The following is a 230,686-nucleotide window of genomic DNA, read 5'->3' on the forward strand; positions in this document are numbered from 1 at the left end:
CGCGGGCGCAGGAAATTTGAGAGGAGCTGTCCTTAGTACGAGAGGACCGGGATGGACGCACCGCTGGTGTACCAGTTGTTCTGCCAAGGGCATCGCTGGGTAGCTATGTGCGGACGGGATAAGTGCTGAAAGCATCTAAGCATGAAGCCCCCCTCAAGATGAGATTTCCCATTCCGCAAGGAAGTAAGATCCCTGAAAGATGATCAGGTTGATAGGTCTGAGGTGGAAGTGTGGCGACACATGGAGCTGACAGATACTAATCGATCGAGGACTTAACCTAAATGTTTGTGAATTGTCTGACCGTTATCTAGTTTTGAGAGAATGCCTCTCAAAAGCCAAAGGCAAGGAAACTCGGCTAAAGGCCCTCACATCCTGTGAGGAACGCCCAGTACCTTCGTCCTGAAGGCAAATAGTTTGGTGGCGATAGCGAAGAGGTCACACCCGTTCCCATGCCGAACACGGAAGTTAAGCTCTTCAGCGCCGATGGTAGTTGGGGGATTCCCCCTGTGAGAGTAGGACGCCGCCAAGCTGTTTATATTATCGCGGGGTGGAGCAGTTCGGTAGCTCGTCGGGCTCATAACCCGAAGGTCGCAGGTTCAAATCCTGCCCCCGCAACCAAATCTAATTTCCATACAAAGAAAATAAATAAAAAGTGGTCCGGTAGTTCAGTTGGTTAGAATGCCTGCCTGTCACGCAGGAGGTCGCGGGTTCGAGTCCCGTCCGGACCGCCATGTTGTACACAAACGAAATCTTTGAGGTTTTCGTTTTTTTTTATGTCTTCTTTCAGGTCTATGCTGAAAACTTGGCTTCATCGGCGTTTTTCACAATGTTTGCCGAGTTTCTTTATTTCTTGGATAATTGGTGAGAATTCGATAAACTAATGATAGTGTTTTGATTGGTTGCAACAGCAAAGGAGCAAATGATCTTATGGACGAATTTGAATTGATTCAAAGGATTACGCCCCGTTCGCTTTTTCACCGAGAAATAGAGATCGGTATTGGGGACGATGCCGCTGTTTATCATACAAAGAACGGTTATCAGGAGATTGTTGCGGTCGATACGATGGTCGACGGTATTCATTTTTTATCATCCCATTCATCGCCTGCCGATATCGGATATAAAGCATTGGCTGTGAATATTAGTGATATTGCCGCGATGGGAGGCAGCCCCAAGTATTATCTTGTGTCCATTGCTGTTCCTTCCGGCTGGCACGCGGTGGATATTGAAGCCATGTATGAAGAAATGAATAAACTGGCGACACTATATCAAATGGACTTAATCGGCGGTGACACCGTATCTGCCAACGGGCCGCTCGTTTTGACCGTAACAGTAATCGGCGAGATTGAAAAGGGCAGAACTTGTTTAAGAAGCCATGCCGAACCCGGGGATGTCGTTTTTGTGACGGGAGAACTTGGCTCATCTGCTGCCGGTCTGGCTTTTATATTGGGCCAAGCAGAGATGAAAGACGAGAAGCAGTCTCAATATTTTATAGAGCGGCACAAGAGGCCTTTGCCGAGGGTTGAGGCAGGTTTGCTCTGTTCAGGCTATCATCATGTGGCACTTAATGATATCAGCGACGGGCTTGCCAGCGAATTAAATGAAATTGCCGAAGCGAGCCGTGTTTCCATTGACATATATAAAGAGATGATTCCGGTCCATTCGGATTTACATACACTGAACACAAAATGGGAAGAGTGGGTCCTTTTCGGCGGCGAGGATTTTGAACTCGTCGGTACGATTTCTAATGATCAATGGGAACGTTTTAGTCAGGAATGCTCTGAACGTCATGTGCCGGTTTATCAAATCGGCCGCGTCACACAACAAGGGCAGGCGGACGTGTTTTATCATAATGGACAGGACCGCGTTCTTCTCGAAAAAAAAGGATATAACCATTTTAAATAAGACAGGTGACAAGTAAAGTGAAAACGTTAGAGTGGAAAACGACAGAGCCTGAAGAGACAAAAAACATTGCCAGACTGGCAGCAAAGTATGTTCTGCCCGGTGATGTCATCACATTGGAGGGCGACCTTGGAGCAGGCAAAACGACTTTTACAAAAGGATTTGCCGAAGGGCTCGGAATCAAGCGGGTTGTCAGCAGCCCGACTTTTACCATTATCAAAGAATACCGGGACGGCTCTCTTCCGCTGTTTCATATGGATGTTTACAGAATGGAAGATGAAACGGAAGATCTCGGATTAGATGAATATTTTGAGGGAGACGGCGTCTGCCTTGTGGAATGGGCGCATTTGATTGAGGAGCAGCTTCCGAAAGAGCTCCTAGAGGTGGTCATTAAGCGGCTTGGCGATGATGAACGAAAGCTGACCTTTACCCCTAAAGGCAGCCGCTACGAAAATCTTTGCGAGGAGATCAGCAAACATGACGATACTTGCGATTGATACATCCAATTTAACGCTCGGCGTGGCATTAGTTAAAGACGGAAAAGTGATAGCCGAGCATATATCCCACTTAAAGAAAAACCATTCAGTCAGAGCTATGCCGGCGATCGACGAACTCCTTAAAGAGTGCGGTTTAGAGCCGAATGACCTGACCCAAATTGCAGTTGCCAAAGGTCCGGGTTCATATACAGGCGTGCGGATCGGTGTTACGATTGCCAAAACGCTTGCATGGTCATTAAATATTCCGATTAAAACCGTTTCAAGCCTTGAAGTGCTGGCGGCAAACGGCCGTTTTTTCCAAGGCTTGATTTGTCCGTTGTTTGATGCCAGACGCGGTCAGGTTTATACGGGACTATACCAGTATAGGGACGGCAAACTGCATGGCTTGGAAGAGGACCAAAACATTCTGCTTGAGGATTGGCTTAAAAAACTGAAAGCCATGGATCAGCAAGTCCTTTTCATAGGAAGTGACACAGAGATTCATCAGGAGATGATCGAACAGATTCTCGGTGAACAAGCGGTCATTTCTGGCCCTGCCCTGCAGCTTCCACGACCTTCAGAATTGGCTTTAATCGGAGAACTTAAAGAGGCCGAGCCTGTGCACAGCGTTGTTCCAAACTATATTCGTCTGGCCGAAGCCGAGGCCGTCTGGCTTGAAAAACAAAAGTAAACGGGTGAAGCCATGAACACGCAAATGGTCATACGCGATATGAATCCAAAAGATTTGGACCAGGTTTTTGAAATTGAAAAAAGCTCTTTTTCTTCTCCGTGGAAAAAAGAATCTTTTCATCATGAGCTTTTTCACAATATGTATGCTCATTACCTCGTTCTCGAAGTTGAGGAGCAAGTTGTCGGCTACTGCGGGATTTGGATCGTCATGGATGATGCCCAGATCACCAACATTGCCGTTTCACCTGCATATCGGGGCCGCCGTTTAGGAGAAGCTCTTTTGAAAGCCGCGATGAAGCTTTGCCGGATGAAAAAGGCGGCTCAGCTTTCTTTAGAGGTAAGGGTATCGAATCATATTGCACAAAGCTTATACAAAAAGCTCGGCTTTGAGCCGGGAGGAATTCGTAAAAATTATTATACCGATAATGGGGAAGATGCATTATTAATGTGGGTGAGACTAAATGAATCATAAAAAAGATCTGTATGTATTAGGAATCGAAACAAGCTGTGATGAGACGGCCGCCGCGATTGTCAAAAACGGAACGGATATCATTTCAAATGTCGTAGCGTCGCAAATCGAGAGTCATAAACGGTTTGGCGGCGTTGTTCCCGAGATCGCATCAAGGCATCACGTGGAACAGATGACGATCGTGCTTGAGGAAGCCTTTGCACAAGCGGACATGACATTTGATGACATTGATGCCATCGCAGTAACGGAAGGACCGGGGCTTGTCGGCGCTTTATTGATCGGCGTGAATGCCGCGAAAGCGCTCAGTTTTGCCCGGGGCATACCGCTCGTAGGCGTCCATCACATTGCCGGTCACATCTATGCCAACAGACTTGTTCAGGACATTCAATTTCCGGCGATTGCCCTTGTCGTCTCAGGCGGCCACACCGAACTCGTGTATATGAAAGAGCACGGCTCATTTGAAGTCATCGGAGAGACGCTCGACGATGCGGCAGGCGAAGCCTATGACAAAGTGGCGAGAACGATGGGGCTTCCTTATCCGGGAGGACCTCACATTGACAAACTTGCGCAAAAAGGCGAGGCAAATGTGCCGCTACCGCGCGCATGGCTTGAAGAAGGCTCTTATCATTTCAGCTTCAGCGGATTGAAATCTGCAGTCATCAACACGCTTCACAACGCTTCACAAAAAGGTGAAACGATAGCTCCGGAAGATTTGTCAGCCAGCTTTCAGGAAAGCGTCATTGATGTCCTTGTCACAAAAACGGAACGCGCTGCGAAAGCTTATGGCGTCAAACAGGTGCTGCTTGCCGGAGGAGTTGCTGCAAACAAAGGGTTGAGAGCGGCGATTGAAAAAACGTTCAGCAGCCATCCGGAGATTGAGCTTTTGATCCCGCCGCTTTCGCTGTGTACGGACAATGCCGCGATGATTGCCGCCGCAGGTACGGTTGCTTTTGAAAAAGGAATCAGAGGAAAATATGATATGAACGGTCAGCCTGGCTTAGATCTGACGTCTTATTAAAACCTCACGCTCTGTGAGGTTTTTTTGCCCGGGAATAGTTATTAACAGGTTATTAACATATATCCACAGTCTTGTGTATAATGTTAAAAACCTTAATTTACAGACCTTTTTTACCTGTTAATAATGTGTATAAATATTATGTTTTTTGTGGATATTGTGGGTAAATCGCTTTCTTTCTTTTAAATAAAGGATTTTAATTGTGGACAAAAAAACCGCTCCGGCTTGGAGCGGTTCATCCTTTATTCATTTGTAGAGAGTGTTTCCCATTCTGTTAACAGTTGTTCAAGCTCCTCATTCAGCCGTTCATTTTCAGAGTGGATTTCCTGGACCTTCTCATGGTCTTGGAAGACGGCGGGGTCACACAGGAGCTCCTCATTTTTTTCGATCTGTTCTTCAATGTCCGTAATTCTTGTTTCGATTTCTTCAATCCTTCGCTGCCGCTGGCGTTCTTTTCTTTTCAGCTCTTTTTCTTCCTCATAGCTCTTTTTTGCGCCAGGTTTTTCGGAAGCGTTTTTCTGATGCTCTTCCGTCTGTTTTTCTAGTTCTTTCAGTTCAAGCTGCTGCGCTTTTTTTTCTGTGTAATAATCGTAGTCGCCTAAATATTCTTCTGCTTTGTCGCGGGAAAGCTCCAGTACTTTTGTCGCGATCCGGTTGATAAAATAGCGGTCATGGGACACAAATAATATCGTTCCCGGGTAATCGATCAAAGCGTTCTCCAAGACTTCCTTGCTGTCCAGGTCGAGATGGTTTGTCGGCTCATCAAGAATAAGGAAGTTCGCTTTTTGGAGCATCAGCTTGGCGAGGGCAAGCCTTGCTTTTTCGCCGCCGCTTAACGCGTGTATAGGTTTTAATACGTCTTCTCCCGAAAACAGGAAGTTGCCGAGGCAGGTCCGGATATCCTTTTCATTCATTTCCGGATAATCGTCCCAAAGCTCGTCAAGCACGCGTTTTGACGACGTCAATTCAGCCTGTTCCTGGTCATAGTAGCCGATTGAGACATGGGAGCCTGTCGCGATTGTTCCCGATACCGGCTGCAGCTTTTGAATCAATGCTTTTAAAAGGGTTGACTTGCCGATTCCGTTCGGTCCGACCAGTGCAACGCTTTCCCCGCGGGTGATGTGAAAGTTCAATGAACGGAGAAGCGGGGGCTGCTCCTGATAGCTTACTGTCAAGCCTTCCACCCGCAGTACATCGTTTCCGCTTTGCCTTGTAATTTCAAAGCGGAAAGACGCCGACTTTTCATCTCCGAGCGGTTTGTCCATGATCTCCATCCGTTCAAGCTGCTTTCGTCTGCTCTGCGCCCGTTTCGTCGTCGAAGCTCTAGCCAGATTCCGGTCGACGAACTCCTGCAGCTTGGTGATTTCGTCCTGCTGCTTTTCATAAAGCTTTGTTTCCTTTTCCAGCTGTTCGGCTTTTAATTGGAGATAAGAGCTGTAGTTCCCGGTATATTTTTTGCTTTGGGACCGGCTGATCTCGTAAACTTGGGTAACCACTTTGTCAAGAAAGTACCTGTCATGGGAAACGATTAAAATCGCTCCGCTGTAATTTTGCAAATATTGTTCAAGCCATGTCAGGGTATCGATATCCAAGTGGTTTGTCGGTTCGTCCAAAATGAGGAGGTCGGGTTTTGTCAAAAGCATTTTTCCGAGGGCAAGCCTTGTTTTTTGACCTCCGCTTAAGTCCTGGACGCGGACGGAGTCGTCAAATCCCGCAAAGCCGAGCCCGTGCATGACGGATCTGACCTCTGCCTCATATTGGTAGCCGCCTTTGTCCTTGAACTCCTGCTGAAGCCTGTCATACGTCTTCATCAATGATTCAAGCATGTCCGGTCCGGCCTGCGCCATCTTTTCCTCGATCGCGCGCATTTCTTGTTCCATTTTTTTCAGAAAATCAAATACCGACAGCAATTCCTCTTTGAGCGTCAGCTTGGAATCGAGGCCGGAATGCTGGTCAAGGTAGCCCATCGTCAAATCTTTCGGCTTGATGATGTCCCCCTTTTCATATGAAAGTTTTCCTGCGATAATCTTTAGAAGAGTCGATTTTCCGGCGCCGTTGCGTCCGACGATCGCAATCCGGTCCCGAGATCTGACTTCGAGTTTTATATTCGTTAAAATCGTATCGGCTCCAAACGATTTTGAAAGTTGGTTCACTTGTAAAATCATCATGATCTTTCACCTCTTGTCTGCTATTTTAAGTGTAGCCTATCACTGCGCAGTCAGCAAACATTAAGTGAAGTCTGGAAGATTTTAGCCAAAGAAAAAGACAGAATGAAAAAAATAGTGTATGATCGTTATAAGGAGAGTTCAGAACATGAATGAGTTTACACATTTTAATGAACAAGGCAGAGCCAAGATGGTTGATATAAGCGAAAAGGAAGCTTCAGTACGCACAGCTGCGGCTGTTTCAAGCGTGTCTATGAATCGAACAGTACATGAAAAAATCAAAAACCGGGAAATCGGAAAAGGCGATGTATTGTCGGTGGCGCAAGTGGCCGGAATCATGGCCGCAAAACAGACATCCGCCATCATCCCGATGTGCCATCCGATCGCTCTGAAAGGAGTCGACATCGCCTTTCGCTGGGAGGAGAAAGAACAGAAGAGCATCCTGCATATTCAATCTAAAGTGAAGACCAAAGGGAGCACAGGTGTGGAAATGGAAGCGTTAACTTCGGCCTCCGTATGTGCGCTGACCGTATATGACATGTGCAAAGCGGCGGATAAGGGAATGGTGATAGGACCGACCTTTCTTCTCGAAAAGACAGGCGGGAAAAACGGTGACTATAAAAGGGAAAAAGCTGATGTAGACATGGAGGATTAGTTTATGAACATGGATCATTCAAAAATTCCGCAAGCGACAGCGAAACGGTTGCCATTATATTATCGTTTTTTAAAAAACCTTCATGCATCCGGAAAACAGCGTGTATCTTCCGCTGAGCTGAGCGATGCCGTCAAAGTCGATTCTGCGACCATCCGCAGGGACTTCTCGTACTTCGGCGCGCTCGGAAAAAAAGGATACGGCTACAATGTCAATTATTTGCTGTCCTTTTTCAGAAAGACGCTTGATCAGGATGAAATGACGAACGTAACGCTCATTGGCGTGGGGAATTTGGGGACAGCCTTTCTCCATTACAATTTTATCAAAAATAATAATACAAAAATCGCCATGGCGTTTGACATCAATGAGGAAAAAATCGGAACCGAGGTCGGCGGTGTTCCCGTCTATGATCTGAATAGACTTGAAGAGCATATGACGGATGATATCCCCGTCGCCATTTTGACGGTACCGGCTCAAGCCGCACAGTCGATTACAGACAGGCTGGTGGAGCTTGGCATTAAAGGCATTCTTAATTTCACGCCGGCCCGCTTGAATGTGCCGGAACACATTCGCATTCATCATATAGATTTGGCGGTTGAACTTCAGTCGCTGGTGTATTTCATGAAACATTATTCAATGCAGGAAAAGTAAAACGGAAAACGAAAAATAAAGGAAAGGGGGCAGGCTTTATGCCAATCGGTCCTGGAAGCTTTATTTTAATTGTCGTGGTGGCGCTTCTGATATTCGGCCCGAAAAAACTTCCCGAGCTGGGAAGAGCAGCGGGAAACACGCTGAGGGAGTTTAAGAATGCGACAAAAGGTTTGGCTGACGACGATTCCGATAAAAAGAAAGAAGATCAGTAGGATAGGATGACATTTATGAAGGAAAGAGAAATGTCGCTGATAGAACATATCACAGAACTACGCAGACGGCTTGTGATCACTTTTTTCTTTTTTGTTTTATTTGTTGTGGCAGGCTTTTTATTGGCAAAGCCGCTGATTATCTATCTGCAGCAGACGGATGAAGCGAAGCTGCTGACGCTCAACGCGTTCAAGCTGACCGATCCTTTATTTGTGTACGTGCAGTTCGCTTTCATCATCGGCGCCGTCTTGACTTCGCCGCTTGTTTTATACCAGCTGTGGGCTTTCATTAGCCCGGGGCTGTATGAAAAAGAACGAAAAGTGACGCTCAGCTATATTCCGATATCGATTATTCTTTTTTTAGGCGGCATTGCCTTTTCTTACTTTATTTTATTTCCGTTTGTCGTGGACTTTATGACGAGAGTCTCAGATGATCTGAATGTCAACCAGGTCATCGGAATACACGAATATTTTCAGTTTCTGCTTCAGTTGACGCTTCCTTTTGGCTTATTGTTTCAGATGCCTGTGGTCATCATGTTTATCACAAGGCTCGGCCTCGTGACGCCGATGTTTTTGGCGAAAATCAGAAAATACGCATATTTTGTGTTGTTCGTCATCGCGGCCCTCATTACACCGCCTGAGCTTTTGTCGCATTTAATGGTCTCAGTGCCATTGCTCATTCTTTATGAAATCAGTATCGTGATTTCAAGAATATCCTACAGGCAGGCGCAAAAAACAATGATTCAAGAGGAAAATCAAGCGTTTTTGAACGACCATACTAAATAAGAGCCATTCTTTTTCAGAATGGCTCTTTTCCTTCACAAAAAAGGCTATTGATCTTTTCGTTTCATCTTGCCGGCCAGGGCGAACATTTTAAAGGAAATGCTGATATTATAGGCTGCGAAAAGCATCAGCAGGATCGTGTAAAAAGACCACATGCTTCCGGGCGAGGTTGCCGCCAGATATGTAAACAGCACACCCGTTAATAAATAAATCGCTCCCCAGAATTTAGGGCTTCTCATCATAGAAATCCTCCAATAATCATTTGCATTTTCTCGACGTGTTTCAAATATTCTTCAATAGGCTCCCGGAATGTCTGCAGTAAGACGACGAGCGTATTCATGGCGACATGGGCGAAAATAGGCACGATAATCCGGTTGGTTCTGACATATAAAAAGGAGAATGTGAATCCCATTGCTGTATAAATGAGCAGATGGCTGAAATCCAAATGGACGACCGAGAAGAGCACCGAACTGAACAAAGCGGCAATGAAAAAATTCGTTTTCTCATAGATTGCACCGAAAATGATCTTTCTGAAAATGATTTCTTCAAGAATCGGTCCGAATACAGAAGAGACAAACACCATCAGCGGCAATGCGGTGATGATTTCCATGATCCGCTGCGTATTTTCCGATTCCGGGTTGACCCCGAACAAGTACATTTCGATCGAAGCGGCAATTGACTGCGAAAACAAAGCGAGAAAAACGCCGGCAACCGCCCATCCGATTGACGCTCCAACCGATGCTTTCGGGCGGTTGCGAAGCGTCGTCTTCGGCACCGTCCGCAAAATCAGCAGCACGATAACGAGACAGAGGGTAAACGCGATGACAGACCAGACGCCTGTCAATGTAAGCTGGGCTTCAGCCTTTGGCTGTCCTTTGCCCACTCCCAAAAAGTAAAGAAGAGGCAAGCCGACAGCGGCCGACAATTGCATGAGAACGTATGCCAATATAATAAACCAGTATTGTTTTCTCAAGCTTTATGTACTCCTTTTCTAAAAATCTAATTCAGACTATGTTTATTGTAACACACTCTTTTTAAATTATAGGATGATAAGGACATGCGGAGAAATGTAAGCGCAAAAAAATTTGACCTTATCACTTGAAATTGCCTGGGAGATTCTTTATTATAAGAATTGTGTTAGCACTCACCGAGTGCGAGTGCTAAAATTACATATGAAAATATTGAGGAGGTTGTTTCATTGTTAAAGCCATTAGGTGATCGCGTTGTCATTGAGCTCGTTGAGTCTGAAGAAAAAACTGCCAGCGGAATCGTACTTCCTGACTCCGCAAAAGAAAAACCACAAGAGGGTAAAGTGGTTGCAGCCGGTTCAGGCCGTGTGTTAGAGAGCGGAGAGCGCGTTGCATTAGAAGTTAAAACAGGCGACCGCATCATCTTCTCAAAATATGCAGGTACCGAAGTGAAATATGAAGGTACTGACTACTTAATCTTGCGTGAAAGCGACATTTTAGCTGTTATCGGCTAAGTCATAAATAAAAACGAGACAATTATATAGGAGGTTCGAATAACATGGCAAAAGATATTAAGTTTAGCGAAGAAGCCCGCCGTTCAATGCTGCGCGGTGTAGATGCATTGGCGGATGCTGTAAAGGTAACTTTGGGACCTAAAGGACGCAACGTCGTTCTTGAGAAAAAATTCGGTTCTCCATTAATCACAAACGACGGTGTTACCATCGCGAAAGAAATCGAGCTTGAAGACGCGTTCGAAAACATGGGCGCAAAGCTTGTTGCTGAAGTTGCGAGCAAAACAAACGATGTTGCCGGTGACGGTACAACAACAGCGACAGTTCTAGCTCAAGCGATGATTCGCGAAGGTCTTAAAAACGTAACTGCCGGCGCTAACCCTGTAGGCGTGCGCAAAGGTATCGAGCAGGCTGTGGCTGTAGCGGTTGAAAGCCTGAAAGAAATCTCCAAACCAATCGAAGGCAAAGAATCAATCGCACAAGTTGCTTCAATCTCCGCTGCTGACGAAGAAGTCGGAAGCCTGATCGCTGAAGCGATGGAGCGCGTCGGCAACGACGGTGTCATCACGATCGAAGAATCAAAAGGATTCACAACAGAGCTTGAAGTGGTTGAAGGTATGCAGTTTGACCGCGGATATGCGTCTCCTTACATGGTGACAGATTCCGATAAGATGGAAGCGGTTCTTGAGAACCCGTACATCTTAGTAACAGACAAAAAAATCACAAACATTCAAGAAATCCTGCCGGTGCTTGAGCAAGTTGTTCAGCAAGGCAAACCGTTGCTTCTGATTGCTGAAGACGTTGAAGGTGAAGCTCTTGCAACATTGGTTGTCAACAAGCTTCGCGGAACATTCAACGCAGTGGCTGTTAAAGCGCCTGGATTCGGAGACCGCCGCAAAGCGATGCTCGAAGACATCTCGATCCTGACAGGTGCCGAAGTGATCACAGAAGATTTAGGTCTTGACCTTAAATCAACTCAAATCAACCAATTGGGACGCGCTTCTAAAGTTGTTGTGACAAAAGAAAACACAACAATCGTTGAAGGTGCGGGAGATACAGAGCAAATCGCGGCACGCGTCAACCAAATCCGCGCTCAAGTTGAAGAAACAACTTCTGAGTTCGATAAAGAAAAATTACAAGAGCGCCTAGCTAAGCTTGCAGGCGGCGTAGCTGTCATCAAAGTCGGCGCTGCGACTGAAACAGAATTGAAAGAACGCAAGCTTCGCATCGAAGACGCCCTGAACTCTACTCGCGCTGCGGTAGAAGAAGGAATCGTATCCGGCGGTGGTACAGCTCTTGTCAATGTTTACAATAAAGTAGCTGCCCTTGAAGCTGAAGGCGACGAACTGACTGGTATCAACATCGTTCTTCGCGCTCTTGAAGAACCAATCCGTCAAATCGCGCACAATGCGGGTCTTGAAGGATCTGTCATCGTTGAGCGCCTGAAAGGCGAAGCTATTGGTGTAGGCTACAACGCTGCAACAGGCGAATGGGTGAACATGATCGACAAAGGTATCGTTGACCCTACAAAAGTAACACGCTCAGCTCTGCAAAACGCAGCATCTGTAGCGGCTATGTTCCTGACAACTGAAGCAGTTGTTGCCGACAAGCCTGAAGAAAACAAAGGCGGCGCAGGAATGCCTGACATGGGCGGCATGGGCGGTATGGGCGGCATGATGTAAGCCCACTTAAAACCCCTTGAAAATCAAGGGGTTTTTTGTTTTGTTCATTAAATTGGTCACGAAATGGTCACATCCATCATGAGGATTGGATTTTCATCGATAAATCATTTACAAATGAATTGAATTGTTGAGAAGTTTTTTCCTTACTTTTTCTGGTGGTATGCAGATAAACTTTTCATGTCACTTCGTCTTTTTCGTGGCCTAAAATTTTCTGGATTTCATCCAAAGGTACACCCGCTTCAGCTGCAAGAGATGTGAAGGTATGACGGAAAGTGTGTTGGGTGATTTTTTTGTTCAGGTTCATTCTCTTTAAAATCCGTCTCATTCTTGTGTCCATTTTCTTTATATTTTCAGGGTTGCCATCCGGACGGGAAAAAATGAAATCCTCATCGCTAAATTTCCGCCCGTTTGCATATGCTATTTTTGCCTGTTTAATTTTAAGCCTTTTTAAGAGCGCCACTAAAATCGGAAAGCGGGTACTTCTCTTACAGTTGCTGGCGTTAGGATGCAATAAATTTTAATCAGATGCTTTGTTGTTGGGCAATACAATGTCTTGTAACTTTTAAATTCGAGCATTGCTTAAAAAGGCATGTAGTCCACCTTGATAAGAATATAGTTCTGTTTTTAGTGTTAAAGAAAAGCCCTAAAAAGGGCAATTTTTAATTATTGACTTCAATTGTATGTTTTACATCTTTTCCGAGACTATCAGCTTTATCATCTATTGGAGCATCGACCCGAATTTCGATTGATTTCAAGTCTTTAACAGATGAATTTTTCAAGATGTAAACATTATGGCCTTTATTTTTAACTTTACCTAAATACTCACCTTCGATATGTTCAGAAAGTAATACCTCGGGTTCAAGCTGTTCCTTAGTATCAGTTATGATTTTCGCTTGCCCTAAAAAAAAGCTTACGTCTTTATCAGAAGTATTTTCGCCTTCCATTTCAATTGTTATTGCGTTGATTTTATCTCCGACCTTCGCATCAAGAAGCGAGGCGGTTTCTTCGTTTTTTGGCTCCAATTCCTTTAATTGAATGGCACTGATCTCATATTTCATAGGGCCGGTTGAGCCTTTAATATTTACATTTTTATTAGTGAAGACGGTTGTTGCTTTCATGTCCCCGTCTTCCTGAACATCTTTATTTTCTTTTTTACTATCAGATTTTTTGTTCTCGCTTGCTGTTGTTTCTTTTTTGTTATCATCTTTTTTTGCGGTGTCTGTAGCACCACAAGCCCCTAAAATAATCCCCAAACAGAGCGCAAGGGATAAAATCAAAAATTTCTTCAAGTAAAGCCCCCCAGTTCATTTATATGTACATCTTTTATCTTAGGACAAAATTCATGGAAATTCAACATGTCATTACCATTTTTGTAAAAAGTTTCACCGTTTTATAAAGTATGACGTTGCCCTTTCTCGCATTGCAATACTTTTGTTTAGTCTGACTTTTTTTGCGCCCTTCTTTTAGTTGCTCCGAAATGATTTCGAGGGCAGCATCTAAAATCTCCTGTGTTATTTCTTCTTCACGGGCAGCGATGAAGGTTTTTGGATCATTTAAGATTTTTTTAGCTTTATCAGTGAAGATTCTTCTTTATTCCATTAAAGGGCCATATTGTGGAGGATCACTGAAGGAGAATAAAGGCTGAATAATTGCGAGGGAATGGAAGAAGGCTAATCGTTAAAATGGGGCGCATATTTCTGGAACAAATAGGCACTTTTGTTGAATAAGGAAGCGCATTCTATTACACTAGGTTTAACGGGAATATTCTTAAATAAACTTTTTGAGGGGTTGCATATTACTATGACTAGCAATGCCAATCAAGTTGTTTTAAACATTCGTTTCAAAGTTAAAGCAGGCAAAAAAGAAGCTTTTCGAAAATCACTTTATTCACTTGTTGAAGTGATGTCAAACGAACCTACCTTTATAAATGCTATTATAAGTGACGATATTGAAAAACCAGATGATATTGTAATTTATGAAATCTGGCAAGGTACAAAAGACAGTTGGTTACAGGAAGAATTGCCAAAGCCTTATCGAAAAAAATATGAAGAAGTTCTTGGTGATCTCCTTGAGGATAGAATAATAAGTTATTTAACCCCAAAAGGAGAATGGGGAAGTAATTTAACGAATGTCAGTCGCTGATTTAACTTGGCCAGTTATCTTTAGGCAGGTGTAATAGGAAGAAAAACTGTTTTAGTCACTGTTTTTTTAAGGTGCTTTCAACTTGAAGGATGTTTTCTAATATGTCCTTCATTGGTTCTTTCATCATCTTCACCAAGCTAATCAACTGATAACTCCATTGGATACCTCTGTTGGAATACCCCCTTGTCTATAAGCACTATATGAAGATCGCAACTTTGTTCAGCAAAAGGGCGCGATTGCGGAGCGAAAAAAGCCCAATTTTTCAAATTCAATACTGAGAAATTGGGCTTTTAAATATTAGCATTTTCCTGACCTTACGCTACCCCTTATTAAGTTTGCATTTTTTAATTGTCTAAACAGTGTTTTAGCTATTTTGGTCATAAAATCGGTCACTTTTTTGGAAATTGAAGGTGTATTTATCTGGAATTGATTTACAGAAAGAGACAACCTATGCCAAGAAAAATTAGTTTGCTTATCAGAATATACACTCGTGAAAGTGGTTGTTCTATGGGCGGCATGATGTGATAGCGCCCTAACCCTTGATATAACAGGGTTTGAAAAATTTGACCGGATTTTTAAAAATCGTTACTTAATCTAACAAACCTCCCTTTATTTTGGGGAGGTTTTCTCTATAATTGCTTTTAAAAACATATCAGCAGCTGCGGAAAAAACTTGATGCTTTTTCCAAATAATATTTAGGCCAGATTCGAGTCTAGGCTCTAGTGGTCGAAAACAAAGGTTACTATCACTAGATGTATTCACTATTTTGTCAAGGGCTATCTCATACCCTATGCCCTCATCAACCTCCATCATTTAATTCAAGAAGAACTAGGTCCAATGGTTGAAATCCCTTCCTCAGTACATCAGAATAATTTTAAAGTTCTACACGGTCTGAAAAAAGGTGGCGAGAGTTTTAGGAACGATAAAGAACTCCGGCTACAATATAACAACTTTAGAAAAAGTTATTGGAAATGGAGAGCAGAACAGTTTGAAAATTGAATTTGGTAGGTGTATAAAATGGATTACTCTAAAGTTCAAAATTTCATTGAAAAATATGCAGAAGAGGATGATTTTACAGGTGACGTGAGTGAAGATAAGATAGCTTATATCGAGCATCACCTCAATGTTGTTCTTCCCGAAAGTTATAAATGGTTTTTAAAAAACTATGGCTCAGGTGGAATTTCCGGTGTGGAAATAATCGGATATGACCTTGAGGGGGCCTATGTTGTAGAGCAAACTGAGGACTATAGGAAATATTATGATTTACCCGATGGGATAGTTGTAATAGAGTATGTTGACGAGTTCTCCTATTGTCTCGATACAAATAAAATGGAAGACGGAGAGTGTCCTGTAATTGTATGGGCTAATGACGCAAGTTACGGAGATGTTGTTGCAAATAATTTTCTAGAGTTTTTCATGGAAGACCTGAAGGAGTCTAAAGAAAACTGGGAAGAAGACGAAGAGTGGGACGATGAAGAATAATTGCATATATCACGCAGCGATCTCTGATTGAGTGCTTTTTTTATGTTCCAATCCGAGAAAAATCCGACAAAAAGTGGGATAAAATGGGGGACTTTCTCTACTCCATTTTGTCATACGATAGAGATAAGAAAAACGAACGTGATATCGAGTCCAAGAAGGAGAGCCTGCGGACATTGATCTTTTGCACACGGATGTTGTGCAGTTGATTGGAGGCCGATTTTTTATTGGCCAGAATGGTAGATGCACTTTCCATTATTTGAAGTGACCCCAAAAAATAAGAAATTAAGTTGTTCATCAAACATCATTCTTTAAAAGCGATGTTGTAAATTGATCGAAAGATAATTTGTTGAATTTTGGTTAATTAAGGTATAATGGGTTCTGAACTTTTAACAGAAAGGTTAAACAACTGATGTCGCACAACAAACTAATGTTTTTGCTTTTATCATTTTCATCTATTATACATCTGCTCGGTACAATTTCTGACCCTGCGTCCAGCTGGAAGTCCTGGTTGGTGAACATTGCTTTCATTTTATTGGCCCTTCTATTTTTAAATCTCACTTTAAAAGAAAATCAACAGAACAAGTAATTGTATGCCCTTCTCAAAGAGAAGGGCATATACTTTATATTACTAGAAGAATGAACTCTGGTAAGAGTAGCCTTAATAAATGTCCCTCTAATTCTGCATCTGATATTGGGGCAAATGTGCAAATGGCATTAAAATCGCAAGACCATGGGGATTTTAAAAATGGTCAAAAAAATTGTAAATCGATTGAATTCATTTTCCCTGCTGGGGACAATCTTTTTTATCGGCAGTTATTTGACGTACAAATTTAATGGCATAGAGCTAGTTGGGTTCCTGTACTCAGGCATCACTTTTTTGATAATCCTGATAGCCACCACCATAATGTTATTCAGGCTAAAAAGAAAAGGAACCAATGAAAATAAACAGGCTTAATGCATGCTTTATACTATTTTTAACTTCCCTCCATTAGTGTAACCTTTCTCATCCATAATATAGATGATCATTAAAGCATCACACGTCCAGTACATCAAATATCATCTCCTGTTCATACTAATAGCGGGAGGTACATCGACTTATGCTGAAAATTTGGATGACTGGACTTTTATTATTAGCGCAGCCTGCGGGGCATTCTGACAGCTTAACGATCACCCAGCAAGGGAAGAAAGTGGCCGTTGTGAACCGCGAAGATTTTACAATGCCGCTTCCCGGGACACCGTTGATTGATGATAAAAAATACGCCGAGTTCGTTGACAGGCTTGAGCGGAAAGTACACAAGGATCCCGTCAACGCCGTGATCAATGATCAGGGAAGGATCGTTCCCGGCAAGGTTGGCTACAGCCTTTCCAGGAAGGGGGTTAGAGAGCAGTTTTATGCGTATTTTTATGGGGATGGTCCGTCCACAATAGAAGTGCCTGAATTGAACATTTACCCGAAAGTGGACAGCGAACTGCTTTCCCATATCCGGACACAGCGGATCGGTCAGTATGTGACGTATTTTAATTCCGGGAATAAAAGCAGGACGCACAACATTTCACTCGCGGCAAAAGCGATCGACAATCATGTTGTGTTTCCTAATGAGACGTTTTCATTTAACAAAGTTGTCGGTATGAGGACGCCGGACAAGGGGTATATGAAGGCTCCGGTGATCGTGAGAGGCGAATTGTCTGAAGGGGTTGGCGGAGGCATTTGCCAGGTTTCGTCAACATTGTTTAATGCGGTTGACCGGGCAGGACTGGAAATCGTCCAGCGCTATTCCCACAGCCGGCGTGTCCCTTATGTTCCGCCGGGGCGCGACGCGACGGTCAGCTGGGGCGGGCCTGATTTGCGCTTTCAAAATAAATATAACCAACCGGTCTTGATCAGGGCGAAACGGCATGGAGGAACGATGATTGTTACACTTTATTCCTCTGATGTGGTCAATCATCAGCTGCGGAAAGTTCCGAAGGCTCCTTCTGAAATCCCAAAAGAAGAGCATCAGAGCGGGGATCACTAAAGGTGAATGTTCACCTGGGCTGCACTTGTTCACACAATGTACAATAAAATCCTTTTGCCTGTATGATAGGATGAATCAAGGACATCTTTAAAATTCAGACAAGAGGAGATGATCGAGTGACATGGCTTTTTGTAACCTTTTTGGTTATCTTCAGTCTTTTTAAAATATTGGTCACTTGCCTTCCGAGTGGTGTCGTAGAGTGGCTGACCGGCAAATTTCAAGTTCATGTTAAGCTTGAGGAAGCGAATGTTACAGTGACGTTCGGAGGAGAGCGTTTAGAGGGATCTGACAAGAGTCAATTTATTCAAAACTTTAATGAGGCCGTATTTATGGAGCGGTATTACATCTACCCGGGAGACGAGCCGCTTTTTGTAAATCCGAAAAACGCCGGGACACCGTTTGTTATCGAAACAAAAAGAGGGAAAAACGCTGTGAAGCTGTTGGTTTACAGATACGATGATCATATAGACGTCGTTAAACAATATAAGAAAAAGACGGCCGCTTATTGTCTGCGTTCTGACGGTCTGCAAAAATGCAGGGGGCTCAAAACGGCGGATTTGGTTTAAAAAGCAGGGAAAACCTGCTTTTTTATTATGATATGAAATAAAGCCTGACAGCGCTGTAACCGATCAAAAATAAACAAGTAGCGATCGTAAAGATAAATTCTCCTTTTTTATTCTTCTTCAAAAGAACGAATGAACGCACACCGATGTTCAGTCCAAACAGGATGAATCCCCCATTCAAATAAACGGGATTGAACCCGGATGGAATGATGAGAAGAAATATCCCGGCAAGCGTGATATAATGGAACGCTTTGACAAGCGGCGGTTCTTTTTCCCGCGCTGTACGGCTGTCCATTTCACCATCACCTTTCTTTAGCAATAAAATCCTTGTATTGCATATTATTCTAATTTAAAATGTGGTTGATGAAAAGTCTTGCACAGGGAGAAACGCCATGACCATACATATTCAACAGCTTGATGCCCCTCTGAAGCCTGAGTTTGTTGCTGAACTGATTAATTTGTGGAATGATAATGCATTGGAAACGGCTGATTGCACATTGGATGATCAAGATAGACAAATGATACAGCAGCAGCTGAAACAATATGTTCAATCTGCATACGGAGCGGTTTTTGCCGTCGTGAATGAGAGGCAAGAAGCGGTCGGATACGGGCTGGCCTCTATTAAGAAAGATTTGGTCAGCGATTGTCTGAGCGGGCACATCGATGAAGTGTACATAGCCCCGGTCTATCGAAGAAACAAGCTGGGAAAGCTTGTTGCAGATCGTATGATGGATTGGTTTGAAAGGCATCAAGTGTCTCACGTTCAAGTATCGGTTGATATCGATAATCAATCGGCGCTGCGTTTTTGGGAAGGCATCGGCTTCAGCAGTGAATTTTATCTTCTGAAACATTAGTTTTTTGAATCAAGTGGGCGCGGCTCCTCTCGTCATGACCGGCCGCCTCGCCCAAAAGCCCCTTTTTATTGCAAAGGGGCTTTTTTGATGAGCTCAGGAGAATTATGATGCGGTGAATTGACGAGAGGCGCGACTTCATACGCTTCCATCTCTTTTGACCCATATGGTTTTAAAAGGCTTTCTAAGTATGCAAGGTCTTGATTTTTCGGATTCAGCCATTCTTTTTCAGCTTGACGATCAAGAATGACGGGCATGCGATCATGAATATCTTTCATTAAATCGTTGGGCATTGTCGTAATGATTGTGCATGTATAGACGGGCTTGCCGCCGGCAGGCTGCCACTTCTCCCAAAGCCCCGCAAACGAAAACAGTCCATTTGTTTTGAGCTTGATCCTCATCGGCCGCTTTGTCTTTGCATCGGTCCGCTTCCACTCATAAAAACTGTCTGCCGGAATGAGACACCTTTGTCTGATCAGCGGCTTTCGAAAGCTCGGCTTCTCAGCCAAAGTCTCAGCGCGCGCATTGATCATTTTATAACCGATTTTCTCATCCTTTGACCACGGCGGAATCAATCCCCACCGCAGCCGCCCTAACCGGTTATGGGAACCGTCGCTGATGACGGCGAGAATGCGCTGGGAAGGCGCGATGTTATAACTGGGGCTGTAATCTTCAATCGTCATTTGATCAATCTCGAAACGGTCAATAATCTCATCAAATTCAGAAAAGAGCGTAAACCTGCCGCACATCTTAGTCACCCTTGTTTGTTTATTGAAAGTTTGAGGCTTTTATATATAAATGGCCAACAAGGCCGCTGAAACAGCCATGACAAAGCAGTCATCGCCCGTCATGGCCACGCCGTTTTTGATGAATACGCTGCAGGTCCAGTTGAGCGCCGATCCTTCTGCGGTCCGGTCAATCAGCTTTTTACCCGCTGTGTAAACACATGCTTTAAATAAAGAAAACGAAATGGAACATAAAATAAAGAGCAAAATAAACTTTACCATCAACACCAGCATTGCCTTTTCACCCCGGAATATTTTGTAAGCTCCACCTTCATTTTACCAATAAATTCATATGTTAAAACCCTATTCTTGTTTTATTTTATTGACCGACTGGTCAGCAAGCGCTACAATTTATACTAACCGATTGGTCAATAACGAAAAGGAATGATGATCAATGCCTTTACAGCTTTATGAAAAAGAACAAATACTCGATGCCTGTTTGGAGGTTTTTGCCCGGCACGGCTATGCAAAGACTTCGACCGGAATGCTGGCGGAAGCGGCCGGTATTTCAAAGGCGCTGATTTTTCATCACTTTAAAAGCAAAAAAATTCTGTACTTAACTGTGCTCGATTATTGTATTGAAAAGGTAAAGTCGCGCCTTTCCCTTGATGACCTGTCGTCTTATCATGATTTTTTTGAAGCGAAAGAAAAAATAAGTCTGGCTAAGCTTGAGTTTTTCGCGGATTATCCAAACGTATATAAGCTCACGAAAGAAGCCTTTTTTTCGCCGCCTTCCGAATTAAAAGAAGAAATCGCCGCAAAGTATGGGGAGCAATTTGCCGTTAGAAATCGTATTCTAAAACAGCTTTTCGCAAAAGTTCCGTTGAGGAAAGGAGTCGATCGTGAAGAGGCGTTCGAACTCATCATGGTCATGATGGGGCATTTTGAACAAAAGTTTCTAGCGAAAGTAACGGCTGAGAACGATTATGATCCAGCCTGGAGCAGACGTCTTCTTGAAGAACGAAAACGGTTTTTGGATATGATTCGTTTCGGTATTGAAGGCGAATAAAAAGGGGGATTTCTGATGGGACGCTATGTATTGGGCTTTCATGAGGTCGATCGAGCCGATTTGCCGCTTGTCGGGGGGAAAGGGATGAACTTGGGCGAATTGTCCAAAATGGGCGGCATTCAAGTGCCTCACGGCTTTTGTGTAACCACAAAGGCATATGAAAGGATGATTGGCGAAAACGGCAGAGTCAGTGAACTGATTGATCAGCTGTCACTTTTGAAAGTGATCGATCGAGAGCAGATTAACGAACTCGCCCTCCAGATCCGCAATGGTATTGAAAGGGCCGAAATCGCCGAAGAGATCAAAGAAGCGGTTAAAAGCGCTCACTCAAATGCTGGCGGCGGTGCATATGCCGTCCGATCAAGCGCTACAGCGGAAGATTTGCCTCATGCCTCTTTCGCCGGGCAGCAAGATACGTATTTAAATATAAAAGGAATAGAGGCGATCTTGAAGCATATCAGCAAATGCTGGGCTTCATTGTTTACAGAGCGGGCCGTGATCTACCGGGTTCAAAACGGTTTTGACCACCGTAAAGTTCAATTATCGGTCGTCATCCAGCAGATGGTGTTTTCGGAGGCGTCCGGCATTTTGTTTACGGCAGATCCCGTTACATCCAACCGGAAGGTCACCTCGATTGATGCGAGCTTTGCTTTGGGGGAGGCGCTTGTATCTGGTATGGTTTCGGCAGACAACTACAAGGTTCGCGAAGGCGAGATCGTTCAAAAAACGATTTCCGAGAAAAAGACGGCAGTCTATTCTTTGGAAAGCGGCGGCACTGAGGCGCGTGAAGTCGAAGCGGGACGCCGGAAAAAGCAAACATTAACAGATGAACAGATCATACAGCTTGAAGCACTGGGAAGGAGAATCGAAGCTCATTTAGGTTTTCCGCAGGATATTGAATGGTGTCTGGCTGATGGCGAATTTTTCTTTGTCCAGAGCCGGCCTGTAACGACATTGTTTCCTCTTCCGAAACAGAGCGATGACAAGCTGCGCGTCTATATGTCTGTCGGGCATCAGCAAATGATGACAGAGCCGATCAATCCGCTTGGGATATCGTTTTTCGGGTTGATCTCGGGTTATGAGCTGACCTGTGCCGGCGGAAGGCTTTTTATTGATTTATCACACGATTTGGCATCTTTTGCTGGTCGGAAAGTCGTCCTCAGCACGGCGGGGAAAAATGATCCTTTCATGCATAGCGCTCTTGTGAATTTTTTGAAAAGAAAGGAGCTTGTCAAAACCCTGCCTAAAGGGAAGCGGATGTTTAGATTAGGGGCTGAGGGGCTGTCATGGTCGCTGCCTGGTCATGCGCTGAAGATTTACCGGAAAAACGACACAGGTGTAGTCAAACGGCTCATGTCCAAAGCGGAAGCATCCATCCATGAGGCTGAACAGCGATTGAAAAATGCATCGGGTGAAACGTTATTTGCACAGATAGAAGAGGATCAAAAAAACTTGAAAAAAGTTCTCTATGATTCAGAGAGCATGGCTGTGATTATGGTTGGTTTATATGCGGTATACTGGCTCAATCGAAAAATGGAGAAATGGCTTGGCGAAAAAAATGTCGCCGATACCCTTTCTCAATCGGTATTGCACAATGTCACATCTGAAATGGGATTGGCGCTTTTGGATGTTTCCGATGCTGCCAGAGGATACCCCGAGGTTCAGAAATATTTAGCGCATGCCAATGATGAAACCTTTTTCGAAGATCTCAAACAGCTTGACGGCGGTCCCGCTTTTATCAGCGCATTGCGGGCATTCCTTGAGAAATACGGCATGCGCTGCACCGGTGAGATCGATATGACCAAGACGCGCTGGAGCGAACGCCCTTCCATTCTTGCTCCAGTGATTTTGAGCAACATCAAAAACTTTGAACCTGGTGCGCGAACGGTCAAGTTTGAACAGGGGCGATTGGAAGCGGAGCAAAAGGAGAGGGATCTGTTAAGCCGTCTGCAACAACTAAAGGGAGGCAGACAAAAGGCAAAAAAGACAAAGAAGATGATCAGCGTTTTGCGGAATTTTATCGGTTATCGGGAATATCCCAAATATGCTCTGATCAAACGCTATTTTATATATAAGGAAGCGTTGATGAAAGAAGCCGCCATTTTGCAGCGAAAGAAGCTGATTCAAGCGAAGGAGGATATTTATTATCTGTCTTTTGATGAATTGAGAGAGGCCGTTTGCGCTAATCGTCTCGATGTGAAGAAGATCGAGGAAAGAAAAGCAGAATATCAGCATTATGAAAAATTAACGCCTCCGCGAATGATGACTTCAGAAGGCGAGGTCATCACGGGAGAAGTTCTGGGAGACCACATTCCGGCGGGAGCATTGGCGGGCGTTCCTGTTTCATCGGGAGTCATCGAAGGTAGGGCAAGAGTGATTCTGAAATTGGAAGAAGCCGATATCGAAGAGGGGGATATCCTTGTCACGCCTTTTACAGATCCGAGCTGGACACCGCTGTTTGTCTCAATCAAAGGTTTGGTGACGGAAGTGGGCGGCCTCATGACACATGGCGCCGTCATTGCGCGGGAATACGGGCTTCCGGCGGTGGTAGGGGTTGAGCATGCTACGAAAGAAATTAAAGACGGACAGAAGATCAGGATTAACGGATCGGAAGGCTATGTTGAAATACTCGAATCATAAAAGTGAGCGCAGCTTCAAGCTGCGCTTTACTGTTTATAAAGGTCGGCGGACAACATCCAATCCATCAAATGCTGATACGGATAATAGGTTGTGCCATTTAATTCAATTTTAGGTATGTCAGGATATTTACTCAGCATTTCTTTCGTTTCTACTTTACTTAAACCTAAATAATAATGTAAATCGCCTTCTTTGACTAAATAGGGATAGCCTGAATAACTCCCTTTTGGGTTTTTAAAGTTTTTCAAGCCGTCACCGATAAAATAGCCTAAAGCCGCTAAACCAAGCCCGATCCAAAACAGGTTCATTTCCATGTTTACCATCCTTTTCGCATATTGCTTTATCTGTCATACGAAAAGCGTTGAAAAAAGTTTCAAGGTCAAAGGCTTTGCCGGTTCAGCATCTCATAAAGAACGACGGCATGGTTATGGCGCTCATCCTTTGCACCGTAAAGCAGAATAACGGTTTCGTCCGCAGCCATTTCTTTTAATTCCTTGAAGCTTCTCTGTTTTTCAGGGTGTTGTTTGATTTCATTTTGATAGGCTTCTTTAAACGATTCGAATTTTTTCGGGTCATGACCGAACCATTTTCTTAAATCAGGACTTGGAGCGATTTCTTTCATCCAGCAGTCAAGGTTCGCTTTTTCTTTTGAAATGCCGCGCGGCCACACACGGTCGATTAAAATGCGGCGTCCTTCTGCATGCTGGTTTTCTTGATAAATGCGCTGGAGAATAAACGGCATTTGGATCACTCCTTCTCATTTTATGATAAAACGGCCGTCTGGAAGGAACAACCTCTATTGAAATGACAATGCCAACATTCCTTTTATTCGATGGAATGTTTTAAAGAACTGTACATTTGGCTGACGCTTTCATCGATTTCATCTCTTGACATCCGCAAGGCTTTTTCCGATCTGGCATAGCCGATTTCTAATCGGCCTTCTTCCAGCCCTTTAAAAATCGCATCGGCAAATTCATCCAAAGGAGCTCCGGAATCATGCAGTCCGACACCGCCCAGATCTGTATTGACCGCGGGAGGAGCGACCTCTATGACATCAACGCCGGCCTCGGAAAGCTGATGTCTTAAACTCATCGTAAAAGAATGGAGAGCGGCTTTTGTCGATGAGTAGATCGGTGCGATCGCCATCGGTGTAAACGCCAGGCCTGATGTCACATTGATGATCGCTGTTTTCCCCGGTTTTTTGGCAAAGTATTGGCTAAAGAGCATGGCCAGGTGGATCGGCGCCTCCATGTTGACGGTGATTTCTTTTTTGTAGTCAGCCCAATTGTCTATGACATCTGCTTTTAAAATGTGGTAGCGCTGCTGTATACCCGCATTATTCACAAGTACATTTACGCCAGGGTGACGTTCTTTGACCCATTCAAATAATGCCAGTCGTTCCGTTTCATCGGTTACATCGCATACACGCGTGATCAGCTCCGGATATTTTTCCTTTGCTTCTTTCAGCTTGCTTTCCCTTCTCCCGCAGACGATGACCGTATTTCCCGATTTCATAAATCGTTCGGCAAAAGCAAAGCCGATTCCTGATGCGCCGCCTGTGATCAGTATTGTGTGTCCCGACAGTTTCATTGAAACCCCTCTTTTCCGTCAAATTTTTAAACAATAGGTTGAACATCTCTTCTGATCCTATACTAGACCCTTCATTTTCCAAAATGCAAGTATTCCGATTAGACGGTATCGTCCGATTCCATTATCATTGAAAAGTGAAAGGGGTGGAATAAAATGTATGAAACGACTGTCCAAACGTGCTTTGGAAAGCTGAAAGGCAGAACGGAAAACGGTGTCCGTATCTTTAAAGGCGTACCTTTCGCAAAACCTCCCGTCGGCAAGTTAAGGTTTCGGGAACCGCAGCGAATGGAAGCCTGGGAAGGTGAGCGGGAGGCCTTTCAATTTGGTCCGGTTTGTCCGCAGCCTGACAGGGGGTTGCCTGGTGAGTCAACGGGGATTGAAAAGTCTGAGGATTGCCTTTATTTAAATGTGTACGCACCTGAAGAGGCGGATGGGGATCTGCCTGTTATGGTGTGGATTCATGGGGGCGCTTTTTATCTCGGAGCCGGCAGTGAACCGTTCTATGACGGGACTCAGCTCGCAAAGCAGGGAAAGGTGATCGTGGTCACCATCAATTATCGCCTCGGTCCGTTCGGTTTTTTGCATCTTTCTGCAATTGATGATTCCTACACAAGCAACCTTGGCCTCTTGGATCAAATCGCGGCCCTTGAGTGGGTGAAAGAAAATATCGCTTTCTTTGGCGGAGACCGTCATCATATTACGGTATTTGGAGAATCGGCGGGATCGATGAGCATCGCTTCGCTCTTGGCGATGCCGAAAGCAAAGGGGCTTTTTCAACAGGCCATTATGGAAAGCGGGGCGTCCGCAACATTGTCTGAAAAGCTTGCGAAAGCCGCAGCAGAAAGATTCTTAACGATTCTCGATATTGATCATCATCATCTGGAGCGCCTTTGCGATGTATCTGATCAAGAACTTCTTCAAGCCGCCGATCAGCTGCGTACTTTAATGGGAGAAAATATTTTTGAATTGATCTTTCAGCCTGCACTTGACGAAAAAACCCTCCCGCTGAAGCCGGAGGCCGCCGTCGCGAAGGGAGCGGCAAAAGGAATCGGTCTATTAATCGGAACAAACTGCGATGAAGGCGCTTTGTTTTTTGCCTCTGATTCGGAACTTTTGCCTGAGAGGAAGATTAATGAGATTTTAGAAGAATACATGGGAAAAGAGGCCGCTGAAGCCGCCGCGCCTCTGTATCCGAGATCATTGAAAGGCCATGTTGATATGATGACAGATCTAGTCTTTTGGCATCCGTCCGTTGTGTTCGCTTCGGCTCAATCACGACATGCATCTGTCTTTATGTACCGGTTTGACTGGCATGCCGATTCGGAGCATCCGCCGTTCAACAAAGCGGTGCACGGCTTAGAGATTCCGTTTGTATTTGGCAATATGGACAGTTTGGAACAGCTGACAGGTACGAAGGCTGGGGAGGAAGCGCATCTGCTTGCTAAACAGATCCAGGCTGCCTGGGTGTCTTTTGCCCGCTCCGGAAATCCGAGCACCGATGATGTCAGCTGGCCTGATTATGATGAAGATTCACGGAAAACGCTGATTTTTGATCAAGAGATCGCGATTGAAAACGACCCGTATTCAGAGAAGAGGAAGCTGTTGACAGCCTCAAACCTGCAGGTTTAGAACAAGCGGCTGACCACAGGTCAGCCGCTTTGGTGGTAGCGTTCGCTTTGAATGGCTTCAAGCGATTTGCCGCGCGTTTCCGGCGCCATACGGAGCCCGATGATCATATGAATGACGAGAAATGCAATCATGACGGCGCCGGCTGTTTTAAAGCCCAATCCCGTAATCATCGCAGGAACGATCAATGAGATGAGCCCGACGCCGATGCGGACGATGAAGAACATAAAGCCTTGGGCGAGCGCCCTGTATTTCGTATGAAAAAGTTCTGCCGCCCACAGCCCGTAAAACGCCTGCGCTCCAAATCCCGCAGAAATGCCCCACAGGCATACGAATAATAAAAGCTCAGTGATGTTCATCGTACCGAAGGTGAGGATGACCCATGCGGCGATTGCCATGGCTGCTCCTATGCCAAAAAGCGTTTTCCGATTGACTTTATCGCCGAGACGGATAAAGACGAAGTATGTGGACGCCACTGTCAAAATCCATAAAAATGCCTGCAGCAGGTTGGCTTGCGCCGCTGTTAAACCGCCGACCGTCTCATAAATATACGGCATGAAATATCCCATTGTTCCGGCAACAAGGTTCCAAAACGCGTAAATTCCGATAAGGAGAATCATGGCGTGGAGGTTCGCTTTGTTGGTCAACAGCTCTTTGATTGATGCCTTTTCTGTAACTCCTTTTGCTTTGTCTTCAGCTTCTTTTCGCTTTTGCTCCTCCCAGATGGACGATTCGTGAATCTGCTGCTGCAAAATCCACGTGATGACCGCGACAACGAATAATTGGGCAAAAATCAACCGGCTTCCCAGCAAACCGAGCGGTGCCAAGGCAACCGATAGTAGCAGCGTAAGCGCCGGTCCGACCGACCATGCCAGCTGCCCCCAGCCGACGCGTCCGGCACGTTCGTGATCAGGCGCCTCCTCGGCAATATAAGTCCAAGCAGCCGGAATCGCTGCGCCCACCGCAATTCCCGTCACGATGTAACCGGTTAAAAGCATCGGAAAATTAAACGACACGGCAATCAGCAAAACGCCAAGCATATAGACTAATAGATCGTACTTGTATATGAATTTTCTCCCGTAACGGTCGACTAAAAAACCGCCGAGAAAAGCGCCGATCGCCGCGCCGAAACCATTTGCGCTTAAGGCGCCGAGAAGCCCGACCCGGGCGTCGTCCAACCCTAAATATTCAACCCATAACGAAAGCCCGCCGGCCCCTGCGACGATTGATCCCGCCTCCAAATAGTTGGACATGGCAACCGTGATCGTCGACTTCAAACTGCCTTTTTTTCTCCCTGGCATGATTCGCTCCCCTTTCAAATCAGAATTCTTTTCTGACAGAAGCCGGATTGATGCGTTGAATGCTGGATTTTTCTTTCGTGAGTCACGCGAATATGTAAGCGCTGTCATTTTCTGGTGATACCGACCCTGCATCCGTTCCAGCTTGCATGCTGTTCCGAATGTTTTTCATATAGTATTACTTTATTCGGTAATCAAAAATAAATCAACATATAAATCAGAATATTCCGTCTGAATATTTTTGTTTTTGTTTGAAAATTTTTCTCGAAAAACTGCCATTATATCAATTTTTTATTAAAAAACCGAAACTTTTCCTCTGGAAAAATAGTATATTTAAACTAAGTATATTTTACTATGAGGAGGAGTTTTTAGATGAGTATATTAAGCAGGTTCAAAGACATTATGGCCAGCAATATTAACGCTTTGCTTGATAAAGCAGAGGACCCGGAAAAAATGGTGGATCAGTACGTCAGGAACTTGAACAGCGACTTAAACAAAGTAAAGGCGGAAACGGCGTCTGTCATGGCGGCCGAGCAAAGGGCAAAAAGAGAACTGGCGGATTGCCGGGCGGAAATCGACAAGCTTGAGCGCTATGCAATGAAGGCTTTGGAAGCCGGCAGCGAGGCGGATGCCCGAACATTTTTAGAAAAGAAAGCGGTGCTGGAAACGAAGGCGTCCGAATTAGAAACTGCATTACAAACGGCGTCATCCAATGCGCTTCAAATGAAAAAAATGCACGATAAGCTTGTTTCCGATATCGGAGAGCTTGAAGCGCGCCGGGCCGCGATCAAAGCGAAATGGACAGCGGCGAAAACACAGGAAAGAATGAATAAACTCGGTGCATCTGCAGCGAATGCCAACCATTCAATGTCCGCTTTCGGCAGAATGGAAGAAAAGGCCAACCGGGCGCTTGATGAAGCGAATGCGATGGCTGAACTGAACGCCGCTCCTCAAGATGACGTAGAAGACCTGAAAGCTAAATATGACAGCCCCTCTGGTGTGGATGATGCGCTTGCCGCACTGAAAGCAAAAATGGCGGGTCAAAAGTCATAACAATTTGAAATGAATAAAGTGAGAGGTTAAGAGACATGGTGATTTCTTATAAATGTCCGGGCTGCGGGGATGACATGGCCTTTGACGCTGAATCCGGCACGCTGGCCTGCCGGAGCTGCGGGAGACAGGACAAGATTGAAAACATTCCGGAAGAATTAAAAACAGCGAGATTTACTGAAGACGAAGCAACAGAATATCATTGCCAAAACTGCGGCGCTATTTTGATCACTGAAAAAGAAACGACGGCTACCTCCTGCAGCTTTTGCGGGGGAGCGGCTGTGATCCCCGACCGCCTGTCCGGAAACCTTGCCCCGGCAAAGGTCATTCCTTTTACGATCAGCAAAGAGGAAGCGGCAGACGCGTTTCGCAAGTGGTGCAGAAAAGGGCTGTTAACACCAAAGGGCTTTATGTCGGCGGACCGGATTAAAAGCATCACAGGCATGTACGTTCCTTTCTGGATGTACGATTTAAACAGCAAAGTGCAGGTCAGCGCCCGCTGCACAAAGGTACATAGGTATACACAGGGCGACTACATCTATACGAAGACCGAACATTATGATGCGTTTCGCGATATCAATCTCGACTACATCAAAGTCCCGGTGGATGCATCAGAAAAGATGAACGATGAATTGATGGACAAATTGGAGCCTTATCCGTATGATCAGCTGAAAGATTTTAAAACGGCCTATTTGGCAGGCTACATCGCTGAAAAATATAATTACGATGATGAAGAGCTTTTTCCGCGGGCGAAAAGCAAAATCAGCGGCTACATCGAGTCATATATCGATTCCACCTTATCCGGATACAGCTCCGTCGATGTGAAAACGAAACACGTCGATACGCAAAAAATGAAAAGCTTTTATGTGCTTTTGCCCGTCTGGATGGTCAATTACAACTACAAACAAAAGGATTACATTTTTGCGATGAACGGACAAACGGGAAAAGTCGTCGGCAAGCCGCCGATCAGCTCATTTAAAGAAAAGATGTGGTTTAGCGGACTAGCTGTCTCCATATTTGCGGTCTGGAAAATCATCGCTGCTGTGATGGGAGGCGGGGCATGATGAGAAATTTATTGAGAAGCGCAATGATCCTATGTATGATTTTCCTTGTCTTCATCCCTATAGCCTCCGGTGCGGCAGCCTCTGAACAGAAGCGGTATGTTTATGATGAAGCGGGGCTTCTGACCAAACAGGAAATCGAGAAGCTGGAGACGCTGGCAGCTAAATTAGGCGCCGAACGGGAAACCGACTTTATCATTGTGACGACCCATGATACGAATAGCCGCGATGTGAAGAAATTTACTCAGGACTTCTATGACGAAAAAGCGCCCGGCTATCAGAAAAAGCATGGAAATGCAGCCGTGTTAACGGTTGATATGGAGCATAGAGAAGTCTATCTTGCCGGCTTTAAAAAGGCTGAAGAATATTTGAATGACGCCAGACTGGACAAAATTAGAGAAAAAATCACGCCGGATATATCTGACAATCATTATGAGACCGCATTCGAAATGTTTATGAAGGCGGCGTATGATGATATGGAGAAGAAACCATGGGCGGACAGCATCTTTTTTAAGACATGGTTTCAATTGCTTGTGTCAGCAGTCATCGCGGGAATTGCCGTCGCCATTATGAAATACAATTCAGGCGGCAGAGTGACCGTAAGTGCAAACACGTATATGAACGGTGATACTTCCGGAGTGATCAGAAAGAATGACGAGTACATCAGAACGACCGTCACAAAACAAAGAAAACCGTCCAATAATAAAAGCTCAGGCGGCGGAACGACGAGCGGAGGACATTCGCACAGCGGCAGCCGGGGAAGCTTTTAGAAAGGGAAAGGAAGAGCTCAAATGGTGTTTTTTAAGAATCAATTTGCAAATGTAGTAGAGTGGGATGAATTTCGCGATGATATGATTTTCTACAAATGGAACAACCGCGAAATCAAAAAGGGGAGCCGGCTGATCATTCGTCCCGGTCAGGATGCCGTCTTTTTAAACAATGGAAAAATTGAAGGCATATTCCAAGATGAAGGCGACTATGATATCGAATCTGAAATTATTCCTTTTTTATCTACTTTAAAAGGTTTTAAATTTGGCTTTAACAGCGGGATGCGCGCCGAAGTCCTGTTTGTCAATACGAAGGAGTTTACCGTCAAATGGGGGACGAAGAATGCCATCAATATCCCGGCTGCAGGACTACCGGGCGGCATGCCGATCAGAGCGAACGGCACATTTAATTTTAAGGTGAATGATTATGTCGCATTAATCGATAAAATTGCCGGTGTGAAAGATCAGTATGTTGTGGAAGATATCAAAATACGGATCACATCTATCCTTGATCAGCTTTTGATGAAGTGGATCACAAAAGAAGGAAAAGATATGTTCAACCTTCAAGCCAACGCCTTTGATATCGCAAAAGGGATCAAGGAAGACCTTGATATGGAGATTGTCAGCGACGGCATGACGATTACAGGCTTTAACATCATGAGTTTCAATTATCCGAAAGAAATCCAGGACATGATCACGAAGAACGCTTCCCACGGCATGGTCGGCGATCTGAACAGATATCAGCAGATATCCATGACAGACGGCATGGCTTCAGGAAAGATGACAGGCGGCAGTGCCGCATCCGATATGGCCGGCATGATGATGGGAATGAACGTAGCGAACCAAATGATGAATCAGATGAACCAAAATCAGCAGGCACAGACACCAACGCCCCAAAGCACGCCGCAGGCAGGGGCAAAGCCGAACTTCTGTCCAAACTGCGGAACGAAAACGGGTGAAGCCAACTTCTGTCCGAACTGCGGGCAGAAGCTAGTGTAAGCTGGTATCTTCTTTGTGAATGCATGAATACCAGACCAGCATGATTGCGGCAGACCAAGCTGGAAAACAAATGGAGCAGAAGCTGATCCTGATTCACAAGTCGGATCAATTGCATGATCAGAACGCCCGCCGTATTCTATATATAATAATGTGAGTGCCGGGTGAAAAGAATACGGCATACATCAATCAATGATGTACAGAATAATTAAAGGAAACAATGTGGAGGAAAAGCGACATGGAATTAGGCATCAGCACCTTTGTAGAAACGACCCCTGATATCAAAACCGGAAAAGCCATCAGCCATGCGAAGCGGCTGCGCGAAGTAGTGGAGGAGATCGTCCTTGCCGATCAGGTGGGATTGGATGTATTCGGAGTTGGAGAGCATCATCGTCAAGATTACGCAGCTTCTTCTCCTGCCGTCGTCCTGGCCGCAGCGGCTGCACAGACGAAGCACATCAGATTAACGAGCGCGGTCACCGTGCTGTCGTCGGCTGATCCCGTCCGTGTTTTTCAGGATTTTGCGACGCTCGACGGGATTTCAAACGGCAGGGCGGAAATCATGGCGGGCCGAGGGTCTTTCATCGAATCCTTTCCGCTGTTTGGATATGATTTAGATGATTATAATGAGCTCTTTGAAGAAAAGCTTGATCTGCTGCTCGAGCTGCAAAAGTCGGAAAGGGTCACATGGAGCGGCAAACATCGTCCGGCTATTCAAAATACAGGCGTGTACCCGCGCCCTGTGCAGAATCCGCTGCCTGTATGGATCGGAAGCGGCGGAAACCAGGAATCCGTCGTGCGCGCCGGCCTGCTCGGCCTGCCGCTGGTTCTCGCGATTATCGGGGGGAGTCCGCAGCATTTCGCCCCGCTTGTTGAGCTTTATTACAAAGCGGCGGAACATGCAGGGCATGATGCCTCAAAGCTGACAGTCGCTTCCCATTCCCACGGCTTTATTGCGGAGGATACCGAGACGGCCGCCGATCGGTTTTTCCCTTCCACCCAGCAGGCTATGAATACACTCGCGAGGGAGCGGGGCTGGGGGCCGTACAGCCGGTCGAGCTTCGATGCAGCCAGAAGCTTTGAAGGGGCGCTCTATGTAGGCGATCCCGAGACGGTGGCGGAAAAAATTATTCACCTGCGCAAGAATGTCGGGATCACCCGCTTTTTGCTTCACGTTCCGGTCGGTTCGATGCCGCACGAAGATGTCATGAAGGCGATTGAACTTTTTGGAACAAAAACGGCGCCGCTCGTCAGGGAAGAAGTATCCCGCTGGGAGGCTACCGAAAGATCATAATTATAAAAGGCCCGCGCTTTCTTTGCGCGGGCCTTTTATTTCATATAATGCTTTTTGAAATCCGGATGAATCGAAAATTTTCGGCGCAAATGGATCAGGTTTTCGCCGAAACTTTCCTCCAATACCTCTCTGTGCTTCTTCATAATTTCCATCAGATACAGATCATGAATCATCACTTCGGTAATCGGCATCACCAAGCCTACATGCATCGTCCAGGCTGCGCGGCTGTCTTTCCCGTGCGAGACAATGCCGGCCACGACTTCCGAATCGTCGACGCTGAATACAAGCCAGCGTCCGTCGTACTCTTCTGTAATTTGCGTGCTGCTGTCATGGAGATAGACATTGGCGAAATCAGCTTCAATGTCGCCGTACGCAATGATGGTGACGATGACGCCTTTTTTTGCGGCCTGCTTGAGTTCCGGCTCCAATTCAGGAAAATCCTCTTTCCAAATTTCGAGGAGAATCCTTTTTCCGGCTGATGATATACAAGCCTTTACTTTATCGATAATCTCGCTTCGTCCGGTGATGTTCCAAATATTTTCCCGGTCATTTGCAGTGCGCTCAAACTTCTCGAAATATTTTTCTGCCTGTTCAAAAGTCTCTTCCGCTTTCAGCCGCCGGTTTTTAATCAGTTCCTTGGCGGGAACGGGGATGTACTGCGGTGTGCCGCCGTAGCTGACAAAGATATCGCCGCGGATCACGAGGCTCTCCAGCACTTCGTATATTTTCGACCGGGGAACACCCGATTTTTTTGCCACCGCATAGCCTGTCAGCGGCGATTCTTCCAAAAGCGCCAAGTATGCTTTCGACTCATACTCGGTGAAATTCAGGTTTTTCAGTACGTCTAATATGTTTTCCTTCATAAGCCCTCCAGCTTCAACAAGAGTCGCTACCTTTGTCACTCATATTTTGCTGGATGTATTGATTTATTTCAAGTCCGCTGATACACTTTTTAATAAGTGGTTACTAAAGTAGTCACTATATAAACCAGTATGGGGGGAGACATCTGATGGATAGCCTGCTGTCATACATATCGATTGCCGCCATGATGGTGGTGATACCAGGAGCAGATACGATGCTTGTGGTGAAAAACACGCTTCGCTACGGGCCGAACGCCGGGCGCTGCAATGTTCTCGGTTTGGCGACAGGGCTTTCTTTCTGGACGCTGATTGCCGTTCTCGGCTTAGCGGTGGTGATTGCGAAATCGGTGATTCTGTTCAATACGATCAAATACTTGGGGGCGGCCTATTTAATATATTTAGGCATTAAAAGCTTTTTCGCGAAAAAAATGTTTTCTTTGGAGGACATACAAGCCGAGAAGAACAAAACCGAAAACGCATCAAGCCGGCATTATAAGGATTCGTTTATGCAAGGATTGTTCAGCAACGTTCTGAATCCGAAAACTGTTTTGGTTTATATCACGATTATGCCTCAATTTATTAATTTAAGAGAAAGCGTCAACCAGCAGTTGATCATCCTCGCTTTAATCCTTACCTTTCTTGCTGTGTTTTGGTTCCTCATCCTCGTATATTTGATCGATTTCGCAAAAAAATGGCTGAGAAGCGTGAAATTCCAGAAGGTCTTTCAAAAAGCCGCGGGGCTGGTGCTTGTCGGGTTTGGCGTTAAAACGGGTTTGGATTGATATCGGATAAGGAGTGAGTTTTGACTCGCTCTTTTTTTGTTTATTTGTCAACAATTATAGGGTGGAATAAGTGAGATAAAACAGATGTCTATGGTTATTCGTTGACATTTTGACAACGGTTCTATATATTTATACCGACTTGGCCTTTTGGCTGATAGATTGATACATTTTTAGTGTGAGAGGAGAAAGGCTCGTGGATGAACAAAAGAAAAATCAGCTGGGGGCGCTGCTGAAAGAGCATTTGCGAAAAAGATCATTATCTTTAAGAGAATTGAGCGAACGCACTCAAATCGATAAAGCGACCATCTCAAGAATCATCAATGGCAAAAGAAAAGCAAACCTGAACCATTTGCAAAGGTTTTCAGAAAGTCTCGGCGTTTCTTTTGATGAGATGATGACAGCGGCCGGCTATGCGATCGAGAAGACGAGGGAAAGCGAACGTCAGGATATTCACTCGTCAGTTGCCGAAATTGAAGATGTTTTGCAAACCTCAAATGTCTATGATCGGTCCTTTACCACGGAAGAACTGAAAAACAAATTGAATGAGTACGAACAATATTCCCAGACGGAAGAAGGAAAGCGTACCATTCTGGCTGAGTTTGAATCCAAAGTCGAGAAAGTCGCCGGCGTTGGTCCTTTTCTGACCCGTTTGCACGACATGTACAGCCGATTTACCTCAGGGCGGGGGACGCCGCGTGAATTGCTGCTGATGGGCGGCGCTTTGCTGTATTTCATCGTTTCTGTTGATGTCATACCGGATTATATTTTTCCAATCGGCTATATTGATGATGCCGCAGCGGTTCAATTCGTTTTCAACCAGCTGTCACATAAATCATGATGGAGCATGTTATAGATGAAAAGAAAGCCTATCAACATTGACGTCAGCCTTCTGCTCATTCTATTTTGTTTGTTTATCATTAGTCTGCTGGCCGTTTACAGCGGGTCCGGCCAGTATGAAACACAGGACCCTTTTTATTTTGCGAAACGGCAGGTTTTTTGGTATCTTGTCGGGTTTGGCGTCATGGCGGGAACGGCCTACATCGACTATGAGCTGCTAGAACGATTGGCGCTTCGTTTATTTGCGGGAGCCGTTTTTCTTCTGATTCTCGTTCATTTTTTTGGAACTTATAAAAATGGTTCGCAAAGGTGGATCAGCTTCGGAGTCATCGAAATCCAGCCTTCAGAATTTATGAAGATCATTTTGATTCTTCTGTTGGCTTCGATACTCAACCAATTTCAGCATAAAAGGTTCTCCTTCACGGAGAGCATCATTCCGACGGGGAAAATCATAGTGTACACGGTGATTCCGTTTTTCTTCATATTGGTACAGCCTGATTTAGGGTCAGCATTGGTGATTTTGTCGATCGCATTCACGTTGATGCTTGTCTCGGGGATTTCGGGGAGAATGATCATGTCCCTGTCGCTTGGATTCATGGGATTGGTCGCCTTTTTGACGTATTTGCACAATCATTACTTTGAGATTTTTTCAAAGATAATTAAGCCTCACCAGCTTGACCGGATATACGGCTGGCTCAGTCCTCATGAACATGCTTCTACATATGGATACCAGCTGACGCAGGCGTTATTGGGGATCGGATCGGGCCAGATGTCAGGAAGCGGCTTTACTCATGGAACCCAAGTGCAGGGAGGGAAGATTCCGGAGGCTCACACCGATTTTATTTTCGCCGTGATTGGTGAAGAATTCGGCTTTTTGGGTGCCGTCACATTAGTCTGTCTCTATTTTCTGATGATCTACAGAATCATCAGGATCGCGATCTCGTCCAACAGTCTGTTCGGTCTTTATATATGTGCGGGGGTTGCGGGGTTGATTGTATTCCAAGTGTTCCAAAATATCGGGATGACGATCGGGTTAATGCCGATCACAGGGCTCGCTCTTCCGTTTATCAGCTATGGCGGCAGCGCGCTGCTGACCAACATGATCGCCTTAGGTCTCGTTTTCAGTGTGAATATCAGATCTAAATATTACATGTTTGGGAATGACTGGGGATGAAGGTGCACAAAATGATTCTTTCCCATCTAAAGAAACTGGATTATGTATTGATTGCTTCGGTTCTGTTTTTATCCTCGTTTGGCTTGCTGATGGTATACAGTGCCGGCTACCCCCTCGGATATATGAAGTATCATGATGGCAGCTATTTTTTTATGAAGCAGCTGCAGTGGCTGCTCAACGGTTTGACCTTTTTTTCGGCTGCCGTCTTTTTCCCTTACAAAGCTTACAGCAAACTCATCCGTTTTTTGGTGAAGCTTTCTTTTTTGCTGCTGATTCTCGTTTTGCTGCCGGGAATCGGGATGGAGAAAAACAATTCTCAAAGGTGGATTCAACTCGGTTCGCTCATGATCCAGCCGTCCGAGGCTGTGAAGCTTGTGATGGTTATTTATTTCGCCTATGTGTATGCAAAAAAGCAGAGATACATCGCCGATTTTGGAAAGGGCGTCATGCCGCCGCTGATCATTTTGGCCGCTGTGTTTTTTTTGATTTTAAAACAGCCCGACTTGGGCACCGCTGTTTCGATCCTGTTAAGCTGCGGAGCGGTTCTGTTGTGCGCCGGTCTCAGAATACGGCACTTGCTGCTTCTCGGAACAATGGCAGGGGCGGGCATCGCATATTTTGCTATGACAGCGTCGTACCGGTTAAAAAGGCTGACATCGTTCAGCGATCCTTTTCAAAATGAAAACGGAGACGGCTACCAGTTGATCAATTCCTACCTTGCCATTGATTCGGGCGGGGTATGGGGGAATGGATTGGGGAACAGCGTTCAAAAGCTGGGGTTTCTTCCTGAAGCCCATACGGATTTTATCATGGCGGTCATCAGTGAAGAACTCGGCGGTGTCGGGCTGTTGATGATCATCGGGGCCTACCTGTTGATCATGTTCAGAGGTGTTAAGATCGCTGCGCAAATCGATGATCCGTTTGGAAAGCTGCTGGCGGTCGGCATTACATTCCAGATCATGATTCAGGCATTATTTAACCTGGGCGCTGTTTTCGGCCTTCTTCCCATTACCGGAATTCCTCTTCCGTTTGTCAGCTACGGAGGTTCTTCGTTAATGTTCATGCTGACGTCAGCCGGGATATTGGTCAACCTCTCCTCACATGTGAAGCGGGGAGTAAAAAAAGAGGGGCCTTTCTGATGTAGAAAGGCATTTTCCCGATTTTGAAGTTACGATTGACCAGATGATCCTGTCATCAGGAATTTATCTTCTCATATCGCATTTGACCGTGACTCCATTTTTATATAAACGCATCCATATTGATAAATAAAGGAAATCGTGATATATTCAAGGTGTGAAACAGAATAATCTTTAGATGAATGCGTAAACTGAAAAAAACCGGAAGATGCGGCAACATCTCCCGGAAGCAACAGAGAGGCTCCGTAAAAAGGAGTCGGCTCTATTTTTAGATCCCAATTAAAAAGTAAGATCGTCTTGGTGTGGGAATCAAGGGCGATCTTACTTTTTTTTGTCGTTCGATGACAGAATTGCCACGACAAGAATGCCGAAAGAGACCATGAGTTGCAACGCCTCTGATACTGTCACATGCTCACCCCCTTTCTCTCCAAGAGATGGAGGGTGAGCCGACCGCCCTTATATAGAACCGAACTGTTGCTACCCCTTATTATACCAAAAAGAAGAGGAGTTTCCATAAATGCCCTTTGTCAAGTGAATTTGAAAAAGCGCAGTTTTTTAAATTTTTGCTGTCAAATACCGCTTTTTAGCCAAAAAACCCTGAAAATTTTTCCGTGCAAAAAAGGCCGGTTCATGAAACCCGGCCTTTTTTGATATGTCTCATTTGTTCATTTATGCGGGACGCGCGGCAAAAATTTGAAAGGTAACGCCGAACGGATCGGTGACAATGCCGTAAGCGGGACTGAAATAAGTCTCCTTCAGCTCAAGCTTGACCTCGCCCCGCTCGCTCAGCTTGCCGAACAGCCGCTTGGCCGAAGAAACGTCAGCTGCCGTTACGCAAATGGACAATTGGTTTCCACTTTGGAAAGGCAGTTCAGGAATGATGTCGGCGATCATCATGACGGCGTCGCCGATTGTCAAAACGGCGTGTGCGATGAAATCCAATTCGTCATCCTTAAAATTCGCCGCCTCATCTGCGGGGCCTTCGCCAATCGTCTGACTGAACTTTACTTCAGCCTCGAGTACATCACGATAATAATCAATCGCTTCCTTTGCTCTTCCATTCATCAGGATGTAAGGTGTAAATTGCGTTTTCATAGAGCGAACATCTCCTTTTTTTGTTGATCTAAGAAGATTGTATATTATAATGGTGACAACTTATGTCATGGTTAAAAAATGATTGGAGGTTTTCATGTCTAAAGCGAAACGATTGAATGAAATGATCATGATGGTAAACCGGAAAAAACGATTTACGGTCGGGGAGCTGGCGCAGGAATTCGGCGTTTCCAAGAGAACGGTTTTAAGGGATTTACAAGAGCTCAGCGAAATGGGGGTGCCCCTCTATTCTGAAACCGGCCCCCACGGAGGGTATCAAGTGTTAAATGAAAGGATTCTTCCTCCCATCGCCTTCAGCGAGAACGAAGCGATCGCCATCTTCTTTGCGATCGATGCGCTGAAGCATTATATATCCCTGCCGTTTGACGCTCAGTACGACTCCATCAAAAAGAAGTTTTATTTGAACCTTACAGGAGACATCCGGGATGCGATTGACAGTATGAAGGATCGCGTTGCTTTTTATACGCCTTATGAGCAAAAAGACGACATTCCGGTCTTAAAGGTGCTGCTTGAAGCGGCAGTTCAGCAAAAGGTGTTGATCATCGAATATGAAGCAAACGGTGCAGTAAGCAAGAGAAACATTCAGCCGATCGGAATCTATGCCAATCAAGGGAAGTGGTATTGCCCGGCTTACTGTTTTTTAAGACAAGACTACCGCATCTTCAGGTGTGACCGGATTAAGCGGGCCGAGCTTGATGAACATACGGCCCCGCTTGATTTGACCGATCTTAATTTAAAGAACCGTTTTTCAGCTGTGTCCCGGCCAAGGGAGACATTGGAATTATCAGCGGAGCTGACAAAAAAAGGAGTAGAACGGCACACGGTTCACTCAAATGGCCACACCTTGAGCTGGATGTAAAAGAAGACGGGTCCGGCGTGCTGAAAGGAGAAATCGCGCCGAAGGATATTGATTTTTTTGCGGATTATTTCATTTCATTCGGCCGGGAAGCAATTATTCAGAAGCCTTCCGAATTAATCGAAAGGATGAAGCGGACATTATCCGACATGCTGAAACAATACGGCTAAAATGAAGACTCCGGTCAGACTGATCACGAAGACCCCAGCCTGCGTTTTTCCTGCATTGACAGCCCCTCAAAAAAAGCGTGAAGACGCACGTCTCATTCATCATTCCGTTAACGACACTCTCAGGAATTGAGAGTGTCTTATTTTTGCCGTCAGAAGAAATTTTTACCCAAAAAAGTTGACGGGGGATTTAAAAGTGGGTATCATTACAAATATGAAATAAATATTACATTTGTGTTACAAAAGAAAATGATATGTTACGAGTTTAAAAGAAGATTGACAAAGGAGCATGCTTATGAAAAAAGCGATGGCTATTTTAGGATTCCTTGTACTCACAGCATCGCTGCTATTCATCATCAATAAAGGAACATCTCAAATAAACGCTTCACAAAATAGAAAAGCCGCGATTCACACGGAATATTACAAAGACATCAGTTCGCTTTCTTTTCCGGTATTCAGCGATTTGAAGGAAGAAGATGCCCAGCTGGCCAACGAAGCGGTAAAACATCATTTAAAAAACTCTTATAAAGAATTTCAAAAAATCGTTAAAGATGCCGAAAAGAAGGATAAGGACGAGGAGAACGTCTATGAAACGTCCTACAAAGTCAAATACAACGAGGAAGGCAAACTGAGCTTTTTAATCTATGACTATCAGTTCTCCGGCGGCGCGCACGGCATGTACACCGCTACATCCTACAACTTTGACTTTGACAAGCGCAAACAAGTCGTGCTGACTGACGTATTAAACAATCAGGCAAAAATCGAAAAAGCAAAAAACTATATTTTCAGCTATATCAACGAACATCCGGAACAGTTTTATTCTGATCTTAAAAAGAGCGATATCCGCTTGGATGAACATACGGCTTTCTATTATACAAGCAGCGGAATTTCAATTGTATTTCAGCAGTATGATATCGCCCCGTATGCGGCCGGAAATCAGGAAATAAAGCTTCCGTCGACGCTTTTATATTAGTCCCGGTATGAGAAACAATATTTGTAATAGAAACAGAGAAAGCAAGTCATGAAACAGGAGAGTGAGCAGCGATGTCTGGCAAACCATCATTTCGATGGGTTAAAATGTTGATTTTTTTAACGATATTAATAGGTTTGGCGGGGTACTCTTACAATAAGGTGTCAAGCAACAGTCAAGAGCCCCCTCAACCAAAAAAAGACGGCGGACAATCCGGCCTCGGCGTCGAATCCATGGTCAGCGACAGCAAACAAGAGCGGTATGCCATCCACTATCCGGTATTTCGCATAAAAGAAATCGATGAACAAATAAAAGATTATGTGAATCAAGAATTGGCCAGTTTTAAAGAGGATAATGCAAAGGCCCAGGCTCAGCATGAAGACGGGCCTTTTGAACTGAACATCAAATATAAGGTTGTCTATTACACAAAAGATGCAGCCAGTGTGGTGCTGAATCAATACATAGAGGCCGGGGGCGTTTCGGGTACAACGTCTGTCAAGACGTTTAACGCCGATTTAAAACAGAAAAAGCTGCTGTCCCTTCAAGACCTGTTCGAAGAAAATTCAGATTTTCTGAACAGGATTTCAAGCATTGCCTATCAGGAATTGAAAAATCGGAATCCGTCTGCCGACACGGCTTTATTAAAAGAAGGGACAAGCCCTCAGGAAGAGCATTTCAGCCGCTTCGCGCTCCTGGAAAACGAAGTCGAATTTTATTTTGAGAAAAAACAAACCGGTCTTGAGCAGTCTGTAAAAATAAAAAAAGAATGGGTAAAAGATATTTTAAAAGACCAATATCAGGATATGAAAAAGAGCCATCTTCAGGCCAAACGAGAGCAGGAGCCTGTCCCCCTTCCGAAACAGGCGAAAATAAATCCTGATGAAAAAGTGATTGCTCTCACATTTGATGACGGCCCGAATCCCGCTACAACGAATAAAATATTGAATGCTTTACAAAAGCATGAAGGGCATGCGACCTTCTTTGTGCTTGGAAGCAGAGCCCAATATTATCCCGAAACGATAAAACGGATGCTGAAGGAAGGAAACGAAGTCGGCAACCATTCCTGGGACCATCCGTTATTGACAAGGCTGTCAAATGAAAAAGCGTATCAGGAAATTAACGACACGCAAGAAATGATCGAAAAAATCAGCGGACACCAGCCGGCACACTTGCGCCCTCCATATGGCGGAATCAATGATTCCGTCCGCTCACTTTCCAATCTGAAGGTCTCGTTGTGGGATGTTGATCCGGAAGATTGGAAGTACAGAAATAAACAAAAGATTGTCAATCATGTCATGAGTCATGCGGGAGACGGAAAAATCGTCTTAATGCACGATATTTATGCAACGTCCGCAGAAGCGGCGGAAGAGATTATTAAAAAGCTGAAAGCAAAGGGCTATCAATTGGTAACTGTATCTCAGCTTGAAGAAGTGAAGAAGCAGAGAGGATATTGAATAAATGAGAAGAAAGCGCCATATCGGCGCTTTTCTGTTGCAAGAAAATATAGGGAAAACGATATTTGTTAAAAATTCCAAATATTTATACAATAGCATGTGTTTCACTTTGAAAGGGGAGAGGAAAATCATGAAACAACACAAACGGCTTTATGCCCGATTGCTGCCGCTGTTATTTGCGCTCATCTTCTTGCTGCCTCACTCTGCAGCAGCGGCGGCAAGTCTTAATGGGACGCTGATGCAGTATTTTGAGTGGTACATGCCAAATGATGGCCAACATTGGAAACGCTTACAAAATGACTCGGCATATTTGGCTGAACACGGTATTACTGCCGTCTGGATTCCCCCGGCATATAAGGGAACGAGTCAAGACGATGTAGGCTACGGCGCTTACGATCTGTATGATTTAGGGGAGTTTCATCAAAAAGGGACGGTTCGGACAAAGTACGGCACAAAGGGAGAACTGCAATCTGCGATCAACAGTCTTCATTCCCGGGACATCAACGTTTACGGCGATGTAGTCATCAACCACAAAGGCGGCGCTGATGCGACCGAAGATGTAACGGCTGTTGAAGTCGATCCCGCCGACCGCAACCGCGTAACATCAGGAGAACAGCGAATCAAAGCGTGGACACATTTTCAATTCCCGGGGCGCGGCAGCACATACAGCGATTTCAAATGGCATTGGTACCATTTTGACGGAACCGATTGGGACGAGTCCCGAAAGCTGAACCGCATCTATAAGTTTCAAGGAAAGGCATGGGATTGGGAAGTTTCCAATGAAAACGGCAACTATGATTACTTGATGTATGCCGACATCGATTATGATCATCCTGATGTCACGGCAGAAATAAAGAGATGGGGAACGTGGTATGCCAATGAGCTGCAATTGGACGGATTCCGCCTTGATGCCGTCAAACACATTAAATTTTCTTTTTTGCGGGATTGGGTCAATCATGTCAGGGAAAAAACAGGGAAGGAAATGTTTACGGTAGCTGAATATTGGCAGAATGACTTAGGTGCGCTGGAAAACTATTTGAACAAAACAAACTTTAATCATTCAGTGTTTGACGTGCCGCTTCATTACCAGTTCCATGCTGCATCGACACAGGGAGGCGGCTATGATATGAGGAAATTGCTAAACGGAACAGTCGTTTCCAAGCATCCTGTGAAAGCGGTTACGTTTGTTGATAACCATGATACACAGCCGGGGCAATCGCTTGAGTCGACTGTCCAAACATGGTTTAAGCCGCTGGCTTACGCTTTTATTTTGACAAGAGAAGCAGGCTACCCGCAGATTTTCTACGGGGATATGTACGGGACGAAAGGAGCCTCGCAGCGCGAAATTCCTGCCCTGAAACACAAAATCGAACCGATCTTAAAAGCGAGAAAACAATATGCGTACGGAGCACAGCATGATTATTTCGATCATCATGACATTGTCGGCTGGACGAGGGAAGGCGACAGCTCGGTTGCAAATTCTGGTTTGGCGGCGTTAATAACAGACGGACCCGGCGGGACAAAGCGAATGTATGTCGGCCGGCAAAACGCCGGTGAGACATGGCATGACATCACCGGAAACCGTTCCGATTCTGTTGTCATCAATGCAGAAGGCTGGGGAGAGTTTCACGTAAACGGCGGATCGGTTTCGATCTATGTTCAAAGATAGAAGAAAAGAGTGATAGGACGGATTTCCTAAAGGAAATCCGTTTTTTTATTTTCTCCTTCTTATAAAATTTCTTTGATTCCATCTTATAATTAATTTTAACAAGGTGTCATCAGCCCTCAGGAAGGACTAGCTGACAGTTTGAATCGTATAGGTAAGGCGGGGATGAAATGGCAACGTTATCTGATGTAGCAAAGAAAGCAAATGTGTCGAAAATGACGGTATCGCGGGTGATCAATCATCCTGAGACTGTGACGGATGAATTGAAAAAGCTTGTTCATTCCGCAATGAAGGAGCTCAATTATATACCGAACTATGCAGCAAGAGCGCTCGTTCAAAACAGAACACAGGTCGTCAAGCTGCTCATACTGGAAGAAATGGATACGACTGAACCTTATTATATGAACCTGTTAACGGGAATCAGCCGCGAGCTGGACCGTCACCATTATGCTTTGCAGCTTGTCACAAGGAAATCTCTCAATATCGGACAGTGTGACGGCATTATAGCGACGGGATTGAGAAAAGCCGATTTTGAAGGGCTGATTAAAGTATTTGAAAAGCCTGTCGTTGTATTTGGCCAAAATGAAATGGGCTATGATTTTATTGATGTTAACAATGAAAAAGGTACCTATATGGCAACACGCCACGTCATTGGGCTGGGCGTCCGCAATGTCGTCTTTTTTGGAATTGATTTGGATGAACCCTTTGAACGGTCAAGGGAAAAAGGCTACCTTCAGGCGATGGAAGGCAGTCTGAAAAAAGCGGCGATTTTCCGGATGGAAAACAGTTCGAAAAAAAGTGAAGCACGCGCACTGGAAGTGCTGGCATCCCTTGATGCACCGGCAGCCGTGGTTTGCGCTTCCGACCGCATCGCGCTCGGGGTCATCCGCGCGGCGCAATCGCTCGGCAAAAAAATTCCGGAAGATGTCGCAGTTACCGGCTATGACGGGGTGTTTCTCGACCGGATCGCTTCGCCTCGCCTGACAACGATCAGACAGCCTGTTGTTGAAATGGGAGAGGCTTGCGCCAGAATCCTGCTGAAAAAAATCAATGAAGACGGAGCGTCGCAAGGCAATCAATTTTTTGAGCCGGAACTTATTGTCCGGGAATCGACTTTGTAAGGGTCTCATTCTGTTACCGGTAACAAGCTGAAAATGATTGTTCCTGTTATGCCGTCATGATAATTTCAGAATAAAAGCCGGTTTATCACAGCCGGACAACCAAAAAGGGGGAAACATGATGGAATATGCAGCGATTCATCATCAGCCTTTCAGCTCTGATGCCTATTCTTACGATGGAAGGACATTGCACATCAAAATCCGTACAAAAAAGAATGACGCCGATCACGTACGCTTCATTTGGGGAGATCCTTACGAACACACCGGCGGCACATGGAAAGCGAACGAGCTTGCGATGGCGAAAATTGCCGCGACAAGCACGCATGATTACTGGTTTGCCGAAGTGGCGCCTCCATTCAGGCGTCTGCAATACGGGTTTATCCTTACAGGCGCTGATGGTCAAGACACTTTTTACGGAAGCAGTGGTGCCTGTCCGTTTGCCGGAAAAGCGGCAGATATGGCCAAGTACTGTTTTAAATTTCCATTTGTTCATGAGGCAGATGCGTTTAATGCACCCGACTGGGTCAAATCAACCGTCTGGTATCAAATTTTTCCAGAGCGCTTTGCCAGCGGCCGAGAGGATTTGTCTCCGGAAAACGCTTTGCCGTGGGGAAGCAAGGACCCCGAGGTGGACGATTTTTTCGGAGGGGATTTGCAGGGGATCATAGACAAACTGGACTATCTGGAAGACTTGGGGGTAGGCGGCATTTATTTGACGCCGATCTTTGCCGCGCCTTCCAACCATAAATACGATACATTGGACTATTGCTCGATCGATCCGCATTTTGGCGATGAGGAACTCTTTCGCACGCTGGTCAGCCGGCTTCACGAGCGGGGAATGAAGATCATGCTTGACGCTGTTTTTAATCACATCGGCAGCGCTTCGCGAGAGTGGCAGGATGTCGTCAAAAACGGTGAAAAGTCCCGTTATAAAGACTGGTTTCATGTTCATTCTTTCCCTGTTAAAGAAGGCGGCTACGATACATTTGCGTTTACGTCCGAGATGCCGAAGCTCAATACCGCCAACCCGGAAGTTCAGGCTTATTTACTTGATATCGCGCTGTACTGGATACGCGAATTTGATATCGACGGCTGGCGTTTGGATGTGGCAAATGAAGTCGATCATGCGTTTTGGAAGAAGTTCCGTCAAGCCGTTACTGCAGAAAAGCCCGACATTTTTATATTGGGCGAAATCTGGCATCAGGCTGATCCGTGGCTTAGAGGAGACGAATTTCATTCGGTTATGAACTACCCGTTCACAGAACCGATGATTGACTATTTTGCAGACGGATCGATTTCAGCTTCGCAAATGGCGAGCCGCATCAATTCGCATCTCATGAGCGGGATGAAGCAGGTCAATGAGGTGATGTTTAATTTGCTGGACAGCCATGACACGAAGCGGATTTTGACAAGATGCGGAGGAGATGAGAAAAAAGTACGCTCTCTTTTGGCATTTATGTTTGCTCAGACAGGCTCGCCGTGCATTTATTACGGAACCGAAATCGGGCTGGACGGCGGGGATGACCCATTGTGCCGGAAGTGCATGGTTTGGGAAGAAGAGAAACAGAATCAAGAGATGCTCACATTTATGAAACGGCTGATCGCTTTGCGAAAACAAGAAAATGATGTATTGACGTATGGAGCGCTCGAGTGGAGGCTGGTTGACGACGAAAACGATTTTGTCAGTTTTTCTCGAACACATGACGGAAAAGAGCTGATCTACTTCTTCCACCAGGGCAGCGAGGTGCGCCGTGTCAGATTGCGGGATTTGAAGATTGCAAGCGACAAAAGAATATATGATGCGTGGTCGGAAGAAGCGCTCCATCATGATGATGCGGTCGACATACAGCCAGGCGGGTTTTTCATTTTGGGGGCGGTTTAAATTCTGTTACCGGTAACAGAATTTAAACTATTGTAACCGCTTTCTATCGAGGATTACAATTGTCTCAGATTCTAAGATAGAAGGGGGAAAAAAGATGCAACATTTAAAAAAAGGATTTTTAGCGATGCTGGCGACAGTTCTGCTGTTCGGTCTTGCCGCCTGTTCAAGTTCAAAGGAAACGGGGGGCAACGGCGGGAAAAAAGTGCTGACCGTGTCTGTAGAAGAGGTCTATAAACCTTACGTTGAAAGCATAAAGGAAGGTTTTGAAAAAGAGAATGATGTGACAGTCAAAATTGTTGAAAAGCCAATGTTCGATCAGCTTGAAGCGCTTCCTCTTGACGGCCCGGCAGGCAATGCGCCCGATGTCATGCTTGCGGCATACGACCGTATCGGCGGCTTAGGACAGCAAGGGCATTTGCTGGAAGTCAAACCGTCTGAGACTAAAAGCTTCGGCGACAAAGAAATGCAGCAAGTAACAGTTGACGGAAAGGTCTACGGAATCCCGCTTGTTATTGAAACTCTCGTACTCTATTACAACAAAGACCTGTTAAAAGCGCCGCCAAAAACCTTTAACGAGCTTGAGGATTTAACAAAAGACAAGAGGTTCGCTTTTTCTTCGGAAAAAGGAAAATCGACCGCTTTTCTCGCAAAGTGGACGGACTTTTACATGTCATACGGTTTAATGGCGGGATACGGGGGATATGTATTCGGAGCTGACGGCACGGATTCAGGAGACATCGGTCTGAACAACAAGGGGGCCGTGGAAGCGGTGGAATACGCCGAGAAATGGTTCAGTGAATATTGGCCGAAAGGCATGCAGGACAATACGAGCGCTGACGATTTTATCCAGCAGACCTTTATGGACGGAAAAGCAGCTGCTGTTATCGGAGGTCCATGGTCGGCTTCCAATTATAAAGAAGCCGGTTTGAACTACGGTGCCGCGAAAATCCCGACATTGCCAAACGGAAAAGAATATGCCCCGTTTGCAGGCGGAAAAGGCTGGGTCGCCTCTAAATATACGAAAGAGGCAGAGCTTGCTGAAAAGTGGCTGCAATATGCCGCAAATGACGAAAATGCTTACCGTTTTTATGAAGATACGAACGAAGTTCCGGCCAACCTCGCCGCACGAAAAAAAGCAGGGGAGCAAAAAAGCGAGCTGACGTCGGCGGTCATCACACAATACGAAACGGCGACTCCGACTCCGAACATTCCGGAGATGGCCGAGGTGTGGACAGGTGCAGAAAGCCTGATATTTGACGCGGCAGCAGGGAAAAAATCGGCACAGCAATCAGCGGATGATGCCGTCCGTGTAATTAAAGAAAACATTAAAGAAAAGTATGTGAAATAAAACGGCGGTTTTAGCGTCCGGAAGAATAGAGGGCGAAAAAAATGAACAAAGACCAAACACTTGCAAAACGGAGCCGGAAGGCAGCGCTGTTATCGATTATTCCCGGTGCTGGCCAGATTGCAAACCGGCAGTTTTCAAAGGGGATCCTTTTTCTTGTCATCACAGGCTTGTTTATTTGTGAGTTAGCGGTTTTCGGTTATCAGGCGCTGATCGGCCTCGTGACGCTGGGGACTGTCCCGGGAGAAGATCACTCGCTGTTTCTGTTGATAGAGGGCACGCTGCAATTGATATTGACGCTCGTTTTTCTGATGTTTTACATCTTTAATCTGTATGATGCCCGGAAGACCGCCGCGATGAAAGCGGCGGGTTTGAAAATCAGCGAGACGGCCGGGGACATGATCAGAAATGCAGGTGACAAAGGGTTTCCGTATTTATTTACGCTGCCGGCATACCTCATGATGGTGTTTGTAATTATTTTTCCGGTGCTGGTGACTCTGTTTATCGCGTTTACAAACTACGATTTTTATCATATTCCGCCTAACAGTCTCATCGACTGGGTCGGCTTTAAAAATTTCATGAATATCTTTTTCCTTGGCTCATATCGGCAAACATTCGCCGATGTACTGGGCTGGACGATCATCTGGACGATCTGTGCGACAACGCTGCAAATTGTTCTCGGCATCGTGACAGCGTTGGTCGTCAATCAAAACTTTATTAAAGGCAAGCGGATGTTCCGGATCATCTTTCTGCTTCCGTGGGCCGTTCCGGCATTTATTACGATTATGAGCTTTGCCAACATTTTTAATGACTCGGCGGGCGCGATGAACGTCCAAGTGATCCCGCTTTTGAACCAGCTCCCGTTCGTCGATATCCCGGCTGTCGCATGGAAGACCGATCCGTTCTGGACGAAGACGGCTTTGATTATGATTCAGACGTGGCTCGGTTTTCCATACATTTATGTCATGGTGACAGGGGTGCTTCAGGCGATTCCCGGAGAGCTTTATGAAGCGGCAAAAATTGATGGCGCGACATTTATTCAGCGCTTTAAACACATTACGCTGCCGATGATTTTATTTGCGACCGCACCGGTGATGATTACCCAGTATACGTTTAATTTCAATAACTTCTCGATCATCTATTTATTTAATGAGGGCGGTCCGGGGAGTGTGGGGGCCGGAGCCGGGTCAACCGACATCTTAATATCCTGGATCTATAAGCTGACGACGGGAACGTCGCCGCAGTATTCCGTGGCGGCTGCTGTCACACTGCTCATTTCTTTCATTGTCATCGGGGTTTCCCTGATTGCTTTTAAGAAATCGAATGCCTTTGGCAATGAGGAGGTCATGTAGATGAGAGGGATTTTCAAAAATACGCGGTTCACCGGGATGCTGAACAAGGTTTTGACCTATATATTTTTAACGTTTTTAAGCATCGTGATTATTTATCCGCTTTTGATTACGGCATCATCCGCATTTCGGGTCGGGAATGTAGCGGCTTTTACACTCGATTTTTCGGGCCAATGGACATTGGACCACTTTAAGCGGCTGTTTGAAGAGACGCTTTACCTCAACTGGTACGGGAATACGCTTGTGATCGCGCTGTCTGTCATGGTGTTCCAGGTGACGATTGTGACGCTTGCCGGCTATACGTACAGCCGCTACCGGTTTGCGGGCCGAAAAAAGAGTCTCATTTTCTTTTTGATCATTCAAATGGTGCCGACGATGGCGGCGCTGACCGCTTTTTACGTCCTGGCCATGCTGATCGGAGCTTTGGACCAATATTGGTTTTTAACTGCAATCTATATCGGCGGCGGAATTCCGATGAACACATGGCTGATGAAGGGCTACTTTGATACAGTGCCTAGAGAAATCGATGAAGCGGCGCGGATTGACGGAGCGGGGCACCTGCGGATCTTTGCTTCGGTCGTTCTGCCGCTTGTGAAACCGATGCTTGCTGTCCAGGCGCTGTGGGCGTTTATGGGGCCGTTCGGCGACTATCTGCTGGCGAAATTTCTGCTTCGCTCGCCGGAAAGCCTGACCATCGCCGTCGGTTTGCAGACATTCATCTCCAATCCGCAGCAGCAAAAAGTCGCGCTGTTTGCAGCGGGCGCGATTCTTGCGGCTCTGCCGATTTGCATCTTGTTCTTCTTTCTCCAAAAGAACTTTGTGTCCGGTTTGACATCCGGCGGAACGAAGGGATAAACCGATGAACGACATGAGACACGAAAAGCTGATCGTCCGCTTTCTTAAAGCAGCGGCATCACCGGCGGGCGTCATGCGCTGCAAACATACATTCAGCTGGCTCGAAATTTCTTTTCTGTTTATGTTTTTGACAGCTTGCTTAACGGCGCCCGTGTCGATTGCGTTGATGAAAATGGACCGCTTCAACGCCGGGAATTTGCTCCCAAACGTTGTTCAAAAGGCTGACGCGCAATTCATCAAACAATTAAAAGGCTACCAATTGACAAACGGGAGATTGACAGGCGCAGACGAGCTGTACCGTGTGGAGAAAGAGAAAACCTTGCTGGCGGTCGATTTGAAGCATGAATTGAAAACAAGCGGTGAGAACGGCCGGATAAAGGCGGAAGGCGGCTATCAAAACGCGCTCATCTTTCAGTCAGATCATCTGATCATCAGCGATCAAAGCGGAGCGGGGTTTTCTGTCCGCTATCCGGCAAAGGCCGGGCTGAATGATCTGGATGCCGATCATGTAGGGGATTTTATCGGTGCCATGTGGTTTGCCCAATATAAGCCGCTTATCATCATGCTGGCCTGTTCCGCGGTTTTCATCATTTCGCTTTTTGTAACGGCCGTTCTGACGGGAGGCATCTGGATCTCCAAAAAATCCAACATGACCGGGATAAGGTCGTTTAAGGAAGCGGCCGCAGCGGCGGTGTGCGGATCAGCGCTTCCGGCAGCGGCTGCAATGGCTTTTGGTATGATCCGCTTTGACTTCATCATGATGCTGCTCATCCATTCGTGCGGAAGCGCTTTGATGGTCTCTTTCATCTTCAGGCATATATTCAAAACCCGCCATCACAACGAAAATCTTCAGTCAGGAGGAAATCATGGTAAATCAGCGGCTATTTGAGATCGACCAGTGGAAAATCAAAACAAACCAATTTGAAAAAGAACATAAGCGGCTTCAGGAAAGTCTGACATCCTTGGCGAACGGCTATATGGGGATCAGGGGGAATTTTGAAGAAAGCTATTCAGGCGAAAGTCTCAAAGGCACATATATTGCAGGGGTTTGGTTTCCGGACAAAACGCGTGTTGGCTGGTGGAAAAACGGCTATCCCGAATATTTCGGGAAAGTGATCAATGCGATGAATTTCATCGGAATTGATGTATATGTAGACGACGAAAAAGTCGACCTCAATCAAAACGGCATCGAATCGTTTGAATTGGAGCTTAATATGAAGGAAGGCATCCTGCGGAGAAGCGTTGTCGTTCGTGTGAATCAAAAGGCTGTCAAAATTTCGTCGGAGCGCTTTCTTAGTCTTGATGTCCAGCAGCTGTGCGCGATTCATTATGAAGCGGAATGCCTGACCGATGAAGCTGTTATTACACTTGTCCCTTATCTTGATGGCCATGTCGCAAATGAGGATGCCAATTTCGAAGAGCGGTTTTGGCAGGAAGAAGTGAAAGGCGCCGAATCTCATCGCGGTCATCTTGTGACGAAAACGATTGAGAATCCGTTTGGAACGCCGCGTTTTACGGTGGCTGCTTCAATGTGCAATGTGACAGAAGGATATGTCAGCGAGCATTTTCAAACGGATGCGATGTACGCGGAAAACCGCTTCTGTTACGAAGTGAAGCCGGGAACAAAGGCTTCTTTAAAAAAATTGATCATTGTCACAACGTCCCGGGACTTTGAAGAAGCAGAGCTTTTAGTAAAGGGCAGGGCGCTTTTGGCTGATGTTCTTCAGCAGGGATATGAAGAAGCGAAGCGGAGGCATACCGAACATTGGATGGAAAGGTGGGCAAAGGCTGACATTGAAATTAAAGGGGATGATGAGCTTCAGCAGGGCATCCGGTACAACCTCTTTCAGCTTTTCTCGACATACTACGGAACCGATTCGCGCTTAAACATCGGGCCGAAAGGATTCACGGGCGAGAAATACGGAGGAGCCGCCTACTGGGATACTGAGGCGTACGCCGTTCCTGTGTATTTGGCGACGGCCGAGCCGGAGGTGACAAAGAATCTGCTTTTATACCGATATCATCATTTGGAGGCAGCTAAACGGAATGCGGCCAAACTGGGGCTGAAGGGAGCCCTTTATCCGATGGTGACCTTCACAGGCGATGAATGCCACAATGAATGGGAGATCACCTTCGAAGAAATTCACCGCAATGGCGCAATCTGTTATGCGATCTACAATTATGTCAATTACACAGGCGACCGTGACTATATGAAAGAATACGGGATAGACGTTCTCATCGAAATCAGCAGATTTTGGGCTGACCGTGTCCACTTCTCAAAACGTAACAACAAATATATGATCCACGGCGTTACAGGGCCGAATGAATATGAAAACAATGTCAACAACAACTGGTATACGAATTTGATTGCGTCGTGGACGCTTGAGTACACGCTCGAAAACCTCGCTGTCCTCCCGGAGGAAAAACGCCGCCGGCTTGATATACGGGAAGCCGAAATCGAGAGGTGGAAGGATATCATTGCGAAAATGTACTATCCATACAGTGAGGAATTAAATGTTTTTATTCAGCATGATACATTCCTAGATAAAGAGCTTCAGGCAGCGGATGAGCTTGAACCGGATGACCGCCCGCTCTATCAGAATTGGTCATGGGACAAAATTCTCCGCTCCAGTTTTATTAAGCAGGCGGATGTTCTGCAAGGCATTTATTTCTTTAATCATCGATTTACGACGGAAGAAAAACGGCGCAACTTTGAATTTTATGAACCGATGACGGTTCATGAATCGAGCCTTTCGCCGTCTGTCCATGCGGTGCTGGCGGCTGAACTCAAAATGGAAAAGAAAGCGCTTGAACTGTATAAGCGTACAGCGAGGCTTGACCTGGATAATTACAATCATGACACAGAGGAAGGGCTTCATATTACATCGATGACTGGAAGCTGGCTCGCGATCGTGCAAGGATTTGCCGGCATGCGGACCCAAGATGAGACGCTGTCGTTTGCTCCGTTTTTGCCGAAGGAATGGGACGGTTATTCGTTCAACATCAATTATCGGAACCGGCTAATCAATGTGCAGGTAGAGGAAAACAGCGTCGCCTTCAACCTTGTAAAAGGAGAACCGCTTTCCATGACAGTTTATGGAGAGCAAATCGCACTGAACGGACGGTATGAAAGGAGGATGCCCGATGAGCCAATGGTGGAAAGAGGCAGTCGTGTATCAAATTTACCCGCGGAGTTTTTATGATTCCAACGGAGACGGATTCGGTGATTTGCAGGGCGTGATTCAAAAGCTCGATTACATTAAAAGCCTCGGAGCCGATGTTATCTGGCTGTGTCCTGTGTTTGATTCCCCGCAAGATGACAACGGCTACGACATCAGCGACTACAGAAGCATATACGAAAAGTTCGGGACGAACGATGATATGTTTCAATTGATTGATGAAGTGCATAAACGCGGAATGAAAATCATCATGGATCTTGTCGTGAACCACACGTCTGATGAACATGCCTGGTTTGCCGAAAGCCGCAAGTCAAAGGACAATCCTTACCGTGATTATTATTTTTGGAAAGATCCAAAGGCGGACGGTTCAGAACCGAACAATTGGGGATCGATCTTTTCAGGCCCGGCATGGACATTCGATGAGCGGACAGGGCAGTATTATCTTCACTACTTTTCGAAAAAGCAGCCTGACTTAAACTGGGAGAATGAAGCGGTTCGCCGGGAAGTATACGATTTGATGACGTTTTGGATGGACAGAGGCGTGGACGGCTGGCGGATGGATGTGATCGGTTCCATTTCCAAATACGTCGACTTTCCCGATTATGAAACAGATGACAGCCGTCCTTATGTCGTCGGCCGCTATCATTCAAACGGCCCCCGTCTGCACGAATTTATACAAGAGATGAACCGGGAAGTGCTGTCCCGTTACGACTGCATGACGGTCGGCGAAGCAAACGGCTCAGATGTTGAAGAAGCGATAAAATACACGGATCCAAGCAGACATGAGCTGAACATGATTTTTACATTTGAACATATGGACATCGATACAAAACAACATTCGCCGAATGGGAAATGGCAGATGAAGCCGTTTGATCCGATCGCTTTAAAAAAGACGATGACGAGGTGGCAGGCCGCTTTAATGAATGTCGGCTGGAACACGCTTTATTTCGAAAATCATGATCAGCCGAGGGTCATATCCCGCTGGGGCAATGACCGCGAACTGCGCAAACAATGCGCTAAAGCATTTGCAACGGTCTTGCACGGGATGAAGGGAACCCCGTTCATTTATCAGGGAGAAGAAATCGGCATGACAAACAGTGAAATGCCGCTCGAGATGTATGATGATCTCGAAATCAAAAACGCATACCGCGAACTTGTCCTTGAAAATCAAACGATGACAGAGGAAGACTTTCGAAAAGCCGTGGCGAAAAAAGGGCGGGATCACGCGAGAACGCCGATGCAATGGGATGACGGAAAACACGCGGGCTTCACAGCTGGAGAGCCTTGGCTGGCGGTAAATCCCCGCTATCAAGAAATCAATGTGAAGGAATCGCTCTCAGATGAAGATTCGATTTTCTATTATTATCAGAAGCTCATCGGGCTGCGCAAACAACATAAAGTTATCGTACATGGAGATTACCAGCTGCTGCTTGAGGATGATCCGCAAATCTTTGCGTATATCCGTGAATACCGGGGCGAAAAGCTGTTAGTCGCCGTGAATTTGTCAGAAGAAAAGGCGCTGTTTCATGCTCCGCCGGAATTGCTTGAAGACAAGTGGGATGTGCTGTTATCCAATTACGCCCGCGATCGGCTTGATATAAGCGGCAGCATGGACATGGAACCCTATGAAGCTTTTATGATGATCAGCCGGGCAAAGGGTTCGACATTATGAAAGCGGTCATTTTTGACTTGGACGGCGTGATCACGGATACGGCCGAGCATCATTATCTCGCTTGGAAACATACTGCCGAACAAATCGGCATTGAGATTGACCGGAGCTTTAATGAACGACTGAAAGGCATCGACAGAGAGCGGTCGCTTAACACGATTTTGATTCACGGCGGTGCGGCCGGAACGTATCGGGAGGCGGAGAAACAAGAGATCATGCGCCGGAAAAATCAATACTACCAACAGCTGATCCAAAACTTGACACCGCATGACCTGTTGCCGGGAATCGCCGGGCTATTTGCCGAATTGAAAAGGGAAAATGTAAGCATCGCGTTAGCTTCGTCAAGCCGAAACGCGCCCGCTATTTTGCAACGGCTCGGGCTCATGGACGAATTTCATGCTGTCGTTGACCCGGCTGCGCTTGCTCGCGGAAAGCCCGACCCCGAAATCTTTTTGACGGCCGCAGCGCTGCTCGGTGTGCCTCCGTCTCAGTGTGCAGCAATCGAAGACGCTGAAGCCGGGATCGCCGCGATCAAATCCGCAGGGATGTTTGCGGTGGGAGTCGGTGATGAGACATCGCTGAGCGGGGCTGATTTGATCGTGCCCGACACAAACGAGCTGACATTTGAGCTGCTGAAGGAAGGATGGCAGCGCTGTTGCTGCATAAGAGAAGACAAATGAATCGTAAAATGGCAGGCCGCCGCTGGCGGCCTTATTTGCAATCAGAGAGGTGAAGGCAAAATTAAGATCAAGGTGTTCGGGAGGCCGTTCGGATATGCTTTTCGAATCGAAACCATCAGGCGATTGAATACCGACCTGTTGCAAATTCTAACGCCTGCGCTTTTCATGAAAAACAGCCTAATCGATCCTTTTAAAAGGATGATTAGGCTGAATGTTTATTGAGACATTTGCAATTTGACAAACTTCCGTTTGCCGACTTGGATAATCATACCGTGTTCGACCGCCACATCCGCATGAATCGATTCTGCTTTGATGCCGTTGATTTTAACGCCGCCGTTTTGGATCATTCGGCGGGCTTCGCTTTTGGAAGGGAGGAGTCCGAGCGTCACCAATAAATCGGTGACAGGCACCGTTCCGTCACCTTGCCAGTGTACAGGCGTTATATTGTCCGGCGCGCTGTTTTGCTGAAAAACCTTTTTAAACTGCTGTTCGGCCGCTTCGGCTGCCTCGCTTCCATGATACATGTTGACGATGGTTTTCCCGAGAAGCATTTTCGCATCTCGCGGATGAACGGCCCCCGTTTCCAAATCTTTGACAAGTCGTTTTTTATCTTCCGCCTCCAGGTTGGTCGCAAGATGGATATATTTTTTCATCAAACTGTCTGGAAGCGACATCGTTTTTCCGAACATTTCATGAGGGTCTTCATCAATGCCGATGTAATTGTTCTTTGATTTCGACATTTTTTCAACCCCGTCAAGTCCTTCAAGCAGCGGCATGAGAATGACGACCTGTTTTTCTTTTCCATACTTTTCCTGAAAGTGTCTGCCCATGAGCACGTTAAAATGCTGATCCGTTCCGCCCAGTTCGATATCGCTGTCGAGAACGACCGAATCATATCCCTGCATCAACGGGTAAAAGAATTCATGAAGCGAAATCGGCTTTTGCATGGCCATTCTTTCTTCAAAATCATCGCGTTCCATTAAACGGGCGACGGTAATTTTGCCCGCGAGCGCAATGACGTCTTCCAAGGTTAATCGTTTCAGCCATTTTGAGTTGTAGTGAAGCTCGACTTTGTTCTGATCAAGCACTTTTCCAAACTGTTGAAAGTATGTTTCGGAATTGCGGCGGACTTCTTCGTCCGTCAGCTGTTTCCTTGCGGCGGATTTTCCTGTCGGATCGCCGATTTTTCCTGTGAAATCTCCGATCAGGAGCTGGACGATATGTCCATTTTCCTGAAATTGGCGCAGCTTATTCAAGACGACAGTGTGGCCTAAATGAACGTCAGGCGCCGACGGATCGAGACCAAGCTTAATTTTCAGCGGTTCGCCGGTCAAAATCGATTTGGCCAGCTTTGCCCGCAGTTCTTCCGGGGGAATGACCTCCTCCGCTCCGTTCATATATAAGTGAAGCTGCCTTTCGACTTCCCGCTTCTCGGCAGTTGTCAGTTGATCAAATTGTTGTTGCTGCATGATAACTCCTCCTTTTTTGTATAAAAAAAGAGCCTCATCCCGATAAGGGACGTGGCTCAAATGCACGCGGTACCACCCTGGTTGAAGACCTCCGTCTTCCGCTCTATTTCAGATAACGGTTTCCCGTTCTTTGCTACTTGAAGGTTCACAAAGAAAGCTCAGGGAGGTAATTCGCGTCTGCCTTTGTACCGGCTCGCACCAGCCGCCGGCTCTCTGGAACAGGGAGACAGCCCGCTACTTGTTCCCGTCGTTGCTTATGGTTTATGAAGATTGTCGTTCACTTTTCGAAGGAGCTCGATCAATGTATTCTGCTCCTCTTTTGTCATGCCTTTGATCAGCATTGTTTCCCCTTTGTGGAACGCCGGATAGAGCTCTTCAATAGCGGCTTTTCCTTCAGGGGTGATCTCGGCGTATACGTGTCTGCGGTCTCTCGGATCCGTGCTTTTTCCGCAAAAGTTCTTTTTTTCAAGCGTTTTAATGACATTGCTCGCAGTGGCTGTTGAAATGCCTGACAGTTCAGCGAGTTTTCTCGTTTCAAGCCTGCCCCATACCCATAGATCGTAAAGAATCGAAAAAGCCGTCCATGACAATTGATATGAGGAAAGGATCTCGGTCTCCATTTTGACGCGGAGCTTTTGCGCTGACCGGTAAAGGTTGGTGGCAACCGAAATGGCTTCAAGATTCAAGGACTCGATCGGCATGCGTTTCAGCTTGATGAGTGTGTCGTGTTCTTCCTGTCGAAGATGGGGGGATCTATCCAAATCGTGACGCCTGCCTTTTTATTTTCAGAATCATTAGCTATGAAACGAATTTTAACAGATGGTTTTCATCCATGCAAGCCCTTTTTTGATATGACGAGAAAAGCCGGCATCATGATGATGACCGGCTCTTGTTTCAGCTATTTTTTGGTGATCTGTTTGCGGCGCACTTCAACCCGATCCCCTTTTTGAATGTTGTCATACTGTTTTTTCGAGACGAGGACGGCATGTTCTTTTCCGTTTTGATCTTCAATCAACAGCCAATATCTTTTTTCTTTTCGTTCAGAGAGCGCTTTTTCTTTGATTCCGGCGGTGCGGAGCATGCTTTTTTGTTCTGCTGTATATCCGCCCGCGTGGAAGATCATCCAGTATGGAAAGTAGTAATTCAAAAAGGCTGATCCAGCAGGATTTTGATTGAGTGTTTGCTTGATGCTCCCTTTGTACAGGGCATTGGACGGCAGTGTCCGCTGGATGGCGTTGAACTGACTGCTCTTGTTTAAATATTGTCGGCTCGCAGACTGATTCATATAACTGCGCATTCTCTGGTTGACTGAACCCGGACGTGTTTTTAAAGAGCTGTTATTAGCCGAGGAACTCGAAGCCTTGGTTCCGGATGTTCCATTGCTGCCTGTTGCCTCTGCTTGAGCAAAAGGCAGCAAGAGAGACAGTGCCATGATCAAAATAAGAGGAGCGCTTTTTTTCTTCATTGTTCATCACTGCTTTTTTGTTCCACTTTATCTTTGACGACGCCCTCAAGCGGCTCCTGGTCATATTTGATGTATGGGGGACGGTAGATGAAGGCTTCATGATCGCGGATTTTAATATAAGGCTGTTCGACATTTTCCACATTTTCTACATATTTTTTGAAAGTCTCCGTCTTTTCTTTCCCATTTTTCACGTATGATGCTTTCAGTAAAGGTGCTTTGTCGGATTCGCTGTCATTCACGTAATCAAACCATACGAGATCGTATTTTTGAATGGATTGGTCTTCTGAGACCTCCTGTGAACGGTCTGAAGCGGATGATGAACATCCAGATAGGGGAACGGCGAAAAGCATCGCAGCCGCGGATAACGAGATCAGTTTCGATTTTTTCACTGTGATCATCCTATTCATTTCGGTTTCTCTTTTATATACGAACGATCCCGGCAAAGGTGTCATCTGTTCTTGATAGTCTGGTAGAAAACTGGGCGTAATAATTGCATTTTAAACGTAAACAAACTGTAAAATACCATTTCTATGAAAAAAGGTATAATTTGAATGTCAGAAAAAAATCCCATTCACGGAGGATATTTTTATATGAAGAAGATACTTTTTTCTGTTTTTGTTTTGGCAGGCAGCTTGCTATTGGCATTCAATTTTGCCGGTGAGGCGAGTGCTAAAACGAAAAAAGTCAGCGGCTACATCACTTGGTACAACGGCGTGGGCAAAGTCGGCGCTGACGGCAAAAGGCTCGGCCATTGGGACTGCGCCACAAAGATGGGCTTCGATGTTCCGAGAAAAGGCACAAAAATAAGAGCCTATTCTAAAGCAAAACCAAAGAAAGTCATTACAGTCTATAAATATGATGTCGGCAGAATGCCGGGCGCTGTGTTGGATGTAAGCCCGAAAGCTTTTAGAGCTTTGGGATTTCCGACAAGCAAAGGAAAGGTAGCCGGACATTATACATATAAAAAATAGGAGAAAAGAAGCAAGGAAAATCGTTTTCTTGCTTCTTTCAATTGGCGGGGGCGAATATGAAAAAAGTCTTTGTGTTTTTGTTGGCGGCCGTCATTTTAGCCGCAGGCGCATTTGCGGCCTTCCGCTATTTCGTCCCGGAAAAAGCGGAGCCGGCAAAGGGCAGCGGTTCGGACCTGCTCGTATCGATAACCGATCAGAAGCTGATGACCGCTTACTATGAAAATCAAAATAAGCTGTATGAAGAAAAGATGACGGATTACCCGGCTGCGGCATTAGACCGGAAAAAACGCATTCTTTATTATACGAACACCGATAACAGCAATATGAAGCATTTGATCAGGCTGGATTTGCAGTCGGGCGAAAAAACAACCCTATATTCAGGGGATGAATATGTCGACGGACTCAGTTTATCGGCGGACGGTTCGAAGCTGTTCATGCGATACAACCTTGCGGAGGAGAGAAATTTTCACCTCGCTTCCTTTGATTTAAAACAAAAGGCGTTTCACGTCATTTATCCATCGTTAAACAACAAGGACGAGAGCGTCAGCTACTATCAGTACAACAAAGCGAACAATCAATTCGTTATGCTGCATTATTCATTGAAAGAAGACTATCAAAAAACAGATGAGGCCAACAGCAAAGGAGTGCCGCCCAAACCGACGAATATGAACATTTCCCTGGCGGATGAGAAAGATCAGCACCAGGTGAAAACGATCGCAAAATTTATCAATGACACGGCAATTTCGCCGGATGGCAAAACGATCGTCTTTACAGAATCGGCTGATGATCAGAAGTCGATTTATGCGATGGATGCCGAAACGAAAAAATATAAAGCGATCATTTCAGATCAGCGGGCATTTTCATTAGTCGACTCAGCACAGCCGCAATTCTCGAAAGACGGGAAAAAACTTTACTTTCTCGCTGAAGCAAAAGATGCGAAGCTGCTTGAAGATGAAACGGGGAGCGAAGCAAGGGTGAGAACGATTTATTCGTATGATATGGATACGAATAAAGTGAGCAAAGCCTGGGAAAAAACAAACGGGATTATCAACACCTTTTCCGTTATTGACGAATAATGAGCATCAGCCGGCACAAACAGTCTGTGCCGGCTGATGTTTTATCATGAGCCGTTTGCCTGAGACGCCGCAGCCGAGCTCGTCATAATGGCGATTGCTGCCGTCTGTTGTGCTTGAATAACGGCTTCAAGCGTTTGATAAAGTCCTGTTTCCAGAAGCGTCGGATCTTCCGTTTTTTCGCTCATGTACAAATTGACAGCCGTTTTCAGATTCATGTCTTTCTGCCACCTGAACAGTTTATCGCTGTTCAATGCGCCTGCCATGATTGTGATGGCATCTATGTCTTTTTCACCGTTCTCAAGCAATGCAAGCAGTCCGATTTCCGGGTAATGGACAGGCTTCGGTCTTCTATGCTTTTTTGTCAATTCATCGTATATCCGAAGGGAGCGGGCGACAAGCTGATCGGCATCCCGCTCCGGCAAAAGCGAGAGGATGTGGCTGAGAAACTGCAAATCGTTCCCTTTGCGAAAACCCGCTTGGTTCAGCTTTTGGTAAAACGCTTCGATATAGTCGATCAGTTCACCTGTTTCCATGTCTGAACCGGCCAAAAGCACGGCGAGCGGGTAATCGCCGGCCGATGTTAAAAAGACGTGCTTGTCCTTCATTCCTTTGTAAATAGACAAAGCCCGATTGATTTTGTCTTCATGATCATGCTCATCAGGATATTTTGTCAAAAGGATAAGTGCGGACAAGTAGGTGAAAATGCTTTTTTTGAATCCGTTGCCGGTCAGTTTTTCGTAAATAATGAAAAAAGGTCTGATATGCGTTTCAGGTTCTTCAAAGCGCACGTCAAACATAGCGGCGAATGTATAGCGATGGGCCGACTTTAACGGCGAAAATGTCCCGGCGGCCTGTTTGACGGCCTCACTAAGCGTTAAAAACCGTTCTTTATTAAAAGGCCGCTTGTTGACGACATACATGGAAGCAATCATCATCAATGTCCGCTGATCTGTGACTTTCCATTTTAAATCGCTTTTTAACTCAGAGTAAATTGCTTTATATTGATCCAATCGCTGCTGCAGTTTAGCAGATGCCATTTTATCTGTCTCCTTCCTCGGTTTGCGTCGTTTTTGTATATACGAAGCAAAGGAAAATAAGTTTCATGGATTTGGCATCATACCGGGCTTTTGCTTAATAATATGGAAAAGGATACAGCGCGGCAATAATAACAAACGGGAAGATCCTGCTCCTGAACCGTCGGAATCGCCGGCGCGGATATCCGTATCCGCCGTAAAACTGCCTTTCATCTGTCACGTCTTCGGGAATGAGGAGAGATGCTTCCTGACGGTTCACCCCTTCAAGGATCCCGTGAACGGAACGGCCGTCCTTCATTTTCAGCACGACGTGATAGTGCATGTATTTGCGGCATAAATCGTGCAAAGACCTTTGATGATCATGGGGCATTGAGCAAACGGCATCTTTCGGAACACTCATATTCATTTCCATCTCCTTTTAGATTTATGGTATTCATCTAATGGATGAATGTTCCGGCTTGGAACGGTGAAGCCGTGGTATATGTAAAAAAGCCGATATGAATCGGCTTTAAAGATCAATGGTCAGCACTTCTTTCTGCGGCACTTGAAACGGTCGTCGTCATCATCAGAAAAACACTTTCTTTTTCTGCATTTGAACCGGTCATCGTCAGAGCTGCGGGTTTTATCCGTTTTAACGGTTTTATCCGTATTATTTGTTTTATCCGTTTTATCGGTATCCGCCGAACGCAGCGCTTTCCTTGACTGTCTTTCTTTTTCCCGCTCAGGGCTGTATGGATCGTAATTGTCATAGTACTCTTCGTAGCTGCTCATTTTGAGGCAATCACCGCCTTTGGGTCATGATATGATAATGTATTATAAAGAGGGGCGTTTTGCCTGTGCATATGTAATGGTTTGTTGTGCCGTAAATAAGCTGATCAACTGACAAAATTCAACATTGAATAAAAGGATTTTTCGTTTCAACCGCTAATATTATTATGTATCAACTATTTTTTTACGGCTGCGCCTGCCGATGCTTGCGAGAAAGCATTCAGGCGGACAGTCTGATAGGATAGAAGGAGCGGAATGCCGATGAAACGATCCGAAAGTGAAGGAGAGTACTTATGAAAAATAGTAGAAAAAAAGAAATCTTATCGTGGGTGAAAACACTTGTCATAGCCGCCGCGCTTGTCATGGTTTGCCGCTATTTTCTGTTTACGCCGTCAACTGTTTTGGGAGATTCAATGTATCCGACTTTAGAGGACGGCAACATGGTCATGGTTAGTAAAATCAGCGATATTCAGCGCTTTGATAAAATTATTTTTCACGCGCCTGATTCAGATGAAAACTATGTGAAAAGGGTGATCGGCCTCCCGGGGGATACGATCGAAATGAAGGACGATGTCCTTTATATTAACGGAAAAGTATATGATGAGCCTTATTTAAAGAAAAACAAACAAAAGCTGACGCTTCATGAACATTTAACAGATAATTTCACACTGGAGAAATTAACCGGCAAACAAAAGGTGCCGGAAGACCACTTGTTCGTGATGGGTGATAACCGTCAAAACAGCAAGGACAGCCGCTTTTTCGGATTTATTACAATGGACTCCGTTGTCGGCAAAGTTGAGTTCCGTTATTTTCCTTTCAATGAGATCGGCGGAATAGAATAGAAACGAAAAAGGCTTCCCATGATACGTATGGGGAGCCTTTTTAGCATTCGCACATTTTGGAGAGCGGGCGGTTTGAAACATTGTCTGTACAGTGAAATAATGAAAAAAGAAACTGGACAACAAGGAGGATGAGCAGATGAAAGTGTTTGTAGTGGGGGCGAACGGACAAATCGGGCGCCGTTTGACGAAAAGCTTGAATGAGAGCGATGAACATCAAGTCAGAGCAATGGTGAGAAACGAAGAACAGGCGCAGGCTTTGAAACAATCGGGAACAGAAACCGCGCTCGCTAATTTAGAAGGCACTGTGGAAAGCATCGCAGAAGCGGCGAAAGGCTGCGACGCGATTGTCTTTACCGCCGGCTCAGGCGGCAAAACGGGCGCTGATAAAACGCTTTTGGTGGATTTGGATGGGGCGGTTAAAACGATCGAAGCTGCCGAAAAAGCGGGCATCCGCCGTTTTATTATGGTCAGCACATTGCAGGCACACCGCCGTGAAAATTGGAGTGAAGCGTTAAAGCCGTATTATGTCGCCAAACATTATGCGGATCGGATTCTTGAAGGCAGCGGATTAAACTACACGATTATCCGTCCGGGAGGCCTGTTAAACGAACCGGGTACAGGCCGGGTGAAAGCGGCGGAAAACCTTGAGCGCAGAACGATTCCGCGAGAAGATGTGGCTGATACCATCTTGGCGGCGCTCGCTGAAGAGCATACATTCCGGCGTTCATTCGATTTGGTTTCGGGTGATCAAACGCCCGCCGAGGCGCTTAAATCGATATGAAAGTGATTCGGGGAACCTGTGGTCAGAAGGTTCCCCGGCGTTTTTACAGAAGCGGAATATAGATGGTCATCTTCATCTCGTTGGGCGGCACCGAACGGCACACATCAGTCACTTCAAAGTCCGGTCCTTCTGTTCTCTCGTAATTGGTATTCATCAGCCATGATCCATAGATGTATCTTCTTGTGTTCTGCACGGATTCGGTCGATCCGTTCACATGAAATACGGCGTATTTGCCGCCGGGAATTTTCATATACATAAGCGGCTCCGGCACTTCTCCGGCTGCTGTTTCGCGAACGGCTTCCCCGATGATAAATGAGAAACCTCCGTCATCCTGGAAGCGGCATGACAGCCCGTAACACATATTCGGATCTGTTTTTTGAGGGATTTGCATAAAGTATCCATTTCTGCCGAAATCGTTGTAGAATTTCGGGATATCTTCGAAATACTTTTCCTCGTTTAAATTTGTCCGGTACTCATATCCGATCATATGTATATCGTTTAAATGAGTGATGTGCGGCTTTGGGATGTTCATATCTCCAGTCATCCTTTCTTTATATTCGAGAAAATTCATTTTGGTTTGAAAATCAAGCTTGACCTTTGCTTTGCGGTACTTGGCCGGAGTGATGCCGAAATACTGTGAGAATGCCCTGCCGAAAGCTTCCTGAGAGCCATAGCCGAAATCGATTGCGATCTCGAGAATGGAACGATCCGTTTTCTCAAGCAGAAGCGCAGCTTCAGATAGACGCCGGTTGCGAATGTACTGATAAACGGAAAAACCGGAGATCGCCTGAAAAAGCCTTTGAAAATGAAACGGGGAGAAACATGATTTAGCCGCAATATCCGTAATGTTTAAATCGTTTTGAAGGTGTTCTTCGATAAAATGAACCGCGTTTTGAATTCTTTCGTAATCATCCATATTCATCCACAGCCTTTACGATTTGATGATCCTATTGTACAGGATCAAGCGATGGTTTTTTTGATGATTTGTGCTTTTTTAAAAGCCTCCAAATGCGGAGGCTTTTTCTTATTGATGACGAATATCCGTTACTTCAAGAGGGCGCATCATATCGTAATCTTCGTGCTCCAGAATGTGGCAGTGCCAAACATATCTGCCGCTGTACGGTGCGAAGGTTGCGATAATCCGCGTCACCGAGCCAGGAGGTACTTTGACGGTGTCTTTCAGCCCCTTTTCATTCTGTGCCGGTGGAGCTGCCGGACCTGTAAAGACTAGTTCTCCGTTTTCCTGATACCGTTCGATATCAAACGGCCGGTGGTCGAGAATCAAAAATTGGACAAGATGTAAATGGATCGGATGGATCGCTCTTCCGGCATTGATGATCGACCAGATCTCAGTGCTGCCGAGGGCGGGAGTTTCAGTTACCGGTTCATGCCATTTTGTGTTGTTTAAAAGCAGAACAGGTCTTCCATATTGGTCAAGGGACGCGCCCAACGACAGATTTCTAAGGGTATTGATCTTGTGTCTCCGGTAAAATGGGCGTTTTCTCAATATTCTCGGCAATGAACTTGTATCTTTTTGCTTCAATGGTTTTGAGATGCGGAATTGCATGATGTCGGCATCTGTATCGGGATCCGCGTCTTGTCCGCCGCAGCCGATCCGGTTTTTCAATGTCACGGTTTTTCCTTCAGCTCGTGAAAAATCAACGATGATATCGCATCTTTCAGCCGGTGCGATCACCAGTTCATTGACTTTAACCGGATGCTGCAGAAGACCACCGTCAGTGCCGATTTGGTGAAATGTGATGTCATGATCGAAATACAGCTCAAAGATTCTCGTATTGGAGGCGTTCAGTATCCGAAAACGGTATTTTCGAGGTTCCAGTTCATCATAAGGCCATACCTTGCCGTTGACTAAAATGGTATCACCGCAAAAAGCCGGAACAATCGACGGGTCGGGAAGATCCGGCGAAGGGTTGTCAGGCTGCCGCGGATAAAACAATGAACCATCTTCATGAAAGGACTTATCCTGAATCAAGAGCGGAATTTCATATTCTCCCTTCGGCAAGTTCAATGACCGCTCTTCCCTGTCGCGGATAAAATATAAACCGACAAGCCCCGCATATACATTCAGCCTCGTGATGGCCATTGCATGATCGTGATACCAGAGAGCCGTAGCATCCTGCTCATTCGGATATTCATACACCTCCCTTTCAAAAAAAGGGCCTTTGACTTGAAAATCTTTAGTGTACCAGGCTTCCGGGTAACCGTCGCTATCAGGCGGTGTCCGGCCTCCATGCAAATGAACGACCGTTTTGACTTCATGTTCATGATGGCCGTCGTCATGAATTGTATGGTCGACGGGGAGAAAATGATGATCCGGAAGCTTATTCAACCATTTGACCGCGACTTTTTCGTGTTTTTGCACTTCAAAGGTGGGGCCGGGATAGACCCCGTTATATCCAAACAGCCGGGTCGGCGGCAGATCGCGGTGGAGCTGCTGCTGAAATTCTTTCATCGTGACTTCATAATAGGTCATTTCCTTGCTTTTGCTGTGGGGTTTAAGCACTTTCGGAATGGGGAGTTTGTCAACGAATTTTTCAAGTTTCATGTTTCACCTGTCCTCTTTTGTTCTAATGAAAAGATCATTACATTATAAGACGGGTTGCATGGTCTGGTTCCTCATGATGAGAATAAGAAATGTAATTTGTGCTGAGAATGTTAAAAAAAAGAATCGATCATGACAAGAAGATGAACAGAATATTTCCTAACGATTAAAAATCGCCTTAAGGCATGCTTCGCGGAGGAAGAGAGGCGGGGATGATGATACATTATGTGTAAACCCTTTCTTATGGGGCGAAGCGGTCTGAAAGGAGATACCCGTATTGCAGAAAAGAATAGAGTGGATTGATGTTTCGAAGGGCGTGGGAATTATATTGGTCGTGTTGGGCCATACACCGACGCCGGATTGGCTGAAAACGTTCATTTTCGCATTTCATATGCCGCTGTTTTTCTTTCTGTCCGGCCTCGTTTACCATGATGGGAAGATGACTTTTAAATCATTTCTTCTTAAAAAAATAAAGACGCTTCTTTTGCCGTACTTCATTTTTTCCGTTCTTGCCTATTTATTCTGGGTTCTCGTTGAGAGGCATTTTACGTTTACGGGGAGTTCGGATGTCGATCCGGTTGTACCGTTTAAAGGCATTTTTTATTCGATGCCTGATGACTACATGCTGACACACAACCCGGCGCTCTGGTTTTTAACATGCTTATTCCTCGTTGAAATGCTTTTTTTTATCGTGAAGAGATGGGGGAAAGGAAGGCTGTTTATCGTCATTGCCGTAATGGTGTCGGCCGCCTTGGGCTATTTGAATGATCAATTTGTGGGCATCAAGCTGCCGTGGAATATTGAAGTGGCCTTGACCGCCATCGTATTTTATTCGGCCGGTTTTCTGTCGAGAAATAGCCTGAGGGAGATGAGAGACAGAAGAACGCTGCTGCCAGCGCTTCTCTTATTCATCGCGGTCGGCTTTTTACAGACCCTGAACGTCAGAGTGGATATGAGGGCCAATGAGTATGGAAACATGGCGGTCTTTTATCTGACCTCATTTCTGGGAACGGCAGGCGTCATTTTCAGCAGTTTTAAACTCGAAAAAATGAAGCTACTCCAATTCCTCGGCAAAAACTCGCTGATCATTCTCGTACTGCACTACCCGGTCATCAGGATGCTGAAAGCCGTCGTCTACTACTTTACCCAGGTTTCCCTTGATGAGACATACGGTTCCCTGTTATGGAGCGCGCTTTACACCGGTATGACATTGCTTGTTATGGTGCCTTGCATCTTTTTATTGAACCGGTATCCGATCGTGCTTGGGCGGAAGAAATGCAATTAAAAAACTTGCAAAGGAGACTTTGCAAGTTTTTTTGAATTATTGAAGGTTAAAAGTGATTTTTTCATCATTCCAAAAATTAGAAGTGAAAATAACTTTATATGTTTTGCTCTTTTTTGTCTGAAAAGCGATAGTTCCAGAAACCTTACCGTCTTTTGTCAGATTTCCAGATGATAATTGGTTATCATCTGAAAGTGCATAAGTATTATGCGTAATTTGTCCATCTTCGTTTTGAATTTGAAAATCAAGCGGGTTGTAAGAAATATCTTTATCGCTTTTATTTTCTATGTTAACTGTTACAATCACATATTCATTACCTTTTTTTGGTTTGATAAATTTATTGCCCATCGATTTTTTAACGTTGGTCACTGTGATTTGGGTGCCATCCAGATCAGCTGTTTCATTTAAACCAAATTCAGTTTTTTCTTCTTTGGCATCGTCATTGCTTTTTTCTTCGCTAGTTTTTGCGGCTGTCGTCTTTGCACTGCTACCGGACGATTTGCTTTCTTGAGAAGAAGAGCCGCTTGAAGCGAATATCATGACGAATACGATGGATCCAATAATCGTGACATAGAACCACCATTTTTTAAAGACAAGGCCTTTATTCTCGCCGCTGAACAATGCTTTACATCCGCCGATTAATAGCAGAATAAGCGGAACGATATATGCCAGGCTGACGCCGACAGTTCCTCCTATTGCAGCCGCGATATAAAAAGTACCCGCTAATTTAGTATGTTTTTTTACGATACATGCACCGACGATGGCCAGTGCAGACAGCAAAATAACCGCCCAGGATGATCCGATAACTTCTCCGGCGCCATCCGCTTCTAAAGCGGCGCCTAATCCTCCGAATAATAAACCTGAAAATCCTGCAAAAATCCCGAAAATACCGCCTAGTAACCCCAGTACAAATTCTGCTGTACGTTTGACAGGGGCTTGAAAATTCGTTTGTTCTGACATGTGATGTCCCCCTTATAAGCTATGTCATAATGTCTAAAACATATTAATCCAAAAAAGGAAAAAAGTCCATATATTTTTCGTGACTATTTTACTATTATTTTATATTGTCAGAGTTTTAAGGACTATTTTCGACTTTTTTTAATATCGTTTAAATTTTGGGTTTGTTTAATGTTTTTTAGAAGAATCATGCAAGGGAACTAAAGAAAAAATATTCAGAAAGAAGATACCGACCTTTTAATCCTATGCAGCGTGAATAAATTGAGGTTTTCGCAAAATCCTTATACAGAGCGGGTTTTACCGGTTTTGACCCAACTGAAATTTGTTTCCTTAAATAAAAAAAGTTCTACTCTGACTATATTTCTGCAAGAAGTGAATCATGTTTCTATAGACTCACTCAAGTTTTGCTTTGTATGATTAAAAGCGAAAACACGGATGGGAAAGGAAGCTTTTTATGGAACGGTATGATGAATTAAAAAAAGGTGAAACCGGGGCATGGGTCAGCATCATCGCTTACATTGTACTGTCGGCTGTTAAATTGGCCGTCGGGCTTCTATTTCACTCCGAAGCCCTCAGAGCCGACGGACTGAACAATACAACAGATATTATTGCCTCAGTAGCGGTGCTGATCGGCCTCAGGATTTCTCAGAAGCCGCCTGATGAAGACCATCCGTACGGACATTTCCGCGCTGAGACGATCGCCTCGATGATCGCTTCATTTATCATGATGGTGGTCGGTCTTGAAGTGCTGTACAGCTCGGGTGAAATGCTGTTTAATCCGAAAGAAACGACACCGGACATGATTGCGGCTTGGACGGCGGCAGGCAGTGCCGTCGTGATGTTTTTGGTTTTCCTCTACAATAAAAGGCTGGCAAAAAAGGTAAACAGCCATGCCCTCTATGCAGCCGCCGCCGATAATAAATCGGATGCCTATGTCAGCATCGGAACGTTCGCAGGCATCTTTGCTTCGCAATTTAACCTTGCCTGGGTCGATACGGCAGCCGCATTTATCATCGGATTGATCATCTGCAAAACGGCTTGGGGGATTTTTAAAGAGGCGGCCCATTCTTTGACGGACGGATTCGATATTAAACATATTTCAACGTATAAAGAAACGATTCGGAAAGTTCCCGGCGTCGGCAAAATCAAAGATGTTAAAGCGCGTTATTTGGGCAGCACCATCCACGTGGAAATCATCGTGGAAGTGAGATCCGACCTCAACATTGCAGAAAGCCATGATATCGCCGATGAAATTGAGAGAAGAATGCAGGAGGAACACTCGATCGTTCATTCCCATGTTCACATCGAGCCATCTGGAGAAAAATAAGAAGCGGTCACTGACCGCTTTTTTTGTTTTTCACTCTGAAATTCGAAATAAAAAAAGACAAAACTCTATTTTCCTCCAGTTAGTTGTTTTCTGAGAGTACATCGTTTATGGTAAAGTTAAATAAATTCGATTCGTCAGCAATGAGGAGGAAGAGGATGGCATACGAAGAAACGCTGCATCCCGTTTTGGGAAAAGTAGCTGATAATATTGACAAAGTAATGGTAGGAAAGAAAGATATTGCCGTTTTAAGCCTGACTGCCATTCTTGCAAACGGACACGTCCTGCTGGAAGACGTTCCAGGCGTCGGAAAGACGATGATGGTTCGCGCCCTGGCAAAGTCAACCGGCGCTGAATTTAAGAGAATCCAGTTTACGCCAGATTTACTGCCTTCAGATGTAACAGGCGTTTCCATATATAATCCGAAAACACTGGAGTTTGAATACCGTTCAGGCCCGATTATGGGAGATATCATTCTCGCAGATGAAATCAACAGAACGTCGCCGAAAACGCAGTCGGCGCTTCTGGAAGCGATGGAAGAAGGAAGTGTGACAGTAGACGGCGTGACAATGCCGCTTTCAAAACCTTTTTTTGTAATGGCCACACAAAACCCCGTCGAGTATGAAGGGACATATCCGCTGCCGGAAGCTCAGCTTGACCGCTTTTTATTCAAGCTGAGAATGGGATATCCGACAGTGCGCGAAGAGCTTCAAGTGCTCGATCTTCAGGAAAACCGCAGCCCGATTGAGGAAGTTGAGCCTGTCATAGAGAAAGAAGAGCTTGCCGCATTTCAAAAAGAGGCTGAAAAGGTGTATGTAGACGCTGCGATTAAAGAATACATTGTTGAGATCGCCCAAAAAACGAGGAGTCATTCCGCCGTTTATCTCGGCGTGAGTCCGCGCGGCTCAATCGCCTTGATGAAGGCTGCTCAGGCGTTTTCATTTTTATATAACCGTGATTATGTCATTCCTGATGATATTCAGTATTTGGCACCTTTTACCCTTGCACACAGAATGATTCTACGGTCAGAGGCGAAATTTGAAGGAAAGCGGCCTGAAGCTGTTCTTCAGGACATTATGTCAAAAACGGAAGTTCCGGTCAGAAGGCCGATGAGCAACTGATGAGAGAGCGCATCGGTCTTGTGAAGTACGGATGGAAGCTGTGTATCGTGTTTCTTCTGTTTGCTTCAACGTTTTGCTATGCGATGTTTCAAGGGGGATTTGTCAGCTGGTTTTTGTTCTACTCATTTCTTCCCTTTGTGCTTTATGCTTTCATGCTTGCCTTTTATCCGCTGAAGAACATGACAGCGGAGCGGAGGCTGAGCCGCGGGCAGTATAAAGCCGGTGATCAATTGGAGGCTTTTGTCGTGCTAAAGAGAAAATGGCCCTTTCCGATCATGTTTATGATCGTGGAAGACTGTCTGCCTGATTCGCTGGGGAGAAACGGGCGTTCGGCAGAAGCCAAACAGTTTCTCTTTCCTTGGTTTAAAAAAGAAATTAAGATGACGTACACGATCAATTCGGTCCCGAGAGGAGACCACCGTTTAGCAAAAATCAGGGTCCGCACAGGTGATCCGCTCGGACTGCTGGAAAGAGAATGCGAGATTCAATTGGAAGACTCCTTTCTCGTTCTGCCTTCCTATCAAGAGATTACTTTCCGCGCCAGCGGAAGCTCTTATGATGAACATGCAGGCCGCGTTTCAGAGCTTCGCCGAAAGGACAGCACACTGGCATCAGGTATCAGGGAATACCAGCCGGGCGACCGGTTTGCATGGGTCGACTGGAAGACGTCAGCACGGCGCAGCCAGCTGATGACGAAGGAATTTGAGCAGACGAAAGGGGATGACCTGCTCGTCTTCATGGATCAGTCTCCCTCTGATGCTTTTGAAGAGATCGTCGCGTTTACCGCTTCTATCATTCGTTCTGCCATGAGGAGCGGGACGAATGCAGGGCTTGTTTCCACAGGAAAAGAGCGGAATGTCTTCCCGGTTCGGCAAGGGGAGGAGCATCTGAGAAAGCTGTTTTACTACTTGGCGCTTGCCGATTGCGATGCGGTCCAGCCGTTTCACAGTCTGCTGGAGGGGGAATTTGGCCATCCCGATATGAGAAAAGCCGTTAAATATATTGTGACAAGCCGCATTACCAACGAATTGGTGCAGGTTTTGAAGAAACCGCTATCCGGCGGACTGCCCGTCATTTGTTTGGTGAAGAAAAAAGGCGGAGCTCTCTCAAGTGAGGAAAGCGCCGCTGTCCAACAATTAAAAGCGCGGGGGATTGAAGTGAACGTCATTTACGGGGAACATTTTTCCCGGGGTTTTGCTGAAGCGAGGTGAGAAAATGTTGTCCGGGGGAAAAAGAAACAGTTTCGGTTTATTGCTTTTTTATGTCCTAACCTTTTTGCTGCTGTGGGAATGGCTGCGTCCTTTGCAGTATTTTACCGATACGGGGCACACCGTCTTTTTTATTTTGTTTATTGCCTTAGTATTCTTGCTTACATTTTTTAAGGTCCCTTGGTTTATCAGATTTCCGGTCAGCCTTGGCTTCGTTCTGTTTGCGCTGCACACGATTTTTTACGAAGGATCGGTGTTTTCACTTTCATGGATTGCCCTGCTTTTTCAGGATTTAAATCAAAATTTCTCCTATATTTTCTCCGGCATGTGGCGGGATATGTCGCCGTTGTTTCGGACGCTGCTCTTTTACGTCCTTCTTTGGCTGCTTGTATACTTGCTGCATTACTGGGTGATCTATCAGCGCAGAATTTTATTCTTTTTTATCATGACCGTTGTTTATATCGCGGTGATCGATACATTTACGCCGTTTGACGCATCATATGCGATCGTCCGGATCGTGCTGATCGGCTTTTTGCTTCTCGGCCTGCTGTATTTGGAACGGATCAGGGAATCAGAAGCGTTAAAATCCTCAAGATCGCGGTTTGCCAAATGGTTTACACCGCTCTTATTGATGACTGCCGCCGCCGTTTGCATCGGCGCGGTCTCGCCGAAAGCCGATCCCGTCTGGCCTGATCCGGTGCCGTTTCTGCAGACGGCTGCGACAGGCGATTTTGCTTCCTCAGGCAAAAGCAAAGTCGGCTATGGAACGAATGATGAGGCATTGGGCGGGCCATTTTCAAAAGACGATACATGGGTATTTACGTGGCAGGGAAATGAACGAAGCTATTTCAGGGTGGAAACGAAAAGCCGCTATACAGGTAAAGGCTGGATTGAAGACGAAAAAACGGGCGCGTCCATCCAGCTTGACAAGGGTGAGCTGGATTACCAGTGGTACGACGAAGGCGTGAAGACCGAAACGCGCAAAGCGATCGTTGATATCGATCCGGCTTATCGGTACGATCACGTCCTGTATCCGATTGGGACGACTGAAATCAAGCTCAACAATTTCTTTGTACCGCTCCGCATGAACTTAAACACAGAGAAAATAAAACCGGCCGGCAAGACAGGCGCGGACATTCAGAACCTGGAAAGCTATTCGGCCACCTATAAATCACCCGTCTTTGATGTTGATCAGCTGAGGAAGGTCAGCTTTGAGTCGGAGGGAAAATGGAGCAGAAGCCATGAGAAGTATCTGCAGCTTCCCACTTCCCTTCCCGACCGCGTGAAAACATTGGCGCACGATTTAACGAAAGACGAAGATAATATATATGACAAAGCGAAAGCGATTGAGAAGTATCTCGGTTCTTCCGAGTTTTCTTATGAAACGGAAGATGTGGCTGTTCCTAAAGGAGAGCAGGATTATGTCGATCAGTTCTTATTTGAGACGAAAATCGGCTACTGCGACAATTTTTCCACAGCTATGATCGTGCTGCTGCGGTCGGCCGGAATACCGGCCCGCTGGGTGAAAGGCTATACATCCGGTGAATATGCAGGAACGACGGCAGACCGGAAACGGACGATTTACGAGGTGACAAACAACAATGCCCATTCCTGGGTTGAAGTGTACTTTGAAGGACAAGGCTGGGTTACGTTTGAACCGACGAAAGGCTTTTTAAATCCGGAGCAGCTCGTTGAAGAGTCCAGCGGCCGGCAATCTGGCGCGGCTTCTGATAAAAAAGAAGATGATAAGAAAAACGACGGAGGTCAGCGTCCGCAGGATGTAAAAGAACAAGACAACAAAGAGAAGCCCGAACCTCAGACAAAGCGTGATGCCAATGGCGGTTCTCATGCCGGCAGCGGGGATGCAGACCGTACCCTTTTGACTGGTGCGGCTGTACTCGGTCTGTTGCTGGCGTTGACAGCGGTGCTTTACTTTACAAGGGCAAAATGGATGCCGCACATCATCATCAACAGGCTGAAAAAACGGCGTGATGGCGCGGTTTTCTTCAAAGCTTACGAAGAGCTGCTCCGCCAGCTGAAGCGCCAAGGCATGCAAAAAGAAGAAGGACAGACGCTGCGCGAGTTTGCGAAGACGGTTGATGAACGCTTTCAAAACGGTGAAATGACAGCTTTGACCCGGCAATATGAACGGGCTTTGTATCGAAAGGAAGACGCCGCAAAGCTGTGGAATGATTCGGCGGAGTTATGGGAAAATTTAATTAAAAAGAGATAGTCTTGACCGCTTTCAGTCGTATTGTTAGAATAAGTGAATATTAAAAACCCTTATATATTCTTGCTGGCAGGCTCGGCGGCTTATCTATCGGACAAGCCGGGCCTTGTCCCGTGAATGGGGGCAGGACGGCCGTGTGTCTGCCGCCATTTTTTCTGTGCAAAAAGACAATTTGATAAAGAGGTGACACCATGACGAAGTTAGTAAATGAAATGATTCTTGTGTTGGATTTTGGAAGTCAGTACAACCAGCTGATTACCCGCCGCATTCGTGAGTTTGGTGTATACAGTGAATTGCATCCTCATACATTGACGGCAGAGGAAATTAAAGAAATGAATCCGAAAGGAATTATTTTGTCCGGCGGTCCGAACAGCGTTTATGACGAAGGATCTTTCCGCTGCGACGAAAAGATTTTCGAACTGGATATCCCTGTTCTTGGCATTTGCTACGGCATGCAGCTGATGACGCATTACCTTGGCGGAAAAGTAGAAGCTGCGAGCCAGCGCGAATACGGAAAAGCGAACATTCATATCGAGGGTGAACCGGATCTGTTTAAAGATCTTCCAAACGAACAGGTCGTCTGGATGAGTCATGGTGATCTAGTTGTTGAAGTTCCAGAAGGCTTTACCGTTGATGCGACAAGCCATCATTGCCCGAATTCAGCAATGAGCAAGAAGGATAAGAAATGGTACGGCGTACAATTCCATCCGGAAGTCCGCCATTCAGAATACGGAAACGACCTTTTGAAAAACTTCGTTTTCGGTGTTTGTGAATGTGCCGGCGAATGGTCAATGGAAAACTTTATTGAGATTGAAATGCAGAAAATCCGCGAAACAGTCGGCGATAAGCAAGTGCTGTGCGCCTTGAGCGGAGGGGTTGACTCCTCTGTCGTTGCGGTCTTGATCCATAAAGCGATCGGCGACCAGCTCACTTGTATTTTCGTAGACCACGGGCTCCTTCGAAAAGGCGAAGCGGAAGGCGTGATGAAGACGTTCAGTGAAGGCTTCAACATGAACGTGATCAAAGTTGATGCGAAAGACCGCTTCCTGAACAAGCTTAAAGGCGTCTCAGACCCTGAGCAAAAACGTAAAATCATCGGTAATGAGTTTATCTACGTGTTTGACGATGAAGCGGAAAAACTGAAAGGTATTGACTTCCTTGCACAGGGAACGCTTTACACCGACATTATCGAGAGCGGAACAGCGACAGCTCAGACGATCAAATCGCATCACAATGTCGGCGGACTTCCGGAAGACATGCAGTTTGAACTGATCGAACCGCTGAATACGCTCTTCAAAGACGAAGTGCGTGCGCTCGGTACCGAGCTCGGCATCCCCGACGAAATCGTTTGGCGCCAGCCGTTCCCGGGGCCAGGCCTCGGCATCCGCGTTCTTGGAGAAGTGACGGATGAAAAGCTTGAAATCGTCCGCGAATCAGATGCGATTCTCCGCGAAGAAATCGCCAAAGCTGATCTTGAAAAAGATATTTGGCAATACTTCACTGTTCTTCCTGATATCCGCAGCGTCGGCGTCATGGGAGACGCAAGAACTTATGACTATACGATCGGCATTCGCGCCGTGACATCGATTGACGGCATGACATCCGACTGGGCGAGAATTCCTTGGGATGTCCTTGAGACAATCTCGACACGGATCGTCAATGAAGTGAAGCACATTAACCGTGTGGTTTACGACATTACGAGCAAGCCGCCTGCAACAATCGAGTGGGAATAAGACAAATGCCCCAGCCTTTATGAGGCTGGGGCATTTTTTATTGGGAGAGGAATCAGTTATATTCATTGCTTTCATCACCGCAACAGCTCTGTTTCTGCTCAAGAAAAAAATAATTTCCCGAATGGCCTTATCAGGCGTCCTCTGTCTGTTCGCCGTACTTGCGTTCATTTTTTATTTTGCTGCAACGGTGAACTTTACATCCGTCAGTCTGGAAAACGAGAGTATTGCAGGCTTAAAAATCGGCGACAGCGTTAAAAATGACCATCGATTTGTAAAAAGTGGAACAGGGGTTGTGGAATATAAAGCCAAAAATATGTCAGGCGTAAAAGCAGAAATAGATAAACAGGAGAAAATTGTGCTATTGTTCAATATTTCTTCCGCTCAAACCGTGACTAGTGCAAAAGGCATCAAAATCAACGATACACTTCAAACAGTGGTCGAAGTATATGGAAAAGAATATAAAGAGCTTTGGTTTGTCGAAGGGTATGAAACCGGAATACAATATCAGGATAAAAAAAGAGACGTGGTGCTTGAATTTTATTTCAATGATCACAAGGTGCACTTGATTGAATTGAAGAAAACAGGGAATTAACCCGCTGCAGACCACGGTCAGAATCTGGAAAAAACAACGAACGAAGCGAACATTAAAATCATTAATGTTCGTTTTTTTGTATTGTGTTCAGCGTTAGATATTGCTACAATAGTATAGTAATTCAAAAAAGACTTGTCGTATAATCATGGGGATATGGCCCATAAGTTTCTACCAAGCTACCGTAAATAGCTTGACTACGCTTGTATACAATATTTTGTCCGTGAAAAAAACATTTTTTCAGTATGAAATATGCCGTAGTCAAGCGTCCCGCCAATTGGGGCGTTTTTTGTTTAAAAGCAAAGGTTTTTGAAACAATAAAAGCGACAGACAAACGAGAGGAGTATACCATTTTGAAGCGTTACTTTCAGTTTGAAGAATTGGGTACAAACTACCGGAGAGAAATGATCGGCGGACTTACCACATTTTTGTCCATGGCATATATTTTGATCGTCAACCCGCTTACCCTTTCTCTGGCGTCGGTGGAAAATTTCCCGGATGCATTGAGAATGGATCAAAGCGCGGTCTTTACGGCAACAGCGGTTTCAGCAGCTGTCGGCTGTTTTATCATGGGGCTGCTTGCGAAGTATCCGATCGCCCTTGCGCCCGGAATGGGGCTTAACGCATTCTTTGCATTCTCCGTTATTCTGAACATGCAGATTCCATGGCAGACGGCCCTTTCCGGCGTTATGGTTTCCGGACTAATTTTTATCGCTCTTTCGCTGTCCGGTTTGAGGGAAAAAATTATCAATTCGATTCCTTATGAGCTGAAAATGGCCGTCGGTGCGGGAATTGGTCTGTTTATCGCTTTCGTCGGTTTGCAGGGCTCCAAAATCGTCGTATCCAACCCGGATACCATTGTGTCGTTTGGAAATATTCATTCAGGTCCCGTTCTTTTGACTGTTTTCGGACTGATCATTACTGTCATTTTAATGGTATTGCGCGTGAACGGCGGCATTTTCTTCGGTATGCTGCTCACGGCGATTGTCGGCATGATCTTCGGTCAGATTGATGTTCCTGACAAAATTGTCGGTGCTGTTCCCAGCCTTGCACCGACATTTGGACAAGCCTTTATCCACCTTCACGATATCTTTTCGGTGCAGATGCTTGTCGTTATTTTAACGTTTTTATTCGTCGACTTTTTTGATACGGCCGGTACATTGGTGGGGGTTGCATCACAAGCCGGTTTGATGAAGGATAACAAACTGCCGCGCGCTGGCAGGGCTTTGCTTGCCGATTCTTCCGCAACTGTTGCCGGAGCGATCCTTGGTACATCGACTACGACCGCTTATGTTGAGTCAAGTGCCGGGGTAGCGGCCGGAGCGAGAAGCGGTTTTGCGGCGATCGTAACAGGCGTTTTGTTCTTGCTGTCGCTGTTCTTCTCGCCTGTCCTCAGCGTTATCACTTCGCAAGTGACGGCGCCTGCTTTAATCATCGTCGGCGTGCTGATGGTGGCGAATCTCAACAAAATCGACTGGACGAAGTTTGAGATTGCGGTGCCCGCATTCTTCACGATGATCGCGATGCCGCTGACATACAGCATCGCCACCGGAATCGCGATCGGATTTATTTTCTACCCGATCACGATGATCTTTAAAGGCAAAGCAAAAGAGATCCATCCGATTATGTACGGATTGGCTGTTGTATTCATTCTTTATTTCATTTTCTTGAAATAAGGTGTGCTGTGCGAAAAAGGCTTGTTCATTTGGACAAGCCTTTTTTATTTTCAAATCATTAAAAACGGAACCTTCCGCCTTCGTTTTTCGTCATATATAAGGGCTGCCGCATCTATGATAAAAAGAGGTTTGTCTTGACTGTTTCACACAGCTTATGTAATTTATAAAAGTGCTTTTCATTTATGTAAAGCTTTTGAATAGAATAGGAGTTGCTTATATGATTGAAGAACATCACAAACGAAATGAAGATGATATAGAAGAACCTGCTTCGAGGATGTCGAGGAATTCCCGGAAAAAAGCGAAGAAAAGCAAGGAGACGAATCCGTCTGCGGCGAAAGTCAAATCGGTGACGGAGAGCGTGATTGCCGCTTTGTTCCGCTATTTCAGCTTTGTGCTCGATATTTTAAAATCCCCGGTGCGCAGCGCACTTGATTTTGACCGGTCTTATTTTAAGTATTCCGTTATTTCAATGACGCTTTTAGCTGTTTTCTTTTCGCTCGGCAACTTTTATCAGCTGCTTGCGGGCAGGGGGAGAATTCTCGGGTTCGGCGTGTCAGTGCCGTTCCTGGAAGTGTTTTTGGTTGTGTTTATCTATTGCATGGCTTTCATGTTTTGGATGGCAGCATCGAGCTGGGTTGTATCGAATTTTATGCTCAGGTATAAAGTTTCATTTTTCGATATCACGGCAAAGTACGGTTCTCTATTGGTTCCGTTTATCGTCCCCGCCGCTTTGTGGATGATATTCGCGATTATCAACTTCACGGCCGCGACGGTGATTCTCTCGATCGTCATCTTTATGGGATTGACATTCGGGACTTTTACGCTGATTCAATCGATTTATGAAAAAAGCGAAAAAGCGCGGTTTGACCTGATGTACTGTGTGTTTACCGTCTTTTTGCTTGAATTGGTATTCGTTGCGGCAACATGGAAGCTGGTAGGCGGATACTTGTTGTCGTCGCTTATTCCTGTTTAAGGAGATATTGCCGGTTCTTCTTGAAGAACCGGTTTTTTCTCCGCATTAATCCTGAGTTGACTCATAAGAATAATATATATTTTAACCAATAAGATGGGGGAGTGATCGATGGCTAACTTTCTTCGAAAAGCTGTAAAACAAAAAAAGGAGTATTTAATCAGGCGGCTTGCAAAATCAGGGCGGCTGGACAATTTGAAAGACCTCTCGTCATACACGCTGAGCGATTTGGAAAAGGAGCACCGCAAACTGAGCGGATCCGTTGGAGATCGTCAGCGGGATCATAAGCACCAGCTCTGAAAGACGTTCATTTGAACGTCTTTTTTAATGGCGTTTCAATGCTTTGAAACCGGCAGAAAAAGGGTAAACTGATGGGAGTGAGCAATGTCGAAAAATTTTGTGGTGAAGCAGGGCCATTACAGGATTGTGTATGGAGAATTTCTCTAGTAGAATATGATTGCTTTGCATCTAAAGGAGGGATTTCAATTGCTTCACTCAGCACTATTGAATGGTGTGATCATGGTTGGAATTATTCTGGTTATCAATATTATATACGTAACGTTTTTAACCCTTCGAATGATACTGACTCTTAAAGGCCAGCGGTATCTCGCCGCTTTTATCGGGACAATCGAAATGCTTGTCTACGTCGTCGGGCTGGGGCTCGTTCTAGATAATTTAAATCAAATCCAAAACGTGATTGCTTACGCGGTCGGATTTGGAATCGGAATCATCGTCGGCACGAAAATTGAAGAAAAGCTCGCTTTGGGCTATATTACCGTTAACGCCATTACGAAAGAGCTTGATTTGGATTTGCCGAAACAGCTCAGGGAAAAAGGCTACGGCGTCACCCACTGGGTCGTCGGCGGACTTGAGGGAGACAGAACGGCGATGCAGATTTTGACGCCGAGAAAATACGAACTGCAGCTGTACGAAACGATTAAATCAATCGATTCAAAAGCATTTATCATTTCCTATGAACCGAAGACGATACACGGCGGATTCTGGGTGAAAGCCGTAAAGAAAAGGAGAATTAAAGAATAATGACAAAGCCGAAAAAAAAGCGCTTTGAAGTAACGGAAGGCGAAACGATCGAATCCGTGTTGACGAAGATGCAGGAAGAAGGCTATACACCGGTGCGTCGAATGGAGGAGCCGGTCTTCAAAGAAACAAAGGAAAATGGAACGATTCAGGTTGTTCCGTGCGGAAGAAAAATTATATTCGAAGGGAAATTACTCTAAACCCGAACATTAGAACAACAAAATATACTATCGTTCGATAATGTCGTTGACATTATCACAGTCCGTTGTTAAGATAAACATGACATGAAAACACATCCTCATATAATCTTGGGAATATGGCCCATAAGTCTCTACCCGATGACCGTAAATCATCGGACTATGCAGGAAAGTGGACAATAAACTGACATGGAGATCGCGAGAAGCGGACTAACTGACGATACACGCGCCATGCCCGGTTTGTGTTGCTTCCTACAAATGCAATACATGCCGGGCTTTTTATATGCGAAGAATAACAGCTAAAGGTGGGACAAAAAGATATGCAGCCTCTTCTTGGTGTTATCATGGGAAGCACATCTGACTGGGAAACGATGAAACATGCCTGCGGCATCCTCGATGAACTGGGAATTCCGTACGAAAAAAAGGTCGTCTCCGCACATCGGACGCCTGATTTAATGTTCGAATATGCCGAAACGGCGCGGGAAAGAGGCTTGAAAGTCATCATTGCCGGAGCGGGCGGAGCCGCTCACCTGCCGGGAATGGTCGCAGCCAAAACGACGCTGCCCGTCATCGGTGTGCCGGTTCAGTCAAAAGCGCTGAACGGTCTCGATTCGTTGCTTTCAATCGTTCAAATGCCGGGCGGTGTACCCGTTGCGACCGTTGCCATCGGCAAAGCGGGAGCGGTCAACGCCGGACTGCTTGCGGCGCAGATTTTGTCAGCTTTTGACGAAAAGCTTGCCGGAAGATTGGATGAACGAAGGGAAAGCATCAGAAAAACCGTGTTGGAAAGCAGTGATCAGCTTGTATAAACAAACGATTTTTCCGGGAGCGACAATCGGCATTATCGGAGGCGGACAGCTTGGCAAAATGATGGCGGTCGCGGCCAAACAAATGGGCTATAAAATCGCTGTTGTTGACCCTGTCCCTTCATCACCGTGCGGACAGGTCGCAGACCTTGAAATTACGGCTGCTTATAATGATCGCGAAGCGATACGGAAGCTTGCCGAAGCGAGCGATGTGATTACTTATGAATTCGAAAACATCGATTATGATGCGCTGAACTGGCTGAAAGAGCACGCTTACCTTCCGCAAGGGAGCGAGCTGTTGCTCCTTACGCAAAACAGGGAAACCGAGAAAAAAGCGATTGAATCAGCGGGCTGCAAAGTCGCCCCGTACCGAATCATTCACGACCGAACGGAACTGGAAGCGTCCGTAGCGGAGCTCGGTCTTCCGGCGGTGCTGAAAACTTGCCGCGGCGGGTATGACGGAAAAGGGCAGTACGTCCTGAAACAACAAGCACAAATCGGGGAAGCCGCAGCACTTTTACAGCACGGCACATGCATTTTGGAAAGCTGGGTTCCTTTCAAAATGGAATTGTCCGTGATCGTGACGAGATCGGTTCACGGAGAGACAACCGTTTTTCCGGCGGCAGAGAACATCCATAAACAAAATATTTTATTCCAGAGCATCGTCCCGGCACGGGCCGATGAAGCGGTTCAGGAACAAGCGGCAGCACTTGCCCTCAGGCTTGCCGAAAAACTTCAGCTTGTCGGAACACTGGCCGTTGAGCTTTTCCTGAAAGAAGACGGCGAACTTCTCGTCAATGAGCTAGCGCCGCGGCCGCATAATTCCGGCCATTACACCCTTGATCTTTGCGAAACGAGCCAGTTTGAACAGCATATCCGTGCTGTCTGCGGACTGCCGCTCGGCAAAACGGACCTTCTGAAGGAAGGAATGATGGTAAACCTTCTCGGAGATGAAGTGTACATGGCTGAAGAAGATCCCGAACTATTAAAAGAAGCGAAGCTTTATATATACGGAAAGCATGAAGTCAAACCGGGCCGCAAAATGGGGCATATCACATTTTTAAGAACACCCGACAATGAATGGATCGGGAAGATGACAGAAAAGTGGATTGAAAGAGATGGAGGACGAAAACAATGATCGAACGTTATTCAAGACCGGAAATGGCTGCGATTTGGACGGATGAAAACAGATTCCAAGCATGGCTGGAGGTTGAAATACTGGCTTGTGAAGCTTGGGCTGAGCTCGGCGTCATTCCGAAAGAAGATGTGAAGGTTTTGCGGGAAAAAGCGTCGTTTGACATCAACCGCATCTTTGAAATCGAGCAGGACACGCGCCACGATGTCGTCGCATTTACCCGCGCCGTATCGGAAACGCTTGGCGAAGAGAAAAAATGGGTGCACTACGGACTGACATCAACAGATGTGGTCGATACAGCTCTTTCCTATCTATTAAAACAGGCGAACGATATTTTGCTCAAGGACATTGAGAGATTTGTTGACATCTTGAAAGAAAAAGCAAAGGAACATAAATATACGGTCATGATGGGACGCACACACGGCGTGCATGCAGAACCGACGACATTTGGCTTGAAGCTCGCCCTTTGGTATGAAGAAATGAAGCGCAACCTGGAACGCTTCAAGCAGGCGAAAGAAGGCATCGAAGTCGGTAAAATTTCAGGCGCCGTCGGAACGTACGCGAACATCGATCCATTCGTCGAGCAGTACGTATGTGAGAAGCTCGGCTTAAAACCGGCGCCGATTTCAACACAGACGCTACAGCGAGACCGCCACGCCGATTATATGGCTGCACTGGCGCTAGTTGCGACAAGCATCGAGAAATTCGCCGTTGAGATCCGCGGCCTCCAAAAAAGCGAAACCCGCGAAGTCGAAGAATTTTTCGCAAAAGGCCAAAAAGGTTCTTCTGCCATGCCGCATAAACGCAATCCGATCGGTTCGGAAAACATGACGGGAATGGCGCGCGTCATCCGCGGCTACATGCTGACCGCCTATGAAAATGTACCGCTTTGGCATGAACGCGACATTTCGCATTCGTCAGCAGAGCGCATCATTCTGCCTGATGCGACGATCGCGCTGAACTACATGCTGAACCGCTTTGGCAACATTGTGAAAAACTTGACCGTGTTCCCTGAAAACATGAAGCGCAACATGGACCGTACACTCGGATTGATCTACTCTCAGCGCGTTCTTCTCGCTCTCATTGATACCGGCATGGCGCGTGAAGAAGCGTATGACACCGTTCAGCCGAAAGCGATGGAAGCATGGGAGAAACAAGTGCCGTTCCGCCAGCTTGTCGAGGCTGAGGAAAAAATTACGTCCCGACTGTCTCCGGAACAAATTAACGACTGCTTTGATTACAATTACCACTTGAAAAACGTCGACTACATTTTTGAACGTTTAGGCTTAGCGTAGAATCGACCGCCCGCTTTAACAGGCGGGGGTCTAAAAGATGAAATATTTCCAACATTCGGGTTAGGAGGCCTTCTGTGAATATTGTGAAAAATGAACTTTTATATGAAGGAAAAGCGAAAAAGATATACCTGACGGATGATGACAACACGTTGTTTGTCGAATACAAAGACTCGGCGACGGCTTTTAACGGAGAAAAAAAAGCCGAGATTGATGGAAAAGGCCGTTTAAATAACGAAATTTCCAGCCTGATTTTCACAAGGCTTCACGAGAAGGGAATCAACAACCACTTTGTTGAACGAATTTCAGAAACGGAGCAGCTCATTAAAAAAGTGACGATCATCCCGCTTGAAGTCGTTGTCCGCAATGTCGTTGCGGGAAGCATGTCCAAACGGCTCGGCATTCCGGAAGGCACGGAGCTGGAGCAGCCGATTATCGAGTTTTACTACAAGGATGACGCGCTCGGCGATCCGCTGATCACAGAAGACCATATCCGGATTTTAAACGCGGCTGAGCCTGAACAGGTGGAGAAAATCAAATCGATTACGAGACAGGTAAACGAAGAGCTGCAGACGATTTTCGCGGCTTGCGGTGTCAGATTGATAGATTTCAAGCTTGAGTTCGGGCGCGATAAAGACGGCGAGGTCCTGCTGGCCGATGAGATTTCCCCGGATACGTGCCGGCTGTGGGATAAAGAAACGAATGAAAAGCTTGATAAAGATGTGTTCAGAAGAAACCTGGGCGGATTGACGGATGCATACGAAGAAATATTCAAAAGACTTGGAGGCATGTAATATGTACAAAGTGAAAGTGTATGTCAGCTTAAAAGAGAGTGTTTTAGATCCTCAGGGGAGCGCCGTTCAGCATGCTTTGCACAGCATGTCCTACAAAGAAGTTCAGGACGTCCGCATCGGCAAATACATGGAGCTCACCATCGAAAAATCGGACCGCGACCTTGACGTTCTCGTCAAAGAAATGTGCGAAAAACTTTTGGCCAACACGGTGATTGAAGATTACAGATACGAAGTCGAGGAGGTTGTCGCACAGTGAAATTTGCGGTGATTGTGCTGCCGGGCTCAAACTGCGATATCGATATGTTCCACGCGATCAAGGATGAGCTTGGCGAAGAAGCTGAATACGTCTGGCATACAGAAACAAGTCTTGATGAATATGACGGCATCCTCATTCCGGGGGGATTCTCATATGGGGATTATTTAAGATGCGGCGCGATCGCTCGCTTCGCAAACATTATGCCGGCCGTCAAAAAAGCGGCTAAAGAAGGAAAGCCGGTGCTCGGCGTCTGCAACGGCTTTCAAATTTTGCAGGAGCTCGGTCTTTTGCCGGGCGCGATGAGACGCAACAAAGATTTGAAATTTATTTGCCGTCCGGTTGAACTTGTCGTCCAAAACAATGAAACGATTTTTACATCTTCCTACAGCAAAGGCGAATCCATCACGATTCCGGTCGCGCACGGCGAAGGAAACTTCTACTGTGATGAAGAAACGCTTGCCGGATTACAAGAAAATAACCAAATCGCTTTCACATACGGAACGGATATCAACGGAAGCGTCGCCGGCATTGCAGGCGTCGTCAATGAAAAAGGCAATGTATTAGGCATGATGCCTCACCCTGAACGCGCAGTCGATTCTCTGCTCGGAAGCGCCGACGGTCTTAAACTGTTTCAATCTATCGTGAAAAATTGGAGGGAAACTCATGTCGCTACTGCTTGAACCAAGTCAAGAACAAATTAAGGAAGAGAAGCTCTATCAGCAAATGGGTGTCAGCGATGACGAGTTTGCCATGATTGAATCGATTCTCGGAAGGCTTCCAAACTATACGGAAATCGGGATTTTTTCGGTCATGTGGTCAGAGCACTGCAGCTACAAAAATTCCAAGCCGATCCTGAAAAAGTTCCCGACAAAAGGCGAACGCGTCCTGCAAGGGCCGGGGGAAGGCGCAGGAATCGTCGATATCGGCGACAATCAGGCGGTTGTCTTCAAAATCGAATCGCATAACCATCCGTCAGCGATTGAGCCTTATCAGGGAGCTGCAACAGGTGTGGGCGGCATCATCCGCGACGTCTTTTCAATGGGCGCGCGTCCGATCGCTGTTTTGAACTCTCTCCGGTTTGGTGAACTCACTTCACCGCGTGTGAAGTACTTGTTTGAAGAAGTAGTCGCGGGCATTGCCGGATACGGAAACTGCATCGGCATTCCGACCGTAGGCGGTGAAGTTCAGTTTGACAGCTGCTATGAAGGCAATCCGCTTGTCAACGCGATGTGTGTCGGTTTGATCAACCATGAAGATATTAAAAAAGGGCAGGCGAAAGGCGTCGGCAATACGGTCATGTACGTCGGTGCGAAAACGGGGCGCGACGGCATCCACGGCGCCACGTTCGCCTCAGAGGAAATGTCTGACCAATCAGAAGAAAAACGCTCGGCTGTGCAAGTCGGCGATCCATTCATGGAAAAGCTGCTTCTTGAAGCGTGTCTGGAAGTCATCAAATCAGACGCCTTGGTCGGTATTCAGGACATGGGTGCGGCAGGACTGACAAGTTCAAGCGCGGAAATGGCATCCAAAGCCGGATCGGGCATCGAGATGAACCTTGACTTGATCCCGCAGCGCGAAACAGGGATGACGCCGTACGAAATGATGCTTTCCGAATCTCAGGAGCGCATGCTTTTAGTCATCGAACGCGGCCGCGAACAAGAGATCATCGATATTTTTGACAAGTATGATCTTGAAGCTGTGGCTGTCGGTCACGTGACAGACGACAAGATGCTGCGCCTTTTCCACAACGGGGAAATGGTTGCCGATCTTCCGGTTGATGCGCTTGCAGAGGAAGCGCCGGTTTACCATAAGCCGTCAAAAGTTCCGGCTTATTATAAAGAGTTCCTTGAAACAGACGTTCCTGCACCAAAAGTCGAAGATGCGAAAGAAACGCTTCTCGAGCTGTTAAAGCAGCCGACTATTGCGAGCAAAGAATGGGTTTATGACCAATATGACTACATGGTCAGGACGAACACAGTTGTCGCACCGGGCTCTGATGCAGCCGTCCTGCGGATTCGCGGCACGAAAAAGGCGCTTGCCATGACAACGGACTGCAATGCCCGCTACTTGTACCTCGATCCGGAAAAAGGCGGGAAAATCGCTGTCGCTGAAGCGGCCCGCAATATCGTCTGCTCCGGAGCAGAACCGCTTGCCGTTACGGATAACCTCAACTTTGGGAATCCGGAAAAGCCGGAGATTTTCTGGCAGATCGAAAAAGCGGCAGACGGGATCAGCGAGGCGTGCAACGTGCTCAGCACACCGGTCATCGGTGGAAACGTCTCTCTTTACAACGAATCAAACGGAAGCGCGATCTACCCGACGCCTGTCATCGGAATGGTCGGACTGATCGAAGATACAGACCATATTACGACCCAGCACTTTAAAGCAGCGGGCGATTTGATTTATGTCATCGGCGAAACATTCCCTGAGTTCGCCGGAAGCGAGCTGCAAAAACTGTCCGAAGGAAAGATTTACGGCAAAGCGCCTGCCATCGACTTGGAAGTCGAACAAGCGCGTCAAAAAGCGCTTCTGAAAGCGATCCGCACAGGGCTCGTGCAGTCCGCGCATGACGTCTCAGAAGGCGGCATCGGCGTGGCGCTGGCGGAAAGCGTCATATCTTCTCAAGGACTCGGCGCCAATGTAACGCTTGCAGGCGAATCTGCATTGTTATTCAGCGAAACACAATCACGGTTTATCGTCTCTGTGAAAAAAGAGCATCAAGAAGCGTTCGAAAAGCTTGTCAAAGACGCCGAGCTCATCGGCGAAGTAACGTCAGACAGCGCGCTGTCTGTTCAAAGCCAGGAAGGACAACAATGGATTCATGCGCAGATAGAAGAGCTCGAAAGCGCATGGAAAGGAGCTATCCCATGCTTGCTGAAATCAAAGGCTTAAATGAAGAATGCGGCGTATTTGGGATTTGGGGGCATGAAGAAGCACCGCAAATTACGTACTACGGCCTTCACAGCCTTCAGCACAGAGGCCAGGAGGGTGCCGGCATCGTGGCGACAGACGGCGAAAAAATGTCCGCCCACAAAGGCCAGGGGCTGATTACTGAAGTTTTTCAAAACGGCGAGCTCAAAAAGGTGACAGGAAAAGGAGCGATCGGCCATGTCCGCTATGCAACGGCGGGCGGCGGCGGCTTCGAAAACGTCCAGCCGTTCCTTTTCCATTCGCAAAATAACGGCAGCCTTGCGCTTGCGCACAACGGAAACTTAGTAAACGCCACTCAGCTGAAACAGCAGCTTGAAAACCAGGGCAGCATTTTTCAAACGTCTTCTGATACGGAAGTGCTCGCCCATTTAATTAAAAGAAGCGGCCACTTCGAGCTGAAAGATCAGATCAAAAACGCTCTTTCCATGCTGAAAGGCGCTTATGCTTTCCTGATCATGACGGAAAAGGAAATGATCGTGGCGCTTGATCCGAACGGACTCAGACCGCTATCTGTCGCAATGCTCGGCGACGCGTACGTCGTCGCTTCTGAAACGTGCGCGTTTGATGTGGTCGGCGCGACATATTTGCGAGATGTAGAACCGGGCGAGATGCTGATCATCAATGATGAAGGCATGAAGTCTGAGCGGTTCTCCATCAACATCAACCGTTCGATCTGCAGCATGGAGTACATTTATTTCTCAAGGCCTGACAGTAATATTAACGGCATTAATGTCCACAGCGCGAGAAAAAATCTCGGTAAAAAGCTTGCTGAAGAATCAGGCATTGAAGCAGATGTGGTGACAGGGGTTCCGGATTCAAGCATTTCAGCGGCCATCGGCTATGCCGAAGCGACGGGAATTCCTTACGAACTCGGACTGATTAAAAACCGCTATGTCGGTAGAACGTTCATTCAGCCGTCACAGTCGCTCAGGGAGCAGGGCGTGAGAATGAAGCTGTCAGCCGTCCGCGGGGTCGTTGAAGGCAAGCGCGTCGTCATGGTGGACGATTCCATCGTGAGAGGCACGACAAGCCGCAGAATTGTGACGATGCTGCGCGAAGCCGGAGCGACGGAAGTGCACGTCAGAATCAGTTCCCCGCCTATTGCCCATCCGTGCTTTTACGGAATTGACACATCAACGCATGAAGAACTGATCGCGTCCTCCCATTCAGTGGAAGAAATCCGTCAGGAAATCGGCGCCGATACATTGTCATTCTTGAGCATTGAAGGACTCCTTTCCGGGATCGGAAGACAGTATGAAGACGAAAACTGCGGGCAGTGCATGGCCTGCTTTACAGGAAAATACCCGACCGAGATTTATCAGGATACGGTTCTTCCTCACGTGAAAGAAGCCGTTTTGACAAAATAAACCGGCCGGCGCTCTTGAAGCGCCGCGTCTCCTGAAATGAATAAAGGGCAGCAGAAGCGATGCGGCTGCTCTTTTGATTTTGAATATTACGAATGGACAAGCGCGGAATAAGGAGTGGATTGTGTTGTCTGAAAGCTATAAAAACGCCGGGGTTGATATTGAAGCCGGATATGAAGCCGTAAAACGAATGAAAAAACATGTGGAAAGAACGAAGCGAATCGGCGCAATGGGCGGTCTTGGCGGATTTGGCGGCATGTTTGACCTGTCAGAACTGCCGTACAAACAGCCGGTTCTGATTTCGGGAACGGACGGTGTCGGCACAAAGCTGAAGCTCGCTTTTGCGATGGACAAGCATGACACGATCGGCATCGATGCCGTCGCTATGTGTGTCAACGATGTGCTCGCTCAAGGAGCGGAGCCGCTGTTCTTCCTTGATTACCTTGCGGTCGGAAAAGCCGACCCCGTCAAAATTGAAGAAATTGTAAAAGGTGTCGCAGAAGGCTGTGTACAGTCAGGATCAGCGCTAGTCGGCGGAGAAACGGCGGAAATGCCGGGTCTTTATACAGAGGATGAATACGATATTGCCGGGTTCTCGGTCGGAGCCGCTGAAAAAGATGGCATCGTCACGGGCGAAAACATCAGCGAAGGGCACCTTTTAATCGGACTTTCTTCAAGCGGACTTCACAGCAACGGCTTCTCTCTCGTTCGTAAAGTTCTTCTTGAAGATGCCGGTCTGAACCTTGATGAGACGTATACACCTTTTGAACGGCCTCTTGGCGAAGAGCTTTTAGAGCCGACGAAAATTTATGTCAAGCCTGTCCTTGAAGCGGTGAAATCAGGTAAAATCGCAGGCATGGCGCACGTGACCGGCGGCGGTTTTATTGAAAACCTGCCGCGCATGATGCCTGATGGTCTCGGTGTTGAAATCGACATCGGCTCCTGGCCCGTCCCTCCTGTCTTTCCGTTCATTCAGGAGAAAGGCGGCCTGAAGTCCGAGGAAATGTTCAATGTTTTCAATATGGGAATCGGGTTTGTCCTTGCGGTGAAAGAAGAGGATATGACAGACGTGATTCAAACGCTCGAAAACAACGGTGAAAAAGCCTATCTCATCGGCAGAGTGAAAGCCGGAAGCGGCGTTGAGTTTGGCGGTGCCGGTCTTTCATGAGAAAATTCGCGGTATTTGCATCAGGAAGCGGAACGAACTTTGAAGCGATCGCAAGAAGAATGAGAGAAGAGAACTGGGATGCCAAAATCGTTCTTGTCGTCTGTGACAAGCCCGATGCGAAAGTGCTTGAAAGAGCTGAAAAAGCCGGAATTCCATCGTTCGCATTCCAGCCGAAATCGTTCGAAAATAAAGCAGCTTTTGAACAAGTGATCGTTGAACAGCTCCGCCTCCACGGAGCAGAATGGATTGTCCTGGCGGGGTACATGAGACTGATCGGCGATACGCTTCTGTCGGCTTACCGGAATAAAATCATCAACATCCATCCGTCGCTCCTGCCGGCGTTTCCCGGCATCGACGCGATCGGACAGGCGTACAGAGCGGGTGTGAAAGTGGCGGGCATCACGGTTCACTATGTTGACGAAGGCATGGACACCGGTCCGATTATCGCCCAGCGCGCCGTCGAGCTTGAAAAAAGCGAAACACTCGCATCTCTTGAAGAAAAGATACACAAATTGGAGCATGAGCTTTATCCCGAAGTAATCAAAGAGCTTCTTGAACTAAATGGCAGAGGTGAAAAGGAATGACGATCAAACGCGCATTAATCAGCGTATCAGATAAAACGAACATTGTCCCTTTTGTAAAAGAATTGACAGAGCTTGGCGTAGAAGTGATTTCAACAGGCGGCACAAGCAAACTTCTTCAGGAAAACGGCGTTGACGTCATCGGCATTTCTGAAGTGACGGGCTTTCCCGAAATCATGGACGGCCGTCTGAAAACCCTTCATCCGAATATTCACGGCGGGCTTCTTGCCGTCCGCGGCAACGAAAAACACATGGCGCAGCTCAATGAACAGGGAATTCAGCCGATCGACCTTGTCGTTGTTAATTTATATCCGTTTAAAGAAACGGTTTCTAAAGAAGACGTCACATTCGAAGAAGCGATTGAGAATATCGACATCGGCGGTCCAGGCATGCTTCGCGCAGCAGCGAAAAACCACCAGGACGTGGCGGTCATCGTCGATCCCCGCGACTACACCCCTGTACTGAACGACTTGAAAGAAAACGGCAGCGTCTCTCTTGAGAAAAAACGCGAGTTGGCAGCGAAGGTGTTCCGCCACACGGCAGCGTATGACGCGTTGATCGCTGACTATTTAACAAAGGTAACCGGCGAAAAAGAGCCTGAACAGTTCACCGTCACCTTTGAGAAAAAGCAATCGCTCCGCTACGGCGAAAATCCGCATCAGGAAGCAGTCTTTTATCAAAGTGCGCTCCCTGTCAAAGGGTCAATTGCTTCAGCTGAACAGCTGCACGGAAAAGAGCTTTCTTACAACAATATCAAAGACGCGGATGCAGCACTTCAAATCGTCCGCGAGTTCACGGAGCCGGCTGCGGTTGCCGTCAAGCATATGAACCCTTGCGGCGTCGGGACGGGCAACACGATCGAAGAGGCGTTTAACAAAGCATACGCCGCTGACGAAACGTCAATTTTCGGCGGCATCATCGCTTTGAACCGGGAAGTGGATAAAGCGACGGCTGAAACGCTTCACAAAATCTTTTTGGAAATCATCATCGCGCCAGCATTCAGCCAAGAAGCGCTTGATATTTTAACATCCAAGAAAAACCTTCGCCTCTTGACCCTTGATGTCAATCAGCCTGTGAAAAACGAAAAGCAGCTGACATCTGTTCAAGGCGGGCTTTTGATTCAGGATCTGGATATGCACGGTTTTGACGACGCCGACATCACAATTCCGACGAAAAGAGAGCCGACCGAACAGGAATGGGCTGACTTGAAGCTCGCTTGGAAAGTTGTGAAGCATGTCAAATCGAATGCGATTGTCCTGGCAAAAGACGATATGACGATCGGCGTCGGCGCTGGACAAATGAACCGAGTCGGCTCCGCGAAAATCGCAATTGAGCAAGCCGGCGGGAAAGCGAAAGGAAGCGCGCTCGGATCAGATGCGTTCTTCCCGATGCCTGATACGGTCGAAGAAGCGGCTAAAGCCGGTGTGACGGCGATCATTCAGCCGGGCGGATCGGTTCGTGATGAAGATTCGATTCAAAAAGCGGATGAATACGGGATCGCGATGGTGTTCACCGGAATCCGCCATTTCAAACATTAAGGGAGTGACCAGCGTGAACGTATTGATTATCGGCAGAGGCGGCAGGGAGCACACGCTCGCCTGGAAAGCGGCGCAAAGCCCTCTTGTCGGCACTGTATATGCGGCGCCCGGCAATGACGGAATGGCCGGGACCGCCGTACTCGTTGATCTTGACGAAGGCAATCACGAAGGGCTTCTCGCTTTCGCAAAAGAAAACAATATCGGACTGACGATTGTCGGTCCTGAGGTCCCTCTAATCGAAGGGCTTGTGGATGCATTTGAAGAAGCGGGCCTTCCGGTGTTCGGTCCGTCGAAAAAAGCAGCGGTGATTGAAGGAAGCAAGCAGTTTGCCAAAGATCTGATGAAAAAATATCAAATACCGACAGCAGAATACGAAACGTTTACATCTTTTGAAAAAGCAAAGGCGTATGTTGAGGAAAAAGGCGCGCCGATCGTCATCAAAGCTGACGGGCTTGCCGCTGGAAAAGGCGTCACAGTCGCGATGACAGCCGAAGATGCGGTTCAGTGTCTGCATGACTTTTTAGAAGATGAAAAGTTCGGCGATGCAAGCGCCTCTGTCGTTATCGAGGAATTTTTGAGCGGTGAAGAATTTTCGCTGATGGCTTTTGTCAAAGGTGAAAAAGTGTATCCGATGGTGATCGCGCAAGATCACAAGCGGGCATTTGACGGAGACAAAGGCCCGAATACAGGGGGAATGGGCGCATATTCCCCGGTGCCGCAGATTTCGGATGCGGTCGTTGAAGACGCCGTTAAAACGATTTTGGAGCCGGCGGCCGAAGCGATGGTTAAAGAAGGCCGTTCGTTTACGGGAGTCTTGTATGCTGGCTTAATGCTAACCGAAAAAGGAACAAAAGTGATCGAATTCAACGCGAGATTCGGAGATCCGGAAACCCAGGTCGTACTGCCGCGTCTTGAATCAGACCTTGTACAAGTCTTGCTTGACCTCCTCGCCGACAAAGAAGTGGAGCTGAAGTGGAAGGATACGGCGGCAGTCACCGTTGTTCTAGCATCTGACGGCTATCCGGAAAGCTATGAAAAAGGCACGCCGATCAGCACGCTTGAGCCTGATATGGAACAGACCGTCGTCTTTCACGCAGGCACGAAAAAAAGCGGCGGTCAGTTTGTGACAAACGGCGGCCGCGTCGCCAATGTCACGGCGTTTGCCGAGACGTTTGAAGCGGCCAGGGAAGCAGCATATCAAGCGGTGGAACGAGTAAGAAAACCGGGGCTGTTTTACCGGACGGATATCGGCGCGCGTGCGCTCAAGGCAGCGCAGAAATAACCGGTGAAGAGACAGAGCGGGAGCACCCGTTTTGTCTCTTTTTTTGCCGTCAATTTTTTTGGATCATTTTGATCAACGATTCAGCCATCAATTCGGGCGGATAAGGCATGCCATTTTCAAGCCACCATGCGGCTGTGCCCGCAAAGGCGGAAATCACAAATCGCCGCTGGATATCAAGAGGCACTGAGCGATTAGTATCGGAAGCTGCCGTTTTTTTGATTCCCGTCAAAAAGCTGTCATTCCAAAAGTCATTGAGCAGCTCCTTAATGTTCAGCTCATATCTTCTGTTGATGATAATCGCAAAATCATCGCAGTTCTGTTGTAAATGCTGATAAAAGCGCAGCACATACCAGTACGCTTCAGGCTTTTCCCCGCTGCAATCTATATCAAGCGGCGAAAAAATATCCTCTTTCATCGCTTCAAACATGTCTCTCATATTTTGATGAAGCAAATCGTATTTATCTTGATAATGCTGATAAAATGTCGTTCGATTCAAGTTTGCCCGTTGCGTAATATCCTGTACAGAGATTTTTCCCCATTCTTTTTCAGCCAGCAGTTCAAACAAGGCTTTTTTTAAATTTGTTTTCGATTTTGTAATCCGCTTGTCCCCGCGATAGCTGTCAGCCACTTCAGCCGCCTCCTCAAACACTTTTTCGACACTTCTTTTCCACTTGTTGGTTGAATGATCCGGTGGGTTCTTTTAATTTTAAACTAACATATTGAACTTCATGAATCAGCTGACAAGAACCGAAGGAGTGAAAGCGAATGAGTCAAACAAAACAGCAGAACCCTATTCAGAAAGCGCTGCTTAACGGAAAGAACAGACAAGACCCGTATGATCCGTTTCCATGGTATGAAAAAATGCGCACCGAATCACCGATTCACTATGATGAAGACAGCAAGGTGTGGAGTGTGTTCCGTTATGACGATGTCAAAAGAGTGATCAGCGACAAAGACTTTTTTTCAAATCAGTTCCATCAGCTTGGAACCGGCAATACGTTTGCGAAAACGTTGATCAGCATGGATCCGCCGAAACACACGAGAATCAGATCGATCGTCAACAAGGCTTTTACTCCGCGTGTCATGAATGAGTGGGAGCCGCGCATTCGCGAACTGACGAATGAACTGCTCGTTCAAATCCGCGGCAGGGAAGAGATCGACCTTGTACAGAATTTTTCATATCCGTTGCCCGTCATCGTCATTTCGGAATTGCTCGGCGTTCCTTCAATGTATAAGCACCATTTCAAAGAATGGTCCGACGTGTTGGTCAGCCTGCCGAAGAGCGACCGGCAAGAAGATGTGAACGAGTGGAAAAATATCAGGGATCAAGGCGAAGAAGAGCTGACCGCGTTTTTTGAAAAGATGATCGAAGAGAAAAGACAAAACCTCGGCAATGACTTGATTTCGCTCTTGATCAAAGCCGAACAAGAAGGGGACAAGCTTTCTCCTGATGAATTGGTTCCGTTTTGCAACCTGCTCTTGATGGCGGGGAATGAAACGACGACCAATTTGATTTCAAATGCGGTCTACAGCATTCTCGAAACACCGGGTGCGTATGACGAGCTCGCCAGGCATCCTGAACTGATTCCGCAGGCCGTCGAGGAAGCCGTCCGTTTCCGGGCGCCCGCGCCGATGATCGTGCGCTTCGTTAAACAGGATACCGAGATCAGAGGAGTAAGTTTGAAAAAAGGAGAAGGCGTCGTCGCTTTTCTTGCTTCTGCCAACCGTGATGAAGCGAAATTTGAGAGGGCGCACGAATTTGATATTCACCGTCATCCGAACCCGCATATCGGATTTGGCCACGGCATCCATTTCTGCTTAGGCGCTCCGCTCGCGAGGCTGGAAGCAACGATTGCCCTTGAGGGGCTTCTGAAGCAGTATTCCTCGATGGAAAAGCTTGCGATCGCGCCGATGGCGGACAGCAGCATGTACGGCTTGAAACAATTCCGTCTGCGGGTGAAGTCAGCGGGGAAAACGGCGCCATACTAATTTTAAAAGCGCCTGAAGTGGTGCTTTTTTGTTGTTGGTGGAAAAATCGCCTAACCTTTAGTACCATTTTATTAAGACAGTGATAGGGAAGGAGAAAGCATATGAGTCATGTAACCTGCAAAAGGTGTAAAAAACAAATATCAAAAGACGAGACATTTTATTACATAGACAAGCCCGTCGGATTATCAGGAATCACCCATGTCAAAAGGTTTCTGGAGAGCAACGGCTTGATTTTATGTGAAGATTGTATAAGAGAGCATTTGCAAAAATGACCTCATTCAATATAAAAAAAGCCCCTATAAAAGATGACGAAATCCTAAAACTTTAAACCGTTTTAGGATTTCGTCAACAATCTGCCACTTTCATTCCCAAGAAGGTGTTTTTTTACGGACAGGGCATTTCTTTCATAAGCCGGCCAGCAGGAATTTGACTGGATAAGCCTTGTGCCTTAAAATGAAAGTAATAAAAATGAATACTCCAAAGGGGAGTAGCTGTCACAGTAAAGTCGTCATTACGGGATGTCCTAGATCCTCGGCTTTGCTGGCAATCTAATTGTTAGCGAGACCTTTGCCAAATCTGATTTGGTGAAGGTCTTTTTGTTTATCCACTTCACCAAATCGGTGGAGTTTTTTCATTTTTATCAAAAGGGAAAGGAGACTGACCGTGTCTAAGCTCGGGAAATGGCTGAAGCGTGAATTGGTGAAGAAAGGTCTGCCTTTGGCGAAAGAAAAATTAATTCCGATTTTGAAAGAAAAAATGAAAAAGAAACGATAAGGAGGCAAACAATGAAAAGAATTCTTATAGTTCTTGCCGGAATGGGCCTTTTAGGTGCAGGCGGATGCGGAATGCTTGATCAGGTGAATGACGGATTGAACTATACAAATGAAGCGGCCGGATATATCCAAGAAGTGAAGACATTTGCGGAGGAGGCGCCTTCCTTGGCTGAACAGGCTGTAAACGACACGGGTGCAAAAGAAAAGCTGGAAACTCAGCTTGAGTCTATCCAGCAGGCTGCAGCCGATTTTAATGAATTAACCCCTCCCGATGCCGCAGCCGAGATTCATAACACCATCGAGAAGCATAATGAAACACTGCAAAAAAGCGCTGAGGATGTTTTGAAAAGTGTTGAGGAAGGAAAATTAACAGTCGAGAAGCTGGAGCAGTCAGAATTGGTGCAAAGCGCTCAGCAGATCAGCGATGTGATGGGTCAGATTGAAAAATTGACCGAATAGAAAAAAGCATCCCGGTTTAGGATGTTTCAGCTTGTCGACAAAGTCATAAAAAGTGGCTTCATCGACAAGCTTTTTTTAAAAAAATGTGAGTGGAATCTAGATTTTGGAGGTTTTACTATGTTGTCCAAGCACTCAAAAGATCAGCGTGAACAGCTTGAAGTCGTTGCCTTAAGTGAACTTGTCCTTGAAGATGATCTGGTCAGGAAGATGGAAGAAGCCATGGATTTTTCATTTATTTATGAAAAAGTTGCCCCTCTTTATTCTTCAAAAGGACGTCCAAGCATTGATCCCGTTGTATTGATCAAAATGGTTCTGATTCAATACGTGTTTGGGCATCGCTCCATGCGCGAAACCATCGAACGGGTTTTTTGCGGCATGGCCTGCGCTGGACAACCCTGTGGGGAAAGAAAAAATTGTCCATGCAGGCGATGCTTGTTTTCGCTGACATGAATGGACATGGAAAGGCCCTAACCGCCGTCCTTTTCATCGAAAAAACAAAATAAACTGGACAAAAAATAGGTAGGACCTTAGAAATCCGACCTATTTTGTCAACGGTCTGAAATCACCTATAAGGTGCTTTTTACGATTGTTCGCCAGCTTCTCCCTGCTGCTTCATATAAGTTTGGCAAACATATGTCATGGGACAAAATCGCAAGATGCCGGAAGCGGCCTTCATCGCCCCCATAAACATGCAGAAAAGCGTCATTCTGCACCACGGTTTTCTCGTAAACTTTGCCGCTGCCGCCGACAGGATCGTCAGTCCGCAGGCAATGCGAAAAACGGCGTCAAACAGTCCGATGTTTTGCTTCATGCTTCATTCCTCCTATTTAAATAATTAAATAAAGTGTTTTTTCGAAAAATTGTAACGGATTGGTAATGCGTGACGATAGTAAATGTGTTAACATAGGATCATTACATGTAAAGGAGAGTATGTGAATGTCCGAACGCACCTTAATTTGGAAAAACAAACACATCAGATCGCAAGTTGATGTTGTAAGTTCAAGGCTGCAGCCAACGCTCCTTTTACGAAATGCCTCTGTACTGAACCCGTATGTAAAGCAATGGATTCTGGCAAACGTATGGATTCATCATGACAGAATCGTTTACGTCGGCCGTGACTTGCCGAAGACGGCTGTTAAAACTACAATAGATTGTGAAGGAAAATACATTGTACCCGGGTATATTGAGCCGCATGTCCATCCTTTTCAAATTTATAATCCCCAAACTTTGGCTGAATATGTGTCACAGTTTGGAACGACGACATTCGTAAATGACAACTTGTTTCTGCTTTTGCATTGCGGAAAAAAGAAAGCGTTTTCTATATTGGAAGAACTGAAAAAACAGCCTGTCCACTACTATTGGTGGTCAAGGTATGACTTGCAGACTGAAGTGTTGAATGAAGATCAAATTTTATCGATCGATTACCGAAAACGTTGGGGAGAACACCCGGACGTCATCCAGGGAGGAGAAATGACAGGCTGGCCGCGCCTCTTGGACGGCGATGATCTGCTCCTTCATTGCATGCAGTGCACGAAAAGAAGGAGAAAGCGGATCGAGGGCCATTTTCCGGGGGCATCGGAAAAAACGCTCACGAAGATGAAGCTTTTCGGCGCTGACGCAGATCATGAAGCCATGACTGGAAAGGAAGTGCTGAAGCGGCTTGAACTTGGATACCACGTCGGCTTGAGGCAGTCTTCCATCCGTCCTGATTTGCGAAAGATTTTGCGCGAGCTGCACGAAGACGGCTTTCACCATTATGACCATATGTTTTATACAACGGACGGTGCAACGCCGAACTTTTATAAAGAAGGCATGACAAACAAGCTGATTGAAATTGCCATCGAAGAGGGCGTGCCGCTGATCGATGCCTATAATATGGCTTCGTTTAATATCGCTAAGTATTATCATATGGAGGATATCCTCGGTGTGGTGGCACCGGGCAGATACGCAACGCTCAACATTTTGAATAGCCCTGATGAACCGAATCCGGAGACAGTTTTGGCAAAAGGGCGGCTGATCAAATCAGGCGGCGTAAATATGAATGCGTTTACAGTTCCGGATTGGCAAAAAGGGGGTCTTGTCCCTCTGAACCTTTCATATGATCTAACGATGGATGACTTGCAGTTTTCCATGCCGCTCGGCTTAAAAATGAGGAATTCCGTCATTATGGAGCCTTATACGATTGAGATTGACAACTCTGTCAACCAGCTTTCTTTTGACCATGATGAAAGCTATCTCTCGCTGTTCGACAAATACGGAAAATGGCGTGTCAATACGATGCTGAAAGGCTTTGCAACCCGCGTCCAAGGGTTCGTCAGCTCCTATTCGACAACGGGAGATATTATCGCGGTCGGCAAAAACAAGGAAGACATGCTTTTGGCCTTCAAGCGGATGAAAGAAATCGGGGGAGGTATCGTATTAGCGGAAAACGGAAAAATCCTGCACGAAATTCCTCTTCATTTAAGCGGCGGCGCATCAAATGAGATGTATGAAAAGGTGCTTGAAAGGGAAAAGACGTTAAAAGAGCTTTTGTTTGAAAGAGGCTATACGTTTGACGACCCGATCTACACCCTGCTCTTTTTGCAAAGCACTCATCTGCCTTATATCAGGGTGACGCCGAAAGGGATCTTTGATGTGATGAAAAAAACTGTACTCTTTCCATCGATAATGCGTTAAAATATAAAAGAGCGGGAGCTAATCTATGGTGAATCGATACGTAAGAGTACTGCTTTGTTTTGCTTCTCTTTTACTGCTTGCATCGTGCCAGTCGCAGGAACAGCAGGAAAAGGAAAAGAACATTCATCCGCTGACAGGATTGAAGGCGGACGGAGATATTCGACAGCGGTCCATTGCCGTTGTGGTGAACAATCATTCAAAAGCACGGCCGCAGTCGGGATTAAGTAAGGCTGACATTGTCATTGAAGCTCTCAGTGAAGGACCGATCACACGATTGTTGGCGATCTATCAAAGCGACATGCCTGAAGCGGTTGGCCCAGTCCGCAGCGTCCGGGAGTATTTCATTGATTTGGCTCTCGGTTTTGACAGCCTCTTGGTGCATCACGGCTGGAGTCCGGGTGCAAAAAGCCGCCTGTTGAACGGCGACGCCGATCATATCAATGGGATGGATTACGACGGCAGCCTGTTTTGGAGGGCCGATTTTCGGGAAGCGCCGCATAATTCGTACACGTCATATAAAAATGTAAAGCAAGCAGCAGATGACAAAGGATATGCCATCGAAACCCGCACAGAACCGCTCACTTTTAAAGCAAGCCCTGACAAACCTTCGGATGCGCTTTATTCTATACGGTTAGATTACGGAACAAAATCCGTTACAAACCGTGTCGAATATGGTTATGATAAAAAGGTTGAAGGCTATGTGAGAAAGTCAGACGGTATTTTGACAACAGACCTTGAAACAGAAGAACCTGTTGTTCTTCAAAACATTCTAATAGCGGAAGCCGAACATCATATGAAAGATGCGTACGGGAGAAGGGATATTGACCTTCGTTCAGGCGGAAAAGGGCTCCTTTTGCAAAACGGGGAAGTCCATCGGATCAGCTGGAAGAACGAAAACGGCCGGATCATACCGAAGACGGACGGCAAGACCGTTCCGTTTGTGCCGGGAAAAACGTGGATCAATGTCGTTCCCGATCTCAGCAAGGTTTCTATTAGCAAAGGAGAAGGTGTGTAAAGATGCAGATCGATAAATTGCGCGGGAGAGAGCTGGACCAGCTTTTTCAATCCATACTATCACTAAAAGATCTCGAAGAATGCTATCGTTTTTTCGATGATTTATGCACAATAAATGAAATTCAGTCATTGGCTCAGCGGCTCGAAGTAGCCAGAATGCTGCGCGACGGTAACACGTATCACAAAATTGAGACGGAAACCGGAGCGAGCACCGCGACCATTTCCAGGGTGAAACGCTGCCTGAACTACGGAAATGACGCTTATATCATGGCGCTGGACCGCGTCAAAGCAAATCAATCTGAATCATCTTCATGATGTCATGAAACCGCCTGGCTCAGGGCACTGAGCACCGGCGGTTTTTTTGTGCTTTCTGCACGTTTATCGTTTATTCGTTATCCGTTTTTCGAAAGGGGCTGAATTTGTTATAATATTTAAATGGTAAGAACGAATGGAGGAGCTTTTTTCATGTACGATATTACCGAGTGGAAGCATGTCTTTAAACTCGATCCGAATAAAGATATTACGGATGATCAGCTTGAACAGCTGTGCGAATCTGGAACAGACGCGGTTTTGATCGGCGGAAGCGATCATGTCACAGAAGATGATGTCCTTCGGCTGATGTCAAAAGTGCGCCGCTTTTTAGTGCCGTGCGTCCTGGAAGTGTCGACGATTGACGCGATCGTCCCGGGATTTGATCTCTATTTTATTCCGACTGTGCTCAACAGCAGAGATACCGACTGGATTGCCGGCTTACATAAAAAGGCGATGAAAGAATACGGCGAGCTGATGTCACCTGATGAGATTGTTGTTGAAGGGTACTGTATTTTGAATCAGGACTGCAAGGCTGCCGCTTTAACAAACGCAGATACCGAGCTTGACATTGAGGATATTAAAGCATACGCCCGCGTGGCAGAACATCTTTTCCGCCTCCCGGTCTTTTATCTTGAATACAGCGGCATGCTGGGGGATTCGGAGACCGTTAAGGAAACAAAAGCGGTGCTTCAGGAAACGACGCTGTTTTACGGCGGCGGCATCAAAGATGCGGAGACGGCGGTAAAAATGGCTGAGCACGCCGATGTGATCGTCGTCGGAAACGCGATTTATGAGAATTTCGAAGATGCGCTGCAAACGGTAAAGGCCGTAAAAGGATGAGCACAACGAACCGGATTGGTTTATAATAGAACATATGTTTGAATAGGCGGTGAACGGAATTGAATTACATTAGCGACCAATTATTAAGCGGATTAAACAAGATGCAGCAGGAAGCGGTCAAAACGACGGACGGTCCGCTTTTGATCATGGCCGGAGCAGGAAGCGGAAAGACGCGGGTATTGACGCACCGCATTGCGTATTTAATGGCGGAGAAGCGCGTTGCCCCGTGGAACATTTTGGCGATTACATTTACGAACAAAGCGGCCAGAGAAATGAAAGAACGTGTGGAACGCATTCTCGGACCGGGAGCGGACGACATCTGGATTTCGACGTTCCACAGCATGTGTGTGAGAATTTTGCGGAGAGACATCGACAGAATCGGCATCAACCGGAATTTCTCGATTCTTGATACGTCAGATCAGCTTTCCGTCATTAAAGGAATCTTAAAGGAAAGAAACATCGATCCGAAAAAATTCGATCCCAGAAGCATACTCGGATCGATCAGCAGTGCGAAAAACGAATTGATCGACCCGGAAGAGTACGAGAAAACAGCCGGCGGTTTTTTTGAACAAGTCGTCAGCGATGTCTACAAAGATTATCAGAAAAAACTGCGGAAAAACCAGTCGCTCGATTTTGACGATCTGATCATGACGACGATCATCCTGTTTGACCGGGTGCCGGAAGTGCTCGAATACTACCAGCGGAAATTCCAATACATTCATGTCGATGAGTATCAGGATACGAACAGGGCGCAGTATTTGCTCGTCAAAAAAATGGCGCAGCGCTTCGAAAACATCTGCGTCGTCGGGGACTCCGACCAGTCGATCTACAGATGGCGCGGCGCGGACATTGCCAACATTCTGTCGTTTGAAAAAGACTATCCGAATGCAAGCGTCATTCTACTCGAACAAAACTACAGATCGACAAAGCGGATATTGAACGCGGCCAATGAAGTGATTCAGAACAACTCCAACAGAAAGCCGAAAAACCTCTGGACCGAAAATGACGAAGGAGCGAAAATCTCCTACTTCAGAGGCGACAACGAATTTGGCGAAGGCCAATTTGTCGCGGGCAAAATCAGGGAGCTCGTCGGCTCGGGAAAACGATCTTTCTCTGATATCGCGATTTTGTACCGGACGAACGCTCAATCGCGTGTCATCGAGGAAACGCTGATGAAAGCGAACATCAACTACAACATTGTCGGCGGCACGAAGTTCTATGACAGGAAAGAGATCAAAGACATCCTTGCGTATTTGCGCCTCGTCGCAAATCCTGACGACGATATCAGCTTTGCGCGGATCGTAAACGTGCCGAAGCGCGGCGTCGGTGCGACTTCAGTCGATAAAATTGCGGCTTATGCCGATATGAACGGAATGTCTTTATTTGAAGCGCTCGGACAGGTTGACTTTATCGGCCTCAGCGCAAGAGCGGCGAACGCGCTTGACGAGTTCAGACAGACGATCGAAAACCTGACGAACATGCAGGAATACTTATCTGTCACAGAGCTTACGGAAGAAATCCTTGAAAAAACCGAATACCGCGAAATGCTGAAAGCGGAAAAATCCCTGGAAGCGCAGAGCCGTCTTGAAAATATCGACGAGTTTCTCTCCGTAACGAAAAACTTTGAACAGCAAAGCGAAGATAAATCGCTCGTCGCCTTTTTGACAGATTTGGCCCTTATCGCCGATATCGATCAGCTTGATCAAAAGGAAGAAGAGACCGGAAATCAAGACGCGGTCATCTTGATGACGCTTCATGCCGCAAAAGGACTCGAATTCCCGATCGTGTTCCTGATGGGGCTTGAAGAAGGGGTATTCCCGCACAGCCGCTCCCTAATGGAGGAAGCGGAGATGGAAGAGGAGCGGAGACTCGCATACGTCGGCATCACGAGGGCTGAGGAAGAACTTTATTTAACTAACGCGCGGATGCGGACATTGTTCGGGAGAACGAATATGAACCCGGAATCAAGGTTCATTGCGGAAATACCGGAAGAATTATTGGACAATCTAAACGAGAAGAAAAAAGATCTAAAAACGCCGTTTGGAAGAAAGCCGGAGCGGAGAGGCCCGGTTACCCGGCCGGCTGCATCGTACAGCAAAACCGGCGGCGACGGTGTCAATTGGGCAGTCGGCGACAAAGCCTCCCATAAAAAGTGGGGCGTCGGAACCGTTGTCAGCGTCAAAGGATCCGGCGAATCGACTGAGCTTGACATCGCCTTCCCGAGCCCGACCGGAGTGAAGCGTCTTCTCGCGGCCTTTGCGCCTATTGAAAAGCAATAAATGGCAAAAGACCTGAAATGAAAGGACGAAACCAATGGAAAAAGAAGCAGCTAAACGCCGTGTGGAACAACTGCATGCATTGATTAACAAATACAACTACGAATATCACACCCTTGACGACCCAAGCGTGCCTGATTCCGAATATGACAAGCTGATGAAGGAACTTATTGCTCTTGAAGAAGAGCACCCCGACCTGAAAACGCCGGACTCTCCTTCTCAGCGCGTCGGCGGAGCCGTTTTGGACGCCTTTCAAAAAGTGCAGCATAAAACGCCGATGCTGAGCCTCGGCAACGCGTTTAATGAAGAAGATCTGCGCGACTTTGACCGCCGCGTCCGCCAGGCGGTCGGAGATGTTGAGTACAACGTCGAATTTAAAATAGACGGTCTTGCTGTTTCACTGCGCTATGAAAACGGCTTATTTGTCAGAGGTGCGACAAGAGGCGACGGAACAACGGGCGAGGATATTACAGAAAATTTGAAGACCATCAGAAACATTCCCCTCCGAATGAAGCGCGATCTTTCAATTGAAGTGCGCGGCGAGGCTTTTATGCCGAAGCGCTCCTTTGAATTGCTGAACAAAGCGCGGCTCGAACGGGATGAAGAGCCGTTCGCCAACCCGCGGAACGCCGCTGCCGGCTCATTAAGGCAGCTCGATCCGAAAATCGCCGCGAAACGAAATCTCGACATCTTCGTCTACAGTATAGCGGAGCTTGACGAAATGGGCGTTGAAACGCAAAGCCAGGGACTTGATTTCCTCGACGAACTCGGCTTTAAAACCAATCATGAAAGAAAAAAATGCAGCACGATCGAAGAAGTCATTGAGATCGTCGAAGAGCTCAAGACAAAACGCGCCGACCTCCCGTATGAAATCGACGGGATCGTCATTAAAGTCAACTCCCTTGATCAGCAGGAAGAACTCGGCTTTACGGCAAAAAGCCCGCGCTGGGCAATCGCCTACAAGTTTCCTGCCGAAGAGGTTGTCACAACGCTTTTGGACATTGAATTAAGCGTCGGCCGGACGGGTGCAGTAACCCCGACTGCGATTCTCGAACCTGTAAAAGTGGCGGGAACGACCGTCCAAAGAGCTTCTCTCCACAACGAAGATTTGATTAAAGAGAAGGATATCAGACTGCTGGACAAAGTCGTCATTAAAAAAGCAGGAGACATCATTCCCGAGGTTGTCAACGTGCTCGTCGAACAGAGGACGGGAGAAGAGAAAGAATTCAACATGCCGAAGGAATGCCCGGAATGCGGAAGCGAGCTTGTCAGAATTGAAGGAGAAGTCGCGCTTCGCTGCATCAATCCGGAGTGCCCGGCTCAGATCAGGGAAGGCCTGATCCATTTCGTTTCCCGGAACGCGATGAATATAGACGGTCTTGGCGAGCGCGTCATCACCCAGCTGTTCCGCGAAGACCTCGTCCACAATGTCGCCGATCTGTATAAGCTGACGCGCGAGCAGCTGATCAATCTCGAGCGGATGGGGGAAAAATCGACCGACAACTTATTGAAGTCGATTGAAAAATCGAAGGAGAATTCATTGGAACGGCTTCTCTTCGGACTCGGCATCCGCTTCATCGGCGCCAAAGCGGCCAAGACACTGGCGATGCATTTTGAAACGCTTGACAGGCTCAAAAAAGCGACAAAAGAAGAATTGGTGGAAGTCGATGAAATCGGCGAGAAGATGGCGGACGCCCTCGTCACTTATTTTGAAAAAGAAGAGATTTTAAAGCTGTTGGACGAGCTTGAAGAACTCGGGGTGAACACCGAGTATAAGGGCCCGAAAAAAGCGGCCGCTGAAGCGAGCGATTCGTATTTTGCGGGGAAAACGATCGTCCTGACCGGGAAGCTCAACGAAATGTCGCGGAACGACGCGAAAGCGGAAATCGAAGCGCTCGGCGGAAAAATCACAGGCAGTGTAAGCAAAAAAAACCGATCTCGTCATTGCCGGCGAAGCGGCAGGCAGCAAACTGGCGAAAGCTGAAGAGCTGAACATCGAAGTATGGGATGAAGCAAGACTGATCAGTGAGCTAAAGAAATAAGAGGAGTGTTTTCTATTGAAAAAGATATTATGTTTGGCGGCTGCTGCGGGTATGCTCATGCTCTCGGCCTGTGCGCCGAATTTTGGGGGAGAAGAAGAGCAGGAGATGGTGCAGAAAACGGATAAGTCGAAAGAAAAAGCCATCATTCCGAAATACAACATCTCCGATTCTTATTATAAAATGGTTCTTCCTTTCAAGGCGGGGAAAGCCCGCGGCTTGACGACCGAACGCCTGAATACGCGGCTGGATATCGATGAATTTGAGACAGGCATGATGCGCCTTGCGCAAGATTCATTTTCTACTGACGATTACCTTTTTCAAGAAGGACAATACCTGGATGAGGATACAGTTACGAGCTGGCTCGCCCGCAAAAAAACGGGAGACGACCTGAAAAAAGCGGAGAAAGACGATAAAAACTTCAAAAACCTCGGACTGAACCCCGCCCTTTCCGGGAGCGGGTCAACAGAGAAGCAAAACGAAGAAAGCCCGGTATACCTCGCCCATATGCTTGAGCATGACTACCTCGTCCGCAAAGACAAGGATACGATTGAGCTCGGCGGCGTCGTGATCGGCCTTGCGCTGAACTCTGTCTACTACTACCGCGAAAATGTCGGCGACCCGCAAAAAGAAGTGACCATCAGCGACAAAAAGCTGAGGCAGGAAGGCGAAAAAATCGCCGAGGAAGTGGCGAAACGGATCAGAAACATGGATGATTTGAAAAACATTCCGCTGACCATCATGCTCTACAAGCAGGCGCCTAAGTCATCGATCGTCCCTGGAAACTTTATCGCCAAAACCGATGTGAAATCCGGGACAAGCGAGCTCGGCGGCTGGGATAAAATCAATGAAGAGTACACGTTCTTCCCTTCAACAGAAGGTTCAGAGAAACATCCGGATGACGCGGAGCTCTTCAAACGCTTTAAAAACAAAGTCGATACGTATTTTCCAAACTACACAGGGGTTGTCGGCACGGCTCTCTATAAAGACGACCAAATGCAGGACATGAAAATCAACATCCCGATGCAGTTTTACGGCAAAAGCGAAGTCATCGCCTTTACCCAGTTCTTGACCGGTGAAGTAATGGATTACTACGGCAAAAGCGGACTGAACGTTGAGATCAACATTAATTCGTCAGCCGGGCAGGAAGCCGTTATCCTGAAAAAGCCGGGAGACAAAGAACCGACCGTTCATATTTATGATTCATAAAAAAGAAGCAGCCTTCTCGGCTGCTTCTTTTTGTCACGCGGAAACAGGAATAAGGAGACCTATCATTCATTCACGGTGCGCCAACAAAATATTTTTTTATAGTGTTCTGAATAATACTATTGCAAAATTAGGATACAACTCTTATAATTGATTATACAGAATATAGTATATTGTTTTGAGGAAGATGAATTATGTGGGAAAAATTTTACTCTAAAAATGGTTTGGCTGCTAAAAATATTGCTAAAGAATTGATGAATATCAAAGCAGGTGAAAAAATTCCCCGCATCTCAGACTACTGTCATAAGTTATCCATCGGCAGGGGGACTGTCCAAAGTGCGCTGAATTTATTGGTTGATATGAAAGCGATTCATTTGGAGGCTAGAGGCCATTTAGGAACGTTTTTGGTAAGTAAGGATAACAATTTATTACTTGAGATTGCAGGTATTGCACCATTAATCGGCTCAATGCCACTTCCGTATTCAAGGAAATATGAAGGGCTGGCAACAGGGATTGTGGAAGGGTTTGAATCAACCGGAAAAACAGTTAACTTGATCTATATGCGTGGCGGAGTGAATCGAATTGAAGCAGTCCGAACAAAAAGAAGTGATTTTGCAATTGTTTCTAAGATGACGGCAGATCATATCATAGCAGAATATCCAAATTTGAAAATTTTTAAGAAATTCGGGGAAAGCAGTTATGTATCTTCCCATAAAATCTTCTTAGCTCATCCAGATGAGGAAATAGGTAAGGATGTCGTAAGAGTAGGTGTTGATTTGGAGTCTCTAGATCAGAAACAATTAACATTGGCTGAATTTGAAAATAAAAATGCAGAGTTTGTCAATGTGAATTATATGCAGCTTTTCGATATGCTTCTTTCAAAACAAATTGATGCAGCAGTTTGGAATGCCGATGACAAAAGAATGATTCAAACGTTTAAAGCAATCGATTTTTTTTCACCGAAAGCCAAGAAAATTTCCAAGGATACAACTGAAGCCGTTATTGTTATTGAAGGAGACAGAGAAAAAGAAATAGCAGAAAAGTGGCATTTGGTTAATGAGAAACAAATATTAGACACTCAAAAAAGTGTAGAAAAAGGAGAGAAAATACCGCGCTACTAAAATGCCGGCCCATCCGACTTGTCAATCAATACATGAGGCGATGGGTCAGCATTTGAAATTTAAAATACTAAATACAGTATATTGGAGGAACTAGTGTGAACCAAATACAGCTGGAAGAAAAGTTGTCTATTTTACTAACGAGTCAAGTGATTACAAAAAATGCTTTCAACACAACTTTGAACACATTTGTTTTCTTATCAAAAAAGCTGAAAAAGGAGGTGATCAAAGACTCTGAAATGTTTTGGACGCACATGGCGATGGCTTTAACTAGAATTGAGAGGGGAGAAAGCGAAGAAAGTCCTGCAAATGCCATCATCAATGAAGTGTACGAAACACCATATAAAAATGCTATAGAAGAAGTGATAGATTTTATACATTCACTGGCAGGTTTAGAACTTCCAGAAGGTGAGCGTGTCTATTTTTATCTTCATCTTCATAAAGTCATAGAATCTAATGAATAGGAGGGTTTTATTATGGTGAGAATCGTAATAGGCGGACAGTTGAAAAAACAAGCGATTGAAAAACTTGTTAAAGAAATTGGGGGAAGCAATGTAGAAGTTTTGGTTAAAGGTGATTTGGACGCTGTTATGGCTGTGAAAAACAATAAGGTAGATTATTATATTGGCGCCTGTGAAACAGGATCCGGTGGTGCGCTTGCAATGGCAATTGCATTATTAGGCAAAGATAAATGCGTCACCTTGGCTTCGCCAAGTACCATAAAAAACAAGGAAGAGATCGAGAAGGAAGTAGAAAGCGGCAAAATTGCCTTTGGTTTTACAGCTTCGTCTTCACAAAATATATTAAACATTTTAATTCCTTATTTATTAAAATAAATGAATTTTTTTCTTTATATTTTGTTACACCGGCTTCAACTGTATACATTTTTTTCAGTTAAAGAAAGCGCTTTCCTGGATGATTTAAGAAGCACGGATGACATGATGTACAGAAGATGAGAAAAATCATAGAGGTGAATAATGAATGGACCTTTCTTTAATTCAATGTCTTGTCATAGCGGCTGTTGGTGCATTAGGTTCTATACTAGTAAATCGCGGAGTAGCAGTGTTTAATGATGGTTTGCGACCGATTATGCCCGAATACCTTGAGGGGAGAATGACAAGAGGGGAGCTTGCTGCAACAAGTTTTGCATTAAGTTTTGGCTTAATCATAGGGTTTGGTATTCCGCTTTCAATAGGAGCAACAATCATTATTGGACACAGCATTTTATTGGCGTGTGACATTATTGGCATTTGGACTCCGGAAAACAAAATAGGCATGATAACTGCAGGGGTTATTGGTGCCGTTTATAGTATTGGAATCGTTTTAGGACTGCAATTTGTAGTGGATTTATTTGGCATGTTTCCCGTGAATTTTATAGATTCTTTAAGTCTTATTGGTCAGCCTATTATTATTGCATTTACAGTATTTCCAGCTGTAGCGGTTGGATATCAGCACGGTTTAAAAAAAGCCGCCGTCACTGCAATCGTCACTTTGGCTTCGTTTCTCTTATTCGAGAAGTTTGGAACATTTCAAGCTGCAGGATATAAAATTTCGCTCAGTCCTGAAGGAATGGCTTTATTAGCAGGAATGTTAATGATGATTTATTATGCTGCGAGAATTAGAGGCGGAGATGAATCTACTAATGCAAATTTAGTGAATATATTTAATGAGCGTGTAAATCGAATTAAAAAAAACCGCTGGTTATTAGCTCTTATGGGAGGACTTGTTTCTTTAACATCATCCATGCTGATTTTAGCAGTGGATGCAATGCCTCAAGCATTGATTAATAAAGAGCTTTACACAGAGGCGGCAATCGCTACATTTGCACGTGGAATTGGCTTCATCCCTTTAGTTTTTTCAACTGCGATCGTAACAGGAGTTTATGGTTTAGCTGGTACCACTTTGGTATTTGCAATCGGTCTTATTTTCAGGGATATACCGATATTAGCATTTCTGTTGGGCTTTTTAGTCATGTATTTAGAGGTCGTATCATTATCCGCAGTATCAAAAAGTATGGACAAACTGCCTGGTGTAAGGGAGATGGGGGAGCATATTCGCACTTCGCTGTCAGATGTTCTAGGAATGGCTATATTAATTGGCAGTGCGATGGCAGGGGAAAAAATTGCTCCCGGTATTGGCTTCTTCTGGGTGATTGGATTTTATTTAATAAACCGAATTGCATCAAAACCACTTGTTGAATTGGCTGTCGGCCCTATTGCAGTTATATTGTTGGGGATTGTTGCCAATCTTCTCTATGCAGTCGGTTTATGGCAGGTTGGCTAAATCATCGAAAGAGGGGAAGTTTCCGAATGTTGAAAGACGGAATGACCTATATGCATGAACATACAACGATAGACCTTTCCGAAGTAAAAAACAATGAGGATTGTAAGTTGGATGTATTTTCTGAAACCGTTAGAGAATTTAAAAGTTTATACGAAAAGGGCGTACGCAATATTGTGGATGTCACGAATATTGGAATGGGGAGAAATATTACATACGTTCAAAAAGTAGCAGAAGAAACAGGCATTAATATTGTCTTTTCAACTGGTTTCTACCAAGATACTTTTTACCCGATCCATGTGTTTCGCGAACCAAAAGAAAAGTTGGCAGAAAGAATGGTAATGGAGATTGTTGAAGGAATTAGAGGAACAGATGCTAAAGCCGAGCTGATCGGTGAAATTGGAACAAGTTACAATAAATGGACGGAAACCGAACAAAAAGTATTTGAAGCGGTTGTTGTGGCGCATAAGAAAACAAAAAAACCAATATCAACCCATACTTCCATAGGAACATTAGGGCATGAACAAGTAGAATTTTTCAAAAAACATGAAGTTGATTTAAACCGAGTGGTGATAGGGCATGTTGATTTATCAGGAGATGCCGATTATATATTGAAAATGCTGAGAGAAGGTGTGTATGTAGAATTCGATACAATAGGTAAAGAAAATTATATGTCTGATCGTGTTCGGGCAGAAATGTTGAAAAAGATACAGGCTAAAGGGTATATAGACAAGGTTTTGCTGTCTATGGACATCACCAGAAAATCACATTTGGTATATAAAGGCGGGGTGGGCTATTCATATTTGATAGACACGTTTATCCCTCTCTTGCAAACCTATGGAATAACTGGTGAATCAATTGATAAGATGTTGATTAAAAATCCTCGCGCTTTTATGAAAGGGGAGAGTGAATGAGCATGGAAACTTATCCTCTATATAGTCTATCTATTGAAGAAGCCATGCATAGACAATTTAAGTTGGTGGATGTCATGACAAGACATTTTCGAGGAGAAGAATTGCTTTCACTTGGCGATTTAGGCGTTGTAAAAGGAATGAATAAACCGCGGTTCACAAAAAAAATAGAAGAGACACTAGCCGATTTCTTTGGCACAGAGAAAGCAATGTTAGTTCGTGGTGCAGGAACAGGGGCATTGAGATTTGGTTTTATGAGTTTTTTAAAGCCAGGTGACGAGATCCTAGTCCATGACGCACCTATATATCCAACAAGTAAAACAACGTTAGAGTCGATGGGGGTCTTGCCAATATACGCGGATTTTCACGATTCTGAACAAATAAAAGAAGCCATCCTCAAACACCCGAAGTTAAAAGGTGTATTGATTCAGCATACGAGGCAAAAAATAGATGACCATTACGATTTGGCTGAAACAATAAAAAAAATACGTTCCATTCATTCTAGTCTAGTCATTATTACGGATGACAACTATGCTGCGATGAAAGCAGAAAAGGTTGGAGCGCAAGTCAAAGCCGATTTGTCCACCTTTTCATTGTTCAAGCTACTAGGTCCGGAAGGTATTGGAGTCATTTTAGGCAAAAATGATTTAATACAAAGAATAGAAAATTTAAACTATTCAGGCGGAAGCCAAGTTCAAGGTTATGAAGCTTTAGAAGCTTTAAGGGGCCTGGTATATGCGCCGGTTATGCTGGCAATTCAAGCAAGTGTCAATGATCAGTTAGTTCACTCGCTTAATAATGGAGCCATTAAAGGTGTTAAAAAGGCTTATTTGGCAAATGCACAATCAAAAGTCTTACTTGTAGAGTTTGTTAAACCAATTGCCGAAAAAGTGCTCCATCATGCTAATGAATTGGGAGCGGCACCCCATCCGGTAGGTGCTGAATCAAAATACGAGTTTGCACCAATGTTTTATAGAGTGTCTGGCACTTTTTTATCTGCAGATCCATCACTGGCCAAAAAAATGATCCGCATTAATCCATTAAGAAGCGGTCCTGAGACCATTTTAAGAATTCTAAACATATCCGTTCACCGAGCAACAGAAAATCTTAGTGTAAATCCTTCAATAGGGGATGATATAAATGAATAAAAGAGTCATTATCATAATATTAGACAGCTTAGGTGTCGGTTATATGGAAGATGCAAGCGATTATCACCCTTTAGACGTTGGCGCTAATACTTTCTATCACATACTTGATACGGTGCCTTCTTTAAACATTCCAAATCTCGAAAAATTGGGTATAAACAAAATCTTGCACCATCCTAAATTGAAAAATGTAGACCATATTGCCAGCTATGGTGTTTTGAACCTGATGCATCAAGGAGCAGACAGTTTTGAAGGGCATAATGAAATCATGGGGACAAAGCCAAAAAAGACATATTTAGCTCCTTTTGTAGAACATATCAATCATGTTAAACTCGCTTTGGAAGATCAGGGTTATAAAGTTAACATACCAAATTCAGATTTGCCGTATCTATTAGTAAACGATTTAGTAGTCGTGGCCGATAATATCGAAACAGATTACGGGCAAATTTATAATGTAAGCGCTCCGCTGGATTATATTCCGTTTGATGAAGTGTTGAAAATAGGAAGATGTGTCCGTCATCATGTTAAAGTAAATCGTGTGATTGTTCTTGGAGGCGAAAATGTAACACCTGAACACTTGCAGAGGTCAGTTGAAAGAAGAGAAGACGGATTAGTAGGAGTGAATTCGCCTAAATCTAATGTATACAAGCAAGGGTATCAAGTCCGTCACTTAGGTTTTGGTATCTCTCCCGAGAAGCAGCTGCCAACATTGGCGAAAAATGGGGGAATGGAAGTTTCTCTTATCGGAAAAATGCAGGACATTATTTATTGTAAAGGTGCAAATAGGTTTCCGGGTGTAGATACGGAACAAGTTATGAAGGATATTATACAGGAGATGGACCGTGTCAAAAAAGGCGTGATTGCTGCCACAGTACAAGAAACCGATTTAGCCGGACATGCACAGAATCCTGTGCGTTATGCGAATCGGATTGAAATGGTAGATCAATATTTGCCGGAAATTCTCCGTAAAATGACAGATCAGGATCTGCTGATGATTAGTGCAGATCACGGGAATGACCCTACGATCGGCCATAACCAACACACACGGGAAAAAACGTATTTGCTGGCTTATCACAAAAAGTTATCCCCCGTAAATATCGGGGAAAGAAAAACGCTATCCGACATTGCTGCAACTTCTGCTGATTATCTAGGGCTTCGCAATACTGAAAACGGCAGTTCATTCCTTCATTTAATGCAAAAAGGAAAAGAGGAGACAGACTGATGTTTTTGGAATCTACATTAAAATATAATAAAAAATTAATAGAAGCTGCATTGGATTTTCATCAGCGGGGAATCATTTCACCTAACACTTATGTATTAGATTTGGACACTGTCAAGAAAAATGCAAAAGTTTTAAGTAGAAAAGCCAAAAAACAGGATATTGAACTGTTTTTTATGACAAAGCAATTTGGCCGTAATCCGTTGGTAGCACAAGCTATCGCCGAAAGCGGAATTGACAAAGCGGTTGCTGTAGACCCGTGGGAGGCAATCACACTCAGCCAAAATGGAATCAAGATTGGGCATGTCGGACATCTTGTTCAAATACCTATTCATATGATTCCGGCTATATTAAAGCTTCATCCTGACTATGTTACGGTTTTCAGTCTTGCAAATGCTCGAAACATTAGTAGAGCAGCTAAGGAAATGGGAAGAAAACAAAAAGTGTTTTTACGTATCGCAAACAAAGAGGATTATATATATAAAGGTCAAGAGGGAGGGTTCACTTTTGAAAAAATCGTTAAGGATATCGAATCGATTGAACAGTTAGAAGGAATTGAAATTGCAGGTTTAACAAGCTTTCCTTGTATATTGATTAAAGACGGCCTTCCAACAGTTACTCCGAATGTAACATCCATGCAAACCGTAAAATCTTTTTTAATGGAAAGAGGGTATAAAAGGCTTGAGATGAATATGCCAAGTGCAACATCTTGTGGAACAATCAAATTGTTGAAGGAAAATGGTGCAACTCAAGGCGAACCCGGTCATGCTTTAATTGGAACGACGCCCATTCATGCAACGAAAAAACTCGCAGAAAGACCTGCAATGGTATATGTAACTGAAGTATCCCACATATCTAATCATCATGCTTATGTTTTCGGCGGTGGATTCTATCCGCGTTCACATATGAAAGCGGCGCTGGTTGGAACAAACAAAAATCATCTTAAGAAGGTTCAAGCTATTGAAATGACACCTGATCATATTGATTATTATGGCGCATTAAACACAGTTGAAGCAAAAGTCGGCGATACGGCAATATTTGCTTTTCGTACACAAGTCTTTGTCACGAATGCGCATATTGCAATCTTAAAAAACGTTTCTGAAGATCCTGAACTTATCGGTGTATTTGATTCTAAAGGAAATGTAATCGAGTAAATGATCGTTATCAGCGGAATATCGGAGTTCTTGAATAATGGATTGTCTTACTGAGGTGTAGCGAAGATGCCTTGTCTTTTTGAAGTGCAGTTTAATACAGTAGTCCGTCTTGGACATGTTATTTTGCGGAAAGGAGAACGACGTGAAAATTATTCATGTATCAGGTTATGAAGAAATGAGTGAAAAATCAGCTGATTTAATGACTGAGCTCATTAACAATTCAAAAAATCCTGTTATCGGTTTTGCAACAGGTTCGACACCGCTAGGTTTGTATAAATGCCTGATCAAAAAGTATCGGCAAAAGGAAATATCATTTAAGAATGTTACTGCTTTTAATTTAGACGAGTACGTTGGACTGGCTAAAGAAAATAAAAACAGCTACCATTATTATATGAATGAAATATTATTCAAACATCTGGATATTAGGCAAAGGAATATCAATATCCCAAATGGGATGGCGGAAGATTTGGAACAAGAATGCATCAGTTACGACAGACTTGTTTCCGAAAAAGCAATTGACATACAAATATTAGGGATGGGATTGAATGGTCATATCGGTTTTAATGAACCGGGGACAAGCTTTAAAAGCAGAACCCATATCGTTGATTTGGATAAATCAACCCGGCAGGCAAATTCCCGGTTCTTTCGTTCCTTGGACGAAGTACCGACAAAGGCATTGACCATGGGAATTGAAACAATAATGGAAAGTAAGCGGATCCTTCTGCTCGTGTCTGGAAATGAAAAATCTGAAGCATTGGCACGGCTGCTGAACAGCACCCGTGTCTCCCAAGAGTTCCCTGCTTCAATTTTAAGGAAACATAATGATGTGATTGTGATGGCAGATGATGCGGCCTTAAATAAAATTCAATAACAGACATCGGCTGATGACATTAAAAAAATTTCAAGAGATCTCCTAGCGATCAATCAGTAAAAAACGACTGAATATAGCAAATTTCCACCCTACTGGTAAGGAATTACATATACGCTTGTCCTCATATTATTTATTCGAACAGTTGAAAAGGGGAGAATAGAGGAAATTGAATAAATCCTCTAGGCGAGAGAAAGCCATCATCCTATAGAACCGACTGTCCATATTTATGATCCACAAAAAAAGCAGCCAAAGGGCTGCTTTTTTTAAAGCGTATCGCATTTTACGCCGACGACGCCGTCGATCGCTTTGATATCGTAATAGACATCGGTGACATACCGTTTCTTATGAACCATGATTTTCGTTTCCATGACCGGAAATTCATTATCGCGCATATCATCGATCCGGACGGAATGAATCCGGATTTTTTTCGCTTTCATTTCCTTGAGGATATCCGTCAGTTTATCCTTGTCATTCAGAGACATGCGGACGCGGATTTCTTTTTCCTGCAAGCGGTTCGGGCCGATTTTGCCGACGATCCACGGCAAAAACTCGACGCTGATTAAAATGAAAATGAGACTGACAAATGCTTCTTTATAAAAGCCCGCTCCGATGGCGACGCCGAGGCCGGCTGCTCCCCAGATCATCGCTGAAGTGGTCAGGCCGGAAATGACGTCGTTGCTTTTGCGTAAGATCACGCCCGCTCCGATGAAGCCGATCCCCGATATGATTTGTGCGGGAAGCCGCAAAGGGTCCATCATAATTCTGTTCGACTTTGGAAAATGGTATGCCGCATCAATGCTGATCATTGTCAGAACACAGGAACTGATCGCAATCACGATGCACGTTTTTAAGCCGAGCGGCTTGTTTTTCAGCTCCCTTTCGAGACCGATGACCATTCCGATTAATGTTGCGATGCCAAGCTTCAACAGTGTTTCTGTTTCAATATGCCAATCCATGCCCATGATCTCCTTTCCGACAATATCTTATATGATTGATATGATTTTCTCACAGACGCTATGGATCGACAACTGTTTTTGAAGGGGACGTCGCGGAACCATTCATCAGCAAGAAAGCCCAATACTCCTACCATTATATTGCCGGTGTGGCATCAAAAGAATTCCGTCTGAGCAAAAAAGCCGCCGGATATCGCCCGGCGGCTTTCATTGCCTGATCATTTAAGAATGTTCTTCCTCATGCGTCTGTTCCATTTCTTCAAACATATCTCTTGCTGCTTTTGCCGGCTTGTTCGTGATCATGCTGACAGCGTAAACGACAATCAAGCTCAGGAAGAAACCAGGGATCATTTCATAGATTCCTGTCTTCTCCTGCAGACCGGTCAGAATGCAAATCAGCACGGTCACGGCTCCTGTGATCATACCGGCCAATGCGCCCCACTGGTTCATCCGCTTCCAGTACAAGCTGAGAAGGATGGCGGGTCCGAATGCGGAACCAAACCCGGCCCACGCATAGCCGACCATATCAAGGATCGTGTTGTTCGGTGTCAGAGACAGAAGGATCGCGATGACGGCGACAAGCAGAACGCTCAGACGTCCGACAAGAACGAGTTCCTTATCCGAAGCTTTGCGCCGGAAAAACGTCCGGTAAAAATCTTCCGTCATGGCGCTTGATGTGACAAGCAGCTGGGAAGACACCGTACTCATAATCGCCGCGAGCAAAGCGGAAAGCAAAAATCCGGTAATCAGCGGATGGAATAATACCTTTGAGAACACGATAAAAATCGTTTCCGGATCTTTAAGCGCTGTACCCGTTTCATGGACATACGCCACACCGATCAGTCCGACAAGCAGTGCGCCGATTACGGAGATGATCATCCAGCCCATTGCGATGCGGCGCGCAGGCTTCAGCTCTTTTACGGATGAAATCGCCATAAAGCGGACGATAATATGCGGCTGACCGAAATAGCCCAGTCCCCAGGCGAGAAATGAAATAATGCTAATGACGGTCGTTCCTTTGAAGAAATCGAGCAAGCTTGGATTGATTTCTTCGATCACATTGAAAGTCGGCGTAATTCCGCCTAATTGAGTAAAGGCAACGATCGGCACGAGCACTAAAGCGATAAACATAATCAAACCTTGCACAAAGTCAGTGAGACTGACGGCCAAAAACCCTCCGAACAGCGTATAAGCAATCACGACTGCTGCCGTTAAGAAAAGACCCATTTTATAATCGAGGCCGAACGCCGTTTCAAACAGTCTTCCTCCGGACACCATACCCGCCGACGTGTACAGTGTGAAAAACACCATGATGACGATGGCTGATGCCAGGCGCAAGATTCTCGTCGTATCATTAAACCGATTTTCGAAAAAATCCGGAATTGTAATCGCATCGTTTGCTACTTCTGTATATGTGCGCAGCCGGGGAGCGACAACCAAGTAGTTCACATAAGCTCCGATTGTTAAACCGACGGCAAGCCAGGCGCTCGAAAGTCCTGTCACATACATGGCTCCGGGCAGTCCCATCAGCATCCAGCCGCTCATGTCCGACGCGCCGGCCGATAAAGCCGTAACAGCAGGCCCAAGACCTCTGCCGCCGAGCATGTAGTCATTCAAATTGGATGTCTTTCTGTAGGAATACCAGCCGATTAAGAGCATCGCGGCAAAATAAATCCCTAACGAAATAAATATTTCAACACTCACGTTTCATATCTCTCCTCTTTAAAAATAATGTGGCATCACCTCTTTAAAATTTTCGACAATACTGACTTGCGGTACGAAGAAAATTGCAGGGCCCCCTCTTTGAAAAATCAAGTATTGGAATTAAGGCGCTGCCGATTAGATCGTACTTAGTTACCTAACCTATCAAACTATTCCCCATCAATCAACCGTGAAAAACATCCGATTTTATTGAAAAAGAGCGCGATGGTTCTGATAAGCATCATAATGAAAACGCTTACAAATATTATATAAAGTAAAAATATTCTGAATATTAGTACGTGCTATTTTACTGAATTTTTCATGTGCGATAAAATAAAAGCCGCCTAATGGGGCGAAGATCGTGGTTTTGTTGATTTAGAAGGCTAAAATTTGATATGATCAGTATTATGACTAAGCGAGAATAACCTTGGAGGTGTTTTTAGTATGTCGCGTATTTCTATAGAAGAAGTAAAGCATGTCGCCCATCTTGCCAGACTGGCGATTACGGACGAGGAAGCGGCGATGTTTACCGAACAGCTTGACAGCATTATTTCATTTGCAGAAGAGCTGAACGAAGTCGATACAGAGAATGTTAAACCAACAACGCACGTATTGCAAATGAAGAATATCATGAGGGAAGATGTCCCTGATAAAGGACTTCCGGTTGAGGACGTTGTCAAAAACGCGCCTGATCATAAAGACGGCTACATCCGCGTGCCGTCAATCTTGGACTGAATAAAGGAGGGAGCGAGAAAACATGTCACTGTTTGACCATAAAATATCTGAATTAAAACGTCTCATACATAATAAAGAGATCAGCATATCAGATTTAGTCGATGAATCTTACAAACGGATTCACGAAGTTGACGGAAAGGTACAAGCCTTTTTGCAGCTTGATGAAGAAAAAGCCCGCGCATACGCCAAAGAATTGGACGAAGCGCTTGATACCCGTGATGAGCACGGCCTTCTTTTCGGGATGCCGATCGGTATTAAGGACAATATCGTAACAAAGGATCTGCGGACAACGTGCGCAAGCAAAATTCTCGAGAACTTTGATCCGATCTATGATGCAACCGTTGTTGAGCGTCTTCACGAAGCTGAAGCGGTCACCATCGGAAAGCTGAATATGGATGAATTCGCGATGGGTTCTTCCACAGAAAACTCAGGCTTTAAAAAAACAAAAAACCCGTGGAATCTCGAAACTGTTCCGGGCGGATCAAGCGGAGGCTCTGCGGCTGCGGTTGCGGCCGGAGAAGTGCCGTTTTCACTTGGATCTGACACGGGCGGATCGATTCGCCAGCCGGCATCTTTCTGCGGCGTCGTCGGCTTAAAGCCTACATATGGACGCGTTTCCAGATACGGTCTTGTCGCATTTGCTTCTTCATTGGATCAAATCGGCCCGATCACAAGATCTGTCGAAGACAACGCCTACCTTCTTCAGGCGATTTCAGGCGTCGACAAAATGGATTCGACGAGCGCCAATGTGGACGTGCCCGACTATCTGTCAGCGTTAACCGGCGACATTAAAGGACTTAAAATCGCCGTGCCGAAAGAATACCTCGGCGAAGGAGTGGGAGAAGAAGCGAGAAATTCCGTGCTTGAAGCGCTGAAAGTGCTCGAAAGCCTTGGCGCGACATGGGAAGAAGTATCGCTTCCACACAGCAAATACGCGCTGGCGACTTACTACCTGCTTTCTTCATCTGAAGCGTCGGCAAACCTGGCGCGCTTCGACGGCATCCGCTACGGCTACCGCACGGACAATGCCGACAACCTGATCGACCTGTACAAACAAACGCGTTCCGAAGGATTCGGAAACGAAGTGAAACGCCGCATCATGCTCGGTACGTTCGCGCTCAGCTCAGGCTACTATGATGCGTACTATAAAAAAGCGCAAAAAGTCAGAACGCTGATCAAAAAGGACTTTGAAGACGTATTTGCAAACTATGACGTCATCATCGGACCGACAACGCCGACGCCGGCATTTAAAATCGGCGAAAAAACAAGCGATCCGCTGACCATGTACGCCAATGACATTCTGACGATTCCTGTCAACCTTGCGGGCGTACCGGGAATCAGCGTCCCGTGCGGCTTGGCGAACGGCTTGCCGCTCGGCCTGCAAATCATCGGCAAACACTTTGACGAAAGCACAGTATACCGCGTCGCCCATGCATTCGAACAGGCGACAGACCACCATAAAGCAAAACCTGAACTGTAAGGGGTGAAAAAACATGAACTTTGAAACGGTAATCGGACTTGAAGTCCACGTGGAGCTCAAAACAAAATCGAAAATTTTCTCCAGTTCTCCAACGCCATTCGGCGCGGCGGCCAACACGCAGACAAGCGTTATCGACTTAGGCTATCCGGGTGTACTGCCTGTGTTGAACAAAGAAGCCGTTAATTTCGCGATGAAAGCCGCGATGGCGCTCAACTGCGAAATTGCGACAGAAACGAAATTCGACCGGAAAAACTATTTCTACCCCGACAACCCGAAAGCTTATCAAATTTCTCAATTTGATAAACCGATCGGCGAAAACGGCTGGATCGAAATCGAAGTCGGCGGAAAAACGAAGCGCATCGGCATCACCCGCCTTCATTTGGAAGAGGATGCGGGAAAACTGACGCATACAGGCGACGGCTACTCCCTTGTCGACTATAACCGCCAGGGAACACCGCTCGTTGAAATCGTCTCCGAGCCCGATATCAGAACGCCTGAAGAAGCTTACGCCTACCTTGAAAAACTGAAATCGATCATTCAGTATACAGGCGTTTCCGATTGTAAGATGGAAGAGGGCTCGCTCCGCTGCGACGCCAACATCTCCCTCCGTCCGATCGGACAAGAGGAGTTCGGCACAAAGACAGAGCTGAAAAACCTGAACTCATTCGCCTTTGTTCAAAAAGGCCTTGAGCACGAAGAAAAACGCCAGGCGCAAGTTCTTTTGTCAGGCGGTGTCATTCAGCAGGAGACGCGCCGCTATGATGAAGCGTCCAAAACGACGATTTTGATGAGGGTCAAAGAGGGATCTGACGACTACCGCTACTTCCCTGAGCCTGATCTTGTCGAGCTTTACATTGACGATGAGTGGAAACAGCGCGTGAAAGACAGCATTCCTGAGCTTCCGGACGAGCGCCGCAAGCGCTACATTGAAGAGCTTGGCCTGCCTGCCTATGACGCGAAAGTGCTCACTTTGACAAAAGAAATGTCCGACTTCTTCGAAGCGGCCGTCGAAAAAGGCGCAGACGCGAAGCTGGCGTCGAACTGGCTGATGGGTGAAGTGTCGGCTTACTTGAATGCTCAGCAACAAGAGCTTGCGGATGTCGCGCTCACGCCTGAAGGCCTTGCCGGATTGGTCAAGCTGATCGCAAAAGGCACGATTTCATCGAAAATCGCGAAAAAGGTCTTCAAAGAATTGATCGAAAAAGGCGGAGACGCAGAAAAAATCGTCAAAGAAAAAGGCCTTGTGCAAATTTCTGACGAAGCGATGCTCAGAAAGCTTGTCACAGAAGCGCTCGACAACAATCCGCAATCGATCGAAGACTTCAAAAACGGAAAAGACCGTGCGATCGGCTTCCTTGTCGGCCAAATCATGAAAGCCTCAAAAGGACAAGCGAACCCGCCGATGGTCAACAAGCTTCTTCTTGAAGAGATTAACAAACGATAAAAATAGATTTATGCTACTTAAAATGGAGGTCCTCATATTGGGGACCTTTTTTATTTGTGTAAACATGTAAATAAAATTAAAGTTTATTTGAATTTTATTTATAAATATATTATTATTAATTTAAATTTTGTTTTTAAATTTATTGATAAGAGGGGCTGTCTATGGAAAGAAAAGATGTACCCGAGTGGATATTGGCTTTAGAAGAAGAGGATGTAGAATTTATTAAAAACTTTACGCTGAAATCTGGTTCGTTAAAAGAAATTGCAAAGAGTTATCAAGTATCTTATCCAACAGTTAGGGTTAGGTTGGATCGATTAATACAAAAAATTCAACTCATTGATGAATTGGAAAATGAGACTTTTGTTCATTTTATTAAACAGTTAGCTATCGATGATCAGATAAGTCTGGAAAATGCAAAGTTAATCATTGAGAAATATAAAAAAGAGCGGGGTGTTCATAAATGAATACTATATATATACTACTGATCGGATTTGCAATACTGGGAATTCAATATTTTTTATCGACCAGAAATCGTACTTTTTGGGGAGCTATACTGCCAACAGCTTATATCATTTTTCTCGTTGCATTATCCATTCATGAAGGAAAATCTTTCGCATCATTCTATCTTCCTCTTATTGGCGGACTGGCTTTATTGCTGGGGGAATGGATTAAAGGCAGAGAAGCTTTGAAAAAAAAGCAGGAAAGAGAAATGAGAGTTATGAAAGCCATGGATATTAAATAACAGGATCAGCCTCAAAAGGACAGAACAAGCTGCTTAAAAACCTTGGAGAATAAATTCTCCAAGGTTTTTTCATTATTCCACGACAGGCGTCAAAGAACCGCCGTCCCAGATGTCTCCCTTATTCAGCGTCCATGGATGAAGATAGAGGGCGCCCGCTCCCTTATTCACAGCAGGGCTCCACCCATCGTTCCACGCCAGGAAGTACGTCGTATTCGGGTATTTCTCTTTGATTGCATGGATAAACCGCGCGTAATCCAGCCCGCCGTTTGTCGTCTGTGGCCCGACCTCTGTAAAGGCAAACGGCTTGTTCAGAGATGTGAGCTGATCGTAGCCATCAATGGCGTGCGGGTCATCAAAATAAGCGTCAAGCCCGACGATGTCAACATATGATGCGCCCGGATAAAAGTCTGTTTTAAAGTCTCTGTTGGCGTCAGGCGCATACACCCACAACAGATGATCCAAGCCTCTTGTCTTTGTCATATAGTCATAGATTTTCACATAGAGCCGTTTGTATAAGGAGATTCTCGCGCTGTCTTTTTGATTATATTGCGTCAGCCCCCACCAGAACCATTCGCCGTTCATTTCATGAAGGGGTCTGAATAGAACGGGCACGCCTTCATTTTCAAGCTCCTGAAGGCCATCGGCGATTTTGCTCAGCATCGCCTCAAGCCGTTTTCCTTCGGGCGTGGAAGAATCTAAAATTCTCTCATACTGGCTGTTTGAAATCTGAGTTTTATAATGACCCGAAGTAAACGCGGGGTTTGCGAGGTGCAGGCTGATTTGCGGAATGCCTCCGCCTTTCCAGTATGCGATCAAGTCGCTGTTGCAGCTGTAGTCAATCGTATCGGCGATCTCTTCCGGCTCCAGCCATCCCCTTGCATAATCGCAGCCGTATATGGCTGGCAGCTGTCCTGTTGCCTGTTTGATCCGGTCGGCTTCAGCCAGCGAAAATGTGTCGAGGCTGTATCCTCCGAATGCCCCGGACATCACTCGGTTTTCCGTCCGATTGGGCAGGTGGGCAAGCCAGTTCATCACCGCTTTCGTCGTCGGCTGGGCATTCGGATTCACCGGAGAAACGGTGTGTGCGTAGCTCGGCTGCGAAACGGCAAAAGCAAGGAGCAGCGCGAAGATGGAGCAAACGATGCTTTTTTTCACTAAGGTAAAACCCCCTAAAAATCTAGATTGTCTTAAGCGATCTTATTATACATGCTGTTTCCAAAATATTCATGGTCAGATCGTCGTATTGTAGGGAAATAAAAAAACAGCCATCAGGCTGTTTTATGAATGTAGGAAACGGGTGATCATTCCATATAGATGCTGAACATTGTCCTGATGCTCCAAATTTGTCAGCATGCCCTGGAGCACGGGGACGCGGGGCGAATCTTTTCTCAGCTCTTCCTCGATCACATCCAGTGTAATGAGAATGTCTTCCGCCAGGGCCGGCTGACGTTTGGCATCTTCAAGCTCCCGCAAAATCGTATGTTTATCGGCCGTATTGCCGGCGTTCCGGTAATAGCTGTACGTCCGTCCGGCCAGGATCGGCTGCTCCCCGTTTTGAACCATGCCATCAATCATGTCATCGATTCTTCTCATAATAAAATCCGCAAGTTCGTAAAAATCGATATCCAGTTCATTAAAGATAAACAAATTTTGATAAGACTGCACGATGCCTTGAACGATCACGGACAAGTCTGACAGATAGGGCTTCACAATGTCCCCGTAGGCTGCTGACAGCGCGTTTTGATACGTCTCGTGGAATTTTTGGCTGACATTTTTAAAATATTCTTCGATTTTGCTGTTTTCCGGGATGCTATGTTCGCTGATCATCACGAGAATAAAGTCGCGGTGCTCCTTGCTCTCACTGAATTGATAAGCAATCTGCTCCTTGAACGTTTCCTTCGGAGGAAAATTCTTTTGCTGAATGATCTTCATATTTTCCATCGTTCGATCGATATAATACTTAATGATTGCAAGCAAAAGCGCTTCTTTCGACTTGAAATGCAGGTAGAAAGCTCCTTTTGAGATGTTGCATTCATTGGCGATGTCCTGAATCGTTGTGGAAGCAAACCCGTTTTTCGCGAACAGGTGCAGGCCTGCTTTAATGATTTTTTCTTCTTTTTCTGTCATGAATGTACCCCTTTAACACTTCTTTAAAATTGAATAAATTTTAACATATATAAGTTGACGCTGTTTACTTTTGAAGTTTATTATTGTATAGAATGACCAGTCAGTCAATCTGTATTCTGAAAATGATATACACAATGGAGGTCGTAATGAATTCTATCATTAATTTTGTACTAAAGAACAAGTTCGCTGTGTGGCTGATGACGATTATTGTTACGGTTGCCGGCATTTATGCGGGTTTAAATATGAAGCAGGAATCGATTCCTGATGTAAACATGCCTTATTTGACCGTCAGCACGACATACCCCGGAGCCACTCCGAGCCAGGTAGCTGATGAAGTCACAAAGCCTGTTGAACAAGCCGTGCAAAACCTGGACGGCGTCAGCGTTGTGACGTCCACATCATATGAAAACGCATCATCGGTGATGATTGAATACGATTATGAAAAGGATATGGACAAAGCGAAGACGGAAGCCGCTGAAGCATTGGCGAATCTCGATCTGCCGGACAATGCGAAAGAGCCGAGCATTTCGCGCTACAGCATGAATTCCTTCCCGATTCTCGCGCTCAGCGTGTCCAGTGATAAAGACGATCTTCAAAGCTTGACGAAAAAAGTGGAAGACAGCCTCCTGACGAAGCTTGAAGGCCTTGAAGGCGTAGCTTCCGTTCAGCTTTCCGGACAGCAGGTTGAAGAAGTCGAATTTTCATTTAAAAAAGACAAATTGAAGCAATATGGGCTTGACGAGGATACAGTCAAGCAAGTGATTCAAGGATCTGATGTGACGACTCCGCTTGGGTTGTACACATTCGGCAAAGAAGAAAAATCGGTCGTCGTCAGCGGCGATATCGAAACAATTAAAGACTTGAAAAATATGAGAATTCCAGCGGCGTCTGCTGGAGGCGCAAGCGCGCAAGCCGGAGCGCAAAGTGCGCAAGCGGCCCAGGGCGCGCAGGCTCAAGCCGGAGCACAGAGCGCCGGACAAGCTCAGCAAAGCGCGGGAATCCCGACGGTTAAGCTGTCTGACATCGCAACGATCAAAGATGTCAAAAAAGCCGAATCCATTTCACGAACCAATGGTAAAGACAGCATCGGCATCAGCGTCATTAAAGCAAACGACGCCAATACCGTCGAGGTAGCCGACAACGTAAAAGCTGAACTCGAACAATTCAAAAAAGACCACAAAGGCTTCAAATACAGCTCGACATACGATCAAGCCGAACCGATCACCGAGTCGGTCGAGACGATGCTGAGCAAAGCGATTTTCGGAGCGATCTTTGCGGTTGTGATCATTCTCTTATTCCTAAGGGATATTAAATCAACATTAATCTCGGTCATTTCGATTCCATTGTCATTGTTAATCGCACTGCTCGTCTTGAACCAGCTTGATATCACGCTGAATATCATGACGCTCGGCGCCATGACAGTCGCCATCGGACGGGTTGTCGACGACTCGATCGTCGTCATTGAAAACATTTACCGCCGCATGAGGCTGAAAGATGAGCCGCTACGCGGAAAAGCGCTCGTGCGCGAAGCGACGAAGGAAATGTTCATGCCGATCATGTCATCAACGATCGTGACGATCGCGGTATTCCTGCCGCTCGCACTCGTCGGCGGTCAAATCGGGGAATTGTTCCTGCCGTTTGCCTTAACGATTGTATTCGCGCTTGCCGCATCCCTGCTGATCGCGATCACGCTCGTGCCGATGCTTGCGCACACCCTCTTCAAAAAGTCGTTGACAGGTGCGCCGGTGAAGGCGAAAGAACACAAGCCTGGGGTACTGGCCAACTTCTACAAAAAAGTGTTGAATTGGTCGCTCAGCCATAAATGGATCACTTCGATCATCGCGGTTCTGATGCTGGTCGGAAGCTTGTTCCTCGTGCCGCTAATCGGAGCGAGCTACTTGCCTGCTACAAAAGATAAAATGGTGCAAATCACATACACTCCTGAACCTGGAGAAACGAAAAAAGAAGCTGAAAAAGAAGCGCAAAAAGCTGAAAAAGTCCTATTGGACCGCAAACACGTCGATACGGTTCAATATACGTTAGGAGCGGGAAATCCGCTGATGGGCGGAAGCTCAAACGGCGCGTTGTTCTATATCAAATATGAGGAAGACACACCTGATTTTGATAAAGAAAAAGACAACGTCCTAAAAGACATTCAGAAGCAATCCAAACGCGGAGAATGGAAAACCCAGGATTTCAGCTCTTCAGGCAATAACAATCAGTTAACGTATTATGTGTACGGAGATTCAGAAAAAGAGATTAAAGGCACTGTAAAAGAGATCGAAAAGATTATGAAAGACCAAAAAGACCTGAAGAACGTAAACTCAGGCCTGTCCAGCACATATGACGAATTTACTTTTGTCGCTGACCAGGAGAAATTAAGCAAACTCGGGTTAACGGCATCACAGATTTCTCAGGCGCTCATGAAAGAAACATCGCAGGCGCCGCTTACAACCGTGAAAAAAGACGGAAAAGATCTTGATGTCACGATTAAAACAGAAGAAGAAACTTATAAGAGTGTCAAAGATTTAGAAAACAAGAAAATCACAACTCCGACCGGCCAGGAAGTAAAAATCGGCGATGTCGCGAAAGTGAAAGAAGGCACGACATCTGACACGATTTCAAAACGCGACGGCAAAATCTATGCCGATGTCACGGCGGAAGTCACATCTGACAACGTCACAGCCGTATCAGTCGACGTACAGAAAAACATCGACAAGATCGAGCTGCATGACAACGTCACAATCGATACAGGCGGCGTATCCGCTGATATCGAAGATTCCTTTACAAAACTCGGACTCGCGATGCTTGCGGCGGTCGCGATCGTCTACCTCGTGCTTGTGATTACCTTCGGCGGAGCACTGGCGCCATTTGCGATCCTGTTCTCGCTACCGTTTACGATTATCGGCGCCTTGGTGGGACTATACGTATCAGGAGAAACGATCAGCCTGAACGCAATGATCGGAATGCTGATGCTGATCGGAATCGTCGTCACAAACGCAATTGTCTTAATCGACCGCGTCATCCATAAGGAAGCGGAAGGGCTCTCAACGAGAGAAGCGCTCCTTGAAGCCGGCTCTACAAGGCTCCGTCCGATCCTGATGACGGCCATCGCCACAATCGGCGCCCTGATTCCATTGGCGCTCGGATTTGAAGGCGGCAGCCAGGTCATTTCAAAAGGACTCGGCGTCACCGTTATCGGCGGTTTGATCAGTTCGACGCTCCTTACCCTGCTGATCGTACCGATCGTATACGAAGTGCTGGCGAAATTCCGCCGGAAAAAACCGGGTATGAAAGAAGAGTAAGTCGATAAAACATGAACCCCTTGGATTGCTCCTTTCCAAGGGGTTTTTTCTTTGATGAGACGATCGTCGGTGTTTAACAAATATATCCTGTGTTATGCTTTGTTTAAAAAAGGCAACTTCAGAGGAGGCACTGAATGGAATCGAAAGGAAACAACGAACCAAGCCCCAAAGCCGTAAAGCGGCTCACCTGGATCATACCGATCGTGTTGATCGGAGTCATTTTTCTCTTGAAAAATATAAGAAATCCTGTGACTGATGTTTTATTTTATATTGTATGTGCAAGTGTTATCACCTTAGTCATTTTCAGCATCATGAAAGAGACAAAAAGCAGATGAAAACTTGTCGATAAAGGTTGGAATGATCTTCATCGACAAGCTTTTTTAATGCTGCTGATTTCGTTTTCCAGCCCCAAAAGAAGCGGTTAATTATTCGGATTGATTACCGCCAGCAGCTGATGGTCTTCCCATTTTCCGTTGATCTTAACGTTTTTCCGGGCGATGCCTTCTTTGTGAAAGCCCGCCTTCTCCAGCACCCGGATCGAGGCAAGATTACGGGGCATGACGCCGGCTTCGATGCGATGGAGCTTGAGATCTTGAAAGGCGAACTCGACCATCAGCTTGACGGCTTCTGTCGTGTAGCCTTTGCCGTTGTGTTTCTGATCCAAAAAATAGCCGATGAAGGCGCTTTGCAAGGAGCCGCGCAGTACCTGGAAAAGGTTGATCGTTCCGATCAGCGTATCGTTTGCAGGATCAAAGATGCCAAAATAATAATCTACATCGTTCTGCATATTTTCATATAAACTTTGAAGCCTCTTCTGTTGTCCTTCGATTGTATAAAACTCTTCGTTCCGCTCCATTGAAAACTGTTCAAAAAACGGGCGGTTTGCGTTCTGCAAGTCAAGGCAAGCCTCGGCGTCTTCAGCCGTGAGCGGTCTGATGTAAATGTTTGTCCCTTTTTTCATCATGGAAAGTCTCCTTTTATAAAGATGGAATACGATCGGCTTTTTTCATCAACTCTTCAAAATACGCAAAAAATTGATCCCTGTCGACTTGATCGACGACTTTGACCATTCTGCCGCGAGGATGCTCTTCTGTCGTTCCTTGGCGCGGGCTTTCCGTATGGACAACCGCCTTGACGCTGCGCGAGCGTGTCATATCGACTGTGCCGAGCGTCAGTGTCGTCAGCACATCCCAAAGGTAGTATGTCGAATTCGTCTCGTTATGGACAAGCGGCGGACACATCGCATAGCACTGGCCGATAAAATCGATCCCGACATGCTTTCTGAGGCTCGCCCAATGGGAGCGGATATCATTTGTCAATGGCACTTGGTTCGTGCTTTCAAGCGCGACCATTTCGATCTGAATATCGCGTTCGAACACCGTCTTGACGCTGTAAGGGTCCCAAAAGGCGTTCCATTCCGCCGTCCCGTCGTGCTCAGGCTCTTCCACATTTCCTTTCTCAAGGAAAGTGCCGCCCATCCAGACAAGCTTTGCAATGTGTTTGATGATCTCAGGCTCTTCCTCAAGCGCCCTCGCCAAGTCTGTCAGCGGGCCGGTGAACAGCAGCGTCACCGGTTCGGGGCTCTGTTTGACGCATTCAATGAGATGAAGGTGGGCGGGCAGGTCTGACACCGGGGTCCTGACTTCGCCTTTTTCATTTAAAAGCGGCAGGGCGTCGACATAAAAAGCGTGCATGCGCCACTCCTTCGGGAACGGATGCACCCCTCTCGAATCGGATGCCGCAGTCTCGACCTGGTACGAACCGAAGCGGTCAATGATTTTTCGGCTGGCACTGAGAGCCGGCTCCAAATAGCAATCCGCCGGTATGACGGATGCTCCGATCAATTTGACATCTTCCATCTGCAATAGCAGAAATAAAGAGACGAGATCATCGACGCCTCCGTCATGGTTAAAATAAACGGGCTTTTTCACAGCAACATCTCCTTTTTTCTTAATATTAATTATTTTACATCAATTAGATCCCGAAGTCTTTTTTACCATGAATTAGGGCATTTTATCTAAAATTAAACAAATAATAAAACCCATTTTGTTGCGATTTTTTCAACAACTAGTATAATTAAAGGTTGTTGGTAAAGAAATGATACGGATACTCTAATAGGATGATGAAAACATGAAACGTGCACGAATCATATACAATCCGACTTCCGGACGCGAAATCTTCAAAAAAAACCTTGCCCAAGTTCTGCAGAAGTTCGAGCAGGCAGGCTATGAAACGTCTTGCCATGCGACAACAGGGGAAGGGGATGCCGTACAGGCCGCCAGAAACGCCGCTGAGCGGGAATTTGACTTGATTGTTGCGGCCGGAGGAGACGGCACATTAAATGAAGTCATCAACGGACTGGCGCCGTTGGAACACCGTCCCAAGCTCGGAGTCATTCCGGTCGGAACGACGAATGACTTTGCGAGAGCGCTCGGCATTCCGCGCGAGGATATTTTGAAGGCGGTAAACACAATACTAGAGGGAGAAGCCCGTCCGATTGACATCGGCCGCGTCAACGGCCAATATTTCATCAATATTGCCGGCGGCGGACGCCTCACCGAACTGACATATGACGTACCAAGCAAATTGAAGACGATGCTCGGTCACCTCGCCTATTATTTGAAAGGAATGGAAATGCTCCTTCCTTCGCTAAGGCCGACCGAGGTCGAAATCGAATACGACGGCAAGCTGTTTGAAGGAGAAGTGATGCTGTTTCTCGTCATGCTGACGAACTCCGTCGGCGGCTTTGAGAAGCTCGCTCCAGACTCAAGCTTGAACGACGGCATGTTTGACCTCGTCATTTTAAAACGGGCAAACCTCGCCGAATTCATCAGACTTGTCGGACTTGCCCTCCGCGGCGAACATATCAATGACGAGCATATCATCTACACGAAAGCAAACCGCGTCAAAGTGACGGTCAAAGACAAAATGCTCCTCAACCTTGACGGCGAATACGGCGGCGAACTGCCGGGCGAATTCGAAAACCTCTACCGCCATATCGATGTCGTCATGTCAAAAGAAAAAGCGAGAAAATTGGATGATTGAACTTGGTCTAAAGAGCTGGCCAAGTTTTTCTTATAGCAGGTGAAAAAGATGAAACAAAAAGCCCCCGTTCAAAAAAATGAATATTACAATGTCGTATTTGAAGATTTAACACACGAAGGAGCCGGCGTCGCCAAAGTCGACGGCTTCCCGATTTTCGTGCCGAACGCACTCCCTAACGAAAAGGCGCAGATCAAAGTGACCCGGGTCAAAAAAGGCTTCGCCTTCGGCCGCCTCATCGACTTGAAAGAAGAAAGCCGTTTTCGCACGGACGCGCCGTGCCCGATCTATAAGCAGTGCGGCGGCTGCCAGCTTCAGCACATCAACTACGAAGGCCAGCTTCTATACAAGCAGAAGCAAGTCAAAGACGTGCTTGAGCGCATCGGCAAGCTCGATTTAAGCCGGATCACCGTCCACCCGACCCTCGGCATGGAAGACCCGTGGAACTACCGAAACAAAGCGCAGGTCCCTGTCGGTGAAAGAGAAGGCGGTCTGATCGCAGGCTTCTACCAGCAGCGCAGCCATGAAATCATCGACATGAACGAATGTCTGATCCAGCAGTCGGAAAACGACCGCGTCGTTCAAGCAATCAAAGAGATCTGCGGCAAATACGGCATCAAAGCGTACAACGAAGAACGCCACAAAGGCTGGCTCAGACACATCATGGTCAGATACGGCGCCGTCACAGGCGAAATGATGGTCGTCTTCATCACAAGGACAAACGACTTCCCGCACAAAGCGAAAATCGTCGAGGAGATCACCGCGGCATTCCCGCACGTCAAATCGATCGTCCAAAACATCAACCCGAAAAAAACAAACGTCATCTTCGGCGACGAAACAACCGTCATCTGGGGAGAAGAATACATTTACGACACAATCGGCGGCATCAAATTCGCCATCTCCGCCAGATCGTTCTACCAAGTCAACCCTGAGCAAACAAAAGTGCTCTACGACAAAGCGCTTGAATACGCCGAACTGAACAGCGAAGAAACCGTCATCGACGCCTACTGCGGCATCGGCACGATTTCGCTGTTTCTGGCGAAGCAGGCGAAAAAAGTATACGGCGTCGAAATTGTACCGGAAGCGATTGAGGACGCAAAGCGGAATGCCGAGTTGAACGGTATTGAGAACGCTGAGTTTGAAGTTGGCGAAGCTGAGGTCGTGATTCCAAAGTGGTATAAGGAAGGCATTACGGCTGACACGCTAGTCGTTGACCCGCCGCGCAAAGGCTGCGATGAGGCGTTGCTGCGGACGATTTTGGAGATGAAGCCGAAGCGGGTTGTTTATGTGTCGTGCAACCCGGGAACCTTGGCGCGCGATTTGCGGGTGCTGGAGGATGGCGGGTATGAGACGCTTGAGGTGCAGCCTGTTGATATGTTTCCGCATACGAGCCATGTGGAGTGTGTGGCTGTACTTTTCAAAAAAGATAAATAAAAATTTAAAAACATAAGCCTCTCTAATCCAGGAGAGGCTTATAATGTTATATGAAGGTTCCATTTCTTGCATAAAGTCCTAGCCTTTCTTAATAAAGAGGTGTATCAAAATAGAACAGAAAATCTCGAATCAACTAACGGTTAGTGAACAAATGAAGCGTGTTTTATCAACATATCAGCAAGCAAAAAATGAGGAGTTTAAAGGACATCCTTTGTCACACCTTATTTGTCATGAAATAAAGGATACTCTTTTTAAAGTTGTTGACTTAGATCCTAATATATATCATGTAGCAGGTTCAGTTGGAAAAGGCCGTTGGGCTGAGATTCCTTGGGTTTCAATTTTTCTAAAGAACTTAACGACTTCGGCGACAAGAGGCTACTATATTGTTTACTTATTTAGAGCAGATGGAAATGGTGTTTATGTTAGTTTGTATCAGGGGTGGACATATTTCAAGGAGAAGTATGGTACAAAGATAGGTAGGGCCAAAATCCAAAAAACAGCTTCTATTATTAGAGAAAAACTAAATACCATACCTCAAAATATGAATCTTTCAAATATCAATTTAAAGGGTGAAGGTAATCTTGCGAGGGGATATGAGTTAGGACATGTATGTGGTCGTTTTTATGATATAAGCAATTTTCCGAGTTCAGAAGACATTTTAAGCGATTTACAAGCACTATTAGTTACATACAGAGAAATAGAAGGCCTTATCGGACATCGATCGATAGAACAGTTTAATGATTTTATTCTGTCCCAGGAAGACGGCCAATTTTTAGAAGACCGGGTTAACGAAGAGGAGTATCAGATAGCGGCTCAAACCTTCATCATATCCGAGAATTCGAATATCGGATATGAAATCAATCAAAAGAGAGAACGTCCGCAAGCTATCATTAATCAAGGTGGTCAAAGGCAATGGACAAGAAATGCAAGTCTTGCATCAAAAGCTATGATGCTTTCAAATTATACTTGTGAAATTGACCATTCCCACAAAACTTTTATCTCTAAATCTACCAACATGCCTTATGTTGAGTGTCATCATCTTGTCCCTATCGCCAAGCAAGAGGAGTTCAAATATGACTTAGATCAACTGGCAAACTTGGTAAGCCTATGCCCATACTGTCATCGTCTTATTCATTATGGTCAAGATGAGGAGAAGGAAAAACTGTTGAAAAAATTGTACGATCAGCGGAAGGATCATTTGAAAAAGATAGGAATTGAAATTACCTTTTCAGAACTTAAACGAATATATGAAATATCGAATATTTAGACTCAGATTAAAAGCTTTGGTCAAGCGTACCAAGGCTTTTTGCTGTTTAACCTAATACTAAAGGCTATTACAGATCATTTTAATAATAGATAACATCTTAAAGGGAAAGAGGGGTTCGGCATTAACAAGGTCGGTTTAGAAGTGGTTGCGGGGGTGTTAAACGAAGTCCTTTTGACAATTAAAAAGTATAAATATTGCACAGGCGAAGTCAATGTTTTTCGAGATGGAAGAGAATTAGAATCTACTTCTCGCTGCTTGAGGAGTGATGTCGGATGATGTTTTGCTGTGGACCATTATTGAGATAAAACCGAGGCTTGCAGTTTATGTATCTTGTAACCCTGGAACCTTGGTGCGCGATTTTCGGGTGCTTGAGGATGGTTCATGCTCGCTATTAGGAATAAAATGCAGGCCATTCGACCAAGAAATTTACTTCTTTTAAAAAACCAAAATAAATGTTGACGCTTTCATCAAACCGATATATACTTTAATCAAATCCAATATTGATAAATTAGACATGTGACTGGTCATGCAGGCAGGATCTAAAACCGATAAATTTTTTAATTTGTCGGTTTAGGTCCTTTTTTTATTGCCTAAATATAGGTCTCATGTTTCAGAAAAGGGGGAGAAACAATGAATTATACACAAACAGCAAGAGACGTATTGCAGCATGTAGGCGGTAAAGAGAATATTGCCCACTTGGAGCATTGTTCGACACGACTCCGTTTTACATTGATTGATCAAAACAAGGCGAATGTGCCGGCACTTGAGAAAACACCAGGTGTCATCGCTGTCCGTATGTCGGGCCAATGCCAGGTTGTGATTGGAAACGATGTCATTGAAGTCTATGAGAAATTGACCGGCCTCCTCGGAGGATCACCTTCTGAACAAAGTGTGTCTTCCCATCAGCCGAAGGAAAAGCGAAAAGCGGGGACTGTACTATTAGACTTCATTGTCGGCGTTTTTCAACCGCTTGTTCCAGCCATTGCGGGTGGAGGGATTTTAAAATCGTTTCTCCTCCTCTTCTCGTTATTCGGATTAATGGATGCCAAAGGGCAAACGTATCAAATTTTAAATATGGTTGGTGATGCGCCGCTTTACTTCCTGCCATTGCTGGTAGCCGTGACGACAGCCAATAAATTAAAAGTGAATCCGCTTGTTGCATTATCGGCAGTCGGCGCTCTTATTCTGCCAAACATGGCGGCTATGCTGACAGAAGGCGCTCAATTATTTTCATTTGATGTGAAAAATATTGCGTATGCCTATCAGGTGTTTCCGGCGATTTTATCTGTCCTGTTGTATGCACAGATGGAAAAATGGTTTACTCGTATTTCGCCAAAACCCATTCGAATTTTCTTCGTACCGATGATGTCATTGGTTATGACAGTTCCGATCACTCTCCTGCTGCTGGGACCAATCGGTTTTACAGCAGGGCAAGGCTTCACAGCAATCATCCTTGCTATGTTTGACAAAGTGGGCTGGGTTGCGGTTGCGATTCTGGCAGCAGTCCTTCCATTTATGGTCGCATCAGGGATGCACAAAGCGATGGTGCCGTACGCTGTAACAACAATGGGCAATCTCGGAAAAGAAGCACTCTACTTGCCTGCGTCACTTGCACACAATCTCGCTGAAAGTGGGGCGTGTTTCGCAATTGCCCTTCGCACAAAAGATAAAGTGCTTCGTTCAACTGCCATTTCTGCAGGGATTTCCGCATTCTTTGGGATTACCGAACCTGCATTATACGGGGTGACACTGCAAAATAAACGTGTGCTTAGCAGTGTCATGATCGGTTCTTTCATCGGCGGCATCTTCATTGGACTTGTCGGACTTCAAGCGTTTGTTCTTGTTGGACCTGGTCTTGCAAGTATGTCGATGTTTATATCTGACGAGCTTCCACGCAACTTCATGTTTGCAGTTATCGGTTTTGCCATCTCATTTGTTGTTGCTTTTGCTGCCGCCTTTATTTTAGGAAAAGATCGAAAGACAGAAGAAACGGAAAAAGAAGCAGAGCAAGGTGTTTTCGCTGAAAAACTTGGCGCAGATGAGACATTCAAAAGTCCAGTCATCGGTCAAATGATTTCACTATCTGATGTAGAAGATGACATATTTTCTTCAAAGGTAATGGGAGAAGGAATTGCCATTATTCCTTCAAAGGGTGAACTATATGCACCGGTAGATGGCGAGATTTCACTTCTCTTTGAAACAAATCATGCGCTCGGCATGAAAACAGCAAACGGAGTTGAGGTTCTTTTCCATATTGGGATTGACACCGTTCAGCTAGAGGGCAAGTTCTTTAAACCATTGGTGCAAGCAGGAGACAAAGTCAAAGCAGGTGATCTGCTCATTCAATTTGACCTAGAAAAAATTAAAGAAGCAGGTTATGATCCAGTTACACTAGCAGTTATTACGAATACGGATCAATATGATATAAAAGTAACGCAATTAAAAGAGGTCAATCGTCAAGATACATTGATGGTTGTTACACAATTAGGAGGGTAATCATGATGACAAAGACAAAAGGATTTCCAAAAGGTTTTTTATGGGGCGGTGCGATTGCCGCAAACCAAGCAGAAGGAGCTTGGAATGTTGATGGAAAAGGACCGTCTGTTGCAGATATTGCCATGTACCGTTCGAATTTGAGTGTAGAAGATTACGAAGGACACCTTGCTGTTACTTCTGAAAACATTGAACGCGCAATGAAAGACCCGGACGTAAAAAAATATCCGAAGCGCAGAGGGATTGACTTTTATCATCACTATAAAGAAGACTTGGCTCTCTTTGCAGAAATGGGCTTCAAAACATTGCGTATATCGATTGCATGGAGCCGAATTTTCCCGACAGGAGAAGAAGCTGAGCCGAACGAGAAAGGCCTTCAGTTTTATGATCGTCTGTTTCAAGAAATGAAAAAACATAACATTGAACCGATCGTGACTCTGTCACATTATGAAATGCCATTAGCACTTAGTGTGAAATACAACGGATGGGTTGAAAGAAAAGTGATCGATCTCTTTGTGAAGTTCGCAAATGTGTGTTTTGAACGCTATAAAGATGTCGTAAAATACTGGCTTACCTTTAATGAAATTGACAGTATACATCGCCATTCTTTCATTACAGCGGGAATCATTCCTGATCGCTGTCCTGAAGGGAAAATAGAGGAAACGGTTTATCAAGCATTGCACCATCAATTTGTGGCATCCGCTCTTGTGACTGCAGATTGTCATCGCATCATTCCCGGCAGTCAGGTGGGATGTATGCTAACGAAACTCACGACATATCCGCACACTTGTCATCCGAATGATGTAGAACGCGCACTGAAGCAAAACCTTGATAACTATTTCTATGCAGATGTTCAAGTGTTTGGCGAATATCCGCCATTGATCAAACGCATGCTGGAACGAAAAAATATCAATATTAAGATGGAAGCGGACGATCTTGCCATTTTGAAAGAACATACGGTAGACTTCGTTTCATTTAGCTACTATATGTCCCTGACAGAATCTGCACAAGAAGGGCTGGAAAAAACAGATGGCAATACGATTCGCGGTGTGAAAAACCCTTATTTGCCTTCAACAGATTGGGGTTGGCAAATCGATCCGGTCGGTTTAAAAATTTCGCTCATTGAATTGTATGATCGCTATCAAAAACCTCTCATTATTGTGGAGAACGGCATGGGTGCGAAAGATGTTGTTGAAAGCGATGGATCGATCCATGATGATTATCGTATTAACTATTTCAGAGAACATTTCCGTCAGATGAAAGAAGCCATTGAAGAAGGTGTAGATCTCTTCGGATATACCAGCTGGGGATCCATTGACATTATTAGTGCGGGAACATCTCAAATGTCCAAACGATATGGATTTATCCATGTTGATCAAGATGACGATGGCAACGGGACATTGAAGCGCTCACGTAAAGATTCATTCTACTGGTATAAGAAAGTGATCGAGTCAAATGGAGAAGTATTAGACTAAAAAACCGCATTCATGAAAAGGTGATGGCGATGTTTAAAATAAAAAAGGTTTTAAACTCGAGTGTGGTACTGGCTGAAGATCAGAACCGACAGGAGATGGTTTTATGCGGCAGAGGTATCGGTTACGGACGAAAACCTGGGCATATGATTGAAGAAAAACAAGCTGATCAAGTGTTTATGCCAGTAGACAATATGAAGGCAAAAGAATTTCTTCAACTGTTGGATTCAATACCGCAAGAATTTATTGAATTGACACAGCAAATTGTTCATTATGCAGAAGGAAAATTAAAAACAAAGCTAAATTCCGGTGTATACTTCACATTAATGGATCACTTAAATTTTGCAGTAGAGCGTTATAAAAAGAACATCAATATTACGAATCGCGTCTACTGGGAAATTAAAAACTACTATACAGAAGAGTTTGAGGCAGGGAATTATGCACTGCAGCTCATCAATGAAAAACTGGGGATCCAATTACCGAAAGAGGAAGCGGCAAATATTGCGTTCCACTTAATTAATGCATTAGGTGAAGAAACAGAATCAAAAAATGGAATGAAGTATGCAAAAATGATCGGGAGCATAGTCAATCTTGTCCGGTACACACTAAATATGAAATGGGATCAAGAAAATATTCATTACAGCCGATTTATCACACACGTTAAATTTTTTGTTGAAAGATTTTACGCTGATAAATTGCTGGCAAATCAGGAGAATGAATTGTTTGAGCAAATTGCTAATTTATATCCGCAAGCAATGGATGTAGCTTTCAAAATCAAGGATTATATCAAACAGGTACACGGAATCGTCATTCCGAACGATGAACTAACATACTTGGGAGTCCATATTCATCGATTGATTTCTTATCAGCAATTAAAATAAATGAAGAACCACTTGCCTTTGTGGAAGGCGAGTGGTTTCTTGTTTTTGAAAAAGAAGGAGCATTTCTGTTTATAGGCCAGATGAGTTGATTGATCTATACCAACAGTTAAAATTGACAACAAAAGGCTTTTTCAATTGTTGACAAAAACATATCACTAATTGACAAAAGGTCATTACAAAAATTTACACATGTGATAAGATCATTTTACAGATAGAGAACAATCTTAAAGAGAAAGAGGGGGTTCGGCATGAGCAAGGTCGCTTCAGAAGTGGTTGCGGGGGTGTTGAACGAATTCCATTTGGCTATTAAAAAGCATGATATTGAGCAGGCAAAGCATCTTTTTGATGAGGCGAAGTCGATGTTTTCCGGGATGGAAGAGGATCAGAATGTGCTGGCTTATTTTTCGCTTCTTGAGGAGCGGTACCGAATGATGCTTTATGATGCGAGGGGAGAGCGGCTGCCGCGGGAGTCTTACTTTAATGATTCGCAAATCGAGTGCATCGAGCAGACGGATCATATGATCGATTACTATTTCTACTTTTTTGAGGCGATGCATGAAGCGTACAACAAGAATGTTGAGCGGGCGATCAGCCTGTACAAGGTTGCCGAGAAAAAACTGGCGAAGGTGCCCGATCAGATCGAAGCGGCCGAGTTTTATTTTAAAGTATCATGGCTGTATATGTCTCTCCGGCAAAATGCGGTTTCTCTCAATTATGCGAGAGACACGATGAATATTTACAAAATGCATGACGGGTACGAAAAAAAGCTGGCGATTTCCCAGGTTGTAATGGGGACAAATTACATGCAGATGCAGCGCTTTAAAGATGCGGAGAAGTACTTTGAAGAATCGATCGAAATGTCCAAAAAAATTGACGATTCATTTTTAGAAGCGATGCTTCACCACAATATCAGCATTCTATATTCCAATTCCGGCCGGTCTCAGGAATGCATTCTCGCCGTCCAGCATGCGTTGAGCAATGCCGAATGGTGCGAGTCAAGCTACTATATCAACTCGCTTTACATGCTGATCAGAGAGTTTTTCAAAATCGGCGAAACAGAAGCGGCCCTGTTCTATTATAAAAAAGGACAGGAGGAATTAGAGAAACACGGGAATAAGCATTATGAAAAGAAAATAAATATTATGTATGAGCTGTATTGCCATGAAAACGTAAAAAGCATCAAAGACGACATCGATTCCTTGGACGAGATGAATGATTTAGACGGTGTTTGCGACCTTTCATTGCTCATCTCAAGCTATTTTGAGAAAAAAGGAGATTTCAAGGAAGCGCTGGAATTTGTTAAAATATTCATGAAAGCCGAAAACAAAATGAGATCATTAGGGAGTGAGGTATTGTCATGAAAAAATTGATTCTTTGCTTATCGTTAACTGCTATGGTCTTAGGCGGAGCTGCTTTATCCCAAAGCCACAATCAGGCGTCAGGCGGCGTTCAAACAGCTGAGCTGCCGGTTGGAGGTTAATATTTGCTGAAGTCCTTTTACAGGCTTCTTTTTTAAAGCCATGAAATGGGGTGCGATTACAGTGAATCTACAAGAGCATGAAATATAAAAACCTTCCAAATTCGCGAGAGGCCCTCCAATCGTTTAAAACATATTTAAACATTAAAATTGGAGGGGGATACTATGAATGACAAAACATTTCTTTCATATTTAAAACACGCAGATAAGCCTTTCAGCGGCTGGGATTTTTCTTTCATTGACGATACGGGAAGAATGAAAAGCGACCTGCTTTCATGGTCATACGGAAGCATGGCTCTGTCTCTTATTCAAGATTCCAAATCCATGCTCGATATGGGGACAGGCGGCGGAGAATTTTTATCGAAATTGGGGCCGTTTCCTTCGTCAGCATACGCTACTGAATGCTATTTGCCCAATGTGCCAGTTGCAAAGGAACGATTGACGCCTTTAGGGGTTCAGGTCGTCCAAATTGATGATGATGAAGATCTTCCATTTGAATCCGGCCAATTTGACCTGGTCATCAATAAACACGAGTCATATTCAGCACAAGAGGTGAGGAGAATCCTTTCAAAAGGAGGACTGTTTCTCACTCAGCAAGTCGGCGGGCATGATTGCGAAGAAATCAATGAAAAACTTGGTGTGCCGCTAAATGAAGAATTTAAGGACTGGAACTTGGAAAAAGCGTTAAAAGAAATAGAAAAACATGATTTTAAGGTTTTAAAAAGCAGGGAAGAGTGTCCGACTCAAAGGTTTTATGATATTGGGGCTCTGGTCTATTACTTAAAAGCCATTCCCTGGCAGGCGCCCGGTTTTGAAGTGGATCAATACACGGATGAATTGTACGCGATTCATAAAATGATTGAAGAAAAGGGTTATTTTGATGTCACACAGTACCGGTTTATCATTTTAGCGGAAGCGATTTAGAGTTTGATCAAAGATTTGCCTAAGAAGGGTGTCTCATATTATATGATGACATCCTTTTTTATTTTCCTATATTTTTGTAAAGCCAGTTATTTATCCATATATTCATTTAGGATATAATTGTTACTACTTAATGTTATTACCAGTATCATGTTTTTTTTACACATCAGGAGGAAAAGCGATGGCATCCCAAACTGTAACCAAGTATTTTCGCGATAGTGTCGCTGCGAAACTAAAAATTAACTTTAAAAACAGTCGTTTTATGATTTCAGATTTGAATAGCCTTATACAAGGAAAGATAGACAGTAAGTACTACGCGGTACTTTCAGACCACAAAAATGTCTCCGGTAAACTCGATGTTATCGTTGTGGCAAAGACGATCAAGACGAAATTCGACGTGCAGCAAAGGGTTGAGACAAATATTGAAGATATGACCGGAATTCTTTATATCCCGGCAGTTTTGACTGCCAATGGTATGTTGTTGCCTTCAGAAGACAAATATCCATGGATTCCGAGAGAGAATCTTCATCCAATCATTGACGAAGAGCTTGCGATCGGCTATGTCAATGACTTTGATGAATATATGAGCAACAATTATCAGAGGTTGGAAAGCAACCTCACTTGGAAAAGCTATTTTGAGTTTGCAAAAGATATGTATGAGTCAGTTACAGAAACCGAAATAACTTCAAATACAGTTAAAGAAATAGAATTAGAGAAAAATGTTTATATCTTTAAGGATGATTCCATCAATGCAACCAGAAATATATTAAAGTTATATGATCACCTTTTATCCAGCCAGCCGAATCATCTGCAGCTTTATCAAAATTTTATCAACCAAAAATTCACTTCTTTATCGCCGCTTATTCCAAACCGGATGTCAGAAATGCAGAAGCATGTCGGACAAATGGGCGGGGAATATCCTTTGTCGCCATCGCAAAGGGAGTGCCTGAACCATTTCAACAATATGGAAGATGGAGAAATTCTTGCAGTCAACGGTCCGCCGGGTACGGGGAAAACGACGTTATTGCAGTCGCTCGTTGCCAATCTTTATGTCGAACGAGCATTAAAAAAGGAAGATCCTCCTGTCATTGTCGCTTCATCAACAAACAATCAGGCAGTAACCAATATTATTGAATCATTCGGAAAGATTAAACCAAAATGGGAAAACAATCATTTAGAGCAGCGATGGATCGAAGGAGTCGACAGCTTTGCTGTTTATTTTCCGTCCGGCAGCAAGGAGAAAGAGGCGCAAGAAAAAGGATTTCAATATACGAACCCTCGGGGAGAAAACTTTTTTGACGAAGTTGAAAGCAACGAGAACATTGAGCGATCAACCGAAAAGATGCTCAAAGAATGCAGTCGATATTTTGAAACAAACCATACTGATATTAAGCAATGTGAGCAAACGATTTCAAATCGGTTAACAGCGCTTGAAGAAATCAGACAAAAAGTTTTATCCTTATTCTCCGAATATGATCAAATAGCTCCCAAAGGCGTTTCTTTAGATACATACATGACGCAATTGACCGAGGAAAAAACCGAGTGGGAAAGCACGTTTCAATCGATACAACAAAGAATAAAAGAGTGGCAGACGCACTTTTCAAACTTGCCGTTCTTTGTTCGCTTATTCAAGTTTCTGCCGTTCTTCAAGAGCAAATTAGTCAGTTATGTCAGATATTTTATTCAGCCGGATGAAGAATTTATTGATGAGTCAATGAATCTCGATAAAATTCTCTCTCTGTATAGCGAAAAAGCAAAAGAGACGAGAGAAAAAATAAAGCAGGTCGATGCGACATACCAACAAGTCAGCAAATTGAACACAAAATATAAACAATTAATGGTGGAACTTATATCACTGAACATTCTTGAGAAATATCCTGGTTCATTTTCTTCTTTAGATAAGGCGAATGAATTTTTAGATACAACCATAAAATACGCCTCTTTTTGGCTAGCAGTTCATTACTATGAGTGCAGATGGCTTTTAGAGAAAAGACTGTCGGAAAAACAAAGAGGCACAAATTTCGATAATGTGTTAAATCAGTTTTATACAAATTTAAGTATGTTGACCCCTTGTTTTGTGATGACTTTTTATCAGCTTCCGCGAATGCTGCTGGCCTATAACAATGGGAAGGAGCATTTTCTCTACAATTATATTGATTTACTAATCGTAGATGAAGCAGGACAGGTGACTCCTGAGATTGCGGCATGTTCATTTTCGCTTGCGAAACGGGCAGTTGTTGTCGGAGATGTTTATCAGATTGAACCGGTGTGGAATATCAACGAAACATTGGATATTTCATTAGCTCTTTCAAATGATGTTATTACTTCGATCGAACAGTTTGAGAAGCTTCGCGAACTCGGCTTGAATACGTCAGAATCTAGTGTGATGAGGGTAGCGTGCAAAAGCTGTAAATACGAAAAACATCAGCAACGCGGTTTGTTTTTGAGCGAACATAGGCGCTGTTATGATGAAATTATTGAATACTGCAACAATCTGGTGTATAGAGGAAAACTTGAGCCAATGAGAGGTAAAGCGGCAGAGGATAAGAAAAATCCGCTTGTTCAATTATCGATTCCACCTCTTGGTCATATGCAGGTTGACTCATACCAGTCAAGCAAAAAAGCGGGCAGCCGATATAATGAAATAGAGGCAAGGGCCATCGCCACATGGATCAATGAGCATTTCTACAACATCCGAAATGCATATCATGAAGATGATCCAAAAAGTCTCATTGGCATTATCACCCCTTTTAAAATGCAAGTCGGCATCATCAAGCGTGCGCTATCACCCGATGTTAAACCGTTTATCGACGTAGGAACGGTCCATACCTTTCAAGGCGGCGAAAGAAAGGTCATCATCATGTCGACGGTGTACGGGAAAAATGACGGCTGCTTTTTCATAGACGCCAATAAAAGCCTTCTAAACGTCGCAGTTTCAAGGGCAAAGGACAGCCTCCTTGTCATGGGTGATATGAATTGTTTATCAGACAGCGCGAATAAACCGAGCGGATTGTTGAAGAGGATGCTTTTAGAAAATGACGTTGTTCATTCTTAATGAAGGTAAGGAGCGCAGCCATGAATCTCTTTCAATTACACCATCAAGATATGAAAGAAATCCGGGAAATACCGTTTGAGAAAGAAAAAGACATACAGCACCTATGTGAAAAAAATTTAAAGCAATTATTAGGCCTCAAGTTCATTGCCTCTGAGTTTCGAGTCGCCGGATTTCGGATTGATACGCTAGCATTTGATGACCAGACACAATCGTTTGTTATTATTGAATATAAAAACAAGAAACATTCCAGCGTAATAGATCAAGGCTATGCTTATCTGTCCATCATGCTTAATAATAAAGCTGACTTTATTCTTGAATATAATGAAAATCAAGAGAAGCTTTTAAAAAGGAACAGTGTCGATTGGTCGCAATCAAGGGTCATCTTTATTTCGCCTGAGTTTACTACACACCAAAAGGAATCCATTAATTTTAGAGATTTGCCGATGGAATTGTGGGAAATCAAAAGGTATGAAAATGACCTGCTACAAATGAATCCTATCAGACCAAATGGGGCATCGGGGTCGATAAACACAATTTCGAATCAAAGTGAAGCAATCGAACAAGTGAGCAGGGAAATCAAAGTTTTCACAGAAGAAGATCATCTAGTCCGTAAGCCTGATGAGGTGATTGATCTATACCAGCAGTTAAAAGAAGAGATTTTAAATGTGGGTGACAACATATCTGTCAAAGCAACAAAGCTATATATCGCATTTACTGTTCATAAGCGTAACATGGTAGACGTTCTTCTCTTAAAAAAGGGCTTAAAAATTTGGATAAATGCCAAAAGAGGCGAGTTAGATGATCCCATGGATTTATTTAGGGATGTCGCAAACACCGGCCACTGGGGGAACGGTGATTATGAAATTCAAATCGATGATGAAAAACATATCGAATATATCGTTGATTTGGTTAAACAAGTTTATGAGAAAAATAAAGTTTAAGAGCCTTTTCCATATAAAAAGGCTTTTTTCTAATGTGAAACCATTCTTTGCCTGACAACTGATCGATTAAAAAATAAAACGAGATTGCAGCATCCATTGGGAAATTTTCGTTTTCGCAAGCGGCGCCCATTCCATTGAAAAAGGATGCCCCCGGGTCCGGACATCCTTTCTAGTTTTCTTGGAGATAAGCAGAATTAAATTTTTCGAGTTTGTAAATGCTATTTTTCGTTCCTCTGTATGTAAACAGTACACCGCCTATCGTTATGATTCCCCCGGCAAGTGATAGGAAAGCGGGAATTTCGCCTATCCATACCCATGATATGAAAAGTGTTGCGGCTGGCGTTAAATAAAGCGAAATCGCGGCCTCTGAAGATCCTCTGTACGAGGTGATATAAGCAAGCGCAAAATATGGGACAACTGTAGGGAGCAATCCTAAATAAACAACACTTGCAGTAGATTGAATGGAAGCATGAGAAAGCTCTTCGAATAGCCCGGGCAAAAAGAACAGCATGGGGATGGTTCCTCCCCAAATCGCGTATGAAACAAAAGGGATAAAACCGTATTTTTGAATGTAGCGCTCTTGAAAAACGAAATAGATGCTTTCACATATCGCGGCCAGTAAAATGAACAACACCCCAGCCGCCGTGTTTTCAAAGTTTCCGACGCCGAGTGATATAAGCATGACGCCTAAAAAGCTGATCCCTGATCCGAGCCATTTCGCTGCACCAAATCGTTCTGCGAAAAACAGCCTCGCTAACAATGCTGAAAAAATAGGCGTTGTCGTGACCAGGAGGCTTGCCATTCCGGCGCTGACCGTTTCCTCGCCTTGATTGAGCAATGTGTGGTAAGCGGAAAATCCTAAAAAACCGAGCAGCAAAATGATGGGGATGTCCTTTGCTTCCGGCAGGCGCATCCGGACGGCAGCAGCCAGCAATATTAGAGCCGAAGAACCTGACAGCAGCCGAAGCAATGTGAGGTGCTGAGGCGTATAATCCTCCAGCCCGACTCGAATCCCCGGAAAAGCCGAAGCCCAAAAGCCGATCATCAGGCAGTATGACAACATGATGTACATCCTCTGTTTCTTCATCATTTTTCAATCTCCTTTTTAAAAAAACCAACCGGTTTAAATGTGTGTATCCATCTTAATGGACGTTTGGTAAAATGGCTTCAACCAGTTTTGAGAATATAAACCCAACCACTTATCGATAAAAGGAGATCCATTTATGCCCCGCGTGCCAAAATACAAACAAATCATTCAATTTATAAAAGAGAAGATTGCAAATGGAGAATGGCCGATCGGCACCAAAATTCCGAGTCAGCGTTCATTGGCCAAACATTTCGCTGTGAACAGAAGCACGGTGATTACAGCTTTGGAAGAATTAATAGCCGATGGATTAATAGAAGGCAGAATGGGGAAAGGCACGATCGTTATAAACAATACATGGACATTGTTGGCCAAACATTCGACCCCTGATTGGGATAAATACGTGGCAGCCGGATTCCAGCAGCCCAGCCGGAAAACGGTTCAGGAGATTAATCAATCTGAATCGAATTCAACATTGATACAGCTCAGCAAAGGCGAACTTTCAAATGAATTGTTTCCGCTGGACATTATGAAGGAGATGATGGAGAAGGTTGCTCATAACATGGATGCCTTTGGGTATGAGGAGCCAAAAGGTTATCTTCCTTTAAGAGAGGCGTTGAGCAGCTATTTACAAACGGTCGGCATCCACGCTTCCCCGTCTTCCATCTTAATCGTTTCCGGCGCGCTGCAAGCATTGCAGTTAATCGCCATGGGGCTTTTGCAAAGCGGATCAACCGTTTTTCTTGATCAGCCGTCTTACCTTTATTCGCTGCATGTCTTTCAATCTGCGGGAATGAGGATGGCCGGATTGCAAATGGATGAAGAAGGCCTCATGCCAGAAAGCATCAAGATGACGCCAAACATGCGGACGAGAGCCATTTTGTACACCAACCCTTGTTTTCAAAATCCGACCGGAGTGTTAATGTCCAAAAAGCGGAGGGAAGAGATTCTGGCTTTCAGCGAACAACACCACCTGCCTATCATTGAAGATGATATATACCGCGAATTATGGATTGATGCACCGCCGCCTGCTCCAATGAAAGCGATGGACAAAAACGGCCGCGTCTTATACATTGGCAGTTTTTCGAAAACGTTGAGCCCGGGATTAAGAATCGGCTGGATCGTCGGCCCGGAGCCGGTCATTGAACGTTTATCAGATATTAAAATGCAGACGGACTACGGCTCGAGTTCACTGTCTCAGAGAGTCGCAGCCGAATGGCTGACATCTGGGCTTTACCAGAAACATTTGGAAAACGTCAGAGAACAACTAAAAATAAGAAGAAGCTTTGTGTTGCATGTGTTAGAAACAGAGTTGGAAGGACTCGCGGAATGGAGCGTTCCAGCAGGCGGCTTCTTTATTTGGCTGAAGATATTGCCGCCGGTATCGATGAAAACTCTTTATGCCAAAGCACTTTCAAAAGGAATTCTCTTTAATTCTGGGGCCATATACGGGCAGGAAAGAGGCGATTACATGAGGCTGTCATATGCATTTGCTTCCTGTGAAGACCTGAAGAAAGGGATTACGCAATTAAGCGGACTGATTAAAATGCTGTCTGGTTGATGTGCAAGAGTTGAAAATATTTATTCCAAAAGAAATAAATTTTACCTTATTTTTGTTAAACTTAAAAAGGATTTTAAATACATTATGACAGGAGAAAACTCATGCGGAACCAAATGTCGGTTTATTTTTCTCTGGCTCTCGCCATGGCGATCGTCGGGAGTTCGGTTGTTGTCGGCAAGCTGATGGTGAAGACGATTCCGGTGTTTTTGTCGTCTGGCATTCGTTTTTTTATCGCGGCTGCCGTTTTAATGATCTTGCTTTTTTGGATTGAGAAAGGCATTCCCGCTCTATCGAAAAAAGATGTCTTTGTTCTTTTGCTGCAGTCTTTTACGGGTGTCTTTCTGTTCAGCATCTGCATGCTTTATGGGGTTAAGCTGACGACGGGGATGGAGAGCGGCATTATTACGAGCACGACGCCGATGGCTGTCGGTGTTTTGGCTTTCTTTTTATTAAAAGAAAAAATAGAAAAAAGAATGGCTGCCGGCATCGTGCTGGCCGTTATCGGTGTGATGGCGATCAACCTGTTCGGGGCCGGCGGCGAAGCGGGGAGCCCTTATGCATTGATGGGAAATCTGTTAATCGCGGCCGCAGTGATCGGTGAAGCGATGTTTACGCTAATGGCAAAATTGCTGTCGCCCCATATTTCCGCATTGGCGATTTCGGCGTTTGTTTCCTTGTTCGGTTTTTTGTTTTTTCTGCCGTTTGCGGTCATTGAGGCTGTCTCGTTTGATTTTAGCGTTCCCGGACTTCTTGATTGGTCATATGTCCTTTATTACGCGCTGATTGTTACGGTGCTTGCTTTTTACTTATGGTACAACGGCGTGACGAAAGTGCCGGCGAGCGTTTCCGGGATTTTCACTTCGGTTCTCCCCGTATCGGCCGTTGTGCTCTCAGGCGTCATTTTGAAGGAGCAATTCACACTGGTTCATTTAACCGGAATCGTGTTTGTAATTGCAGGAATTTTCATTACTGTTTTGAAAAAAGAGCAGAAGAAAGACAGCGGAAAACTCGCATCTTAAGACGGATTTCCAAAAAAATGTCGTAAATTCGATGCATCAATTTGATGAAATCGCCCGGCCCTGCGGTATAATAGATTTTGTGAATGAAAGATTCAATGTTGAAAGAGAGTGGTTACATCATGGGCCGTAAATGGAACAATATAAAAGAGAAGAAAGCGTCCAAGGATGCGAATACGAGCCGAATCTACGCCAAGTTCGGCCGCGAAATCTATGTGGCGGCAAAGCAGGGAGAGCCCGACCCCGAACTGAACCAGAACCTGAAATTCGTGCTAGAGCGCGCCAAAACATACAATGTCCCGAAAGCGATTATTGAGCGGGCGATTGAAAAAGCGAAGGGCGGTTCTGAAGAAAATTATGACGAACTGCGCTATGAAGGCTTCGGGCCGAACGGAGCGATGGTGATCGTTGACGCGTTGACAAACAACGTCAACCGCACGGCTGCCGATGTGCGCTCCACATTTGGCAAAAACGGCGGAAACATGGGTGTGAGCGGATCTGTCGCTTACATGTTTGATCCGACGGCCGTCATCGGCTTTGAAGGGAAAACGGCTGATGAGACGCTCGAATTATTGATGGAAGCGGATATTGATGTCCGTGATATTTTAGAAGAAGACGATGCGGTGATCGTCTATGCCGAGCCCGATCAGTTCCACGCCGTACAGGAGGCGCTGCAAAACGCCGGCATCACAGAGTTCACGGTGGCCGAGCTGACCATGCTCGCGCAAAATGACGTCGCCCTTCCTGAGGATGCGCGTGCGCAGTTTGAAAAACTGATTGACGCGCTGGAAGATTTGGAAGACGTTCAGCAAGTTTACCATAATGTCGATTTAGGGGCGTAAAAAGAAATCGTGAAGTAAAAAGATAGATGAACAGGCGAAAGTCTGTTTTGTCTATCTTTTTTTATTTGTAAAGTTAACTTGACACCTGATTTTTTGTTGAGTATACTTTACGTATAGTAAACTTTACATTCCGATGGAGGAAAGATGAAAACGTTAATAAAGGAAAAGCGCACTTCGCTGAACATGACACAAGAAGAACTGGCTAAAAGGCTCGATGTGTCAAGGCAAACGGTGATTTCCCTTGAAAAGGGGAAGTATAAACCTTCACTCGTTCTGGCGCATAAACTGGCTCAAATTTTTGAATGTCTGATTGAAGATTTATTTATTTTTGAGGGGGATGAAAATATTGACTGAAACGATGACAAACACACTGATCGCTTTAGCAGGTTTAGGAATAGGCGTGCTCGGGATCGTAATTATATACAGTGTGAACAAACGGATTGGAAAAAAAGAGAGGCTGTTCGATGAACGCCAGCAGAAAATTAATTATCAGGCTAAGGCGCTCTCCTGGAACATTACAATGGCGGCTATTTTAATGGCCTGGACATTGGCAATTATTTTCCAAGGGATTTCCTTTTCATTTTTCTTAATAACAGGTTTATATATCCTGCAATGTTTATCAATGCTGATCACAACCGTTTACCTTGCGCAGAAAAACTAAGATGGTGCTGTTCCCCTTGTATCCGGATTTTACCGATTTATCGGTAAAATCTTTTTTTGTGGAAAAGAAAACCCGAGGCAAGGCCTAGGGTTCCGATCGACACGCAAATCTGAAATACAGATACGAGTCGGTATTTTCGGTGTGCTGGATATTACGTAGATAAAGTAGGAAGAAACAAAAAGTAATAGAAACATATATACGAAATCAGATCGAAGATAATATCGTCGCGTGGGGATTTAAGGGATATATGGAATCCTTTGTAGATGAAAAGGTCAAGAAAAGGAAGCAAAAATAAGAAAAGACCTTTGAGCTTGCCACTAAAGTGGTACATTAAAACGAACCATTAAGCCCGTCACCCAATCAAGTCATTCAGCTGGATATCATCTTGAGGGGAAGATTATTGCAAACAAATCCCCATCATACAGATGACTGAATTGGGAAAATTTTTATTCTACGTCTTTTAGTATGGCTTCAATTTTCTCAAGCCGCTGCTTGATATCCTTTATTTCCTCGTTTTCAAGTCTCAATTTCTCTTCGGCCAATTTGCCGTTCCTTAAATATCTTTTGACAACCTTTGTTAAGGCAACGATACCCGCAATGACAAGTGCTGCCATTACAAAATAGTATACTGGTATTAAAATTGTGATAATATCAACTGTCCCCATCTTTAGTCTCCTTACATTCTGTAGATTGTTGTTTCCCCAAATTCTCGATTAAATCATTATCAATCGTAAAGGAAAATTCTTTTAGATAATAGTACTTAAGAGCTTTACCATCTAATGAAACTTTCATTTCACTAAATATAATTCCTGTCTCCTCGAGCTTGGTTAGATGCAAATAAAGTAATGTCCTATTGATTTCTAACTTGCGTGCAAGCTCACTAACATAGCAACCTCCTTTTGATAAGATGGTTAGAATTTGTAAGCGAATTGGGTTTCCAAGTGCCTTTGCAATTAAGATTAATTGGTTTGGTTCATTTATTTTATTCATATGTAACAATAATTTAACACATGTGCATCTAAAAAAAAAGGTGTTTTTCAAAAAAATGATTCATTTGTTATATTATGTGAATCATAAAAAGGAGCATTATCTTAAAACACATTTTAATCAAAAAATAAATTTTATAGAGAAGAAAGATAAAATTAAAAGTATATTTTAATATAAATGCAATTAAAGTATATTTTTTCCGATTTGTTATTGTCTCTAAGTATTATACATGATAATATTAACAATAGTTGAATAGACTTCCAGTTAAATACACCTAAAAAAATTACTTTATTCGGAGGGTGATTTGAATGAAGAGATTCTTATTATTAGTATCCTTTTTGCTAGTGTTCCCTACTGCCTATGGGACTGCCATTGCAAAGGAAAAAACGCAAGGTTTAAGTTTGGAAGAAAAAATTTTTGAAATTGATAAAAGTGATGATTTATCAAAACAAGTTAAAAAACAAAAGTTTATCCAAGCTTTGGAGGATTCAACTGATGAGGAGAAGACTGAATATCTTGAAGAAGTAGGAGAGCGAGTACAAAATACTTTAAGTGAAGTTGATGTTCAATTAGGTGAAAATAAAGAAATAGATTTAGGCATGGGGACGACTATTGAATTAGAGTCTTCCGATGTTATAGAGTCAACTGAAGATGAATTAGTAAAGACTTCTGGATATGATTTTTCAAAAGGAAATGTACTCGAAAAAAAATATGGTGCTAGAAGATTTACATGTAGGGTTAGTGTGAAATCCCTTGGCATCACATTAGGATCTTTAGTGCTACGAAACCACTATACAGTGGGGAATTTTGGATTGAAAATGAGGTATGCATCCGATAGTGGAACATCTGGAATAGATCCTTTAATGATTATCACAAGTTCTTCTACATCGGTTCCTGACGGTAAAGCTGAAAAGGTAGGGTATGATATGAATGCAAGAGGTTCGTATAAATGGAAACTAGGTATTTCAGGTATATATGCATCTTTTACATCAGAAATATACAGTACAATCAAGTTACATAAGCTAAATAAGAAAAAGAAATTTGCTGTTGTATATCAAAATTACAAATTTACTGAGTGATCATGCCTTAAACATCAGCTGAAAAAAGATGAAAAGACAAATGTCAGACTGTTTCAGATTTATGAAAACAGAGTTTGATGATCGATTCCGGATTTTACCGATTTATCGGTAAAATCTTTTTTTATATCCAAAAGACTCATGAGATTGAATTTTCTTGAAAGACTGCCGATACATAAGATGTAGTCTAACTTTTCCCAAAACTGTTTGATAGGAGATGGACTGAATGATTCAAATAACTGACCTCAACCGTCAATACATAGGAGGGGAATGGAGAGACGGCCAAAGTGAAAGCGTCTTGGCCGATCTGAATCCTTTTACCCATAAAACGATTACCTCTTTTCGGAAAGCGACGCGGGAGGATGTCGATGCGGCGTACAAAGCTGCGCTTGAGGCGAAAAAGAAATGGGATAACGTCAATCCTTATGAAAAAAGAGCGATTTTAGAAAAAGCCGCGGCTTATATTGAAGACAATAAAGAAGCGATCGTGTACCTCATTATGGAGGAACTTGGCGGAACACGGCTGAAAGCGGCTTTTGAAATCGATCTTGTCGTCAATATGATCAAAGAAGCGGCAGGTTTCCCGCTCAAAATGGAAGGTAAAATTCTCCCTTCACCGGTTGATGGGAAAGAAAATCGGATATACCGCATTCCGGCGGGAGTGGTCGGTGTCATCAGTCCGTTCAACTTTCCGTTCTTTTTATCTGTAAAATCGGTTGCACCTGCGCTTGGCGCAGGGAACGGCGTTGTCTTAAAGCCGCATGAAGAAACACCGATTTGCGGCGGCACGCTGATTGCAAAGATTTTTGAAGAAGCCGGTCTTCCGGAGGGACTTCTGAATGTTGTCGTCACGGATATCGGGGAAATCGGCGACAGCTTCGTTGAGCACCCGATTCCGAGAATCATCTCGTTTACCGGATCAACGAAGGTCGGCAGCTATATCGGGCAGCTGGCGATCAAACATTTTAAAAAACCGTTGCTTGAACTCGGCGGAAACAGCGCATTGATCGTTCTTGAGGATGCCGATTTGGAATACGCTGTCAATGCCGCGGCTTTCAGCCGCTTCACACATCAGGGGCAAATCTGCATGTCGGCCAACCGGATTCTCGTTCAAAAAGAAGTGTATCCGGAATTTTTAAAGCTGTTCAGCCAAAAAATCTCCGGGTTTAAAACGGGTGATCCGCTGGATCCTGAAACTGTGATCGGCCCTGTCATTAATGAACGCCAAGCTGAACATTTAAGAAAATCGATTGAGAAAGGCATCGAAGAAGGCGCCACACCGCTTCTGAAAGGCGATATTAAAGGCAATCTCGTCGAGCCGACGATTCTTGCGGATGTCACGTCTGACATGTCTGTCGCCAAGGAAGAGCTGTTCGGCCCGGTTGTGTGCGTCATGCCGTTTGAGACCGAAGCAGAAGCGGTTGAGATCGCGAATGACACTTCGTTCGGACTGAGCGGAGCCGTACACACGGGAAATGTGGAGCGCGGCGTTGCCATCGCGAAGCAAATCGAGACGGGCATGATCCATGTCAATGACACAACGATCAACGACGAGCCACATGTCGCTTTCGGCGGTGAAAAGCAATCGGGGATCGGAAGGCTGAACGGCGAGTGGAGCCTTGACGAATTTACGACATTAAAATGGATTTCCGTCCAGCACCAGAAAAGGATTTTTCCATATTAAAAGGAGGATTTGATACATGAATGAAGCAGTAAAAACGGACATCCACCCGCTGCTGGATGCTTTTGTGAAAGTGGCGCCGTTTCTGAATCAGCTGATTCAGGACGATGTGACAGTGGGGATTTACGATACTGAAAAGCTGATCGTCAACATTCCGGGAAAGACATTTTCCCTTGATGTCAAAGCGGGTGATCCTTTGCAGGAAGGCGATATTATTACAGACGCCATCCGCCAAAACAAAAAGAAAGTGAGCATGGTGCCTAAGGAACTGTTCGGCTTCCCTCTTGCGGCGAGAGCGATCCCGCTCCATGACGAGAACGGAAGGGTTATCGGCGGAGTCGGACTCGGTACGAGTCTTGAAAAATCGGATCAGCTTCACCGCGTCGCAGAAAGCCTGTCGGTCATCGTCGAGCAGACGGCCTCAGCCATTCAGGATATCGCCGAATCTGTCAGCGGGTTTTCCGGACAAATGTCCGACATTTCCAAGCAGGCGAAAGAAGTCAGTGAAAGCGCCGGAGAAATTGAGAAAATTTCAGTTACCGTAAAAGGCATTTCAGATCAAAGCAACCTGCTCGGACTGAACGCGGCGATTGAAGCGGCGAGAGCCGGAGAGTCAGGAAAAGGGTTCTCCGTCGTCGCCGACGAAATCCGCAAGCTCGCGACACACTCAAAAGAAAACGTCGGGCAGATTGACCAAATCACGAAGAAAATCCACGCGTTATTGAAAGACCTTGAGCATTCGATCGAAGTCATCAATGAACATACGAGCGGCCAGGCCGCCGGCGTTGAACAAATTTCCGCCACCATGCAGGAGATCAGCAGCAACGCGCATAACCTCGCCAAGATGGCGGAACATCATTTTGAAGACTAGATATAGAAAAAAACTGCCTGACAATGTGTCGGCAGTTTTTTTACTAACACTACTACACTAGCGATTGAAATGACTGCCGTAAATATGGCTCATGAGTATGCTCTTTCCCGTCACACTGCAATTCCTTCAAACGTGTAAAAGAGACGAAATCAAATAACTATATATTGAAAATAACTCCGATAAGAGAATAGATAATGACAGTCGAAAAAAGAATTGTCATATGAATCAGAGAGTAAATAAACATGGATTTTGCCCATTTCTCTGAATCCATTTTTTTGTAACCATACACACTAAGAACCAACCATATGACACCTAATATAAGGGAAACAAGCATAATGCCGAGGCTCAAAGAAATAAAAAGGAGACTTGTCCCGATAAGGATGATTAAATAAATATTAGTTTGTATATATGTTCTTTTAACTCCTTTGATAACAGGGAGCATTGGAACTTTCGCAGCCTTATACTCATCATTTTTTCGAATGGCTATAGCATAGAAATGAGGCATTTGCCATATCACAGATGTCACAAAAAGACCGAGAACAGCAGGATGTGTGATGTCCGGATAGACAGCTGACCATCCAATAAGAGGCGGCATAGCTCCGCCGATACTCCCGACCTCTGTATTGTAAACTGTTCTTCTCTTACTCCACATGGTATACGGGACAATATAAAAAAACAATCCTAGAAACCCTAGGAGTGCTGCCAGAGAGGTGGTGAAACCAAGGATTATTACACCAAAAATCATCATAAAGATACCGAGCCATAGAACTGTTTTAGGCTTTATTTCTCCTGTAACGGTTGGTCTGTTTTTGGTTCTCTCCATAATAGAATCTATATCCCGGTCATATAAGTTGTTAAAAGCTCCTGCCGCTCCCATTACTAAAATAGACCCAATTAATGCAAAAAATATTTCTGGTAATTTCTCAGAAAGGCTGATTTTATAAGTATATAAAGATAATGTTAATCCAGAAAACATCGGAATAAGGTTAGATTTAATAATTCCTGTTTTAATGGTTTTTGACAATATGATGGACACAGGTCGTTTATCCGTTTTGATATTATTTTCAATTTGCATGATTCTTCTCCTCTTTTTAATGGCCACACGTTGATTTAGTGAAGTGCTAGTGATACCTTTTAGAATATACATACTATATGGTATGTTAATTCTGAACAGTATGATTGTCAATAAGAGGAGGAAGAAGAATGCTTAGAAGAAGGCTAACCCAAAAAGAGCGAAAAGAGGAAACACGTCAATTGTTGTTAGAATCGGCTGTTGAGATTTTTTCGGAGTTTGGCTTTCATGGGGCTTCTGTTGAAAAAATTGCTGAACATGCCGGATTTAGCAAAGGAGCGGTTTACTCCAATTTTAAATCTAAGGAAGAGCTCTTTCTGGCCTTATTGGAACAACAAATGAATTTACAAGTGAATAACATCGATCAAATCATAAATAAACAGCATTCACTTTCATATTTTATTGAAACAATGAATGATCATTTTGTCTCAGTGGTGAAAGAAAATCAAAAGTGGATGATTTTAAATATGGAATTTCTTCTTTATGTGATGCGTAATGAGTCAGTGCGCTACAAATGGTCTTGCATGATCAGGGAGTCTGTGGACCGGATCTCCAAGTCTGTCGCGAAACTAATGTTGAAAGAGAATCATGAGGTTACGCTATCTTCGGAAGAAATCGCTTGGACTATTTTTTCACTCGAAAATGGTCTTGCGATATTCAATTTTATTAATGGAGAAAGCGTCCCGATGAATTTATATGGAAAAGCGCTAAAAAATTTGCTTTCAGCCTCTGAGTGACTTTTTAATAGAAAAGTTGTACTTTTCAATTTCTAGGCTCAGTGTCATACATTAATTTAAATTTTATTTTAAATTTTTTAGAGGAATTTTCCCCGGGCGAAGCGAAAGTGATGAATGGGAAATCGCTTTCAAAGGGGGAAGGGGTAAATGAGAGTATATACACCGACTAAACTGACCGGATTGTTATTGGGGCCGATCAGTTTTTTGCTGATTCTCGGCTTGATACCGGAAGCTGAGCTGGCTTACGCGCCGCGGATCGTTCTTGCGGTTACAGCTTGGACGGCCGTCTGGTGGATTACGGAAGCCGTGCCGATTCCGGCGGCATCGCTCTTGCCAGTCATTTTGCTGCCGACATTGGGCGGTTTAGATATGGAAACGACGGCCAAAGCATACGGCGATCCGATTGTGTTTATGTATATGGGGGGATTTATCATTGCGATCGCCATCGAAAAATGGAATCTTCATAAACGGATGGCCTTGCATATTTTGAAGCGGATCGGGGCTGAAAGCCATCGAATCGTGCTCGGCGTGATGGCGGCGACGGCATTTTTATCGATGTGGATTTCGAATGCTGCCACCGCTTTGATGATGCTTCCCGTAGCGCTTGCAGTTATTAAAGAAGTGCAGGAAAAAGAAATTTTAAAAGGCGAATCGCTGCAGAAGTTCAGCAAAAGCATTTTGCTGGCTGTCGCGTATGCGGCTTCGATCGGCGGACTTGCGACATTGGTCGGTTCCGTCCCGAATGCGGTCTTTGCCGCGATGTCAAAACAGATGCTCAATCACGAAATTATGTTTTTTGAGTGGTTTTTATTCGGGTTCCCGGTTTCCGTTCTGTTTCTTGCTATTTTATATGTTTATTTAACGAAAATAAAATTTAAAGTGAGCGCCTTTCAAGGAAAAAAACCTGATTTTATCGATCATGATTTAAAGGCGCTTGGCGCAATGACGAGGGAGGAAAAATCGGTTTTTGCCGTTTTTTTGTTGACCGCATGTTTGTGGATGTTCAAATTCATCCTGCCGTTTCAAATTTCAGATACGTCGATTGCGATTTTCGGAGCGGTTTTGCTGTTTTTAATTCCGAGTACAAAGGATGAACGGATTTTGGAATGGAAGGATATGCAGACGCTGCCATGGGGGCTGCTTCTGTTGTTTGGAGGCGGCTTGTCGCTTGCGGCCGGTTTTTCGGCGACCAATCTGACGGCTTGGATCGGCGGCAAGCTCAAGCTGTTGGAAGGCCATCCTTACTTATTTGTACTGATCATTTTGACGGCTGCAATTTTATTTATGACCGAAATCATGTCTAATACGGCTGTCGCCAATATGGTGATTCCGATGACGATCGGTCTTGGCGCCGCGCTTCAGGTTGAGCCGTACGGGCTGATGGCGGCAGCTGCGCTTGCTTCATCATGCGCCTTTATGCTCCCGATCTCCACCCCGCCGAATGCGGCCGTCTTCAGCTCCAATCTGCTGACGATGAAGGACATGGTCAGGGCGGGCTTTTGGCTCAATATCGCAGGTGTCGTCTTGATCGTGATCAGCGTATATTTCTGGCTTCCGGCCGTCTTCCTGTAATGTCCGTGAAAAAGCTCTCACTAGTTTTCTTGCATCATCTGCATTAAAATAAGGTTATGACATTACGTTAGGATTGGTAGACAGATGAGCATTTTTAAAGCGGAAGGTTTATATAAAACTTACGGAGATAAAACATTATTTGACCATATATCGTTCCATATTGAAGAAAACGAACGGATCGGCTTGATCGGACCGAACGGAACGGGAAAAAGCAGTTTGCTGAAAGTGATCGCCGGCCATGAATCGACCGAAAAAGGAGACATCACCAAGCCTGGCAGCCTCCATATCGAGTACTTGGATCAGGATCCTGATTTAGAGGGTCCGGAAACCGTGCTTGAGCACATTTATTCGGGAGCTTCCGTGATGATGCGGACGATGAGGGCGTATGAGCAGGCGCTTCAGGAGCTGAATGCTTCGCCTGATGATCCGAAGAAGCAGGAAAACCTGCTGGCGGCACAGGGGAAAATGGACGAACACGGCGCCTGGGACGCGAATACGGCGGCAAAAACGATTTTAACGAAGCTTGGCGTCGTGGATGTGGCAAAAGAAGTGAGCTCGCTATCCGGAGGGCAAAAAAAGCGGGTTGCGATCGCAAAAACATTGATTCAGCCTGCTGACCTCCTCATTTTGGATGAGCCGACAAACCACCTTGACAATGAAACGATCGAATGGCTTGAAGGCTATTTGAGCGGGTATCCGGGCTCTGTCGTCCTCGTCACCCATGACCGCTACTTTTTAAACCGGGTGACAAACAGGATCTATGAGCTGGATCGTGGGCACCTATACACATACAAAGGGAACTACGAAGTGTTTTTGGAAAAGCGGGCCGAAAGAGAAGCGCTCGCCGAACAAAGCGAAACGAAGCGGCAAAACCTTCTCAGAAGGGAGCTTGCTTGGCTGAGAAGGGGAGCTAAAGCCCGTTCGACAAAACAAAAAGCAAGAATTCAGCGAGTGGAGGAACTAAAGGAACAGGATTCGCCTGAAACCGGTTCTTCCCTTGATTTTGCCATCGGCTCCCATCGTCTCGGCAAGCAGGTGATTGAAGCTGAAGGTGTTGACATCAGCCGCAGCGGCAATCAGCTTGTCCGTTCATTCGATGAACTGATTGTGCCGGGGGACCGGATCGGCATCATCGGACCGAACGGGATCGGCAAAACAACGCTTTTAAACGCGCTTGCCGGCCGCGTCAAGCCTGATGGAGGGCAGATCACGATCGGCCAGACTGTAAGAATCGGATACTATACACAGGATCACAGCGAAATGAACGATGCGCTGCAGGTCGTCGAATACATTAAGGAGACGGCTGAGGTCGTCAAAACGGCCGACGGACAAGTGGTCACAGCTGAGCAGATGCTGGAAAGGTTCCTTTTTCCGCGGAGCATGCAGCGCAACTTGATTCGCAAGCTGTCAGGCGGAGAAAAGAGGCGCCTTTATCTTTTGAAAGTGCTGATGGAAGAGCCGAACGTCCTGTTCCTTGATGAGCCGACAAACGACCTTGATACCGAGACGCTCGGAGTGCTGGAAGATTATTTGGAACAGTTTCCCGGCGTTGTCGTGACCGTTTCCCATGACCGCTATTTCCTTGACCGTGTCGTCGACAGGCTGCTTGTATTTGAAGGCAGCGGAAACGTTTCGCGTTTTCAAGGTTCATACAGCGAATATATGGAGAAGCAAAAGGAGACCAGCCGTCAAAAGCCGGCGCCTGAAGCCGCGGAACCTGCCAAACCTGAGAAAAAGAAAAGAAAGAAGCTGTCTTATAAAGATCAGCTGGAATGGGACGGCATCGAAGACAGAATCGCCGCTCTCGAAGAAAAGCATAAACGGCTTGAAGAGGAAATCGCCGCCGCCGGCAGCGACTTCGCCAAGATTCAGACATTGATGGAAGAGCAGGCGCAAACAGCCGCAGAGCTTGACGAGGCAATGGAGCGCTGGACCGAGCTGTCGTTGATGATCGAGGAGCTGGAACAATTGTAATGGAAGCTGCCGGGAAATCCCGGCAGTTTTTAATTTGTCGGGCTTTTTTCAGCATCGTTACAAAAATAGCCGATTAATTTTTCCTTTAATAAAGACGCCGCCAGACTCAGCTCTCTGTCTTGATGGACGATGAGCCCGTGGGTGGAGACAATCGGGGCAGTCACAGGCAGCAGTTTGAATTGCTTGGCTTCAAGTTCTTGTTTGACGGCGATTTCAGGAATGAAGGCAAAGCCGATGCCGCATTTTACCGCCTCTTTGATCATGGCGATGCTTGGGTACTCCAGGGCGCTGTTTCCTTCAATCCCGGCATCTTGCAATAATCTGCCCGCTTTTGTGTGGTAGACGCAGCTTGTGCCGAAGCTGATGAATGTTTCACGACTAAGAGCGCCAAGGCTCTCAGTTTCAACCTTTTCAGCGAGATCATTGGAAGCGATGAACACCAGCTTTTCTTCGAGCAAAGGGGTAAAAAGGATGTCGGGCCTATTCGGATTTTGCGGTACGATTCCGAAATCGACGGCATGATTTTGCACCTGCTGAACGATATCGTGCTGAAACCCGTTTTCCAATTGCAATCTAATCTTTGGATATTCTTTAATAAAATCCCGGATCAGGAGAGACGTGCGCGTCAGAAAAAACGATTCCTGCATGCGGATGCGGACGGTTCCTTGCGGCTGATCCAGTTCATTCATCGCTTCTTCCAAGGTGCTGCCTAAATGAATAAATTGATAGGCATATTTACTTAGCTTCAAACCGGCCGGTGTCGGCTTCACACCTCTTGACAGCCGGTGAAACAAACGCTGTCCGCAAGCCTGCTCCAAAAGCTGAATATGGCTGGTGACTGTCGACTGTACATACCCCAGCCGATCAGCGGCGCGGCTGAAGTTTTTTTCTTCCATGACGGCGATGAAGGTTTTAAAAAATTTACCCTCTAAAAGCTCAATCATAGCTTGTCATCTCCTTGATATCGAAAATCAAAATGATTTCTATCGTAATCATTCATAAGTAAAATGTCTCTCCCCATGATATCGTAGGTTTTGCAAGAATAAAAGAAAAATTGAGGAGGAAAACAATGAAAAGAACGAGAGGATTCAGACTTGGCGTGTACATTTTCAAGGATGCTGAAATCATCGACTATGCCGCCCCATACGGAGTGTTTTCAGTGGCGAGGAGGCTCGATCCTGAACTGGACGCCTTTCTTGTGGCGGATGCGATGAAACCGGTTCAGACACAAGCCGGGCTTACCGTTCATCCGAATTACAGCTTCAATGACCAGCCAGATATGGATGCTTTCTTAATTCCGGGCGGTTTCGGTACACGACAGGAGACCAACAACAAACGGCTGCATCAGTTTATCCGCTCTCTCCCTGAGTCGACGCTTTTGGTGAGCGTATGTACAGGTTCATGGATTTACGGGCGCATGGGGCTCTTAGACGGGCTTTCCGCCACAAGTCGGAAAGAGCCGGATCGGCTTGAGGCGTCAGAGATGGGGCAAGTACCGATCGACCGCTTGGCGGACATCGCGCCGGCCTGCCGCGTCAGCCGGGCGAGAATCGTCGACAGCGGACGGATCATCACCGCCGGGGGAATTGCTTCAGGCATGGAAATGGGCTTTCACTTATTGAGAAGAGCGGGCTATGATGAAAGCTTCATAGAAGAAACAGCGCGTGTTATGGAATATCAAGAGGGGTACAGCCAGTATCAGGATGATATTGAATACGTGCGGAAAGAGAAATAAGTCGAAGCTGCCGGGGAGAACCCGGCAGTTTACAACGGTTCGTCTGCCTGTAAAACGATTTGAAGCAACCCCGGAAAACGGCTGTCCAAGTCCTCTAGGCGAAGCCTAAATAAACCGTTGTGTTCTTTCTATTCTTGTATGAATGACTCCCGATTCCCTAAGGACTTTAAAGTGATGAGACAGGGTTGATTTTGGAATGGGAACGTTAACAGCGCTGCACGATTGTTCGCCGGCTTCTGCAAGATTTTTTATGATTTGAAGTCTGATTTGATCACTGAGGGCGTAAAGAACAGCGGATAAACTGATGTCAGGGCGGTTTGTCTGTTTGCATCGGTATTATACATTTCTTCAATGCTCCTGTTTAAAAACAGCCGGGCGCTGAATCAATCAAAAACTGCATAAGGATCGAGTCTGCCGGAAAAACCGGCAGCTCTTTTTGATTTATATTTTGGGAAACGACAGCCGCGCCACCGCATCATGCATGTGAATCGATTCTTCGTTCCGGCATTCGATCTCAAAGGCGGAGATCCAGTTCATTTCGTATAAGTCGGCAGCCGTTAAGCGGATGACGTCTTCTACAAATCTTGGATTTTCATAAGCCTGTTCAGTCACTCTTTTTTCGTCGGGCCTTTTTAAGACGGGATGAAGCTTTGCGCTTGCGTTCGTTTCCGCTGCGGCAAGAAGCTCGGTTTTGAAATCGTCCGGCATCTCCGCCTGCTCATTGATATGTGCGGTGATCTTGATTATGCCGCGCTGGTTATGGGCGCTGTATTCGCTGATTTCTTTTGAACACGGGCAGAGCGTCGTCACATGGGCCGTGATGCCGACGGTTTGTGAAAAGCCTTTGTTTTCATGATAAGAGACTGTCATATGGATATCGGCGTGCATCAATCCTGACAGTTTGGTTTCCGGGCTAAGGCGCTCGAAATACCATGGAAAACTGACAGAGACGGATGCGCTTTGCTGTTCCATATTGTCGGCTAAATCCTTTGCAAAATCTTTCAGTGTATGGACATCAATCGTCCAGTTTGCTTCGTGATAGCGCTGCAGCTGTTCTGTCAGGCGGCTCATATTGATTCCTTTGCGGCCGCGCGCAAGGCTCGTTGTAAAGGAAAAAGCGCCGATCGTCGTTTGTGTAGACGGCTTGAGCGAGGATGCAATCAAAATCGGATGCGAAACGTTTGAGACACCGACATGGTCAATGTCAAAAAAATAGTCGTTCGGTGTATTTTGAATATCCTTCATCTGTTCTTTATCGTTCGGTTTTATTCCTTTCACGGCTTCGACAGATCCGAAGCGGCGGTGGCGTTCGGGTTTTGCGGGCAAATGCAGGATACGTTCCATTGATGAGACCCCTTTCTGTAGTAAATCGAAATAGTTCCTATTTATTTTGAGGGAATGCTGTGATAAAATCAAGTGGTCATGTCTAAAGCATGCAAATTAAATCGAAATGATTTCGTTTAGGGAGTGGTTGTTTTGCAGCATAGCGAAATCGTCATTGTTGGAGCGGGACCCGCAGGTATTGGAATGGGAATCGTTCTGAAAAAACTCGGTTTTCAATCGTTTACGATTTTGGAAAAAGACCGTGCAGGAGCTTCATTTCGAAGCTGGCCTGAAGAAATGAAACTGATAACACCGTCCTTTACCGGGCAGGGATTCGGGGCTTTGGATTTAAATGCTGTTGCTCCGGGAACATCCCCTGCCTTTACTTTTCACCGCGAGCACTTGAGCGGGCAGGAGTATGGAGATTATTTGGCGCTTTTGGCCGATCATTTTCAGCTTCCAATTCAAGAAGGCACATCGGTTCGCAATGTTTATAAAGACGACGGCGGTTTTTCAGTTGAAACTAATAAAGGCACGATGAAGGCCAAAGACGTTATTTGGGGAGCCGGTGAATTCCAATTCCCGAAATATTCGTTTCATGGTGCAGAGATTGGCATCCACAATAGCAAGGTCGCCAGATGGAGCCAATTTGAAAAAGCCCATTATTACGTGGTAGGCGGCTATGAAAGCGCAATGGATGCGGCGGTTCAACTGGCGTCCTATGGCAGCGATGTGACGGTTGTGATGCCGAATTCGCTCCGCGAAAACGCTGAAGCCGATCCAAGCCGGTCGCTTTCACCTTATACATGGGAGCGTCTTGAAGATGCATATGAAAAAGGGAAGGTTCAGTTTTTGGAAAAAGCCCTGGTAGAAAAACTGGCGAAAAATGGACCAGCCTATGATTTATATTTGTCAGACGGGAGGAAAATACGCTCGGAAACACGGCCGATTATCGCGACAGGCTTTCATTCCGGGGCAAAACAAATCGAGAATTTGTTTGAATGGGGAGAGAACGGCAAACCGCTTTTAACGAATGAAGATATGTCGACCGTGACGGACGGTCTTTATTTAATCGGGCCGAGCGTTCAGCACCAAAACGCCGTCTTTTGTTTCATTTATAAATTCAGGCAGCGATTCGCCGTCATCGCCGAGCATTTGTTGGAAAAACGAAAGTTTTCGATCGATGAAAAGGTGCTGACAGAATACAGGGAAAATCAAATGTTTCTCACGGATTTGAGCTGCTGTGAGGTGCAGTGTGAATGCTGAAAGAGCCAACGCGGCGGCAGCGCATGCTCTTCATCGGACTCGAATCGGTCGGGAAAACAACGCTTTTTTCCGCGATCACGGATCAGAGAGCAGGCGAAGCAGCCAATGTGAAAGGATCGACGATATTTGCGGCTGAACGGGAGATCAAAAGCCTTCCGGGCTGGCAAGCCATTGATACACCGGGCATTCGGGAGGATGACAGCGTGTCGAAAAGAGCGCTGAAAAAAGAGATCGAAAAGGCCGATGAGGTGGTTGCCGTCTTGCGCGGCACCCATTTTTCAGAAGAGCTGAACGCGGTCTTGGACCTGATTCCGCCGGATGCCAGGCGCGTCTGCTTTATCGTTACGTTTCAGGATAAAATGACGGACGCCATGCGCCGGACGCTTTCTGAGCAAGTGGCTAAGCACAGTCTCCCGGTCCTGTTGGTTGATACGAGAACTGTGACAGACGATAAAAAAGAGCATATCATCGCTTTTTTAAGAAAAGAGGCTGAATTTCATCCGCTGAAACGGAAACGGATGAAACAGATTGAACTTGAAAGTGTGGCTGTTCAGCAGTTTGTGTTTCATCGTCCCGTAGTTGGGCCTGTTGTGAGTACTGCACTTTTATGTTTGTTATTTATGGCGCCGATCATATTGGCTTATCATACATCAGAGTGGATGCAGCAATACGCGGACGAATGGGCGGTTGAACCTCTCCAAAATGCGGTCGGAGGCTTGCCGTCATGGCTGAGCGCGGCATTGGCGGGGAATTATGGCCTGTTATCCCTTGGCATTTACTCGTTTGTTTGGGCGTTTCCTGTCGTTTTGTTTATGTCTATAGCAAATGCGGCAGCAGATGATTCGGGTTTAAAGGACCGGATCGTCGATTCACTGGACCCGCTGATGCGGAAGATCGGTCTGAACGGCCGCGATTTAGTTCCGCTTTTGACCGGATTTGGCTGCAATGTCGTTGCCGTTCAGCAGACGCGGTCGTGCAGCATGTGTACGAGAAAGCGCTGTGTATCATTTATTTCTTTCGGATCAGCGTGCAGCTACCAAATCGGCGCGACGCTGTCGATTTTTCATGCTGCGGGAAGGGAGTGGCTGTTTATCCCTTACCTCGCTGTTTTTGTTGCCGCAGCAGCCGCTCATAACCGGATATGGTATCGCATTGATCAGAAATGGGCCGCTTACTTCGAGCGCCGGCAAACGTTTTTACAGATGCCGTCCTGGAAAGGGATCGTCTTTCGAGTAAAAGAAGTGCTCCAGCAATTTATCTTTCAGGCGATGCCGATCTTTCTCATCATTTGCCTGGCGGCGACAGTATTGAATGAACTCGGTGTCATCCGTCTTGTGACATTGCTTGTCTCGCCTGTTTTAAGCCTGTTCGGTGCTCCGGAAGATGCGGCGCCGGGCCTTGTTTTTTCTCTGATCAGGAAAGACGGCATTCTCTTGTTCAATGAAGGGAATGGAGCGCTTCTTGATGTGCTGCCGGGGGCAACGCTCTTTCTGCTCATTTACTTGGCATCAACCTTTACTCCATGCATGGTGACGGTTTGGACAATTGCCAAGGAACTGGGGATGAAAACGGCGGCAGCCATTATGGGAAAACAGATGGCCACTTCAGTCGTGTCAGTTTTGATCATCATGATCATCTGGAAGCTGACACTTTGCATTTTTAAATAAATTGTGGTGAAATAAAATACAAATCGTAATAATTACGATTTGATAAGAGGAAGGAGAATGAAAAAATGAGTAAAGAGATTCCTGTAACAGTGTTAAGCGGATACCTGGGGGCGGGTAAAACGACGCTGCTGAATCACATATTGCAAAACCGCCAAGGGCTGAAAGTCGCCGTTATCGTTAATGACATGAGCGAAGTCAACATTGATGCCGGGCTTGTCAAGCAAGGCGGCGGCCTGTCGAGGACGGATGAAAAGCTGGTCGAAATGTCAAACGGCTGCATTTGCTGCACACTCAGAGAGGACTTGCTGGTTGAAGTCGAAAAACTGGCGAAGCAAGGAAATATCGATTATATCGTGATCGAATCGACCGGTATCAGCGAACCGATCCCGGTCGCTCAGACGTTCTCTTACATCGACGAAGAATTGGGTATTGATTTGACGCGGTTCTGCCGTTTGGACACAATGGTCACGGTGGTCGACGCCAATCGTTTTTGGCACGATTTTCAGTCGGGTGACAGCCTGCTGGACCGGAAAGAGGCTGTCGGTGAAGAGGATGAACGTGATATCGCCGATCTGCTCATCGATCAAATCGAGTTTTGCGATGTGCTGATTTTGAATAAATGCGACCTTGTCTCCGAGGAAGATCTGGAAAAGCTTGAGAAAGTGCTGAAAACGTTGCAGCCTAAAGCAAACATCATCAGAGCGGTCAAAGGAGAGGTCGATCCGAAGGTCATCTTAAACACCGGTCTTTTCAATTTTGACGAAGCAAGCGGTTCAGCAGGCTGGATCAGGGAATTAAACGAAGGACACCACCAGCATACGCCTGAGACTGAAGAATACGGAATATCTTCGTTTGTATACGAAGCGCGCCGTCCTTTTCATACCGAGCGGTTTTATAACTGGATTCATTCGCTGCCGGAAAACGTCGTCAGGGCGAAAGGAATCGCCTGGTGTGCGACGCGCAACAGCCTTGCCCTTTTGATGTCGCAGGCAGGGCCATCCGTGTCGCTGGAACCGATCTCTTATTGGGTGGCCGCGCTGTCCAAGCCGGAACAGGAGCAAATCCTCAGACAGAATCCAGAGCTATTAAAAGAATGGAATGAAGAATTCGGAGACCGCCACACAAAGCTCGTCTTTATCGGATTGGATCTGTCCCCGTCAGAAATTACCGCCGAAGCGGATCGATGCCTTTTGACAGATTCGGAGATGGCGGACGACTGGTCGCTTTTATCTGACCCGTTCGATTGGCAGATTGAAAGAGCTAGATAAATGAATTTCCACATTAAGACAAAAGAGATATCTCTTTTGTCTTTTTTTATTTCAAACAAACCGGTGTTTTGTACACCATGTTGACATATCAGGAAAGGAATACTAATATTTTATTGTAATGTTAACTTAAATTATTTATAGGTTAACATATGAGTGCGGTGTTTAGAGGGGGGATGAAAGCATGAAGGGAGAAGCGTATTACAGTGTGAGAATGAGAGCCTCCGAGAACGGTCCCCATGAAGAGGGGGGAAAACACGTATCCGGAGGAGAGCGGCTTGCGCCTTTCATCGGTGTAAAGGATGCCGTCAGCGATTTATTGGAAAAAGCATTGTCTCATTCGCGGGGCAAGCCGGACTTTATGCAAATTCGCTTCGATCTTGTAAATGAACCGATAAAGTTTGTCCAGCCTCTGCGCATTGAAACGAATGAAACAAAATCAGCGGAAGAAGGACAAGCGCTTGCCCGTGAGCTGATCAGCCGCGCCGGCGTACCGAAAAACGCGGTAGACAAAGCGTTTCAAGGCATTGCCGAATACTCGGACGTAAGGGGCGCCGTTTTGTTTGACATTCATTCAGGCCGGAGGATTGACGGAAGAAAACAAAAAGGAGTGCGCGTCTCACGGCTCGATTGGCCGGAAGCCGATTTTCAAATGTGGGCGGCTTTGTGCGGAATGCCGCCGAATCCGCGGTTGAAAGAGGCGCTTGCCATCGCTTCTAAGGTATGTGAGCATCCGGCTGTCGTCGCCGAATTATGCTGGTCAGATGACCCTGATTACATAACGGGCTATGTTGCCGCTAAAAAGCTGGGTTATCAGCGGATAACAAGGATGAAAGAGCATGGAGACGAGAGCGGCTGCCGGATTTTTTTTGTTGATGGATTAACAGATATCAAGAGCTGTATAGACGGCTTGGAAAAACAGCCTGTATTCATTCGGTCGGGAGGTAAAACATGAATCAATCATTCGTTGAAAAAAGCAAAAAATATCTTTGGCTGCCTTTTACCCAAATGAAAGACTATGACGAAAACCCGCTGATCATCGAAAGCGGGGAAGGCATCAAACTGAAAGATATCGACGGCAGGGAGTACTATGACGGATTTTCTTCAGTATGGCTCAATGTCCACGGCCATCGCAAGAAGGAACTGGATGAAGCCATCAATAAACAGCTCGGCAAAATCGCTCATTCGACATTGCTGGGGATGACAAATGTTCCGGCGACAGAGCTTGCCGAGGTGTTAATCAAGATCACACCGGAAAAGCTGACGCGTGTTTTTTATTCGGACAGCGGCGCTGCAGCAATGGAAATCGCGCTGAAAATGGCCTTTCAATATTGGAAAAACATCGGCAAGCCGGAGAAACAAAAATTCATTTCGATGAAAAACGGCTATCACGGCGATACGATCGGCGCTGTCAGCGTCGGTGCGATCGAGCTCTTCCACCATGTATACGGGCCGCTTATGTTTGAAAGCTTTAAGGTAAATGTTCCTTACGTATACCGCTCGAAAAGCGGCAACCCGGACGAGTGCCGCGATGAATGCCTCGCAGAACTCGAACGGCTCCTGAGCGAGCGGCACGGTGAGATCGCCGCGCTGTCGGTCGAATCGATGGTCCAAGGGGCATCGGGGATGATCGTGATGCCTGAAGGATATTTGGCAGGCGTCCGGGAGCTTTGTACGAAATATGACGTTTTAATGATTGTCGATGAAGTGGCGACAGGATTCGGCCGAACCGGGAAAATGTTTGCCTGTGAGCATGAACGTGTTCAGCCTGACTTGATGGCGGCTGGAAAGGCCATTACCGGAGGCTATTTGCCGATCGCCGTCACTTTTGCGACAGAGGAAATTTATCAGGCATTTTATGATGACTATGACAAACTGAAAACGTTTTTCCACGGCCATTCGTACACGGGGAACCAGCTTGGTTGTGCCGTTGCTCTGGAAAATTTGCGCCTGTTCGAATTGGAAAAAATCGTCGCTCAAGTTGCGGAAAAGTCGAAAATAGTGGAATCGCTTTTTCATGATCTTGCAGCGCTCCCTCATGTCGGCGACATCCGCCAGCTCGGTTTAATGAGCGGGATCGAACTCGTTCAGTCGAAAGAAACGAGGCAGCCTTATCCGCCTGAAGAGCGAATCGGATACCGGGTGTCTTTGAAAATGAGGGAGCTTGGCATGCTGACGAGGCCGCTCGGGGATGTTATCGCATTTCTTCCTCCGCTCGCCAGCACCGCCGATGACCTGCGCGCCATGGTGTCCATTATGAAAGAAGCGATTCAAGAGGTTACAGGCCGTGCCCATTGACGAATGGCTCAGCAGTCGGCTCGCCAGGACGAAGGCAGCCGGGCTTTACCGCTCGCTTAAACCGCCTCAAGCTGTCGCGGAAGCGAAACGTACGAATTGGGCGTCAAACGATTATTTGAGCCTGGCGAACGACAAACGGCTGATTCACGCCGCAGAAACGGCGCTTCGTCGCTTTGGAGCCGGGAGCACAGGGTCAAGGCTGACGTCCGGCAATACCGAATGGCATGAAAAACTTGAGCGGAAAATCGCCGGTTTTAAGCAGACAGAAGCCGCTCTCTTGTTTTCAAGCGGATATTTGGCCAATATCGGCGTGCTTTCGTCTTTGCCTGAAAAAGGAGACGTCATATTAAGCGATCAATTGAACCATGCGAGCATCATCGACGGCTGCCGCCTTTCAAAAGCTGATACGGTTGTTTACCGCCACACGGATATGAATGATCTTGAAGAAAAACTCCGCACCGCACAGAGCCGTGCTCGCTGTTTTATTGTGACAGACGGCGTGTTCAGCATGGACGGCACAATTGCACCGCTTGACGAAATCATGCTCCTTGCCAAGCGGTACCGGGCCTTTGTCATCGTTGATGATGCCCACGCAACAGGGGTTTTGGGAGATGCCGGCAGGGGAACGGGCGAGTATTTCGGCGTCTCCCCAGATGTTGTGATCGGCACGTTAAGTAAAGCTGTAGGCGCGGAAGGCGGCTTCGTCGCGGGCTCTAAAGCATTGATCGATTTTTTGCTGAATCATGCGAGAACGTTTATCTTTCAAACGGCTGTCCCGCCCGCAAGCTGTGCGGCGGCATGCAGAGCTTTAGACATCATTAAAGACAGCCGGGATAAACGCCGGCTTTTGCAATCATCGGTGACCACGATCAAACGGGGTCTCGAGGATATCGGGTTTACGGTCAAGGGAGAAGATACGCCGATCATACCCGTTATGATCGGAGACCCTCAAAAAGCCGTTCGATTTGCAAACGGCCTCAAGGAGAAAGGGATTGAGGCCCCGGCCATCCGCCCGCCGACTGTGGCGGAAGGAGAGAGCCGAATCAGGCTGACCGTCACCGCAGATCGCAAGTTAAGAGATATTGAAGCTCTATTAGAGGGGTTTAAATTAGTGGGAAGAGAGTTGAACTTGGTGAAATGAAGGGTTTTTTTGTAACGGGAACTGATACGGGAGTAGGGAAGACGTTTATCGCTTGCGGCCTTGCCGCTTTGTTGAAAGAGCAGCATGTTGATGTCGGCGTGTTCAAGCCGTTTTTGAGTGGAGAGCTTAGCAGCGATCCGCAGAGTGATACAGCACTTTTGAAGAACAGCTCTGAAACATCTCTCGCTGATGAGGAGATCACACCTTTCGTGTTTAAAGAGCCGCTTGCACCTTACACAGCAGGGAAGCTCGAAGGGAGGACCGTCGGGCTGGAAGATGCCGTGAACCATTGGAAAAAGATTAAGGATCGGCACGATTGCTTCATTGTTGAAGGGGCAGGCGGGATTGCGGTGCCGCTCGGAGAGGATTATTTCGTCAGCGACTTGATCAAAGCGCTCGATTTGCCGGCTGTCATTGTGGCCCGTCCCAATCTTGGAACGATCAACCATACGTATTTAACCGTCCAATACGCGAAACAAATGGGGATACGCGTGATCGGCATCGTGATCAACGGCATCAGCAGCCGGCCCGGACTTGACGAACAGACGAATCCGGACATGATTGAAAGATTTTGCGGTGTGCCGCTCCTCGGCGTTACGCCGAAGCTTGAAGACGTTTCACCAACACAAATTCACCACATGATCAAGGAGCATGTCGATGTTTCCTTGATTATGAATCAAATGCAAATGGGGGCAGAAACATGAATCAGTGGATGGAACTTGCAGAACGGGTGTTGGATGGCGGAGAAGTAACTGAAAAAGAGGCGCTTTCCATCTTGGAATGCTCGGATGACGACGTTCTCCTGCTTATGCATGCTGCATTTCAAATCAGAAAACGCTACTTTGGAAAAAAAGTAAAGCTCAATATGATTATGAATGCAAAATCCGGACTTTGTCCGGAAAACTGCGGCTACTGCTCGCAGTCTTCGATATCAAAAGCGCCGATCGACAGCTACAGGATGGTCGACAAAACGACCCTGCTTGAAGGTGCAAAGCGTGCGCACGATTTAAATATCGGAACGTATTGCATCGTGGCGAGCGGCAGAGGCCCGTCCAACAGAGATGTCGATCAAGTGGTCGGCGCCGTTAAAGAAATTAAAGAAACGTACGGCTTAAAAGTCTGTGCATGCCTCGGACTGCTAAAGCCCGAACAGGCCGAGCGGCTGAAGGAAGCCGGAGTGGACCGGTACAATCACAACATCAATACATCAAAAAGCAATCATTCAAACATTACAACGTCCCACACGTATGATGACAGAGTAAACACTGTGGAAACAGCCAAAAAATCCGGAATGTCCCCATGCTCGGGCGTCATTGTCGGGATGAAAGAGACGAAGCAGGATGTCGTCGATATGGCGAATAGCTTAAAGGCGCTTGATGCAGACTCAATTCCGGTTAATTTTTTGCATGCGATCGACGGAACTCCGCTGGAAGGGGTCAATGAATTAAATCCGCTTTATTGTTTAAAGGTTTTGGCTTTGTTCCGCTTTATCAACCCGACAAAGGAAATCCGTATTTCAGGGGGGCGCGAAGTCAACCTCCGCTCCTTGCAGCCGCTGGGGCTGTATGCCGCCAATTCGATCTTCGTCGGAGACTATTTAACAACGGCAGGGCAGAATGAAACAGAGGACCATAAGATGCTCCATGATTTAGGATTTGAAGTCGAATCGGTGGAAGAAATGAAAGCCAGTTTACAGCGGTAACACGGGGGAGATATAGCATGACGACAGAACTGCACGAGGCAGGGCCGCGTCTGAAATCGGATTCGGATTTTTGGAGAGATCCATATCTGTTTTACGATAAACTGCGGTCCGTTCATCCTGTATATAAAGGAACCGTTTTAAAGCATCCGGGATGGTATGTCACCGGATATGAAGAAGCGGCGGCGATTTTGAGGGACGCGGTATTTAAAAACCGCGTTCCTCTCCCTGAAGCCTCTACAAAATATGAACAACTTCACGAATTGCAGCGGAATATGATGCTGTTTCAAAATGAGTCCGGCCATAAGCGGATGCGGACGATTGTCGGCAAAGAATTCATGCCGCAGAAGACGGCATCTTTCCGTCCTGTTATAGAAGAAATCGTCCATGAATTGCTCGATCAGCTTGAAAACAAGAAGACGGCGGACATGGTATCCGAATTCGCCTTTCCTTTGGCAAGCCTTATCATTGCCGACATGCTCGGCGTCCCCGCAGAGGAGAGATATCAATTCAGGCAATGGACGGCGGATCTCATTCGAACGATCGATTTGACCCGCACACGAAAGGTGCTGGCAAAAGGCGGGGATACCGTTGCCAAGCTGACGGCGTATTTTAAAGATTTGATTGAAAAGCGAAAAGCTCATCCTTCTCAAGACCTGATCAGCACATTCGCCGGTCATGAGCAGCTCGCCGAAGATGAAGTGCTTGCGACGTGCATTCTGCTTGTGATTGCCGGGCACGAGACGACGGTCAACCTTTTGACGAACGGATTGTTTTTGCTCATGAACCATCCCGGCCAGCTCAGCGCGCTGAAAGAAAATCCGCTGCTGATTGAGTCAGCCGTTGAAGAATGCCTGCGCTATGAAAGTCCGACACAGCTGACAGCGCGCACCGCGTCAGAGGACTGTGAAATCAACGGGAAGATCATCAAAAAAGGAGAGCGCATATACATCCTTTTAGGCGCCGCCAACCGCGATCCGAAGATATTTCAAAATCCGCATGTATTTGACATCACGAGAAAACCGAATCCGCACCTTGCCTTTGGAGCCGGTGCACACGTATGTTTAGGCTCGGCATTGGCGCGGCTCGAAGCGCAAATTGCCATTCCCGCATTGTTGGAGCGGCTGCCTAAGTTGAAGCTTGCTTCAACAGACATTCCATTTCGCAGGTTAATCGGCTTTAGATCGCTGGCCGAGCTGCCTGTCATTCTCAATTAAAGACAAAAAAGGGCTGGCTTACAGGTGCCGGCCCTTTTTAATCTTTCTTTTCATTTTGCGTGATATAGGTTTCCAGAAGCGTTTTTAATTCTTTAACCTCCGCGCGCAGTTCTTTGATTTCTTTTGTATCCTCTTTCAGCTCGCCTGTCTCATCTTCTATTTCCTGAGAAATTTTTTGTGCATTATTCACGATTTCCCCGACGATCAAGTTGATCATAATGAAAGTCGCAATGATGATAAATGAAACGAAATAGAGCCATGACCAGCCGCTCTCGGCAAAAATCGGCCTGAATATGCCGCTTGCCCACGATTCGAGCGTAAAGGTTTGGAACAGTGTCAGAAGGCTGAGCTGCAGGTTGCCGAAGTATTCCGGCGCGATAGCAGAAAAGAACATCGTACCGATGACGGCGTACACATAAAAAATGATGCTCATCAGAATAATGACGCTGCTGATAGTCGGAATCGCCATAAACAGCGCATTGACGATCCGTCTTAATGAGGGAACGGAAGTGATCGTCCGCAGCACCCGCAGCACCCGGAAGATACGGAGAACGCTGACGAAATTCGTATTGTAAAGAATCAAACTGCCGGCGACGATTACGAAGTCAAAAACGTTCCAGTTGTTTTTAAAAAAGTGCTGTTTTTGAACGAATAGTTTAAGAGATAGTTCGATGACAAATATCGTTAAAAACAAACAATCCACAATAAAAAATACTTTTTGATAAGGTTTAAAGAAAGCGTAAGTTTCCAAACCGATCGAGATGGCATTCAACACAATGACCGTCGTTATGAATGACTGAAACAGCCGGCTTTCAATCAATGCCGAAACTTTACTTTGAACTGAAAATCGATTTTGATGAGTGTTCACTCTGATTATTTGTCCTCCTGTTTAGTTGTCCATTCTATGATACGTTACAGCAGCAGGATGATGTCAAGTCAGTTCTTTTTTTGTATCGAAAAAACTTAACGTTTACGTAAAAGTATAATAGTAGTATAATAGAAAAGAAGAAAAATCTCGGGGGGATATGGACGTGGAGTGGATGAAGATTGATCAAATGGCCAAGCGAAGCGGCCTGACGAAAAGAACGATCCGCTTTTACGAAGAAATCGGTCTGCTTTCTTCACCGAAGCGGACGGAAGGCGGTGTCCGTCTTTACTCTGAAGACGATCTTGAAGAGCTTGAAAGAGTGATCAGCGCGAAGGAAGTGCTGGGATTCTCGCTGCAGGAGCTCCAGCAGTTCATGGAAACGGGCAAGCACTTGGAGATGAATAAAGAAGGATACCTTTTATCGCTGGACAAACGGGAACGAAAAGAAAAGCTCGAAGACATTCAGAGGATGCTGAATGAACAGATGAGAATGATTGATGAAAAGATTGAAAAATTTCAATCATTCAAGAAGCGCTTGGAGGGTATGCAGGCAAAAGCCGAGAATGCGCTTCAATCAATTGATTAAACAAGAAAAACGCTATTTTTATAGCGTTTCTTTATTTGCAAAGAAAGGTTTGATAGATCATGAATGAACAACCACCTGAGAACTCAAGTATGTTTAAACAGCCAAAAGCGGTCTGGGCCGTGGCCTTTGCCTGCGTGATCTCGTTTATGGGGATCGGGCTTGTCGATCCGATTCTGCCGGCGATTGCGCGGCAGCTGCATGCTTCCCCCAGCCAGGTTTCGCTTTTATTTACAAGCTATCTGCTAGTCACAGGTTTCGCCATGCTTTTATCAGGCGCCGTATCGAGCCGGATTGGGGCAAAGCTGACGTTAATCAGCGGCTTGATCCTGATCATCGTTTTTGCAGGCTTGGGCGGGCTTTCGCATTCCATTTCTCAGCTCGTCGGCTTTCGCGGCGGCTGGGGACTCGGAAATGCCATGTTTATCTCAACTGCGCTTGCCGTCATTGTCAGCGTGGCATCTGGCGGAAGCGCAAAAGCCATTATTTTGTATGAGGCGGCTTTGGGATTGGGCATTTCGGTTGGACCGCTTGCCGGTGGAGAGCTTGGCACAATATCGTGGAGAGCGCCGTTTTTCGGCGTATCGGTTTTAATGGCGGCCGCTCTTTTGGCCATCTTTTTTCTTTTGCCGCCTGTCCAAAAGCCGCGGAAGAAAATTTCCGTCAGCGCGCCGATCAAAGCGCTTCGTTATAAAGGGCTATTGACGCTTTCAGGCGCCGCATTCTTATATAACTTCGGTTTCTTCACCCTGCTTGCATATTCGCCGTTTGTTCTTGACTTAAATGAACGGGGCCTCGGCTACGTCTTTTTCGGCTGGGGGCTGTTTCTTGCGATCACTTCCGTTTTCATCGCTCCGGCCGTACAGCGGATCTTTGGAACCGTCCGCTCGCTGATCTTTCTGTTTATGCTGTTTGCAGCTGATTTGCTCGCGATCGGGATTTGGACGGAGCACATGGCGCTCGTCATCGGGGCGATCATCATAGCCGGAGGGATTCTGGGCATGATCAATACGATTTTGACAACAGCGGTGATGGAAGCTGCGCCTGTCGAACGGTCTGTCGCTTCATCTGCCTACAGCTCCATCCGGTTCATCGGCGGGGCCATTGCGCCTTGGATCGCCGGTGTGTTAGCCGATCATTTTACTGCGCATACTCCCTATTTTGCAGGATGCATCGCCGTGCTTGCCGGCATGGCCGTTTTGACTGGAGGCCGCCGTTATTTGGCAGGCATCAAAGCCGGTCATTAATGAAAACAGCGTGTCGAGAAACCCTCGCATTCGTTGTCAGGCCTGCGCGTCGGTGCTCACGAATTCCAACATTCGCTCCGCTCCGATGCTCGGCCTTCCTAGACTGCAAAGGTTTTCAATCACGCAGAAAGGATGACAAAATCCCAAAACAAAAAGCCGTTTTGGGATTTTGTCAACAATCTGAAAGCTTGTTTCCCTAAAAGGAAACAAGCTTTTTTTGTTTATAAAACTTTCGTTGTCCATGACTCGCAATTCCATGTTTCTGTCGCGATATCCATATAGAATTCAGGTTCGTGAGAGATGAGCAGGACGGAGCCTTTGTATTCTTTCAAAGCTCTTTTTAATTCTTCTTTTGCTTCAACATCAAGGTGGTTTGTCGGTTCATCGAGTACAAGCAGGTTCGTTTCCGAATTGATAAGCTTGCATAGTCTGACTTTTGCTTTTTCCCCGCCGCTTAATACGGATACCCTGCTTTCGATATGCTTTGTCGTCAGTCCGCACTTCGCCAGAGCCGCGCGGATTTCGTACTGTGTAAAGGACGGAAAGTCGTTCCACACTTCTTCTATGCATGTGTTGTTGTTGGTCTCTTTGACTTCCTGCTCGAAATAGCCGATATGAAGGTGTTCGCCGCGTTCGACTTCTCCCGACAGTGGTGAAATTTCACCCAGAAGGCTTTTCAGCAATGTCGTTTTTCCGATGCCGTTGGCTCCGTACAGAGCGATCTTTTGGCCCCGCTCCATTCTCAAGTTCAGCGGACGGGACAGCGGCTCATCATAGCCGATGACGAGCTCTTTCGTTTCAAAAATCAGCTTTCCGGATGTTCTTGCTTGTTTAAAATGAAATTCAGGCTTCGGTTTTTCCGAAGGGAGCTCGATCATATCCATTTTATCGAGCTTTTTTTGCCGGGACATCGCCATATTTCTTGTGCTGACGCGCGCTTTGTTGCGGGCGACGAAATCTTTCAGCTCCGAAATCTCCTGCTGCTGTTTCTTGTAGGCTGCTTCAAGCTGCTGTTTTTTCACTTCGTATACTTCGCGGAATTGGTTGTAGTCGCCGACATAGCGGGTCAGCTCCTGGTTTTCCACATGGTAGATCAAATTAATGACGCTGTTTAAAAACGGAATGTCGTGAGAAATCAAAATAAAGGCGTTCTCGTACTCCTGCAAATAGCGTTTTAGCCATTCGATATGCTGTTCGTCCAGATAGTTTGTCGGCTCATCGAGCAGCAGGATGTCGGGCTTTTCCAAGAGCAGTTTGGCAAGCAGCACCTTTGTCCGCTGGCCGCCGCTCAAATCCGCGACATCCCTGTCAAGGCCGAGATCGTTAAGCCCGAGGCCGCGGGCGATTTCTTCGACTTTTGCGTCAATCGCGTAAAAGTCGTTGTTGGTCAGGGCGTCCTGGATCGTTCCGACTTCTTCGAGAAGCTTTTCAAGCTCATCGGGGTCAGCCTCGCCCATTTTTGTGTAGATGGCATTCATTTCTTCTTCCATCGCAAATAAATAATGGAAAGCGTTTCTGAGCACGTCGCGGATTGTTTGTCCGCGCTCAAGTGATGTATGCTGGTCAAGATAGCCGACCCGGACCTTTTTGGACCATTCGACTTTTCCTTCGTCAGGCTCAAGTTTGCCTGTAATGATATTCATGAAGGTCGATTTTCCCTCGCCGTTTGCTCCGATGAGACCGACATGTTCGCCTTTCAGCAATCGAAAGGATATATCATGAAAGATCGCCCGGTCGCCAAAACCGTGGCTCAGCTTTGTGACTGTAAGTAAACTCATGTTTTGCACCTCAAAAAATATAATCTGTATTCTATAAGATTATATCGAACTCAGAGGGAACAATAAAAGAAAAATTGCGCAGCCGCTTTTGTTTTGAGATACTAGGAGCAGAATCAACCTGATAAAAGGAGAAAAACATGACAGAAAGATGGCCATTTTTAAATAAAGCAAAACCGTTTATTCAAGAAAACTGGAAGGCATCGGGCTTTCAAGAGCCGACGAGTGTCCAAAAAAATGCAGTCGATCTGATTTTGGACGGGCGTGACGTGATCGCCGAGTCGCCGACTGGAACGGGCAAAACGCTCGCTTACGTCCTGCCGATTCTGGAAAAGCTGGAGGCGGATCAAAAGAACGTGCAAGCTGTGATTTTGGCTCCGTCCCGCGAGCTTGTCATGCAGATTTTTGATGTGATCGTCGAATGGAAAAAAGGCTCGGATATCAGAGCCGCTTCCCTGATCGGCGGCGCCAATGTCAAAAAGCAGCAGGAAAAGCTGAAAAAACACCCGCACATCATTGCGGGCACACCTGGACGCGTATTTGAGCTGATTAAAATGAAAAAACTGAAAATGCATGAAGTGAAAACGATCGTCCTTGACGAAACCGATCATCTGCTTACACCGGAGCATCGCGGGACGATACAAAGCATCATCAAATCGACGCTCCGCGACAGGCAGCTCCTCTGTTTTTCGGCGACTTTAAAAGACGACGCCGAACGCGAGCTCCGCAGCATGACGACAGAAGCGGAAGTTCTCAGGATCAAGAGGTCGAAAGAAGAATCTGCAAAAATCAAACACCAATTTCTCGTATGCGACCAGCGGGATAAGGTGAAGATCCTGCAAAAATTCTCGCGGCTTCCGGGCATGCAGGCGCTCGTCTTTGTCAAAGACATCGGCAACTTAAACGTGTATGCCGAAAAGCTCAAATTTCATCATGTCGACATCGGCGTTCTTCACAGCGAGGCGAAAAAAATCGAGCGCGCCAAAATATTGCAGGCATTTGAAGCAGGCGAATTCACGCTGCTTCTCGCGACCGATATCGCAGCGCGCGGAATCGACATCGAAGATCTCCCTTATGTCATCCACGCCGATTTGCCAAACATTGAAGGCTATATCCACCGGTCGGGAAGGACGGGAAGAGCGGGGAATGAAGGAACCGTGATCAGCCTTGTCAACTGCATTGAAGAGGAAAGGCTGAAAAAGCTGGCGAAGAAGCTTGAAATCCCGCTTCAGCGGATCGTGTATGAAAGAGGACGGATTATTGAAAGATAAGAAAGAGGCCTGCTGCCGGCAGGCCTCTTTTTTATATGAATGCTCAGGCATTGTTGGAATCGGCGACTTTGATCAGCTGTTTGCCGAGGTTTTTTCCTTCAAACAAGCCTAAAAATGCCTCAGGTATCCGCTCGAAACCTTCTGTTATCGTTTCCTCATATTGAAGCTGCCCGCTTTTTACCCATTCGGCGAGCTGTTTGGTTCCTTCAGGAAAGCGGTCCCTGTAATCGTTGACAACAAATCCTTTCATCAGGGCGCTTGTTTTAATTAAGGCCGTTTGTACACGCGGCCCCATATCATCTTCTGCGCTTTTGACGTTATAAGAAGAAATCGCCCCGCAAACCGGAATTCGTGCAAACTTATTGAGCAGGGGGAAGACAGCATCTGAAATCGTGCCTCCGACGTTGTCAAAGTAAACATCGACACCGTCTGGACAAGCTTGTTCAAGCGCTGAGGCCATATTTTCCGTTGTTTTATAATTGATTGCTTCATCAAAACCGAGCTTTTCTTTTAAGTATGCCGTTTTTTTCGTCAGAGCCTGCAATACCGACGACTCTCGCCCCTTTGATTTTGGCAATTTGTCCGACGGCGGAGCCGACTGCTCCGGCGGCACCGGAGACAACAACCGTTTCACCGGCTTTTGGCTGTCCGATGTCCAAAAGTCCGAAATAAGCCGTCAAACCGGTCATGCCGAGAATCCCAAGAAAAGCGGTAACAGGCGCGAGGGACGGATCGATTTTCTGCAGATTGTCTTCGCGAACCGCTGAATACTCCTGCCAGCCCAAGCGGCCCAAAACAATGTCCCCTTTTTTGAGCTTGTCTCCTTTTGCAGATATCACTTCGCCGATCACGCCTCCGGTGATTACTTTATCAAGCGGAAATGGCTCGACATAGGATTTCGTGTCCTGCATTCTTCCCCTCATATAAGGGTCCACTGAGACATAAAGCGTTTTTACAAGCGCTTCACCGTTTTTTGCCTCCGGAATTTCCGTTTCTTTTATGCGAAAATCGTCCATAACAGGTATGCCCTGCGGACGTCTTGCGAGTTCAATTTGTTTTTGCGACATAATGATTCCTCCTTTTACTTATAACTTACCACGTAAAAAAGAGGTTTAGCAAAAGATCAGCGGGTTGCATGAAAGGTTTTTTTCAGCACAGAATCGGGCAGAAAAAGATGAAAAACATCAGCATTTCTTTCATTTAAAAGATATTGATTGGCATTTTCTCTCGAAAATTGAAACATGTCTTTTGTGATAAAAGGAAGCAATGACAGGAGATATGAAGAGAGGAGGTCTTCGGTGCTGCTTGCCGTTCTCCTTTCTTCCGGATCGCCGATGTTCATGATGATTGAAAAGACGTAATCGATATTAATGCCGAATCGTCTGGCGGCAAAAGATTCAAATCGATGAGTATCAACTTCTTGATGACCTTCCCTTGAAAAAATCTGCTTGACCAAATCGCTAATGATCCATGCGTTATATTGCTGTTCCGGTGAAAAATAATACACGCTTCAATCACCCCATCTCAAAGCCTTGTCTATTTGTAATGTACCTGAATTGGCAATCCTTTCAAACATTTTGTCTGAAAATTTATAACAATTGTAACATTGAAATGAAAATGTCATGACAGAGCATTCATCCGTTTAGCCGCGCAAACAAAGGGTAAGTGTTAAATACAACATGAAAAAAGGGAGGAGATTCATATGAAACCAGTAGTAAGACAATATACTAATGATGAAAAACTGATGAAGGATGTTGAGGAACTCAGGGAAATCGGAGTTGCAAGAGAAGATATTTACGTTCTGTCACATGATGACGACCGTACTGAAAGACTCGCAGACAACGCGGATGCCAATACGATCGGAGCCGAAGAGACAGGCCTTAAAAATGCCGTGGGCAATATCTTCAACAAAAAAGGGGACGAACTTCGCAATAAAATTCATGAGATCGGCTTTTCAAAACAGGAAGCAGAACAATTCGAGAAGCAGCTTGATGAAGGAAAAGTCCTCCTCTTTGTCACGGATCATGAAAGAGTGAAATCCTGGGTATAAATTGAGACTGCCGACAAGGTCGGCAGTTTTTTTAATAAAATAAAATTTGAATGATAGCAGGAAAGGAGTAGAATAATAAACGAAAACGATATGAATAGGAGGAAAAGGTTTTGGCTAAAGAAAAAGATGCAGAACAAAAATCGGCATTGAACATCATTCCTCTTGCGGTCACGATTTTAGTCGGAGCGGTGATTTGGTTTATTCCGTCGCCCGCCGGATTGGACCCGAAAGCATGGCACTTATTTGCAATCTTTGTGGCAACGATTATCGGCTTTATATCAAAACCGCTGCCGATGGGGGCAATCGCCGTATTCGCATTGGCGGTCACGGCGCTGACCGGAACGCTGTCGATTGAAGAAACGCTCAGCGGTTTTGGAAACAAGACGATTTGGCTGATCGTCATTGCCTTTTTTATTTCACGGGGATTCATTAAAACCGGTTTAGGTGCGCGAATCGCCTATTTATTTGTGCGGATGTTCGGCAAAAAAAACACTCGGACTCTCGTATTCACTTCTTGTCAGCGATTTGATTTTGTCGCCGGCGATCCCGAGTAATACCGCACGGGCCGGGGGAATTATTTTTCCGATTATTCGTTCGTTATCCGAAACTTTTCAGTCAACGCCCAAGGACGGCACGGAACGGCGCATTGGCGCTTTCTTGCTGAAGGTGGGCTTTCAGGGGAACTTGATCACTTCAGCGATGTTCTTAACGGCTATGGCGGCAAACCCGCTGATTGCCAAACTTGCCCATGATGTGGCAGGTGTGAATCTGACCTGGACAAGCTGGGCTGTGGCGGCCATCGTCCCGGGACTTGTCAGCTTGATCATCACCCCGCTTGTCATTTATAAACTGTATCCGCCTGAGGTGAAAGAAACACCTGATGCGGCGAAAATCGCAACAGAGAAGCTGAAAGAAATGGGCCCTTTCAAAAAATCGGAACTCTCGATGGTCGCGGTCTTTTTGCTCGTCCTTTTTTTATGGATTTTCGGCGGAAACCTGAAAATTGACGCAACGACAACGGCATTGATCGGTTTAGCCGTCCTGCTTTTGACACAGGTTCTGACGTGGGACGATATTAAGAAAGAGCAAGGCGCATGGGATACGCTGACATGGTTTGCCGCGCTCGTCATGCTGGCGAGCTTCTTGAATGAACTCGGCATGGTCGGCTGGTTCAGCGATGCGATGAAATCGTATGTTTCAGGATTCTCCTGGGTCAGCGCATTTCTCATTTTAATTGCGGTTTACTATTATTCGCATTATTTCTTTGCGAGTGCAACCGCTCATATCAGCGCGATGTACTCGGCCTTTCTCGCCGTGATTATCGCTGCAGGCGCTCCGCCGCTCCTCGCAGCATTAAGCCTTGCGTTTTTCAGCAACCTTTTTGCTTCGACGACACACTACGGAGCTGGAGCGGCACCCGTCTTTTTCGGGGCCGGCTATATCCCGCAAAGCAAATGGTGGTCAATCGGCTTTATCCTGTCGATTGTTCATATTGTGACATGGCTTGTTGTCGGAGGGTTGTGGTGGAAATTGTTGGGTATATGGTAAAATGAAGGGCAGGAGAGATCCTGTCCTTTTTTTATGTTTATTGGAAGCAGTTGATTTGAAATTCCACAATTTATAGTCGAAAAAGTGTGCATTTCAGTCAGTTATAACTTGTATGCACTGAACGATGGAGACGTAAGGGGGATATTAATGTTTTGGTCAGTTGATTTCATGCTGATCGGTTTCGTGTATGCAATCGTCTACTTTTTGTACGACATTGTGAAAAACCGAAAAAAGACAAGTTTTTTTAGAAAAATGGTGTTTGCCAGTTTTATTGTTTATTTGAGCGTCGTTTATCACTATACGATAGGCGGAATCAACATTCCGCCGCAGCCGGCATACGCTCAAATGAACATTCAGCTCATTCCGTTTTATTTTGTCGCTGAATGGGTGCAAATGCATCAGCAGAGCGGGTTTGATTGGTTTTTTTGGAATTCTGTCAAGCTTACATTTTTTAATGTTTTATTGCTCATTCCTTTAGGTGTGTATCTTTCCGTTCTATGGAGGAAAATTCCGCTCAAAAAAGCGGCGGTTTTTGTTTTTTTGACAAGCTTTTTGATTGAGAGTCTCCAGCTTGTGCTATCTGTGACTGGATTCATAATGGCGAGAACCTTTAATGTGGATGATTTAATTTTAAATACGGCCGGCGGTGTAATCGGTTTCTGCCTGACGTCTTTCATGTTCAGAGCCAAAGGCTCAGCTTCCCGCCGAAAAGATCTGCATTTTTGAAGAAGTGCGAAAGATGGTTCCCGCCAGGGCAATCATCTTTTTTAGTTAAAATTGAAAGCTCAGGTTCTTGAATCGGTGCGTGCCTGTGCCGTGCTTTGCCAGCCCGTGTTTCTTTAAGTGCAGTGCCGCATGCCCGGCTTCCTGCAAAATGTCAGGAGCAAGACCGAGCTGATGATGCCCGCCGAAAACTTTTTTCACGCGCCCGATAGCCGAGATTTTTTCAAGTGACTGAATCAATTGGACCGGATCAGTCGTCGGGTAGAATGCATAGATGGGGGCTCCGGTATACAGCAGGTCGCCGGTAAACAAGTAGCCTGACGCCGGATCAAAGATGCAAATATGCCCCGGGGAGTGTCCGGGCGTATGATAAATAACGAGCGGCCTTGAATCGCAGCCGACTGTGTCGCCGTCTTGCAGCGTTCCCGACGGTTCACCTCTGAACGGGGTGTATGTTTCAGCGGAAAAGCCGGCCGGTACAGGTTTAGTGATATCTCGAGAGACATCGCGGCGAATGTGCTCGATCGGAAGCCCTTTGATTCCGTCCGTCAGCCAGTCTTTCTCGGCTTCATGAACGTAAATGCGCTGATATTCACCGTGGCTTCCGATGTGATCCCAATGGACATGGGTTGTGATGACGCTGACCGGCAGATCGGTCAGACTATCCGTTACCGTCTTCATGCTGCCGATACCAAGACCTGTATCAATTAAAACGGCTTCCTTCGCCCCAATCAGCAAGTAAGAGTGCACATTTTCCCAATGCCCGCATTCGCTGATCGCATATGTGGATTCATCAAGCTCTGTTACAGTAAACCATTGACCATCTCCCATTGGTTTGTCCCTCCTTCATTTTTTCAAAGGTGCTCATCCGTGCATATCCTCAAGTCAAATGTGCAAAGTAATAAAATATATGATAAGTGAGTGTGGTGAACATAATGAGTGATCCTTACATGCCTTTGACATCCATCAACAGCGGGGTCCTGGAAGAGTATGCCGAAGGCGTATTCGGTTTGACGGTGCAAATCGTCAATGTGTATTTTATTTTCGATCCCGATTCGCGGGAAGCCGTTTTAATCGATGCCGGAATGCCCAAGTCCGCTCCATTTATTTTAAGAGAGGCAAAGGAGCGGTTCGGCGATTTTAGCCTAAAAGCAATCGTTTTGACGCACGGACATTTCGACCATGTCGGCGCTTTGGAAGGTCTTCTCGAAACATGGCCGGTTCCGGTTTACGCCCATGAGAAAGAAATGCCTTATTTAACGGGAAAAGCCGATTATCCGCCTGCCAAACCGCAAGTAAAAAGCGGGCTGGTTGCAAAGATGTCTCCGTTGTTTCCGAGGCACTCAATCAACATTTCGTCCCATGTAAAGCAGCTTTCTGAAGATGGTTCGCTTCCGTTTCTTAAAGGGTGGAAATGGATTGAGACGCCGGGACATACACCGGGTCATGTTTCGCTTTTCCGGCAGTCGGACAGAACCTTGATCGCAGGCGACGCCGTTACAACTGTAGAGCAGGAATCTCTGTTTGAAGTGGCGATTCAAAAGCAGGAGCTGAACGGACCCCCGGCTTATTTCACAATGGACTGGACAAAAGCGGCGGACTCGGTTCAGAAGCTGTCGGAATTAAAACCGGCTGCATTGTTGACGGGACACGGTGTACCGATGAAAGGAAGCGATTTTTCCAAAGAGCTCCTTGATCTGTCAGGCCGCCTTCCCGCTTCTGATTCGTAAAATGCCATATGCTGCCCATTAAAACATTCAGCCAGGCTGAATGTTTTTTTATAGGGAAAAACTAACCATTTACATGTGATGATGGCCATCCATCGTTCTATATTTCGGATGTTGTTGTATACCAAAGGAATCATTTTCTGAAATTTTAGACAAAACAAGCTGATATTTCATTTATAATGCAGGTATGCCTGAAAGGAGCTGAGAAAAGATGAACATTCAAAAAAGGGTCCAAGCTTTGCTGGCAGCTGCGGCAATGTTTGCAGGACTGATGGTGTCTGATGCGGTTCACGCTGCGGAAACCCCTTACTATGGAAAGAACTATACTCAGCCAGAGCAAGTGTCATCATTATATCCGGAGCCGGAAGAAACTTTCTCGACCCCTGCTTTTGTGAAAGAAGGGGAAGCCTTTACGACACAAGAAGAAATGATGAAGTTTATAACCAGTCTGACAAAGAAAAGCCCGAATGTCAAAATCGGGAATATCGGTTTTTCAATTGAAAAAAGAAGTATTCCCGTGCTTTATTTCACAAAGGATAAGCAAATACGTTCCATATCAAAAAAACCGACCGTCTGGCTGCAAGGACAGATACACGGAAATGAGCCGGCGGCGGGAGAATCGGTCCTGGCGATGGCTGAAAAACTGGCCGGGCCGTACGGCGACAAAGTGTTGGACAAGATCAATGTCATCGTCGTTCCGCGGGTCAATCCTGACGGCTCGTATCAGTTTAACAGACGGCTGGCGAGCGGAATCGACGGAAACAGGGATCATGTTAAGCTTGAATCTCCGGAAGTCCGCGCCATTCACCAGGAGTTCAATCAATATTCGCCTGAAGTCGTTATTGATGCCCATGAATACGGTGTCGGCCAAAACGAATTTCAAAGCGTAGGCGAAAAAGGGTCATTAAAATACCATGATATTTTAATTTTATCAGGAAAAAACTTAAACATTCCCGAATCGATCAGGTATGCGTCTGACAGCCTTTATGTGAACGGCGTCAGAGCTAAACTTGATGAAAAAGGTTTTTCTAATGATGCATATTATACGACAGGAAAAAGCAAGGACGGAAAAATCGAAATTTATGAAGGCGGTACTGAAGCGAGAATCGGACGTAATGCATTCGCCCTCCAGCCTGCTCTTTCCTTCCTAGTGGAAAGCAGGGGGATAGACATCGGACGCGAAAATTTTGCAAGAAGAGTCGCGGCTCAGGTTGCTACGCATGAGACGATCATCGACACGACAGTGAAGCATGCAGCCGAGATCAAGCGCCTTGTCGCCAAAGAAAAATTAAAGCTGATAAAAAATGGTGCAAAAGTGAGCGATAAAGACCAAGTGGTCATCAACAGTGAGTATGCAGGGCCGTATAAAGAAACGCTGAAAGTCGCTGATATCGCTTCAGGACAAGCAGTTGACGTTCCTGTCCAATATTACAGCGCTTCGGAAGCCGTCCCTGTGCTGTCAAGAACACGTCCGACCGCTTACCTTGTCCTTCCGGGCCATCAAGATATTGAGCAGAAGCTGAGGGATCAGGGATTAAAAAGCGTGACACTTCCTTTCAAACAAAAGCTCACCGCTGAAGCGTATGAGGTTTTATCGAAAGAAACATCGGGAGAATCTGAGGGCCGGCCTGTGATCAAGGTGGAAACGAAGCTTAAAAAACAGAAAAAAGAGTTTCCAAAAGGAACAAAAGTCTATTTTACAGCTCAGCCGCAAAGCAATCTGCTGTCGATTGCGCTTGAGCCGGAATCGGTTGACAGTTATGTAAGCACGGGTTACATCCCTTCTCAAACAGGCAAACAGCTGCCGGTTTACCGCTTCATGCTGAACACTAAAACGCTTAACATTAAGGAATAATCATCAGGCATCCGTCTTTGACGGATGCTTTTTAGCGGTTTTTTGTCTTTTCATACATAATGGTTTTAAACTGAGATTGAAACCTATACAATAAATATCAGTCTGAAATCTGGAAGGAGAGAATCCGGTTGGAATCATATGAAGAATTATGGAGGGAAGCCAAGACCTTCATCGAGCTCTGCTACGGGGAACTGTCGAAGTCCGAAGAAGAAACAAGGATGCGCTTACATAAAATAGACGAAGAAATCAGAGAAACCGGAAGCTATACACATACATTAGAAGAAATCGAACATGGAGCGAAAATGGCATGGAGAAACAGCAGCCGCTGCATCGGCCGGCTGTTTTGGCACTCTCTTACTGTCATCGATCAAAGAGGCGTTCAAACCGAGGCAGAGGTGCGGGATGCGCTTTTTCACCATATAGAGCTTGCGACAAACGGAGGGAAAATCAGACCGTTCATTACGATTTTTCCCCCGGAACAAAGCGGGCAAAAAAAAGTGTCCATTTGGAACCATCAGCTGATCAGGTATGCGGGGTATGAAACGGAGCAAGGTGTCATCGGCGATCCGGCATCATTGGAACTGACAAAAGCGTGTGAAGCGCTCGGCTGGAAAGGCGAAGGTACGCCTTTTGACGTTTTGCCGCTTGTTTTTCAAATAGATGGCCATCCCCCTGTGTGGTATGAGCTGCCTCGTGAAATCGTCAAAGAGGTCAGGATTGAACATCCGGAGATTGAAGGCTTTAAAAGTCTGGGGCTGAAGTGGTACGGTGTGCCGATTATAGCCGATATGAAGCTGGAGGTCGGAGGAATTCATTATAATGCCGCCCCGTTTAACGGCTGGTATATGGGAACGGAAATCGGAGCGCGCAACCTCGCGGATACAGACCGCTATAATGTACTCGAAAAAGTGGCAGCCATTATGGGACTTGATACGGAACGGAATACTTCGCTGTGGAAAGACAAGGCGCTTGTTGAATTAAATACGGCGGTGCTTCACTCTTATAAAAATGCCGGCGTCAGCATTGTTGACCACCATACCGCGGCAAGCCAATTCAAGCGGTTCGAGGAGCAGGAAGCTGAAGCGGGAAGGGAGCTTTCAGCAAGCTGGACATGGCTGATTCCGCCGTTATCTCCGGCAGCGACCCATATCTTTCACAGCTATTATGAAAATAAAACGCTTAAACCGAATTACTTTTATCAGGAAAAGCCTTATTCGAACGATTGAGAGGACGAATAGACAATGAGAAAAATCTACTTGCTATGCAGCGTATTCGCTGTATGTTTAACGATGCTTACATATACAGAAACAGAAGCAAAAGCGGCCAAAATCGTACTCGGCTATACAACAGGGGAAGCAGCTTCCTATCAATCGCTGACGGCATACCATCACTATATCAATGCCGCAGCTCTCGACACCTACGCGTTTAATCAAAAAGGAGATATCATCGGAGACACTCCGAAAAAACAATTATCGTTTGCAAAGAAGAAACGCCTCAAGACGTGGGCGGTCATTTCAAACTACAACGAATCCATTCACGATTTTGACGGGAATCTGGCATCAACGGTCATGTCCGGCAAAACGGCGCGGCAGCACTTTACAGAACAGCTTATTACGCTTGCGAAGAAGCAGTCGTTTACCGGAATTAATATTGATTTTGAAGCTGTAAAGCCGAACGAGAGAGCTAAATACTCAAGCTTCATCCGTCATGTCGCAGCCGCTTTGAAAAAACACAAGATCAAAACGATGGTTTCGGTACCGGCGAAGAGTGCAGATGACCGAAAAGATGGATGGAGCTGGCCGTATGATTATGCGGAAATCGGAAAATCAGCTGACTATGTTCAAGTCATGACCTACGATGAACACGGGATCTGGAGCGAGCCGGGCTCTGTTGCCGGAATGAACTGGGTCAAAAGCTCATTAGCATATGCGGTAAAAACGATCAAAGCCGAAAAAGTCATTATGGGCATCCCCTCATACGGGAATGATTGGGATTTAACATCCCGAAAGAACAGCAAATTGAAGCAGTGGAACGACGTGAAGGCGCTTAAGAAAAAAGTGAAGGCTAAGCCTGTATATGATAAAAGATCGGGGTCGATGAGATTTTCTTATACAGATCAACACAAACACCGCCATGTCGTTTGGTATGAAGATGAAAAAACGATTGCGGCGAAAAGCCGCCTGGCCATGCGATATAAAATCGCAGGAGTTTCCGTCTACTCGATGGGACATGAATCGGCCTCTTTTTGGCAGGCGGTGCGGAAGGGAATAAAATAAAGGCTCCAATTCGGAGCCTTCTTTTTCATTTATTCTCATGTCAGCTTTTCATATTGATTTCTTTCCGATACAAAACATAGGAATAAATATAGGGCGCGAAAACCGTTGCTAAAATAACCGGAAGCATGATTTCTGGGCTGATAGATAACAATCCGTCCGCAATGATCAGCAGTCCTGCTAAAGTAAATACTTTCGCCGCAAATCTGTGGGTTTTTTTCCAGATTGAATCGCTGCTCAATGTCCAAGGGTTTTTGATCCCGAAAAAAAAGTTTGAGCGGATTCTCGGGAGGTAATTGCCTATGACAATGAGTAGAGCGCCTACTAGAACCGGTACAATGCTGCCAGCGGGCAGATCATACCCGAGCCCTGTCATGATTACAAGCACGTTGATCAGGGAAAATAGAATCAGCATGGCATTGATGAGAAGGTAATAAGTCTTTGAAAAAAGCTGATAGTTTTTTCTGCGCGGATCGATTTTTGGCGTTAAGAACATCAACACATACACAAAAACGAGCAGCCCGGTCATGATAAGCATTGCTTCCATTTTTGAAGCATAACTGTCGACTTCTCCCGAAAATGACCAATGAATTGGAACTTGATCGGAAATGTGCGGATAAGCGATGGCCCACATGATTAGATTTATGGCGATTATAGCGAGTGAAAAGATGTGTTTTCTCATTTGGCATCCCCTTTATCTTTGCCGGCTTGCTCAGTAAAACTGAAAGCCCAGCCGATGATTTCTTGAAATATTGTGGTGTTCAGCGAGTAAATGATGTATTGGCCTTTTTTTTCATCTTGAATTAATTCAGCCTGTTTTAAAATCTTTAAATGCTGAGATATACTTGGTTTAGACATTTGAAACTGGTCAGATATTTCACCGGCGGTCATATCCCGATCCTTCAGCAGATTTAAAATTTTTCTTCTCGTCGGGTCAGCTAGAGCCTTAAAGGTTTGGTTCATATTCAGCATCCTTGGAATTTAGTATTTAGCTATTTAACTAAATACTAAAATAAAAGAGGAATTTAGTCAAGATTCGTTTGAAAAATCCGCCATCTCCGGCGGATTTTTCAATAGCTGATATTAAACTTGTGGAATCCGTCAATCTCTTTTGTTTCTTCGACATTCACGTCCGTTACTTTTGAGAAGGGACTTCCTTTTTGAATCGCTTTTAAAAATGGCTTCAGGCTTTCCTCGGGTCCTTCGGCGCGGATTTCAACTGTGCCGTTGTCGCGGTTCCGGACCCAGCCGGTCAATTTGTGCTTATCTGCTTCCATTTGAACAAAATAGCGAAATCCCACGCCCTGAACGCGTCCGTCTACAATGATTCTGTATTGAAGCATCGAGAACACTCCTTTTCTTTTATGCTACCATATTTCTCATTTTGAGATCATGGGATAGACATACTTCGGATAAATCGTTAAAATATGAAAATAAAGGAAGGGCGTGAGGTTTTGGAGCATCAGGAGTATGAAATTTTATCTATTCATGTAGGCCGTCCGCACACATACGAATTCGACGGAAAACAGGTGGAAACGGCAATCGTGAAGGAGCCTGTCGGCGGACCCGTATATTTGAGCCGTACGAATTTTGAAGGGGACGGGCAGGCGGATCTGATTCACCACGGAGGAGTGGATAAAGCGGTTTGCGTCTATCCGGCGGACCACTACATGTATTGGGAAAGCGTCTTGAAGCGGAAGCTGCCGGAGGCGGCATTTGGAGAAAACGTGACGGTTAAAGGGCTCACCGAAAAAGATGTGTGCATCGGTGATATCTTCAAGCTGGGGGAGGCTCTTGTTCAAGTCAGCCAGCCGCGCCAGCCTTGTTTCAAGCTTGCCAAACGGCTGAATCAAAAAGATATGGTGTTACTGGTGAGGGACACCGGGTTCAGCGGATTTTATTTCAGGGTTCTCGAAGAAGGAATCGTTGCGCCCGATTCCGGGCTGCAGCTCGTTTCAAGAGATGCGCATGAAGCCACAGTTTCGTACGCCAACCATTTGATGTACCATGACAGGGGCAATCACCCCGCCATTCGGAAGATCCTTGAGGTTGAAGCGCTGTCGGAAAGCTGGAGAAGCTCATTTTTAAAGGAGCTGAGCGCATAAAAACAAGCCGTGTCCGAAAAGGAGCACGGCTTTAACATGTTTATTTTTTGACGCTTTCAAGCAGGTTGGCCAAAAAGTGTTTTTTATAGCTTTGAAGCTTTCTTCCTTCATACTTTGTCATTCCCAGCTTTTTCAGTTCTTCTACATACCAGCCTTTGCTTCCGTAATGCATGGCAGAAAACTCCCTTCTATAATTCGATGCAATTGGCATTCTAACATCTATAGAAAAACACTGAAAAGGGATAGGCGGCAATTTTTAAAAACTGAGTCTTTCGTCGTAGTTTGGAAGTTTGAGGAAGGCTTCAGCCGTGTGTCAAACTGGTGACGATCATCACAATGATCGAGATGCTGAGGACGATTCCGATATATTTTAAGAAGCCGTTCTTTTTTTTATGAGCATATACGATTAACAGGATGCTCTCGATGAAAAAGATCAGCCCGATGATGGCAAACAGCATGCGGTAAAGCTCCTTTCGGCACAGTTTGTCTTTTATTTTAGCATAAAAGCCCGGACTTCTATGAGCCGGGCTTTTTCACGTAATCAGTCAAGCTGTGTTAAAATGATCGGTTCGTTTTTCGTAATGACGATTGTATGCTCGATCTGTGCCACAAAGCTGCCGTCAGGCGTTTTGAATGTCCAGCCGTCTCCGGCTTCGATGGTATGCTCGGCTTTTGTGGAAACAAACGGCTCAAGGGCGATGACGGTTCCGTTTTTAAAGAGCGCATTATCAAACGGGTCATAGTAATTTAAGATATGGTTGGGCGCTTCATGGAGGTTCTTTCCAATCCCGTGTCCCGTCAGGTTTTTAATGACGGTAAATCCGTTTGCTTTTGCTTCATTGTATACGGCTCTGCCGATTTGGTTTTGTTTCTTGCCGGCGCGCGCCTGCAAAAGTCCCTTTTGAAATGCGCTTTCCGCGCTTTGGCAAAGCTTGTGCAGCGTTTCATCGCCTTTTCCGAGTACAAATGAAATGCCAGTATCAGAATAGTAGCCGCCAAATTCAGCGGAGATGTCGATGTTGATCAAATCCCCTTCTTTTAAAATCGTGGATTCGCTTGGGATGCCGTGGGCGACTTCATCGTTCACACTGATGCACGTCGTTCCTGGGAAATCGTATTCTTTTTCCGGAGCCGATGCGGCGCCATGAGCCTCAAGCACTTCTTTACCGATGAGGTCCAGCTCTTTTGTGCTCATGCCGGGTGCTGCTTTTGCCTTCATTTCCTCCCTGGCTAAAGCGACGATTCTGCCTATTTTCTTGAGCCCTTCCAGCTCTTGGTCATTTGTTACAATCACAATTCATTCCCGCTTTCTTTTTTTATATTCCATTTCAAGCTTACCATATCTGCTTGCGAAAAAGGAACAGCGCGGCTTCAAGACAAAAAAAGCACCCGCTTATAAATAAGCGGGTGCTGTCTGTTTATTGTCCGGAATCTGATTTCGTAGTTTGCGCCGCATCAGATTCTGATGTTTTCGGATTGTGGTTGGTGTAGTCGTAGTCGCTCGGGTTGATCGCTTTAAAGCCTTTCGGTTTATAAAAGCGCAGCAAATCTCCGTCGACGATTTTATCCGACATGTCGAGTTCTTTTTTCACGGACTCATCGATGTTCGGATCGATGTCTTTTTCGTTCAGAAGCTCTCCTGTTTTCGTGTCGTAGTAGTTTCCGTTCGTTTTCGTATATTCCGGAGAAACGAAATCGCCGTTGCGGAACGGAATAATTTCACGGTGTTCCGGTGACAGAAGGTCTGAACCGCTCATCAGGTAATCTTTCGTATTCACGCCCATCAAATGAAGCAGGGTAGGGGCTACATCGACTTCGCCGCCGTATTTATTGGATTTGATTCCCTTGACCCCAGGCGCGTGGATGAACAGCGGAACCCTTTGCAATTGGGCATTTTCATACGGTGTGATGTCTTTGCCCAATACTTTGGCCATCGCTTTGTTGTGATTTTCCGAAATACCGTAGTGGTCTCCGTACATGACGACAATCGTATTATCATACAGTCCGGATTTTTTCAGATCGTTGAAAAATTGTTCAATGGCCTGATCCATGTAGTTGGCCGACTGGAAATAATGGTCAACGACGCTGTCGCCGGTATCGCCGGCAGGGAAGTCTGTATCGCCTTCATCCATCTCGAACGGAAAATGGTTCGAAAGGGTGATAAACTTCGTATAGAACGGCTGTTTCAGGCTTTTCAACAGCGGCATTGATTCTTCAAAGAACGGTTTATCTTTCAATCCATAGTTTTTCGTTTTATCTTCGCTCATATCGTAATACGTAGCGTCAAAGAATTTGTCATAACCGATGGCTTTATACATTTCATTGCGGTTCCAGAACGTTTTGTAGTTGCCGTGGAATGCCGCTGATGTATAGCCTTGAGACTTCAAAATGGCCGGAGCCGACTGCAGCGTGTTTTGCGCTTTATTAATGAACACTGACCCTTGTGATAAAGGATACAGCGAGTTGTCCATCATAAATTCCGCGTCAGACGTTTTACCTTGTCCTGTTTGGTGGAAAAAGTTATCAAAATAAAACGTTTCATTGTCATGCGCCAGTGAATTTAAGAACGGCGTGACTTCCTTGCCGTCGATCTTATAGTCGATCGCGAACGTCTGAAGTGATTCCAGTGAAATGTAAACCACGTTCATGCCTTTCGCTTTTCCGAAGTATTCGGCATTCGGCTTATCATGATTGGCTTTAATATAGTTCTCTACTTCCGTCACGTCGCTGGAGCTTGCCAGTGCGCGCTGGCTGTTTGACTTGATATTCTGCACCGCATCATAGATTGTGAAGTTGTAGGTCCCCAAATATTTCACAAGGTAGTTGCGGTCAAAAGAACGGGTCAGAAGCTCCGGACGATCAATCTCGGCAACGGCCAGGTTGACGAGGAAGACAAGGATGCTTGTTCCCATCACAATTTTAAACGGGCGCTTCGTTGTTGTTTCAGAAGGTCTGTTATAGAAAACAGCCAGCCCGATTAAAATAAAGGTATCGATGAAATACAAAACATCAAGCGGGTGCATGAGCGAGAAGATGCTGTCACCGAGCTGCCCCCCGTTTGTTTTTGCCTGCATGATCGTAGGCAGCGTGATAAAGTCGCTGAAAAATCTGTAGTATACGACGTTTGCATATAGCAAAAAAGACATTAAAAAATGAATCACTATAATCGCTGTCTGCTGTATTTTTTTCTTGAACAAGAGTCCTAATCCAAGAAAGAACAAGCTTGAGCTAATCGGATTCACAAAAAGCAAAATCTGTTGTACTGTGTTGGTTATTCCTAAATTAAATTCAATTACATACGCAGCATAAGTTTTCAGCCATAGCAATATGGCGGCTATCAGGAAGAAGGCAAGACCTCTTTCCTTAATAAATCTTTTCAATTGTTACACTCCTTTTTTCCGGATCAGTAAAAAACCATCGGAACGAAAGAAAAAAACGAATGTATAAAATATACCATGAAATACCGATTTAGAAAAGCGGAAATCAACCTTGTGAAAAGAAGCGCAAAACCCCTGGTAAATCAGGGTTTTACAGTTTTCTGAAAAACATTTGGGAATATTTTACGCTTGTCTTGCATTGGCGGGAACGCATCTTTATGGCAGACTGTTGTTAGTATATGAACGAAAGGGGAGGATGTAGACCATGGATTTTTTGAGCATTGTTTCAGAAGATAAGATTAAGCGGGCCATTAAGGACGGCGAATTCGAAGGGCTTCCGGGAATGGGGAAACCCTTGAAAAAAGACGATGCCGCCCATGTTCCAGAGCATCTCCGCATGGCTTACCGGGTGATGAAAAACGCCGGAATGACGGGGGACGAAGGGGCTTTGAAGAAAGAGCTGATGACAATTGACGACTTAATCGCAAAGTGCGCGGATGAAGACGAGCGCGATCGTTTAATTGAGAGAAAAACAGAAACGCGGCTCAGGCTCGACAGGCTCGCCGATAAAAAAGGCATGTTTTCCAAACCTGCCTCAGCGTTTTATAAAGAAAAAGTGTACCGAAGGCTCAGCGGGAAATAAAAAAGCACTGAGCAGGTTTATTTCTGTCCTATAGTGGTATTGACCCATAAACGAATAAAAGGGTGATAGGATGGAACGATTGTTGAACTGGGTTGAATACATATCAGATTGGCTTTGGGGGCCGCCGCTCATCATACTGCTGACAGGAACGGGAGTCTATTTAACGATCCTGCTGAAATTTTTTCAATTTCGCTATCCTCTCTATATCTTTAAGCAGACGATCGGAAGCGTCGGCAAAAAGCCGAAAGGAGAAGGGACGGTTACACCGTTGCAAGCTTTGACATCGGCTCTCAGCTCAACAGTCGGCGCCGCCAATATCGTCGGTGTGCCTGCGGCGATCATGTTCGGTGGTCCGGGAGCCGTGTTTTGGATGTGGCTGGTCGCTCTGTTTGCCATGGCGATCAAGTTTTCGGAAAGCGTCCTCGCCGTCCACTACAGAGAAAAAAACGAAGAAGGTGAATATGTCGGGGGGCCGATGTATTACATTACAAAAGGACTCTCTATGAAATGGCTCGGCGTCTTTTTTTCGGTCGCGCTGATGATCGAGCTCGTTCCGAGCATCATGGTGCAGGGAAATTCGGTTTCCGCATCATTAGCTGAGTCGTTTTCATTCAATCGTTTATACACCGGAATCGGGATTGCTTTTTTGATCGGTTTAGTGGTGATCGGAGGGATTAAACGGATTGGAAAAGTGACAGAGCTTGCGGTTCCGCTTATGGCAGGGGCGTACATCGGGGCCGGTTTCCTGATTGTCGTCATGAACCTTTCTTCTGTACCCGCATTTTTCTCTCTCATCTTTTCGAATGCGTTTACATCTTCTTCGGCATTCGGCGGCTTTGCAGGTGCGGCGGTTGCTGAAACCGTTCGCTGGGGATTTGCACGTGGACTTTATTCCAACGAAGCCGGGATGGGGACGGCGCCGATTGCGCATGCGGCGGCGATGACCGACCACCCTGTGAGACAGGGATTCTGGGCGGTGATCGGCATTGTGGTCGATACGCTGCTGATATGCACGACCACAGCCTTCGTTGTGCTCGCATCAGGCGTTTGGACCGCTGAAAATGCTGCGAGCAATCCAGGGGCACTGGCGGCAGCCGCATTCCGCAGCTATTTCGGCCCTGTGGGCGGATACTTCGTCTCCGTCTCGCTCGTTTTCTTTGTCTTATCAACGATCACAGTGGTCATTTTTTACGGAGTAAAACAAGCTGAATTTCTGTTCGGACGGCTCGCGGGGCATATGATTAAATTCGTCTATCTGGGCGCCGTCATCATCGGGGCTGCCGGAGGAGCAAAGGCAATATGGGGATTCCTTGATCTTGCGCTCGTTTTCATTCTTATTCCGAATATTTTGGCGGTGCTGCTCTTGAGCAAAAAAGTAAGGTCTTTATATGATGAGTTTTTTACATCAGAAAAGTATTATTTGAAAGACATCGGTCAGCAGGACTGCGCAGATGAACGTGATGAAAAAGTGAACAATTTATGATCTCAGCCGGTTGTTCCCGGCGTATAAATCGGAGGAAGCCTTGCTGTCCTTCGTTTTATGAAGGGAACGGCCGGGCTTTTTTTATTTTTGAAAGCGCTATAAAAATATGTTGACTACTTGTATATACAAGAATACAATATAGGTATAACATGTATATACAAGTTATAAGAGGAGAAGGAGGGATTGGAATGACTGATTTAAATCAATCAGCGCGACGGATTGTCGATGCTGTCGGCGGTGCGGACAACATTGCAGCGGTAACCCATTGTGTGACGCGTCTGCGATTTGCACTGCTCGATGAAAGCAAAGTCAATCAAGAGGTGTTGGAGCAAATAGATGTTGTCAAAGGATCGTTTTCAACGAACGGCCAATTCCAAGTGGTGATCGGCCAAGGAACGGTCAACAATGTATACGCGGAGCTGGTGAAGGCCACAGGAATCGGCGAATCGTCAAAAGATGACGTCAAGAAAGCCTCAGAGAAAAATATGAATCCTTTACAGCGTGCTGTGAAAACGCTTGCAGATATTTTTATTCCAATTTTACCGGCGATTGTCACCGCCGGACTGTTGATGGGAATCAACAATATCCTGACGGCTCAAGACATTATCTTCAGCGGAAAATCGATCGTTGAAGTCTATCCTGAATGGGCGGATCTCGCCAATATGATTAACTTGATTGCGGGAACGGCTTTCGCATTTCTCCCGGCATTAATCGGCTGGTCGGCCGTCAAGCGGTTTGGCGGAAATCCGCTGCTCGGCATCGTGCTGGGCGTCATGCTTGTGCATCCTGATTTGTTAAACGCTTGGGGATACGGGGCTGCCGAGCAAAGCGGAGAGATTCCTGTCTGGAATTTATTCGGTCTGGAAGTGCAGAAGGTCGGCTATCAGGGGCAGGTGCTTCCCATTTTGCTCGCATCTTATTTGCTTGCAAAAATTGAGCGCTTTTTGACAAAGCGGACGCCTGAGAGCATTCAGCTCCTTGTTGTGGCGCCGATTACGCTGCTTGTCACAGGTTTTGCTTCATTTATTGTCATTGGACCGATTACATTTGCCATCGGAAATGTCTTAACATCAGGCCTTATTGCTGTCTTTGAACAATTTGCCGTACTGGGCGGACTGTTATACGGCGGACTTTACGCCGCTCTCGTCATTACCGGAATGCATCATACATTCCTTGCCGTTGACCTTCAACTGATCGGATCAAAGCTCGGCGGAACATTTTTATGGCCGATGCTGGCGCTGTCCAATATCGCACAAGGTTCAGCCGCGCTTGCGATGATGTTTATTGTCAAAGATGAGAAGCAGAAAGGTCTGTCCTTGACATCCGGCATTTCAGCTTATCTTGGAATTACCGAACCGGCGCTGTTCGGGGTGAATCTCAGATACAGATTTCCGTTCGTGATCGCGATGATCAGCTCGGGGATTGCCGGAATGTTCATTTCCTCGCAAGGGGTTTTGGCAAGCTCTGTCGGCGTCGGCGGTGTACCCGGAATTTTCTCTATCATGAGCCAATACTGGGGAGCGTTTGCAATCGGGATGGCGATTGTGCTGATCGCGCCGTTCGCCGGAACATACCTCTATGCAAAATTAAAAATGAAATAAGAGAGGGAGAGGGGCGCGCATATTTGTCAGCCCTTTTCCCATTTCATAAAGAAGAAAACGGTGGTGTTAAAAATGGAAACGAAAGAAAATCCATGGTGGAAAAAAGCAGTCGTCTATCAGATTTATCCGAAAAGCTTTAAAGATACAACAGGTAACGGTGTCGGCGACATTCGCGGCATCATCGAAAAGCTCGACTACATCAAGGAGCTCGCCTGTGATGTCATTTGGCTGACGCCGATTTATCAATCGCCGCAAAATGACAACGGCTATGACATCAGCGACTATTACAACATTCATGAAGAATATGGAACAATGGCCGACTTTGAAGAGCTTCTAGAAGAGGCTCACAAACGCGGCATAAAGGTGATCATGGATCTTGTCGTCAACCATACATCAACAGAGCACAAATGGTTTAAAGAAGCAGCGTCCGGAAAAGAAAATCCGTATCGCGACTTTTATATTTGGAAGGACATGAAGCCGGACGGTGCCCCGCCGACAAACTGGGAATCGAAGTTCGGCGGTTCGGCGTGGGAGTTTCATGAAGAGACCGGACAGTATTATCTCCATCTCTATGATGTGACACAGGCGGATTTGAATTGGGAGAACGATGAACTCAGAAAAAAAGTGTACGAGATGATGCATTTCTGGTTTGAAAAAGGAATCGACGGCTTCAGACTTGATGTCATCAATGTCATCTCAAAAGACCAGCGTTTCCCTGATGATGACGAGGGGGACGGGCGCAGATTTTATACGGACGGGCCGAGGGTTCACGAGTTTTTGAATGAAATGAACAGGGAGGTCTTTTCAAAATACGACAGCATGACGGTCGGGGAAATGTCATCGACGACAATCGCAGATTGCATCCGGTATACAAACCCTGAAAGCCGGGAGCTCGATATGGTGTTTAACTTTCACCATTTAAAGGCCGACTATCCAAACGGGGAAAAATGGGCGCTGGCGGATTTTGATTTTCTAAAGCTGAAGAAGATTCTTTCTGAATGGCAGACTGAAATGCATAAAGGAGGCGGGTGGAACGCATTGTTCTGGTGCAACCACGACCAGCCGCGGATCGTCTCACGCTACGGAGACGACGGAAAATACCGCATAAAATCTGCGAAAATGCTGGCAACCGCAATTCATATGCTTCAGGGAACGCCATACATTTACCAGGGAGAAGAGCTCGGAATGACCAACCCGAAATTCGATGACATCTCTCTTTATCGGGATGTCGAATCTCTCAATATGTACCGTCTGCTGAAAGAAGCAGGAAAGCCGGAAGCCGAAATCATCGAAATCCTGAAAGCGAAGTCCCGTGATAATTCAAGGACGCCGGTGCAGTGGAACGGAGAAAAAAATGCCGGGTTTACGACGGGGACACCGTGGATTTCGGTGCCTGCCAACTACAAAGAAATCAACGCAGAAAAAGCGCTCAGCGATCCTGACTCGATTTTCTACCATTATAAAAAGCTGAATAAGCTCCGCAAGGAATTCGATATCATCACAACCGGAGATTATCAGCTGATTCTGGAAGACGATCAAGCACTTTATGCGTATTTGAGAAACGGAGCGGATGAAAAACTGCTGGTGATCAATAATTTTTACGGGAAAGAGACCGAGTTTCAGCTCCCTGATGATATTGATATTGACGGCTATGATGCCAAGGTTCTCATTTCCAATGACACCGATCTTCCCGAGTCATTTACACGCTTTAAAGTGAAACCGTATCAATCGATTGTTTATCATCTCGCCAAACCATGCTAAACTAAGCGTGGTGGTAAAAAAATGAAGATCAACAAGTATATGATGATTTACAAACAAATTGCAGAACAAATCGATCAAAGCATACTGAATGCCGGAGATATCCTGCCGTCTGAAAACGACCTTGCCGAACAGCACGACACCTCGAGGGAAACGGTTCGGAAAGCGCTGAATGTGCTTGCCCAGAACGGATATATTCAAAAGATCAAAGGAAAAGGGTCAGTCGTGCTGCACAGGGAGAAAATGCAGTTCCCGGTTTCCGGTTTGGTCAGCTTTAAGGAACTTTCAGAAACGCTTGGCAAAGAGACAAGCACGACGGTCCACGAGTTCGGCTTGACGCATCCGGATGCATATATTCAAAAGCAGCTTCGCACTTCTGGAGATGAAGAGGTATGGCGGGTCGTCAGATCGCGGAATATTAACGGAGAGCGCATCATCCTGGATAAAGACTATTTTATCCGCAAGCATGTGCCGCTCTTGACGAAAGAAATATGCGAGGACTCGATCTACCAATACCTTGAAGGTGAATGCGGGCTCGTCATCAGCTATGCCCATAAGGAAATTGTGGTCGAGCCATGTACGGCTGAGGATCAAGAATATTTGGATTTGAACGGATACGAACACATTGTGGTTGTGAAGAATTTTGTTTTCCTTGATGATACAACCTTGTTTCAATATACGGAAAGCAGACACCGCTTGGATAAATTCCGTTTTGTCGATTTTGCAAGAAGAGAAAAGTAGCACGGTGCGCCTGACGGCGGCCGTGTTTTTTTATGCAGCCGTTTCTCATCACGTCCGCATTGAATATGCTACAGCAGGTGTAAATGAGAAATGGAGGATGTATCAATGATTCATGAAACCGTAAAGATCGGAAAGAACGTAGTATTGGGAGAGCAGGCTGTCATTGAAGAAAATGTGGTCATCGGGGACAACGTAACAATCGGTCATCATGCCATTATTAAAAAGGATACTCAGATCGGCAGCGGGGTGAAAATCGGCGATTTGGCCGTCCTTGGCAAAGCGGCTTCTTCAAATAAAAAAATGGCCCGCCAGCCGAAGCAGGCGGGAGCGCCTTTGCGGATAGAAGATGATGCCGTAGTCGGTGCGAGTGCTGTTATATACCGGGACGTGCTGTTGGAAAAAGGCGTTTTTGTGGGAGACATGGCGAGCATTCGCGAAAATGTTGCGATCGGAAGAGAAAGCATTATAGGACGCAACGCGATGGTTGAAAACAATACTAAAATTGGAAAGAGAGTGACGATTCAAACGGGCTGTTATATCACCGCTGATATGACGATCGAAGATGAAGTGTTTATCGGTCCTTGCTGTTCCACATCAAATGATAAATATATGGGAATGGGAAACTACCCGTATCAAGGTCCAACTATTAAAAGAGGAGCGAAAATCGGAAACAACGCAACATTGCTGCCGGCGGTCGTCATCGGGGAGCATGCGGTCATCGGAGCGGGCGCCGTCATCACAAAAGATGTTCCCGCAGGCAAAACGGCTGTGGGCAATCCAGGCCGGTTGCTGAAATGACGGTTTTTCAATCTTAGCCGTGTTAAATAATGTGACTGATGGCGGAACAGCCACTTCATATATTGCTCAATTTGTTCCGGCAAGAGGGGGTGAAGGGAAAGAGTTTATAGAAACGGAACTTTATTTCAAATCAGAATATTCAATAGAAGTCTCGCAGCGGATGGTACACAAAGATTTCCATTGGCTAGTAAAATTGTTGATACAGCTCCGCAGCAGCATTAATAGAGATTTAAATCTATTCGGTTCCCTTTAAGGGAAGGGGAAAGCTAAATGGAGCTTTCCCCTTAAGTTTCATATTAAGTAAAAGGACGTTGTTGTTAAAATTAATATATTTTGCTTCTCTCAGATTTAGCTGCTATAAATGTGTTTTAATCATATGGAAAATAACGTGACCGAGCTTAGCAAGGAGACATAGTATATGTTAGCTTCATTCTCGAAAAGGGAATTGAAGCTAATCTAATGAAAGGGAGGTAAAATCCTAGATGTCGATCCAAAATTTGGTTGTAAACGGCAGCTTTGAAAACGGGGCACTTCCACCCTGGGTAGGCCAAAATGCAACCGTCACAACTCAATTTTCCCATTCAGGTTTTTGGTCGGCAAGATTACTGGGCGGGGCTGTTACTTCTTTTATTGCACAATTTGTTCCAGTAGATGCAGGAGAAGGTTTGGAATTTTTAGTTTCTCTAGCTAAAGAAGGTTTTCCTGCTCCATCGCCTCAGGTGCAAATTCAAGTGTCTTATTTTGATAGTTCATTTAATTTTCTAGGCCAAGGTCTCTTTTTAAATATCCCGTTCAACAGACTACCAATTGTTGAGAATAATACATGGCTTGAAGTCTATCAAACGACGACCCCAGCTCCAGCTGGCTCTACTATGGCTTTCATTTTGATTAATACTTTGCCGCAGGCAGGTACAGCGAATGTCATTGTAGATGATGTAGCACTATTAGATGTAGAAGGCGGAGGAACAGGTCCAACCGGCCCGACAGGTCCAACCGGCCCAACCGGCCCGACGGGAGCAACCGGCCCAACAGGTCCAACAGGCGCAACCGGAGCAACAGGCGCAACCGGAGCAACCGGCCCGACCGGAGCAACGGGAGCGACAGGCGCAACCGGAGCAACCGGCCCGACGGGAGCGACAGGAGCAACAGGCGCAACCGGTCCGACGGGAGCAACCGGCCCAACAGGAGCAACCGGAGCGACAGGCGCAACGGGAGCGACGGGAGCAACCGGAGCGACAGGCGCAACAGGTCCGACGGGAGCAACGGGAGCGACAGGAGCAACAGGTCCGACAGGAGCAACCGGAGCGACAGGCGCAACAGGTCCGACGGGAGCAACGGGAGCGACAGGCGCAACAGGTCCGACGGGAGCAACGGGAGCGACAGGAGCAACGGGAGCGACAGGCGCAACAGGTCCGACGGGAGCAACGGGAGCGACAGGAGCAACCGGCCCGACCGGAGCAACCGGAGCGACAGGCGCAACAGGTCCGACGGGAGCAACGGGAGCGACAGGAGCAACCGGAGCGACAGGCGCAACAGGTCCGACGGGAGCAACGGGAGCGACAGGAGCAACCGGCCCGACCGGAGCAACCGGAGCGACAGGCGCAACGGGAGCAACCGGTCCGACGGGAGCAACCGGCGCAACGGGAGCAACCGGCCCGACAGGTCCAACGGGAGCGACAGGCGCAACGGGAGCAACGGGAGCGACAGGCCCAACCGGTCCGACGGGAGCAACGGGCCCGACAGGTCCAACGGGAGCGACAGGAGCAACGGGAGCGACAGGCCCAACAGGTCCGACCGGAGCGACAGGCGCAACAGGTCCGACGGGAGCAACGGGAGCGACAGGAGCAACCGGCCCGACAGGAGCAACGGGAGCAACCGGTCCGACGGGAGCAACGGGAGCGACAGGCCCAACAGGTCCGACGGGAGCGACAGGCGCAACCGGAGCGACAGGCGCAACAGGTCCGACGGGAGCGACAGGCGCAACCGGCCCAACGGGAGCAACGGGAGCGACAGGAGCAACCGGTCCGACGGGAGCAACCGGCCCGACAGGCGCAACGGGAGCGACAGGAGCAACCGGAGCGACAGGAGCAACCGGTCCGACAGGAGCAACAGGTCCAACAGGAGCAACGGGAGCGACAGGCCCAACAGGTCCGACGGGAGCAACTGGCCCGACAGGAGCAACCGGGGCAACCGGAGCAACGGGAGCGACAGGCGCAACCGGAGCGACAGGCGCAACAGGTCCGACGGGAGCGACAGGAGCAACCGGCCCAACGGGAGCAACGGGAGCGACAGGAGCAACCGGTCCGACGGGAGCAACCGGTCCGACGGGAGCAACCGGTCCGACGGGAGCAACCGGCCCGACAGGCGCAACGGGAGCGACAGGAGCAACCGGAGCGACAGGAGCAACCGGTCCGACAGGAGCAACAGGTCCAACAGGAGCAACGGGAGCGACAGGCGCAACAGGTCCGACGGGAGCAACTGGCCCGACAGGAGCAACCGGGGCAACCGGAGCAACGGGAGCGACAGGAGCAACCGGCCCGACAGGTGCAACGGGAGCAACCGGTCCGACGGGAGCAACGGGAGCAACCGGCCCGACGGGAGCAACCGGTCCGACGGGAGCAACCGGGGCAACCGGAGCAACGGGAGCAACCGGCCCGACGGGAGCAACCGGTCCAACCGGAGCAACTGGAGCGACAGGCGCAACCGGTCCAACAGGTCCAACCGGAGCGACAGGTCCAACAGGTCCAACCGGCCCAACCGGTCCGACGGGAGCAACCGGGGCAACCGGAGCAACGGGAGCGACAGGTCCAACTGGCCCGACAGGTCCAACTGGCCCAACAGGTCCAACTGGCCCAACAGGTCCAACTGGCCCGACAGGTCCAACTGGCCCGACAGGTCCAACTGGCCCGACGGGTCCAACTGGCCCGACAGGTCCAACAGGTCCAACCGGCCCAACAGGTCCAACCGGCGCTTAATATTTAACGACTATTAGCAAATATTTTCCGTTTGTTTTTCCGGAACTTCGCTGGAATGCTATGCGAATGATTCAGGGGGCAGTAAACCTATGGTTTACTGCCTTTTTTCTATTGCTTATTTCTAAGAATAAAAAAAACATCCCTGTCACTATTTTGTGAAAGGGATGTTTTTGATTGATTAGACTTTACGTTGGCTAAATGATTGAATGGCTGAGACTACCTGCTCCACATTGACTTGGTCATGACAGGGGAGGGTGATCGTATTTTGTTCAAGAAAAATGGAATTGGGTTTAATCTGTCTGTATTTGCGGCGGTAATAGGTAGTGCCGCTTAAGCAATAGGTGCCGAAAGTCGACTCTATATGGCAGTCGCTCAAATATTGAATCAATTCGTCGCGAACGATGTTTTTTGGAATTTTGAAAACGGCGGATTGTGTATTGTGTACAACGTCAGGTCCGATTTTTTGACTTTGGAATCCGAGGGGTTCAAGCTGTTCACTATATGCTTTCTGCTGAAGGTTTCTGCGATGAATGATGTCATCTAGTTTTTGGAGCTGTTTGATTCCAAGAGCGGCTTGGATATCAGATAATCTGTAGTTGTAGCCGAAATCCATAAAATCCAATTGGCCGTCAGAGATAGCGGCGCCATGGTTTAACTTGACTGAAAACCAATCTTTCAACTCTTCCCGGTCGGTTGTAATTGCTCCGCCTTCGCCTGTCGTAAGCAGCTTTCTGGGGTGAAAGCTGAAACAGGTGAGATCGGCAATTTTTCCAGATTTACAACCGTATTCACTGCTGCCGATCGCACACGCGGCATCATCCACGAGTGGTAAGCTATACTCTTTACATATGTGTTTAATGTTGGTGATGCCTGTCGGGTTTCCAAGAGCATCTACAAAAAGAACGGCTTTTGTCCGGGACGTGATTTGACTTTCCAGCTCTTCTGGAAGCATGTTAAATGTTTCAAGATCAACATCGGCAAAAATCGGCTTAGCACCTAAATCTTCTATTACATTGACAGTGGCGGGAAACGAAAAGTCTGAGACGATCACTTCGTCTCCGGGTTGGACGTTAAGGCTTTTAAGGCACATCGATAAAGCCGTTGTAGCCGATGTTGTTAAAAAAGCATGCTTTGCACTTACATACTGTTTAATATGATCAGCAAATGTTCTGACATAAGGGCCTTTTGTCAGCATGCCGGAGGAAAATATTTCTTTTAATTCTGCTTCCACTTCTTCAAACGTAATATACGGCTCAATCAACCTGATCATGAGCGCTCCTCATCTTTCATCCTTCGGTTTTTGATCACCTTTGCCGGCACGCCTACCGCTATGCTGTACGGGGGAATATGACGATTGACGACGGCGTTTGCTCCGATTTTGGAGTGGGCGCCTATCGTAACGCCTGCTAAAATAGACGCACCGATCCCGATGTTGCAGTTTTCTTCAATATGAATGGGAGCGAATGTAAGCGGTGAAAACAAAATGGTACTGTCAGGTATATCAGGATCGGTATGGTAAGCGGCGTGTATCCGGACATTCGGACCAATTCCCGCAAATTCTCCGATTGTAACCCCGCCGGCACCGTGTATAAAACATTGCTGACCGATCCAGCTGTTTGAGCCGATGATCAGGTCATGCTTATAATAGCCTTTTAAAATCGTGTCATGGCCGATATAAACGTTATCTCCGATATAGATATTTTCCGGATGAAAAATGCGGACTCCGTCTTCAATAACGACATTTTCGCCGCACCCTCCAAGCTGGGAAAGGGTAAATTCACCTTTTCCTTCGCTTTTCCATTGTTTCAACAAAAGCGCCTCCTTTCTTATTGATCCAAATTTTTTCGAATGCTTTCAGCTGTTCTTGTGATCCCTTCTTCCAGATCTACTTTTGAGTTAAAACCGAGCATTTCTTTTGCTTTATTGACCTGAGGGATGCGAAGTTCAATATCGGCTTCTTTTTTCTCTCCAAAGATGATTTGCGATTTTGATCCAAGAACTCTGATAATCGTGCTTGCCAATCCGTATACAGTGATCACAGTCCGTTCATTGCCGATGTTGAAAGACTCCCCAATGGCTTCTTTCATCGTCAAACAGCGCAATATTCCGTCGATCATGTCATCTACGTAACACCAGGCCCGGATTTGCGTTCCATCGCCGTGAATATAGATCGGCTCATCTAACAGAGCTCTGTGAACCATCGTTTTGATGGCGCCTTCCCCGACTTGTTCCGGTCCATAAACATTAAAAGGGCGGACGGTGACGGTCGGGAGCCCCAATTCTTTAAAATAGGCATATGCCATATGTTCCTCGGCGAGTTTGCTGACAGCATATGTCCAGCGAGCTTCTCCCACCGCTCCTAAAACAGTATGACTGGTCTCTCGCGCCCTGAAAGCGATTTGGCCGAACACTTCACTCGTACTGAAACAAACGACCCTTTTGCATTCGGTTAAACCTGCAGCCGCTTCTAGCAGATTGGCTGAACCGATCATGTTGACCTGCATCGTTTTAACGGGATTTTGAATGACCGTGTCAATCCCTGCGATGCCGGCGGCGTGGACAATGTGGCTGGCTCCCTGGATCGCCTTTTTAAGCGTGTTCACATCTAAAATGTCTCCCTGCACCACTTTCAAGTGAGGATGGTCCCGGTAAGGTTTATACCGGAGGGAGTCTCTTGAAAAATTGTCGTATACGGTGACGCTGTTGCGCTCTATCAGTTTTCCTATTAAAGAGGATCCGATAAAGCCTGCTCCGCCAGTTATGAAAATATGCTGGCCGGATAACTCTGTCATATCGCTCATCAATTGTTCACCTGCTTGTTTCGTTTTTTTGAATTACAAATCCCGCGACGCGAAAGGTGTTCAATATCATCCCGAAAGTAGCGTCTGATAAACAGCCAGCATTTTTTTGCTGTTTTTCACCATATCATGATGAACTTCTGCATACTTTCTTCCTTTCTGGCCGATTTCCGGCAGCATATCCCGGTTTTTCAGCACATTTTCAATCACTTCTGTAATGTTGTCAGGATTTGCTCTTATGAGAGGCAGTTCGGAAGGATAGTGCTCCTTCATAAAATCACTGACCCAACAGATAACGGGTTTCCCCATTGCCATCGATTCGACGGCAAATAATCCATAGCTGCCGATATGAAGCTGATCAATGATCAAATCCGCCTTTTGATAGATTTTCTTTGCCTGTTCATGAGAAACCCCTCGTACTAGGTGAAAATGAAAATCGTATTTTTCTTTTAAAGACTCCACCGCCTTAAGGATATGGCGGGTTCCTTTTATTCCTGGAGAGGTGGGGGCATGAACGATGAGCGGTTTTTCATTTGACCTGTAGTCGGGAATATAGCGGTCAAGCTGGATCATGGTTGGAATCATGTGGATATGCTCATAATAGTCTTTTACATACTCGTAAAGTTCCATATCGGCGACGATGCAGTGCTGGACATATTGTGAAATTCGTTTGAGGTGATATCGAATTCGCGCTTCGTTTTTCGTTTTGACAACGGCGTATGGATTTGTTTTAGCCAATGTTGAATAAAGCCTCACATCGCTGCCCCAATGATGCATGATCATTGGTTTACCTGCCTGTTTTAAAATGGGATAATCCGACATGTCCAGCGTAAAGCTTGTGCCAAAATGAAAATGGAACAAATCATAGGATGGCAAGAGATCACTGGCAAGCCTTCTCAGCTTCGCATTCATGGCGGGCGTATTGCGTTCTTTCAGCAATGACCAGGTGTAGTCGGCAGCGTAATTTAAATAATAAGGATAGTAATTTAAAGTGTGGGCAAGCGCGCCATGCTGTGAGAGCCCTTTAGCCAAGGTGTTCATTTGGTTGGCGATTTCCATTGTGCCTTGCAAAACGCGGATTTGCCCAGCCGGAGGCTCGGTTTTTTCATGAACAGGAAGATCAAGCTTTGGCCCGCTTTCGGTTTCTGCTCCATCTCCTTTTTGAAGATAGGCCGCGCTCTCTTGTTCCCTTCCGGTGCGCAGGCACACTTTTCCCATCAGCAGATTTAAAGATCTGTTATCAGGAAAAAGGTCAAGCCCCCTCCAGAGCCATAGCCAGGCGTTATGGTCATGGCCGAGATAGACAGAAAGAGAGGCTTGAAGAAAATAAAAATCGGGCTCGTTATGCGAGCCGTCGGCTTCCCACTCTTTTAAGCGCTTCATGGCTTTGTTCCAATCTTTTTGTTCCAGACAATGAATGATGTCTGACTTGAAATCTTTCATGATGACCTCCCATCGATCACGCTGCTTTCAATTTCTCCTTTTAATGGCAGAATAAAAACGCTTTGTGCGCTCTATCATACGTATAAATGAATCTATATGACTGTGTATTTGTGCGAGAGTATAAGAGAAAAACCTTCCACAGAGCGGAAGGCTTTATATCAGCTGGATTTTTTTAATATTTTTCATATATCGTTCATACTGATTGTCTGAAGCGAGGCTTAATTGGAAGTATTCATCCATTTTATCCAGGAGCGGCTGAATGCATTCTTTTTTGGCGTCTTGATCTAAATGCCGGGTATATCCGTTTTGTGCGTATCTCCGGGCCATTCTCCAAAAGGTTTTTCCGATGCTGAAATATTTCAAGGACTGTCTTTGATTTTCCTCAAGCTCCTTCCATTTGATATGGGGAAAATAGACGCTTTCGTCAAATTCTTTCACAATATAGTCGATGACGTACACAAGCGATTGAATCCTTTTATGCAATTGGTAGGAAATATTGTTTTGATGGCGGCGGTAGCACAATACAGGTTTTCTTAAATAGCGGCGCTTCCAGCCGCGCTTCGTGTTGGCCAAACAATTCAGCACATCCCCTGCAAGCGGCTTTTGCGGATCAACCAGCCAAGTAAAGCCTTTTTGCTGATAATAAGATGCTTTAAACATGCCCACCATCGGGACAATGCCTGAGCCGCCCCTTTGAAAAATAGTCCTCACCAGCTCCTCATCGCCATACTCTTGATACGTCCACAGCCCCGCATTTTTTCCGTGTTGATCAACAAGCAAAAGGTCCCCGTACACATAATCTAATCCCTCTTCTCCAAAAAAGCACTGCATAAAGTCATGGAGCACCAAATTGTGCGGAAGGAAATCATCTGCGCTTAAAAGCAAAACATATTCGCCTTTTGCCTCTTGGAAGATTTCCTTAAAAGCGAGATCAGGAAGTTTTGTATTTTCGCTGTGGCATATCGTTCGAATGTGCGGATGCGTTTTTTGATAGCTGCTGATTTTTTGCATCGAGTCGTCAGTTGAGTGGTCGTCAACGATCAGAATGTCGATATTAGGGTAGAGTTGATTTAAAACGGATTGAAGGCATTCATCAATAAAATTACTGTAATTATAGTTGATGATGCCTACCGTAATCAGCGGCGGATTTGGCATAACCGTCAACTCTGACTGCTTTGCAAAGCCTGAAATCATCTCTTCAATTTTGCGCATGCTCAGGTCATATGAATAATGCTCTTCAATAAACGACCGATAATGGAGAGATGTATAATCACCGCTTGTGATCATGGCCACGAATTCATCTATTGTATTCCAAACAACTGATTCATCGTATATCGTCTTTGCGCCGTAAAAGTTGTGGATCAGCGGTTTAATGCCTTTAGCCATCGCTTCCATGGCCGACATATGCTGACTTTCAAGAAGGCTCGTGCAAATCAGGTAATGCTTATCTTCCAAGTATTGATTCATATCATCCTGCCATCCGTCAAATTGGACGTTGTCAGTCAGCCGGAGTTCATCAATCATTTGCTTGAAGTACAACTGATAGCGGGCGTCCTGAAACGTCCCGGCGATGAACAGTTTGTATCTTGGGTCTTTGTCAATCAGTGCCTTGAAAGCCTGCAGCAAAAGCATCGGACCTTTTTTATAGTTGATATAGCCGACATATGCGATATGAAAGCCTTTTTGCCTTTGCTGAAAGGTGTATTCGTCTAACTTGATTCCATTTGGAACGACGGCCGTTTTCTCTTTTTTCAACGATTTAACTTGATCTAATACATATTCCCGCATGTGTTCCCCGTCAAAGATCACTTGATCCACCGCTTGCCAATATACCTTTTTAATATAAAAAGTAAATGCTTCATAGCTGTGGAGCCTGCATATTAATGTTTTGGCCGCTGCAGAAGGGACTTTGCTCCCGTGGATCAATAAATCATCGCACCATTCAAACCAGCAAATATCCGCCCATTGCATACCAGTGTCGATTTGATTCAAATCATGAACCGCGATTTTTCTGGTCCGGTAAGTTTCGGAAAGGTGCTCAACGACAGCATTCAAAAACCGGTCCAAATCCGGTTTAACGAAAAAAATGATCTTTGGACGCCTGACCATTTTTTTGAAAAGGTCTTCTTTCTCCTTCATGAGGCGATGTTGATGTTCGCGCCTGACAAACAGGAGGGCATCATCATATAATTCAGACGCTCTCTGAACCTGCTGCTTTTTTTCATAAACAAAAGCAGCGCTTATCAGTAAGCCGGGATCGAAGGGAGCGGCTTCCAGCCTCTCTTCCAGCTTCAGCGCAGCATCGTGCCATTTGTGTTGAAATATCAGTTGGGATATTTCGGTTTCTCTCCAGCTAAGCCCAACAGAGTCTAGCAAATATTCCAATTCATTATCCATCTGAAACCTCCTGGTTAAACACATTTTCGCTAGTAGTATCTATATTCAAGCGAGAAAAGAAAGTTCTATGAAAAATACTTCGGAAATGGCACAGCCTGAAAAGCTAAAACAGTGACAGCGGCACAAACGCGATCAGCTGCTGGTTCATATTTTATGGGTAGATTTTAAAAAAGAGTCTCAGGGAGTGAAGGCTTTGGTTACAATCAGTCTATGTATGATTGTCAAAAATGAAGAAGAAGTATTAGCGAGATGCCTTGATACTGTGAAAGACATTGTAGATGAAATTAACATTGTGGATACGGGGTCGACAGATCAAACCGTAGAAATTGCGAAGCGCTACACAGACCGCGTCTTTTTCTTTGAATGGATCGGCGATTTTGCGGCTGCCCGCAATGAATCGTTTAAACACGCCACAAAGGATTATATTCTCTATCTGGATGCGGACGATGTGTTGCTTGAGGAAGATCAGAAAAAATTAAAAGAGTTGAAGGAAACGCTTGATCCTTCCGTTGATTCCGTGTCCATGTACTATGATGCGGGAACTGACGAATTCGGAAATGTGACATTAAGGTACCGCCGCAACCGCCTGGTGAAAAGGGAGAAAAACTTTAAATGGAAAGGCGACTGCCATCAATATTTGGAGGTATTCGGGAACATCATCAATGCCGATATCTCGGTGACGCATAAAAAAATCCGCCACTCTGTCGGACGAAACCTCAATATTTACCAAAAGAAGATCGATCGCGGCGACACGTTTACCCCGCGCGACTATTTTTACTACGGAAATGAATTAAGAGAAAACAGACACTACGAAAAAGCAATTGAAAGCTACAATAAAAACATTGAAATGAAAGAAGGATGGATTGAAGACAAAGTATACGCCTGCATCAACAAAGCCGACTGCCACCGCTTTCTCGGCGACTTGGATAATGAGCTGAGATCGCTCTTCCAGTCATTTGAATTTTCCAAAACGCCTCGTGCTGAAACATGCTCAAGAATCGGCTATAACTTTCAGCGGCGGCGGGAATACAATGCCGCTATCTACTGGTATGAGCTGGCGACAACACTGGTGCCTGATTCGAATAAATGGAGCTTCACCTATCCGGCATATTACACTTGGTACCCTCACTTGCAAATGTGCGTGTGCTACTACAATTTAGGAGACTTTGAAAAGTCGTATCAGCACAATGAAGAGGCGAGAAAATACCGTCCCGATGACAAATCCGTCCTTCATAACAAACAGCTGCTGGAAGGGAAATTAGGCATTAACAAATAAGCATGGTCAAGACTTACTGAACAAGTAGGTCTTTTTTTATGAAAAAAATCAAGCCGTGCCAAATTACCGGCAGGCATCATAACTTATTTTGGAACTTTTTGATTTTAGAGGAGGAACAGAGATGATCCCGTTAATCAATTTAAAACGCCAGTTTCAAACGGTAAAACAAGATATTTTACAAGAGTTTGAGCATGTGTTGGACAGCGGCCAATATATATTGGGGCCGAAGGTTGAAGAGCTGGAGAAAAGAATAGCCGAAAAGCTTGGTGTAAAAGAAGCGGTCGCGGTCGCCAATGGAACGGATGCATTAGTGCTGACGCTCGAAGCTTTCGGTATCGGCAAAGGGGATGAGGTCATTACGACGCCGTTCACTTTTTTTGCGACCGCCGAAGCTGTCTCAAGGGTGGGGGCTAAGCCGGTGTTTGCTGATGTTGATCGTGAAACCTGCAACCTTGATCCGGAAAAAATAGAAGAAAAGATCACCCCTGCTACTAAAGCGATCATTCCCGTCCACATTTTCGGACAGCCGGCTGATATGGACGAGATCATGGCGATTGCCAAAAAACACGGACTGCTTGTGATTGAGGATGCCTGCCAAGCGTTCGGCGCATCGTATAAAGGGCGGCCTGTCGGCAGCATCGGGGATGCCGCCTGTTTTTCATTTTTCCCGACAAAAAACTTAGGAACGTTGGGAGACGGGGGAATGGTGACGATTTCAGATCCGGATGCGGCCCGGCAATTAAGAACACTCAGAACCCATGGCACAAGCAAAAAATACTTCCATGACAAAATCGGTTTCAACAGCCGTCTTGATGAATTACATGCCGCTGCTTTGCTCATTCTTCTTGAGAAAATCGACGGCTGGAATGAACAAAGAAGAAAAGTTGCCAGCCGCTACAGGGAAGGTTTGAAAACGGCGGAGCATCTCACACTGCCGGCTGAGAAAGAAGACCGCACACATATCTATCATCTCTATTGTATCGGCGCGAAAGACCGCGACGAATTCATTCAATCGCTGAAAGAGCAGAACATTCATTCAGGCGTGTATTATCCTTGCTGCCTTCATTTGCAAACGGTCTATTCTTCATTGCAGTACAAAAAAGGCGATTTCCCTATAGCCGAGTCCTTGTCCGAAACCCTTTTCGCGATTCCGATGGATCCTTTTCTAGCCGCTGAGGAACAAGAGCAAATTATTTCCGCGCTGCTGAAAAAAGGAGGAGGGGGAAAGTGACGGTTCATTTCGGTTTAATCGGCTGCGGCTATATGTCAAGAAAACATCTTCAAGCACTGGCCGGGTGCGGTGATGCAAAGTTGTCGGCCGTCAGTGATTTGCAGGAAGAACGGATGAAGGAGGCGGAACAATACTATGCTTCCTTCGCCGGAGATGAAAGCCGAATGACCCATTATCAGCAGTATCAAGCGCTGCTTTCAGATTCTAAAATAGAAGCGGTCATTATTGCGGCGGTTTCGGGACTGCACGCCGAAATGGCCAAAGCTGCGCTGCAGGCAGGCAAGCACGTCATCGTCGAAAAACCGATGACCTTGTCATTACAGGATGCCGATGAGCTTATAGAACTGGCGAAACAGAACGGGCTGAAGCTCATGGTCTGCCACCAGATGCGCCACCGGCCGATCATGAAAAAACTGAAGGAAACGATTGAGAGAGGAAAACTGGGAAGGATCTACTTAGGCACAGTATCGCTTCGCTTAAACAGGTCACCCGCTTATTATGAAGCGGCAACCTGGCGGGGAAGCTGGGAAAAAGACGGCGGGATGCTGGTCAATCAAGGGATACATCTGATCGATCTGCTGCAATGGTTTTTAGGTGATGTAAAAGGCGTTTACGGAGATATACTGGGCGGTTCCGGAGCAAAAGAAACGGAAGATGTTGCTGTCGGTGTTCTGACGTTTGCCAGTCAGGCGAAAGGAGTAGTAGAAGCGAATATCGTCACACAGCCAAACAATATCGGAAGCTCTCTCTCGATTTTTGGAGAACATGGAACGATTTCATTGGAAGGCCCGGCATTAAACCGGATCAGCCGCTGGTATATCCACGGGGAGAAGGATGCTGCTGAAGAAGCGGCGCAGCTGATTGATCTCGGCGGCGAACAAACCGCCATGTACCAAAACTTTATAAGCGCCGTCAAGCGCCAAGACACACTATTGGTTGACGGTTATGAAGGGAAAAAGGCGATTGAAACGATTTTTGGAATCTACCAGTCTGTGCTGCAGAAGCAGCCGGTGCAGCTGCCTCTTTCTTCGTTTCAAACATCTGATATGAAAAATAAATAGGTTTTGATTTGGTAGATCGTCCCTTTCAAAAAAAGATTTAAAACATAGTTTATTAAAGGAATGTACAGAAGGGGCGATTTGATAAATGAGCAAACAGGAAATGCATAACGAAACGATAGCGGTCATCGGCTTGGGGTTTGTCGGTCTGCCCTTGGCCATGTTGTTGATATCAAAAGGAATTCGGGTTATCGGTGTTGATTTGGATAAAAAGAAAGTCGAGGCATTACGGAAAGGGAACAGCTATATTTCAGATATCAACGATCAAGCGGTGCAGGACGGAATAGGCACCGGTTTCTTTCGTCCTGTTTCGGACTACGGTTTAATCGGCGAAGCGGATGCCGTCATCATCTGCGTACCGACGCCGCTGAATGATGATGCGGGTCCTGATTTGACTTATGTGAAAAGAGCGGCGCAATCGATTGGAGGGCACTTGAAAAAAGGGCAGCTCGTTGTGTTGGAAAGCTCGACATATCCGGGTACGACAAGGGACATCGTCAAACCGATCCTCGAAGAAAGCGGCCTTGTATGCGGAAAGGATTTTTATTTGGCTTATTCTCCAGAACGCGTTGATCCGGGCAATCAATTTCCGATTGAAGTCGTGCCGAAGGTAGTGGGAGGCGCGACGGAGGCATGCCTTGAAAAGGTGCATCAATTATACAGCGGCATTTATGAAGAGGTTGTGCCTGTCACATCGCCTGAAACAGCGGAGCTGACAAAGCTGCTGGAAAATACGTACCGGTTTATTAATATTTCATTCATTAATGAATTCGCGATGATATGCGACAAGCTCGGGGTGAATGTATGGGAAGTCATCGAGGCGGCAAGCACGAAGCCGTACGGCTTTGCGGCGTTTTATCCAGGTCCCGGCATCGGCGGCCATTGCATCCCCGTCGATCCGCTGTATTTGCAGTTTGTCATGAAACAAAGCGGTTTATCGAGCGACTTTATCGAGCTGTCGGAAGCGACAAATGATAGAATCGTCCGCTATATCGCAGAGCGTTCCTTGCAACTGGCAGGGAAAGATAAGGCGACAGACGCCCGCATTTTAATCTATGGCGTCACCTATAAACGTAATATAGCGGATGTCCGCGAATCAAAATCGCTTGATATTATAGAGAAGCTGATCGGCATGGGGGCTGATGTTTCCTACCATGATCCGCACGTTCCGGAACTCGACCTCAGCGGCAAAAAAATGGCAAGCATGCCGATAGATTCAGAGATGCTGAAAGCGTACGACTGTGTTGTCGTTTTGACCGATCATGACGCACTTCCGAAAGAGCTGTTACTAAACCATGCAACCGTGATATTTGATACAAGAGGCGTGTTGAGAGAAGCAGCAGGAAAAGCGAAAGTCATCCAGCTCGGAAACGGGTGCTCTTGACGCCAATTTTTTTCCGCGACTCACGCCCAGACCCGTTCGGAATACAATAAGTTAAAACAAGAACGTAAAGGGTGAGGGCCGTGTGGATCGGAATTTTGTTGATGGTCTTTGGAATTGGGATCAGTATTTTTGCCGTCAGTCTGATTGTCAGCTATTTGTTTGTTATGCCGAACAGGAGCACATATGAAGAAACCTTTTTCAGCGGTCTCAAACACGGCGAGATCATCGATGATGTGTTTGAGTCACACGACAAAGAAGAGCTGTTTTTGACGGCGGGGGATGGATGCCGGCTGCATGCGCTGCTTTTTCCCGTTCAAAAGAGCAGGAAAGTCGTCATCGTTTCCCACGGCATCAAGTGGTCGCTGTTTGGAGGGTATAAATACGTCGAGCTGTTCCAGTCCATCGGCTACAATGTTCTGCTTTGCGACAGCAGGTGCCACGGATTGAGCGGCGGTTCACACGTTTCTTACGGATTTTACGAAAAGGACGATTTGGCGAGGTGGGCTGACGAGCTTGAGAACAGGTTCGGCAAAGACCTTTGGATCGGGGTGCTTGGCGAATCGCTAGGAGCCGCGGCTGCCATCGAGCTGATGAAACAGGACAGGAGAATCAAGTTTTGTATTGCCGATTCCTGCTTCAGCGATTTAACAGAGCTATGCCGCTTTCAGCTGAAAGCCGCCGTCAAATTGTCCGTGCCGTTTCTCATCCCGTTGGCAAGCGGGCTGATCAAACGGCGCCACGGCTGGAGCCTTGCCGACATATCGCCGGTCAGCAATCTTGAGCAGTCAGACACGCCGCTGTTTATCATCCACGGCACAAATGATCAGCTTGTTCCGCCGGAAATGGCCAAAAGCCTGTATGACCGGAAAAAAGGGATAAAGAAACTGTATTTGATTGAAGGCGCGGGACATGTCGGCGGATTTCGCCACGATCCTGAAGAATACTTAAGCAGAATCAAAGACTTTCTCTTGAAAATCGAGCCGGCCAATTAGCCTTGCGATTCCAGCATTTCAGCGGCAGCCGATCGTTGGCGCGCTTCCTTGATTTTGCCGGCATAGGAAGCTCCCCAATTCATCATTTGACTGATGATCGGAATCAGCGTCTTGCCGAACTCAGTTAAACTGTACTCGACTTTCGGGGGAACCTGCTTATAAATCGTGCGGCAGACGATGCCGTCACGCTCAAGTTCGCGAAGCTGGAGGGTCAGCATCCGCTGTGTCACGGCGGGAATTAAACGACGCAGCTCATTAAAGCGTTTTTTATCATCGATCAAATGATACAGAATGACGCTTTTCCATTTGCCGCCGATGATATCGATCGTTGCTTCCACCGGGCATGAATAACCGTCCGGTGTTTCGCATGCCTTTGGATTCTTGTTCATTTTCCTCTCTCCTTAGTATAAAAAATGATACTATGCCACAAAAATGTGCGTACTTTCTTATTGCTATTATAATGATTAGAATGAAATTAAGAAAGGAATATAAACTATAGACAAAAGGAGAGAACAGAACATGACACAGCAATCCAAGAAGCAGGAGATTCTTGACGCATTCCAATTTAGACACGCGACAAAAGAGTTTGATCCGGACAGAAAGATATCAGACGAGGATTTTCAGTTCATTTTAGAAGCGGGCAGACTGTCGCCAAGCTCTGTCGGCCTCGAGCCGTGGAAGTTCGTCGTCGTCCAAAATAAAGAGCTGCGTGAAAAACTGCGCCAGGTCTCATGGGGCGCACAGGGACAGCTGCCGACAGCCAGCCATTTCGTTTTGCTGCTCGGACGCACGGCTAAGGAAATGCGGCATGATTCCGGGTATGTTGCAGATCAGTTAAAGCATGTGAAAAAAATGCCGGAGGACATCATTGAAAATATGCTGAAAGAAGACGGCGTTCTGAAAAGTTTCCAAGACGGCGATTTTCATTTGTACGAAAGCGACAGAGCGATGTTTGACTGGGTATCAAAGCAAACGTACATCGCGCTAGCCAACATGATGACGGCGGCCGCCTTGATCGGTATTGACTCCTGCCCGATTGAAGGCTTTAACTACGACAAAGTCCACGACATCCTTGAAAAAGAAGGATTGTTGGAGGACGGCCGCTTTGACATCTCGGTCATGGCCGCTTTCGGTTACCGCGTGAAAGAACCGCGTCCGAAGACGAGACGGGCGCTTGATCAAATCGTGAAATGGGTTGAATAAAAAAAGTGCGGTTCTGCCTTTAGCAGACCGCACTTTTTTATTTAGATTTGGAGTTTGCGCCGCTTCCTTTGGTAAAGGTACAGACCGCTTCCGGATATAAGCAGCAGCAGGCCGAGCATCAGCCAATGATAGGCGTTTGAAGCGGTGTCAGGCAAAAACCCGCCGTTTGAACCATCTGAAGGTTCATTTCCGTCATCTGACCCGCCGCTGCCATGACCGCCTGATCCGTCTCCGCCGCTTCCGGCGCCGGGCGAAGCAGGGGGTTGACCGCCGCTGCCGCCATTCGGACCGTCATCATCGCCTGAACCCGGCGGAAGTGAAGGAGACCCGGCATCTTTGTCATTCATCACGGTATACTCGCTGAAATGGTCGACATAGCCTGCAACGGTACGGCCTTTCGTATAGCCGTTTGTCACTTTTGTGAAGCTGTTGTTTTTGCGGTCGACATAATAGACGCTCAAATGTTTGTCAGGAGCCTCGACTTGGAAAAACAGTCCGACAGGTTCTTTAAATGTGCTGACCGTTTTTCCATTCTGCTGAATGTTGAAATCATATACCTTTGTGACCGCCTGTTTGATATTCTTGGCGATTTTGATGCTGATTTTAGTCTTTTCGCTTGCCAGATTAACGGCTGGAAGCTGCATCGCAATGCGATCGTTTTTCAGGGTGATACTTGGATCATCAGTTCTTTCTTTGACAAGGTCAGTCTGTGCTTTTGTCATATTCAGCTTGATGTGGTCTTTTTCTGTGTCAGGGAAATAAGCAATCACCTGATTTGCGTTTTTCGCGTATGTTTCGAACGGTTTTTCCGCAAGCGTCCAAGTGCCGTCTGTCTGACGGTCAGGAAGGAACACTTCTGTGATTCTGTTTTCGATGTTCGGTGAAACAGAATCGTACAATGCAAGCTGCTCTGTAAAAATGTCGTAATCGGTAAAACCGAGATCGACACCGTTTTTCGCTTCTTTAAAAACGGAATAGCCGTCTCCGCCGCCGCCCATGAAGTTGTTTGTAGCCACACGGTAGGTTTTGTCCAAATCGAGCGGAACAGCATCCCCTTTGTCATTGACAAGGTTCACATCAAGGATGCGCTCACCTTTTGGCTTGCTCAGTGTAAATGTGAAGGATAAACCCGCGACATGCGGAAACGCGCCTCCGCCTTCTTCGACTTGGCTCACCCCGTGCTCAAGCGCTTCTTTGATTTGCGCACCCGTCAAATCAGCGGCATAAAGGGTGTTGCCGAACGGCATGACCGTCAGCACATCGCCGAGTGTGATGTCGCCTTTGGCAATACCGCTTCTGATTCCGCCGCCGTTTGTGATGGCGATGTCAGCCCCGCCGGCTTGTTTTGCTTTCTTCAGCATGCCGTCCGCGATAAAATTGCCGAGGTTGGTTTCTTTTGAGCGGACATGCTCGCGTTTTCCGTCAAGCGGGACATCGGCATAGCCTACTTTTTTCTTCTTCAGTTCGTCAATATCTTCTTTAAAGCCGTCAAGCACTTCTTTCGCTGGAGGATCTTCGTCCACTTTGCCGTCAATCGCGATCAAATTGAACCTTGATTGATCCGTTTGAACGACGCCTTTCTCATCAAACACAACATCGACCCGTCCTAAAAACTGCCCGTAGTCTTTCACTTGGGCGACGATTGTCGGTTCTTCGCTCTCCACCACTTTTAAATGATCGACGAGTGTATGCGTATGCCCGCCGATAATCAAATCGATGCCCTTCACTTTTTTGGCCAGCTCCAGATCCCGGTTGTAGCCGAGGTGGGTGAGGGCGATGATTTTGTTGACCTTTTCTTTTTCTTTCAGTTCCTTGACCGTTTTCTCCGCTGACAGATAAGCGTCATGGAACGCAATGTTCGGTCCGGGGCTTGACGTATATGACGTATCTTCCGTCGTCAGGCCGAATACGCCGACTTGCTCGCCATTTACATCAAGCAGAATATAAGGATAGATGCCGCTTTCTTTCTTTTCTCCCGCTGTTAAGAGTGCAGGCTCTTTTTGAAAGCTTCGCAGCTGAGGCTCCTTTGATACATCGACATTGGAGCTGACGATTGGAAAATCGGGCTTTTCCAGCTGGTGTCTGTTTAACGGATCGACGGCCGCATTGTTTCCGCTCAGAAAGTCTGCGAGCACTTTCGGCCCTTTATCAAATTCATGGTTGCCGAAGGTCATGGCGTCATAGCCCATCATGTTCATCAGCTTCAAATCGGCGAGTCCGTTCCATTTTGTAAAATACAAGTCACCGGAAAAGACATCGCCGGCATCGAGCAGCACATTGTTTTCTGCTTCACTGCGGATTTCTTTCACTTTGGCAGCGCGCCTTGCCGCTTCATCAAGGTGGGCGTGCGTGTCGTTCGTGTGCATGACTGTTAACGTCCAGTTTCCATTATCAACTGGAGGCTCTGTACCTTCAAAGTTCAGCTTATAGACGCCATATCCGCTGTTTTCGGATTCTCTGACAAAATCGATGTCCTTCGCTTTTTCAGCAAACGGTTTGGCGAGGAGAGAAGATTCGAATGTCACATCGGCTCCTTTAATCGGAGCGATCGACCAGTTGTTATCGGCGGCAGGATTGACCGTTTTCTTTTCCATGATGTAGTTCATGAGCACCTGCCTGTTTTCATCAGCCGCCGCATAAACGACTTTGTCCTGCGTCAGATGCGGGAATCCGCCGCCCCCGGACGCGCGGTAATTATTTGTGACCACAAGGAATTCCTGATCGTCGCGGACGGCTTTTCCGTTGTAAGACAACTGTTTGACGCGGTTGGCCTGCGGATTTTTCACCCCGCCTGACGCATTGTATTTTGCCGGTTGTGTGACATCGATCTGGTAGGTCACACCGTCAATGACATCGAAATTATACGACCTGAAATCGGGGTTGAGGAGCGCCTGTTCACCCGATTTTGAAGGGTCGATCTGGTTGAACTGCCCGGCCGACATTTCGATCCAGTCCTTCACTTCGCTTCCCGTCAGCTTGACGATATAGAGCGTATTGTCGTACAAATACAAATCGCCGATGTTTTTGATCGCAAGGTTTCCTGCTTTAATGTTTGTATAATAATCAGCACCGTTACGCCCTCCTGCTTTAAATGGCGCGCCCGCTGATAAAATCGGCAGGTTTTCGTATTCCGTTCCCTTCATGACATCTTCCGCATACCATTTTTGTGCGTCTGTGACAATCTGAATCGAAGGATCGTCTTTTACTTGTGCGAAAAAGCTGTTAATATCAGCTTCCGTTTGGCCAACCGGCGCGCGGACGTATTCAAGCGTTTTTTCGTGTGTGTCTTTAATCGTGGAAACGACGGTTTCGTGTCGTGACGTCACATTTCCGGCAATCGCTTCCGTTTTTGCGCTGGCATCTTTCACTGTCCATTTGCTGCCGTCCTGTTCAAGCTGCATATCGATGATTCCTAAATGGCTGCCCCAGTTTTTCGGCATGACGACAGGGATGCCGTTGATCGTTCCTTTTTGATTGTCGATCACGCCATTTCCTGGATAGTCGGTACCGGGGAACAGACCGTGCTGGTGTCCGGAGATGATCGCATCTATTCCTTCCGTCTTGAGAGCCAGGTCATATACGGCGTTTTCTGCTCCCGCCGCCTGTCCGCCATTTTCAATTCCGGAGTGGGCGATCGCAATGATCACGTCGGCGCCTTCTTGCTTCATTTTCGGAATCGTTTGTTTCGCTGATTCGGTGATGTCCTGCACCGTGATTTTGCCGTCCAGATGCTTTTTATCCCATGTTAAAATCTGCGGCGGAACGAAGCCGATGTAGCCGACTTTAAGCTGGTGCTTTTGGCCGCTTTCATCCGTCAGCGTCCGCTCTTCAATATGATATGGCGTATATTTGTTCTTTCCGTCCGATGTTTTTATATTGGCATTGACAATGGGAAATTCGGCGCCTTTTATCGTGCCGTCAAGGAATTCAAGGCCATAGTTGAATTCGTGGTTTCCGAGCGTGCCGGCGTCATAGTGCAGTTTGTTCATGACATCAATGATCGGGTGTGTTTTCGTTCCGGAGATAATTGCTTCACGTTCATGTTTGAAGATATATTCCCCTAGAGGGTTCCCTTGAATTAAGTCGCCGTTGTCGACAAGAATCGTGTTCGGATTCCGGCTCCGGTGCTTTTCGATCAGCTGAGCCGTGCGGGCCAGTCCGAATTCTGCCGTTTCTTTGTCGGCATAGTAGTCATAGTCCATGATATGGGCGTGGATATCTGTCGTACCCAGGATGCTGAGGTTGATCAGCGGGTGTTCATTTGGTTCTTCTGCATATGTCTGGGTGTTTGGAATGAGTAAACTGAGTATCATCACTGAGGTTAGCAGAATACGGAGAATGTTTTTCCTTGAAAACCGTCTTTTCTGTATTCCCACCATTTCTCCACCTTTCAGATTAGAGTAACAATTTCTATTGTAAGAACTTTTTGTAAAGTTTTGTAGAACTTTCGTTGCGAATATTGTAAACACTCAGAAAATGATTCCAAAGTCTGTCCCTGTCTGCCGGGTGACTTAGGTACTTTGTCGCGAGGAACGTGCGGATGTTTTATTTAGTGTGGCAGGGGGAAATGGATTTATGTAGACAGAAGCTTTTGGGAGGGTGAGCAATATGAGCAAAAACATTGCAGTTGTTCTGACAGATTACTTTGAGGATTCGGAGTATACCGAGCCTGCGAAAGCGTTCAAAGACGCCGGGCACCAGCTTACGGTTATTGAAAAAGAGAAAGGCAAAACGCTGAAAGGCAAGCAAGGCGAGGCGCAAGTGGAAACAGATGCGTCCATTGATGAAGTCAGCCCGGCCGATTTTGACGCGCTGTTGATTCCGGGCGGATTTTCGCCGGATATTCTCAGAGCCGACCAGCGTTTCGTATCGTTTGCGAAATCCTTTATGGATGACAAAAAACCGGTGTTTGCGATCTGCCACGGCCCGCAGCTTTTAATCACCGCCAAGGCTCTGGACGGACGCAGTGCAACAGGCTACACATCGATTCAAGTCGATTTGGAAAACGCCGGGGTTCAATTTAAGGACGAGGAAGTTGTCGTCTGCCAGAACCAGCTTGTTACAAGCCGGACGCCTGACGACATCCCTGCGTTTACACGCGAATCTTTGAAGCTGCTCGGCTAATGAAAAAAGACCGGAATAGATTTCCGGTCTTTTTTATGTTTATTTTCGGAGTGCAGCCAGTTCCTCTGCGATTGCCTGCATTTCGCTCGGACTGAAAGATTTCTTTTTCATCACCATTTTGTGCAGGTATTCAAGATCTTCAAGCTTTTCATTGCTGAAGGCTTCAGCTTTAATGACGCCGATGTTCAGCATGTTTAATTTTTGCGAGATCTCTTCGATCATTTTGTTCAGCTCGGCTGTTTTCTGCTCTGACAAGAAGGCACATCCTTTCTCACTGATTTCGTAGTCTTTATTGTAACAGAATTAAGCGAGAAGAAAAGGACGGCCGTCAAAAGCAGCTCCGGCTTAAACAGATACGCTGTTTTGTTTTTCCTCTTTTTCGGCTTTGATTTTGGCGAGGATCTGTTTGGACTCATAGATGACAATGCCTGTCAAACCGAGCAGGCCGATCAGGTTCGGAATTGCCATCAGACCGTTCAGCATATCTGCAAGCGCCCAGACGAAGTCATTTTTAAAGACCGCTCCGAAAAAGACGGCGATTACAAAGATGACGCGGTAGACGATCGCATATTTTTCATTCAGCAGGTAGGTAAAGCATTTTTCTCCGTAGTACGACCAGCCCAAAATCGTCGAATAGGCGAACAGCAGCAGTCCGATCGCGACGATTGTCGAACCCGCAGGGCCAAGAAAATGTGCGAATGTCATCGATGTCAGCGCATCGTTTTTTTCTGTCAGATACATGTTTCCCATGACAATCGATATCCCCGTAATCGAGCAGACAATCAATGTGTCGATGAAAACCTGAGTCATAGAGACAAGCGCCTGGCGGGCCGGCATATCGGTTTTTGCCGCGGCTGCAGCGATCGGCGCCGAGCCGAGACCTGCTTCATTTGAAAATACGCCCCGCGCCACGCCCCAGCGGATCACGGTTCCGATCGCGCCTCCTGCCACGGCCTGGCCGGTAAACGCGTCAGAGAAAATTAAACCGACCGCGCCGGGGACAAGTTCAAAGTTTGTGACAAGAATGATCAATCCGGCGATGACATAAAATAAAGCCATGATCGGTACGAACAGCGAGGTGACTTTGCCGATGCTTTTAATTCCCCCGAGAATGACAAGGGCTGTAAAAATCGTGACAATGATGCCGGTTACCCAGGCAGGCACGGAAAATGTGGAGCTCATGACTCCGGATACAGAATTCGACTGAACCATATTGCCTATTCCGAAAGCGGCAAGCGCCCCGAATATGGCAAATAACACACCTAGCCACTTTTGCTTGAGGCCGTGTTCCAAATAATACATCGGACCGCCTGACATTTCGCCGTTTTTGTCTTTCACGCGGAATCTGACGGCAAGCACCGCTTCGGCATATTTCGTCGCCATTCCGAAGAAGGCGGCGAGCCACATCCAAAACACGGCGCCCGGCCCCCCGGCAATGACAGCTGAGGCGACACCGACGATATTCCCTGTACCGACCGTAGCGGCTAGGGCAGTCATCAGCGCCTGAAAGTGGGAAATATCGCCTTCAGAGAATTTATCCTGACGTCTTGAAAAGGCAAGCTTTAATGAGTAAGGCAAAAGTCTGACCTGCAAAAAAGCCAGCCTGAAAGTCAAATAAATACCCGTTCCAACGATGAGGATCAAAAGCGGAGGTCCCCATAAAAAACCGTTCATTGTATCTACAATATGTGAAATAAAATCCATAGGCGAAATATCCCCCTTTAATTTTGTGTCTAACTAGAATATTCTGAAAGTTTGTTAGATTTGTCAATAGCATTGTCATCTTTTCTTCCCAAAGTTGAAAAAAACAAAAAAATCTTTAGTATAAAAGCAAAAGTGTTTTTTCTTTCTGAAATGTGGGGAAAGAATAGAGGAGGCTCTTGTTTGATGATCAAAGTGCTATTTGTCTGCCTCGGCAATATTTGCCGCTCTCCGATGGCAGAAGCTGTATTTAACGACATGCTCAAAAAAAGCGGACTGGAGGACCGAATTGAAGCCGATTCGGCGGGGACAGGGAACTGGCATGTCGGAAAACCGCCTCATGAAGGCACACGGTCGCTGCTATCTGCAAAAAAGATCAGCTGCGAAGGCCTTTACGCGAGGCAGATTACCGACAAAGACCCGGAAGCGTTCGATTATATCATCGCGATGGATGCCGAAACGCTGGCCATGTGAGAAGCCTTGCCGGCTACGGGAGCAAAGCCGTCATCCGGAGGCTGCTCGACTATGTCGAGGACTGTGAGACGGCAGATGTTCCTGATCCATACTACACCGGGAACTTTGATGAGGTGTACGAACTCGTCGCGAAAGGATGCAGCGAATTGCTAAAGGACATTCGAAAAGAACACAAATTATAAAAAAACGAAGGGAGAGATTTTTTATGAAAAACGACCGCGTTTTCATCAGAAATATCCTCCTCGGCGCTTCGGTCGGGGCGGTTATGTCACTGCTGCACAAACCGACTAGAGAAGCGTGCGGCGCAAAGCTTGACGCGTGCAAAAACAAAGTCCGCCTTTACCGCGCAAATCCCGGAATGTTCACCGAATGCGTGAAAGAAAAAATGGACGAAGCCAAAAAACTGACCGCTTCCATATCGGACGATTTAAGCTTCTTAAATCAACAGATGAAAGAACTGAAAGAGACGACGCCAAAAGTGATCGGTCTGATCGAGGAAACGAGGGATCACTTCACAGCTAAATCCAAAGGGCGTACGGAGCCGGAAAAAGAATGAGCTTTTTGAAAGAGCTGGCTTGGCGTTTTTTCCTTCATGAAGGGCCGAGCAAATCGGCGGAACTTGCCTACTTTTTCCTGCTGTCCCTGTTTCCGTTTATGATTTTCCTATTGACTTTGATCGGCTACCTGCCTGTCAAAACGGGCGATGTCATCGGGCTGATTGAACAGTATGCTCCAGAAGACACGATGTCCGTTATTGAAGAGACGCTCAATACAGGAAACAGGGGCCTGCTTTCTTTCGGGATCATCGCGGCGCTCTGGTCTGCGTCAAACGGATTGAACGCGATTGTCAGGGCCTTTAATCATGCTTATGAAGTGGAGGAAAACCGCTCATTCATCATGGTTCGGCTGACATCACTCCTCCTGACCGCCGCGATGGTTTTCACCATATTGGTCGCGCTTCTTCTTCCGGTATTCGGGAGGGCCATCGGCCATTTCATCGCCAATCTGGACGGTACGCCGGAAATGTTTCTAGCGGCATGGTCAGCGCTCCGCTGGGGAATCAGCCCGCTTGTGCTGCTGATCGTCTTTACGGCTTTATACTTTTTTGCCCCGAATAAGCGGCTGTCATTTAAATTCGTGCTTCCGGGAGCCGTTGCAGCGACAGCCGGTTGGATCCTCGTCAGCATGCTGTTTTCATACTACGTCAGTGAATTTGCAAACTACAGCGCAACATACGGAAGCCTCGGCGGCATCATCGTCCTGATGATCTGGTTTTATTTAAGCGGAATGATGATTATTCTTGGAGGGGAGATCAATGCCCTTTTACATAAACGTAAAATCATTCCTGAAGAAAATCCGCGGAAATGAGCAATCTATAAAAGAACGTTTCATGAGTTCAAAAGCGGAGGGATCATCATGACAAAACACACGAAAAAAGGCGGCAGCCATAATAAACAAAATTCAAAGCAAAGTTCGAAAAACAAAACGAGCGGAAGCGCCAACGGACAAAACGGATATCATTAAAACTGCCTGACGTTTTCGAAAAGGCCGGCTGCCTATAGTAAGCAGCCGGCCTTTTTTACATTGGCGCCGCCTCAGATTGTTCGAGAGCGCCGTTTTTCTTCGTTCTGCCAAAGAGCACCCCGATCCAGATCAACACCATCACGATTGTAATCAAATAAAACAGATTGCTGTTATGAAATGTCTGCATATACCAGCCGCCGGCAACCGGGCCGAAAATGCTTCCGAAGCTGAAGGTGATTCCGCACATCAAGTTTCCGGCCGGGAGAAGGCGTTTTGGAAGCAGGTCGGCCATAAAGCTGATGCCGAGTGAAAAAGTTGATCCAACAGCCATTCCGGCTATGAAAAAACATGCCGCAAGCAAGGGGACGGAATCGGAAAAGCCCGCCGCAAAGAAGCAGCCTGCCCCGACAGCCAATATAACAAGGAGCACATTTCGTCTTCCATACTTGTCGCTCAACACGCCGAGCGGATACTGAAAGACGATGCTTCCGATCGCAAAAGCCGGAAGAATAATTGATAGGCCTTCGACGGAAATGCCCGAGCGGAGCGCGTAGACGGGAAAATTGCCGTTCAGGGCGGTTTCCAAAAAGCCGTAGCCGAATGTCGGCAAAAACGCGACCCATCCTAGCAGAAAGGCTTGGACGAAGCGCTTCAAGCTGTTATCGCTGCGGCTTTCAGAGCCGCTTTTCTCAGGAAAATCGTTTTGAAGGCAAAAAATAAACAGCCACGCCAGCAGGCTGAATGCACCTGAGACGATAAACGGCAATGACGGGGCAATGTTGACAAGCGGCGTTAAAAAAGGACCGGCAGCAAATCCCAAACCAAACGAAAGGCCGTACAAAGAGATATTGCGGCCGCGGTTTTTTTCAGACGATAATGTGGTCACCCAAGTTTGCGTTGAAAAGTGCAGCATATGATCCCCGATTCCAATCAAGAGCCGTAAAAAGAACCAGACGATAAACGACTGAATAAAAACAAAGGCGAACAAACTCGCGCACACCATCACCCCGCCGATGACGATCAGCGGTTTAAAACCGAGCCTGCGAAGCGGTGCTTCCATAAACGGCGAAGCGATCAGGACGCCGATGTAGAGGCCTGTCGCATGAAGACCGTTCAGCGCAGCCGAATGGCCTTCCTGTTCGAAAATAACAGAGATGACCGGAAGGAGCATCCCTTGCGAAAAACCTGATATACTGACAATCAAAACGAGAATGAAAAAGTGAAATCTAGTCATCGGCCGATTCTCCTTATCCGTAATCCTTCTTTGATCGTACAACTTTCACAAGTTTTTAGGCAAGGCGATTTTTCTTTTT

Annotated in this window: 210 protein-coding genes, 2 tRNA genes, 2 rRNA genes, 11 pseudogenes, 2 riboswitches and 1 other annotated feature (1 of these 228 cut by a window edge); of the genes and pseudogenes, 161 read left to right on the top strand and 64 right to left on the bottom strand. The window is 46.0% G+C overall.

Annotated elements, in window-relative coordinates; all coding sequences use genetic code 11:
• The 9 genes from M1D67_RS03205 to tsaD form a co-directional block, all read left to right on the top strand.
• A 23S ribosomal RNA gene (locus M1D67_RS03205) occupies positions 1 to 280 on the top strand (it extends 2,650 nt beyond the left edge of the window).
• A 133-nt stretch (positions 281 to 413) separates the two neighbouring features.
• A 5S ribosomal RNA gene (gene rrf / locus M1D67_RS03210) occupies positions 414 to 529 on the top strand.
• 12 nt (positions 530 to 541) lie between these two features.
• A tRNA-Met gene (locus M1D67_RS03215) sits at positions 542 to 618 on the top strand.
• A 36-nt stretch (positions 619 to 654) separates the two neighbouring features.
• Positions 655 to 731, top strand: a tRNA-Asp gene (locus M1D67_RS03220).
• Between the two features lie 196 nt (positions 732 to 927).
• Positions 928 to 1,902 carry a thiamine-phosphate kinase gene (gene thiL / locus M1D67_RS03225; protein WP_023855530.1) on the top strand — a complete coding sequence of 325 codons (975 nt, stop codon included), beginning with the start codon at positions 928 to 930 and terminating at the stop codon, positions 1,900 to 1,902.
• 17 nt (positions 1,903 to 1,919) lie between these two features.
• The gene (tsaE, locus tag M1D67_RS03230) at positions 1,920 to 2,396 is read left to right on the top strand and encodes a tRNA (adenosine(37)-N6)-threonylcarbamoyltransferase complex ATPase subunit type 1 TsaE (protein ID WP_043054090.1); all 477 of its coding nucleotides are present in this window, start codon (positions 1,920 to 1,922) and stop codon (positions 2,394 to 2,396) included.
• The gene (gene tsaB, locus M1D67_RS03235) at positions 2,377 to 3,066 is read left to right on the top strand and encodes a tRNA (adenosine(37)-N6)-threonylcarbamoyltransferase complex dimerization subunit type 1 TsaB (RefSeq protein ID WP_023855531.1); all 690 of its coding nucleotides are present in this window, start codon (positions 2,377 to 2,379) and stop codon (positions 3,064 to 3,066) included. The genes tsaE and tsaB overlap by 20 nt, the downstream gene beginning before the upstream one ends.
• Before the next feature lie 12 nt (positions 3,067 to 3,078).
• A complete protein-coding gene (gene rimI / locus M1D67_RS03240; RefSeq protein WP_095293008.1) occupies positions 3,079 to 3,537 on the top strand; it encodes a ribosomal protein S18-alanine N-acetyltransferase in 459 nt (152 codons plus the stop codon).
• On the top strand, positions 3,527 to 4,552 hold the full coding sequence (tsaD, locus tag M1D67_RS03245; protein ID WP_145654484.1) for a tRNA (adenosine(37)-N6)-threonylcarbamoyltransferase complex transferase subunit TsaD: 1,026 nt from the start codon (positions 3,527 to 3,529) through the stop codon (positions 4,550 to 4,552). The genes rimI and tsaD overlap by 11 nt, the downstream gene beginning before the upstream one ends.
• Before the next feature lie 239 nt (positions 4,553 to 4,791).
• On the opposite strand, the gene M1D67_RS03250 is transcribed toward tsaD, so the two are convergent.
• Positions 4,792 to 6,717 carry an ABC-F family ATP-binding cassette domain-containing protein gene (locus M1D67_RS03250; RefSeq protein ID WP_096747896.1) on the bottom strand — a complete coding sequence of 642 codons (1,926 nt, stop codon included), beginning with the start codon at positions 6,715 to 6,717 and terminating at the stop codon, positions 4,792 to 4,794.
• A 145-nt stretch (positions 6,718 to 6,862) separates the two neighbouring features.
• Here M1D67_RS03250 and moaC point away from each other — a divergent pair, with 145 nt between their 5' ends.
• The 4 genes from moaC to tatC are packed head-to-tail and all read left to right on the top strand — an operon-like array spanning position 6,863 to position 9,012.
• Positions 6,863 to 7,369, top strand: a complete 507-nt coding sequence (moaC, locus tag M1D67_RS03255) for a cyclic pyranopterin monophosphate synthase MoaC (protein ID WP_048350303.1) — start codon at positions 6,863 to 6,865, stop codon at positions 7,367 to 7,369.
• A 3-nt stretch (positions 7,370 to 7,372) separates the two neighbouring features.
• Positions 7,373 to 8,017, top strand: a complete 645-nt coding sequence (locus tag M1D67_RS03260) for a redox-sensing transcriptional repressor Rex (protein WP_020450329.1) — start codon at positions 7,373 to 7,375, stop codon at positions 8,015 to 8,017.
• A gap of 38 nt (positions 8,018 to 8,055) precedes the next feature.
• On the top strand, positions 8,056 to 8,229 hold the full coding sequence (locus tag M1D67_RS03265; RefSeq protein ID WP_020450330.1) for a twin-arginine translocase TatA/TatE family subunit: 174 nt from the start codon (positions 8,056 to 8,058) through the stop codon (positions 8,227 to 8,229).
• Between the two features lie 6 nt (positions 8,230 to 8,235).
• Positions 8,236 to 9,012 (top strand): twin-arginine translocase subunit TatC, encoded by a 777-nt coding sequence (tatC, locus tag M1D67_RS03270; RefSeq protein ID WP_095293002.1) that lies wholly within the window; start codon positions 8,236 to 8,238, stop codon positions 9,010 to 9,012.
• Positions 9,013 to 9,056: 44 nt separating this feature from the next.
• Here the strand turns inward: tatC and M1D67_RS03275 are convergent, their stop codons facing one another.
• Positions 9,057 to 9,248 carry a YdiK family protein gene (locus tag M1D67_RS03275; RefSeq protein WP_023855536.1) on the bottom strand — a complete coding sequence of 64 codons (192 nt, stop codon included), beginning with the start codon at positions 9,246 to 9,248 and terminating at the stop codon, positions 9,057 to 9,059.
• The gene (locus M1D67_RS03280) at positions 9,248 to 9,982 is read right to left on the bottom strand and encodes a CPBP family intramembrane glutamic endopeptidase (protein ID WP_020450333.1); all 735 of its coding nucleotides are present in this window, start codon (positions 9,980 to 9,982) and stop codon (positions 9,248 to 9,250) included. The genes M1D67_RS03275 and M1D67_RS03280 overlap by 1 nt, the downstream gene beginning before the upstream one ends.
• 225 nt (positions 9,983 to 10,207) lie before the next feature.
• Between M1D67_RS03280 and groES the strand changes: the two genes are divergently transcribed.
• Entirely contained in the window at positions 10,208 to 10,492 is a 285-nt protein-coding gene (gene groES / locus M1D67_RS03285) for a co-chaperone GroES (protein ID WP_003179248.1), read from the top strand.
• 44 nt (positions 10,493 to 10,536) lie between these two features.
• Positions 10,537 to 12,171: a chaperonin GroEL gene (gene groL / locus M1D67_RS03290; RefSeq protein WP_020450334.1), complete on the top strand. Its 1,635-nt coding sequence runs from the start codon at positions 10,537 to 10,539 to the stop codon at positions 12,169 to 12,171.
• Positions 12,172 to 12,346: 175 nt separating this feature from the next.
• Here the strand turns inward: groL and M1D67_RS03295 are convergent, their stop codons facing one another.
• Positions 12,347 to 12,682 carry a tyrosine-type recombinase/integrase gene (locus M1D67_RS03295; protein ID WP_254636399.1) on the bottom strand — a complete coding sequence of 112 codons (336 nt, stop codon included), beginning with the start codon at positions 12,680 to 12,682 and terminating at the stop codon, positions 12,347 to 12,349.
• A gap of 148 nt (positions 12,683 to 12,830) precedes the next feature.
• On the bottom strand, positions 12,831 to 13,460 hold the full coding sequence (locus M1D67_RS03300) for a hypothetical protein (protein WP_095293001.1): 630 nt from the start codon (positions 13,458 to 13,460) through the stop codon (positions 12,831 to 12,833).
• A 430-nt stretch (positions 13,461 to 13,890) separates the two neighbouring features.
• Here M1D67_RS03300 and M1D67_RS03305 point away from each other — a divergent pair, with 430 nt between their 5' ends.
• Positions 13,891 to 14,313 carry an antibiotic biosynthesis monooxygenase family protein gene (locus tag M1D67_RS03305; RefSeq protein WP_257007306.1) on the top strand — a complete coding sequence of 141 codons (423 nt, stop codon included), beginning with the start codon at positions 13,891 to 13,893 and terminating at the stop codon, positions 14,311 to 14,313.
• 609 nt (positions 14,314 to 14,922) lie between these two features.
• Here the strand turns inward: M1D67_RS03305 and M1D67_RS03310 are convergent.
• A pseudogene (locus tag M1D67_RS03310) lies at positions 14,923 to 15,117 on the bottom strand (LysR family transcriptional regulator); the annotation flags it as partial.
• On the opposite strand from M1D67_RS03310, the pseudogene M1D67_RS03315 reads away from it, so the two are divergent.
• The 4 genes and pseudogenes from M1D67_RS03315 to M1D67_RS03330 all read left to right on the top strand — a co-directional run.
• Positions 15,100 to 15,312: pseudogene (locus M1D67_RS03315) on the top strand (HNH/ENDO VII family nuclease); the annotation flags it as partial. The pseudogenes M1D67_RS03310 and M1D67_RS03315 overlap by 18 nt on opposite strands.
• Before the next feature lie 18 nt (positions 15,313 to 15,330).
• Complete coding sequence (locus M1D67_RS03320) at positions 15,331 to 15,795, top strand: SMI1/KNR4 family protein (RefSeq protein WP_145654482.1); 465 nt, start codon at positions 15,331 to 15,333, stop codon at positions 15,793 to 15,795.
• Positions 15,796 to 16,892: 1,097 nt separating this feature from the next.
• Entirely contained in the window at positions 16,893 to 17,810 is a 918-nt protein-coding gene (locus M1D67_RS03325) for a VanW family protein (RefSeq protein ID WP_326455579.1), read from the top strand.
• 116 nt (positions 17,811 to 17,926) lie between these two features.
• Positions 17,927 to 18,376, top strand: coding sequence for a YfmQ family protein (locus tag M1D67_RS03330; protein WP_020450370.1), 450 nt, complete (start codon positions 17,927 to 17,929; stop codon positions 18,374 to 18,376).
• Positions 18,377 to 18,401: 25 nt separating this feature from the next.
• On the opposite strand, the gene M1D67_RS03335 is transcribed toward M1D67_RS03330, so the two are convergent.
• Positions 18,402 to 18,668, bottom strand: coding sequence for a hypothetical protein (locus M1D67_RS03335; RefSeq protein ID WP_105980748.1), 267 nt, complete (start codon positions 18,666 to 18,668; stop codon positions 18,402 to 18,404).
• Between the two features lie 97 nt (positions 18,669 to 18,765).
• Between M1D67_RS03335 and M1D67_RS03340 the strand changes: the two genes are divergently transcribed.
• Positions 18,766 to 19,227: a GNAT family N-acetyltransferase gene (locus M1D67_RS03340; protein ID WP_095323735.1), complete on the top strand. Its 462-nt coding sequence runs from the start codon at positions 18,766 to 18,768 to the stop codon at positions 19,225 to 19,227.
• Between the two features lie 65 nt (positions 19,228 to 19,292).
• On the opposite strand, the gene M1D67_RS03345 is transcribed toward M1D67_RS03340, so the two are convergent.
• Both M1D67_RS03345 and M1D67_RS03350 read right to left on the bottom strand, forming a co-directional pair.
• Positions 19,293 to 19,973, bottom strand: coding sequence for an SOS response-associated peptidase (locus M1D67_RS03345; protein ID WP_080131257.1), 681 nt, complete (start codon positions 19,971 to 19,973; stop codon positions 19,293 to 19,295).
• A gap of 39 nt (positions 19,974 to 20,012) precedes the next feature.
• Positions 20,013 to 20,243, bottom strand: a complete 231-nt coding sequence (locus M1D67_RS03350; protein WP_025811974.1) for a hypothetical protein — start codon at positions 20,241 to 20,243, stop codon at positions 20,013 to 20,015.
• Between the two features lie 160 nt (positions 20,244 to 20,403).
• Here M1D67_RS03350 and M1D67_RS03355 point away from each other — a divergent pair, with 160 nt between their 5' ends.
• Entirely contained in the window at positions 20,404 to 21,018 is a 615-nt protein-coding gene (locus M1D67_RS03355; protein WP_026578969.1) for a TetR/AcrR family transcriptional regulator, read from the top strand.
• A 15-nt stretch (positions 21,019 to 21,033) separates the two neighbouring features.
• The gene (ppsA, locus tag M1D67_RS03360; RefSeq protein WP_479831582.1) at positions 21,034 to 23,658 is read left to right on the top strand and encodes a phosphoenolpyruvate synthase; all 2,625 of its coding nucleotides are present in this window, start codon (positions 21,034 to 21,036) and stop codon (positions 23,656 to 23,658) included.
• Positions 23,659 to 23,684: 26 nt separating this feature from the next.
• Here ppsA and M1D67_RS03365 read toward each other — a convergent pair whose 3' ends face one another.
• The 3 genes from M1D67_RS03365 to M1D67_RS03375 form a co-directional block, all read right to left on the bottom strand.
• Complete coding sequence (locus M1D67_RS03365; RefSeq protein WP_020450376.1) at positions 23,685 to 23,969, bottom strand: hypothetical protein; 285 nt, start codon at positions 23,967 to 23,969, stop codon at positions 23,685 to 23,687.
• A gap of 65 nt (positions 23,970 to 24,034) precedes the next feature.
• Complete coding sequence (locus M1D67_RS03370; protein WP_479831583.1) at positions 24,035 to 24,397, bottom strand: DUF488 domain-containing protein; 363 nt, start codon at positions 24,395 to 24,397, stop codon at positions 24,035 to 24,037.
• 83 nt (positions 24,398 to 24,480) lie between these two features.
• Complete coding sequence (locus M1D67_RS03375; RefSeq protein WP_043054131.1) at positions 24,481 to 25,245, bottom strand: SDR family oxidoreductase; 765 nt, start codon at positions 25,243 to 25,245, stop codon at positions 24,481 to 24,483.
• A 153-nt stretch (positions 25,246 to 25,398) separates the two neighbouring features.
• Between M1D67_RS03375 and M1D67_RS03380 the strand changes: the two genes are divergently transcribed.
• A complete protein-coding gene (locus M1D67_RS03380; RefSeq protein ID WP_479831584.1) occupies positions 25,399 to 26,874 on the top strand; it encodes a carboxylesterase/lipase family protein in 1,476 nt (491 codons plus the stop codon).
• A 20-nt stretch (positions 26,875 to 26,894) separates the two neighbouring features.
• Here M1D67_RS03380 and M1D67_RS03385 read toward each other — a convergent pair whose 3' ends face one another.
• The gene (locus tag M1D67_RS03385) at positions 26,895 to 28,172 is read right to left on the bottom strand and encodes an MFS transporter (RefSeq protein WP_479831585.1); all 1,278 of its coding nucleotides are present in this window, start codon (positions 28,170 to 28,172) and stop codon (positions 26,895 to 26,897) included.
• Between the two features lie 369 nt (positions 28,173 to 28,541).
• Between M1D67_RS03385 and M1D67_RS03390 the strand changes: the two genes are divergently transcribed.
• The 5 genes from M1D67_RS03390 (at position 28,542) to M1D67_RS03410 (ending at position 33,337) form a co-directional block, all read left to right on the top strand.
• A complete protein-coding gene (locus M1D67_RS03390) occupies positions 28,542 to 29,222 on the top strand; it encodes a PspA/IM30 family protein (RefSeq protein ID WP_020450381.1) in 681 nt (226 codons plus the stop codon).
• Positions 29,223 to 29,257: 35 nt separating this feature from the next.
• Positions 29,258 to 30,283, top strand: coding sequence for a TFIIB-type zinc ribbon-containing protein (locus M1D67_RS03395; RefSeq protein WP_020450382.1), 1,026 nt, complete (start codon positions 29,258 to 29,260; stop codon positions 30,281 to 30,283).
• Positions 30,283 to 31,050: a TPM domain-containing protein gene (locus M1D67_RS03400; protein ID WP_025811966.1), complete on the top strand. Its 768-nt coding sequence runs from the start codon at positions 30,283 to 30,285 to the stop codon at positions 31,048 to 31,050. Before M1D67_RS03395 ends, M1D67_RS03400 begins: the two co-directional genes overlap by 1 nt.
• Before the next feature lie 21 nt (positions 31,051 to 31,071).
• Positions 31,072 to 32,046, top strand: coding sequence for an SPFH domain-containing protein (locus tag M1D67_RS03405; protein WP_101561712.1), 975 nt, complete (start codon positions 31,072 to 31,074; stop codon positions 32,044 to 32,046).
• A 235-nt stretch (positions 32,047 to 32,281) separates the two neighbouring features.
• Positions 32,282 to 33,337, top strand: coding sequence for an LLM class flavin-dependent oxidoreductase (locus M1D67_RS03410; RefSeq protein ID WP_106071192.1), 1,056 nt, complete (start codon positions 32,282 to 32,284; stop codon positions 33,335 to 33,337).
• Between the two features lie 35 nt (positions 33,338 to 33,372).
• Here the strand turns inward: M1D67_RS03410 and M1D67_RS03415 are convergent, their stop codons facing one another.
• Positions 33,373 to 34,200: a TrmB family transcriptional regulator gene (locus M1D67_RS03415; protein WP_020450386.1), complete on the bottom strand. Its 828-nt coding sequence runs from the start codon at positions 34,198 to 34,200 to the stop codon at positions 33,373 to 33,375.
• A gap of 146 nt (positions 34,201 to 34,346) precedes the next feature.
• On the opposite strand from M1D67_RS03415, the gene M1D67_RS03420 reads away from it, so the two are divergent.
• The 4 genes from M1D67_RS03420 to ftsW all read left to right on the top strand — a co-directional run bounded on the left by M1D67_RS03420 (position 34,347) and on the right by ftsW (position 38,129).
• Positions 34,347 to 34,979 carry a homoserine/threonine efflux transporter gene (locus M1D67_RS03420; protein WP_020450387.1) on the top strand — a complete coding sequence of 211 codons (633 nt, stop codon included), beginning with the start codon at positions 34,347 to 34,349 and terminating at the stop codon, positions 34,977 to 34,979.
• 193 nt (positions 34,980 to 35,172) lie between these two features.
• The gene (locus M1D67_RS03425; RefSeq protein WP_065643586.1) at positions 35,173 to 35,817 is read left to right on the top strand and encodes a helix-turn-helix domain-containing protein; all 645 of its coding nucleotides are present in this window, start codon (positions 35,173 to 35,175) and stop codon (positions 35,815 to 35,817) included.
• Between the two features lie 15 nt (positions 35,818 to 35,832).
• A complete protein-coding gene (gene rodA, locus M1D67_RS03430; protein ID WP_479831586.1) occupies positions 35,833 to 36,990 on the top strand; it encodes a rod shape-determining protein RodA in 1,158 nt (385 codons plus the stop codon).
• Positions 36,987 to 38,129 (top strand): putative lipid II flippase FtsW, encoded by a 1,143-nt coding sequence (ftsW, locus tag M1D67_RS03435; protein ID WP_479831587.1) that lies wholly within the window; start codon positions 36,987 to 36,989, stop codon positions 38,127 to 38,129. Before rodA ends, ftsW begins: the two co-directional genes overlap by 4 nt.
• 318 nt (positions 38,130 to 38,447) lie before the next feature.
• On the opposite strand, the gene M1D67_RS03440 is transcribed toward ftsW, so the two are convergent.
• Both M1D67_RS03440 and M1D67_RS03445 read right to left on the bottom strand, forming a co-directional pair.
• Positions 38,448 to 38,507: a hypothetical protein gene (locus tag M1D67_RS03440; protein WP_219192634.1), complete on the bottom strand. Its 60-nt coding sequence runs from the start codon at positions 38,505 to 38,507 to the stop codon at positions 38,448 to 38,450.
• 288 nt (positions 38,508 to 38,795) lie between these two features.
• Positions 38,796 to 39,221 carry a VOC family protein gene (locus M1D67_RS03445; protein ID WP_023855557.1) on the bottom strand — a complete coding sequence of 142 codons (426 nt, stop codon included), beginning with the start codon at positions 39,219 to 39,221 and terminating at the stop codon, positions 38,796 to 38,798.
• A 94-nt stretch (positions 39,222 to 39,315) separates the two neighbouring features.
• Here M1D67_RS03445 and M1D67_RS03450 point away from each other — a divergent pair.
• The 13 genes and pseudogenes from M1D67_RS03450 to pgmB all read left to right on the top strand — a co-directional run bounded on the left by M1D67_RS03450 (position 39,316) and on the right by pgmB (position 56,429).
• Positions 39,316 to 40,265, top strand: a pseudogene (locus M1D67_RS03450) (helix-turn-helix transcriptional regulator).
• Between the two features lie 292 nt (positions 40,266 to 40,557).
• A complete protein-coding gene (locus M1D67_RS03455; protein ID WP_035337087.1) occupies positions 40,558 to 41,235 on the top strand; it encodes a DUF3298 and DUF4163 domain-containing protein in 678 nt (225 codons plus the stop codon).
• Between the two features lie 71 nt (positions 41,236 to 41,306).
• Complete coding sequence (locus M1D67_RS03460) at positions 41,307 to 42,686, top strand: polysaccharide deacetylase family protein (RefSeq protein WP_479831588.1); 1,380 nt, start codon at positions 41,307 to 41,309, stop codon at positions 42,684 to 42,686.
• A gap of 130 nt (positions 42,687 to 42,816) precedes the next feature.
• On the top strand, positions 42,817 to 44,355 hold the full coding sequence (gene amyS / locus M1D67_RS03465; protein ID WP_479831589.1) for an alpha-amylase: 1,539 nt from the start codon (positions 42,817 to 42,819) through the stop codon (positions 44,353 to 44,355).
• Between the two features lie 167 nt (positions 44,356 to 44,522).
• Positions 44,523 to 45,473, top strand: a complete 951-nt coding sequence (locus M1D67_RS03470; RefSeq protein ID WP_020450398.1) for a LacI family DNA-binding transcriptional regulator — start codon at positions 44,523 to 44,525, stop codon at positions 45,471 to 45,473.
• Between the two features lie 115 nt (positions 45,474 to 45,588).
• The gene (locus tag M1D67_RS03475) at positions 45,589 to 47,352 is read left to right on the top strand and encodes a glycoside hydrolase family 13 protein (protein ID WP_479831590.1); all 1,764 of its coding nucleotides are present in this window, start codon (positions 45,589 to 45,591) and stop codon (positions 47,350 to 47,352) included.
• Positions 47,353 to 47,446: 94 nt separating this feature from the next.
• On the top strand, positions 47,447 to 48,700 hold the full coding sequence (locus M1D67_RS03480; RefSeq protein WP_026578955.1) for an extracellular solute-binding protein: 1,254 nt from the start codon (positions 47,447 to 47,449) through the stop codon (positions 48,698 to 48,700).
• A gap of 41 nt (positions 48,701 to 48,741) precedes the next feature.
• A complete protein-coding gene (locus M1D67_RS03485) occupies positions 48,742 to 50,049 on the top strand; it encodes a carbohydrate ABC transporter permease (protein WP_479831591.1) in 1,308 nt (435 codons plus the stop codon).
• Positions 50,050 to 50,901: a sugar ABC transporter permease gene (locus tag M1D67_RS03490; RefSeq protein ID WP_023855564.1), complete on the top strand. Its 852-nt coding sequence runs from the start codon at positions 50,050 to 50,052 to the stop codon at positions 50,899 to 50,901.
• A 4-nt stretch (positions 50,902 to 50,905) separates the two neighbouring features.
• A complete protein-coding gene (locus M1D67_RS03495; RefSeq protein WP_105981350.1) occupies positions 50,906 to 51,790 on the top strand; it encodes a DUF1189 domain-containing protein in 885 nt (294 codons plus the stop codon).
• Positions 51,768 to 54,104, top strand: coding sequence for a glycoside hydrolase family 65 protein (locus M1D67_RS03500; protein ID WP_197407012.1), 2,337 nt, complete (start codon positions 51,768 to 51,770; stop codon positions 54,102 to 54,104). Before M1D67_RS03495 ends, M1D67_RS03500 begins: the two co-directional genes overlap by 23 nt.
• A complete protein-coding gene (locus tag M1D67_RS03505) occupies positions 54,046 to 55,752 on the top strand; it encodes a glycoside hydrolase family 13 protein (protein WP_479831592.1) in 1,707 nt (568 codons plus the stop codon). Before M1D67_RS03500 ends, M1D67_RS03505 begins: the two co-directional genes overlap by 59 nt.
• Positions 55,749 to 56,429, top strand: coding sequence for a beta-phosphoglucomutase (pgmB, locus tag M1D67_RS03510; RefSeq protein WP_020450406.1), 681 nt, complete (start codon positions 55,749 to 55,751; stop codon positions 56,427 to 56,429). The genes M1D67_RS03505 and pgmB overlap by 4 nt, the downstream gene beginning before the upstream one ends.
• 215 nt (positions 56,430 to 56,644) lie before the next feature.
• On the opposite strand, the gene tyrS is transcribed toward pgmB, so the two are convergent.
• The 4 genes from tyrS to M1D67_RS03530 all read right to left on the bottom strand — a co-directional run bounded on the left by tyrS (position 56,645) and on the right by M1D67_RS03530 (position 59,761).
• On the bottom strand, positions 56,645 to 57,898 hold the full coding sequence (gene tyrS, locus M1D67_RS03515; protein WP_020450407.1) for a tyrosine--tRNA ligase: 1,254 nt from the start codon (positions 57,896 to 57,898) through the stop codon (positions 56,645 to 56,647).
• A gap of 42 nt (positions 57,899 to 57,940) precedes the next feature.
• Positions 57,941 to 58,158, bottom strand: a binding site (T-box leader).
• Positions 58,153 to 58,599 carry a MarR family transcriptional regulator gene (locus M1D67_RS03520; RefSeq protein ID WP_223254891.1) on the bottom strand — a complete coding sequence of 149 codons (447 nt, stop codon included), beginning with the start codon at positions 58,597 to 58,599 and terminating at the stop codon, positions 58,153 to 58,155. It overlaps the preceding feature by 6 nt.
• Before the next feature lie 197 nt (positions 58,600 to 58,796).
• Positions 58,797 to 59,363, bottom strand: coding sequence for a hypothetical protein (locus tag M1D67_RS03525; RefSeq protein WP_035337074.1), 567 nt, complete (start codon positions 59,361 to 59,363; stop codon positions 58,797 to 58,799).
• Entirely contained in the window at positions 59,360 to 59,761 is a 402-nt protein-coding gene (locus M1D67_RS03530; protein ID WP_224067401.1) for a hypothetical protein, read from the bottom strand. The genes M1D67_RS03525 and M1D67_RS03530 overlap by 4 nt, the downstream gene beginning before the upstream one ends.
• A gap of 192 nt (positions 59,762 to 59,953) precedes the next feature.
• Between M1D67_RS03530 and M1D67_RS03535 the strand changes: the two genes are divergently transcribed.
• Both M1D67_RS03535 and M1D67_RS03540 read left to right on the top strand, forming a co-directional pair.
• A complete protein-coding gene (locus M1D67_RS03535) occupies positions 59,954 to 60,334 on the top strand; it encodes an RlpA-like double-psi beta-barrel domain-containing protein (protein ID WP_020450411.1) in 381 nt (126 codons plus the stop codon).
• Positions 60,335 to 60,390: 56 nt separating this feature from the next.
• Positions 60,391 to 61,410 (top strand): PD40 domain-containing protein, encoded by a 1,020-nt coding sequence (locus tag M1D67_RS03540; protein WP_101561720.1) that lies wholly within the window; start codon positions 60,391 to 60,393, stop codon positions 61,408 to 61,410.
• A 44-nt stretch (positions 61,411 to 61,454) separates the two neighbouring features.
• On the opposite strand, the gene M1D67_RS03545 is transcribed toward M1D67_RS03540, so the two are convergent.
• The 3 genes from M1D67_RS03545 to M1D67_RS03555 form a co-directional block, all read right to left on the bottom strand.
• The gene (locus M1D67_RS03545) at positions 61,455 to 62,447 is read right to left on the bottom strand and encodes a DUF4003 domain-containing protein (protein ID WP_023855573.1); all 993 of its coding nucleotides are present in this window, start codon (positions 62,445 to 62,447) and stop codon (positions 61,455 to 61,457) included.
• Between the two features lie 94 nt (positions 62,448 to 62,541).
• A complete protein-coding gene (locus M1D67_RS03550; RefSeq protein ID WP_020450414.1) occupies positions 62,542 to 62,850 on the bottom strand; it encodes a hypothetical protein in 309 nt (102 codons plus the stop codon).
• Positions 62,851 to 62,966: 116 nt separating this feature from the next.
• Positions 62,967 to 63,215, bottom strand: a complete 249-nt coding sequence (locus M1D67_RS03555) for a hypothetical protein (RefSeq protein WP_035337068.1) — start codon at positions 63,213 to 63,215, stop codon at positions 62,967 to 62,969.
• Between the two features lie 290 nt (positions 63,216 to 63,505).
• Between M1D67_RS03555 and lepB the strand changes: the two genes are divergently transcribed.
• On the top strand, positions 63,506 to 64,054 hold the full coding sequence (gene lepB / locus M1D67_RS03560) for a signal peptidase I (RefSeq protein WP_020450416.1): 549 nt from the start codon (positions 63,506 to 63,508) through the stop codon (positions 64,052 to 64,054).
• Positions 64,055 to 64,190: 136 nt separating this feature from the next.
• Positions 64,191 to 64,835 carry an SDR family oxidoreductase gene (locus tag M1D67_RS03565; protein WP_271725897.1) on the top strand — a complete coding sequence of 215 codons (645 nt, stop codon included), beginning with the start codon at positions 64,191 to 64,193 and terminating at the stop codon, positions 64,833 to 64,835.
• Between the two features lie 43 nt (positions 64,836 to 64,878).
• Here M1D67_RS03565 and M1D67_RS03570 read toward each other — a convergent pair whose 3' ends face one another.
• A complete protein-coding gene (locus tag M1D67_RS03570) occupies positions 64,879 to 65,751 on the bottom strand; it encodes an AraC family transcriptional regulator (protein ID WP_268490003.1) in 873 nt (290 codons plus the stop codon).
• A gap of 108 nt (positions 65,752 to 65,859) precedes the next feature.
• On the bottom strand, positions 65,860 to 67,401 hold the full coding sequence (locus tag M1D67_RS03575; RefSeq protein ID WP_035337064.1) for a multicopper oxidase family protein: 1,542 nt from the start codon (positions 67,399 to 67,401) through the stop codon (positions 65,860 to 65,862).
• Between the two features lie 274 nt (positions 67,402 to 67,675).
• Here M1D67_RS03575 and M1D67_RS03580 point away from each other — a divergent pair, with 274 nt between their 5' ends.
• On the top strand, positions 67,676 to 68,683 hold the full coding sequence (locus M1D67_RS03580; protein WP_445604627.1) for an acyltransferase family protein: 1,008 nt from the start codon (positions 67,676 to 67,678) through the stop codon (positions 68,681 to 68,683).
• 36 nt (positions 68,684 to 68,719) lie between these two features.
• Here the strand turns inward: M1D67_RS03580 and M1D67_RS03585 are convergent, their stop codons facing one another.
• Both M1D67_RS03585 and M1D67_RS03590 read right to left on the bottom strand, forming a co-directional pair.
• Positions 68,720 to 69,220 (bottom strand): DUF4352 domain-containing protein, encoded by a 501-nt coding sequence (locus M1D67_RS03585; RefSeq protein ID WP_025810309.1) that lies wholly within the window; start codon positions 69,218 to 69,220, stop codon positions 68,720 to 68,722.
• A 75-nt stretch (positions 69,221 to 69,295) separates the two neighbouring features.
• Positions 69,296 to 69,640: pseudogene (locus M1D67_RS03590) on the bottom strand (DUF4064 domain-containing protein); the annotation flags it as partial.
• 451 nt (positions 69,641 to 70,091) lie between these two features.
• Between M1D67_RS03590 and M1D67_RS03595 the strand changes: the two are divergent.
• From M1D67_RS03595 to purD, 23 genes are all read left to right on the top strand, one after another.
• Positions 70,092 to 70,964, top strand: coding sequence for a cation diffusion facilitator family transporter (locus tag M1D67_RS03595; RefSeq protein ID WP_020450423.1), 873 nt, complete (start codon positions 70,092 to 70,094; stop codon positions 70,962 to 70,964).
• Positions 70,965 to 71,119: 155 nt separating this feature from the next.
• Positions 71,120 to 72,082: an AAA family ATPase gene (locus M1D67_RS03600; protein WP_035337062.1), complete on the top strand. Its 963-nt coding sequence runs from the start codon at positions 71,120 to 71,122 to the stop codon at positions 72,080 to 72,082.
• A complete protein-coding gene (locus M1D67_RS03605) occupies positions 72,082 to 73,293 on the top strand; it encodes a DUF58 domain-containing protein (RefSeq protein ID WP_023855580.1) in 1,212 nt (403 codons plus the stop codon). The genes M1D67_RS03600 and M1D67_RS03605 overlap by 1 nt, the downstream gene beginning before the upstream one ends.
• A gap of 4 nt (positions 73,294 to 73,297) precedes the next feature.
• Positions 73,298 to 75,523: a DUF4129 domain-containing transglutaminase family protein gene (locus M1D67_RS03610; protein WP_479831593.1), complete on the top strand. Its 2,226-nt coding sequence runs from the start codon at positions 73,298 to 73,300 to the stop codon at positions 75,521 to 75,523.
• Positions 75,524 to 75,711: 188 nt separating this feature from the next.
• The gene (gene guaA, locus M1D67_RS03615) at positions 75,712 to 77,253 is read left to right on the top strand and encodes a glutamine-hydrolyzing GMP synthase (RefSeq protein WP_020450427.1); all 1,542 of its coding nucleotides are present in this window, start codon (positions 75,712 to 75,714) and stop codon (positions 77,251 to 77,253) included.
• Between the two features lie 40 nt (positions 77,254 to 77,293).
• Positions 77,294 to 77,845 carry a hypothetical protein gene (locus M1D67_RS03620; protein WP_479831594.1) on the top strand — a complete coding sequence of 184 codons (552 nt, stop codon included), beginning with the start codon at positions 77,294 to 77,296 and terminating at the stop codon, positions 77,843 to 77,845.
• A gap of 115 nt (positions 77,846 to 77,960) precedes the next feature.
• Positions 77,961 to 78,062: riboswitch (purine riboswitch) on the top strand.
• A gap of 133 nt (positions 78,063 to 78,195) precedes the next feature.
• The gene (locus tag M1D67_RS03625; RefSeq protein WP_035337056.1) at positions 78,196 to 79,518 is read left to right on the top strand and encodes an NCS2 family permease; all 1,323 of its coding nucleotides are present in this window, start codon (positions 78,196 to 78,198) and stop codon (positions 79,516 to 79,518) included.
• 217 nt (positions 79,519 to 79,735) lie between these two features.
• Entirely contained in the window at positions 79,736 to 80,491 is a 756-nt protein-coding gene (locus tag M1D67_RS03630) for a hypothetical protein (RefSeq protein ID WP_479831595.1), read from the top strand.
• 108 nt (positions 80,492 to 80,599) lie between these two features.
• Positions 80,600 to 80,788, top strand: coding sequence for a hypothetical protein (locus M1D67_RS03635; RefSeq protein ID WP_479831596.1), 189 nt, complete (start codon positions 80,600 to 80,602; stop codon positions 80,786 to 80,788).
• Positions 80,789 to 80,941: 153 nt separating this feature from the next.
• Complete coding sequence (locus M1D67_RS03640) at positions 80,942 to 81,529, top strand: DUF2179 domain-containing protein (RefSeq protein ID WP_370510518.1); 588 nt, start codon at positions 80,942 to 80,944, stop codon at positions 81,527 to 81,529.
• Positions 81,529 to 81,726: an NETI motif-containing protein gene (locus M1D67_RS03645; protein WP_020450432.1), complete on the top strand. Its 198-nt coding sequence runs from the start codon at positions 81,529 to 81,531 to the stop codon at positions 81,724 to 81,726. Before M1D67_RS03640 ends, M1D67_RS03645 begins: the two co-directional genes overlap by 1 nt.
• Positions 81,727 to 81,804: 78 nt before the next feature.
• A riboswitch (purine riboswitch) is annotated at positions 81,805 to 81,907 on the top strand.
• 136 nt (positions 81,908 to 82,043) lie between these two features.
• Entirely contained in the window at positions 82,044 to 82,532 is a 489-nt protein-coding gene (gene purE, locus M1D67_RS03650) for a 5-(carboxyamino)imidazole ribonucleotide mutase (protein WP_020450433.1), read from the top strand.
• Positions 82,525 to 83,667 (top strand): 5-(carboxyamino)imidazole ribonucleotide synthase, encoded by a 1,143-nt coding sequence (gene purK / locus M1D67_RS03655; protein ID WP_080131558.1) that lies wholly within the window; start codon positions 82,525 to 82,527, stop codon positions 83,665 to 83,667. The genes purE and purK overlap by 8 nt, the downstream gene beginning before the upstream one ends.
• On the top strand, positions 83,664 to 84,959 hold the full coding sequence (gene purB, locus M1D67_RS03660; RefSeq protein ID WP_020450435.1) for an adenylosuccinate lyase: 1,296 nt from the start codon (positions 83,664 to 83,666) through the stop codon (positions 84,957 to 84,959). The genes purK and purB overlap by 4 nt, the downstream gene beginning before the upstream one ends.
• A 74-nt stretch (positions 84,960 to 85,033) precedes the next feature.
• On the top strand, positions 85,034 to 85,750 hold the full coding sequence (gene purC / locus M1D67_RS03665) for a phosphoribosylaminoimidazolesuccinocarboxamide synthase (protein WP_020450436.1): 717 nt from the start codon (positions 85,034 to 85,036) through the stop codon (positions 85,748 to 85,750).
• 1 nt (position 85,751) lies between these two features.
• Complete coding sequence (gene purS / locus M1D67_RS03670) at positions 85,752 to 86,006, top strand: phosphoribosylformylglycinamidine synthase subunit PurS (RefSeq protein ID WP_003179532.1); 255 nt, start codon at positions 85,752 to 85,754, stop codon at positions 86,004 to 86,006.
• Entirely contained in the window at positions 86,003 to 86,686 is a 684-nt protein-coding gene (gene purQ / locus M1D67_RS03675) for a phosphoribosylformylglycinamidine synthase subunit PurQ (RefSeq protein WP_043054147.1), read from the top strand. Before purS ends, purQ begins: the two co-directional genes overlap by 4 nt.
• Positions 86,670 to 88,898 (top strand): phosphoribosylformylglycinamidine synthase subunit PurL, encoded by a 2,229-nt coding sequence (gene purL, locus M1D67_RS03680; protein WP_020450438.1) that lies wholly within the window; start codon positions 86,670 to 86,672, stop codon positions 88,896 to 88,898. The genes purQ and purL overlap by 17 nt, the downstream gene beginning before the upstream one ends.
• Positions 88,874 to 90,304 carry an amidophosphoribosyltransferase gene (purF, locus tag M1D67_RS03685; protein WP_023855588.1) on the top strand — a complete coding sequence of 477 codons (1,431 nt, stop codon included), beginning with the start codon at positions 88,874 to 88,876 and terminating at the stop codon, positions 90,302 to 90,304. The genes purL and purF overlap by 25 nt, the downstream gene beginning before the upstream one ends.
• A 124-nt stretch (positions 90,305 to 90,428) precedes the next feature.
• Complete coding sequence (gene purM / locus M1D67_RS03690) at positions 90,429 to 91,469, top strand: phosphoribosylformylglycinamidine cyclo-ligase (protein WP_035337048.1); 1,041 nt, start codon at positions 90,429 to 90,431, stop codon at positions 91,467 to 91,469.
• On the top strand, positions 91,466 to 92,053 hold the full coding sequence (gene purN / locus M1D67_RS03695; RefSeq protein WP_035337045.1) for a phosphoribosylglycinamide formyltransferase: 588 nt from the start codon (positions 91,466 to 91,468) through the stop codon (positions 92,051 to 92,053). The genes purM and purN overlap by 4 nt, the downstream gene beginning before the upstream one ends.
• Positions 92,050 to 93,588, top strand: coding sequence for a bifunctional phosphoribosylaminoimidazolecarboxamide formyltransferase/IMP cyclohydrolase (gene purH, locus M1D67_RS03700; RefSeq protein WP_035337043.1), 1,539 nt, complete (start codon positions 92,050 to 92,052; stop codon positions 93,586 to 93,588). Before purN ends, purH begins: the two co-directional genes overlap by 4 nt.
• Before the next feature lie 13 nt (positions 93,589 to 93,601).
• Entirely contained in the window at positions 93,602 to 94,870 is a 1,269-nt protein-coding gene (gene purD, locus M1D67_RS03705) for a phosphoribosylamine--glycine ligase (RefSeq protein WP_035337040.1), read from the top strand.
• Between the two features lie 49 nt (positions 94,871 to 94,919).
• Here the strand turns inward: purD and M1D67_RS03710 are convergent, their stop codons facing one another.
• Positions 94,920 to 95,498, bottom strand: a complete 579-nt coding sequence (locus M1D67_RS03710) for a TetR/AcrR family transcriptional regulator (RefSeq protein ID WP_035337038.1) — start codon at positions 95,496 to 95,498, stop codon at positions 94,920 to 94,922.
• A 137-nt stretch (positions 95,499 to 95,635) separates the two neighbouring features.
• Here M1D67_RS03710 and M1D67_RS03715 point away from each other — a divergent pair, with 137 nt between their 5' ends.
• From M1D67_RS03715 to M1D67_RS03725, 3 genes and pseudogenes are all read left to right on the top strand, one after another.
• On the top strand, positions 95,636 to 96,859 hold the full coding sequence (locus M1D67_RS03715) for a cytochrome P450 (RefSeq protein ID WP_035337035.1): 1,224 nt from the start codon (positions 95,636 to 95,638) through the stop codon (positions 96,857 to 96,859).
• Between the two features lie 785 nt (positions 96,860 to 97,644).
• Positions 97,645 to 98,091 carry a DUF6376 family protein gene (locus tag M1D67_RS03720; protein WP_020450446.1) on the top strand — a complete coding sequence of 149 codons (447 nt, stop codon included), beginning with the start codon at positions 97,645 to 97,647 and terminating at the stop codon, positions 98,089 to 98,091.
• 117 nt (positions 98,092 to 98,208) lie between these two features.
• A pseudogene (locus M1D67_RS03725) lies at positions 98,209 to 98,472 on the top strand (transposase); the annotation flags it as partial.
• Between the two features lie 199 nt (positions 98,473 to 98,671).
• Here the strand turns inward: M1D67_RS03725 and M1D67_RS03730 are convergent.
• Entirely contained in the window at positions 98,672 to 98,902 is a 231-nt protein-coding gene (locus M1D67_RS03730) for a YgaP family membrane protein (protein ID WP_020450448.1), read from the bottom strand.
• A gap of 125 nt (positions 98,903 to 99,027) precedes the next feature.
• Here M1D67_RS03730 and M1D67_RS03735 point away from each other — a divergent pair, with 125 nt between their 5' ends.
• The 16 genes and pseudogenes from M1D67_RS03735 (at position 99,028) to nagB (ending at position 117,152) form a co-directional block, all read left to right on the top strand.
• Positions 99,028 to 100,767, top strand: a complete 1,740-nt coding sequence (locus tag M1D67_RS03735) for an adenine deaminase C-terminal domain-containing protein (RefSeq protein ID WP_095292965.1) — start codon at positions 99,028 to 99,030, stop codon at positions 100,765 to 100,767.
• A 25-nt stretch (positions 100,768 to 100,792) separates the two neighbouring features.
• Entirely contained in the window at positions 100,793 to 101,782 is a 990-nt protein-coding gene (locus tag M1D67_RS03740; RefSeq protein ID WP_079289226.1) for a DUF3048 domain-containing protein, read from the top strand.
• A gap of 2 nt (positions 101,783 to 101,784) precedes the next feature.
• Positions 101,785 to 102,096 carry a YerC/YecD family TrpR-related protein gene (locus tag M1D67_RS03745; protein ID WP_003179568.1) on the top strand — a complete coding sequence of 104 codons (312 nt, stop codon included), beginning with the start codon at positions 101,785 to 101,787 and terminating at the stop codon, positions 102,094 to 102,096.
• A 150-nt stretch (positions 102,097 to 102,246) separates the two neighbouring features.
• Entirely contained in the window at positions 102,247 to 102,933 is a 687-nt protein-coding gene (pcrB, locus tag M1D67_RS03750; protein ID WP_020450451.1) for a heptaprenylglyceryl phosphate synthase, read from the top strand.
• Between the two features lie 59 nt (positions 102,934 to 102,992).
• On the top strand, positions 102,993 to 105,212 hold the full coding sequence (pcrA, locus tag M1D67_RS03755; protein ID WP_020450452.1) for a DNA helicase PcrA: 2,220 nt from the start codon (positions 102,993 to 102,995) through the stop codon (positions 105,210 to 105,212).
• A 34-nt stretch (positions 105,213 to 105,246) separates the two neighbouring features.
• A pseudogene (gene ligA / locus M1D67_RS03760) lies at positions 105,247 to 107,251 on the top strand (NAD-dependent DNA ligase LigA).
• Positions 107,252 to 107,266: 15 nt separating this feature from the next.
• A complete protein-coding gene (locus tag M1D67_RS03765; protein WP_023855598.1) occupies positions 107,267 to 108,457 on the top strand; it encodes a CamS family sex pheromone protein in 1,191 nt (396 codons plus the stop codon).
• 191 nt (positions 108,458 to 108,648) lie between these two features.
• Positions 108,649 to 109,575, top strand: coding sequence for a GntR family transcriptional regulator YhfZ (yhfZ, locus tag M1D67_RS03770; RefSeq protein WP_020450455.1), 927 nt, complete (start codon positions 108,649 to 108,651; stop codon positions 109,573 to 109,575).
• Between the two features lie 95 nt (positions 109,576 to 109,670).
• A complete protein-coding gene (locus tag M1D67_RS03775; protein ID WP_479831597.1) occupies positions 109,671 to 110,036 on the top strand; it encodes a PRD domain-containing protein in 366 nt (121 codons plus the stop codon).
• Positions 110,037 to 110,048: 12 nt separating this feature from the next.
• On the top strand, positions 110,049 to 110,408 hold the full coding sequence (locus M1D67_RS03780; RefSeq protein ID WP_020450457.1) for a DUF2620 domain-containing protein: 360 nt from the start codon (positions 110,049 to 110,051) through the stop codon (positions 110,406 to 110,408).
• A 145-nt stretch (positions 110,409 to 110,553) separates the two neighbouring features.
• Positions 110,554 to 111,855, top strand: coding sequence for a YhfT family protein (locus M1D67_RS03785; RefSeq protein ID WP_020450458.1), 1,302 nt, complete (start codon positions 110,554 to 110,556; stop codon positions 111,853 to 111,855).
• Between the two features lie 26 nt (positions 111,856 to 111,881).
• On the top strand, positions 111,882 to 112,766 hold the full coding sequence (locus M1D67_RS03790; RefSeq protein ID WP_048350655.1) for a phosphotriesterase family protein: 885 nt from the start codon (positions 111,882 to 111,884) through the stop codon (positions 112,764 to 112,766).
• Positions 112,763 to 113,911, top strand: a complete 1,149-nt coding sequence (locus M1D67_RS03795) for an aminotransferase class V-fold PLP-dependent enzyme (RefSeq protein ID WP_154059256.1) — start codon at positions 112,763 to 112,765, stop codon at positions 113,909 to 113,911. Before M1D67_RS03790 ends, M1D67_RS03795 begins: the two co-directional genes overlap by 4 nt.
• A complete protein-coding gene (locus tag M1D67_RS03800; RefSeq protein ID WP_479831598.1) occupies positions 113,904 to 115,130 on the top strand; it encodes a phosphopentomutase in 1,227 nt (408 codons plus the stop codon). The genes M1D67_RS03795 and M1D67_RS03800 overlap by 8 nt, the downstream gene beginning before the upstream one ends.
• Positions 115,130 to 116,281, top strand: a complete 1,152-nt coding sequence (locus M1D67_RS03805) for a YhfX family PLP-dependent enzyme (protein ID WP_479831599.1) — start codon at positions 115,130 to 115,132, stop codon at positions 116,279 to 116,281. The genes M1D67_RS03800 and M1D67_RS03805 overlap by 1 nt, the downstream gene beginning before the upstream one ends.
• 142 nt (positions 116,282 to 116,423) lie before the next feature.
• Positions 116,424 to 117,152 carry a glucosamine-6-phosphate deaminase gene (nagB, locus tag M1D67_RS03810; protein WP_020450463.1) on the top strand — a complete coding sequence of 243 codons (729 nt, stop codon included), beginning with the start codon at positions 116,424 to 116,426 and terminating at the stop codon, positions 117,150 to 117,152.
• A 263-nt stretch (positions 117,153 to 117,415) separates the two neighbouring features.
• Here the strand turns inward: nagB and M1D67_RS03815 are convergent, their stop codons facing one another.
• Positions 117,416 to 118,108, bottom strand: coding sequence for an MgtC/SapB family protein (locus M1D67_RS03815; RefSeq protein ID WP_020450464.1), 693 nt, complete (start codon positions 118,106 to 118,108; stop codon positions 117,416 to 117,418).
• Between the two features lie 219 nt (positions 118,109 to 118,327).
• Positions 118,328 to 119,809 (bottom strand): sodium/proline symporter PutP, encoded by a 1,482-nt coding sequence (gene putP, locus M1D67_RS03820; protein WP_479831600.1) that lies wholly within the window; start codon positions 119,807 to 119,809, stop codon positions 118,328 to 118,330.
• Positions 119,810 to 120,250: 441 nt separating this feature from the next.
• On the opposite strand from putP, the gene gatC reads away from it, so the two are divergent.
• From gatC to M1D67_RS03845, 5 genes are all read left to right on the top strand, one after another.
• Positions 120,251 to 120,541, top strand: a complete 291-nt coding sequence (gene gatC / locus M1D67_RS03825) for an Asp-tRNA(Asn)/Glu-tRNA(Gln) amidotransferase subunit GatC (protein WP_003179590.1) — start codon at positions 120,251 to 120,253, stop codon at positions 120,539 to 120,541.
• A gap of 22 nt (positions 120,542 to 120,563) precedes the next feature.
• Positions 120,564 to 122,021, top strand: a complete 1,458-nt coding sequence (gatA, locus tag M1D67_RS03830; RefSeq protein WP_023855604.1) for an Asp-tRNA(Asn)/Glu-tRNA(Gln) amidotransferase subunit GatA — start codon at positions 120,564 to 120,566, stop codon at positions 122,019 to 122,021.
• A 13-nt stretch (positions 122,022 to 122,034) separates the two neighbouring features.
• The gene (gatB, locus tag M1D67_RS03835; protein ID WP_479831601.1) at positions 122,035 to 123,465 is read left to right on the top strand and encodes an Asp-tRNA(Asn)/Glu-tRNA(Gln) amidotransferase subunit GatB; all 1,431 of its coding nucleotides are present in this window, start codon (positions 122,035 to 122,037) and stop codon (positions 123,463 to 123,465) included.
• Positions 123,466 to 123,626: 161 nt separating this feature from the next.
• Positions 123,627 to 123,929 carry a DUF2089 family protein gene (locus M1D67_RS03840; protein ID WP_020450468.1) on the top strand — a complete coding sequence of 101 codons (303 nt, stop codon included), beginning with the start codon at positions 123,627 to 123,629 and terminating at the stop codon, positions 123,927 to 123,929.
• A complete protein-coding gene (locus tag M1D67_RS03845) occupies positions 123,926 to 124,207 on the top strand; it encodes a hypothetical protein (protein WP_020450469.1) in 282 nt (93 codons plus the stop codon). The genes M1D67_RS03840 and M1D67_RS03845 overlap by 4 nt, the downstream gene beginning before the upstream one ends.
• 72 nt (positions 124,208 to 124,279) lie before the next feature.
• On the opposite strand, the gene M1D67_RS03850 is transcribed toward M1D67_RS03845, so the two are convergent.
• Both M1D67_RS03850 and M1D67_RS03855 read right to left on the bottom strand, forming a co-directional pair.
• Complete coding sequence (locus M1D67_RS03850; protein ID WP_479831602.1) at positions 124,280 to 125,362, bottom strand: glycoside hydrolase family 26 protein; 1,083 nt, start codon at positions 125,360 to 125,362, stop codon at positions 124,280 to 124,282.
• Positions 125,363 to 125,485: 123 nt separating this feature from the next.
• Positions 125,486 to 126,334 carry a TetR/AcrR family transcriptional regulator gene (locus M1D67_RS03855; protein WP_479831603.1) on the bottom strand — a complete coding sequence of 283 codons (849 nt, stop codon included), beginning with the start codon at positions 126,332 to 126,334 and terminating at the stop codon, positions 125,486 to 125,488.
• A 146-nt stretch (positions 126,335 to 126,480) separates the two neighbouring features.
• Here M1D67_RS03855 and M1D67_RS03860 point away from each other — a divergent pair, with 146 nt between their 5' ends.
• Together M1D67_RS03860 and M1D67_RS03865 are read left to right on the top strand one after the other, a co-directional pair.
• The gene (locus tag M1D67_RS03860; RefSeq protein WP_035337022.1) at positions 126,481 to 129,639 is read left to right on the top strand and encodes an efflux RND transporter permease subunit; all 3,159 of its coding nucleotides are present in this window, start codon (positions 126,481 to 126,483) and stop codon (positions 129,637 to 129,639) included.
• A 134-nt stretch (positions 129,640 to 129,773) separates the two neighbouring features.
• Positions 129,774 to 129,974, top strand: coding sequence for a hypothetical protein (locus tag M1D67_RS03865; protein ID WP_035337019.1), 201 nt, complete (start codon positions 129,774 to 129,776; stop codon positions 129,972 to 129,974).
• Between the two features lie 86 nt (positions 129,975 to 130,060).
• Here M1D67_RS03865 and M1D67_RS03870 read toward each other — a convergent pair whose 3' ends face one another.
• Both M1D67_RS03870 and M1D67_RS03875 read right to left on the bottom strand, forming a co-directional pair.
• The gene (locus M1D67_RS03870) at positions 130,061 to 130,603 is read right to left on the bottom strand and encodes a GNAT family N-acetyltransferase (protein ID WP_035337017.1); all 543 of its coding nucleotides are present in this window, start codon (positions 130,601 to 130,603) and stop codon (positions 130,061 to 130,063) included.
• 13 nt (positions 130,604 to 130,616) lie between these two features.
• Complete coding sequence (locus M1D67_RS03875) at positions 130,617 to 131,570, bottom strand: nucleoside hydrolase (RefSeq protein WP_035337015.1); 954 nt, start codon at positions 131,568 to 131,570, stop codon at positions 130,617 to 130,619.
• Positions 131,571 to 131,769: 199 nt separating this feature from the next.
• On the opposite strand from M1D67_RS03875, the gene M1D67_RS03880 reads away from it, so the two are divergent.
• The 12 genes and pseudogenes from M1D67_RS03880 (at position 131,770) to M1D67_RS03935 (ending at position 146,622) form a co-directional block, all read left to right on the top strand.
• On the top strand, positions 131,770 to 132,684 hold the full coding sequence (locus tag M1D67_RS03880) for a diacylglycerol kinase (protein WP_023855610.1): 915 nt from the start codon (positions 131,770 to 131,772) through the stop codon (positions 132,682 to 132,684).
• 48 nt (positions 132,685 to 132,732) lie between these two features.
• Positions 132,733 to 134,115, top strand: coding sequence for a 23S rRNA (uracil(1939)-C(5))-methyltransferase RlmD (gene rlmD, locus M1D67_RS03885; protein WP_479831604.1), 1,383 nt, complete (start codon positions 132,733 to 132,735; stop codon positions 134,113 to 134,115).
• A gap of 151 nt (positions 134,116 to 134,266) precedes the next feature.
• On the top strand, positions 134,267 to 135,382 hold the full coding sequence (locus tag M1D67_RS03890) for an MrcB family domain-containing protein (protein ID WP_245118105.1): 1,116 nt from the start codon (positions 134,267 to 134,269) through the stop codon (positions 135,380 to 135,382).
• 271 nt (positions 135,383 to 135,653) lie between these two features.
• Positions 135,654 to 135,821, top strand: a pseudogene (locus tag M1D67_RS03895) (hypothetical protein); the annotation flags it as partial.
• A 191-nt stretch (positions 135,822 to 136,012) separates the two neighbouring features.
• On the top strand, positions 136,013 to 137,878 hold the full coding sequence (locus tag M1D67_RS03900; RefSeq protein WP_479831605.1) for a beta-glucoside-specific PTS transporter subunit IIABC: 1,866 nt from the start codon (positions 136,013 to 136,015) through the stop codon (positions 137,876 to 137,878).
• A gap of 5 nt (positions 137,879 to 137,883) precedes the next feature.
• Positions 137,884 to 139,350, top strand: a complete 1,467-nt coding sequence (locus M1D67_RS03905) for a glycoside hydrolase family 1 protein (RefSeq protein WP_479831606.1) — start codon at positions 137,884 to 137,886, stop codon at positions 139,348 to 139,350.
• 29 nt (positions 139,351 to 139,379) lie between these two features.
• The gene (locus tag M1D67_RS03910; RefSeq protein WP_479831607.1) at positions 139,380 to 140,228 is read left to right on the top strand and encodes a PRD domain-containing protein; all 849 of its coding nucleotides are present in this window, start codon (positions 139,380 to 139,382) and stop codon (positions 140,226 to 140,228) included.
• 248 nt (positions 140,229 to 140,476) lie between these two features.
• Positions 140,477 to 141,589 (top strand): response regulator aspartate phosphatase, encoded by a 1,113-nt coding sequence (locus tag M1D67_RS03915; RefSeq protein WP_479831608.1) that lies wholly within the window; start codon positions 140,477 to 140,479, stop codon positions 141,587 to 141,589.
• Entirely contained in the window at positions 141,586 to 141,708 is a 123-nt protein-coding gene (locus M1D67_RS03920) for a PhrK family phosphatase-inhibitory pheromone (protein WP_011197633.1), read from the top strand. The genes M1D67_RS03915 and M1D67_RS03920 overlap by 4 nt, the downstream gene beginning before the upstream one ends.
• 162 nt (positions 141,709 to 141,870) lie before the next feature.
• Positions 141,871 to 142,629: a class I SAM-dependent methyltransferase gene (locus M1D67_RS03925; RefSeq protein ID WP_039073293.1), complete on the top strand. Its 759-nt coding sequence runs from the start codon at positions 141,871 to 141,873 to the stop codon at positions 142,627 to 142,629.
• 178 nt (positions 142,630 to 142,807) lie between these two features.
• The gene (locus M1D67_RS03930) at positions 142,808 to 145,681 is read left to right on the top strand and encodes a DEAD/DEAH box helicase (RefSeq protein WP_479831609.1); all 2,874 of its coding nucleotides are present in this window, start codon (positions 142,808 to 142,810) and stop codon (positions 145,679 to 145,681) included.
• A gap of 20 nt (positions 145,682 to 145,701) precedes the next feature.
• Positions 145,702 to 146,622 (top strand): DUF5655 domain-containing protein, encoded by a 921-nt coding sequence (locus tag M1D67_RS03935; protein WP_020450488.1) that lies wholly within the window; start codon positions 145,702 to 145,704, stop codon positions 146,620 to 146,622.
• Between the two features lie 169 nt (positions 146,623 to 146,791).
• Here M1D67_RS03935 and M1D67_RS03940 read toward each other — a convergent pair whose 3' ends face one another.
• Positions 146,792 to 147,709 (bottom strand): DMT family transporter, encoded by a 918-nt coding sequence (locus M1D67_RS03940; RefSeq protein ID WP_479831837.1) that lies wholly within the window; start codon positions 147,707 to 147,709, stop codon positions 146,792 to 146,794.
• A 136-nt stretch (positions 147,710 to 147,845) separates the two neighbouring features.
• Here M1D67_RS03940 and pdxR point away from each other — a divergent pair, with 136 nt between their 5' ends.
• From pdxR to M1D67_RS03965, 5 genes are all read left to right on the top strand, one after another.
• Entirely contained in the window at positions 147,846 to 149,267 is a 1,422-nt protein-coding gene (gene pdxR, locus M1D67_RS03945; protein WP_026578912.1) for a MocR-like pyridoxine biosynthesis transcription factor PdxR, read from the top strand.
• Between the two features lie 101 nt (positions 149,268 to 149,368).
• Entirely contained in the window at positions 149,369 to 150,286 is a 918-nt protein-coding gene (locus M1D67_RS03950) for a DMT family transporter (protein ID WP_064505133.1), read from the top strand.
• A gap of 119 nt (positions 150,287 to 150,405) precedes the next feature.
• Positions 150,406 to 151,125: a YebC/PmpR family DNA-binding transcriptional regulator gene (locus M1D67_RS03955; protein ID WP_003179658.1), complete on the top strand. Its 720-nt coding sequence runs from the start codon at positions 150,406 to 150,408 to the stop codon at positions 151,123 to 151,125.
• A 144-nt stretch (positions 151,126 to 151,269) separates the two neighbouring features.
• Positions 151,270 to 151,479: a helix-turn-helix transcriptional regulator gene (locus M1D67_RS03960; protein WP_020450493.1), complete on the top strand. Its 210-nt coding sequence runs from the start codon at positions 151,270 to 151,272 to the stop codon at positions 151,477 to 151,479.
• Positions 151,463 to 151,786, top strand: a complete 324-nt coding sequence (locus M1D67_RS03965) for a DUF2178 domain-containing protein (RefSeq protein WP_223254874.1) — start codon at positions 151,463 to 151,465, stop codon at positions 151,784 to 151,786. The genes M1D67_RS03960 and M1D67_RS03965 overlap by 17 nt, the downstream gene beginning before the upstream one ends.
• Positions 151,787 to 152,232: 446 nt before the next feature.
• On the opposite strand, the gene M1D67_RS03970 is transcribed toward M1D67_RS03965, so the two are convergent.
• A complete protein-coding gene (locus M1D67_RS03970; protein WP_020450496.1) occupies positions 152,233 to 152,451 on the bottom strand; it encodes a hypothetical protein in 219 nt (72 codons plus the stop codon).
• On the bottom strand, positions 152,438 to 152,776 hold the full coding sequence (locus M1D67_RS03975; RefSeq protein WP_095292926.1) for an ArsR/SmtB family transcription factor: 339 nt from the start codon (positions 152,774 to 152,776) through the stop codon (positions 152,438 to 152,440). The genes M1D67_RS03970 and M1D67_RS03975 overlap by 14 nt, the downstream gene beginning before the upstream one ends.
• A 305-nt stretch (positions 152,777 to 153,081) precedes the next feature.
• On the opposite strand from M1D67_RS03975, the gene M1D67_RS03980 reads away from it, so the two are divergent.
• The 3 genes from M1D67_RS03980 (at position 153,082) to M1D67_RS03990 (ending at position 156,401) form a co-directional block, all read left to right on the top strand.
• Entirely contained in the window at positions 153,082 to 153,852 is a 771-nt protein-coding gene (locus tag M1D67_RS03980; RefSeq protein WP_020450498.1) for a hypothetical protein, read from the top strand.
• A gap of 223 nt (positions 153,853 to 154,075) precedes the next feature.
• Entirely contained in the window at positions 154,076 to 155,533 is a 1,458-nt protein-coding gene (yfmT, locus tag M1D67_RS03985; protein WP_020450499.1) for a benzaldehyde dehydrogenase, read from the top strand.
• Between the two features lie 466 nt (positions 155,534 to 155,999).
• The gene (locus tag M1D67_RS03990) at positions 156,000 to 156,401 is read left to right on the top strand and encodes a methyl-accepting chemotaxis protein (protein ID WP_373367318.1); all 402 of its coding nucleotides are present in this window, start codon (positions 156,000 to 156,002) and stop codon (positions 156,399 to 156,401) included.
• Between the two features lie 157 nt (positions 156,402 to 156,558).
• Here the strand turns inward: M1D67_RS03990 and cyoE are convergent, their stop codons facing one another.
• Positions 156,559 to 157,476 carry a heme o synthase gene (gene cyoE, locus M1D67_RS03995; protein WP_023855785.1) on the bottom strand — a complete coding sequence of 306 codons (918 nt, stop codon included), beginning with the start codon at positions 157,474 to 157,476 and terminating at the stop codon, positions 156,559 to 156,561.
• Between the two features lie 128 nt (positions 157,477 to 157,604).
• Between cyoE and M1D67_RS04000 the strand changes: the two genes are divergently transcribed.
• The 3 genes from M1D67_RS04000 to M1D67_RS04010 all read left to right on the top strand — a co-directional run bounded on the left by M1D67_RS04000 (position 157,605) and on the right by M1D67_RS04010 (position 161,756).
• The gene (locus M1D67_RS04000) at positions 157,605 to 158,210 is read left to right on the top strand and encodes a TetR/AcrR family transcriptional regulator (RefSeq protein WP_026578910.1); all 606 of its coding nucleotides are present in this window, start codon (positions 157,605 to 157,607) and stop codon (positions 158,208 to 158,210) included.
• A gap of 147 nt (positions 158,211 to 158,357) precedes the next feature.
• Positions 158,358 to 159,782: an SLC13 family permease gene (locus M1D67_RS04005; protein WP_023855784.1), complete on the top strand. Its 1,425-nt coding sequence runs from the start codon at positions 158,358 to 158,360 to the stop codon at positions 159,780 to 159,782.
• Between the two features lie 84 nt (positions 159,783 to 159,866).
• Positions 159,867 to 161,756 carry an ABC-F family ATP-binding cassette domain-containing protein gene (locus M1D67_RS04010; protein WP_458117807.1) on the top strand — a complete coding sequence of 630 codons (1,890 nt, stop codon included), beginning with the start codon at positions 159,867 to 159,869 and terminating at the stop codon, positions 161,754 to 161,756.
• A gap of 29 nt (positions 161,757 to 161,785) precedes the next feature.
• Here M1D67_RS04010 and M1D67_RS04015 read toward each other — a convergent pair whose 3' ends face one another.
• A complete protein-coding gene (locus M1D67_RS04015) occupies positions 161,786 to 162,700 on the bottom strand; it encodes a LysR family transcriptional regulator (protein WP_212110112.1) in 915 nt (304 codons plus the stop codon).
• A gap of 125 nt (positions 162,701 to 162,825) precedes the next feature.
• On the opposite strand from M1D67_RS04015, the gene M1D67_RS04020 reads away from it, so the two are divergent.
• Positions 162,826 to 163,491: a DJ-1/PfpI family protein gene (locus tag M1D67_RS04020; RefSeq protein ID WP_020450506.1), complete on the top strand. Its 666-nt coding sequence runs from the start codon at positions 162,826 to 162,828 to the stop codon at positions 163,489 to 163,491.
• Between the two features lie 29 nt (positions 163,492 to 163,520).
• Here M1D67_RS04020 and M1D67_RS04025 read toward each other — a convergent pair.
• Positions 163,521 to 163,797: pseudogene (locus M1D67_RS04025) on the bottom strand (ArsR/SmtB family transcription factor).
• A gap of 135 nt (positions 163,798 to 163,932) precedes the next feature.
• The gene (gene folE2, locus M1D67_RS04030) at positions 163,933 to 164,835 is read right to left on the bottom strand and encodes a GTP cyclohydrolase FolE2 (protein WP_479831610.1); all 903 of its coding nucleotides are present in this window, start codon (positions 164,833 to 164,835) and stop codon (positions 163,933 to 163,935) included.
• 132 nt (positions 164,836 to 164,967) lie between these two features.
• On the opposite strand from folE2, the gene M1D67_RS04035 reads away from it, so the two are divergent.
• The 9 genes from M1D67_RS04035 (at position 164,968) to M1D67_RS04075 (ending at position 175,367) form a co-directional block, all read left to right on the top strand.
• On the top strand, positions 164,968 to 166,080 hold the full coding sequence (locus tag M1D67_RS04035; protein WP_103750393.1) for an NAD(P)/FAD-dependent oxidoreductase: 1,113 nt from the start codon (positions 164,968 to 164,970) through the stop codon (positions 166,078 to 166,080).
• Positions 166,074 to 167,747, top strand: coding sequence for a nucleoside recognition domain-containing protein (locus M1D67_RS04040; protein WP_479831611.1), 1,674 nt, complete (start codon positions 166,074 to 166,076; stop codon positions 167,745 to 167,747). The genes M1D67_RS04035 and M1D67_RS04040 overlap by 7 nt, the downstream gene beginning before the upstream one ends.
• A gap of 65 nt (positions 167,748 to 167,812) precedes the next feature.
• On the top strand, positions 167,813 to 169,015 hold the full coding sequence (locus M1D67_RS04045; protein WP_410553682.1) for a GTP-binding protein: 1,203 nt from the start codon (positions 167,813 to 167,815) through the stop codon (positions 169,013 to 169,015).
• 181 nt (positions 169,016 to 169,196) lie between these two features.
• Complete coding sequence (bioW, locus tag M1D67_RS04050) at positions 169,197 to 169,967, top strand: 6-carboxyhexanoate--CoA ligase (protein WP_479831612.1); 771 nt, start codon at positions 169,197 to 169,199, stop codon at positions 169,965 to 169,967.
• Positions 169,964 to 171,310 carry an adenosylmethionine--8-amino-7-oxononanoate transaminase gene (gene bioA, locus M1D67_RS04055; protein WP_479831613.1) on the top strand — a complete coding sequence of 449 codons (1,347 nt, stop codon included), beginning with the start codon at positions 169,964 to 169,966 and terminating at the stop codon, positions 171,308 to 171,310. The genes bioW and bioA overlap by 4 nt, the downstream gene beginning before the upstream one ends.
• On the top strand, positions 171,300 to 172,451 hold the full coding sequence (gene bioF, locus M1D67_RS04060; protein WP_020450513.1) for an 8-amino-7-oxononanoate synthase: 1,152 nt from the start codon (positions 171,300 to 171,302) through the stop codon (positions 172,449 to 172,451). Before bioA ends, bioF begins: the two co-directional genes overlap by 11 nt.
• Complete coding sequence (gene bioD / locus M1D67_RS04065) at positions 172,448 to 173,155, top strand: dethiobiotin synthase (protein ID WP_020450514.1); 708 nt, start codon at positions 172,448 to 172,450, stop codon at positions 173,153 to 173,155. The genes bioF and bioD overlap by 4 nt, the downstream gene beginning before the upstream one ends.
• Complete coding sequence (gene bioB / locus M1D67_RS04070; RefSeq protein ID WP_020450515.1) at positions 173,152 to 174,153, top strand: biotin synthase BioB; 1,002 nt, start codon at positions 173,152 to 173,154, stop codon at positions 174,151 to 174,153. The genes bioD and bioB overlap by 4 nt, the downstream gene beginning before the upstream one ends.
• Before the next feature lie 17 nt (positions 174,154 to 174,170).
• On the top strand, positions 174,171 to 175,367 hold the full coding sequence (locus tag M1D67_RS04075) for a cytochrome P450 (protein WP_231006274.1): 1,197 nt from the start codon (positions 174,171 to 174,173) through the stop codon (positions 175,365 to 175,367).
• A gap of 37 nt (positions 175,368 to 175,404) precedes the next feature.
• On the opposite strand, the gene M1D67_RS04080 is transcribed toward M1D67_RS04075, so the two are convergent.
• Positions 175,405 to 176,235, bottom strand: coding sequence for an ion transporter (locus M1D67_RS04080; protein WP_035336980.1), 831 nt, complete (start codon positions 176,233 to 176,235; stop codon positions 175,405 to 175,407).
• Positions 176,236 to 176,398: 163 nt separating this feature from the next.
• On the opposite strand from M1D67_RS04080, the gene M1D67_RS04085 reads away from it, so the two are divergent.
• Both M1D67_RS04085 and M1D67_RS04090 read left to right on the top strand, forming a co-directional pair.
• A complete protein-coding gene (locus tag M1D67_RS04085) occupies positions 176,399 to 176,821 on the top strand; it encodes a MerR family transcriptional regulator (protein WP_003179703.1) in 423 nt (140 codons plus the stop codon).
• Between the two features lie 59 nt (positions 176,822 to 176,880).
• Positions 176,881 to 178,065: an MFS transporter gene (locus M1D67_RS04090; protein ID WP_020450519.1), complete on the top strand. Its 1,185-nt coding sequence runs from the start codon at positions 176,881 to 176,883 to the stop codon at positions 178,063 to 178,065.
• Positions 178,066 to 178,286: 221 nt separating this feature from the next.
• On the opposite strand, the gene M1D67_RS04095 is transcribed toward M1D67_RS04090, so the two are convergent.
• A complete protein-coding gene (locus M1D67_RS04095; protein WP_020450520.1) occupies positions 178,287 to 179,843 on the bottom strand; it encodes an ABC-F family ATP-binding cassette domain-containing protein in 1,557 nt (518 codons plus the stop codon).
• Between the two features lie 137 nt (positions 179,844 to 179,980).
• On the opposite strand from M1D67_RS04095, the gene M1D67_RS04100 reads away from it, so the two are divergent.
• The gene (locus M1D67_RS04100; RefSeq protein WP_479831614.1) at positions 179,981 to 181,111 is read left to right on the top strand and encodes a DEAD/DEAH box helicase; all 1,131 of its coding nucleotides are present in this window, start codon (positions 179,981 to 179,983) and stop codon (positions 181,109 to 181,111) included.
• A 43-nt stretch (positions 181,112 to 181,154) separates the two neighbouring features.
• Here the strand turns inward: M1D67_RS04100 and M1D67_RS04105 are convergent.
• Both M1D67_RS04105 and M1D67_RS04110 read right to left on the bottom strand, forming a co-directional pair.
• Positions 181,155 to 182,184: pseudogene (locus tag M1D67_RS04105) on the bottom strand (NADP-dependent oxidoreductase).
• A gap of 50 nt (positions 182,185 to 182,234) precedes the next feature.
• A complete protein-coding gene (locus M1D67_RS04110) occupies positions 182,235 to 182,618 on the bottom strand; it encodes a YfmB family protein (protein ID WP_020450523.1) in 384 nt (127 codons plus the stop codon).
• 195 nt (positions 182,619 to 182,813) lie between these two features.
• On the opposite strand from M1D67_RS04110, the gene M1D67_RS04115 reads away from it, so the two are divergent.
• The 3 genes and pseudogenes from M1D67_RS04115 to M1D67_RS04125 all read left to right on the top strand — a co-directional run bounded on the left by M1D67_RS04115 (position 182,814) and on the right by M1D67_RS04125 (position 185,435).
• Entirely contained in the window at positions 182,814 to 183,161 is a 348-nt protein-coding gene (locus tag M1D67_RS04115; protein WP_020450524.1) for a YflT domain-containing protein, read from the top strand.
• Positions 183,162 to 183,271: 110 nt separating this feature from the next.
• A pseudogene (locus tag M1D67_RS04120) lies at positions 183,272 to 184,709 on the top strand (anion permease).
• Between the two features lie 147 nt (positions 184,710 to 184,856).
• Complete coding sequence (locus M1D67_RS04125; RefSeq protein ID WP_101561750.1) at positions 184,857 to 185,435, top strand: VanZ family protein; 579 nt, start codon at positions 184,857 to 184,859, stop codon at positions 185,433 to 185,435.
• Positions 185,436 to 185,480: 45 nt separating this feature from the next.
• Here M1D67_RS04125 and M1D67_RS04130 read toward each other — a convergent pair whose 3' ends face one another.
• The gene (locus tag M1D67_RS04130) at positions 185,481 to 186,263 is read right to left on the bottom strand and encodes an MBL fold metallo-hydrolase (RefSeq protein WP_101561751.1); all 783 of its coding nucleotides are present in this window, start codon (positions 186,261 to 186,263) and stop codon (positions 185,481 to 185,483) included.
• 104 nt (positions 186,264 to 186,367) lie between these two features.
• On the opposite strand from M1D67_RS04130, the gene M1D67_RS04135 reads away from it, so the two are divergent.
• The 4 genes from M1D67_RS04135 (at position 186,368) to M1D67_RS04150 (ending at position 191,290) form a co-directional block, all read left to right on the top strand.
• Positions 186,368 to 187,162 carry an MBL fold metallo-hydrolase gene (locus tag M1D67_RS04135; protein WP_020450531.1) on the top strand — a complete coding sequence of 265 codons (795 nt, stop codon included), beginning with the start codon at positions 186,368 to 186,370 and terminating at the stop codon, positions 187,160 to 187,162.
• Positions 187,163 to 187,370: 208 nt separating this feature from the next.
• A complete protein-coding gene (locus M1D67_RS04140) occupies positions 187,371 to 189,014 on the top strand; it encodes a M14 family metallopeptidase (protein ID WP_479831616.1) in 1,644 nt (547 codons plus the stop codon).
• A gap of 128 nt (positions 189,015 to 189,142) precedes the next feature.
• Entirely contained in the window at positions 189,143 to 190,240 is a 1,098-nt protein-coding gene (locus tag M1D67_RS04145; protein ID WP_020450533.1) for a nitric oxide synthase oxygenase, read from the top strand.
• Positions 190,241 to 190,255: 15 nt separating this feature from the next.
• Positions 190,256 to 191,290, top strand: a complete 1,035-nt coding sequence (locus M1D67_RS04150) for a glycosyl hydrolase family 18 protein (protein ID WP_026578893.1) — start codon at positions 190,256 to 190,258, stop codon at positions 191,288 to 191,290.
• 40 nt (positions 191,291 to 191,330) lie between these two features.
• Here the strand turns inward: M1D67_RS04150 and M1D67_RS04155 are convergent, their stop codons facing one another.
• The 3 genes from M1D67_RS04155 to M1D67_RS04165 form a co-directional block, all read right to left on the bottom strand.
• The gene (locus M1D67_RS04155; RefSeq protein WP_020450535.1) at positions 191,331 to 191,969 is read right to left on the bottom strand and encodes an SdpI family protein; all 639 of its coding nucleotides are present in this window, start codon (positions 191,967 to 191,969) and stop codon (positions 191,331 to 191,333) included.
• Positions 191,966 to 192,250, bottom strand: coding sequence for an autorepressor SdpR family transcription factor (locus M1D67_RS04160; RefSeq protein ID WP_020450536.1), 285 nt, complete (start codon positions 192,248 to 192,250; stop codon positions 191,966 to 191,968). The genes M1D67_RS04155 and M1D67_RS04160 overlap by 4 nt, the downstream gene beginning before the upstream one ends.
• 107 nt (positions 192,251 to 192,357) lie before the next feature.
• A complete protein-coding gene (locus M1D67_RS04165) occupies positions 192,358 to 192,630 on the bottom strand; it encodes an acylphosphatase (RefSeq protein WP_020450537.1) in 273 nt (90 codons plus the stop codon).
• A 111-nt stretch (positions 192,631 to 192,741) separates the two neighbouring features.
• Here M1D67_RS04165 and M1D67_RS04170 point away from each other — a divergent pair, with 111 nt between their 5' ends.
• Positions 192,742 to 193,392: an MOSC domain-containing protein gene (locus M1D67_RS04170; protein WP_023855759.1), complete on the top strand. Its 651-nt coding sequence runs from the start codon at positions 192,742 to 192,744 to the stop codon at positions 193,390 to 193,392.
• A gap of 40 nt (positions 193,393 to 193,432) precedes the next feature.
• Here the strand turns inward: M1D67_RS04170 and M1D67_RS04175 are convergent, their stop codons facing one another.
• From M1D67_RS04175 to ltaS, 4 genes are all read right to left on the bottom strand, one after another.
• A complete protein-coding gene (locus M1D67_RS04175) occupies positions 193,433 to 193,564 on the bottom strand; it encodes a DUF2639 domain-containing protein (protein WP_003179731.1) in 132 nt (43 codons plus the stop codon).
• A 130-nt stretch (positions 193,565 to 193,694) separates the two neighbouring features.
• On the bottom strand, positions 193,695 to 193,850 hold the full coding sequence (locus M1D67_RS04180) for a hypothetical protein (RefSeq protein ID WP_020450539.1): 156 nt from the start codon (positions 193,848 to 193,850) through the stop codon (positions 193,695 to 193,697).
• Between the two features lie 83 nt (positions 193,851 to 193,933).
• Entirely contained in the window at positions 193,934 to 194,686 is a 753-nt protein-coding gene (gene map / locus M1D67_RS04185) for a type I methionyl aminopeptidase (protein WP_020450540.1), read from the bottom strand.
• Positions 194,687 to 194,810: 124 nt separating this feature from the next.
• On the bottom strand, positions 194,811 to 196,772 hold the full coding sequence (gene ltaS / locus M1D67_RS04190; protein ID WP_479831617.1) for a lipoteichoic acid synthase: 1,962 nt from the start codon (positions 196,770 to 196,772) through the stop codon (positions 194,811 to 194,813).
• 262 nt (positions 196,773 to 197,034) lie between these two features.
• Between ltaS and M1D67_RS04195 the strand changes: the two genes are divergently transcribed.
• The 7 genes from M1D67_RS04195 to M1D67_RS04225 all read left to right on the top strand — a co-directional run bounded on the left by M1D67_RS04195 (position 197,035) and on the right by M1D67_RS04225 (position 206,768).
• A complete protein-coding gene (locus M1D67_RS04195) occupies positions 197,035 to 197,412 on the top strand; it encodes a DnaJ family domain-containing protein (protein WP_479831618.1) in 378 nt (125 codons plus the stop codon).
• 70 nt (positions 197,413 to 197,482) lie between these two features.
• Entirely contained in the window at positions 197,483 to 198,895 is a 1,413-nt protein-coding gene (locus M1D67_RS04200) for an alanine/glycine:cation symporter family protein (protein ID WP_020450543.1), read from the top strand.
• A 188-nt stretch (positions 198,896 to 199,083) separates the two neighbouring features.
• Positions 199,084 to 200,496, top strand: a complete 1,413-nt coding sequence (treP, locus tag M1D67_RS04205; protein WP_479831619.1) for a PTS system trehalose-specific EIIBC component — start codon at positions 199,084 to 199,086, stop codon at positions 200,494 to 200,496.
• Between the two features lie 72 nt (positions 200,497 to 200,568).
• On the top strand, positions 200,569 to 202,257 hold the full coding sequence (gene treC / locus M1D67_RS04210; protein ID WP_479831620.1) for an alpha,alpha-phosphotrehalase: 1,689 nt from the start codon (positions 200,569 to 200,571) through the stop codon (positions 202,255 to 202,257).
• A 21-nt stretch (positions 202,258 to 202,278) separates the two neighbouring features.
• Positions 202,279 to 202,995, top strand: a complete 717-nt coding sequence (gene treR / locus M1D67_RS04215) for a trehalose operon repressor (RefSeq protein ID WP_020450546.1) — start codon at positions 202,279 to 202,281, stop codon at positions 202,993 to 202,995.
• Positions 202,996 to 203,100: 105 nt separating this feature from the next.
• A complete protein-coding gene (locus M1D67_RS04220; protein WP_023855753.1) occupies positions 203,101 to 203,793 on the top strand; it encodes an N-acetyltransferase in 693 nt (230 codons plus the stop codon).
• A gap of 482 nt (positions 203,794 to 204,275) precedes the next feature.
• Positions 204,276 to 206,768, top strand: a complete 2,493-nt coding sequence (locus tag M1D67_RS04225; protein WP_479831621.1) for an NTTRR-F1 domain — start codon at positions 204,276 to 204,278, stop codon at positions 206,766 to 206,768.
• A gap of 178 nt (positions 206,769 to 206,946) precedes the next feature.
• Here the strand turns inward: M1D67_RS04225 and M1D67_RS04230 are convergent, their stop codons facing one another.
• The 5 genes from M1D67_RS04230 to M1D67_RS04250 all read right to left on the bottom strand — a co-directional run bounded on the left by M1D67_RS04230 (position 206,947) and on the right by M1D67_RS04250 (position 213,406).
• Positions 206,947 to 208,038, bottom strand: coding sequence for a DegT/DnrJ/EryC1/StrS family aminotransferase (locus M1D67_RS04230; protein WP_026580666.1), 1,092 nt, complete (start codon positions 208,036 to 208,038; stop codon positions 206,947 to 206,949).
• A complete protein-coding gene (locus M1D67_RS04235; RefSeq protein ID WP_023855855.1) occupies positions 208,035 to 208,577 on the bottom strand; it encodes an acyltransferase in 543 nt (180 codons plus the stop codon). Before M1D67_RS04235 ends, M1D67_RS04230 begins: the two co-directional genes overlap by 4 nt.
• Positions 208,578 to 208,594: 17 nt before the next feature.
• Positions 208,595 to 209,569 (bottom strand): NAD-dependent epimerase/dehydratase family protein, encoded by a 975-nt coding sequence (locus M1D67_RS04240; RefSeq protein ID WP_331837399.1) that lies wholly within the window; start codon positions 209,567 to 209,569, stop codon positions 208,595 to 208,597.
• A 66-nt stretch (positions 209,570 to 209,635) separates the two neighbouring features.
• Positions 209,636 to 211,009, bottom strand: coding sequence for a glycosyltransferase (locus tag M1D67_RS04245; RefSeq protein ID WP_145929896.1), 1,374 nt, complete (start codon positions 211,007 to 211,009; stop codon positions 209,636 to 209,638).
• Between the two features lie 153 nt (positions 211,010 to 211,162).
• Positions 211,163 to 213,406, bottom strand: a complete 2,244-nt coding sequence (locus tag M1D67_RS04250; RefSeq protein WP_479831622.1) for a glycosyltransferase — start codon at positions 213,404 to 213,406, stop codon at positions 211,163 to 211,165.
• A 193-nt stretch (positions 213,407 to 213,599) separates the two neighbouring features.
• Here M1D67_RS04250 and M1D67_RS04255 point away from each other — a divergent pair, with 193 nt between their 5' ends.
• The 5 genes from M1D67_RS04255 to M1D67_RS04275 all read left to right on the top strand — a co-directional run bounded on the left by M1D67_RS04255 (position 213,600) and on the right by M1D67_RS04275 (position 219,347).
• Positions 213,600 to 214,682, top strand: a complete 1,083-nt coding sequence (locus M1D67_RS04255; RefSeq protein ID WP_031304956.1) for a glycosyltransferase — start codon at positions 213,600 to 213,602, stop codon at positions 214,680 to 214,682.
• A 121-nt stretch (positions 214,683 to 214,803) separates the two neighbouring features.
• Complete coding sequence (locus M1D67_RS04260; RefSeq protein ID WP_128822940.1) at positions 214,804 to 215,913, top strand: DegT/DnrJ/EryC1/StrS family aminotransferase; 1,110 nt, start codon at positions 214,804 to 214,806, stop codon at positions 215,911 to 215,913.
• The gene (locus M1D67_RS04265) at positions 215,910 to 216,974 is read left to right on the top strand and encodes a Gfo/Idh/MocA family protein (RefSeq protein ID WP_224066857.1); all 1,065 of its coding nucleotides are present in this window, start codon (positions 215,910 to 215,912) and stop codon (positions 216,972 to 216,974) included. Before M1D67_RS04260 ends, M1D67_RS04265 begins: the two co-directional genes overlap by 4 nt.
• 85 nt (positions 216,975 to 217,059) lie before the next feature.
• Entirely contained in the window at positions 217,060 to 218,355 is a 1,296-nt protein-coding gene (locus M1D67_RS04270; protein ID WP_023855862.1) for a nucleotide sugar dehydrogenase, read from the top strand.
• Positions 218,356 to 218,435: 80 nt separating this feature from the next.
• A complete protein-coding gene (locus M1D67_RS04275) occupies positions 218,436 to 219,347 on the top strand; it encodes an alpha/beta hydrolase (RefSeq protein WP_080131279.1) in 912 nt (303 codons plus the stop codon).
• On the opposite strand, the gene M1D67_RS04280 is transcribed toward M1D67_RS04275, so the two are convergent.
• A complete protein-coding gene (locus M1D67_RS04280) occupies positions 219,344 to 219,736 on the bottom strand; it encodes a winged helix-turn-helix transcriptional regulator (RefSeq protein ID WP_020450561.1) in 393 nt (130 codons plus the stop codon). The two genes, M1D67_RS04275 and M1D67_RS04280, sit on opposite strands and share 4 nt — an antisense overlap.
• A 130-nt stretch (positions 219,737 to 219,866) precedes the next feature.
• Between M1D67_RS04280 and M1D67_RS04285 the strand changes: the two genes are divergently transcribed.
• Positions 219,867 to 220,550 (top strand): NAD(P)H-dependent oxidoreductase, encoded by a 684-nt coding sequence (locus tag M1D67_RS04285; protein WP_020450562.1) that lies wholly within the window; start codon positions 219,867 to 219,869, stop codon positions 220,548 to 220,550.
• Between the two features lie 41 nt (positions 220,551 to 220,591).
• Here M1D67_RS04285 and M1D67_RS04290 read toward each other — a convergent pair whose 3' ends face one another.
• On the bottom strand, positions 220,592 to 224,929 hold the full coding sequence (locus M1D67_RS04290; RefSeq protein WP_479831623.1) for a multifunctional 2',3'-cyclic-nucleotide 2'-phosphodiesterase/3'-nucleotidase/5'-nucleotidase: 4,338 nt from the start codon (positions 224,927 to 224,929) through the stop codon (positions 220,592 to 220,594).
• A gap of 229 nt (positions 224,930 to 225,158) precedes the next feature.
• On the opposite strand from M1D67_RS04290, the gene M1D67_RS04295 reads away from it, so the two are divergent.
• On the top strand, positions 225,159 to 225,674 hold the full coding sequence (locus tag M1D67_RS04295; RefSeq protein WP_020450564.1) for a type 1 glutamine amidotransferase domain-containing protein: 516 nt from the start codon (positions 225,159 to 225,161) through the stop codon (positions 225,672 to 225,674).
• 39 nt (positions 225,675 to 225,713) lie between these two features.
• Here M1D67_RS04295 and M1D67_RS04300 read toward each other — a convergent pair whose 3' ends face one another.
• Both M1D67_RS04300 and M1D67_RS04305 read right to left on the bottom strand, forming a co-directional pair.
• Positions 225,714 to 225,896 (bottom strand): DUF1128 domain-containing protein, encoded by a 183-nt coding sequence (locus M1D67_RS04300; protein ID WP_031304963.1) that lies wholly within the window; start codon positions 225,894 to 225,896, stop codon positions 225,714 to 225,716.
• Positions 225,897 to 226,019: 123 nt separating this feature from the next.
• Positions 226,020 to 227,378: an alanine/glycine:cation symporter family protein gene (locus M1D67_RS04305; protein WP_479831624.1), complete on the bottom strand. Its 1,359-nt coding sequence runs from the start codon at positions 227,376 to 227,378 to the stop codon at positions 226,020 to 226,022.
• A 183-nt stretch (positions 227,379 to 227,561) separates the two neighbouring features.
• Between M1D67_RS04305 and M1D67_RS04310 the strand changes: the two are divergent.
• From M1D67_RS04310 to M1D67_RS04320, 3 genes and pseudogenes are all read left to right on the top strand, one after another.
• Positions 227,562 to 228,031, top strand: a pseudogene (locus M1D67_RS04310) (low molecular weight protein-tyrosine-phosphatase).
• A gap of 23 nt (positions 228,032 to 228,054) precedes the next feature.
• Entirely contained in the window at positions 228,055 to 228,405 is a 351-nt protein-coding gene (locus M1D67_RS04315) for a hypothetical protein (RefSeq protein WP_020450568.1), read from the top strand.
• Positions 228,402 to 229,217 (top strand): YihY/virulence factor BrkB family protein, encoded by an 816-nt coding sequence (locus tag M1D67_RS04320; RefSeq protein ID WP_020450569.1) that lies wholly within the window; start codon positions 228,402 to 228,404, stop codon positions 229,215 to 229,217. Before M1D67_RS04315 ends, M1D67_RS04320 begins: the two co-directional genes overlap by 4 nt.
• 211 nt (positions 229,218 to 229,428) lie before the next feature.
• Here M1D67_RS04320 and M1D67_RS04325 read toward each other — a convergent pair whose 3' ends face one another.
• Positions 229,429 to 230,607, bottom strand: coding sequence for an MFS transporter (locus tag M1D67_RS04325; RefSeq protein WP_023855869.1), 1,179 nt, complete (start codon positions 230,605 to 230,607; stop codon positions 229,429 to 229,431).
• Positions 230,608 to 230,686: the final 79 nt, after the last annotated feature.

Source organism: Bacillus sp. PK6-025 (assembly GCF_056530265.1).

Excerpts from the sequence above, each read along its gene's own strand:
- thiL (WP_023855530.1), top strand. The coding sequence starts at position 928 with ATGGACGAATTTGAATTGATTCAAAGGATTACGCCCCGTTCGCTTTTT.
- tsaB (WP_023855531.1), top strand. The coding sequence starts at position 2,377 with ATGACGATACTTGCGATTGATACATCCAATTTAACGCTCGGCGTGGCA.
- rimI (WP_095293008.1), top strand. The coding sequence starts at position 3,079 with ATGAACACGCAAATGGTCATACGCGATATGAATCCAAAAGATTTGGAC.
- tsaD (WP_145654484.1), top strand. The coding sequence starts at position 3,527 with ATGAATCATAAAAAAGATCTGTATGTATTAGGAATCGAAACAAGCTGT.
- M1D67_RS03250 (WP_096747896.1), bottom strand. The coding sequence starts at position 6,717 with ATGATGATTTTACAAGTGAACCAACTTTCAAAATCGTTTGGAGCCGAT.
- moaC (WP_048350303.1), top strand. The coding sequence starts at position 6,863 with ATGAATGAGTTTACACATTTTAATGAACAAGGCAGAGCCAAGATGGTT.
- M1D67_RS03260 (WP_020450329.1), top strand. The coding sequence starts at position 7,373 with ATGAACATGGATCATTCAAAAATTCCGCAAGCGACAGCGAAACGGTTG.
- M1D67_RS03265 (WP_020450330.1), top strand. The coding sequence starts at position 8,056 with ATGCCAATCGGTCCTGGAAGCTTTATTTTAATTGTCGTGGTGGCGCTT.
- tatC (WP_095293002.1), top strand. The coding sequence starts at position 8,236 with ATGACATTTATGAAGGAAAGAGAAATGTCGCTGATAGAACATATCACA.
- M1D67_RS03275 (WP_023855536.1), bottom strand. The coding sequence starts at position 9,248 with ATGAGAAGCCCTAAATTCTGGGGAGCGATTTATTTATTAACGGGTGTG.
- groL (WP_020450334.1), top strand. The coding sequence starts at position 10,537 with ATGGCAAAAGATATTAAGTTTAGCGAAGAAGCCCGCCGTTCAATGCTG.
- M1D67_RS03320 (WP_145654482.1), top strand. The coding sequence starts at position 15,331 with ATGGATTACTCTAAAGTTCAAAATTTCATTGAAAAATATGCAGAAGAG.
- M1D67_RS03325 (WP_326455579.1), top strand. The coding sequence starts at position 16,893 with ATGCTGAAAATTTGGATGACTGGACTTTTATTATTAGCGCAGCCTGCG.
- M1D67_RS03335 (WP_105980748.1), bottom strand. The coding sequence starts at position 18,668 with ATGGACAGCCGTACAGCGCGGGAAAAAGAACCGCCGCTTGTCAAAGCG.
- M1D67_RS03340 (WP_095323735.1), top strand. The coding sequence starts at position 18,766 with ATGACCATACATATTCAACAGCTTGATGCCCCTCTGAAGCCTGAGTTT.
- M1D67_RS03345 (WP_080131257.1), bottom strand. The coding sequence starts at position 19,973 with ATGTGCGGCAGGTTTACGCTCTTTTCTGAATTTGATGAGATTATTGAC.
- M1D67_RS03350 (WP_025811974.1), bottom strand. The coding sequence starts at position 20,243 with ATGCTGGTGTTGATGGTAAAGTTTATTTTGCTCTTTATTTTATGTTCC.
- M1D67_RS03355 (WP_026578969.1), top strand. The coding sequence starts at position 20,404 with ATGCCTTTACAGCTTTATGAAAAAGAACAAATACTCGATGCCTGTTTG.
- ppsA (WP_479831582.1), top strand. The coding sequence starts at position 21,034 with ATGGGACGCTATGTATTGGGCTTTCATGAGGTCGATCGAGCCGATTTG.
- M1D67_RS03365 (WP_020450376.1), bottom strand. The coding sequence starts at position 23,969 with ATGGAAATGAACCTGTTTTGGATCGGGCTTGGTTTAGCGGCTTTAGGC.
- M1D67_RS03370 (WP_479831583.1), bottom strand. The coding sequence starts at position 24,397 with ATGCCGTTTATTCTCCAGCGCATTTATCAAGAAAACCAGCATGCAGAA.
- M1D67_RS03375 (WP_043054131.1), bottom strand. The coding sequence starts at position 25,245 with ATGAAACTGTCGGGACACACAATACTGATCACAGGCGGCGCATCAGGA.
- M1D67_RS03380 (WP_479831584.1), top strand. The coding sequence starts at position 25,399 with ATGTATGAAACGACTGTCCAAACGTGCTTTGGAAAGCTGAAAGGCAGA.
- M1D67_RS03385 (WP_479831585.1), bottom strand. The coding sequence starts at position 28,172 with ATGCCAGGGAGAAAAAAAGGCAGTTTGAAGTCGACGATCACGGTTGCC.
- M1D67_RS03390 (WP_020450381.1), top strand. The coding sequence starts at position 28,542 with ATGAGTATATTAAGCAGGTTCAAAGACATTATGGCCAGCAATATTAAC.
- M1D67_RS03395 (WP_020450382.1), top strand. The coding sequence starts at position 29,258 with ATGGTGATTTCTTATAAATGTCCGGGCTGCGGGGATGACATGGCCTTT.
- M1D67_RS03400 (WP_025811966.1), top strand. The coding sequence starts at position 30,283 with ATGAGAAATTTATTGAGAAGCGCAATGATCCTATGTATGATTTTCCTT.
- M1D67_RS03405 (WP_101561712.1), top strand. The coding sequence starts at position 31,072 with ATGGTGTTTTTTAAGAATCAATTTGCAAATGTAGTAGAGTGGGATGAA.
- M1D67_RS03410 (WP_106071192.1), top strand. The coding sequence starts at position 32,282 with ATGGAATTAGGCATCAGCACCTTTGTAGAAACGACCCCTGATATCAAA.
- M1D67_RS03415 (WP_020450386.1), bottom strand. The coding sequence starts at position 34,200 with ATGAAGGAAAACATATTAGACGTACTGAAAAACCTGAATTTCACCGAG.
- M1D67_RS03420 (WP_020450387.1), top strand. The coding sequence starts at position 34,347 with ATGGATAGCCTGCTGTCATACATATCGATTGCCGCCATGATGGTGGTG.
- rodA (WP_479831586.1), top strand. The coding sequence starts at position 35,833 with ATGAAAAGAAAGCCTATCAACATTGACGTCAGCCTTCTGCTCATTCTA.
- ftsW (WP_479831587.1), top strand. The coding sequence starts at position 36,987 with ATGAAGGTGCACAAAATGATTCTTTCCCATCTAAAGAAACTGGATTAT.
- M1D67_RS03445 (WP_023855557.1), bottom strand. The coding sequence starts at position 39,221 with ATGAAAACGCAATTTACACCTTACATCCTGATGAATGGAAGAGCAAAG.
- M1D67_RS03455 (WP_035337087.1), top strand. The coding sequence starts at position 40,558 with ATGAAAAAAGCGATGGCTATTTTAGGATTCCTTGTACTCACAGCATCG.
- M1D67_RS03460 (WP_479831588.1), top strand. The coding sequence starts at position 41,307 with ATGTCTGGCAAACCATCATTTCGATGGGTTAAAATGTTGATTTTTTTA.
- amyS (WP_479831589.1), top strand. The coding sequence starts at position 42,817 with ATGAAACAACACAAACGGCTTTATGCCCGATTGCTGCCGCTGTTATTT.
- M1D67_RS03470 (WP_020450398.1), top strand. The coding sequence starts at position 44,523 with ATGGCAACGTTATCTGATGTAGCAAAGAAAGCAAATGTGTCGAAAATG.
- M1D67_RS03475 (WP_479831590.1), top strand. The coding sequence starts at position 45,589 with ATGATGGAATATGCAGCGATTCATCATCAGCCTTTCAGCTCTGATGCC.
- M1D67_RS03480 (WP_026578955.1), top strand. The coding sequence starts at position 47,447 with ATGCAACATTTAAAAAAAGGATTTTTAGCGATGCTGGCGACAGTTCTG.
- M1D67_RS03485 (WP_479831591.1), top strand. The coding sequence starts at position 48,742 with ATGAACAAAGACCAAACACTTGCAAAACGGAGCCGGAAGGCAGCGCTG.
- M1D67_RS03490 (WP_023855564.1), top strand. The coding sequence starts at position 50,050 with ATGAGAGGGATTTTCAAAAATACGCGGTTCACCGGGATGCTGAACAAG.
- M1D67_RS03495 (WP_105981350.1), top strand. The coding sequence starts at position 50,906 with ATGAACGACATGAGACACGAAAAGCTGATCGTCCGCTTTCTTAAAGCA.
- M1D67_RS03500 (WP_197407012.1), top strand. The coding sequence starts at position 51,768 with ATGGTAAATCAGCGGCTATTTGAGATCGACCAGTGGAAAATCAAAACA.
- M1D67_RS03505 (WP_479831592.1), top strand. The coding sequence starts at position 54,046 with ATGAGCCAATGGTGGAAAGAGGCAGTCGTGTATCAAATTTACCCGCGG.
- pgmB (WP_020450406.1), top strand. The coding sequence starts at position 55,749 with ATGAAAGCGGTCATTTTTGACTTGGACGGCGTGATCACGGATACGGCC.
- tyrS (WP_020450407.1), bottom strand. The coding sequence starts at position 57,898 with ATGCAGCAACAACAATTTGATCAACTGACAACTGCCGAGAAGCGGGAA.
- M1D67_RS03520 (WP_223254891.1), bottom strand. The coding sequence starts at position 58,599 with ATGCCGATCGAGTCCTTGAATCTTGAAGCCATTTCGGTTGCCACCAAC.
- M1D67_RS03525 (WP_035337074.1), bottom strand. The coding sequence starts at position 59,363 with ATGAAGAAAAAAAGCGCTCCTCTTATTTTGATCATGGCACTGTCTCTC.
- M1D67_RS03530 (WP_224067401.1), bottom strand. The coding sequence starts at position 59,761 with ATGATCACAGTGAAAAAATCGAAACTGATCTCGTTATCCGCGGCTGCG.
- M1D67_RS03535 (WP_020450411.1), top strand. The coding sequence starts at position 59,954 with ATGAAGAAGATACTTTTTTCTGTTTTTGTTTTGGCAGGCAGCTTGCTA.
- M1D67_RS03540 (WP_101561720.1), top strand. The coding sequence starts at position 60,391 with ATGAAAAAAGTCTTTGTGTTTTTGTTGGCGGCCGTCATTTTAGCCGCA.
- M1D67_RS03545 (WP_023855573.1), bottom strand. The coding sequence starts at position 62,447 with ATGGCATCTGCTAAACTGCAGCAGCGATTGGATCAATATAAAGCAATT.
- M1D67_RS03550 (WP_020450414.1), bottom strand. The coding sequence starts at position 62,850 with ATGAATATGAGTGTTCCGAAAGATGCCGTTTGCTCAATGCCCCATGAT.
- M1D67_RS03555 (WP_035337068.1), bottom strand. The coding sequence starts at position 63,215 with ATGAGCAGCTACGAAGAGTACTATGACAATTACGATCCATACAGCCCT.
- lepB (WP_020450416.1), top strand. The coding sequence starts at position 63,506 with ATGAAAAATAGTAGAAAAAAAGAAATCTTATCGTGGGTGAAAACACTT.
- M1D67_RS03565 (WP_271725897.1), top strand. The coding sequence starts at position 64,191 with ATGAAAGTGTTTGTAGTGGGGGCGAACGGACAAATCGGGCGCCGTTTG.
- M1D67_RS03570 (WP_268490003.1), bottom strand. The coding sequence starts at position 65,751 with ATGGATGATTACGAAAGAATTCAAAACGCGGTTCATTTTATCGAAGAA.
- M1D67_RS03575 (WP_035337064.1), bottom strand. The coding sequence starts at position 67,401 with ATGAAACTTGAAAAATTCGTTGACAAACTCCCCATTCCGAAAGTGCTT.
- M1D67_RS03585 (WP_025810309.1), bottom strand. The coding sequence starts at position 69,220 with ATGATATTCGCTTCAAGCGGCTCTTCTTCTCAAGAAAGCAAATCGTCC.
- M1D67_RS03595 (WP_020450423.1), top strand. The coding sequence starts at position 70,092 with ATGGAACGGTATGATGAATTAAAAAAAGGTGAAACCGGGGCATGGGTC.
- M1D67_RS03600 (WP_035337062.1), top strand. The coding sequence starts at position 71,120 with ATGGCATACGAAGAAACGCTGCATCCCGTTTTGGGAAAAGTAGCTGAT.
- M1D67_RS03605 (WP_023855580.1), top strand. The coding sequence starts at position 72,082 with ATGAGAGAGCGCATCGGTCTTGTGAAGTACGGATGGAAGCTGTGTATC.
- M1D67_RS03610 (WP_479831593.1), top strand. The coding sequence starts at position 73,298 with ATGTTGTCCGGGGGAAAAAGAAACAGTTTCGGTTTATTGCTTTTTTAT.
- guaA (WP_020450427.1), top strand. The coding sequence starts at position 75,712 with ATGACGAAGTTAGTAAATGAAATGATTCTTGTGTTGGATTTTGGAAGT.
- M1D67_RS03630 (WP_479831595.1), top strand. The coding sequence starts at position 79,736 with ATGATTGAAGAACATCACAAACGAAATGAAGATGATATAGAAGAACCT.
- M1D67_RS03635 (WP_479831596.1), top strand. The coding sequence starts at position 80,600 with ATGGCTAACTTTCTTCGAAAAGCTGTAAAACAAAAAAAGGAGTATTTA.
- M1D67_RS03640 (WP_370510518.1), top strand. The coding sequence starts at position 80,942 with ATGATTGCTTTGCATCTAAAGGAGGGATTTCAATTGCTTCACTCAGCA.
- M1D67_RS03645 (WP_020450432.1), top strand. The coding sequence starts at position 81,529 with ATGACAAAGCCGAAAAAAAAGCGCTTTGAAGTAACGGAAGGCGAAACG.
- purE (WP_020450433.1), top strand. The coding sequence starts at position 82,044 with ATGCAGCCTCTTCTTGGTGTTATCATGGGAAGCACATCTGACTGGGAA.
- purB (WP_020450435.1), top strand. The coding sequence starts at position 83,664 with ATGATCGAACGTTATTCAAGACCGGAAATGGCTGCGATTTGGACGGAT.
- purS (WP_003179532.1), top strand. The coding sequence starts at position 85,752 with ATGTACAAAGTGAAAGTGTATGTCAGCTTAAAAGAGAGTGTTTTAGAT.
- purL (WP_020450438.1), top strand. The coding sequence starts at position 86,670 with ATGTCGCTACTGCTTGAACCAAGTCAAGAACAAATTAAGGAAGAGAAG.
- purF (WP_023855588.1), top strand. The coding sequence starts at position 88,874 with ATGCTTGCTGAAATCAAAGGCTTAAATGAAGAATGCGGCGTATTTGGG.
- purN (WP_035337045.1), top strand. The coding sequence starts at position 91,466 with ATGAGAAAATTCGCGGTATTTGCATCAGGAAGCGGAACGAACTTTGAA.
- purH (WP_035337043.1), top strand. The coding sequence starts at position 92,050 with ATGACGATCAAACGCGCATTAATCAGCGTATCAGATAAAACGAACATT.
- M1D67_RS03715 (WP_035337035.1), top strand. The coding sequence starts at position 95,636 with ATGAGTCAAACAAAACAGCAGAACCCTATTCAGAAAGCGCTGCTTAAC.
- M1D67_RS03720 (WP_020450446.1), top strand. The coding sequence starts at position 97,645 with ATGAAAAGAATTCTTATAGTTCTTGCCGGAATGGGCCTTTTAGGTGCA.
- M1D67_RS03730 (WP_020450448.1), bottom strand. The coding sequence starts at position 98,902 with ATGAAGCAAAACATCGGACTGTTTGACGCCGTTTTTCGCATTGCCTGC.
- M1D67_RS03735 (WP_095292965.1), top strand. The coding sequence starts at position 99,028 with ATGTCCGAACGCACCTTAATTTGGAAAAACAAACACATCAGATCGCAA.
- M1D67_RS03740 (WP_079289226.1), top strand. The coding sequence starts at position 100,793 with ATGGTGAATCGATACGTAAGAGTACTGCTTTGTTTTGCTTCTCTTTTA.
- M1D67_RS03745 (WP_003179568.1), top strand. The coding sequence starts at position 101,785 with ATGCAGATCGATAAATTGCGCGGGAGAGAGCTGGACCAGCTTTTTCAA.
- pcrB (WP_020450451.1), top strand. The coding sequence starts at position 102,247 with ATGTACGATATTACCGAGTGGAAGCATGTCTTTAAACTCGATCCGAAT.
- yhfZ (WP_020450455.1), top strand. The coding sequence starts at position 108,649 with ATGTGGGAAAAATTTTACTCTAAAAATGGTTTGGCTGCTAAAAATATT.
- M1D67_RS03780 (WP_020450457.1), top strand. The coding sequence starts at position 110,049 with ATGGTGAGAATCGTAATAGGCGGACAGTTGAAAAAACAAGCGATTGAA.
- M1D67_RS03785 (WP_020450458.1), top strand. The coding sequence starts at position 110,554 with ATGGACCTTTCTTTAATTCAATGTCTTGTCATAGCGGCTGTTGGTGCA.
- M1D67_RS03790 (WP_048350655.1), top strand. The coding sequence starts at position 111,882 with ATGTTGAAAGACGGAATGACCTATATGCATGAACATACAACGATAGAC.
- M1D67_RS03795 (WP_154059256.1), top strand. The coding sequence starts at position 112,763 with ATGAGCATGGAAACTTATCCTCTATATAGTCTATCTATTGAAGAAGCC.
- M1D67_RS03800 (WP_479831598.1), top strand. The coding sequence starts at position 113,904 with ATGAATAAAAGAGTCATTATCATAATATTAGACAGCTTAGGTGTCGGT.
- M1D67_RS03805 (WP_479831599.1), top strand. The coding sequence starts at position 115,130 with ATGTTTTTGGAATCTACATTAAAATATAATAAAAAATTAATAGAAGCT.
- M1D67_RS03815 (WP_020450464.1), bottom strand. The coding sequence starts at position 118,108 with ATGGATTGGCATATTGAAACAGAAACACTGTTGAAGCTTGGCATCGCA.
- gatC (WP_003179590.1), top strand. The coding sequence starts at position 120,251 with ATGTCGCGTATTTCTATAGAAGAAGTAAAGCATGTCGCCCATCTTGCC.
- gatA (WP_023855604.1), top strand. The coding sequence starts at position 120,564 with ATGTCACTGTTTGACCATAAAATATCTGAATTAAAACGTCTCATACAT.
- gatB (WP_479831601.1), top strand. The coding sequence starts at position 122,035 with ATGAACTTTGAAACGGTAATCGGACTTGAAGTCCACGTGGAGCTCAAA.
- M1D67_RS03840 (WP_020450468.1), top strand. The coding sequence starts at position 123,627 with ATGGAAAGAAAAGATGTACCCGAGTGGATATTGGCTTTAGAAGAAGAG.
- M1D67_RS03845 (WP_020450469.1), top strand. The coding sequence starts at position 123,926 with ATGAATACTATATATATACTACTGATCGGATTTGCAATACTGGGAATT.
- M1D67_RS03855 (WP_479831603.1), bottom strand. The coding sequence starts at position 126,334 with ATGACAGAAAAAGAAGAAAAAATCATTAAAGCAGGCCTGCACCTGTTC.
- M1D67_RS03860 (WP_035337022.1), top strand. The coding sequence starts at position 126,481 with ATGAATTCTATCATTAATTTTGTACTAAAGAACAAGTTCGCTGTGTGG.
- M1D67_RS03865 (WP_035337019.1), top strand. The coding sequence starts at position 129,774 with ATGGAATCGAAAGGAAACAACGAACCAAGCCCCAAAGCCGTAAAGCGG.
- M1D67_RS03870 (WP_035337017.1), bottom strand. The coding sequence starts at position 130,603 with ATGATGAAAAAAGGGACAAACATTTACATCAGACCGCTCACGGCTGAA.
- M1D67_RS03880 (WP_023855610.1), top strand. The coding sequence starts at position 131,770 with ATGAAACGTGCACGAATCATATACAATCCGACTTCCGGACGCGAAATC.
- rlmD (WP_479831604.1), top strand. The coding sequence starts at position 132,733 with ATGAAACAAAAAGCCCCCGTTCAAAAAAATGAATATTACAATGTCGTA.
- M1D67_RS03890 (WP_245118105.1), top strand. The coding sequence starts at position 134,267 with ATGAAGCGTGTTTTATCAACATATCAGCAAGCAAAAAATGAGGAGTTT.
- M1D67_RS03900 (WP_479831605.1), top strand. The coding sequence starts at position 136,013 with ATGAATTATACACAAACAGCAAGAGACGTATTGCAGCATGTAGGCGGT.
- M1D67_RS03905 (WP_479831606.1), top strand. The coding sequence starts at position 137,884 with ATGACAAAGACAAAAGGATTTCCAAAAGGTTTTTTATGGGGCGGTGCG.
- M1D67_RS03910 (WP_479831607.1), top strand. The coding sequence starts at position 139,380 with ATGTTTAAAATAAAAAAGGTTTTAAACTCGAGTGTGGTACTGGCTGAA.
- M1D67_RS03915 (WP_479831608.1), top strand. The coding sequence starts at position 140,477 with ATGAGCAAGGTCGCTTCAGAAGTGGTTGCGGGGGTGTTGAACGAATTC.
- M1D67_RS03920 (WP_011197633.1), top strand. The coding sequence starts at position 141,586 with ATGAAAAAATTGATTCTTTGCTTATCGTTAACTGCTATGGTCTTAGGC.
- M1D67_RS03925 (WP_039073293.1), top strand. The coding sequence starts at position 141,871 with ATGAATGACAAAACATTTCTTTCATATTTAAAACACGCAGATAAGCCT.
- M1D67_RS03930 (WP_479831609.1), top strand. The coding sequence starts at position 142,808 with ATGGCATCCCAAACTGTAACCAAGTATTTTCGCGATAGTGTCGCTGCG.
- M1D67_RS03935 (WP_020450488.1), top strand. The coding sequence starts at position 145,702 with ATGAATCTCTTTCAATTACACCATCAAGATATGAAAGAAATCCGGGAA.
- M1D67_RS03940 (WP_479831837.1), bottom strand. The coding sequence starts at position 147,709 with ATGAAGAAACAGAGGATGTACATCATGTTGTCATACTGCCTGATGATC.
- pdxR (WP_026578912.1), top strand. The coding sequence starts at position 147,846 with ATGCCCCGCGTGCCAAAATACAAACAAATCATTCAATTTATAAAAGAG.
- M1D67_RS03950 (WP_064505133.1), top strand. The coding sequence starts at position 149,369 with ATGCGGAACCAAATGTCGGTTTATTTTTCTCTGGCTCTCGCCATGGCG.
- M1D67_RS03955 (WP_003179658.1), top strand. The coding sequence starts at position 150,406 with ATGGGCCGTAAATGGAACAATATAAAAGAGAAGAAAGCGTCCAAGGAT.
- M1D67_RS03960 (WP_020450493.1), top strand. The coding sequence starts at position 151,270 with ATGAAAACGTTAATAAAGGAAAAGCGCACTTCGCTGAACATGACACAA.
- M1D67_RS03965 (WP_223254874.1), top strand. The coding sequence starts at position 151,463 with ATGAAAATATTGACTGAAACGATGACAAACACACTGATCGCTTTAGCA.
- M1D67_RS03970 (WP_020450496.1), bottom strand. The coding sequence starts at position 152,451 with ATGGGGACAGTTGATATTATCACAATTTTAATACCAGTATACTATTTT.
- M1D67_RS03975 (WP_095292926.1), bottom strand. The coding sequence starts at position 152,776 with ATGAATAAAATAAATGAACCAAACCAATTAATCTTAATTGCAAAGGCA.
- M1D67_RS03980 (WP_020450498.1), top strand. The coding sequence starts at position 153,082 with ATGAAGAGATTCTTATTATTAGTATCCTTTTTGCTAGTGTTCCCTACT.
- yfmT (WP_020450499.1), top strand. The coding sequence starts at position 154,076 with ATGATTCAAATAACTGACCTCAACCGTCAATACATAGGAGGGGAATGG.
- M1D67_RS03990 (WP_373367318.1), top strand. The coding sequence starts at position 156,000 with ATGTCCGACATTTCCAAGCAGGCGAAAGAAGTCAGTGAAAGCGCCGGA.
- cyoE (WP_023855785.1), bottom strand. The coding sequence starts at position 157,476 with ATGCAAATTGAAAATAATATCAAAACGGATAAACGACCTGTGTCCATC.
- M1D67_RS04000 (WP_026578910.1), top strand. The coding sequence starts at position 157,605 with ATGCTTAGAAGAAGGCTAACCCAAAAAGAGCGAAAAGAGGAAACACGT.
- M1D67_RS04005 (WP_023855784.1), top strand. The coding sequence starts at position 158,358 with ATGAGAGTATATACACCGACTAAACTGACCGGATTGTTATTGGGGCCG.
- M1D67_RS04010 (WP_458117807.1), top strand. The coding sequence starts at position 159,867 with ATGAGCATTTTTAAAGCGGAAGGTTTATATAAAACTTACGGAGATAAA.
- M1D67_RS04015 (WP_212110112.1), bottom strand. The coding sequence starts at position 162,700 with ATGATTGAGCTTTTAGAGGGTAAATTTTTTAAAACCTTCATCGCCGTC.
- M1D67_RS04020 (WP_020450506.1), top strand. The coding sequence starts at position 162,826 with ATGAAAAGAACGAGAGGATTCAGACTTGGCGTGTACATTTTCAAGGAT.
- folE2 (WP_479831610.1), bottom strand. The coding sequence starts at position 164,835 with ATGGAACGTATCCTGCATTTGCCCGCAAAACCCGAACGCCACCGCCGC.
- M1D67_RS04040 (WP_479831611.1), top strand. The coding sequence starts at position 166,074 with ATGCTGAAAGAGCCAACGCGGCGGCAGCGCATGCTCTTCATCGGACTC.
- M1D67_RS04045 (WP_410553682.1), top strand. The coding sequence starts at position 167,813 with ATGAGTAAAGAGATTCCTGTAACAGTGTTAAGCGGATACCTGGGGGCG.
- bioW (WP_479831612.1), top strand. The coding sequence starts at position 169,197 with ATGAAGGGAGAAGCGTATTACAGTGTGAGAATGAGAGCCTCCGAGAAC.
- bioA (WP_479831613.1), top strand. The coding sequence starts at position 169,964 with ATGAATCAATCATTCGTTGAAAAAAGCAAAAAATATCTTTGGCTGCCT.
- bioD (WP_020450514.1), top strand. The coding sequence starts at position 172,448 with ATGAAGGGTTTTTTTGTAACGGGAACTGATACGGGAGTAGGGAAGACG.
- bioB (WP_020450515.1), top strand. The coding sequence starts at position 173,152 with ATGAATCAGTGGATGGAACTTGCAGAACGGGTGTTGGATGGCGGAGAA.
- M1D67_RS04075 (WP_231006274.1), top strand. The coding sequence starts at position 174,171 with ATGACGACAGAACTGCACGAGGCAGGGCCGCGTCTGAAATCGGATTCG.
- M1D67_RS04090 (WP_020450519.1), top strand. The coding sequence starts at position 176,881 with ATGAATGAACAACCACCTGAGAACTCAAGTATGTTTAAACAGCCAAAA.
- M1D67_RS04095 (WP_020450520.1), bottom strand. The coding sequence starts at position 179,843 with ATGAGTTTACTTACAGTCACAAAGCTGAGCCACGGTTTTGGCGACCGG.
- M1D67_RS04100 (WP_479831614.1), top strand. The coding sequence starts at position 179,981 with ATGACAGAAAGATGGCCATTTTTAAATAAAGCAAAACCGTTTATTCAA.
- M1D67_RS04115 (WP_020450524.1), top strand. The coding sequence starts at position 182,814 with ATGAAACCAGTAGTAAGACAATATACTAATGATGAAAAACTGATGAAG.
- M1D67_RS04125 (WP_101561750.1), top strand. The coding sequence starts at position 184,857 with ATGTTTTGGTCAGTTGATTTCATGCTGATCGGTTTCGTGTATGCAATC.
- M1D67_RS04130 (WP_101561751.1), bottom strand. The coding sequence starts at position 186,263 with ATGGGAGATGGTCAATGGTTTACTGTAACAGAGCTTGATGAATCCACA.
- M1D67_RS04135 (WP_020450531.1), top strand. The coding sequence starts at position 186,368 with ATGAGTGATCCTTACATGCCTTTGACATCCATCAACAGCGGGGTCCTG.
- M1D67_RS04140 (WP_479831616.1), top strand. The coding sequence starts at position 187,371 with ATGAACATTCAAAAAAGGGTCCAAGCTTTGCTGGCAGCTGCGGCAATG.
- M1D67_RS04150 (WP_026578893.1), top strand. The coding sequence starts at position 190,256 with ATGAGAAAAATCTACTTGCTATGCAGCGTATTCGCTGTATGTTTAACG.
- M1D67_RS04155 (WP_020450535.1), bottom strand. The coding sequence starts at position 191,969 with ATGAGAAAACACATCTTTTCACTCGCTATAATCGCCATAAATCTAATC.
- M1D67_RS04160 (WP_020450536.1), bottom strand. The coding sequence starts at position 192,250 with ATGAACCAAACCTTTAAGGCTCTAGCTGACCCGACGAGAAGAAAAATT.
- M1D67_RS04165 (WP_020450537.1), bottom strand. The coding sequence starts at position 192,630 with ATGCTTCAATACAGAATCATTGTAGACGGACGCGTTCAGGGCGTGGGA.
- M1D67_RS04175 (WP_003179731.1), bottom strand. The coding sequence starts at position 193,564 with ATGCATTACGGAAGCAAAGGCTGGTATGTAGAAGAACTGAAAAAGCTG.
- M1D67_RS04180 (WP_020450539.1), bottom strand. The coding sequence starts at position 193,850 with ATGCTGTTTGCCATCATCGGGCTGATCTTTTTCATCGAGAGCATCCTG.
- M1D67_RS04195 (WP_479831618.1), top strand. The coding sequence starts at position 197,035 with ATGGATTTTTTGAGCATTGTTTCAGAAGATAAGATTAAGCGGGCCATT.
- M1D67_RS04200 (WP_020450543.1), top strand. The coding sequence starts at position 197,483 with ATGGAACGATTGTTGAACTGGGTTGAATACATATCAGATTGGCTTTGG.
- treP (WP_479831619.1), top strand. The coding sequence starts at position 199,084 with ATGACTGATTTAAATCAATCAGCGCGACGGATTGTCGATGCTGTCGGC.
- treC (WP_479831620.1), top strand. The coding sequence starts at position 200,569 with ATGGAAACGAAAGAAAATCCATGGTGGAAAAAAGCAGTCGTCTATCAG.
- treR (WP_020450546.1), top strand. The coding sequence starts at position 202,279 with ATGAAGATCAACAAGTATATGATGATTTACAAACAAATTGCAGAACAA.
- M1D67_RS04220 (WP_023855753.1), top strand. The coding sequence starts at position 203,101 with ATGATTCATGAAACCGTAAAGATCGGAAAGAACGTAGTATTGGGAGAG.
- M1D67_RS04225 (WP_479831621.1), top strand. The coding sequence starts at position 204,276 with ATGTCGATCCAAAATTTGGTTGTAAACGGCAGCTTTGAAAACGGGGCA.
- M1D67_RS04230 (WP_026580666.1), bottom strand. The coding sequence starts at position 208,038 with ATGATCAGGTTGATTGAGCCGTATATTACGTTTGAAGAAGTGGAAGCA.
- M1D67_RS04240 (WP_331837399.1), bottom strand. The coding sequence starts at position 209,569 with ATGAGCGATATGACAGAGTTATCCGGCCAGCATATTTTCATAACTGGC.
- M1D67_RS04245 (WP_145929896.1), bottom strand. The coding sequence starts at position 211,009 with ATGAAAGATTTCAAGTCAGACATCATTCATTGTCTGGAACAAAAAGAT.
- M1D67_RS04250 (WP_479831622.1), bottom strand. The coding sequence starts at position 213,406 with ATGGATAATGAATTGGAATATTTGCTAGACTCTGTTGGGCTTAGCTGG.
- M1D67_RS04260 (WP_128822940.1), top strand. The coding sequence starts at position 214,804 with ATGATCCCGTTAATCAATTTAAAACGCCAGTTTCAAACGGTAAAACAA.
- M1D67_RS04270 (WP_023855862.1), top strand. The coding sequence starts at position 217,060 with ATGAGCAAACAGGAAATGCATAACGAAACGATAGCGGTCATCGGCTTG.
- M1D67_RS04280 (WP_020450561.1), bottom strand. The coding sequence starts at position 219,736 with ATGAACAAGAATCCAAAGGCATGCGAAACACCGGACGGTTATTCATGC.
- M1D67_RS04285 (WP_020450562.1), top strand. The coding sequence starts at position 219,867 with ATGACACAGCAATCCAAGAAGCAGGAGATTCTTGACGCATTCCAATTT.
- M1D67_RS04290 (WP_479831623.1), bottom strand. The coding sequence starts at position 224,929 with ATGGTGGGAATACAGAAAAGACGGTTTTCAAGGAAAAACATTCTCCGT.
- M1D67_RS04295 (WP_020450564.1), top strand. The coding sequence starts at position 225,159 with ATGAGCAAAAACATTGCAGTTGTTCTGACAGATTACTTTGAGGATTCG.
- M1D67_RS04300 (WP_031304963.1), bottom strand. The coding sequence starts at position 225,896 with ATGATCGAAGAGATCTCGCAAAAATTAAACATGCTGAACATCGGCGTC.
- M1D67_RS04305 (WP_479831624.1), bottom strand. The coding sequence starts at position 227,378 with ATGGATTTTATTTCACATATTGTAGATACAATGAACGGTTTTTTATGG.
- M1D67_RS04315 (WP_020450568.1), top strand. The coding sequence starts at position 228,055 with ATGAAAAACGACCGCGTTTTCATCAGAAATATCCTCCTCGGCGCTTCG.
- M1D67_RS04320 (WP_020450569.1), top strand. The coding sequence starts at position 228,402 with ATGAGCTTTTTGAAAGAGCTGGCTTGGCGTTTTTTCCTTCATGAAGGG.
- M1D67_RS04325 (WP_023855869.1), bottom strand. The coding sequence starts at position 230,607 with ATGACTAGATTTCACTTTTTCATTCTCGTTTTGATTGTCAGTATATCA.